This is a genomic window from Pseudonocardia sp. P1 (assembly GCF_000178675.2).
Lineage (GTDB): Bacteria > Actinomycetota > Actinomycetes > Mycobacteriales > Pseudonocardiaceae > Pseudonocardia.
In genome coordinates, this window is the sequence record NZ_ADUJ02000001.1 from 1,147,026 (window position 1) to 1,373,884 (window position 226,859).

The window sequence follows — 226,859 nt, forward strand, 5'->3', positions numbered from 1 at the left end:
GTGCCCGGCCGCGTTCTCCAGGACGGTCGGGCCCCAGATGATGCCGCCGGTGTCGTCGCGGCCCAGGACGGTGAGCAGGATGCCCTCGTCCGGGCCCTCGTTGGTGAAGCCGCGGAAGATCCACGGCGGCACCGAGACGATGTCGCCGTCGACGCTGCGGTACTCGCCCTGGGTGCCGTCCGGCCCCCACCGCAGCAGGTAGTCGCCACCGAAGTTGATGAACACCTCGGCCGTGAAGTGCAGGTGCAGGCTGTTCGTGGTGCCGTTCGGCATGCCCGCCGCGCCGAGGTTGAACCCGTGCGGCTCGCGCAGGTTCACGTGCTGCGACGCGTTCTGGGTGACGCCGGGGCCGATGAAGGAGTAGTTGTCCTTCCGGTCGGACCCGGGCGTGCGGCAGTCGATGAAAGCTGCCTTGCACGGGACCCAGTCGGCGTGCCGGACGGTGCGCCGGACGATCTCGTCCGGGCCGACCACCGTGTCGTGCATGTCAGTGCTCCCGATCGTGACGTGTGGTCAGTAGATGTTGGTGTCGGTGAACTCGTCGGTGCGGCCGGCGTTGATCTGGGCGCGCAGCGCGATCTCGTCGTAGACCCGGAACTCCTTGACGATCCGGCCGTCCTGGACCAGGAACTGCGAGATGCCGAGCAGCTCGGTCTCCTCGCCGGTGAGCGGGCCGAAGTCGGGGGTGCCGCGGTAGGTCCCGCGCATCACCCAGGTCACGGCGACCCGCAGGCCGGCGTAGCGCTCGGTGTGGTTGGTCTGCACGTCGCGGATCTCGAACCGGGCGTCCGGGAACGGGGCGACGAGGGAGAGCAGGTCGCGCTGGTAGCCGTCCGGGCGCAGCACGGTCTGGTCGCCGACGGTGTGCAGGAACAGGTCGCGGTGCGCGTAGTCGGCGACCTTCTGGTAGCGCCGGGAGTTCCAGACCTCGTCGATGAACTCCAGCACCATCTCGCACTCCGGCCGGAAGTCGTCCGGGCGCGGGCCGCTGTCCCCGACCGCGAGCACGTCCTTCGGGGGCTCCTCGGTCATCGAGCCCTGGAATCCGCGGAAGCGCTGCGCGAGCGCCGCCTCGGCCGGGTCGATCCCCATCTGCAGGCAGTTCGCGAGCTCGTCGCGCACCACCCACTCCTCCACCATCCGGCCGCGCCGGTAGAGGCAGTTGGCGATGTTGCGCTTGCGGATCCGCTTCACGACGCCGTCGACGAGGATCTCGTCGGCCGAGAAGATCAGGTGGGAGCTGAGGAACGCGTCGTCGCCGCGCGCCTCCCACACGACGTCCTCGGCGACGCCGATGTGCTGCGGGGTGCCCGCGATCCGCATCAGGCTGCCGTCGATGACGCCGTCGCGGCCGATGACGGTGCCGAGACCGCCGTGGACGATCGAGTCCGGCTCGTAGTTGTCGACGATGTAGGACACGTCGCGCTGGACCCAGATCCGGTCGGTCACCTCCCGGATGAAGTCGTCCGGGTCGTTGTAGGGCTGGTACGCGACCGGGTCGAGCGCCATGGTCGTCCTTCCTCGCTGGAGTCCGTTCCCGATCGACTGTATGCGTATGCACAACGCCGGGCAAGGGCTCCGCGGGGATTTCCGCGGGGATCGCTCAGGCCCGGGGCTCGGCCACCGTGGAGCGGGCGACGTAGTGCGTCGGGTAGACGACGTGCGCCGGCTCCGCACCCGGGGTGCGCAGCCGGGACACCAGCAGCCGCGCCGACTCGCGGGCGACCTCGTCCATGTCGTAGGCGATGGTGCTCAGCCGGACCATCGCCCAGCCGGAGACGGGCAGGTCGTCGAACCCGACGACCGAGACGTGCCCGGGCACCGGGACGCCGGACCCGGCGGCCGCGTCGAGCACGCCGTGCGCGACGACGTCGTTGCCGCACAGCAGGAGGGTCGGCCCGCCCGCCCGCTCGTGCAGCGTGCGGAAGCCCTCCCGGCCGGTGGCGAAGTCGAACGGGCCGTGCAGGACGTCGCGCTGGGCCAGCGCCAGCCCGTGCTCGTCGAGAACGGTGCGGACGACCTGTTCGCGCAGCTCACCGGTACTGGTGTTGCGCGGGCCGAAGATCGCGCCGATCCGGGTGTGCCCGAGCCGCACGGCCTCGGCGACGACCGCGCGCACCCCGGGCTCCGGGTCGACGGTCACGGCGTCGGCCGGGACGCTCGGCGCCGTGCGGTTGAGGTAGACGAACGGCACCTCGCGGTCCCGCAGCCGGGCGGGCTGGATCGAGTCGACGGTCGTCGTGGACAGGACGACGCCGGCCAGCCCGTGCGCCGACACCCGCTCCGCCAGCGGGGCACTGCCCGCCGACTCGGTGATCAGCACGAGCTCGTGGTCGAGCCGCTCCAGCTCGTCGTGCAGCGGGCCGATCATGTTGGCGTAGAACTGGTTGTCCAGGTCCGCCACGACCAGGCCGATCCGGTTCGACCGGCCCACCGACAGGGCCCGGCCGATCGCGTTCGTCGAGTACCCGAGCGCGAGCGCCGCCTCGCGGACCTTGCGCTTGGTCGCCGCCGAGACCCGCGGATGGTCGGTCAGTGCCCGCGACACCGTCGGTTGCGACACCCCTGCGAGCCTCGCCACGTCGCGACTGGTGACCATCTCCGCCCTTCCTGCGCCGGCCGTCGAGCCTAGTGCCCGGCGACCCGCCCCCTTGACAGCGGCGCGCCGCCACCGTTCACTGCGGAATCACAGCGCATACGTATGCTACCAAGAGAGGGCGGTATGTCGCAGGAACTCAAGAGCGCGTCGGGATCGGTCACGAGGCGCAGCGACGACGGTGTCGCGGAGCGGGTCCGGGCGATCATCGCCGACGTCCGGGACCGCGGGGACGAGGCCGTGCGGGAGTACTCGGCCCGGTTCGACGGCTGGGAGCCCGAGTCGTTCCGGCTCTCGCCGGAGCGGGTCGACGAGCTGATCGCCTCGCTCCCGGGGCAGGTCGTCGACGACATCCGGTTCGTGCAGGACCAGGTGCGGGGCTTCGCCCGCGCCCAGCGGAACTCGATGCACGACGTCGAGGTCGAGACGCTGCCCGGCGTCGTCCTCGGGCACCGGCACGTGCCGGTCTCCTCGGCAGGCGCCTACGTGCCCGGCGGGCGGTACCCGCTGACCGCGTCGGCCCACATGACGATCGTGACCGCCAAGGCCGCCGGGGTGCCGAACGTCGTCGCCGCCACCCCGCCGATCCGCGGTGAGATCCCGGCGGCCACGGTCGCGGCGATGCACCTCGCCGGTGCCGACGAGATCCACCTCCTCGGCGGGGTGCAGGCGGTGGCCGCGATGGCGCTGGGCACGAAGTCCGTGTCCGGGGTGGACATGCTGGCCGGACCGGGCAACGCCTACGTCGCGGAGGCCAAGCGGCAGCTCTTCGGCGAGGTCGGCATCGACCTGTTCGCCGGCCCGACGGAGATCCTGGTGATCGCCGACGACACCGCGGACCCGCTGACCGTCGCCGTCGACCTGCTCTCGCAGGCCGAGCACGGCCCGGACTCCCCCGCCGTGCTGGTCACGACCTCCGAGCGGCTCGGCCGCGAGGTCCTCGACCTCGTCGGGAGGATCCTGCCGGGGATGCCCACGAACGACATGGCCGGGCCCGCCTGGCGCGACCACGGCCGGATCGTGGTCTGCGACGACGCCGACGAGATGTGGCGGGTCGCCGACGACCTGGCGTCCGAGCACGTGCAGGTGTTCACCGCCGAGCCGCGCGAGGCGCTGGACCGGATGCGGAACTACGGTGCGCTGTTCCTCGGCGAGAACACCTGCGTCTCCTACGGCGACAAGGTGATCGGCACCAACCACGTGCTGCCCACCCTCGGTGCGGCCCGCTACACCGGCGGGCTGTGGGTCGGGAAGTACCTGAAGACCTGCACCTACCAGGAGGTCCGCGACCCGGCGGCGAGCGCCGACCTCGGCCGGGTGTGCGGGCGGGCGTCGCGGGTCGAGCTGTTCGAGGGCCACGCCCGCTCCGGTGACCTGCGCGCCTGGCGTCACGGCGGCGACCGGTTCGCCTGGCTCGACGAGGTCACCGCCACCCCGTCCCCGGTGGCCGGGTCGTGAGCGGGCCGGTCACGGGGCGCACCGCGCTGGTGACCGGCGGCGGCAGCGGGCTGGGTGCGGCGATCGCGTCGCACCTGGCCCGGGCCGGCGCCCGGGTCGTGCTGGCCGGGCGGCGCGCGGACGTCCTGGAGGCCACCGCGGCCCGGATCGGTCCCGCCGCGCGGGCGGAGGTGTGCGACGTCGCCGACCCTGCGTCGGTCGAGGACCTCGCCGCCCGGCTGGCCGGCGAGGAGATCTCGATCGTCGTGAACAACGCCGGGATCGCCGGGCCGGTCGCGCCGCTGGTCGAGGTCACGCCCGAGGAGTGGGACGAGGTGTTCGCCGTCAACGTCCGCGGCACCTACCTCGTCTGCCGCGCGTTCCTGCCCGCGATGCTCGACCGGGGCGACGGCGACGTGATCAACGTGGCGTCGGTGTCGGGCAAGCGGCCGCTGACCCGGCGGACGCCGTACTGCGCGTCGAAGACGGCGGTGCTCGGCCTGACCTCGACGCTCGCCTTCGAGGCCGGTCCGGCCGGGGTCCGGGTGAACGCACTGTCCCCCGGGCCGGTCGAGGGCGATCGGATGGACCGCAACTTCGCCCTCGAGGCGGAGCGGACCGGGACCGACGTCGAGACGGCCCGGCAGGCGTTCGTCGGGCGCGCCGCGCTCGGCCGGATGATCACCGAGGACGAGGTCGGTGCGTCGGTCGTCGCGATGCTCGGGATGCCGGGCCTGTCCGGCGCCGACGTCGACCTGTCCGCGGGGATGATCGCGTGAGGGCCCGGGTCGCTGCCGGGGAACGGCTCACCGGCGCCCTGGTCCGGATGCCGTGCGAGGAGATCGTCGAGATGCTCGCCGTCGCCGGCCTGGACTTCGTGCTGATCGACTGCGAGCACGGCCCGGCCGACGTCGGGATGCTGCGCACGCACATCGCCTTCGCCGACGCGCACGGTCTCCCCGTGCTCGTCCGGCCCGGGGAGGACGAGCACCACCTCGCCCAGCGGGCCCTCGACCAGGGCGCCCGGGGGATCGTCGCACCGCACGTCGAGGACGTCGCGCAGGCGACCGCGCTCGCCGGCGCGCTGCGGTACCCGCCGCACGGGACGCGTGGCTTCGCGACGTACCCACGGGCGGGCCGGTTCGGCAGCGTGACCCCCGACGAGCACCGGGCGTCCGCCGACGACATCCTGGTCCTGGCGATGCTCGAGTCACCGGGCGCGATCAGCCGGGCCGGCGAGATCGTCGGGGTGGACGGGATCGACGGTTACCTGGTCGGCGTCGCCGACCTGGGGGCGTCCCGGACCGACGCGGATCCGACGGTCGCCGAGCTGCTCGCGACGGTCAACGGCGATCCGGCGGTCCACGGCTCCGCAGGCACTGCCGGGGCCCCCGTCCCGGAGCGAGGCTCGGAGCAGGGCTCGGAGCGAGGCACGGTCCGGGATTCCGGGCGTGGTGCGGTCCGCGCCGATCTGGCGGGCTCGGCGGAGGCGGCGGCGCAGTCGTTCGCCGACGGGGCGCAGCTCGTCGCCTACAACCTGACCGCGGTGATGATGGCGTCGTTCCGCGGACTCGCCGCAGCAAAGGACTGACCAGCCCACGTCCCGGCACCCCGTGCCCGGCCGGCGCACCCCGTGCCGGGTCGACGCACCCGTCGCGTGGGGTGCGCGGCCCGGTGACGGGGTGCGTCGCCGCATCGACGTCCGGCTCGCGCCGCGTTCCGCGGAACGCGGCGGGTCGCCGGGTCGCCGGGTCGCCGGGTCGCCGGGTCGCCGGGTCGCCGGGTCGCCGGGTCGCCGGGTCGCCGGGGACGGTCGTGGGCCTGGCGCGCCTCATGCACGGGCGTCGCGACGGGAACGGGCATCGGCGCCTCCACGATCCGGCACCGCCACGACCGGCACGTCGACGAGCCGGTCAGGACTGTCACCGCCCGTCACGCACCGGGGCTCCCGGCTGGTGCATCCGGGAAAGTCGCTTACCTGGGCAGCGATCTCCCGAAAGGTGACCTGGCGACCGCTCGGCCCGTGCGACTCGTGGCCCGTCCCGCGGCCGTGCGACTCGTGGCCACGTCCATGGCCCTGCGCCGGGCGGCGACGACCCGCTCGTGCGCCTCGTTGCCACGTCCCGCTTCGTCCCGAGTCGCCGCGCCGGCTGCGCTGGGCGAGCCCACAGCACCGGGCGGTCGCGGCGGGCTCAGTGTGCCCCGGCGCCGGCCTGCGCCCGCACCTCGTCCAGCCACCCGCCCATCAGGCCCGCGACGGTGTCCGGCTCCTCCATCGGCAGCAGGTGCCCGGCGCCGGGTACCACGTGCAGGTCCGCCCCGGGGACCAGCGACGCGATCTCGGTGTGCCGCTCGACCGGGCAGAGCCGGTCCCGCTCCCCCGCCAGCACCAGGGTGGGGACCGCCACCGACCGGAGCCCCGGGCGCTCGTCGATCCGGGTGCCCTGCAACCGGAGCTGGGCCGCGAGCGCGCGCTCCCCGACCTCGTCGGCCATCTGCAGGGCACGGTCGTCCAGGGTGCGGTCCGCCAGCAGGAGGTCGAGCGGCTGGAGCTCCCGGGCGGTGGCGCCGTCGTCGAGACGCGTGAGCTGGGCGGCCCAGGCGGCGCGCTGCCCGTCGGTCGGCGGGCCCGCGTTCGTCGCGAGCAGGCAGAGCCCGGCGACCCGCTCCGGGGCCCGCCGGGTCAGCGCCATCGCGACGATCCCGCCGAGGCTCAGGCCGGCGAGGGCGAACCGGTCCGGGAGGACGTCGAGCAGCGCGTCGACCTGGGCGTCGATGCCGGTCCGGTCGAGCTCCGCGTGCACGGCACCGGCGCCGGCCGGGCCCCACATCCCGGCCGAGCAGTTCATGCCCGGCAGCAGGACGAGCGGCACGGCCGGCGACGGTGATCCCGGCACGCTCAGCCCTTCACCGACCCGGCGCCGAGGCCGGCGACCAGGTAGCGCTGGGCGATGAAGGCGAAGCCGATCACCGGGAGCGTCAGCAGGACCGCGGCGGCACCGGCCTGCTGGAGCATCGGCAGCGTCTGCCCGAGCTGGGTGGCGATGAAGACCGGCACCGTTCTGGCCGCGACGTCGGTCAGCACGTTCGCCGTCAGGTACTCCTGGAAGGCGAACAGGAACATGAAGATCCCCGCGGTCAGGATCCCCGGCCCCATCAGCGGCACCATCACCCGCCAGAGGATCTGGAAGCGGCTGCAGCCGTCCAGCATCGCCGCCTCGTCGAGCTCCTTCGGGATCTCGGCGAAGAAGTTGCGCAGCAACCAGATCGAGAACGGCTGGTTGATCGCCACCAGCGCCGCGGCGACCGCGAACGTGGTGTCGTAGATGCCGAGCGCCCGGGAGAGGTCGTACATCGGGAGCACCACGGCGAACCGCGGCAGCGCCCGGAAGATCAGGGCCGCGATCAGCAGCGCCACCGAGACCCAGCCGGGGAACCGGGACAGTGCGTAGGCCGCCGGGATGCCGATGACCAGCGCGATCACCGTGCTGATCACGGCGACGACCACGGTGTTCAGCAGGTACTTGTGGAACTCGGTGGTCTGCCACAGGTCGACGAACGCGGTGAACGTCGGCGCCCAGGTGAACACCGGCGGATCCAGGAACGCGACGTCGGTCGGCTTGGTGACCGACATCGCCGTCCAGATCACCGGGCTGAGCATCACCCAGCAGATCAGGAGCACCATGCTCCCGACCAGGACGGCGCGCCCGCGGGGGCGGCGCCGGACGGGTTCGGGACCGGGGTCGGCGATCGGCCCGGAGGGTGTCGCAGGCGGGGCGGTCTGCACGGTGCTCACTGGCGCGCCTCCTTGGCCATGTCCCGGATGAAGGGCGAGAGCAGCAGCACGATCAGGAGGATCAGCAGCACGTTGATCGCGCTCCCGAGCCCCAGCTGCTGGCCGCCGTCCTGGAACGCGATGTTGTAGATGTAGAGCATGATCGACTCGTTGCCGATCTGCGGTGCCTGCGGGGAGAGCGGTATCAGCTGGTCGAACGTCCGCAGCACGTCCATGATCGAGATGATCGAGACGAACGTGAGCACGCCCCGGATGCTCGGGACGATGACGTGCCAGTGCACCCGCCAGCCGGTGGCGCCGTCGATCCGGGCGGCCTCGACGACCTCCGGCGGGACCCCCTGGAGCCCGGCGAGGATCACCAGCATCGCGAACGGGAGCATGAACCAGACGGTGTTGAGTCCGACCATGACCCGGTTCGCCCAGGGATCGGTGAACCAGAGGATCTCCTGCCCGGTGAGCTCGGTGATCAGGTAGTTGACGACGCCACCGAAGTTGGAGTCGAACAGCCAGGAGAACATCGTGGCGCCGACGACGTTCGGGACCACGTAGGACACCAGCAGCACGCCCAGCACCCACGGGCGCGAGCGGCCGAGCCCGTTCACCAGGACGGCGAGCAGGTAGCCGCCGACGAGCAGCACCGCGATCACCGCCGCGGTGAGGCCGACGGTGAACAGCACCGCCCGGCCGAGCCGGGGGTCGGACAGGGCCTGGGCGTAGTTGTCCAGGCCGAGGAACGTGCCGGGCTCGCCGTAGTTCACCCGCTGCAGGCTCCACTCCACGGTCTTGTAGAGCGGGAACAGCAGCAGGCCGAGCATCACCAGCAGGCTCGGGGAGACCAGACCGAGGAACTCGCGCCTCCGCATGATCGCCTCACCTCGCTCTCGTGGGGTGGGATCGGTTCGGGAACGGGACTGCTCAGCCGATGGGGCGGTACTCGGCGACGATCTTCGTGGCGACGTCCTGCATCTGCGCCTGGCCGTCCGGGATCGACGTCCGGCCGGACACCACGTCGGCCACGATCGAGGGGATGGCGGTGGCGATCCGCGGCGTCCACGGGAACGGTTCCGGCGGCGGGGCGCGGTCGATCGCGTCCAGCTGGGCCTCCGCGAACGGGCTGCTGTCCGGGGTGACCATGCCCTCGCGCGCCGGGAAGGCACCCGGCACCGCGGCCTTCGACGACTCCGGCCCGACCGCGGCCGCGACCATGTGGAACAGCAGGTCCTTGTCGACGTCGGTGTTCTCCGGGATCGCCCACCCGTCGACCGACAGCGTGTTGTAGAGGACGGGCCCGCCCGCCACGGACGGCGGCGGTGCGAACGCGAAGGCACCGGCGAACCGGCTGTTCTCCGGCTCGGTGAGGTCCTTCATGCGGCCGCTGAACATGATCGCCATGGCGGCGGAGCCGTTGTACATCTGCTGCTGGACGGCCGGCTGCGCGAACGTCGTCACCTGCGGGTCCATGTAGGGCATCAGCGAGCGCAGCTGCTCGAACGCCTCCGCCGCCTGCGGCGTGTCGAAGTTGGGGCGGCCGGTCCGCCGGTCCACGTAGTCCATGCCCAGCGAGCCGAGCGCCGAGTCGTAGGCGGTCGCGATGTCCGAGCTGGCCAGCAGCGGCAGCGCCAGCGGATAGCGGATCCCGCCCTCGCGCTGGATCGTCGCGGCGACGTCGCGCAGCTCGGCGAAGGTCCGCGGCGGCTGCAGGCCGAGCCGGTCGAACACGTCCTTGCGGTAGGCCGTGACGTACACCTGGGCCTGCATCGGGACCGCGTAGAGCTTCCCCTCGTAGGACATGGCCTCGCGCATCGCGGGGTTCAGCCGGTCCAGGTCGTACTGCTCGCCGTACTTCTCGGCGAGCCCGTCCAGCGGGTGGATCTTGCCGCTCGCCGCGTGCTGCGGGACGACCTGGCCGTAGGTCTCCAGGATGTCGTACGTGCCGTACCGACCGGCGAGCGTCGCGATCGTCTTCTGCGACTGGCCCGCGTAGTCGATGGGCTCGTGGTGCAGCTCGACACCGTCCTTCGAGCAGCTGCGCACCATCGAGTTGGTGAACGGGTCGATGGCCGACGAGTTGTAGGCCAGGACGTTCACGTCGACGCTCGACGGCGGCGGCGGGAAGTCACAGGGCACCACCGTCGCCGTGGCGGCCGGGGTCCGCGATCCGGCGCCGCAGCCGGCCAGGAGCAGGGCCGTCACCACCGCGACGACGGCCACGACCGGGCGTCGTGCACGCATCACGCCTTCCTCTCCGTTGAGGTACATACGCATGCGCCGACCTCAGTCACGCAACGCGTCCAGCCGGATCCGGGCGCTGTCCCGGTGGCCGACCAGCTGCTCGAAGTCGGACACGGTCACCGTCGGCTCCGCCTGGGTGCGCGTCGCGTCCCGCGTCGCGCGCTGGTAGGTCAACTGCTTGAGGAAGCCTGCCACCGACAGTCCGCCGGCGTACCGGGCGCCCCGGGTGGTGGGCAGGACGTGGTTCGTCCCGGACATCCCCTTGTCCGCGTAGACCACGGTCGACCAGGGGCCGAGGAACAGCGAGCCGTAGTTGCGCAGCCGCTCCAGCCACCAGTCGAGGTCGTCGGCGATCACCTCGAGGTGCTCGGGGGCGAGGGTGTCCATGATCGCGGCGACCGTCTCGCGGTCCTCGGCGAGGTAGACGGTGCCGTGGTCGCGCCAGGCCGCCCCGGCGATCTCGGCGGTGGCCAGCCCCGCGAGCTGCTTCTCGATCTCCCGCGGCACCTCCTCGGCGAGCCGCTCGGACGTGGTGGCCAGCGACGCGGGCGACGTCGGCCCGTGCTCGGCCTGGGCGAGCAGGTCCGAGGCGACGGTGGCGGCGTCGGCGGTGTCGTCGGCGATCACCGCGACCTCCGACGGGCCGGCCAGCACGTCGATGCCGACCCGCCCGTAGAGCTGGCGCTTCGCCTCGGCGACATAGGCGTTGCCGGCGCCGACGATCATGTCCGACGGCGTCCCGTCGAGCAGGCCGAACGCCATCGCGGCGAGCGCCTGGACACCGCCGACCGCGTACACCGACTCGGCGCCGCTGATCCGCGCCGCGTAGAGCACGGCCGGGTGCGGGCGGCCGTTCCGCGACGGCGGGGTGGCGGCGACGACGTTCGGCACACCCGCGACGCCGGCCACCCCGACGGTCATGAACGCGCTGGCCAGCAGCGGGAAGCGACCGGCGGGCAGGTACGCGCCGACGTTCTCGACGGGGACGAAGCGCTGGCCGCAGACGACACCGGGCAGCACCTCGGACTCGAAGTCCTGCAGGTGCGCGCGCTGCATCGAGGCGAACCGGCGGGTCCGCTCGGAACCGGCGTCGAGCGCCTCGCGCAGGTCGGCCGGGAGCTCGTCACCGGACCGGGCGAGCTCGGCGGGGCCGACCAGGAGGTCGTCACCGGTGAACCCGTCCAGGTCGCGGGCGTACCGCAGCACGGCGTCCATCCCGCCCGACTCGATGGCGCTCAGCATCTCCGAGACGGTCGCGACCACGGCCGGGTCGCGACGGTCGGCGGTCTCCACCGTGCCCGGCGCCTTGACCACCCGGACCGGGGAGCCGATACGCCGGAAGTCCGATTCGCTCAAGTGCATACGCATACACTAGGTGGCACGGACCGGGATTGACAAGAGCGGATCGTGCCCGCCGTCACCACCCCGGGCGAATCGGAGGGACCGACCGGGTGAGCCACCGGAGCGCCTCCCCGTCGCGGCGTGCCCGCCGCCGGACCCTGGTCGGCAGCGTCCGGGACATGTCGCGGACGCCGGACCGGTCCGGCCGCGATCCCCGTGGCCCCGGCGTGCCAGGTCCAGCGGAGGAGGCCCCGTGTCCGTGCACCCGTCGCCGTCCCGTGTCCTCGGCACGGCGCTGGCCGTGCTCGCCGCGGTCGTCGTCACGACGGTCACCTCCCCCGCGGCGGTCGCCGGGCCCGCCGCTCCCGTCACCGGCGACCGCGCCGTCGTCGGCGTCTCGGTGGCGACGGTGTGGACCTCCCCCACCAGCCCCCGCACACGGGACCGGGCCGCGGTGTCCGCGCCGGCCGACCCGGCGGGCTGGCTGGCGTCGATGACCGTCGAGGACCGCCGCGAGCTCACCACCGCGTCGCGCACCCAGACCCAGGTCCTCTACGGCACCCCGGTCCGGGTGCTGGAGCGGCGGACCGGGTGGGCGCGGGTCGTGGTGCCCGACCAGCCCGGCGCCAAGGACGGCCGCGGCTACCCCGGCTGGATCCCCGCGGCGCAGCTGACCGGCGGGGCGGCGTTCGCCGGGCTCGCGTCGGCGATGCCGGCCGGGACCGTCGACGGCGTCGCCACGACCTGGCTGTACGACGACGTGGCCCGCGCCGGCCGGCAGCTCGAGATCAGCGCCGGGACCCGGCTCCCCGTCCTGGCGGGCAGGGCCGGGAGCGTGCAGCTCGCGCTGCCCGACGGGGGTACCGCGTGGGCCGACGCCCGGCACGTCCGGATCGGCGACCCCGCCCCGCCGACCGGTGAGGACCTGGTGCGGACCGCACGCCTGTTCCTCGACCGCCCCTACCTGTGGGGCGGGCGCTCCGGATTCGCCCCGGACTGCTCGGGCCTGACCGGGCTGGTGCACGCCCTGCACGGCATCACGATCGGTCGGGACGCCTCCGACCAGCAGCGCGGCGGCCGCGCCGTCGCGAAGGACGACCTGCAGCCCGGTGACCTGCTGTTCTGGGGCTCCCCCGCGACACACGTGGCGATCTACGCGGGTGACGGCCGGATGATCGAGGCCTTCGACGCCGCGACGCCGGTGCGGGTCACCCCGGTCCGGTTCGACGACGCGTACTCCGGCGCCCGCCGCTACCTGCCCGACGGTCGCTGAGCGGGTCGGCTCCGCCGTCCGCGCGGCATGTGACCCATCCCGCCGCCGCGCGCGGGCGCCCGCGACCGCCCGGTGTGCCTACAGTGACCGGCGTGCCGACGACCGCCCGCACCCGCGCCGACGCCTGTCCGGGCGTCGTGTCGCCGCACCTCGCGGCGGACGGCGCGCTGGCCCGCGTCCGGCTGCCCGGCGGGCGGATCACGGCCGCGGCGCTGCGGGCCGTCGCCGCGCTGGCCGGTGCCGCGGGCGACGGTGCGGTGCACCTGACCTCCCGCGGGAACCTGCAGCTGCGCGGCCTCGACCCCGGTGACCCGCGCCCGGTGCGGGAGCTCGCCGCGGCCGGACTGCTGCCGTCGGTCACCCACGAACGCGTCCGGAACGTCCTCGCCTCGCCGCTGTCGGGGATCACCGGCGGGCTCGCCGACGTCCGCGGGCTGGCCGCCGCCCTCGACCGCGGCCTGTGCGCCCGGCCGGAGCTCGCCGCGCTGCCCGGGCGGTTCCTGATCGCGTTCGACGACGGCCGCGGCGACGTCGCCGGGGAACGCCCTGACCTGTGCTGGGTCGCCGTCTCGGTCACGGCGGGCGAGCTCGTCGTCGCCGGGACCGGTACCGGCCTGCACTGCGCCCCCGGCGACGCCCCGGACCTGCTGCTGGACGCCGCGGCCGCGTTCCTGGAGCTGCGCGACACCCACACCGCCGATCCCGCCGCCCGCGCCTGGCGCGCCGCCGAGCTCCCCGACGCCGCCCGCCGTCTCGCGGACACCCTGTCCGGGCCCCACCGGGCGTCCCGTACGGGCGGTGCGCGGCACCCGGACGCCACGCGCGACGGCACCGGGGTGGGCGAGCACGGGCACGGCCGGGTCGGGGAGCTCGGTGGTGGTGCGCTGGGGGTGGCGCCGGTGCTCGGTGAGCTGTCGGTGGCCCAGCTGGAGGTGCTCGCCGGGCACGCCCCGGAGCTGCTCGTGACGCCGTGGCGGACCCTCGTCCTCCCCGGCCCGCACCCGGACGCACGGACGGCACGGACGGCACTGCGGGACGCGGGGCTCGTCGTCGATCCCGGGCACCCGGCCCTGCGGGTCAGCGCCTGCGCCGGCACCCCCGGGTGCGCGAAGTCGCTGGCCGACGTCCGCGGCGACGCCCGCGCCCTGCTCCGGGCCGGGGACACGGCCACCGTGCACGTCTCCGGCTGTGCCCGCCGCTGCGGCGCCCCGCACACCCCGCACACCGACGCCGTCGCCACCGGGCCAGGGGCCTACCTGCGCGACGGCACGGGACCCGCACACCCGCTCCCGCTGATCACCCGCCACGACGGGCCGGACGGGCCCACGCCACCCCCGCTGCCCCGCGCAGCCACCCCACCGTGCGGCTGCCCGCCCGCGGATCCCGCACCCCCGACCCCGCACGACCGACCGAGGAGCCACCGCTGAGCGGCTACGACTACATCACCGACGGCGCCGAGATCTACCGGCGCTCGTTCGCGACGATCCGCGCCGAGGCGGACCTGTCCGGGCTGCCGCCCGGGACGGAGGACGTCGCCGTCCGGATGATCCACGCCTGCGGGCAGGTCGATCTCGCGGCGGACATCGCCGCGTCGGCGGGTGTCGTCGACGCCGCCCGGAGCGCGCTGAAGGCAGGCGGCCCGATCATCTGCGACGCGATGATGGTCGCCTCGGGCGTCACAGCGGCCCGGCTCCCGGCCGGCAACGAGGTGCTCTGCCTGCTGCGCGACGAGCGCGTGCCCGGCCTCGCGGCCGATATCGGCAACACGCGGTCGGCCGCCGCGCTGGAGCTCCTGGCGGACCGGTTCGACGGTGCCGTCGTCGCCGTCGGGAACGCCCCGACGGCCCTGTTCCACCTCCTCGACCTCATCGACCGGGGCGCGCCGCGACCGGCCGCCGTGGTCGGCATCCCGGTCGGGTTCATCGGCGCGGCCGAGTCCAAGCAGGCCCTCGCCGAGCGCACCGACCTGGAGCACCTCGTCGTGCACGGCCGCCGCGGCGGCTCGGCGATCACCGCGGCCGCGCTGAACGCGCTGGCCCACGAGCAGGAGATCATCCCGTGAGCGACGTGCGCCCCGGCTCCGGCACCCTCTACGGCGTCGGCCTCGGCCCCGGCGACCCCGAGCTGACGACCATCAAGGCGGCGCGGCTGATCCGGGAGGCCGATGTCGTCGCCTACCACTCGGCCCGGCACGGCCGCTCGATCGCGCGGCGGATCGCCGAGCCGCACCTGTCGGGCACCGCCGTCGAGGAGGCGCTGGTCTACCCGGTCACGACCGAGACCACCGACCACCCCGGCGGCTACCAGGGCGCCATCGACGAGTTCTACACGGAGGCCGCGGCCCGGCTGGCCGCCCACCTGGAGGCCGGCCGCGACGTCGTCCTGCTCGCCGAGGGCGACCCGCTCTTCTACGGCTCCTACATGCACATGCACAAGCGGCTCGCCGGCCGCTTCCGCGCCGAGGTCGTCCCGGGCGTCACGTCGATCGGCGGTGCCTCGGCCGCGCTCGGGCAGCCGCTCGTCGAGCGCGACGAGGTGCTCACCGTGCTGCCCGGCACGCTGCCCCGCGAGGAGCTGGCGCGCCGGCTCGCCGACACCGACTCCGCGGCCGTCATGAAGCTGGGGCGGACCTTCGGCACCGTCCGCGACGCGCTCGCCGACGCCGGGAAGCTCGACCGTGCCCGCTACGTCGAGCGGGCCACGATGGACGGCCAGCGCACCGGCGCCCTGTCCGACGTGGACCCCGGTGACGTGCCGTACTTCGCGATCGCGCTGGTGCCGGGCGAGGTCGCGGCCTCGGTGCCGGGCGGGCCGGAACCGGTCGCGGGCACGGACACGGCCGCGGCCGCCGGGCTCGGGCCGGGCGAGGTCGTCGTCGTCGGGACCGGGCCGGCCGGGCGGGACTGGCTGACCCCGCAGGTCGCCGCCGCGCTGGCCGGGGCCGACGATCTCGTCGGGTACGGGCCCTACCTGGACCGGGTCCCGTCGAACCCGCGGCAGACCCGGCACGCGTCCGACAACCGGGTCGAGGCCGACCGGGCCGCGCACGCGCTGGACCTGGCCGCGTCCGGGCGGCGGGTCGCCGTCGTCTCCGCGGGCGACCCGGGGATCTTCGCGATGGCCACCGCCGTGCTGGAGGTCGCCGCCCAGGAGAAGTACGCCGACGTCCCGGTCCGGGTGCTGCCCGGGCTGTCCGCCGCGCAGGCGGTGTCGGCGGCCGTCGGCGCGCCGCTCGGCCACGACCACGCGATGATCTCGCTGTCGGACCGGCTCAAGCCGTGGGACGTCGTCGCCGACCGGCTCCGGGCGGCCGCCGCGGCCGACCTCGCGATCGCGATCTACAACCCGCGCTCGAAGGCCCGCCCGTGGCAGGTCGGGGCGGCCCGGGACGTGCTGCTGGAGCACCGCTCCCCCGGCACCCCGGTCGTGCTGGGCCGCGACGTCGGCGGCACGGGCCAGCGGATCGTCGTCACCACGCTGGGCGAGCTGGACCCCGAGCTGGTCGACATGCGGACGCTCGTCGTCGTCGGGTCGTCGACGACCCGGGTCGTCGAGCGGGGCGGGGAGCCGGTCGTCTTCACCCCACGTCACTACGGACCGGGTGGGACGACGACCGGCTGAGCCGCCGGTCGGCCCACCACAGCAGCAGTGCCAGCAGCACCGCCCCGGCGACCACGCCCCCGACGGTCGTCGCGGCGGTGCCGGCGTCGATCACCCGCAGGTCCAGGAACGGGTACGGGTACCAGTCGACGAGCGCGCCGCGGACGAAGGTGTAGACCAGCCACGCGACCGGCCACACACAGGCCCAGGCCACGGTGCGGCCGTCGATCCGCGGGCGCGGGCCGAACACCAGCCAGCCCGCCAGCACCGCGACCGGCGCGATCCGGTGGAACACGAGGTCCACCGCCCAGGCGACCCCGGTGACGGTGACGACCGAGGAGAGCAGCGCGGCGAAGACCACCCCGGTCACCGTGATCCCGAGGAGTGCGTCGAGCTGCAGTACCCGGAAGCCGCGGCCGTCGCGGGCCGGGTCGAGCGCGAGTCCGACCGCCAGTGCCAGCACGAGGAGGTTCGACTGGATCGTGAAGAAGCTGAACAGCCGCACCAGCCGGGTGCCCACCGGGGCGAGCGGGGCCGCCTCCCCGGTGTTCACGTCGGGTCCGCCCTGGACGATCAGGACGATCTGCGTGACCAGGGCGATCGCGACCAGGACGGCGAGGACGAGGTACCAGGTCCGGGCGACGGCGTCGCGGGGCGTACTCACGCCCGGTGACGCTAACGTCTCGCCGGTGACGAGGGTGCGCCGCTTCGGGCCGGACGACTGGGAGCTCGCCCGGGAGGTCCGGCTCGCCTCCCTGCGGGACGCGTTCGGCGAGGCCAGCGAGTTCTTCCGGGAGCAGGCCGGGCTCGCCGAGGCCGCCTGGCGGAAGGTGCTCACCGAGCACGTCCGCTTCGGCGCCCACCTCGGCGGGACGCCGGCCGGGACCGTCGGCTGGCGGCGCACCGGCGACGACGACGGCCTGCTCTACGGCATGTGGGTCCGCCCGGACGCCCGCGGCACCGGCCTGGCGACTGAGCTGGTCGACGCCGTCGTCGCCGTGGCGCGCGAGCACGGCTCCCGGAGCCTGACGCTGAAGGTCGAGCCGGACAACGCACGGGCCCGGGCGTTCTACACCCGCACCGGGTTCCGGGAGAGCGGGGACGGCGACGGGCCCGGGCTCGTCCTGATGAGCCTCGACCTGGGGGCGGCACGGTGAGCCGCGCCGTGCTGGTCACCGGGTTCGGTGTCGAACCGACCGTCGAGTCGTTCGCGGACGTCCGGGTGCGGCCGACCTCCGTCGTCGTCCGGGTGGAGGCGACGGGCCTGTGCGCGAGCGACCGGTTCGCCTGGGCCGGCCACGACGACGGCGTCGAGCTGCCGATCGTGCCGGGCCACGAGCTGGTCGGACGGATCGTGGAGACCGGGTCCGCGGTGACCCGGTTCCGGGCCGGTGACCGGGTGACGACGCCGTTCGTCTGCGGCTGCGGGACCTGCGCGCACTGCGCGGCCGGGCAGACCCAGGTGTGCCCCGACCAGGAGCAGCCCGGGTTCACCCACCCCGGCTCGTTCGCGGAGCTCGTCCAGCTGCACCACGCCGACCACAACCTGGTGCGCGTCCCCGACGACGTCGACGCCGCCGGCGCGGCACTGCTCGGCTGCCGGGTCGCGACGGCGTACCGGGCACTCGTCGACCGGGGCGGGATCCGGCCGGGCGACCGGGTGCTCGTGCTCGGCGCCGGCGGGGTGGGGCTGTCGGCCGTGCTGATCGCCGGCGCGCTCGGCGCCGGGGCCGTCGTCGCCGATCCGGCACCCGCGGCCCGCGCGCGGGCCGAGGCGCTCGGCGCGGTGGCGACGGTCGACCCGTCCGCCGGGCCCGACGCGGTGCGCGACGCCGTCGGCGACGGGGGCGCCGTGCTCGCCGTCGAGGCGGCCGGGCGGGCGGAGTCGCTCGCGCTGGGCGTCCGGGCGTTGCGCCGGCAGGGCACCCTCGTACAGGTGGGGCTGCTGGCCGCCGAGCCCGTCGTCCCGGTACCGGAGATGATCGCGAAGGAGCTGACGCTGCGCGGCAGCCACGGGATGGCCGCCGCCGACTACCCGCGGCTCATGGAGCTCGTCGCCGACGGCCGGCTCGACCCGTCCCGGCTGGTCACCCGCCGGATCACCCTGGACGAGGCCCCCGCCGCGCTGGCCGCACGCCCGGAACCCGGCGAGGTCGTGGTCATCGAGCCGTGACCGGCGCCGCGAGGACCGCCCCGACGGCGGCCGCGACGTCCGGCACGCACGTCACCCCGGCGGGGAGCGCCGGCCGGTCGACGACCACGACCGGGACCGCGCGTTCCCGGGCGGCGGTCAGCTTCGGCGCCGTCGCCGCGCCACCGGAGTCCTTCGTGACCAGCACGTGCGGGCACACGTCGTCGAACAGGGCCCGCTCGGCGTCGAGGTCGAACGGACCGCGGTCGAGCAGCAGCGTGTGCGCCGCGGGCAGCGGCGGGCCGGGCGGGTCGACGGCCCGGATCCAGAACCGGGCCGCCACCGGGGCGAAGCTCGCGAGCCCACCGCGACCCGTCGTGAGGAGCACCCGGCCGTCCGGGCCGGGCAGCAGGCCGGGCAGCGCCGCCGCCGCGTCCGCGACCGACGCGACCCGGTGCCAGCGGTCCCCCGGCCCGGGGGTCCAGCCGGGCCTGCGCAGCACCACCAGCGGCACCCCGGCGGTCGTGCAGGCCGACGCGGCGTTCGCCGTCATCCCGGCGGCGAACGGGTGGGTCGCGTCGAGGACGGCGTCGACGCCCTCGGCGCGCAAGTGACGCGCGAGTCCCCCGGCTCCGCCGAACCCGCCGACCCGCACCTCGCCGTCGGGCAGGCGCGGGCTGCGCACCGCCCCGGCCAGCGACGACACCACCCGGACGCCGTCCCGCGTGGACAGGTCGGCGGCCGCCGCCCGCCCCTCGGTCGTACCGCCGAGGACGAGCACCGTGCGGAGAGGACTCACAACCGCCAGGGTAGGTGGATGGCGCTCACGACCGTGGTGTTCGACGTCAACGAGACCCTCTCCGACCTCACGCCGCTCGGGAAGAAGTTCTCCGATCTCGGCGTGCCCGACTGGCTCGGCCCCTACTGGTTCGCCTCCACCCTGCGGGAGGGCATCGCGCTGGCCGCGGGCGGGGAGCTCCGGACCTTCTCCGAGATCGGGACCGACACCGCGGCCCGGCTGCTGCGCCGGCACGGCGTGCGCTGGGCCGACGTCCGGGCCGGGGAGGTCCTGGACGGTTTCCTGGAACTGCCGGTGCACCCCGACGTCCACGACGGCGTCGCCGCACTGCGGGCCGCGGGCCTGCGGCTGGTCACACTGTCGAACGGCGCCGCGGCCGTCGCCGAGCGGCTGCTCGGCGACCACGGGCTGCGTGAGCAGTTCGACCGGGTGCTGTCGGTCGAGGACGCCGGGATCTGGAAGCCCGCCCCCGCCGCCTACACCTACGCGCTGCGCACCTGCGGGATCGACGCGTCCGAGGCGGTGATGGTCGCGGTGCACCCGTGGGACCTGCACGGGGCCGCCCGGACCGGGATGGCGACGGCGTGGCTGAACCGCACCGGCGAGCCATGGCCCGGCCACCTCACGCCACCGACCTTCACCGTCCGGGCGCTGCCCGAGCTGGCGGGCCGGCTGGCCTGATCCCGGCGACCGGACCGGCTCAGACGACCTCGAGCACCGGCTCGAACGCCAGCTCGGCCGCGCCGACCAGGGCGCCGTCGCGGCCGAGCGGCGAGACCGCGATCCGGGTCCCGCCGACCGCGCGGCTGACCAGGCTGCGCCGCTCGACCTCCGCGCGCACCCGGTCGACCACCGGCGCGGGCAGTGCCCCGAACAGGTCGCCGAGCACGACGAGCTCCGGTGCCAGCATGTTCACGATCGTCACCAGGCCGGCCGCCATCCAGCCGGCGTAGCCGCCGAGGAGGTGCTCGGCGCGGCCGGGGACGGCGGCGAGCGCGCGCAGCTCGGCGACGAGCACCCCGCGCGCGGTGTCCTCGGGCAGGCCGAGGGCCCGGCACAGCGCGGGCTCGCCGACCTCGGTCTCCCAGCAGCCCCGGGAGCCGCAGAAGCACTCCCGGCCGTCGGGCCGGACGAGCAGGTGGCCGAGCTCGCCGACGTAGCCGCCGGTGCCGCGCAACGGACGCCCGCCGGACACGACGCCGCCACCGACGCCGACGTCGGCCGACAGGTAGACCATGTCGGCCACGTCCCGCCCGACGCCACGGACGTGCTCGGCCAGCGCGCCCAGCTCGGCGTCGTTCGCGACCTGGACGGGCGTGCCCAGCACCGACGACAGCCGGCTCCCCAGCCCGACGTCGCGCCAGCCCAGGTTCGGTGCCTCGTGCACGAACCCGTCCGCGCGCCGGACCACGCCGGGCACCGACACCCCGGCACCGCGTTCGCGCACCCCCAGCTCGTCGCGCAGCAGCTCGGCGGACTCGGCGAGGTGGGTGATCACCTCGCCGGGCAGCCGGGTGGTGCGGTGCAGGTTCCAGCTGTGCCGGCCCAGGATCTGCCCGCCGATCCCGACCATCGCCAGCGCGACCTGGTCCACCCGCACGTCGACGGCGAGCACGACCGCCGCCTGCGGGTCGGGCAGCACCAGCAGCGACGGCCGTCCCGCCCCGGACCGCCGGGCGGGGACCGCCTCGCTGACCACCCCCGCCCCGGCGAGCCCGTCCACCACCGACTTGATCGTGCTGCGGTTGAGGCCGAGCTCGCCGGCGAGGGTGGCGCGGGTGCAGGGCCCGTCGACGTGCAGCCGGCGCAACAGGGCGGTCCTGTTGTGCCGGCGCGCGTCGTCGGGCCGGGTTCCCGTCGGGGTGCTCACCGGATGGCCGCCGTCACCGTCCGGTGGCCGCCGAGCGCCGCCGGGACAGCACGTCGACGGCCGCGGCCAGCAGCAGCACCAGCCCGGTCACGACGAACACGACGGCGGCGGGCTGCTTGAGAAGGCCCAGGCCGTTCTGCACGGTCGCCAGCACGGTGCCGCCGATCACGGCGTTGGAGATCCGCCCGCGCCCGCCGAAGAGCGACGTCCCGCCGATCACCGCGGCACCGACCGCGAACAGCAGGGTGTTCCCGCCGCCCGCCGCCGGGTTCACCGAGCCGATCTTCGAGGAGTAGACGATGGCGCCGATCGCGGCGAACGCCGTCGAGATCACGAACACCGACGCCCGGATCCGGACGACGTCGATGCCGGCCCGGCGTGCGGCCTCCCGGTTCCCGCCGACGGCGTAGACGTGCCGGCCGAACCGGGTCCGGTCCAGCACCCAGGTGCCCAGCACGAGCAGCACCAGCACGATCGGCACCACGTAGGGCACGCCCGCGATCGCGACCGTCCCCGGTGAGCGGTCCTGCACGAGCAGGAACGTGGCGAGCCCGCCCAGCACGACCACCGCCCCGATCTTGATCATCACCAGCCCGGTCGGCCGGGCCACCAGGCCGCTCCGCAGCCGGGCCCGCTGCCGGACCAGCTGGACCACCGCGTAGCCGCCCGCGGCCACGACGAACAGTACCCAGGACCCCGTGACGGACAGGTTGCCGTTCGCCACCGCGTTGATCAGCGGGTCGCGCAGGGCCAGGGTGCCGCCGTCGCCGATCAGCTGCAGGATCACGCCCTGCCAGGTGATGAACAGGGCCAGGGTGACGACGAACGAGGGCATCCCGACCCGGGCCACCAGGAACCCGGTCAGGCAGCCGATGACGACGCCGACGCCGAGCGCGAGGCCCATCACCGTCCACGCCGTCGCCGGGACGCCGATCACCAGCAGCGCCGCCGTCAGCAGGCTGATCGCCGTCCCGGCCCACACCCGGACCAGCGCGGCCAGCCCGGCCGCGACCACCATCACGATCACGAGCAGCACGAAGACGACGGTGCCGGTCGCGCCGAGGACGTTGCCGTCGTTCACCAGGTGCAGCGCCATCAGCGCCGCCGCCAGCCCGGACGCGGTGCCCGCCGCCAGGTCGATCTCGCCGGTGAGCAGGACGAACACCAGGCCCATCGCGATGATGGTCGGCCCGGCGCCCTGCTGCAGGAGGTTCGCCAGGTTCAGCAGGCTGCCGAAGGTGCCGCCGGTGTCGAGCACGGTGAACAGCACGAACAGCGCGGCGAGCCCCAGCAGGGCCGGCAGCGAGCCGAGCTCGCCGGAGCGCAGTCCCCGCAGGTAGCCGGTGATCGCCTCGCCGGTGCTGTGCGCGGTCGTGTCGATGCCGAAGTCGGCGGCCCGGTTGCCGGGGTTCGCCCGCCGGGCCGCGTTCGGCGGCTCGTCGGTCCTGGTCGTCCGGGTCGTCCGGGTCGTCCGGGTCACCGTGTCTCCTCCGTCCGGGTCGGGTGCCCCGTCGCCGCGGGTCACTGCGCGGCCGCCGACTCGGGCCGGGCAAGGCCCAGCTCGCCGGACCGGCCGGCGGTGATCAGCTGGACGACCTGGGAGTGGTCGACCTCCGACGTCGGGACCTCGGCGACCATCCGGCCGAGGTAGAGGCAGGCGATCCGGTCCGAGACCTCGAAGACGTCGGCCATGTTGTGGCTGATCAGGACGACGGCGAGGCCCTGCTCGGCCAGCCGTCGCACCAGGTCGAGCACCTGCCGGGTCTGGGCGACGCCGAGCGCCGCGGTCGGCTCGTCGAGCAGCACGACCCGGGAGTCCCACAGCACGGACTTGGCGATGGCGACGGTCTGCCGCTGCCCGCCGGACAGCGACGCGACCGGTGTCCGGACCGAGGTGACCGTGCGGACCGACAGCGATGCCAGCGTGTCCCGGGCCGCCTGCTCCATGGACGCCTCGTCGAGCATCCAGGAGCGGCCGCGCTCCCGGCCGAGGAACATGTTCTGGACGATGTCGAGGTTGTCGGCCAGCGCGAGGTCCTGGTAGACGACCTCGATGCCGAGCCGGGCCGCGTCCGACGGCGCGTCCAGCGACACCGGATCGCCGTCGAAGACGATCTCGCCGCCGTCGATCGGGTGGATGCCGGCGACGCACTTGACCAGCGTGGACTTGCCTGCGCCGTTGTCGCCGACGAGGGCGGTGACCTCCCCGGCGCGGACCGCGAGGTCGACGTCGTGCAGGACCCGCACCGCGCCGAAGCTCTTCGTCACCCCGCGCAGGGACAGGATCGGTTCGGCCATGGCCGTACCTCCGGGTGGTGGTGGCTACTGGATGCCGAGGCGGCCGCACTCGGCCGTGACCGGACCGGTGCAGATCTCCGACGGCTGGATGTAGCCGGCGTCGGTGACCGTCTTGACGTTGTCCTTGGTGATCAGCTGCGGGGTGAGCAGCACGGACTTCACGTCCCGGTTGCCCTTCGGGTCGTTCACCGTCTGGGTGGCGACGGCGTCGGCGCCCGCGGTGTCGCCCGTCGCCAGCGCCCCGGCCAGCTTCGCCGCCGCGTCGGCCTCCTCCTGGATCGGCTTGAACACCGTCATGTACTGGTCACCGCGCAGGATGGCGGCGAGCCCGTCGGCGGTGGCGTCCTGGCCGGTGACCGGGACGGTGCCGTTGAGGCCGTACTTGGCGAGCACCGTGATGATCGATCCGGCCATGCCGTCGTTGGCGACGGCGACGCCGTCGACCTTGCCGCCGTTGGCGGTGAGCAGCTGCTCGAAGGTGGTCCCGGCGACCTGGTTGTCCCACTTGTCGATCGCCTGGTCACCGGCCAGCACGAACTCGCCGGAGTCGTACTTCGGCTGCAGGGCCTTCAGCTGCCCGTTCTTGTAGAGCGTCGCGTTGTTGTCGGTCGGGGCGCCCTCGATCTGGATGATCTGCGCGCCCGGCTTCGCCCCGATCCCCTGGACCAGGCCCTGCCCCTGGAGCTCGCCGACCTTCTCGTTGTCGAAGGACACGTAGTAGTCGCTGGTGCCGCCCAGGTTGAGCCGGTCGTAGTCGATGACCGGGATGCCCTGTGCCTTCGCCTTCTGCGCGACGGCGTTGCCGCCGTCGCCGCTGATCGAGGCGATGATCAGCACCTTGACCCCGCTGGAGATCATCCCGTCGGCCAGCGTCGAGAACTTCTGCTCGTCGCCCTGCGCGTTCTGGATGTCCGGGTCGAGGCCCTGCGCGCGCAGGGCCTTGTCCAGCATCGGCTTGTCGAAGCCCTCCCACCGGGCCGACGTGTCGGTCTCCGGGAGGATCACCCCGACCTTCGTCCCGCCGGCCCCCGCGTCGCCGCCGCCGGCGTCCTCCTGGCCGCCGCCCGCGCTGTTCTGACCGCAGCCCGCCACCACGAGCAGCAGGCCGAGACCCGCCGCCGTCACCGCCCGCCGCAACCGGGACCCACGCCCCGTCTCCCGCACCTTCATCGGCACATCCCCTCCACGACGTTGTGGATCACCGGCCGCACTGCACGGCCGAGTGAATGTTGCGAGCGCCAACGTATTCGCCCGGAGGTCGTGATCGACAGCCGGGTGAATCGAGAAAGTACGTGCCGGACGGTCACGATCGGATCACGACGGGCGTCATTTGTTGCCGGCCCGGCCCAGCCGCTCTTGCCGCTCCGGCAAGTTTCCTTGCCGACCGGCACAGGGTGCCGGGACCCTGGCGACACCGACACGAGGAGCGCCATGAGCACGATGCCCGACCACGACGACCCCGCTGCCTTCTGGGAGGCCCTCTACGCCGGCCGCGACACCACCGTGGAGCCACGGGTGAACGCGCGCCTCGACGAGATCGCCGCGGCCCTCACCCCCGGCGACGCGCTGGACCTCGGCTGCGGGCGCGGCGGCGACGCGCTGTGGCTCGCCCGCCGCGGCTGGCGGGTCACCGCGGTCGACATCGCCGGGGCGGCGACCACCGCGCTGGCACAGCGCGCGGCCGCCGCCGGCCTCGGCGACCGCATCACCGCCGAGCGGCACGACCTGGCCGGCACCTTCCCGGACGGCCGGTTCGACCTGGTCTCGGCCCAGTACTTCCAGACACCGTTCGCCCTGCCCCGCGCCCGGGTGCTGCGCACGGCGGTCGACGCGCTGCGCCCCGGCGGACGACTGGTCGTCGTCGACCACGGCTCGACCGCGCCGTGGTCGTGGAACCAGGACCCGGACACGCACTTCCCCACCCCGGAGGAGGTACTCGACGGGATCGGGCCGGCACCCGTCGTCGTCGAGCGGGCCGACCGTCCGGTGCGGCGGGCGACCGGGCCCGGCGGGCAGACCGCCGACGTCGTCGACCACGTCCTGGTGCTGCGCCGGGACGGGTGACGCTCAGGCGCGCAGGGTGTCCAGCAGCTCGGCCTCGACCGCCGCGAGCCGCGGGTCGGTGAGGACGTCCCGGGTCCGCGGCCGCGGGAGGTCGACGGCGACCTCCCGCACCACCGTCGCCGGCCGTGGGGAGAACACGATCACCCGGTCGGAGAGGAAGGCGGCCTCGCGGACGTCGTGCGTGATCAGCAGGGTCGTCCAGCCGTAGCGCTCGCGCATCGACTCCAGCCACTCCTGCATCCCGGTGCGGGTGAGCGCGTCGAGGGCGCCGAAGGGCTCGTCGAGGAGCAGCACCTCCCGCCCGCCGACGACGGTCCGCAGCAGCGCGGCCCGCTGCCGCATCCCCCCGGAGAGCTCGGACGGGCGCGCCCCCTCGAACCCGTCGAGCCCGAACGGGGCGAACAGCGCCCGCGCGCGCTCGCGGGCCTCGCGGCGCGAGACGCCCGCGACCTCGAGGCCGAGGGTGGTGTTGTCGAGGACCGTCCGCCACGGGAAGAGCAGGTCCTGCTGGGGCATCAGCCCGAACGGGGCGCCGTCCACCGGGTCGCCGTCGACCGTGGTCGCCCCGGTCACCGTGGCGCCGTCGAGGATCCCCGCCATCGCGGCGAACAGCGTGGACTTCCCGCACCCGGAGGGGCCGACGATGGAGACGAACTCCCCCGGCGCGACGTCGAGCGACACGTCGTCGAGGACGGCCAGGCCGCCGTAGGACACCGACAGGTCCCGCACCGCCACCTTCATCGGTGATCACCCCGGTACCAGGGCGTCACCAGGCGCTGCACGACGTGGGTCAGCCCGAACAGCGCGACCGAGAGCACCGCCGTCACCGCGACGGCGGCGAGCACCAGGTCGGTGCGGAACTGGTTCTTCTGCAGCTGCATGAAGATCCCCAGCCCGGCACGGGCACCGACGTACTCGGCGAAGATCGCCCCGGTGACGGCGTAGGTGATCGCGATCCGCAACGACGTGAAGAACGACGGCATCGCCCCGGGCAGCCGGACGTAGCGGAACCGCTGCCAGCGGCTCGCCCCCATCGACCGCAGCAGCGCCGTGGCCGACCGGTCCGTCGCGGCGAACCCCTCGATCAGGCCGACGGTCACCGGGAAGAACGTCACCAGCGCGATGACCAGCACCTTCGGCAGCAGCCCGAACCCGAACCAGATGATCAGCAGCGGCGCGATCGCGACGACCGGGAGCGTCTGGGACGCCACCAGCAGCGGGGTCAGCGCCCGGCGCAGCCACGGGGAGAAGTCCACGCCGACCGCGATGGCCCACGCGACCAGCAGCGACACGGTGAACCCGACGACCGTCACCTGCACCGTCGGCAGCGTGTTCTCCCACAGCACCGACCGGAACGCCCAGCCCTGCTCGACGACGCGCAGCGGCGAGGGCAGCACCTGCGGCCGGACCCCGGTGACCGCGACGGCCGCCTGCCAGACGGCCAGCAGCGCCACGACCAGCAGCGCGGCGGGGGCGAGCCGGCGCATCACGGTGTCAGGTAGTCGTTGGTGAACCAGGTGGAGAAGTCGGGCTTCTCGCGGACCGGGGCGCCGTCGGGCCCGGCCACCGTCCCGGTGTCGTAGAGGAACCCGGAGAACGCCGACCACTTCTCCGGCGTCTGGAAGCCCACGCGGCCCTGCTCGTCGCGCAGGTAGCCGTCGGCGAGCATCGTCGCGCCCCGGTCGACGAGCTGGTCGTCGGTGAAGGCGCCCGGGTTGGCCTCGGACAGCATCCGGGCCGCACCGGCCGGGTCCTGCGCGGCGAGGGCGTAGCCGCGCTGGGCGGCCTGCACGAAGGCGCGCGCCCGGTCCGGGTTCTGCTGCAGCCAGGTCGAGTTGCCGACGAGGAGCACGTTGTAGGCGTCCGGGAAGCCGTAGTCGGTGTACCGGAACGTCTTCAGCGGCTCGCCCCGCAGCTGCGCCTCGATGCCCTCGACGTTGACGAACGGCTCGGTGAAGTCGGCCTGCCCGGCGTAGAGCGCCTCGTAGGCCGCGGTGTTCAGCACCTCGGTGCGGATGTCGCCGCGCCCGCCGTCGTTGCGGATCACCGCCTGCATCTTCGCGACCTCGCCGGGCTCGCCGAACCCGGCGTAGACCTTGCCGTCGAGGTCGCGCGGCGACCGGATGTCGGCCCGGTCGGCGCGGACCGCGATCTCGGTGGCCCAGTGCTGCAGGACCGCCATCACCGAGGTGATGTCGGCACCCGCGGCCCGGGAGTAGGTGAAGGAGCTCTGGAAGCTGATGCCGAAGTCCGCGGCGCCGCTGCCGACGAGCGTGTCCGGCGACGTCTGGTTGTAGGGCAGGAACTCGACGTCCAGCCCGGCGTCGCGGAAGTACCCGGCCTGCTGGGCGGCGAACAGGCCGATGTGGTTGGTGTTGGGCGTCCAGTCCAGCGCGACGCGGATCGGCTGGTCCCGGTCCGCTCCCCCGCCGTCGCCGCCGGCACAGCCGGACAGCGCGAGGACGAGCGCGAGCAGCAGGACGATCGGACGGGCACGTGAGAGCACGAGAGCGGCCTCCCTACGCCGGTGTCACCCGGATCAGGTTCGAACGGTCGGCGGCCGGTCCTGCCGCCCTCTCAGCCTCGGTGCGCGGGCTCCCGCGGTACGGCCGGTCAGCCTACGCGGGTGCACCGGCCCGGGCGAGCCGCGCCCGTCGATCACCGACCGTTGATCGTCATCACCCTGCGTCACGTCCGAGCGCGAGACGCGAGCCGGTGTCACCGAGTCGCCGCCCGATCGTTATCCTCGGGCTCCGCGAGAGCGACGCTGCGTGACCGGCCGGATCCGAATCCGCGGACCCGTCCGACGCGGCGCGGAAGGGACGAGATGGCGGCCTCCCCGTGGATCTCCGGAACGGCCGGCCGCGTGACACCCGATCCTGCGCCCGCCCTCGTGCGGGTGGCGCTGCAGGCCGGGTCGACCTCGGTCGCCCACGTCGACGTGGCCGCGATGCTGTCCGGTCTCTGCGTGGCGCTCGTCCCCGCCGCAGGTGTCGGCGGTGCCGCCCTGCTGCTCCGTGAGCCGGCCGACCCCCGTGACCCGGAGGGCCGGCGGGTGTTCGGCTCGGACACCGCCGCGACCCGGCTCGGGGAGCTCCAGCGCCGTGCCGACGCCGGGCCGGGCCCGGCCGCCGAGCGCGGCGACCGGGTGCTGCTCACCCCCGACCTGACCCGGTCCGGGCCGCCCGAGCTCGCCGCCGCGGCAGCGGACTGCGGGCTGGTCCGGTCGCTCGCCGTCCCGGTACCGATCGCCGGCCGCACCGGCGGGGTCCTGCAGCTGTTCGCCCGGGGCGGCCCGAAGGACCGGCTCACCGAGGACCTGGCCGACGCGCTGCGCGCGGTCGTGACGGCGCTGGCGGCCCGCATCGCCGACGTCCGGGAGATCGCCAGGCTGGAGCAGGCGGCGGCCCGCGAGGCGGGGACGGGCACGTCCTCGCTCCCCGGTGCGCCGTCCGCACTCCCGGGGGTGCCCCCGGGAGCCGAGCTGCGCGGGACTGCCCGGCCCGGCGGCCCACGGGACGGTGCCGCGAGCCCGTGGGCCGGGCGGTCCCCGGTCACGGGTCCGTCGAGCAGGTCGGCTCCGTCGGGCCCCGGTTCGCCGGGCCCCGGTCGCGGCCGGGCCGCCGGATCGGACTCCACCCGGGCGGGGGACCCGCGCACGCGCACCGACGGACCGGACGACGACCGCGCCCGGCCGCGCGACCCGTGGCCCGCACCGGCGGGCGATGCGCCCGCACGACCGTCCGGCCCTCCGGCGCCCCGATCGGCGGATCCGTCCGCGGCGGGGCAGGCGGGCCCGGTCCCCGCCCGGCTGCCGTCCCCGCGGGACCCGATCAGCGGTGGCACCCGGATCGGACGCGCGGACGGTCCGCGGAACGGCTCCGGCCGCACCGCGGAGCCGGGTCGCGACGGCGGCCGGCAGTCCGGCCCGCTCGGCGGACGACCGCAGGCCCCCGGGACCCGCGAGGGTGACGGACCGGTCCCGCGGACGCCGGCCGACCGGTGGATCGGCTCCCGGGCCGATCCCGCGACCGACGCCGCCGGCGACCGGGAGGTCCACGGGGCGGACGGTCACGACGACGAGGTGCCGCCACGCGCCGACCGGACGGCCCTCATCCCGGTGGCGCGCCGCTCGGGCGGGACCGGGACCGGGCCGCAGGTCCCCGCGCAGCGCCGGGCCCGGCACCGTCGCCGGTCCGACTGAGGGCGTCGCCGCTCAGGTGGCGGACGGCCGCGCCGGGTCCGTCCCGCCCGGTCGACCGGTGCCGGCCACGGCCGCCCGGACCGCCGTCACACCGGCGGTCCGGCTCCGGTGGGCGTGTGCTCCGCGGACGGGTGCCCCGAGGACGGGTGCTCCGAGGACGGGTGCTCCGAGGACGAGGGCACGTGCTCCGACGGCGTGCGCTCCGCGGACGTGCTCGGCGACGCCGCGTCCCCGGCACCGGCCACGTCTCCCGCCCCGGCCACGTCCTCGGCCCCGGCCACGTCCTCGGCCCCGGCCTGCCCGGCCGCCCGTCCGGCCTCGACCTGGGCGTGTTCCTGCAGGTAGGCCGACACCCGCTGGCGGCTGACCCCGAACAGCCGTCCGATCCCGGCGATCGTCTCCCCCTCGCCGTGCAGCGCCACCGCCTCCTCCCGGCGGAAGCGGCCGCCGACGGCGCCGAGGCCGTCCAGCGCGCGGGTGACGCTCTCGACGATCAGCGGGCGGTTCTCCCGCGGCACGATCTCCCGCCAACCGAGGCCGCGGGACCGCAGCTCCTGCAGCTCCAGCACGCGCTGCCGGGCCGACTCCAGGTCCGCGATCGACGCGTCCAGCTCGGCACCGAGTGCGGCCAGCGCGGAGTCCGCGGTGTCCGCGGAGTCCGCGGTGTCCGCGGAGTCCGCGGTGTCCGCGTCGCCCGCACCGGCAGCGCCGGATCCGTCCCCCACCATCGTCACCCTTCCGAGCGTACGGCCCGGTGTCACCCACCCTGGCTCGCCGCGTAGTCTCGACCAACGCAAGGGGGGTTGCTCCCTCGAACGGGCTATCACCGACCTACCGGTCGGACAGGAGGAGCGGGATGGCGCGGTACGACGTCGTCATCGTCGGCGGGGGCTCGGCCGGTGCCGTGCTGGCCAACAGGCTCAGCGCCGACACCGATCGTACGGTACTCGTCCTCGAGGCGGGCCGGCCCGACCACCGGTGGGACCCGGTGATCCGGATGCCCGCGGCGCTGTCCCAGGCGTGGGGGAACCCGCGGTACGACTGGTGCTACACGACCGACCCCGAGGACGGTCTCGCCGGCCGCCGGATCGCCGTCCCGCGCGGGAAGGTGCTCGGCGGGAGCAGCAGCATCAACGGGATGGTCTACCAGCGGGGCAACCCCGGTGACTACGACCGCTGGGCCACCGGGCCGGGCCTGTCCGAGTGGAGCTCGGCGCACTGCCTGCCCTACTTCCGGCGCCTGGAGCGGCGGCTGTCCGAGCACCGCATCGCCCTCGACGCCGACGGCGCCGGGCCGCAGGTCCTCGAGCGCGCACCGGCGTCCGGACCGCTCAACGACGCCTTCCTGATCGCCGCGGGGCAGGCCGGGCACGCGGTGCTCGACAACGTCAACGGCCCCCGCCAGGAAGGCTTCTCCCGCACCGAGCGGACGATCTTCCGTGGCCGGCGATACTCCGCCACCGACGCCTACCTGCACCCGGTCTCGGCGTCCCGCCCGAACCTGCGGGTCCGGACCGGGGTGCAGGTGCGCCAGCTGCGGTTCGACGCCGGCGGGTCCCGCGTGATCGGCGTCCGCTACAGCACCCCGGACGGGCTCACCCACGACGTCGACGCCGGCGAGACGATCCTGTGCGCCGGTGCGGTCGCCACCCCCCAGCTCATGCAGGTCTCCGGGATCGGGGACCCCGCCCACCTCGCGACGCTCGGGATCGACGTCCGGGCCGCGCTGCCGGGGGTCGGGGCGAACCTGCAGGACCACCTGGCCATCCACCTGCAGCACACGTGCCTCCGGCCGGTCTCGCTGGCCGGTCAGCGCCGGGCCCACCGGCTCCCGGGCGCGGCGGCCCGCTGGCTCGTCTCGGGCACCGGGATCGGCGCGAGCAACCACTTCGAGATCGGCGGGTTCGGCTCGACCTCGCTCGCCGCGGGCGTGCCGGACGTCATGATGCTGTTCGCACCGGTCGCGATGCGCTTCGCGCCGGACATCCGGCCGGTCGGGCACGGGTTCGAGATGCACGTGAGCGTCATGGCCTCGGACGCGCGGGGCACCGTGCGGGCGGTCTCGCGGGACTCGTCGGTCCCGCCGCGCCTGCAGATGGGCTACCTCGCGACCGAGGACGACCGGCGGCGCTGGGTCGAGGCCATCGGGATCGCCCGCGGGATCCTCTCCCAGCCGGCCTTCGCCGGGCTGGACGGCGGCGAGACGTTCCCGGGCCCGGGTGTCCGCAGCCCCGAGCAGGTCCTGGACTGGGTGTCACGACGAGCCCAGAACGGGCTGCACCCGACCAGCACCGCCCGGATGGGCACCGACGAGGGCTCCGTCGTCGACCCGTCGTCGATGCGCGTGCACGGCGTCGGCGGGCTGCGGGTGGTCGACGCGTCGGTCTTCCCGGACGTGCCGAACGCCAACACCTACGGGCCGGTCGTGATGGTCGCCGAGCGCGCTGCCGACCTGGTCCTCGGCAACACGCCGCTGACGCCGGAGGACCGCCCGTCCTTCCCCGCGCCGCGGCGCGACGGGAGCCCGGTGCCGGGTCTCGTGGAGCCCGTCGACGCCTGAGCACCACACCGGCAGCACGACGGCGGAACGACGAACGGGGCGGGGATCCGTGAGGATCCCCGCCCCGTTCGCTCAGGTCTGCTCGGGCCGACCGGGACTACTCGCCTCCCTCGACCTCCACGCCGGACTCACGCAGCTTCTCCGCGTGGGCACGCCCGTGGTGGTTGCAGAAGAGGAGCTCCCCACCGGAGGGCAGGATCGCGCGCACCTTGGCCGCCGCACCGCAACGGTCGCAGCGGTCGGCGAGGGTCAGTTCGGGCCGGGTCAGCGTTTCGGGCTGCATAGCGGTCTCCCTCCGTTGCGGCGGCGGGCTCGGGCGGCCCTCCGCCGTATCACCGTGACGACCGCACCAGGCGGGTCGCCCACACCTAAACAGACGCTCGAGGCCCCTGCACGTGTTCCCGGGGCGCGTCGCGACGACCGTCACGTCTGGATCTTCATCCGATCGGGCCGGTGACGCCGCGATGTACCCGCGGTGACCGATTACGTATGAAGTTGACTGCGCGTGAATCATGCGGGGACGGCCGCCCCTCATGCAAGCGCGCCACGGTAAACAGGCTGTGTCGCCGTCTACCGTGACCCGGGTGAGTGCTCGCCCGATCGGTGACCGGATCCCCGCCCCGCTGCTCTTCCTGGCGGGCGGCACGTCGATGTACGTCGGCGCGGCACTCGCCGTAGGGCTGTTCGACCGCCTGGCGCCCTCCGCGGTCGCGGAGCTGCGGCTGATCGGCGCAGCCCTGATCCTGCTGGCCTGGCGACGGCCGGGCCGCGAGGCGTGGCGCGGGGTGCGGCTGGTCCGTGCCGGGCTGTTCGGGCTGGCGACGGCGCTGATGAACGTCGCGTACTACGAGGCGATCGCCCGGCTCCCGCTCGGCACCACGGTGGCGATCGAGTTCACCGGCCCGGTGCTGGTCGCAGCCCTGGCGTCGCGCCGGCTGCGGGACTTCGGGGCGGTCGGACTGGCCGCACTGGGGGTGCTCCTGATCGCCGACGTCCGCTGGTCCGGCAGCCCGTCCGGGGTGCTCTGGGCGCTGGGCGCGGCCGCGATGTGGGCCGCCTACGTCCTGCTCGGCAAACGCGTCGCCCGCGCCGGCAGCGGGATCGACGACCTGGCGACCGGGTTCACCGTCGCGGCGGTGGTCCTCTCCCCGCTGCTGCTGCTCGGCCCCGAGGGCGGGACGTCGGCGTTCGGTGTGACGAACCTCGCACCGCTCGCAGATCCGTCGCTGATCGCCCTGTCCGTCGGGCTGGGGGTGCTGTCGTCGGTCGTGCCCTACGTCCTCGACCAGGTCGTGCTGCGGCGGGTCGGGCAGGCCCGGTTCGCCGTGCTGCTCGCGCTCCTGCCCGCGACCGCGACGCTCATCGGCGTCGTGATGCTCGGCCAGCTCCCGGGGGCACTGGAGGGCGTCGGGATCCTGCTGGTGGTCGCGGCCGTCGCGCTGCGTTCACGGGACGGCGACGAGCCCGTCCCCGAACCGACGGTCGGCGAGATCGGCGGTGGGGCCGGCGTCAGCGGCGACCGGGGACCGGCGTCGGGCCCCTGACCCGTGCCGGGTGTGCGGGACCGCGCAGCGGCGCACTCAGCGCCAGGAACGGAGGGTCGCGATCCGTTCCTCGAGCTGCTCGATCGTCGCCATCGCCACCGGCGGCCCGCCGCAGGTCTTCCGCAGGTCGTTGTGGATCGCGCCGTGCGGCTTGCGGGTCTTGTGGTTGTGCAGCGCGACGAGCGTGTTGAGCTCCTTGCGGAGCGTCTGCAGCCGCTCGCGGACGCTCACCCCGCCGCGCTCCGACGGCGGCGGGGGCGTCGGCTCGGTCGCCGGCGTCGCCCGGGCCTGGGCACCGGTCCGGGGCGAGCCCTTGGCGATCCAGTCGGCCTGGCGCTTCGAGAGCAGCGTCCGCACCTGCTCCGGCTCGAGCAGCCCCGGCAGGCCGAGGTAGTCCTCCTCGTCGGCGGAGTAGGTGGCGCCCTCGTAGATCAGCTGGTCGAGCTCGGCCTCGGCGCCCAGCGAGGTGAACGCCTTCTCCTGCTCGCCGGGCTCGTCCTTGAGCTGGTTGGCCTCGTTCAGCTCGGCGTCGTTCCAGACCTCCTCGGGGCGCTGCGGCTTGCCGAGGACGTGGTCGCGCTGCGCCTCCAGCTCGCTGGCCAGCCCGAGCAGGACCGGGACGCTCGGCACGAACACCGACGCCGTCTCCCCCGACCGGCGCGACCGCACGAACCGGCCGATGGCCTGGGCGAAGAACAGCGGGGTCGACGCCGACGTCGCGTAGACCCCGACGGCCAGACGCGGCACGTCGACGCCCTCGGACACCATCCGGACCGCGACCATCCACCGCTCCTCGGAACGGCCGAACGCGGCGATCCGGTCCGAGGCGCCCGCCTCGTCGGAGAGCACCACGGCCGGCTGGTCCCCGGTGATCTTCCGCAGGATCGCGGCGTAGGAGCGCGCGGTCGTCTGGTCGGAGGCGATCACGAGGCCGCCGGCGTCGGGCATACCGCCGTCGCGGTGGCTCTGCAGGCGCCGGTCGGCCGCCGCGAGGACCGACGGGATCCAGTCCCCGGCCGGGTCCAGCGCCGTCCGCCAGGCCATCGCGGTCTGCTCGCGCGTCAGCGGCTCGCCGAGCCGGGCGGAGATCTCCTCACCGGCGCTGGTCCGCCAGTTCGAGGTGCCGGAGTAGGCCAGGAAGACCACCGGCCGGACGACGTTGTCGGCCAGCGCCTCGCCGTAGCCGTACTGGTGGTCGGCGCGGCTGCGGGGGGCGCCCTCGACGTCGGGCACGTACTCGACGAACGGGATCGGGTTGTCGTCCGACCGGAACGGCGTACCGGTGAGCGCCAGCCGCCGGGCCGCGGGTTCGAAGGCCTCGTAGACGCCGTCGCCCCAGGTCTTCGCGTCACCGGCGTGGTGGATCTCGTCGAGGACCACCAGCGTCCGCCGGTTCTCGGTGCGGTTCCGGTGCAGCATCGGGTGCGCCGCGACGCCGGCGTAGGTGATCGCGATGCCGTCGTAGTCCTTGGAGGTCGCCCCGGCGCTGTTCCGGAACTCGGGGTCGATCGAGATGCCGGCCGCGACCGCGGCCTCGGCCCACTGGTACTTCAGGTGCTCGGTCGGCGTGACGACGGTCACCGAGTCGATGACCCGGTCGCGCAGCAGCTCGGAGGCGACCCGCAGCGCGAACGTCGTCTTGCCCGCGCCGGGCGTCGCGACCGCGAGGAAGTCGCGGGGTGCCGTGGCCAGGTAGCGGGCGAGCGCGCTGCGCTGCCACGCACGCAGCGGGCGGGTCTCCGGCGACACGAGCTGGGCTTCCGACACACGTCTCCCCTGGTCCGTGGGTCGTTCCCGGGCGGGAACCTGCGAGCCCCGCGGGGCGCAGGAGGTCGGCGGTGACCCGGCTGCGGGGCGTCGATCAGGGTAGCCGGGCGGGCCGCCGCGGCGGCCGGGTGGTCGGGCGTCGGCCCCCGGTGCAGGTCAGGGCCGCGGACGGGGCCGCCGCGCGGTGATGACGAACGCCGGCGGGATGTTCGCGAGCACCCCTCGCCCGACGACGACCTCCTCGAAGGCGTCGGCGAGCCGGGCCCGCAGCCGCCGGGCGGGTGGCAGCGACCGGGTGACGGTGTAGCCGAACTGGGTCAGCGCACCGTCGGCGTGCAGCGCCCCGGCGATCACGTCGGTGAGCCGCGGCCCGTGCTGCGGGTAGGCGGCCCACGGCAGCCCGGAGACGACGACGTCCGCCGCCCCGAGACCACGTTCGGCCAGCAGCGCGGGCAGCGCCGCCGCGTCGCCGACGACGACGTCGACACCCGGGTACCGGCGCTCGAGCAGTCCCGCGAGCGTCGGGTTCAGCTCGACGGCCAGGTGGTGCCCGCGCCCGCCGAGCCGCTCCGCGATCACCCCGGTGAACGCGCCGGTCCCCGGCCCGAGCTCGACGACGACCGGGTCCCCGGTCTCCGGCACCGGCGCGGTCGCGACGGCGGCCAGGGTGCGCGAGCTGGGCAGGCAGGACGCGGTACGCACCGGGTCGCGGAGGAACTCGCGCAGGAACGTGCCCGCACCGGATCCGGTCGCGGGCGGGGCGGTGACGGTGGTCATCGGGCTCCGGGGGTCGGGCGGCGGGGGCCACGGCCACCGGGGCGGCCGCGGTCCGCCACGCTGCCCGCTCCGGTTGGCCTGCGGTCGACGGCGGGGTGAACGAGCCACGGCGGCCGGGAGTGGGGATGATGGGTGCGATGAGCGCGCGCGAGGACGGCCCGGCGACCGGCCCCGCCCCGGAGCGGGGCGGACCGCTCGCCCTGCCCGCCGCGGGGCTGCGGCTGGCGGCCGCGCTGACGGCCCGACCGATGGTCCTGCTGCGCCGCGGCGGCGGCTGGATCGCCGAGCTCGGCCGGGTCGGTCTCGGCCGGGGCGCCGCGGTCCCGGGCGACGACGCCCCCGGCACCGGGTGGCCGGCCGACCCGGTCCGGCGCCGGGCCGCGCAGGCCCTCCTGGCCACCACCGGGGCCCTGTCCGGCCTGCTCGACGACGCCGCAGGCGGCCCCGACCTCCCGCTCCCGCCCGCCGACGCCGAGCGGCTCCGCGCAAGCCTGGCGGGCCTGACCCGGCTGATGCTGCCCGGGGCCCCGGCACCCGCTCCCGTCCCGGGACCGCCGGCCGGACACGCGGCGCCGGAGGCGGGGCCCGGTGACGACGGGTCCGCCGACCGGGTCTTCACCGACCCGGTCCCCGGTGGCCCCCGGGTCCCCTTCGACACCGGCGCCCGGGAGGCCCGCGACGGCCCGGTGCACGGCCGGGACGTCGCGGCCGCGCCCGGGGCGGTCGTCCTGCGCACGCCGATGTTCGAGCTCCTGCAGTACCTGCCGACGACCGAGCGGGTGCACGACACCCCGGTGCTCGTCGTCCCGCCGCTGGTACACCGCTACTGGCTGGCCGACCTCGCCCCCGGCTTCTCCCTCGTCGAGCACCTGCTCGGGCGGGGGCTGCAGGTCTTCGCGCTGTCCTGGCGCCCGGCGGGACCGGCCGACGCCGGCCGGGACCTCGACGCGCACGCCGCCGCCGTCCTGGACGCCCTGGAGGCCTGCACGCGGATCACCCGGGCGCCGCGGGTGTCGCTGCTCGGGGTCCGCACGGGCGGGCTGCTGGCCGCGGCCGTGCAGGCCCACCAGGCCGCGATCGGGCTGGCCGACCGGGTCGCCGCCGTCGGCTACCTCGCGACCGTGCTGGACCAGTCCGAGGCGCTGCCCGGCTTCCGGCCGGATCCCGGCACCGTCCGGTCGGCCGCCGAGCAGGCCGCCCGGGTGGGCGTGCTCGACGGCGCGTCGGCCGTCGAGGCATGGGCGTGGCGACGCGGCCCGGAGCGGGTGCTGCCGTGGGCGGTCCCGGACGCCGAGCACGAGGGGCCCACGGAGCTGCACGGGCGGGCCGCCCGGGCGATGCGGGCGTGGGCCGGTGACCTCCTGCCGTTGCCGGCGTCGCTGCACGCCGACCTGCTAGCGCTCGCCACGGCGGGCGACGACGGCATCCGCGTGCTCGGCACCCCGGTGCACCCGGCCGAGCTGCGACGCGACGGCTACCTCGTGGCCGCGGCGGACGACCCCGTCCAGCCGTGGACCGGCGGGTTCCGCACCGCCCGGATGCTCGGTGGCTCCTGCCGCCTCGTGCTCGCCCCCGGTGACCAGGCGGGCGCGCTGGTGGCCCCGCCGCGGACGGCGACGTCGTTCCGGGCCGGTTCGTGCGGCGACGGCGACGGGGCTCCCGAGGGCTGGCTGGCCGCCGCCGAGTGGATCGAGGGCTCCTGGTGGGACGACCTGGCCGACTGGCTGGGCGACCGGTCCGGCGTCCTGCGCGACGCACCGCCCGAGCTCGGCGGACGGCGGCTGCGACCGCTGTTCCCGGCCCCGGGCACCTACCTGACCGCCGACCCCGAGGTCCCGGCCCGCCCCTGATCCGGTCGATCTCACACCGGCAGGGTCCCCGGCGGGGCCCTACGCTCGCCGTGATGGCCACACCACCACTCCCCCGGCCCACCGGGTCCGGCCTCGAGGAGCACGACGTGCTCGTCGGCGGCCGCACCCTGCGGGTCGTGCGGCGCCCCGCGACCGGACCGGGTGCCCGGCGCACCCCGCTGCTGCTGTGCAACGGCATCGGCGCCGCCACCGACGTCCTCGACCCGCTGGTGGAGGCCCTGCCCGCGGACCTCGACGTGATCCGGTTCGACCCGCCGGGGATCGGCGGGTCGCCCGCGCCGCGGATGCCGTACCACCTGTCGTGGCTGGCGCACCGGATCGGGCAGGTGCTGACCAAGCTGGACGTGCGCGAGGCCGACGTCCTCGGCTTCTCCTGGGGCGGGATGCTGGCCCAGCAGCTGGCGATCAGCCGGCGCCGGCGGGTCCGGAAGCTGGTGCTGGCCGCGACCGGCCCGGGCGCGCTGATGATCCCGGCGTCGCCGCGGGTGATGGCGGTGATGACCTCGCCGAAGCGCCACCAGGACCCGTCCTACGTCGACGCCGTCGCCGCCCGGATCTACGGCGGGTCGCTGCGGCACCACCCGGAGCGCGCCGCCGAGGCACTCGGGGCCGGTGGCCGCCGGGGCCCGATGCGCGGCTACTACTACCAGCTGCTGGCACTGTCCGGGTGGACGAGCCTGCCGCTGCTGCCCGCGATCACCGCGGACACGCTGATCGTCGCCGGGGACGACGACCCGATCGTCCCGCGCGGGAACGCGACCCTGCTCGAGCGCGGCATCCGGCGGTCCCGGGTCCACCGCTACCCGGGCGGGCACCTCGAGATGCTGCTCGATCCGGAGCCGTTCGCGGCCGAGATCGACCGGTTCCTGTCGTCCTGACCGGCCGCTCCGCCCGGCTACGAGCGTTCCGTGCCGGTGACGCGGCACCGCTCGCGGCGCTCGACGCGCCCCTGCGGGACGTCCTCGGCGAGTCGGGTCCCGGCTGGCACACCGCCACGGCCGCGGACCCGGCCCGGCTGCACCTGGTGCTCGACGACGGCGGTGCGGGTCCCGGCGGCTACCTCGTCCTGGCGGCCCCGCGCGGCCCGGAGCCGGGCGTGGAGCTGCACCGGCTCGTGCTGGCCGCGGACCGGCACGGCACCGGGCTGGGACGAGCTGTCCTGCACACCGCGCTGACGCTGGCCGGGGCACCGGGCGGGCCCGGTGCCGGGCACCCGGTCGCCGTCGATCCCGCCTGGACACCGCCGGGCTGGGTGGCGGCCGGACGGCTCTGGCTCGAGGTGGCCCCGGACAACACGGCCGCGCTGGCGCTCTACCGCGCGGCCGGGCTGGTCACCGAGACGAGCCTGCCGTCGGTGCCGGGCGATCCCGGCTCGCCGCCGGTCCGGCTGGTGCTCTCCTGCGGCTGAGCCCGCTCAGGAGTCGTCGCCGCCCTTGGGCAGCCCCTCGAAGATCTCCTTGCACTCCGGGCAGACCGGCGCGCCCGGCTTCGGCGTCTTGGTGACGGGGAAGGTCTCGCCGCACAGCGCCACGACCATGTTGCCCAGGACCGCACTCTCGGTGATCTTGGACTTCTGGACGTAGTGGAACATGTCCGGCGTGTCGTCGCCGGTGCTGTCGCGGGTCTCGGGCCTGCTGTCGACCTCGGGCAGTGTCGTCGTGGACATGGGCCCATGATGCACGACGGCGGCCGGTGCCCGTCCCGCGACGGGCCCGGTCAGCCGGAGCGGTCGCGCCCGTCCGCCGCACCGGCCCTGTCGTCCGGTTCTGCCCGTCCCGTCCCGTCGCCGGGACCGTCGGTCCCCGTCCGGGCGCCCGCCGCGCCGTCGCCGTGCGGGGTCGCACCCGCGTCCCGGCCGGTCGTGCCGCCGGACGGCCCGGCCTCGTCCGCCTCCTGCTCCGACGAGTCGATCACCTGGTGCGGCCGGGCCTCGATCGCCCGGTGCTCGCGCCGGTACCGGTTCGGCTTCTCCGCCTTGCGCGGGAGCCGGTCGTTCGCGACGAGCACGGCGATCCAGGGCAGCGGCACCGAGATCGCCAGCAGGGTCACGGCGAGCCACGGGATCTGGTAACAGATCCCGGCAAGGATCATGCAGGGGATCCGGAGACCCATCGTCAGCTTGTAGCGCCGCTTCCGGATCTCCAGTTCCTCTTCGTAGGACATCTGGGCATCCGTGATGAGGACGGATTCCTCGCGTCGCTGGTCCGACACGCGACCACCTCCGGTTCCATGGTGACACCCGCACAGGAGGACGGCGCGGCCACATCGGTGGGCGGCGGCCACCCCGTGGTCCGGGCCGGTTCAGGCCCCGTCGGGGCCGTTGCCGAGCAGCGGCTCGTCCGCCGAGCGGACCTCGGAGCCGGGCAGCCCGTCGGGGTGCTCGGTCCGGGCGCGCTCCACGGCGTCCAGCGCGATCCCGAGGTGCTTGCGCTTGCTGGCCTCGTAGAACGCCCGCGCGCCACCGGCGAGCTTCGGCTCCGCGTGCAGCGGCTTGTCCGACACGCACAGCAGGGTGGCGTTCGGGATCCGGTAGCGGAACCCGTTGGCGGCGATCGTCGCCGACTCCATGTCCACCGCGACCGCGCGGGCGAGCCGCATCCGGTGCAGCGTCGCGGACTGGTTGAACTCCCAGTTCCGGTTGTCGGTGGTGTGCACGACACCCGGCCGGTAGGTCGCCTCGGCGCGTTCGAGGGCGTCCATCAGGTAGCCGTTGAGCCGCAGGCTGGGGATGACGGGCACGTCCGCGGGCAGGACCTCGTCGAGCACGTGGTCGGCCCGCTGGTAGGCCGTGGCCAGCACGAAGTCGCCGAGCTCCTGGCGGTTCCGCAGGCCGCCGCAGTGCCCGATCATGATCATCGTGTCCGGCCGGAGGACGGCCAGGTGATCGGTGACGGTCTTGGCGTTGGCCGGGCCGACGCCGATGTTGACCAGGGTGACGCCGTCGCCCGCGTCACCGTCGTCGCCGTCCGGGACGTGGTGGTAGGCGGGCATCTGCACGCCCTCGCGGTCCGGGCGCTCGGCGTCCGGGAACCGCTCCAGGAACGACTCGACGTGCATCGCGTAGTTGGTGAACAGCACGTGCCGCTGGAACGACTCGGCCGGCGTCCCGGTGTAGTGCGAGAGCCGGTCCAGCGAGAGCGCCATCCGCTCCGGGCCGAACAGGAACAGCTTCTTCACCCGCAGGTCGAAACGGTCCTCGTCGAGCGCGGCGAAGAACTCCGGGTCGGTGAAGGCCCGCGCCGGCCGGGCCGCGCGGGCCGTGACCGTCGCGCCGGCGGCGACGAGCCCCCGCAGCTCGCGGTGCAGGTAGCGGCGGATCGCGGACGGCCGGGCGAACTCGCCGGAGATCCGCGGGTTGTGCGTCGACCAGGGCCGGACGACCTCGAGCTCGGGGTACCAGCCGTCGCGGTAGACGGCGTCGAGGGCACCGAGCAGCCGGTCGATCTCGTGGTCGAGCTTCTCGGGCGGGACCGGTGGGCGGACCTGCTCGATCATCGCCGGGGTCACGACGCGTCCTCGTCGCCCGCGCCGTGCGCGTGCAGCCTCCCGGGGGTGACGGCCACCGCCGACACGACCTCCAGCAGCCGCCGCGCCAGGCCGTCGGTCAGCCGGTACCGGACCAGCCGCCCCTGCCGGTGCGCGGTGACCATGCCGTGCGCGCGCAGCAGCCGCAGCGCGTGCGAGACCGCCGAGTCGCTCATCCCGACGGCCACGGCCAGGTCGGAGACGCAGAGATCGCCGGCATGCTGCAGGGCGAGCAGGATCGACAGACGGTTCGCCTCGCCCAGGACGTCCAGGACGGTCGCCGCGTCGGCCACCCGCTGGCCGTCGGCCAGCACGGCGACGGCGTCGCAGACCTGGTCCGGGTCGATCACGCGGGCGCCGCTGAGTGCCTCCGGAACCTTGTGCACGCCACCGATGCTAGTCGCCCCGCGGGCTCACCCGGCGGTCGCGGCCTTCTTCTCGCGCGCCGCGGCCTTGATCGCCTTCTTCGTGTCCCGAACCTCGACGAGTGTCTGCGCGTCGACGACGTCGGCGGCCGACAGCCGGGTGCCGTCCTTCCCGTAGTCCCCGGCGGCCTCCCGCCAGCCCTCCGGCGTGACGCCGTACTGCTTGCCCAGAATCGCGACGAAGATCTTCGCCTTCTGCTCGCCGTAGCCCGGCAGCGCCTTCAGCCTGCGCAGGACCTCCCGGCCGTCGGGGTCGCCCCGGGTCCAGATCGCGGCCGGGTCGCCGTCCCAGTCGTCGACGATCGCCCGGCACATCTCCTGCACGCGCTTGGCCATCGAGCCGCCGTAGCGGTGGATCGCCGGGGGCGTCGTGGCGAGGGTGGCGAACTCGGCCGGGTCGTGGTCGGCGATCACCCGCACGTCGAGCCCGCCGAGCCGGTCGTGGAGCTTCTGCGGCCCGCGGAACGCGACCTCCATCTGGATCTGCTGGTCGAGCAGCATCCCGATGAGCAGTGCGAGCGGCTCGCGCCCCAGCAGCGCGTCGGCCTCGGGTTCCTGGGCGATGCAGATGCCGGTCATGCCGGAAAGGATGGCACGCGACAATGGCGGTGTGCTCCCCCATCTCGACCCCGGCCGTACCGAGCGGGTCCGCGCCTGCCTGCTGGAGGCCGGCTACACCCCGGACGGCGTCCGCGCCCTGCTCGGGCGCTCGGCGCACGACGCGCTGACCCGCGGCGAGCCGGAGCCGGCCGCCCGGGCCAGCCGCGACGGCGGCGAGCTCGGCACCCTGGTCCGGCTGTTCCTGCTGGAGGACGTCGAGCCCGAGCCCGCGGTGACGGCCGCGCTCGGTGACCTGGACCCGCTGCTCGAGGGACGGATCGTGCGCCGCACCCCGGACGGCATCCGGGCCGCCCTGGACGTCCGGCCCTACGGCGAGGGGCCGGGCGACGCCGGCGAGCCCGGCGCCGACTGGTGGGTCGTGTCCGACCTCGACTCCCCCGCCGCCCGGCAGGACCGCGAGCACGTCACCGGCGTCGGCGGCGCGTCGCTGTCGCTGGCCGCGGCCACCGTGCGCCGCCCCGTCGGCTCGCTGCTCGACCTCGGCACCGGCTGCGGGGTGCAGGCCCTGCACGGGTCCCGGCACGCGCTGCGGGTCACCGCGACCGACGTGCTGCCGCGGGCGCTGGCGCTGGCCCGTCTGTCCTGCGGTCTCTCCGGCGTCGACGTCGACCTGCGCGAGGGTCCCTGGTTCTCCCCGGTGGCCGGTGAGCGGTTCGACCAGGTCGTGTCGAACCCGCCGTTCGTGCCCGGCCCGCCGCGGGTCGACTACGTCTACCGCGACTCCGGGCAGGCCGGGGACTCCGCGCTGGCCGCGCTGCTCGGGGAGCTGCCCGGGCTGCTCAACCCCGGCGGTGTCGCCCAGCTGCTCGGCTCCTGGCTGCACGTGCGCGGCGAGGACTGGCCGGACCGGGTGCGGTCGTGGCTGCCCCCGGGCGTCGACGCCTGGGTCCTGCAGCGCGAGGTCGTCGACCCGGGGATGCACGTCGGCACCTGGCAGCGCGACGCCGGGCTGGTGCCGTCGTCGCGGGCCGCCCGCGAGCAGGCCACGGCCTGGCTGGACTGGATGGCCGCCGAGCGTGTCGAGGGCGTCGGGTTCGGGTTCCTGCTGCTGCGCCGGACCGACGCCGAGCCCACCGTGGTGGTCGAGGACCTGCCCGGCGAGCTCGGCGAGGGGCTCGGACGGGAGATGACCGGCTGGCTGGACCGGATCGACTGGCTCCGCGCGCACCCCCGCGACGAGGACCTGCTCGGCGCGACGCTGCTCCTCGCCCCGGAGACGGTGCTGGAGTCGGCGTCGTCGGTGGACCCGGACGGTGGCTGGGCCGAGCTGTCGACGACCGTGCGTCGCTGGGGCGGCCCCGGCTGGGAGCACCCGGTGGACGGCCCGGCCGCGGCCCTGCTCGCCGGGTGCCGGGGCGAGCTCCCCCTCTCGGAGCTGCTGGCGCTGCTGTCGTTCGCGCACGACCGCCCGTACGATGCGCTGGCCGGGGCCACGCTGCCCGCGGTGCGCGAGTTCGTGCGGCACGGCCTGCTGGTCCCGGTCGGCGGCTGGCCGCACCCGGTGGCGTCCGGTGCGGCGTCGACGACCCCCGCGGGGCCCGTCGGATGAAGGCCGTGGTCGCCCGGGTCCGCCGGGCCTCGGTGACGGTCTGCGACGACGGCGACGAGCCGCTGCGGGTGTCCGGGGCGATCGGCCCGGGCCTGCTGGTCCTGCTCGGGGTGCACCGCGACGACGTCGGCGACGCCACCCGGCCCGCGACGATGGCCCGCAAGCTGCACGAGCTGCGGATCCTGCGCGACGAACGCTCCTGCGCCGACTCCGGCGCCCCGCTGCTGGTGGTCAGCCAGTTCACCCTGCACGGCGAGACCCGCAAGGGGCGCCGTCCGTCGTGGTCCGCGGCGGCCCGGCCGGAGGACGCCGCACCCGTCGTCGACGCCGTCGTCGCGGCGCTGCGCGGGCGCGGCGCGACCGTCGAGACCGGTGAGTTCGGTGCGGACATGGCCGTCGAGTCGGTCAACGACGGCCCCTTCACCGTGCTGGTCGAGGTCTGATCCTTCCGGTCCTCTCATCGGATTCTCAGCTCCGAACGGGACGATCGGGGCAGTAGCGGAGAGGAGCTGGGGAATCGTGATCGCTTCATTGCTCGGCCTCGTACTGGGGTTGTTCCAGTTCGTGCTGGTCGCCCGGGTGATCGTCGACTGGATCGAGGTGCTCGGGTCGGGCCGGGGCGGCGCCGTGCTCGACACCGCCCGCCGGATCACGCACGGGATCACCGAGCCGGTCGTGGCGCCGGTCCGCCGGCTCGTGCAGCCCGTGCGGATGGGGAACGTCGGTCTGGACCTCTCGGTCCTGATCGTGTTCGTGCTCGTGTTCGTCGTCCGGCTGGTGGTCGTGCCGCTGATCCCGTTCTGATCAGTCGCCCGGCCCGAGCCGCAGGGTGGTGATCCGGCCGTCGTCGTCGAGCTCGGCCTCGACGCGGCCGGGCACCGCGCCGGCCGGGTCCCCGGCCCGGGTGACCCGGACGTCCCACACCGCGGCGTCCCGGGTGACCTGCTTGCGTGCCGGGTCGACGGTGAACTCGCCGTCGAGGAGCCGGTCGGCGTGCTCGCGCAGCGGGACCCCGCCGGGGTCGCGCTCGCGGAACGGCGCCGTCGAGTACAGGACCGCCTCCGGCACGACCGCCGCCCGGAACGCGCTGACGTCCCCCTCCAGCACAGCCCGCTCCACGGCCAGCGCCCCGAGGAACCGGTCGGCCGCCGTCGCGCCGCTCGCCTGGAGGCCGGCCAGGAACGACGCGTCGCGGTTGAGCTTCGACGCCGACCCGATCACCCGCGACGCGAGCACCGACGGCGGCATCTCCAGCACCCGCACGGTGACGTGCCGGTAGCCCGCCTCCGGTGTCAGCGAGCCCTCGGCCAGCAGCCGGTCGATCGTCTCGACGAACCCGAGCTCCTGGTTCAGCGAGAGGTTCCCGGCCAGCGCGTTGCGGCGGTCGGCGATCTCGATCGGCGTCCGTGGCTCGGACCCGATCGCGGACGGGTTGATCTGCACGACCCACAGCTCGTCGGGATCGGTGTCGAGCAGGTCACGGACCGGCGGGTTCTGTGAGAACAGGCCGTCCCAGTAGACCCCGCCGTGGGTGTGCACGGCGCGGAACAGCGTCGGGATCGCGGCCGAGGCCAGGACCGACCGGTCGGTGATCCGGTCGGTGCGGCTGGAGAACGCACGGAACTCCCCCGTCAGCACGTCGACGGCACCGAGCAGCAGCAGCGGCTCCCGTCCGTCCGGGTCCGGGGTGATCGCCTCGAGGTCGACGTGCCGGCCGAGCAGGTCGAGGAACTGGCGGGTGCCGTCGAGCGGGCGCGGCACCAGGTACGGCGTCGACGCCGGCAGCAGCCCGATCCCCTGCAGCGCCCCCGCCCAGACGACGCCCGCGTTCTGCAGCCGCGCCAGCGGTGACCGGGCGGCGTTGTCGGCCCAGAACTCCTCGAGCGCCCGTGCCGCGGAGGCGCGCTCCCCCGGGCCCTGCCCGCCGCGCAGCCGGTCCCACGCGACGAGGGCGCAGATCGCGCCGCCCGACGTCCCGGAGAGCCCGACGATCTCGGTGTCGTCGAGGGCGGGCGAGCGCAGCAGCCGGGCCAGGACACCCGCGGTGAAGGCCGTGTGGCTGCCCCCGCCCTGGCAGGCGACGGCGATCCGGCGGGGACGGTCGGGGCTGCTCATGGCCCCATGATCGGGCGCGCGGGGCCGGGGCGGCCAGCGGCCGGAGGTCCTGTCACCCGCTGTTCACGCCGGCAGCGGCCGGACGCGACACGGCCCCCGCCGTGGCGGGGGCCGTGGGGCGGAGTCCCGGCTCCGGGGAGGGGGACGTCCGTGTGCGTGGCCGGCCGGTGCCGGCGGGGATCACTTCGTGGTGGAGCGCGGGCTGCGCGCGGCCTTCGGCGCAGTCTCCTCGGTCACGGCCTCGGCGGCCTTCGTCGCCTGCTCGGTGAACTGGTCGACGACCGAGGACCCGGCCCCGACGACGGTCCTGGCGAGCTCGCGCTGGTGGCCCAGCACCTGCTCGTAGAAGTCGAAGACGCGGTCGACGGCGACACCGGCGTCGGGCAGCTGCGGGCGGCCGCCGTCGGCGAACTGCCTGCCGAAGCCCTGCACGGTCTCGGTCCAGTTGCGGACCGACTCGGTGACCAGGTCCTGGCCCCGCTTGGCGATGTCGACGAACTGCTCGGTGGAGGCGGTCATCGTGGCTCCCTCCCGGGAAAGGTCTCGTGGCGGACGGGACGCGGGGGCACGCCCGTCATGCCAAGAAAACTACGCAGCACCGTTAAGTATGTCAAGCATCCCTGCTCAGTCCCGCTCGACGAAGCTCCGGTACACGCCCAGCAGGGCCGCCTTCTGCTCGTCGGACAGCCGCCGGTCGGCCGCCACCGCCGCCTCGACGTCCGGGACGGCCCGGTCCCGCCCGGGATCCGGCGTCGCGGCCGCGGGCGGGTCGGCGTCGTCGTCGCGGAACGACCAGCCCGCCCGGCTCAGCATCTGGTCGGTGTCGAGGTGCAGCGCGTCGGCGATCGAGCGCAACACCTTCAGCGACGGCTGGTGCAGCCCGCGTTCCACCTGGCTCAGGTAGGCGTTGGACACCTTCGTCATCGCGGCCATCTCGCGCAGCGAGAGCTTCGCCATCTGGCGCTGGGCGCGGATGAAGCCGCCCAGCGCGTTGACCTGCGCGCTCCAGGCGTCCTCCGCGGCCTCGGCGGCCTGTGCACCGGCGCCGCGCAGCCGCTGTGCGGCCGAGGCCGCGCTCGACCCGTCGGACCCGCGACGGCGGTCCTCCTGCTGCGCGCGGCTCACCGGGCGACCCCGGTCGGACACCCGGCAGTGCCCGGGCACGGTCCGCGCGGCGGTCGCCGGCGCGCGGACGGGATGCGTACGCGGTCCATGGTCGCGCATTGTCCCCGTTGCGCGGCCGCCGCGCACGCACCGCCCGTGACGCACCACAGTGGACGGAGTGTCGGGAGCGGGGTTTCCTCAGCCGGTGAGGACGTAGCGTCCCGGCGACGGCTCGAGCGGCGGATGGGCGTCGGAGCCGACCTTCTTCGGCGCCGGGACCTCCTTGCCCGCCCGCTCCGCGATCCACGGGGTCCAGTCCTCCCACCAGGACGCCTTGCGCTCGCCGGCGTCGTCGCGCCAGTCGTCGGGCGAGGCCGGCAGATCGTCGGACTCGCCGAACCAGTGCCGCGACTTCGGCGACGGCGGGTTCACGACCCCGGCGATGTGGCCGGAGTTGGACAGGACGAAGCGCACCGTGCCGCCGATCTTCGCCGCGCCGGTGTAGACCGAGCGCCAGGGTGCGATGTGGTCGGACTCCGCGGTGATGACGTAGCTGTCCGGGCGGACGTCGGCGATGTCGAGCCGCTCCCCCGCGAGCTCCAGCTTGCCCTCGGCGAACCGGTTCTCCAGGTACAGCGTGCGCAGGTACTCGGTCTGCATCGCGGCCGGCATCCGCGTCGAGTCGGCGTTCCAGCTCAGCATGTCGAACGGCTTCGGGTCCTCGCCGAGCATCCAGTCGTTGACGACGTAGTTCCACACCAGGTCGGTCGCACGGAGCAGGTCGAAGGTCGTCTTCATGCTCGCCGCGGGCAGGTAGCCGTCCTTGCGCATCGACCGCTCGAGCCGGTTCACCGTCTGCTCGTCGGTGAAGACCCCGAGCTGCCCCGGGCCGGTGTAGTCGAGCAGCGTGTTCATCAGCGTCAGCGAGTTGACGTACTGGGTGCCCCGCGCCTCGAGCCAGGCGACGGTCGCCGCGGACAGGGCGCCGCCCAGGCACAGCCCGGCGACGTTGATCTTGTCCTTGCCGGTGATCTCCCGGACGACGTCGATGGCCGCGATCGGGCCCTCGCGCAGGTAGTCGCTCATCGTCAGGTCGGCGAGTGCCGAGTCCGGGTTCCGGTAGCTGATCATGAAGACGGTGTGACCGTGCTGCACCGCCCACTCGACCAGCGACTTACCCGGCGCGAGATCCATGATGTAGTACTTGTTGATCCACGGCGGGCTCATCAGCAGCGGGGTCTCGTGGACCTTCTCGGTCTGCGGCTCGTACTGGATCAGCTCGATCAGCCGGTTGCGGAAGACCACGTGCCCCGGCGTGACGGCGAGGTCCTTGCCCACGACGTACTGCCCCGGCGTGACCTGGCGCGGCATCCCCCGGTTCTGCACGGTGTCGCGGAGCATGTTCCGGGCACCGCGCACGACGTTCAGGCCGCCGGTCTCGACGATCTTCTTCGGCCAGGCCGGGTTGGTGACGACCGCGTTCGACGGCGCGAGCGCCTCGACGGTCTGCCCGACCAGCCAGTCCAGCTTGCGGCGCGCGACCGGCGAGACCCGGGCGGCCTTCGACAGCTCGGTCAGCCGGTCCGCGAGCAGCGCGTGCTCCTGACGGGCCAGGTAGTACCAGGCGTTGCCCTCCCAGGCTGGGTCGGCGTAGCGCTTGTCCTTCTCGGGCAGCGACGCCGGCCCGTTGGTCGTGCCGCCGACGGCGCGCGAGGCCGCCGCCGCGACCGCCTTCGCCGAGTCGACGCCGAAGCCGAAGCCCGCCCGCAGCACCGCGCCGGGGCTGCCCGCGAGGGACTTCGCGGCCTCGCCGAGCGCACCGCCGAATCCGACCGGGTCGACCTTGGCCCGCAGACCCTCGGGATCGGCCAGCTCGCGCAGGTCGCGCACGAGGCCCGCCGCCTGCCGTCGCAGCACCTCGGTGGCGTCCCCGGCCCGTTCGGCCGCCCCGCCGGTCGTGTCGGTCTCGTTCCGGGCTGCGGGCTGCGTCGTCACTGTCGTCTCACTCCAGATCGGCCGGTGGTGTCCGTGCCTCGTCGCGCGGATCCCCCGAGGGGGTGGCGCGAAGATGTCGCCCATCGTGACGGGGTACTCACCGGTAGGCAGCCCCTGTCCGGCCGCGTCACGCTGAGACCCCCCTCACCTGCGCTTGATGTAGCAAGCACTACCGACGAGTAGTCCCTGAGTTGCTTGACATACCGAACGCGTTTTACCGTTCGGTAACCCGGACAGGCCCCGGGCATCAGAGTTGATGGGAGAGGCCCATGAGCACGGCGACCAGCCAGCGCACCACCGCGGCGACCGATCACGGCCCGCGTGCCGTCCCCGCCACCGGCGGGACGGAGACCGCCCCGGCGGGACACGTCGACCCGTTGCGCTTCCTGATCTCGTACAACGCCCGCAACCTGACCAAGGTGGTGACGGAGGTCGGTCGCGCCACGGGCGCGTACTGGATCGACGCCGTGCAGCGGATCGCCAAGCCCGGTGACGCCGCCCGTCGCTCCTTGCTCTGGCTCTCGGCGATGGCCGACCGCCGCGAGCCGGCCTGGCACCTGGCCAACGAGGTGGCGCTGTCCACCCCGTTCGCGCTGCTGCGCGACTTCACCGCCGCCGAGCACCGCGACGACGACGTGGTGCCCACCCTCGTGCTGCCGCCGCAGGCCGGGCACTCCTCGACCGTCATCGACTACTCGCCGCAGCAGAGCCAGCTGGCGATGATCCGGGCGGCGGGCCTGACGAAGCTCTACGCGCTGGACTGGCGCCCCGCGACGACCGCGACGAAGAACGTCACGATCACCGACTACCTCGAGGTGATCGACCGTTCGATCCGCCGGATGGGCGGGAGGGCGAACCTGGTCGGCGACTGTCAGGGCGGGTGGCTGGCCACGATCTACGCGGCCCTGCACCCGGAGCGGGTCAACACCCTGACCCTGGCCGGCGCACCGATCGACTTCCACGCCGGCGAGTCGATCATCTCCGCCTCCACGAAGCTGATGGCCGGATCGATGGGCATGGCCCCGTACAAGGCGCTGGTCGCCGCGGGTGGGGGCAACATGCCCGGTTCGGCGGTGCTGTCCAACTTCATCTCGATCCAGCCCCAGTCCGAGGTCTCCCGGCAGCTCCAGCTGCTGGAGAACATCGACGACGCCACGCACGTCGAGCGCTACCGGGTGTTCGAGGACTGGTTCAAGTACACCCAGGACATCCCCGGGGCGTTCTACCTCTGGCTGGTGGAGAACCTGTTCTGGAAGAACCGCCTGATCGACGGCACGCTGCAGGTCGACGGCCGCACGGTCGACATGGCGGCGATCGACTGCCCGCTGCTGCTGCTCGCGGGCTCCACCGACCACATCACCCCGGCGCCGCAGCTGTTCGCGGCCGCGGAGAAGGTGAGCACCCCGGCGAAGGACGTCACCTACCGGACGGCGTCGGCCGGCCACCTCGGGCTGTTCATGGGGCGCGACGCACTGCGTCAGGAGTGGCCGGTGCTGATGGAGTCCGTCTACTCGCACTCCGTCCCGGGTGCGCGCGCGAAGGCGGGCGGAACGGGCAAGGGCTCGCGCCGGCGCAGCAGCGTCCGCGCCGTGGCCGATCCCCGCGACACGCCGCGGGTGCCCGCTCCCTAAGAGGATCCTGAGAGATCCGCAACACGATGTGATCGACGACACGGCCCCCGCGGCGATTTTCCCGGCCTCGGGGGCCGCGTCGCGGGAACGATCCCGTCACGGGGTGCGTTGGACCCGGTGTAGGGCGATGCGACGAGCCCCATCCGTCGTTCGTCGCGCCCGAGCAGGGGAGGAAATGCACATGACGGTGACCACGACCGCTCCGGCCGCGACCTCGGCCGTTCCCGGCCCCCGCCGTACGACGGAGGCGCCCACCCGCGCCGCCGCGAAGAAGACCGCTCCCAGGGTCGCGTCGAGTTCCCGGGCACGGGCGACCGCACAGGACACCGCGCTGGAGACCACCGTACCCGGTGCGAGCGCCGCGCTGGCCGAGGATCTCGACGCGCAGAGCCCGGCCGCGGACCTCGTCCGCGTGTACCTCAACGGCATCGGCCGCACCGCGCTCCTCACGGCCGCCGAGGAGGTCGACCTCGCCAAGCGGATCGAGGCCGGCATCTTCGCCCAGCACCGCCTCGACACCGCGACCGCCGAGGGGACCCTCGAGTCCCTCGACCCGCAGTACCGGCGGGACCTGCGGGCGGTCGTCCGGGACGGTGCACTGGCCAAGAACCACCTGCTGGAGGCCAACCTCCGGCTGGTCGTCTCGCTCGCCAAGCGCTACACCGGGCGCGGTATGCCGCTGCTGGACCTGATCCAGGAGGGCAACCTGGGCCTGATCCGCGCGGTGGAGAAGTTCGACTACACCAAGGGCTTCAAGTTCTCGACGTACGCCACCTGGTGGATCCGGCAGGCGATCACCCGCGGGATGGCCGACCAGGCCCGCACCATCCGGCTGCCCGTGCACCTGGTGGAACAGGTCAACAAGCTCGCCCGGATCAAGCGCGACATGCACCAGCGGCAGGGCCGCGAGCCCAGCGAGGCGGAGCTCGCCCAGGAGTCCGGCATCCCGGAGCACAAGATCTCCGACCTGCTGGACCACGCGCGTGACCCGGTGAGCCTGGACATGCCCGTCGGGTCCGAGGAGGAAGCGCCGCTCGGCGACTTCATCGAGGACGCCGAGGCCACCGACGCCGAGAACACGGTGATCTCCAGCCTGCTGAGCGACGACCTCCGCCGGGTGCTCGCCACCCTGGAGGACCGGGAGCAGAAGGTCATCCGCATGCGGTTCGGCCTCGACGACGGCCAGCCCCGCACGCTCGACCAGATCGGCCGCGCCTTCACGCTCTCCCGGGAGCGGGTGCGCCAGATCGAGCGCGAGGTCATGGCGAAGCTGCGGGTCGGCGAGCGGGCCGACAAGCTGCGCGCCTACGCCAGCTGAGGCGGGCACTCCTCTCCTACCACGCACGACGGACGACGGCCGTGCGGAGCATCGCTCCGCACGGCCGTCGTCGTCAGCGCACCCCGGGGCTCCCCACGATTTCGGAGTGCGGCAGGGGAGAGTTCTACATGATCATCGCCCGGGCGGTCCGGGCGCCCCGGGAGATCGCCCCGACATCGCCCCGACACCGGGCCCGCCGTCGCACGGCGTGGGACGCGTGACCGTGATCGCTGGCCCGACCGGCGTGGCGCGCCTAGGGTCGAGGACATGTCCGGATCCACGGCCCACACCACGTCCGTCCCCGGCCCGGTCACCCCGGAGGCCATGCGCGACACGCTCGGCGCGTTCGCCTCGGGGGTCGTGGTCGTTACCTCCCACGGACCGGACGGGCCGATCGGTTTCACCTGCCAGTCGTTCTCCTCGCTGTCGCTGGAGCCACCGCTGGTGAGCTTCTCCCCCGCGCGGGGATCGTCGACCTGGCCGCGGATCCGCGAGATCGGGCGGTTCTGCGTCAACGTCCTGGCTGCCGACCACGAGCACCACAGCGCCGGGTTCGCGCGCTCGGGCGTCGACAAGTTCGCCGGGGTCTCGTGGACACCCGCCCCGTCCGGCGCGCCGGTGCTCGACGGCGTCGGCGCCTGGGTCGACTGCACCCTCTGGAACGAGTACGACGGCGGTGACCACACCATCGTCGCCGCCCGGGTCGACGCGCTCGGCGCCGACGTCGCGCGGCTGCCGCTGCTGTTCTTCCGCGGCGGCTACCACCTGACCCCGAAGGAGAGCTCGTGAGCACCATCATCGGCGTCGTCGCCGGGCCGGAACCGGGCGGACGGACGGCCACCGCCGTCGCCGGACTCCTCGCCGGCGCCGAGAAGGCGGGCGACAGCACCCGGCTGATCGAGCTCTCGGAGACCTCGCACGACGAGGTCACCGCCGCGTTCGCCGACGCCGACGCCGTCGTGTTCGGCAGCCCGGTCTACCGGGCCGGGCACACCGCGTCGCTGCGGGCGCTGCTGGAGGCCACCGAGCGCGGGAAGTGGGGCGAGAAGACCGCGCCGCTGCAGGGCAAGGCCGCCGCCGTCGTGCTGACCGGGGCGAGCGGGCACCACTTCCTCGCCGTCGACGACCTGCGCTCGGTACTCGCCGGGTTCTTCGCGGTGCAGGTCCTCTCCCCCGGGCTCTACCTCGACCACTCCGGCTACGTCGACCGGAACACCCTCACGCCGGAGTCGGCGGAGCTGGCTGCGGCGCACGGCCGGGCACTGGCGGACCTGACGGCCGCGGTCCGGTCGTCGGAGGCGTTGCGGGCGGTCACACCGGTGGTGTGACCGCCGCGGGTCCGGCCGGCCCGGCCAGGGCCGCCGCGATCCGGGCCCCGAGCGCCATGTTGTTGCGGTAGACCGCCACGTTGACCTCCAGGCTGCGGTCACCGGTCGCGTCGCGGACCCGTTGCAGCAGGAACGGGGTCGCGTCCTGGCCGGTGATCCCGGCGTCGTCGAGAGCCGCCAGCGCGGCGGTCAGCGCGGCGTCGTGCTCGGCCGGGGGCAGCTGCTCGGCGGCCGGGACCGGGTTGGCCACCAGCAGCGCGGACCCCAGGCCGAGACCGCGTGCCGCCCGCCAGGCCACCGCGACCTGCTCCGGCGACTCGACGCGCTGCGGCACCGCGTACCCGGAGTCGGCGACGTAGAATCCGGGGAAGGCGTGCGTCCGGTACCCGGCGACCGAGATCCCGAGGGTCTCCAGCCGTTCCAGGGTCGCGGGGACGTCGAGCACCGACTTCACCCCGGCACTCACGACGACGATCGGCAGCCGGGCCAGCGCCGGGAGGTCGGCGGACTCGTCGAACGTCGACGCCGCGCCACGGTGCACCCCGCCGAGACCGCCGGTGGCGAACACCCGGATCCCGGCCCGGTGGGCGACGTGCGCGGTCGCCGCGACGGTCGTCCCGCCGGAGACCCTGGTGGCCGCGGCCACCGGGAGGTCGCGGGCGCTGAGCTTCGCCACGTCCGGATCGGACGCGAGCCGCTCCAGCTCGTCGCCGGTCAGCCCGACGACGACCTCGCCGGCGACCACGCCGATCGTCGCCGGGACGGCACCCAGCGAGCGGACCAGGTCCTCGGCGTCGCGCGCGACGCCGAGGTTCCGCGGCCGCGGGAGGCCGTGGGTGACGATCGTGGACTCGCAGGCCAGCACCGGCCGCCCGGCGGCCAGGGCCCGGGACACCTCGTCGGCGATCCTCATCGTGATCGACCGTAGCGCCTCGCCGGCGCCGGGTCAGGGGATCCGGCGGCGCACCGCGTCGGCGCAGTCGTCCGGCGCGGTGTTGAAGGCGATCTCGGCGGCGGGCGCGTGCACCCGGACGAGGTTGACGACCTCCTCGAACAGGCGCAGGTGTTCGGGCGACGACCGGAGCCCGCCCCCGACGACGACGCAGTCGTACCGGCGGGCGGTCAGCGCCGCGGTGATCGCCTCGACGGCGCCGTCGGCGGGGTCCACCAGGCACTCGTGGGCGTCCAGGCCCAGCTCGTGGAAGCGGGCCCGGCCACGCTCCAGCCCGGCGAGCACCGGGGTGGGGTCGTACCCGGGGATCGTCCGCGGGTCGAACCCGATCACCAGGACCGTCGTCATGGGCGACACCCTCCTCCGCGGCCGCGGTGGGCGCCAGGCCGGGCTCAGCTGGGCAGGCCGAGCAGCGCGGGCAGGTCCGCGACCGAGTCGATGACGGCGTCGGCGCCGGCCGCGCGCAGCCGGGGCTCGCCGTGCGCTCCCCCACGCACCCCGATCGCGAGACCGGCCCCCGCCCGGACCGCGGCGTCGATGCCCGCGGTGGCGTCGCCGGCGACGGCCGCCCGGGACGGTTCGGCGCCGGTCCGCTTCGCCGCGGCGTGCAGCAGGTCGGGCTCGGGCAGGCCGCGCCCGTCGACGTCGGCCGGGGACAGCATCACGTCGGCGCGGGACGTGAAGTCCAGCGCCTCGACCAGCCGGTCCCGCAGGACCGGGTCGAACCCGCACGTCAGCGCCACCCGCATGCCGGCGTCACGCAGCGCGTCGAGCGCCTCCGGGGCGCCGTCGACCGGCCGGACCCGGCCGTCGTCGGCGGCGGCGGCGAGGTACTCGGCGAACGCCGTGTGCGCACGCCGGGCGCGGTACATGTCGCCGTCGAGCAGCTCGCCGAACACGGTGAGCGCCGGCCGGTCCATCGTCGCGCGGGCCTGCCGGTCCAGCGCCGGGTAGCACGGACCGTCCACCCGGACCCGGGCCGCGCGCAGCCCGGCACGGAACGCGGCGAGCACCAGGCCGTCGTCGGCCATCGTCGTGCCCGCGAGATCGAGGACCGCCAGTTGCACAGGGGAACTCCAGTCCCCTCGGGTGGCCAGCACCCGTCGTGGACCTGTCCTGCGGATGAACCGGCTCGGTCACTCCGGCGACGACTCCCCCGGACGGCCGGTCACCAGAGCTCGCCGTCGCGCCAGTCACAGGTCAGCGCCCGTGCGGGGTCCAGCACGACGTCGACCGGCAGCACGTACACGCCGCCGCGCTCCTCCGGGGTCTCGACGACGCCGTCCGGGGTGAGCGCCGACAGCGGCCCGGTCCAGGCGGTCCAGCCGAGGCGCCGGTAGAGCCGCGCGGCGGGATCGGACGCCCCGAGCGCCCCGAGCCGGTAGCCACCCCGTACGAGGCGTCCGACCGCCGTCATCAGCTGGGCGCCGAGGCCGCGGCCCTGCACGTCCGGGTGCACCGCCACGGCCTCGACGTACCCGGCGCGCAGGGCGGTGCCGCCGTGCAGCAACCGCCGCCCGACGACGGCCGCGTGCCCGACCGGCGCGTCCGGCGGCCCGGCGACGACGTGCAGCCCACCCAGCGAGTGGTCCCACGAGTCGTCGTCGAAGTCGTCGAACGCCGTGTCGAGCAGTGCCCGCAGCCGTCGCAGCCCGTCGCGTCCGAGATCGGCGGTGGGCAGGACGCGGATCTCGGCGGGCACCCGGCAGATCCTTCCGCATGCCGCTCCGCGGCGCCGGGTGCCCGGTCCCGTGTCAGAAGGTCGGCACCATCCAGGACAGCACCGGCGTCGACTGCAGGAAGATCAGGACGCAGAGCGCGAGCAGCAGGACCACGCTCCAGCCGATCGTCCTCCGGAACAGCTCGGACTCCCGTCCGCCGATCCCCACCGCGGTGGCGGCGATCGTGAGGTTCTGCGGGCTGATCATCTTCCCGACGACGCCGCCGGAGGTGTTGGCCGCGACCATCAGGTGCGGGTCGAGCCCGGCCTGCTGGGCAGCCGTCTGCTGCAGGGTGGCGAACAGCGCGTTGGCCGAGGTGTCCGAGCCGGTGACGGCGGTGCCGAGCCAGCCCAGGATCGGGGAGAGGAACGCGAACAGCGCACCGGTTCCGGCGATCCAGGTGCCCACGGTGATCGTCTGGCCGGACAGGTTCATCACGTAGGCCAGCGCCAGCACCGTGGCGACGGTGAAGAAGGCCCACCGCAGCTTGTACGCGGTGCCGGTGAACTCGCGCCAGGCCGCGCCCGGGGAGACCCGGTACACGACGGCGACCACGATCCCGGACAGCAGCAGCAGCGAGCCGGGCGAGGACAGCCACTGGAAGTTGTAGGTGGTGGTCGAGACGGCCTCGCCGGTGGCGTCGAGGACCTGCCCGTCGAGCCCGGGCCAGGCGACGCCGACGTCGGAGGCGCTGAGCAGGCTCTTGGCCGGTGTCCAGAGCTTCGCGATCGAGAAGACCACGATGACCAGCAGGTAGGGGAAGAACGCCATCAGCGTCCGGCTGGTGGTGAGCGCCTCCGCGCGGTCGGTGAGGGCGCGCTGCTCGGTGACCAGCGCGGTGCCGCCGCCACCGTCCGGGGCGTCGGACGGCGTCTCGTCCGCCCGCTCGCCGCGCAGCTTCTCCATCGCCTCGGTCCCGCCGGACGGCTGCCAGAACCGCAGCATGACCACCCCGGCGACCAGGCCGGTCAGGGCGGCGACGATGTCGGTGAGCTCGACCGACAGGTAGGTCGCGGCGAGCCACTGGGCCACCGCGAAGGCCAGGCCGATCACCAGCGCGACCGGCCAGGTCTGCCGCATGCCGCGCACGCCGTCGACGAGGAACACCAGCAGCAGCGGCACGACGAAGGCCAGCACCGGGGTCTGGTGCCCGACCACGGCGCCGATCTCGGCGTACGGGATCCCGGTCAGGGTGCCCGCGGTGATGATCGGGGTGCCGACGGCACCGAACGCGACCGGCGCGGTGTTCGCCACCAGCACGACGACGGCGGCCCGGATCGGCGAGAAGCCCAGTGCCATCAGCATGACGCCGGTGATCGCCACCGGGGCCCCGAACCCGGCGAGCGCCTCCAGCAGCCCGCCGAAGCAGAACGCGATGATCACCGCCTGCACCCGCGGGTCGTCCGAGATCAGGTGGAACGCCGCGCGGAGGTCCTCGAACCGGCCGCTGGCCACCGTGACCTGGTAGAGCCAGATCGCCGTGAAGACGATCCACATGATCGGGAAGAGGCCGAAGACCGCTCCCTCGGTCGCCGAGAGCAACGCCAGGTGCGCCGGCATCCCGAAGGCGACGACGGCCACGACGATCGAGACGGCGAGCGCCGCGAGCGCCGCCCAGTGCGCCTTCCAGCGCAGCGCGCCGAGCAGGACGAAGATGGTCAACAGGGGCAGGAGGGCCACCAGGGCCGAGAGCGTGAGGCTCCCGAGCGGCGCCAGTTGCTGCTGGAACATGAGCACTCCGCGGCAGGGATCGTCGGTGATCGGTGCTGGGCGTTGGTACGGGTGGAGGAACGCGTCGCCCGACAGTGTGACGTACGCGGCCACCGAGCAGCAGACCGGACAACGGTGCGGCACAGGCCGATCCGGCACCGGAGCGGACGAAACGAAGAGCCTCCTATCGTTTCACCGCGTACGGTCGGTGGGGACGCGCGTCCGCGACCCGGAGGACCACCACCGTGACCGACACCGACGTCCACCCCCTGCCGCTGCACATGCGCCGGGACCGCTTCACCCCCGATCCCGCTCTCGACCGGCACCGCGAGGACGGCGACGTCCCCGTCGTCCGGGGCGCGTTCGGTGCCGAGGCCTACCTCGTCACCCGCTACGACGACGTCCGCGAGGTGCTCGGCGACGCGGCCACCTTCTCCAACGCGGCCGGCTCGGAGCTGCGCCGCCCGGAGGGCCCCCGGCTGTCCGAGGCCGAGCTCGCCGAGATGCGGGCCGGGAACCTGCTCGCCCAGGACCCGCCGGAGCACACCCGGCTGCGCCGGCTGCTCACCCGCGAGTTCACCCAGCGCCGGATGGCGCGCCTGGAGCCGCGGATCACCGAGATCGTCGACGACCACCTCGACGCCCTGGAGAAGGCCGGACCGGGCGCGGACCTGGTGCGCGAGTTCGCGCTGCCGATCCCCTCGCTGGTGATCTGCGAGCTGCTCGGCGTGCCCTACGCCGACCGCGACGAGTTCTCCGCGCGGTCGTCGCGGCTGCTGGACCTGTCGCTGCCCGCCGACGAGCGGGTCGCGCTCTCCCGGGAGAACCGCGCGTACATGTCCCGGCTGGTCGACGGCGCGTTCGCCGACCCGGGCGAGGACATCCTCGGGATGCTCGTGCGCGAGCACGGCCACGACCTCACGCACGCCGAGCTGGTCGGCATCGCGTCGCTGCTGCTGATCGCCGGGCACGAGACGACGTCGAACATGCTCGCCCTCGGCACGCTGGCGCTGCTCGAGCATCCCGACCAGGCGGACGCGGTCCGGGCCGAGCCCGAGCTCGCCCGCCCGGCCGTCGAGGAGCTGCTGCGCTGGCTGACGATCGTCCACACCGGCGTCGTCCGGGTCACGACCCGGGACACCGCGATCGGCGGCACCGCCGTGCCGAAGGACTCGCTCGTCCTGTGCTCGCTCCCCTCGGCCAACCGCGATCCCGCGGCGGGTGCCGAGGACCCGGCCCGGCTCGACGTCCGCCGCGGGGCGGCCGGGCACGTCGCGTTCGGGCACGGCGTGCACCACTGTCTGGGCGCGCCACTGGCCCGGATGGAGATGGCGACGGCGTTCCCGGCGTTGCTGCGCCGGTTCCCGACGCTCGCCGTCGCGGGTGAGGTCCCGTCGTCGGCATTCCGGGCATACCACTTCGTGTACGGCATGCACTCACTCCGCGTGACCTGGTAGGCGCTACCGTTCCCGGATGGGGACCACGACCGGCCCAGCGGCCCGGCCGTTGCGGGCCGACGCGGCACGCAACCACCGGCGGATCGTCGAGGCGGCCGCCGCCGCCTTCGAGTCCGACGGCCCGGACGTCGCGCTGGAGGAGATCGCGCGGCGGGCCGGGGTCGGGGTCGCCACGCTGTACCGCCGCTTCCGCACCCGGGACCTGCTGGTGCGGGCGGTGCTGGAGGACGTGTTCGCCGCCGAGATCGAGCCGACCGCCGCGGCCGGCGACGGCGACCCGTGGTCCGACCTCGCCGGGTCGCTGTCCCGCGCGGTGGAGGCGATCGCCGGGCGGCGCACCCTGCTCAAGCTGGCGCGGGAGACCGGCGCGTTCGACGTCGAGCCGGTGCACCGGTACGGCCGCACGCTGACCCGGTTGCTCGACCGGGCCCGGGAGGCCGGGGCCGTGCGGCCCGAGCTCACCCCGCGCGATCTCTCGGCGGTGCTGGTGATGGCACTGGCCGCCGTGGACGTCTCCGAGGACGACGCGGACAGCACCGACGGCACCGGCGGCACCCACGGCACGGACGGCGGCGGTGCCTCGGCCGACGAGGACCGGCGGCGCTACCTGGCGCTGCTGCTCGACGGGCTCCGGCCGGGCCATCCGCCGCTGCCGTCGCCGCCCGGCGACAGGACAGAAACCGGTGCGGACGCGAGCTTCCCCCCGCACTAGGTGAGGGGCTACGGTCGTCGGCGTCCGCTCGGCAACGGCGCCGGGCGGATGTTCTGCGTCAGCGGCCGGAGACGCGTTCCGGGTGCAGCCGCCCGGCCAGGGCCGCCACCGCGTCGGCGTTCCGGATCCCCGGGCTGACCTCGGCGAACGTCGTCGTGTAGACCCGGCCGTCGCGGACCGCGGGGACCGTCGCCAGCGCCGGGTCGGCGCGCAGCCTCTCGACCAGCGGCGCCGCCGACTCCGGTCCCTTGTCGACCCCGCAGCAGGCCGGGACGACGATGACGTCCGGTCGTGCGGCCACGATCCCCTCGGTCGAGACCGTGCGCTGCCGGCCGTCGATCTCCGGGAACGCCTGGGTCCCGCCTGCGGCCTCGATGATCGTCGTCGCGATGTCGCCGGAGCCGAAGACGCGCAGCTCCCCGGTCTGTCCCGGCGAGTTCAGCATCGCCACCCGCGGCCGCTCGGTGACCCCGTCGAGCCGCCGCGCGACGTCGTCCAGGGTGGACCGCATGCGGCCCGTGATCGCGGCGGCGCGGTCCTCGGCGCCGAGCAGCCGGCCGAGGTCGGTGAGGTCGCGTTCCACCCCGGCGAACGACACGTCGACCGCGCCGAGCTCGGTCTGCCCGCCGCCGTCGGCGGACGGGCAGTAGGAGCTGAACAGGAACGAGTCCATCCCGGTGCCGGCGAGGTCGGCGCGGGTGCCCAGGCCCTCCCGGGTGAAGGCGCCGGTGAACCCGGAGACCACGAGGTCGGGCGCTACCCGCAGGACCTCCTCGCGCGACGGGTACTCCTCCGGCCAGTAGATCGGCCGGTCCTGCTCGGGGTGGAACCCGCCGGCGAGCTCGGGGAGCAGCGGGTTGTCGAGGTAGGCGGCACCCACCAGCCGGTCCCCCGCGCCGAGCGCGAGCACGGCCTCGACCGCGTTGTGGAACATCGCGACGACGCGGCCGGGCCGCTCGACCGGGACGTCGACGTCGCAGTTGCGGACCGTCGGCCCGGCCGGGGCGGTGCCCGGGACGGCCTGCTCCGGGGCCCCGCCGCACCCGGCGAGCAGGACGACCACGAGGGACGACGCGGCGACCGAGGCGGCACGGGATCCGAGGGTCCGGCGGGAGCGGGGCACGCGGGGACACTAGCCGCGCACTCCCGCCGGATTCCACAGTTGAGCAGACGTTCAGCTGTTCGTCACAGCGGGCACCGGGTCAGAGCGTGCGCTCCAGCCGTCCGGCCAGGAGCCCCACGAACCGGGACGGGTCGGCGAGCTCCCCGCCCTCGGCGAGCAGCGCCATGCCGTGCAGCAGCTCGGCGGTCTCGCTCGCGTCGGTCCCGGCGGCCTGCGCGTCGCGCAGCCCGGTGACCAGCGGGTGCGACGGGTTGAGCTCCAGGATCCGCTTGACCTTCGGCGGCTCCTGCCCCATCGCCCGGTACATCTTCTCCAGGGTCGGGGTCATGTCGAACTCGTCGCCGACCAGCACCGCGGGCGAGGTCGTGAGCCGCGACGACAGCCGGACCTCCTTGACCTCCTCCTCGAGGACGCCGGTCATCCACTCGCAGAGCCCGGCGAACTCGGTGCGCTGCTCCTCGGCCTTCTCCTTGTCCTCGTCGGACTGGAGATCCACCTGACCCTTGGCGATCGAGCGGAACGGCGTGCCGTCGAAGCCCTCGACGCCGTCGACCCACACCTCGTCGACCGGGTCGGTGAGCAGCAGGACCTCGTAGCCCTTGTCCCGGAACGCCTCCATGTGCGGGGAGGACTGGATCGACGACGCCGAGTCCCCGGTCATGTAGTAGATGGCGTCCTGGCCCTCCTGCATCCGCTCCGTGTACGCGGCGAGGGTGGTCGGCCCGTCGGTCGCGTGGGTGGAGGCGAAGGAGGAGACCCCGAGGATCGTCTCGGTGTTGTCGGCGTCGGAGAGCAGGCCCTCCTTGAGCGCGCGGCCGAACTGCTCCCAGAACGTCGCGTACTTCTCGGGCTGCTCGTCGCGCAGGGTGCCGATCGTGGACAGCACCTTCTTCACCAGGCGGCGGCGGATCGCGGAGATCTGCCGGTCCTGCTGGAGGATCTCGCGGGAGACGTTCAGCGACAGGTCGGCCGCGTCGACGACGCCCTTGACGAAGCGCAGGTACTCCGGGACCAGCGCCTCGCAGTCGTCCATGATGAACACGCGCCGGACGTAGAGCTGGACGCCGCGGCGGGCGTCGCGCATGTAGAGGTCCATCGGCGCGACCTGCGGCAGGAACAGCAGCGCCTGGTACTCGAAGGTGCCCTCGGCGGCGAGCCGCATGGTCTCCAGCGGTTCCTGCCAGTCGTGGCTGACGTGCCGGTAGAACTCCGCGTACTCCTCGCCGGAGACGTCCTTCTGGGGCCGCGCCCAGAGCGCCTTCATCGAGTTGAGGGTCTCGGGCTCCGGCTCGGACTCGGACTCCGTGTCCGGCGCCTTCTCCGGGGCCATCCGGACCGGCCAGGTGATGAAGTCCGAGTAGGTCTTCACGATGCGGCGCAGCACGCCCGGGTCGGCGTAGTCGTGCATCTGGTCCTCGGCGTCGGACGCCTTGAGGTGCAGTGTCACCGCCGTGCCCTGCGGGGCGTCGTCGACGTCGGCGATCGTGTACGAGCCCTCGCCGTCGGACTCCCAGCGCACCCCGCCGCCGGTGCCGGCCTTGCGGGTGGTCAGCTCGACCCGGTCGGCGACCATGAACGAGGAGTAGAACCCGACGCCGAACTGCCCGATCAGGTCGCGGGCCTGGTCGCCGTCCCCGGCGTCCTGCAGCTTTGCCAGCAGCTCGGCGGTGCCCGACTTCGCGATGGTGCCGATCAGCTCGACGACCTCGTCGCGGGTCATCCCGATGCCGTTGTCGCGCACGGTCAGGGTCCGCGCCCCGGGGTCGGCGACGAGCTCGACGTGCAGGTCGTCGGTCTCCGCCCCGAGCTCCTTGTCCTGGTAGGCGGCGAGACGCACCTTGTCCAGCGCGTCCGACGCGTTCGAGATCAGCTCGCGCAGGAACACGTCCTTGTTCGAGTAGATCGAGTGGATCATGAGCCGCAGCAGCTGCCGGGCCTCCGCCTGGAACTCGATCGTCTCGGTGCTCACGTCTCTTCCCTCCTGGCTGCCATGCGGTCGGACCGCCCGATTCTGCCGTGCCGGGCGGCCGGGGAACGCACCCCCCGGCCCTCCCGGGCGCGGCGCCCGCCCGGCGGTGCCGCCGGTGCCACCGGTGCCCGGGCCGACCCGGCCGCGCCGCGCGCCGGTACCGTCGCGGACGAACCGCAGCTTCCCCTCGAACCGGACGGACCGGACGTGAGCCCGACCCGCACTCCCGCACGGCGCCTGGCCGCCGTGCTGTTGCTGTCGCTGGTCGCGGTCCTGGCGCCGGTCGCGGGCCCCGCGACGGCATGGGCGGACCCGGTCCCGGCCTCGGTGGGCAGCGACGCCGCCCCGGCGACGGCCGGACCGCAGTCCGCACTCGCCGCGCGGCCGGTCCCGGGCGGCCCGCTGCCCGCCGACGACGCGGCCCCGCCCGGTCCCCCGGGCCCGGTGCTCGACGCGCTCGTCCTGGCGCCGCCGCCGGTCACGGCCGGTGCGGCCTCCGGGCCCGCGACCGACCGGAGCGCGACCACGGGCCTCGATCCGGGGCACGCCTCGGCCTCCACCCCGCGCGGACCGCCCGCGGCCTGACCGGCCGGTACCCCTCGCCGGTCCGCCGACCGGCGCCCGTGCCCCGCCGCGGACCACGGTCCCGCAGCGACCCGGCCCCCGCTCCCGCCCGTCCGCTCCCCCGTCCCGTGACCGGGACGCAGCCCCGAGGAATCCCGTGCAGCAACGCCCCGTCCTGTGGCGCGTGATGATCGCGCTCGCCGTGCTCGCCGTGTCCGCCGTCGTCGCGCTCACCACCGCGCCCACCCTGGGCCTGGACCTGCGCGGCGGCACCCAGATCGTGCTCGAGACCCGCGACACCGAGGAGGTGCCCGCGGACGCCGCGGCCACCGACCGGGTGCTCGAGGTGCTCCGCGGCCGCGTCGACGGTCTCGGTGTCGCCGAACCGTCGCTGACGCGCTCCGGGGAGAACCGGATCATCGTCGAGCTCCCCGGGCTCACCGACCCGGCGGAGGCCGCCGAGACGCTCGGCCGGACCGCCCAGCTGACCATGCACCCGGTGCTCGGCACCGGGGCCCCGGAGGCCGCGCCCACCGCCGACGAGACGGGCCAGCCGCTGCAGCTCGGGCCGCCCGCGCTGCAGGGCGACATGATCGCCTCGGCTCAGTCGGTGCCGTCGCAGCAGTCGGTCGGGTTCGAGGTGCAGGTCGGCTTCGACGGCGAGGGCCCCGGCCGCTGGCAGGCGCTCACCGGGCAGGCTGCCTGCGCCCCGCCGGGCGACCCGCAGCGCCGCGTCGCGATCGTGCTCGACGACCAGGTGATCTCCTCCCCGCAGGTCGACCCCTCGATCGCCTGCCAGGTCGGCATGGTCGGCGGGCAGACGACGATCACCGGCAACTTCTCCCAGGAGCAGGCGAACGAGCTGTCCGTGCTCATCGAGGGCGGCGCGCTGCCGGTGCCGGTCGAGATCATCGAGCAGCGGACCGTCGGCCCGACGCTCGGCGCCGACGCGATCTCCGCGAGCGCCTGGGCCGCGATCATCGGCTCGGCGCTTACCGCCGTCTTCCTGATCGTCGTCTACCGCCTGGTCGGGGTCGTCGCCGTCGTCGCGCTCGGCGGCTACGCGCTCACCGCCTACGCGGTGCAGACCGGACTCGGCGCGACCCTGACCCTGCCCGGCCTGGCCGCCTTCGTCCTCGCCGTCGGCATGGCCGTCGACGCGAACGTGCTGATCGCCGAACGCTCCCGCGAGGAGTACGCGGCCCGGCCACGCCTGGAACGCGCGTCGGAGAACGGCTACCGGTTCTCGCTGTCCGCCGTCGGGGACGCCGCCGTCACCTCGCTGCTCGCCGCCGTCCTGCTGTTCGGGCTGGCGTCGGGCCCGGTGCGGGGCTTCGGCGTCACGCTCGTCATCGGTGTCGTCGTCTCGCTGTTCTCGGCGCTGGTGCTGTCCCGGTTGCTGACGCTGGCGGTGCTGCGGATCCCCGCGGTCCGCAGGCGGCCCCGCATCACCGGGATCGCGGCGATCGGGCCCGTGCGGCAGCGCCTGGAGGCGCGCGACCCTGGCTTCCTGCGCAACGCGGCGAAGGTGCTCGCCGTCGCCGGTGTGGTGCTGGTGGTCGCGGTCAGCGGGCTGTTCGTGCGCGGGCTGGAGCTCGGGGTCGAGTTCACCGGCGGCCGGCTCGTCGAGTTCACGACGACGAACCCGATCACCCCTGAGCAGGCCCGGGAGGCCGTCACCGCCGCCGGGTACCCGAACCTGCAGGTCACGACGACCGGGGACGGCGCCGTCGGCCTGCGGGCCGGTGAACTGGCGGACGCGGAGGTCGCGGCCCTGCGCGACTCGGTCGCCGCCGCCGGTGGCGGGGCCGAGGTCCTGCGCGACGAGATGATCGGCCCGAGCCTCGGCGAGGAGCTGGCGCGGGGCGGTCTGATCGCCCTCGGCGTCGCGCTGGCGGCCCAGTTCCTCTACCTGGCCTTCCGGTTCCGGTGGACACTCGGCGCCGGTGCGGTGGCCGCCCTGCTCGCCAACGTGCTGGTCGTCGTCGGAGTGTTCGCCTGGACCGGGCGGACCCTCGACGGAGTGTTCCTCGCGGCGCTGCTCACCGTCATCGGCTACTCCGTCAACGACACGGTGGTGGTGTTCGACCGGGTGCGCGAGCACTGGGCCCGCCGGGCGAAGGACCCGTTCCACAGGGTCGTCGGGTCGGCCGTGCTCTCGACGCTGCCGCGGACGGTGAACACCGGCGTCTCGACACTGATGATCCTGGTGATGCTGCTGCTCCTGGGCGGGGCGACGCTCGCCGACTTCGCGCTGGCGCTGATCATCGGCATCGTGGTCGGCACGATCTCGACCATCGTGGTCGCCGGACCGGTCGCGATCCTGCTGGAGCGCCGCTGGGGCGGGACGCCGCCGCGGGCCGGCAAGGACAAGCAGCCGGTGGGCAAGGCCGGTCGCCGCAACCCGTCGCGGGCCGACCGCGCCCGGACCCGCAACGCCGACGGCGCCGTGGTCTGACCCCCGGTCCATGCCGGGTCAGGTCGCGGCCGACCGGTCGCCGCGGTCGAGCCGCTCCCCGCAGCGCTCGATCGCGGCCCGGATCATGCGGCCGTACCCGTCGTCCGGAAGGGCACCGGTCCGGGCGCGGGCGAGCGCGAGGTGCTCGCGGGCCGGGCCGTCGGCGCCGAGCCTGCGGTGCACGTCGGCCAGGTTGAGGTGCAGCGACGGGTAGAAGGCCGCCACCTGCAGCGACGCGTGGTGGGCCCGGGCGCGGTCGTCGGTCAGCTCGGCGGCGGCGGCGAGCGCCCGCTCGTCCCACCTCAGCTCCGCGTGCGGATCGTCCTGCACGTCGGCCGCGTGGTGCGCGAGCGTGCAGCGGTGCAGCGGGTCGCCGCGCTCGCCGACCCGGGCCCAGAGCGCGTCGAACCGGGCGCGGGCCGTGGCGGTGTCACCGGCGTGCCCCGCCTCCACCGCGGCCCCGATCCCCGCCATCACGATGTCGTGCCGGTCGTCCTGCTGGGTGTCGGTCATCGTTCCTCCCGGTCGCCGCTGCGTGGACCGGATGATGCGGGACACCCCCGACAGTTCCCCGGCCGTCAGCCCGCCGGGTGCTCCCGCCAGCGGAGCTCCGCGGCCCGCCACTCCCGGTCGAGGCGTTCGGCGGCGAGCCCCCGGCCCACCGACCGGGCCCACCGGTCGGCGAGCAGCACCAGCAGCCCGCCGGCGACGAGCACCGACGCCGTCCGCAGCACCCCCGCCGTGCGGGCCTCGGCCAGCCAGCGCGGCGTGGTCGGCTCGCCGTCGGCGTCGAGCCACAGCGTCACCGTGCGTCCCGCGGTCGCGACCTCGCCGACCGCGACGTCCGCGACCCGGATGCCGTCGCGCGGGTCGTTCCAGGTCACCGGCACCGGGGCGCCGCCGGCGTCGGGCCGGGTGTGCAGGACCGTCGCCGTCGTCCGGGTCGCGTCGTAGCGAGCGGCGACCTCGTCCTCGGCGGCCTGACCGGCGAGCAGCGCCACCAGGACGAGAAGCCCGACCGCGACCGGCACGGCGACCCGCCGGACGGTGCCGAGTGCGCGCTCCACCGGGTCCGCGTCCGGGCTGGTGATCAGGTCCATGCTGACGAGGATCGGCGGCGCCGTGGCCGGCCACAATGCGGAATCGGCGCGGTCAGCCTTCGGGTACGGCAGAGGCTCGGATGTGGTCGGCCAGCGCGGACGCGACCGGCCAGCTCGGCGACCCGCGCTCCAGCGCCGCGCCCCAGCACAGCGACAGGCCGCGCCGCGCCCACGGCTCGGCGAGGTCACGGACCTCGAGGCGCCCGAGCCGGGCCGGGCCCGCTGCCGCGCGGCGCGGGACGATCCCCAGGCCGGCGCCCGCCTCGGCCAGCGCGACGACCGTCCGGAGGTCGACGGTGCGGGTCCGGTACCGCGGCACCGGGGCGGACGGCCCCGCGTGCCCGGTCAGCGCGACCTGGAACGGCGCCGCCGCCTGCAGCCCCACCATCGGGTGCTCGGCAGCCTCGGCGTAGGTCATCGCGTCGCGGCCGTCGAGCACCCCGCCGGGCGGGCCGATGACGACGAGTGAGTCGTCGCACAGCGGCTCGGCCGCCAGCCCCGAACCGGCCGCGACGTCGTCGAGCACGATGCCCAGATCGGCCTCGCCGTCGACGAGCCGCCGGGCGGTCTCGACGCTGCGGTGGACCGTGACGTCGACGTCGGCGTCCGGGTGGGCCAGGAGGAACGTCGTCACCGCGCGCGGCACCAGGCCGTGCATCGCCGAGCTGCCGGCCAGCAGGGACAGCGGCGCCGACGCGGGCCGGGCGTAGGACGCGATCGCGCCGTCGAGACGGGCCGCGCGGTCGAGGACGTCGCGGGCGTGCCGGGCCAGTGCCATCCCCGCCGGGGTCGTGCGGACCCCGCGGCGGCCGCGGACGAGCAGCCCGATCCGCGCGTGCCGCTCCAGGGAGCGGATCCGCGCACTCGCCGACGGCAGGCTCAGGTTCGCCCGCTCCGCCCCCGCCGTGATGGAGCCCTCGGCGACGACGTGCAGGAACAGCCGGAGGTCGGTGAGGTCGTACTGCACAGCGGTCAGCCTATGGAAGAACCGCACTCTCTGACGAGGACTGTTCCTGTCCGCGATCCAGGCCAGGATCGGCGGATGACTCCCACCCTGCAGATCGCCCTCGACGCCACCGACCCGCACGCCCTCGCCCGCTTCTGGGCGGCGGCCCTGGGGTACGAGGTCGAGGACCACACCGAGATCGTCACCGGGCTGCTCGCCGCCGGGCACCTCACCGACGACGAGGTGCTGACCGACGGCGACCGCACGGCGTTCCGTGACGTCGCCACCTGCCGCGGCCCCGGCCCGCGCCTCTTCCTCCAGCGGGTGCCGGAGCCGAAGACGGCGAAGAACCGGGTGCACCTCGACCTGCAGGTCGGGCCGGAGGCCGCGCCCGCGGAGATCGAGCGGCTGGTCGCCCTGGGCGCCGAGGTGGCGTGGGTGACCTCCGACCGCGGCCCGGTGAACACCACCCTGCGCGACCCCGAGGGCAACGAGTTCTGCGTGAGCTGACCGGCCTGCTCCCGGAAGTGGGGTTGTCCCCCGCACGGCCTCGTACCAGCCCGACCGACACGGTGCCCCGACGCTGCCACCGTCGACGGTGACCGCCGACCGGCGGAGCTCGGCGAGCTTCCGGGAGATGCGCCATGCCGTCGCCAGCAGCAGTCACCGCACGGACCGCGGGACCGGAGGTCACGGCCCCGCTGCCCGTCCCCGACGCCCGGCGGCGGCCACGCCTGGCCGGTGTCGACGTCGCCCGCGGCGCGGCGGTGCTCGGGATGATCGCGACGCACGCGCTGCCGCAGGCGACCGACGCCGGGGACCCCACGACGGCCGCGGTGGTGGCCGCCGGACGGTCGGCGGCGACGTTCGTGTTCGTCGCCGGTGTCAGCGTGGCCTTCCTGTCCGGTCGACGGGACGGTGTGCACGGCCGGGCACGCCTCGCCGCCTCGGCCGGGCTGCTGGTCCGCGCCGGCGTCGTCCTCGCGTTGGGGCTCGTCGTCGGGACGCTGTCGCCCCTCAACGGCATCTGGGGGATCCTGCCCGTCTACGGCCTGCTGTTCGTCCTGGTGCTCCCGCTGCTGGGGCTGGGGCCACGCGCGCTCGCCGCGGTCACCGCCGCGATCGTCGCCCTCGGCCCGGTGCTGCTGATGACGACGTCCGCCGCGGAGCTGCCGCTGGCCGGCGAGGACGACCCGACGCTCGTCACCCTGCTCCTGGACCCGCTCGGGCTCCTGGTGCAGCTCCTCCTGTCAGGCGCCTACCCGGTGGTGGTCTACCTGGCCTACCTGACCGCCGGGCTCGCGGTCGGCCGGCTCGACCTGTCGTCGGGACGGGTCGCGGGATGGCTGCTCGGCGGGGGGCTGGCGCTCGCCGTGACGGCGCGCGCGGTGTCCTGGTACCTGCTGGACGTCCTCGGCGGGCTCGACGCGCTGGTGCGCGGCTCCGGCGCCGACGATCCCGCCCGGGCCGCGACGACGCTGCTGTGGGAGGAGAACCAGCCGCTGACGTCGTGGTGGCACCTCGCGCTGCCGGCACCGCACTCGCACACCCCGGTCGACCTGCTGCACACCCTCGGCTCGGCGTCCGCGGTGCTCGGCGCCTCGCTGCTGCTCAGCCGGGTGCCGATCGTGCGGCGGATGCTCTCGCCGCTCGCTGCGGCGGGCAGCATGGCACTGACCGTGTACTGCGCACACCTCGTGTTGCTCGCCACGGGCATCTGGTCCGACGACCCCACCCTGCTGTTCACCGCGATGGCGGTCGGCGCCCTGCTGGGTGCGCTGCTCTGGCGCCACCTGCTCGGTCAGGGGCCGCTGGAGAAGCTCGTCTCCGTGCCTGCCACGGCCGCCCGCCGGGCCGTCGCGGCGGGCCCGGCCCGCACGCCGTCGACCGGGCTGTCCGTGGGAGCGCGGGCCGCGACCCGGGTGGCCGCCGGGACCGCCGCCGTCGTGGTGCTCGTCGCCGCGCTCGGCCTGGGGGTCTGGACCCGGAGCACGGCCCCGGTCCCCGCCGCCGGTCCGGAGGTGACGGGGAGCGCGCCCGCCGATCCTGACGCCGCGGACGCGGCCGGCCCGGACGCCGCCCGGTACTGCGCGCTGTCCGTCCGGTACTCCGCCCTGCTCGACACCGAGGAGGACCCCGCACCGGAGGCCATCCGGGACGCCGCGGACACGGCGACGGAGATGGCCCGGGTGGCCCCCGCCCCGGTCGCGGGCCCGGTCGCCCTGCTCGCCGACGACGCACGGGCCGAGGCCGGCGTCACCGGCGCCACCGCCCCGGATCCCGCCGCGGTCGAGACGGCGCAGGCGGCGGTCGACGCGTTCGAGGAGACCGGCTGCGCGTAGGCCCGCGGGCCCCGGTCAGCCGGGTTCGAGGTCGTAGGTCCGCCTGCCCACGGTGATCAGGTCGACGGCCGAGACCAGCCCCGCGTTCCCCGCACCCTGGTTCACCCCGGCCGCGTACGCCGAGATGCCGGGATGGGCGTCCATGATCTCGTCGAGCGTGTACTGCGGCGCGCCGTCCGCGCACTCGCGGTAGGCGTCGGCGGCGCCGATCTGGCGGGTGAGGCAGAACGTGCCGGAGCCGACGTCGTACCGCGTCCAGCGGCCCACCGGCGCCGGATCCGGGAGGTAGGTCAGCAGGTGCAGGTCCTGCGGGCCGAGGTCGCCGCCGTCGATGTCGGCGGCGATCTGGAACGACGGCATCGCGTCCGTCGACGACTCCGGTGAGCGGAACGCCTGGTAGCTGCTGGTGGCGAAGCGGGACAGCGGCCCGCCGACCTCGCGGGTGACGAACTGGACCTTGTCGCCGTCGCCGGGTGTGCGGAGCTCCAGGGCACCGCTGCCGCCGTCGGCGGGGGCGCCGTACCGCGAGGTGAACTCGCGGCTGCCCGCGCCGCGGTCGAACGTCCCCGCGAACTGGTTCGACGCCGTGGGCGTGACGGTGACCGTTCCGGACGGCCCGAACGGGTCCACCGCGAGAGCAGGGTGCAGCGAGGCCCCCGCCAGCAGGGCCGCCAGCGCGGCCGCCGCGACGAGTCCGTTCCGGCGCGCACGACGCATGTGTCCTCCTCGACCCGTGATCGTCCGGTCCAACGAGCAGGGAGGGCCGGGGATACCCGTGCGGGGTCAGCGGCGGACGCGGATCTCCATGGACACCGTGACCACGTCCCCGACGTCGACGCCCTCGGTGCGCCGGACCACGTCCTTCACCGGGAGCAGGTACCCGCCGTTCTTCGGGAACAGCGACGTCGTCCAGCGGGTCGCGCCCATCGCGGCGTCGACGGGGACCATGCCCCAGCCGTACGTGACGTCCCGGCTGACCTCGGCGACCTCCGCCGCGAGCTCGTCGGGCAGCCGGACGAAGTGGAACGGCGACGGGCCACGCCAGTGGACGATCTCGCCGGTGACGTCCACCGCGGTGCTCCCCTCGCCGGTGCGGGCCCTCAGGGGCCACATCGGACGGTACTCCCGCGCACGCGGGCGCGGGCCGTCAGTCCGCGGGCCGCTGCTCCCGACCCGGAGCCGCCGCGACCGGCTCCGGCGCGGCGGGCCCGAACCACCGGGCCAGCGCGGCGTCGAGCGCGTGGGAGCCCTCCCCCGCCCAGACCACATGACCGTCCGGGCGCAGCAGCACGTCGGGCACACCCGGCGCCCCGGCGTCGACGACGTGGTCGACCCGGTCGGCCCACCCGGCGACCGGCAGCGTCCCGGTGCGGTCCAGCAGCAGGCCGCGGCCGGCGTGCATCAGCTCGTACAGCCGGCCCCGGTCCAGCTGCAGGTCCCGCATCCGGCGTCCCACCAGGTCGTGGCCGCCGCAGAGGTCGTAGCGGATCCCGATCGCGATGATCTTCTCGGTGAGGTGGCGGTTCACCTCCTCGAAGCCCACCAGCTCGGCGAGCAGGCGGCGCACCGCCTGCGCCCCCGGTTCCAGGGACATCAGCTCGATCTGGGCACGCGTGTTGTCGAGCACCGCGGCGGCGACCGGGCGGCGCTCGGCACCGTAGGTGTCCAGCAACCCGTCCGGCGCGCGGCCGCCGACCTCGGCGGCGAGCTTCCAGCCGAGGTTGAACGCGTCCTGGATGCCGAGGTTGAGCCCCTGCCCACCGGTCGGCGGGTGGACGTGCGCCGCGTCGCCGGCGAGCAGCACCCGGCCGGACCGGTAGCGCTCGGCGAGCCGGGTCGCGTCGCCGAACCGGGAGAGCCAGCGCGGCGAGTGCACCCCGAAGTCGGTGCCCGAGACCGCGCGGAGCCGGCGACGGACCTCGTCGATCGTCGGCGGCGGCGCGCCCCGTTCCGACACCCCCTCGGCGGGCACCACGACGCGGTACACCCCGTCGCCGAGCGGTCCGAGCCCGAACCGCTTCTGGGTCTCGCGGACCCGGGTGACCACGGCGGTGACGGTCTCCGGGTCGGCGGCGACCTCCATCTCGCCGATCAGCGTCTCGGTCCGCGACGGCTCCCCCGGGAACCCGATCCCCAGCAGCGAGCGGACCGTGCTGCGCCCGCCGTCGCAGCCGACGACCCAGCCCGCCCGCACACGGGCGCCACCGGCCAGCTCGACGGTGACGCCGTCGTCGTCCTGGGTGAGGCCGACCAGCTCCTCGCCGCGCCGGATCTCGGCGCCGAGCTCGACGGCGCGCTCGGCGAGCAGCCGGTCGGTGACGGGCTGCGGGATGCCGAGGACGTAGGCGTGCGCGGTGTCGAGATCCGCGGGCGCGGGTGCGGTGATGCCGGCGAAGAAGCCCCCGACAGGGTGCTGCGTGCCGTGTTCGAGGAACCGTTCCAGCAGCCCGCGCTGGTCCAGCACCTCGATGCTGCGCGCGTGGAGGCCGAGCGAACGGACGACCGTCGTCGGCTCCGCGTCCCGGTCCAGGACGAGCGTGCGGACGCCGTGCAGGCGCAGCTCGGCGGCCAGCATCAGACCTGTCGGCCCGGCTCCGGCGATGACGACGTCGACCATGGACCCCCCGTTCCGTCGATGTCCCCACCGATCGCCGTGCGGATCGTCGTGATCCGCACCGGCGTGGTGGACGGCGGAGAGTGTGCAGGTCGGACCGGGTCTTGCCGCAAGACGGGGGGTGCGCTATACGTTGGTCACGGAGGAGACGACCGCTCCGTCCTACCGCGGTAATGGTCCTTGATGACGGCAGAAATCGTCTGAAGCGGCTCGCAGGTCGGTCCGATCCCCCCATCGGTCGCCGCAGTGATTGCCGCCTTCCACAACGCCCAGCCGCGCGCGCGGGCCCACGTCTCCTCCGACGCGTCCACGGTGACGCGGAAGATCTCTCGGGCCTCACCCCAAAAGAGCGTCCACGTCGGCACAAGGTCACACGCAGTGCACGGAGGAACCGGGCCAGGTCCTCGGCGAACCGGGTACTGGTTCCCACGTCCGTCGCCGACGCGGTCCTCCCTGGGATCCATCTGCGGATCGACCACGGCCGGGGGTAGTCCGACGAGGGACGCCCTTCGGCGATCGGGACGGGTATCGGGACCGGCAGCGTCGTCGCCAGCCATGGCAGCCACGTCAGCTCCTTCGCGACCGCAGCGGCATACCTCTCCGCGCTGGGCAGGCGAATCGTCAACTCGGCCCCGAGGCGGAACGTGCGGTTGTCCCACCCCCTCTCGTCGACCTCGACGACCGGCAGGTGGGTCCACTGCGGGAACTGTTCCTCGATCAGCCGGGTCGCCAGCGCGGCATCGATCTCGTCACGGAGCATCCGGCCGAGAATGCTCGATCCGGATTCCGGGCACGAGCGGTTTCCGCGACGTCGCGGGTGGGGAAAGTCGGGGCGGACGAGTCGGTCTGTAAGCCGGATGTAGGTCGTTCCAGGTCAGAGACCCGCTATGCGCCGTGGGTCGTCTCCGGGCCGTGCGCACCACTACCCGAGCGCGGCGCCGAGCCCATCCACGATCAGCTTCGTCAGCGTCCCTGCCGCTGCCCCGGTTGTGATCAGCTGCTGCACCCGACCCACGATCTGGCGAATCTTCCCCGGATCCGGCTCGTCGTCGTCCAGTTCGTTCTCAACCTCGGTCGTTGACTCCTCCACCGCGGCCCGGCTGTCTTCATCGAGTCCGAGACCGTCGAGCTGGTCGCGGAGGAGGACGAGACACTCCCGCAGACCATCGGCGTTCGCGATCGGCGCATCACCCTGCCACCGGCTCTGATCCACGGGCCCGGAGATCCCGACGGCCATCTGGCCGCTGTTGTTCACTGGCCCGTAGAAGTTGTTGATGCTGCCACCCGGCGCGACCGGGGCGTTGCCAGGCTCGACGTCTAGCGAGATCGGCATGATGTGCTTGGCGGCCGAGCGCCGCCATTGTTTGCTGACCTCGCGAGCGGCACGGTCGATATCGCGTTTGTTGACCTTGAAGCCCTTTTTGGCCATGTCGAAGACCCTCCTTGCGGGGGTGCTGGGGCCACCCCTGCTCGTTCCACGCCCATATCTGCGAGAACAACATCAATGTAACCCCTACATGTAGGGGTATGCCACTACCCGGTCACGAATACGGCGTCGATGGCGCGGCGGGTCCGCGCCGAACTGAACGGCATCAGGTGGGTATAGGTCCGGAGCGTGAAGCCGGGATCGTGGTGACCCAGGTACTCCGACAGCGCCCGGACGCCCTCCCCCGCGTCCAGCAGGACCGAGGCGTAGTAGTGGCGCAGCGCGTGCGTGCCCGTCCTGCCGGGTCGGGTTCTCCACTCCGGCCGCCTTCCGGGCGGGCGCCCAGACACTCTCGTTGAAGTGGTTGCGGCGCAACGGTCCCCCGCGCTCGTCGGTGAACAGGAGCCGGGCCGTGACCGGATCTCCCGGCCGGGGTGCGCCATGGCAGCGTCACCGGGACCGGCGGAAACTGCTCGGCGTGCTCGTCGACCAGGCGCAGGACGCTGCGCGGCATCGGCACCTCGCGGGTCTTGTTGCGCTTCGGCGGCGCGAACACGAGACGGCTGTCCACGAGCCGCACTTGTCGAACGACGTGCGGGACGCCCGCCTCCCGGTCGATGTCGTCCGGGGAGAAGCCGAACGCCTCTCCCTGGCGCAGCCCGCACCCCGCGCCGAGCAAGACGAAGATCTCGAACCGGTCCTTCATCGCCAGCCGCAGCTTCGTCACCCGGGACCGGGACCACGGCACGACCTTGACCGGCGGACGCTTCGGCCGGACCACCGAACGGGCCTTCACCGGGTTCTCCCGGATAAGCCGGTCGTCCACGGCTGCGTTCAGGATCGACGAGACGTGCGCGAAGCACCGGCCTGGAAACTGTCCGCCACGCCCCGGTCCTGCATGCCGCGGATCCACGTCCGCACGTCGGTGGGTGTGATGTTGCCCAGCTCGCGGCGCTCGAAGAACGGGAGGATCTGGGCGTTCAGCCGCCACGTCACGCTGTTGCGGGTCGACGCCTCGAACGTCTGGGAGTCCAGCCAGCGGCGGGCGTAGTCGCCGAAGGTGATCCGGCCAGCCTTCGGGTCGATGTACCTGCCGTGGCTCTTGTCGCTCTCCATGCTGATCAAGAATTCGTCGGCCGCCCGCTTGCGACGATCCGGGAAGCTCCTGCTGCGCACGTGGCCCTCCGGGTCAAGAGCGCCGCCTTCGGCGGCGTGCGGGGCCGGCCACGCCGGCCCGCACCCGCTCAGGGGCGCCCAGACTCCTGCCAGCAACGGAGGTGATTCCGGATGCCCTGCCGCACCGCCACCTCCCGGAGCGGTTCGCCGCAGTATCTGCACGCGCTCGTGTGATCGAGTGCCAGATATTGCGTGTCGATCCGGCTCTGCTGCTGCGGAATCAGCTCCTTCAGCCGACGCTCGACGTCAGCCGTGCATGAGCCGATCGGCCCGACCACGTCGCGCTCGCTAGCTCCTCGGGCGACCGGATCCGGGTCGATGAATGTCCCCGCCGCCATCTCGGCGAACCGTGCGGCGTCCCTCGCCCGCACCATGTACGTCGCCTTGATCCGCCTCATGCCGAGTGGGACCTCGATCGGAACGAGGCCGCCATCTGGCGCTTGCTCTGCCACGTCATCAACGCTGTAACCACCGAGGGGGAAGAACTTCGGGTGCCACTGCCCGCAGGGGCGGGGGCGCCTTGTGTGGGGGCATACGCCCCCGAATCCCTGCGCCGTGGTGTCGTGGAACCAGGGTCGTGCGCACTTGAACTCGTGCAGCTGCCGTAGCCCGTTGACGACGGTCCAGGAGCCGCGCGGGGCGAAGCCGTGCGGCAGCTCGTTAGTCAGGACCGTCGGCACTCGGTAAGCCCACTTCGGTGGTCCAACCGGCCTGTCGCCCGACCAAAGCCTCGTGATGCCGCTGCGCGCTGCTTTGAACGTTCTCGCCTTCGCGGTCTGCTCGCTCATGCCGCTGTGCTGGACTTCGACGCCGATCTTGACGGACCCTTCGATCAGTACATCGACTTTCGCCCCTGGGATCGGCTTCTCCGGCTCGACCGCGTGTCCAGCGTCGGAGCCCGCTCGCATCCAGTAGTCCTGCTGCCAGCGGTGCTGGTCCGTCATGCGGCTCGCCTTGTGTTCGCCCATGGTGGCGTCGAAGTGGGCCAAGATCCACCGCTTGTACGGATCAAGACGGAGGTAGACCCAGGCACCGTGGAAGGGCTGACCGGGCTGGTCGTGCTCCCGGCACTCCAGCACGAATCGATCATCGATCGGACGATCGCCCGAGGTCGTCTTGCGATGTAGTTCCGACAGCAGCTCCGCCATCTCCGGCTCGTGTGCTCGTTCGAGATCTATCTCCTTGCCAGACCTCACCTCGGTGGCGCGTATGGCCACGGGCACCTCCAGGCGAACCGTTGCCCACCCAGGCGATGAGCAGTCACCTACTAGTGAAGCACCCACCACCGACAGTTCCGACGCGCGCGACCGCCGCCCCCTCGGTGCAGATGAGGGAGAGCGGGGCGGACGAGTCGGTCTGTAAGCCGGATCCTGTTCCCGGGCACCTCGCGGTGCTCCGTTCGGCGACCATCCATCTCGGCCTGCCGTCGCCGGCAGGCTCCAGCGGTCCACCCGCAGGCTCGGGCGGGCAGCCCTCGAACGCCTGCGCAGCCGCACGGTCACGGGTGACCGTCCGGCCTCTCGACCTTGCTCCAGGTGGGGTTTACCGAGCCATCCCGGTCGCCCGGGATGCTGGTGGTCTCTTACACCACCGTTTCACCCTTACCTCCGGGCGGACCCGGAGGCGGTCTGTTCTCTGTGGCACTGTCCCGCGGGTCTCCCCGGGTTGCCGTTGACAACCACCCTGCCCTGTGGAGTCCGGACTTTCCTCGGCGGGACCCGGAGGTCCCGACGCGGTCGCCCGACCGACTCGTCCGCGCCGACGAGTCTAGCCCCCCGCCCGGGGAGCCCGACGCCGAGCCGGGTCGATCAGATCCGGGCGTAGTCCCCGTGCCGGCCCCGGCCTCCGACGAACCGTCCGGCTCCGGCGACTCCCTCGTCGGCCATGGCGGCGAGACCGCTCACGAACTCCTCCCGCAGCGCCTGCCTGACCGGCTTGCCGTACTGGCCGTGCAGCGACTGGAGGTCCGCCCGGACGCAGTCCTGCGGGAAGCGGGCTATCTCCTGCGCCAGCGCCTCGGCCTCGGCCCGCGCATCGCCGGTCGGCACGACCTTCTCGGCCAGGCCGATCGACAGTGCCTCGGACGCCGGGACGGTCCGTCCGGTCAGGAGGATCTCCGCCGCGCGGCCCTGGCCCACCAGCCTCGGCAGGCGCACGGTGCCGCCGTCCAGGAAGGGGATGCCCCATCGACGGCAGTAGACGCCGAAGAACGCGTCCTGCTCCGCGACCCGGATGTCGCACCACATGGCGAGTTCCATCCCGCCCGCGACGGCGGCACCGGAGACTGCCGCGATCACCGGCTTGCCGAGCTCCAGCCGGGACGGGCCCATCGGCCCGTTCGGAGCCGGGGCGGTGTCGTCGTCGGGGAAGTCGATGTCGCTCAGCCAGAGTTCGGCACCGGTGCGCTGGACCTCCTTGAGATCGCCACCGGCGCAGAAGGTCCCACCCTCGCCCCACAGCACGGCGACGGACTGCTCCGGATCCGCCTCGAACGCCGTGAACGCGTCGACCAGCGCCTGTGCGTGCTCGGTGTCGACCGCGTTGCGCGCCTCCGGCCTGCTCAGCACCACCGTCGTGACCGGGCCGTCCCGTTCCACCCGTACCGTCATCGTGCCGTCTCCTCGTCACCCCCGGCCCGCGGGCCGAGGAGGTCGTCCACCATTGCGTCGAGCACCGTGTCCGGCTCCTCCCCCAGCGACCCGAGCCGTCCGGTGTGCGCCATGAGGATCACCCCGAAGACGGCCGAGCTGGCGCGGACGGCGTGCGAGCGCGCCGTACCGGGCACGGCGAGGCGGTCCGCCTCGAGCCCGGCGGCGAGCTCGTCCATCACCCGCTCGACCAGGGCGTTCAGCCGGGCGTCCAGCTCGGCGTCGAGACCGACCGGCCGAGCGCCCTGGAAGAGGTAGAAGCTGAGGTCGAAGTCGCCGGGTCGTTCCCGGTAGAAGCCGTACATCGCCCGCAGACCGGCCGCGGCGCGCTGCCCGTCCGGTGCACCGTCGGTCGCCGTGGCGATCCGGTCGGCGACCGTCGCGAGCGACCCACGGAGCACCTCGGCGTAGAGCTCCTCCTTGCTGCGGAAGTAGTTGTAGAGAACGCCGACGGTGTAGCCGGCGTTCTTCGCGATCTCCCGCATCGAGCTCCGGGCGATGCCCTCCCGGGCGAACACCGCGCGTGCCGACTCGACCAGCCACTCCCGCTTGAACGCCTGCTCGGCCGACCGTCGGCGCTCCGCGGCACCGGCCGGATCGTCGGTCACCACCGCTCCGTCCACCCGGAATTGATAGCACGCGTGCAAGAGATTGAACAACGTTCATGTGACTGCAATGCTGTCCATCAGATGGCCCTACGGCGTGGTGGAGGCGCGGGATGAGCGAGGAACCGACCGGTACGGACGCACTACGGGAGAACCTGATCACCCGGGTCACCGTGGGCGACGCGCTGACGCGCACGGCCCGGCGGTATCCGGACCGGCCGGCCGTCGTGGACGGCGACCGTCGCTGGACCTGGACCGACCTGGAGCAGCGGGCGAACCGCGTGGGGAACGCCCTGCTCGCCGACGGGTACCGGCGCGGCGACCGCCTGGCCCTGATGGCCGGGAACTGCGCCGAGTTCCTCGTGGTCCACTACGCCTGCGCCAAGATCGGCGTGGTCCTCGTCCCCGTGAACCTGGGCTGGCGCTCGGGCGAGATCGCCTACGTGCTCGGCCACTCCGCCGCGCGCGCGATGGTGGTCGCCGGTGGTCTGCTCACCGCGGCGGCCGAACCGCTGGAGGAGTCGCCGGGGGTGACCGATGTGATCGTGTTCGGCGACGGCCCGGTGGGACCGGTGGCCGGTCGCGACGTCCGCCGGCTGGACGAGCTGCTGGCCTCCGGGGCACCGGAGCCGCCGGAGGTCCTGGTCGAGGACCGGGATCCGGTGCAGTGCCTCTACACCAGCGGCACGACCTCGAAGCCCAAGGGCGTGCTGGGCAGCCACCTCGCGTGCCACGTCAACTCGCTGACGCTGGCCATCGAGTGGCGGTTCACCGAGCACGACCGCATAGCCTGCATGATGCCGATGTTCCACACCGGGCAGCTCAACCTGTTCTGCACACCGGCCGTCGCGGTCGGCGCCTGCATGGTGCTCCTGCCCGGCTTCGACGCCGGTGGGCTGCTGGACACGATCGAGTCCGAGTCGGTGACCGTGCTGTTCGGGCTGCCGATGATGTACCGGGCGGTGATGCAGTACCCGGAGGTGTCCGAGCGCGAGGTCGGCTCGTTGCGACTGGCGGTCTACGGCATGGCGCCGATGCCCGACGAGGACCTCCGCAGAGCCATCGACGTCCTCGGGTGCGACTTCTCGCTGATGTTCGGCCAGACCGAGATGGGCCCGGTCACGACGATCTTCCGGCCGGAGCACCAGCTCACGCACACGGGCGCCGTCGGCACCCCGACGGTCAACACCGAGGTGGCGGTGATGGACACCGCGGGCAGGCTGCTGGGTACCGGGGAGTCCGGCGAGATCGTCTACCGCGGGCCGCAGACCATGAACGGGTATCTCGACGATCCCGATGCCACCGCGGCGGCGTTCGCGCACGGCTGGTTCCACTCCGGCGACGTCGGGCACTTCGACGACGACGGCGTCCTCTGGTTCGACGACCGGTACAAGGACGTGATCAAGACGGGTGGCGAGAACGTTGCCTCGCTGGAGGTCGAGCGCGCGCTCTACGCGGCCGACGCGCGGGTCCAGGAGGTCGCCGTCGTCGGACTGCCGCACGAACGCTGGAGCGAGGCGATCACGGCCGTGGTCGTACCGGTGGCGGGCGCCGATCTCGATCCGGAGGAGCTGCGCACGGCGCTGCGCGACCACCTGGACGGTTACAAGATCCCGAAGGCCGTCCTCGTGCTGGACGAGCTGCCGAAGACCTCGACCGGCAAGATCCAGAAGAACGTCCTGCGCGAGAAGCACGCGGGGTACTTCGCGTGAGCACGACGCAGGGACCGGCCTACGGGCCCACGGTGTACGACCAGCTGGCCCGGGTCGCCGCCGGCACGCCCGACGCCCCCTTCCAGGTGCACGGCGACCGTCGCTGGACCTGGGCGCAGGCCCGCGACGAGGTCGACGCGCTCGCCGGCGGGATGCAGCGGCTCGGCGTGCGGCGGGGCGACACCGTCGCCATCTGGCTGCCGAACGTCGGCGAGTGGACGCTGCTCTGGCTCGCCGCCGCGAGTCTCGGCGCGGCAGCCGTCCCGGTGAACACCCGCTACAAGGCGGACGAGGCCGCGTACCTGGTCGGGCAGTCCGGCGCGGTCCTGCTCGTGCACCCGGGCCGGTTCCTCGACATCGACTTCCGGGCGATGGTGGGCCGGATGCCGGAGCTGCCCGCACTCCGGCACGTCGTCACGCTCGGCGAGCCGGGGCCCGGCGAGCTCCGGTACACCGATCTCCTCGACCCGGGCCGGGACCTCACCGGGGCGCGCGCCGCGGTCACCCCGTCCGACGACCTGATCCTCGTCTACACCTCGGGCACGACGGGGTTCCCGAAGGGCGCCCGGCACCCGCACACCACGCTCTCCGACGTCGCCGCCATGGCCGGGGTGATGGGCGTCCACGCCGGCGACCGGATCCTCACCCAGTTCCCGTTCTTCCACGTCGGTGGCAGCTTCCTGTCCACGATGACGGTCCTGGTCACCGGTGCGTCGATGGTCTGTGTGGAGCACTTCACCGGTGAGGGCGCGCTCGAGGAGATCTCCCGGGAGCGGTGCACGGTGGTGAACGGGGTGCCCAGCCACTTCGTGATGATGCTGTCCGCGATGGAGGCGGGTGCCGCCGCCGACACCGCGTCGGTCCGGGTCGGTTTCGTCGCGGGGGCGCTGATCCCGCCCGAGCTGGTCCGCGGGATCCGCCGGCACCTCGGCATGGACCTGCTCACGATGTACGGGATGACCGAGACCACCGGCGTCACGACCGCGACCCGCCTCGACGACCCGGACGAGGTGTTGCTGGGAACGGTCGGGCGCCCGATCGCCGACGACTACGAGGTCGCCGTCGTCGACCCGGCGACCGCCGAACGGGCGTCGACCGGGACCGACGGCGAGATCTGGGTCCGTGGGCACCGGGTCACCCCGGGCTACCACGGCATCGCCGATCCCGAGATGTTCCGCGACGACGGGTGGTTCCGGACCGGTGACCTGGGCCGGATGCGGCCCGACGGCAACCTGATGATCACCGGCCGGCTCAAGGACATGTTCATCGTCGGCGGTACCAACACCTTCCCCGCCGAGATCGAGAACGTGATCGGGTCGCTCGACGGCGTCGTCCAGGTCCACGTCGTCGGTGTGCCGGACGCGCGGCTCGGTGAGGTCGGCTGCGCCTACGTCGAGGTCCGGCCGGGCGAGGCTCCCGACGCGGACGCCGTCGTCGCGCACTGCAGGGAGCGGCTGGCCGGGTACAAGGTGCCACGGCACGTGTTCTTCGTCGACGAGTTCCCGATGACGGCGACCGGGAAGATCCAGAAGTACCGGCTGCGGGACCGGGCGATCGACGATCTCGACCTCGGGGAGCTCGCAGGAAGCACGATCCTCGGCTATCACACCGGCTCGGGCTGAGCCCCGGCCAGGATCGCGCCCAGCTCGTCGCGGGTCGGCCCCTCCGCCGGCGGCGGCCGCCACCCCGACTCGTAGACGGCGCGGGCCAGCGGTTCGACGTCGTCCAGGGCGGACGGCCCCACCCGCATCCCGAGGAACGGCCCCGCCACCTCGCCGATCCGGGGTTCGACCTGGGCGGCGGCCAGGACGAACGGCGTCGCGAGCGGCCCGGTCAGGTCGAGGTCCTCCCCGGCCCAGAGCCGGCGGGCGCCGTCGTCGGCGCGCAGGTGGTCCTCCACCCAGGGCCGCATCTCCGCGTCGCACCACGCACCGAAGCCGTCGGTCCCGCCGTCCTCGTCGATCGTCCGCAGGAGCTCGACGGCCTGCATCATCGTCGTCGCGAGGCCGCGGCCGAACATCGGCGTGGTGGTGCAGACGGCGTCGCCGACCAGCACCAGCCCGGCGATGCCGGGCTGGACGCGGTACTGGTTGTGCAGTCGCCCACCGGGCAGCACCGGGGTGATCGGGGCGGACCGGTCCGGGTCGGTCCAGTCGGAGAGCCCGGGGATCGCGCGGCAGGCGGCGTCGAAGGCGGCGTCGTACCGGAGCCCGTGCAGTGTCCCGGCGGGGCGCACGACCAGCACCGAGAAGATCCCCTGCTCGTGCCGGAAGACGATCACCTGGTACCCGTCGAGGTCGGCCTGCCAGGCCAGCGGGTTGACCATCGGGCCGGGCTCGGCGCCCGGCTGCAGGCGGTACTGCCTGCTGACGTACGCGGCGCCCGTGTCCCCGGCGAGCGCAGGCGGCCCGGCGTGCCCGCGGGTCACCCGGCCCGCCCGCCCGGACGCGTCGACCACCAGGTCGAACGGCACCGGAACGCGGTCGACGACGAGCCCGCGGGCCCGCCCGCCGTCGACCAGCACGGCGTCGACGTGGCCCTGCCGCACCGTGAACCCGGGCTCCCGGACGGCGACCGACCGCAGCGCCCGCTCGAACGTCTCCCGGCGCGCACGCATCCCGCCGGTCATGGTCGTGCCGTCCGGCAGGACGAAGGTCAGCGGCTCGGCGCCGGCGTCGAGGCACGCCCGGTACGCCTCCGGCAGCTCCGCCTGCAGCGCCTCCCCGACCTGCGCGCGCACCCCGTGCGGATGGTGGAACTGCATGACGCCGCGCCGGTCCCAGCTGCCGTCCGGCGCCGGTCCGCCGTCCCGGTCGACGGCGACGACGGCGTGCCCCCGCCGGGCGAGCGCAGCCCCGAGGAACAACCCGGCCGGACCCGCCCCGATGATCCCCACGCGCATGCCGGCCTCCGGTCGGGTAGATTTCAGTGCACTCAGAGTGCACCTGATCGTGGGAGGTGTCCAGTGGCCCGGAGCTACCGGTCCGCGCTGCGCGACGAGCAGGCGCGCGCGACCCGCCGGTCGGTCGTGGCCGCGGCCGCCGGGCTGTTCGTCCGGGACGGCTACGCCGCCACGACGCTCGACGCCGTCGCCGCCGCGGCCGGGGTCAGCCGCCGGACCGTCGTGAACGCCGCCGGGGGCAAGCCGGCGCTGCTGGCGCTCGCCGTCGACCACACGCTCGTCGGCGACGACGAGCCCGTCCCGATGGCCGACCGTCCGATGGTCCGGCGGATCGTCGCGTGCACCGACCCGGCCGAGGCCGTCCGGCTGTGGGCGGACATGGTCGTCGACGTGCAGGGACGGGTGGCCGCGCTGGCAGCGGTGGTGGACGCCGCGGCCGACACCGATCCCGAGGTCGGGGCCCTGCGGGCGCGCGGCGAGCGGGAGCGGCTCGACGGCGCACGGGCCTTCGCCGCGCACCTGGACTCGCTCGGTGGTCTGCGCCCGGACCTGTCCCCCGACACGGCCGCCGACGTCTGCTGGACGCTGAACGACGGCGCGTCCTACCGGCGCCTGGTGGGGCTGCGGGGCTGGAGCGCCGTCGCCTACCGGGACTGGCTCACCCGGGTGACGACGGCGTCGCTGCTCGCCTGAACCGCCGGCGTCACGTCCCGCAGAACGTGACGAACCGCGGGGCGTCCGGTCCGGCCGGCTGCGCGAACCGCTCGTAGCCCTCGCGCTCGTCGAACGGGTGGGCGAGCACCTGCAGCAGCCACTGCAACGGCTCGAGGTCGTCGTCGCGCACGGCCGCCTCCAGCGCCGCCTCGACGAGGTGGTTGCGGGGGACGTAGACCGGGTTGACCCGGTCCATCGCGTCCGGGTCGGGACCGGCTGCCCGCCAGGACTCCAGCCAGGCCGACGGGGCCGACGGGTCGTCGAAGAGCTCGCGGAGCGGGCCCTCGTCGCCGCGGGCCGCGGCACCCAGCCGCCGGAAGAAGAGCGTGTGGTCCGGCTTCTCCTCGGCCAGGAGCGCGGCGAGGTCGGTCAGCAGCGGGCCGGGAGCGGGCAGCCCGATCTTCGCCGCGTACCCGCGGTCGCGGGCGTCGTGGTAACGGTCGGCGAAGCCCTGCAGGACCTCGGTGGCCTGCCGGATCGCCTCGTCCTGGTCGTCGTCGAGCAGCGGGATCAGCGACTCGCCGAAGCGGGCCAGGTTCCACTGGGCGACGCCGGGCTGGTTGCCGTAGGCGTAGCGGCCGCCGGAGTCGATCGAGCTGTAGACGGCCGCCGGGTCGTGGGCGTCGAGGAACGCGCAGGGGCCGTAGTCGATCGTCTCCCCGGAGATCGTCATGTTGTCGGTGTTCATGACACCGTGCACGAACCCGAGGTGCATCCACTGCGCGACGAGCCGGGCCTGCGCGTCGACGACGCGGCGGTAGAGCTCCAGGTAGGGGGCCTCGGTCCCGGCGACGGACGGGTGGTGCCGGGCGATCGCGTGGTCGGCGAGCCGGCGCAGGACGTCGACCTCGCCGGTGGCCGCGGCGAACTGGAACGTGCCGACCCGCAGGTGGCTCGACGCCGTCCGGGCCAGGACCGCGCCGGGCTCGGGCCCGCGGTCGCGCATCACGTGCTCACCGGTCGCGACGACGGCGAGCGACCGGGTGGAGGGCACGCCGAGCGCGTGCATCGCCTCCGACACCAGGTACTCGCGCAGCATCGGCCCGAGCGGAGCCCGGCCGTCGCCGCCGCGGGCGAACGGCGTCCGCCCGGAGCCCTTGAGGTGCAGGTCGCGGCGCTGCCCGTCCGGGGTGACGAGCTCGCCGAGCAGCAGCGCGCGGCCGTCGCCGAGCCGCGGCGAGTAGTTGCCGAACTGGTGGCCGGCGTAGGCCTGGGCGACCGTCGTCGCGGACTCCGGGACCGACGTGCCGGTGAGCAGCCCGAGCCCGGCGTCCGTGCGCAGGACGTCCGGGTCGAGCCCCAGCTCGCGGGCCAGCGCGTCGTTGACCAGCACCGCCCGCGGGTCCGGGGCGGGGGCCGCGTTCCAGGCGAGGTACAGGCCCTCCAGGTCGCGGACGAAGGTGTTCTCGAACGCGATCTCCGTGGCTGCCGTCATGCCCCCAGGCTACGAGCCCCCGGCGGGATCGGCCGCGTGCCGGCGCGTGCACCTCTTCACTGTGCACCTCTTCACTGTGCGGCTGCCGGGCCACCGTCCGCGGATATCGGCCGCCGCTGCCGCCTCCTAGCGTCGGGTCCATGAGCGACGGTGCCGTCATCGACCCTGCCCGCATGCGTACCGTGCTGGGCCACTTCGCGTCCGGCCTCGTGGTCGTCACGGCGATCACCCCCGACGGCCCGGCCGGCTTCACCTGCCAGTCCTTCGGTTCGCTGTCCCTGGACCCGCCGCTGGTCTCCTTCTCCCCGGCGCGGACGTCGTCGACCTGGCCGCGGATCCGGGAGGCCGGCCGGTTCTGCGTGAACGTCCTCGCCGAGGAGCACGACGGGCTCAGCTCCGCGTTCGCCCGTTCCGGGACCGACAAGTTCGCCGGTGTCTCCTGGACGTGCGCACCGTCCGGGGCCCCGCTCCTCGACGGCGTCGCCGCCTGGATCGACTGCACCCTCGACGACGAGTTCCCCGGCGGCGACCACACGATCGTCGTCGGCCGGGTGGGCGCGCTCGACGCGGACCCGGACCGGCGGCCGCTGCTGTTCCACCGGGGCGGCTACGGGATCGCGGGGAGCTAGCCGCGCAGGGTGTCCCGCGGGAGCTCGCCGAACCGGTCCCGGTACTGCTGGGCGAACCGGCTCTGGTGGAAGAAGCCCCACCGCAGGGCCACGTCGGTGACCCGCACCGTCGCGGGGTCGCAGCGCAGCAGCTCCGCCCGCACCCGGTCCAGCCGGATCCGGCGGAGGTGCCCCATCGGCGACTCGCCCAGCTCCTGCTGGAACGCCGAGTGCAGGGTGCGCACGCTCATGCAGCCGACCCGGGCCAGCTCCTGCGGGGTGAGCGGGGTGTCGGCGTGCTGCTCCATGTACTCGACGACCGGCCCGAGCCGCCCGGACCGGACGGGGTCGGCGGGGGCCGCGAGCGCGTCGGTGTACCGGTGCCGCCCGGCGTGCAGCAGCTGCGTCATCACGAACGCCTCGAGCTGCTCCCGCGCGACCGGCATGTCGGCCAGACCGCCGGGCCGGTCGAGCTCACGGGCCAGGAACTCGACCGACGCGAGGAGGGTCCGCCCCGCCGGTGTCGTCAGGTCGATCCCGTAGTCGAAGTCGACGATCTCGTGCACCGGGCGGTTGAGCTGCTCGCTCAGGTGGATCTCCAGGCTCGTGCGCGGGATCTTCAGGATCAGCTGCTCGGCGTCCGGGGACCAGCGGACGGTGTTGGTGCGGTCGGGCAGCAGCACCACGCCCGACGCCCGCGCCGCCGTACAGGCCCGCTCGCCGTCGCTGCGCTGGGCGGCGGTGTGGCCCGCGATCGTGAGATTGACGTGGTAGTTGTCCTCGGTCGGTGGCATGACCAGCTTCGCCGGGGACTCGTAGGTCAGGTAGCCGACCGTGAACACGCGGTCGGTGGTGGCGTTCAGGGTCATCGCGACCCGGTCGTCCGGCGCGGTGAGGTCGTGCTCGAGGTAGACCCGGGCGACCGCCTCGCGGGCGTGTTCCAGGCTGTGGGTGCCGAGGACCGGGTACCGGGTCAGCAGTGCGCTCCCGGGTGCGGGCCCGGGGCCGGGGCGGGACTGCATCCGTCTCGACACCTCCTCGTGCCGTCGCGTCCTGCGCGCAGCCTAGGTCCGGCGCCACACCGGCTACCAGCCGTTGCGCGCGGTCCGCCATCCGCTGAGTGCGCCGTTCCGCCGGACCGCGCTGCGCCGTCGCGGTGTGCACGGATCGGCTCGGCGGCCGCCGTCCGCGGATATCGACCCCACCCCGGCGCTCCCTAGCGTCCTGCCGCATCGAGATCACCGGGACCCGTGAGGAGAGGTCGATGACGACATCCCTGGACGAGTTCGGGCTGTTCGTCGACGGGAAGTCCGTCGGCGCGCGGTCGGGACGCACGTTCGAGTCGCAGAACCCGTACACCGGAGCGCCGTGGGCGCAGCTCGCCGACGGCGGCCCGGACGACGTCGACGAGGCGGTCGCGGCGGCGCGGGCGGCACTCGACGGGGAGTGGGGCGCCATGACGGGCTTCGCCAGGGCCGCGGTCCTGCGCCGGTGCGGCGACGCGATCGCGGCGAACGCCGAGCGGCTGGCCCGCCTGGAGGTGAACGACTCCGGGAAGCTGCTGCGCGAGATGCGCGGTCAGCTCCAGAGCCTGCCGCAGTGGTACTACTACTTCTCCGGGCTGGCCGACAAGATCGAGGGCCGGACCGTCCCGCCGGTGAACCCGAACTACTTCGGCTACACCCTCCGGGAGCCGGTCGGGGTGGTCGGCGCGATCACCCCGTGGAACTCCCCGCTGCTGCTGCTCACCTTCAAGCTGGCCCCCGCGCTCGCGGCCGGCTGCACGATGGTGGTCAAGCCGTCCGAGCACTCCCCCGCCTCGACCGTCGCGTTCGCCGAGGTGCTGCACGAGGCCGGGCTGCCGGCCGGTGTGCTGAACGTCGTGACCGGCTGGGACCGCGCCTGCGGCGAGGCGCTGGCGAAACACCCGGGGATCGACAAGGTCGCCTTCACCGGATCCACCGGCACCGGCGTCAAGGTCGCCGAGGCGGCAGCCCGCAACGTCAACCGGGTCACCCTGGAGCTGGGCGGCAAGTCCCCGCAGGTCGTGTTCCCGGACGCCGACCTCGACGCCGCCGCGAACGGCCTGGTCGCCGGCGTGTTCGCGGCCACCGGCCAGACCTGCATGGCCGGGTCCCGCCTGATCGTCCACGCCGACGTCCACGACGCGCTGGTCGAGAAGGTCGCCGAGCGGGCCGACGCGATCGTGCTCGGCGACCCCACCGACGCCGCGACCGAGATGGGGCCGGTCGCCAACCGCCCCCAGTACGAGAAGGTGCTCGGCTACCTGCGGGGCGCCGCCGACGAGGGCGCCACCTTCGCCTGTGGTGGCGGGCCGGACGCGGAACGCGGCGGGCTGTTCGTGCGGCCGACCGTGGTCACCGGTGTGACACCGGAGAACACCGTCGTCCGCGAGGAGGTGTTCGGCCCGGTGCTGGCGGCCTACACCTTCACCGACGAGGACGAGGCCCTCGCGCTGGCCAACGACACCCCCTACGGCCTGGCCGGAGCCGTGTGGACCAAGGACGTGCACCGCGCGCACCGGGTCGCGGCCAGGCTCCGTGCCGGCACGGTGTGGATCAACGCCTACCGCGTGATCGCCCCGAACATGCCCTTCGGCGGGTTCGGTGCCAGCGGCATCGGCCGCGAGAACGGCGTCGAGGCGGTCCACGAGTACACGGAGGACAAGTCCGTGTTCGTCGAGCTGACCGGCGGCACCCGCGACCCCTTCCAGCTCGGCTGACGAGCTCCCTCCCCCGCACACCCCCTCTCGAAGGAGACACCCGTGACCGTCACCGCCAACGACCGCCTCGGCCTCGACCCGACCGACCCGCGCCCTCCGGAGGAGACCCGGCCGCTGGTCGACCGCGTGCAGACCAACCCGTTGTTCGGGGACCAGAAGATGAAGCTGGGGCTGTTCGGCACCAACTGCTCCTACGGCCTGATCATGAGCCACGCCCCGAGCACCTACGAGGTCACCTGGGCGCACACGAAGGAGATCGCGCAGCGGGCCGACGCACTCGGGTTCGACGTGCTCGTCCCGGTCGCGCGCTGGAAGGGCTTCGGGGGCTCGACGAACTTCAACGGCAACTGCTTCGAGACCTACGCCTGGGCCGCCGGACTGGCCGAGGCCACCGAGCGGATCTGCGTGGCGTCGACGTCGCACCTGCCGACGGTGCACCCGATCGTCGCCGCGAAGGCCGCCACCACCATCGACCACATCTCGGGCGGCCGGTTCGCGCTGAACCTGGTCATGGGCTGGGTGGCGCCGGAGATGGAGATGTTCGGCTCCGAGCAGCGCGAGCACGACCAGCGCTACGCGTTCGGCCAGGACTGGCTGGACTTCGCGAACCGGCTGTGGAGCGAGGAGGGCACCTTCGACGTGCACACCGAGTTCTTCGACGGCGAGCTGATCGAGGCCTACCCGAAGCCGCACCAGGCACCCCGCCCCGCCCTGCTCAACGCGGGGAACTCCGCGTCGGGCATCGAGTTCTCCGCCCGCAACGTCGACATCAACTTCGCCTCGCTGGACACCCTGGAGAACATCCGGTCCTACACCGACGCGCTGCGGGCCAAGGCCCGTGAGGAGTACCAGCGTGACATCAAGGCCATGACCTACGGCCTCGTCGTCTGCCGGGACACCGAGGAGGAGGCGAAGCGGGCCTTCCAGCAGGTCGTCGACGAGGGCGACTGGGGTGCCGCCGGGAACGTCATCAAGATGGCCACCTCGGGCGCGAGCCAGTCGTTCGACCACGCCGCCACGAGGATGCAGGAGCGCTTCATCGCCGGCTGGGGCGGCTACCCGATCGTCGGCACCCCGGAGCAGGTCACCGAGGAGCTCGGCAGGCTCAACGAGGCGGGCATGGAGGGCATGATCTTCGGCCTGATCGACTACAACGAAGAGCTCAAGTACTTCGGCGAGCGCGTGATGCCGCTGTTGAAGGAGGCCGGCCTGCGCCACTGACACCACGGCACCTCGCGGCCGGGCCCGTGCGTCGCAGGACGGGCCCGGCCGCTCAGCCGGAGGTCTCCAGCTCCTCGGCACGCGTCGGCCTGCGCGACCACCACCCGGCGAGCACCGAGCCGGAGACGTTGTGCCACACCGAGAACACCGCAGCGGGCAGGGCCGCGGCGGGACCGAAGTGCAGGGTGCCGAGCGTCGCGGCGAGCCCCGAGTTCTGCATCCCCACCTCGATCGACACCGCCCGGCAGGCGGCCCGGTCCAGCCGGACCGCGCGGGCCACCCCGTAGCCGAGCGCGAGCCCGGCGACGTTGTGCACGACGACCACGCCGACGATCACCAGCCCGGCCGCGATCAGCGCGTCGGCCGACCCGGCGACGACGGCGAGCACGACCGCGGTGATCCCGGCGACCGAGACCAGCGGCAGCGCGGGCGTCACCCGGTCGACGATCCCGCCCGCGAACCGGCGCAGCAGGAAGCCGAGCACCACCGGCACCAGGACGACCTGCACGATCGAGAGGAACATCTCGCCGGGCGACACCGGCAGGAACCGGCCGGCGAGCAGCAGCACCAGCAGCGGCGTCACGAGGGGCGCGACCAGCGTGGACACCGACGTCATCGCCACCGACAGCGCGACGTCACCCCGGGCCAGGTAGACCATGACGTTCGACGCCGTACCGCCCGGCGCGCAGGCCACCAGGATCACGCCGACCGCGATCTCCGGCGGGAGGGCGACGAGCACGGTCAGCGCCCAGCCGAGCGCCGGCATCACGACGTACTGCGCGCACAGTCCGATCGCGAAGGCCACGGGCCGCCGGAGGATGTAGCCGAAGTCGGCCGGGCGCAGTGTCATGCCCATCCCCAGCATGATCACCGCGAGCAGCCACGGGACGGCGGCGCTCCAGCCGTCGAACACGCCGGGGACCGCGAGCGCGACCGCCCCGGCGATCAGGACGATGATCGGGAACCACCGGCCCACGACGTCGCCGACCTGCTGGACCCGTTGCATCGCACCCACTCCGGCACCTTCGCACCGGGACCCCGCGACGGGCGAACCGGACGTCCGGATGGCGGGACGGCTCCCGGGGGCTACCGTCGCCGACGTGATCGACCTCTCGCAGCCGTGGGCGCTCGCCTTCCTGCTCGTGGCCGGGCTGCTCGCGGGGGCGGTCAACGCCGTCGCGGGCGGCGGGTCGCTGCTGGTGTTCCCCGCGCTGCTCGCGGTCGGCTTCCCGCCGCTGGCCGCGAACGTCACGAACTCGGTCGCGCAGTGGCCGGGCTACGCCGGTCTCGTGCTCGGCTCGCGCCAGGAGCTGCCCGGGCAGGGCCGGCGGATCGCCGGGACCGCCGTGGCGGCCGCGCTCGGCTCCGGGGTCGGCTGCGCGTTGCTGCTGGTGCTGCCGACGGCGGTGTTCGACGCCGTCGTGCCGGTGCTCGTGATCCTGGCCGCGCTGACGATGGCGGTGGGCCCCCGGCTGAAACGCTGGATCGGCGATCCGGCCGACGCCGGCCGGGACCGCACGACGGCGCTGACGGTGGCGGTGTTCCTCGCCGCGATCTACGGCGGCTACTTCGGGGGCGCGCTCGGCGTCGTCCTGATCTCGGCGCTGGCCCTGTTCGCGCACGACGAGCTGCGCAGGCTCAACGCGCTCAAGGGTGTGCTGTCGCTGGTCGTCGCGACGGTCACGGTGGCGGTGTTCGCGCTCGGCGCTCCGGTGGACTGGCTCGCGGTGGCGCTGCTGGCGCCGACGACGCTGGTGGGCGGCTACCTCGGCGCGCTCGTCGCGCGGCGGATGCCGGAGACGCTCCTGCGGTGGGCGGTCGTCGTGCTCGGGCTCGCCGTTGGCGTGGCCCTGTTCCTGCAGTGAGGATCCCGCCGTGAGCCTTCTCCTGGCGGTCGCGCTGCTCGCCGTCGTGCTCGTCGCCGCCACGGTGCGGCCGTTCGGGCTGCCCGAGATCGTGCTCGCCGCGCCGGCCGCGGTCCTCACCGTCGTCGCGGGGCTGCTGACGCCGGCCGCGGCGTGGGCCGAGATCGCCGAGCTCGCGCCGACCGTCGGGTTCCTCTCCGCGATCCTGCTGCTGGGACACCTCGCCGACGCCGAGGGCGTCTTCCGGTGGGTCGGCGACCAGCTGGGCGCCGCCTCCGACGGATCCCCGCGACGCCTGCTGGTCCTGGTCTTCGCCGTCGCGGCCGGGACGACGGCGGTGCTCAGCCTGGACGCGACCGTCGTCCTGCTCACGCCCGTGGTGCTCGCGACGGCGGCGCGGCGGGGCTGGGCGTCGCGGCCGCACTCGTACGCCTGCGTGCACCTGTCGAACTCGGCGTCCGGGCTGCTGCCGGTGTCGAACCTGACGAACCTCCTGGCGTTCTCGGCGTCCGGTCTGGGGTTCCTGGGGTTCGCCGGGCTGATGGCGGCGCCCTGGGTGGCGGTGATCGTCGTCGAGTACCTGGTGCTGCGGTGGTACTTCGCGCGGGATCTGCTGCCTGCTCCCGCCGTTCCCGGGTCCGGGGTTCCCGGGGCCGGGTCCGGTCCCGAGGCCGGATCAGTCCCCGACGCCGGATCCGTGCCCGAGACCGGATCGGCTCCCGGGTCCGGGTCCGGGTCCGGGTCCGGGTCCGGGTCCGGATCCGCTTCCGGGGGCCGGGCCGGGCCGGATTCCGGATCCAGGTTCGGGTCCGGTGGCGACCGGGCCTGCGCCGGATCCGGCCGGGCGCCGCGGTTCGCGCTGGGCGTCCTCGCCCTGACCCTCGCCGGGTTCGGCGCCTCCTCCGCTGCCGGGATCGAGCCGGGGTGGATCGCCGCGGCCGGGGCGGCGGTGCTGGCGGTGCGGGCGCTCGTCCGGCGCGAGACGGGACCGTTCCGGCTGGTCGCCGCGGCGTCGCCCGGGTTCTGCCTGTTCGTGCTCGCGCTGGGTGTCGTGGTGGCCGGCATGTCCGGGCAGGGACTCGCCGGGTGGCTCGGCGGGCTGCTCCCGGACACCCCCGACCTGGCGGGGCTCCTGCTGACCGCCGCGATCGCCGCAGTGCTGGCGAACGTCGTGAACAACCTGCCGGCGACACTCGTCCTGCTCGCCGCGCTCGGACCCGCACCGTCCACCGGCCTGGTGCTGGCCGTGCTGCTCGGGGTGAACATCGGGCCGAACCTGACCTACGCCGGGTCGCTGGCGACGCTGCTGTGGCGCCGCATCGCCGCGGGGTACGGCGACCCGCCCCGGCTCACGACGTTCGCGGCACTGGGAGCGGTCACGGTCCCCCTCGGCCTGCTCGCCGCGACCCTCGCCCTGTGGGCGTCCCTGACCCTCGCCGGCTGACCCGGGGGCCCCGGCCTCACGCCCCTCGACGCTCACCGGATCCGAGTTCGCTCACCTGATCGCGCGAGCACCGCCGGAAGAGGTGAGCGTAGGCGGGCGGTTCCTGGCGGGGCCGGGCTCCGTCGTGCGACGGGGATCGCTCGTGCGGAGGCGGCGCGGCTCGGCGCAGCTCGGCGCGGCGCGGCTCGGCGGCATTGCGCCGCGCCCCGTCGCCATCCGTCGCACCCCGTCGCGGTCTGCCGCACCCGCCGCGTGGGGTGCGGCGCAACGCGAGCCGGTGCTGGAACGAGTGAAGGGGTGCGGCAATCCGGAGCGTGCGGCAACAGACGCGGCGACGCACGGGCGGTCGAGGCGGCGCCACAGCTCGTACAGAAGCCACCGCACCGAGCGCCGCACCCCGTTCCGGTCCGCCGCACCCGCCGCGTGGGGTGCGGCAGACCGACACGGGGTGCGGCAGACCGACACGGGGTGCGGCAGCTCTGGCACGAGGCGGCAGCCGAGGCGCAGAGCAACAGCCCAGCACCGGTGCGGCGGTTCGGAACGTCTGCGTCGACGGGTGCAGCGGCCGCCGGGTCGGACGTGCGACGGCCCCGCCGGGTTCAGTGACCGGGCGGGGCCGTCGGGTGTCGGTGGGTCAGAACTCGTGGGCCATGTCGTGGCCGAGGTCGGTGTCCGGGTCCGGCTCGCGGGCCGGCCGGCCGATCGGGCGGGTCGTGCCCCGGCGCTGCTGGGGCAACCGGGCGATCACCTTCATCTCGTGGGCCAGGTCGTAGCCGTAGTCGTGTTCGTGCGACAGCGCACCAGCCGACATCGTGTCTCTCCGTTCCCCGCGACACCGAGACCGTTCATCACGCTCCGTACGCCAACCACCCCGTACGGTGCGCACCGATCATCGCCCGCCCGGGGATGCCCGACAACGGTGCGCAGCCGACACCGCCCGTTCGGGTCAGGGCATGATCGATCAAGCCCCGCGGAACGTCGCGCTCAGTCCAGGTACGACGTGTCGTTGACGAGCCGCACCGACGCCCCGCCGTCCGGGTAGAAGTCGGCGACGCTGGTGCAGGCCAGGTCCAGGTGCATCCGGTAGAGCACCTCGTCGCCGGCACCGAGCGCCTCGCGCAGCAGCATCTTGATCGGCGTCACGTGGCTGACCACGATCACGGTCGCGCCGGGGAAGCCGTCCACGATCCGTCGTCGTTCGGCACCGACCCGCTCCCCCACCGCACGGAAGCTCTCGCCGCCGGGCGGTTCGACGTCGGCCGAGCCGAGCCAGCGCCCGTGCAGGTCCGGGTCGCGCTCGCGGGCCTCGCGGAAGGTGAGCCCCTCCCACCCGCCGAAGTCGGTCTCGATCAGCGCGTCGCGGACCTCCAGCTCGGCGCCGGTGGCCTCCGCGACGGCGGCGGCGGTCTGCCGGGCACGGCGCAGCGGCGAGGACAGCACCGCGGCCGGGACGACGCCCTGCTTCTTCAGCCGCGTCGCGAGTGCGCGGGCCGCGGCGGCGGCCTGTACCTGCCCGGCCTCGGTCAGCTCCGGGTCGCCGTGCCCGGAGTAGCGGCGCTCGATCGACAGCGCGGTCTGGCCGTGGCGGAGCAGGATCATCCGCACCGGCGTCCCGACCTGCCCGGTCCAGGCGGCCGCGGCCGACGCCGGGCCCGCGACCTCGGAGGTCTCGGTGGGCGCGGTCGCCGGCTTGCGGGCGGGTCCGGCCGCGGCCGACGGGTCGAGCGCCGGGCTCGACTCCCCGTCCATGGCCCGGTTCGCGAGCGCGTCGGCGCGGGCGTTGTCGGCGCGCGGGATCCAGGTGAAGGTCACCGCGTCGAAGCCGGCCGCCTGGTCCCGGGCCGTGTCGGCGAGCTCCTGCAACGCCGTGTTCTTGATCTTCCAGCGCCCGCTCATCTGCTCGACGACGAGCTTGGAGTCCAGCCGGGCGTCGACCTCGGTGGCGCCCAGCTCCCGCGCGGCGGTGAGCCCGGCGATGAGCCCGCGGTACTCGGCGACGTTGTTGGTGGCGGTACCGAGGCCGTCGTACACCTCCGCGAGCACCTGGGTGCCGCCCGCGTCGAGCACCACGGCGCCGTAGCCGGCCGGGCCGGGGTTGCCGCGGGATCCGCCGTCGGCCTCGACGACCAGCTTCACCGGCCACGCACCAGGATCGCGCCGCACTCCTCGCAGTGGACGACGTCGTCGGCGGGCCGGCCCCGGACCTGGGTGAGGAACGTGCGGTCCAGCTCCAGGCGGCAGGCGCCGCACCGCGACTCGCTCAACCCGCCTGCGGCGACCCGGCCGGACGACCGGATCCGCTCGTAGTCGGCCAGCAGGTCCTCCGGCAGCGCGCCGACCAGCTCGGTCCGGGCCCGGTCGCGGCCGCCGCGGGAGGCGTCGATGTCGGCCTCGGCGGTGTCCCGGCGGCCGGTCACCTCGGTGACCGCCTCCTCGGCGGTGGCGAGCTCGGCGCTGCCGTGGTCGAGCTCGACGCCGACGGCCTCGCGCTCCTCCATGATCCCGAGCTGTTCCTCCTCGAGGGTGCCCTGCCGGCGCGCGAGGGTGTCGAGCTCGTGCTGCAGCTCGGTGGCCTGCTTGGCGCCGATCCCGGATCCGGCGAGCAGTGCCTTGTCCTTCTCGGTGCGGGCGCGGACGCCCTCGACGTCACGCTCCAGCCGGGCGATGTCCCGGTCCAGGTCACCGGCGCGGGTCTCGGCGCGCACGACGGCGTCGCGGGCGTCCCGCACCCGCTGCTCGGCGTCGGCGAGCTGCTGGAGCTCGGGAAGGTTCTTCCGCCGGTGGGCCAGTCGGCCGATCTCGGCGTCCACCTCGGCGAGCTGCAGCAGTGTCGCCTGCGCGGTGGGATCGGCCTTCATGATGAACTCGCCTCCGAAGTCGCTGCTGTCGTCCATGGATCCGTGCGCCGCCGGGACACCGTGACCGCGACGCTACCGTCGAGCGCGGCACGGACGATCCCGGCCGCCTGCCCGCACCAGGGCCACTCCGACGCCCAGTGCGCGACGTCGACCAGGGCCGGCACCGGACCGCCCGGTCCGGTCCCGGACAGCGTGTGCTCCGATGCCGGGTGGTGGCGCAGGTCGGCGGTGACGTAGGCGTCGGCGCCGGTGCGGGCGGCGGTGCCCAGCGCCGAGTCGCCGGAGCCGCCGCACACCGCGACCCGCTGCACGGGACGGTCCGGGTCACCGGCCCCGCGCACGCCCCACGCCGTGGCGGGCAGGGCGCGGGCGACCCGCTCGGTGAAGGCGGCGAACGGCTCCGCCGCGGGCAGCGACCCGATCCGCCCGAGCCCCCGCGCCGACGGCAGCGGGGCCATCTCCAGCAGGTCGAACGCCGGTTCCTCGTAGGGGTGGGTGGCCCGCAACGCCTCGACGACGGCGCGCCGGCGGGCGCGCGGCAGCACCATCTCCAGCCGGGTCTCCGCGACCCGCTCCAGCTTGCCGACCGTGCCGACCGCCGGGACGGCGCCGTCGAGCGGGAGGAACTGGCCGGTGCCCGCGGTGGCGAACGAGCAGTGCGAGTAGTTGCCGACGTTGCCCGCTCCGGCGGCGGACAGCGCCGCGTGCACCTGCGCGATCGCCGGGCCGACCGGCACGAACGTGACGATCTTGTCCAGGGCCGGCGCGGGATCGGGCTCCAGCGGGCCCTCGACCTGCAGGCCCAGCGCGCCGGCGAGCGCGTCGGACACACCGGGGTCGGCGACGTCGGCGTTGGTGTGCGCGGTGAACAGCCCGACCCCGGCCCGGATCAGCCGGTGCAGCAGGGCACCCTTCGGGGTGTCGGCGCCGACGCCGTGCACCCCGCGCAGCAGCAGCGGATGGTGGGTGACCAGGAGCTGCGCGCCGCCGTCGATCGCCTCGTCGACGGTCTCGGGGGTCGGGTCCACGGCGAACAGCACCGAGGACACCTCCTCGGCCGGGTCGCCGCAGACGAGCCCGACGGCGTCCCACTCCATCGCGGACGCCGGCGGGTAGGCGGCCTCGAGCGCGTCGATCACGTCCTGCAGGCGGGCGCTCACGCGGTCACCGCCAGGGTCCGCAGCGCCGCACCGAGCTCCTCGGCCAGCCGGTGCGCGGTCTCGGGCGGGCGCACCGCCACCCGGACGTGGTCGGGGCCGAGACCGGGGAAGGTGTCCCCTCGGCGGACGGCGATCCCGGCCTCACGCAGCAGCCGCCGCACGTCGTGGCCGGTGCCGTCGGGGAGGTGCAGCAGCAGGTACGGGGCATGGCCCGGGTGCACGGCGACGCCCTCGATCCCGGACAGCGCCGCCGTCATCGCCACCCGGTGCGCGGCGACCTCGCGGGCCTTCTGGTCGGCGGCGGACAGCGCGTCCGGCTCGCAGCAGGCGACGATCGCCTCCAGCGCGGGGGTGGAGACCGGCCAGGGCGGGCGCGGCGCCGCGAGCCGCGCCAGCAGGGCGGGGTCGCCGAGCGCGTACCCGGCGCGCAGACCGGCCAGCGCCCACGTCTTGGTCAGCGAGCGGAACACCAGTAGCCCGGGCGTCTCGGCGTCACCGGCGAGGGCCTCCGGTTCCCCGGGGACGGCGTCGGCGAACGCCTCGTCGACCAGCAGCACCCGCCCCGGCCGGGCGAGGGCGCGGACGTCGTCGGCGGGGTGCAGCACGCCGGTCGGGTTGGTCGGGTTCCCGACGACGACGAGATCGGCCTCGTCGGGGACGTCCCGCGGCTCCAGGACGTGCCCGGCCGCCGGGTCGGTGAGCACCCGGACGACGGGCACCCCGGCCGCCCGCAGCGCCGCCTCGGGCTCGGTGAAACCGGGGTGGAGGACGGCCGCCAGCCGCGGCTGCAGGGCCGGGAGCAGTGCGAAACCCTCCGCGCTGCCGGCCAGCGGCAGGACGTGGTCGGCGGCGCGGCCGTGCCGGGCGCCCGCGGTGGCGCGGGCACGGGCGTCGTGGTCGGCGCGCGGGTACCGGCCGAGCCCGTCGAGGGTCGCGACGAGGCGGTCGCGCAGCCACGTCGGCGGGCCGTCGGAGAGCACGTTGACCGCGAAGTCGACGAGTCCGTCGGTGGCCTCGGCGTCGCCGTGGTGCCGCAGGTCGTGCGCACCCGGCTCGCCGGGACCGTGACCGCCCGGGAGCTGATCGAACGACATCCGGTCACCCTACGGCGGGCCCCGGGCGCCTTCCCGCACCACCCGACCGGGGCGGGGGGTGGGCCGCGGCACTGCCGGATCGGCGACAATGGCCGACAATGTCCGCCGTCAGCGTCGACGTCCGTGCCCGCGCTCCCCGGGAGGAATCAACGTGAACGTCGTGTTCGTCTGTACCGGAAACATATGCCGGTCGCCGATCGCGGAGAAGATGCTCGCCGGCGAGGTCGAGGCGATCGGCCTGTCCGACCGCGTCCGGGTCGGCAGCGCGGGCACCGGGCACTGGCACATCGGGCAGCCGATGGACGAGCGTGCGGCCGAGGTGCTGGCCGGGCACGGCTACGACACCGCGCACAGCGCCCGCCAGGTCGACTCCGAGACCCTGTCCGCGGACCTGCTGATCGCCCTGGACTCGGGGCACCTGCGGTCGCTGCAGCGGTCGGTGCCGGACCCGAAGCGGGTACGGCTCCTCCGCTCGTTCGACCCGGACGCACCCGACGGCGCCGAGGTCCCCGACCCGTACTACGGCGGCCCGGACGGCTTCGGCGAGGTCTACGAGATGCTCGCGGCCGCCCTGCCCGGCCTCGTCGAGCACGTCAAGCGCCACGCGTGAGACCTGCCGACGTCGAGCGGCTCACCGGCCGCACGGTCGTCGCCGGGCTCGGCGGGCACCCGCCGCGGTTCGACCTGGACGGGGCGGGCACCGTCGTCGTGAAGGACGGGGCGGGCGACCCCGGGTCGATCGCCGCGGAGGCGGCGGGGCTGCGCTGGCTCGACGTGCCGGGCGGACCGGCCGTCCCACCGGTGTTCGGCCACGACGACACGCTGCTGGTCACCGGGTTCGTCCCGGCGGGCCGCCCGTCGGCCGGCGCCGCCGCCCGGCTCGGCCGCCGGCTCGCCGCCCTGCACGCCGCCGGCGCCGTCGCGTTCGGCGCGGCGCCGCCCGGTGGCCCGGAGCAGGCGTGGATCGGGCACACCGGCATGCGTAACTCCCCGCACGACGGCCCGTGGGGCGACTGGTTCGCCGCCGAGCGGGTGCTCCCCTACCTGCGCGTCGCGCGCGACCGCGGCGCCGTCGACCCGGCGGGCGCCGCGACCGTCGAGCAGGTCTGCGAGCGGATCGGCGATCTCGCCGGGCCGGACGAGCCACCCGCCCGGCTGCACGGTGACCTGTGGTCGGGCAACGTGCTGTGGGCCGCCGACGGCGACGCCCGGCTGATCGATCCCGCCGCGCACGGCGGGCACCGCGAGTCCGACCTGGCGATGCTGGACCTCTTCGGGCTCCCGCACCTCGACACGCTGCTCGGCGCCTACGACGAGACCGCCCCGCTCGCCGGCGGGTGGCGCGACCGGACCCCGCTGCACCAGCTGTTCCCGCTGCTCGTGCACGCCGTCCTGTTCGGCGGCGGCTACGGCGGGCAGGCCGTCGCGGCGGCCCGGGAGGCGCTGGCGCGCTCGTGAGTGGATCGTTCGGTCCGGACCGAATGCTTGTTCTCAGGACATCCGACACAGTTGATGTCTCGGCACATCGAGGACACTGAGTAGCCCGCTGGCCGGGTTGGTCGATCCTGGTGATCGACCAGCCTGGTCCAGGTGGGTGGAACAGGGTTCGAGATGGATCCCGACCTCGTCGCGGCGGTCGCCCGGGCCGCCGCCGGGCAAGAGATCAACATCGCTCGGGTGTGCCGAGAACTCGGCGTGTCCCGGTCGGTGTTCTATCGCAAGCTGTCCCGTTTCCGAGACCAGGGCAGCACCGGTCTGGCACCGCGTTCACGTGCCCCGCACACCCGTCCCAGCGCGGTGGCCGAACACGTGGCCGAGGCGGTGGTGCGGGCCCGCAAAGAACTCGCCGACCAGGGCTGGGACCACGGAGCCCAGACCATCCGCTGGCGGCTGCTCGACGCGGCCCGCACCGGCCGCAGCCCCGGCAGCAGCCCTGGCAGTAGCGCCGGCAGCGGCCCTGGCAGTAGCGGCGGCAGCGGCCCGGCACTCGAGCAGGCCGAGGTCCCGTCGCGGGCCACGATCCACCGGCTGCTGGCCGACCGCGGCCAGATCACCCCGCAACCACGTAAACGACCCCGCCGCAGCACGCACCGGTTCGTCCACCCGGCCCCGAACGCGGTCTGGCAGATCGACGGCGCCCGGACCGTCCTGGCCGATGGCCGGCGCGCCACGGTGGTGCAGGTCATCGACGACCACTCCCGGCTCGACATCGCCTGCCACGCCGCGAGCAGCGAGAACGGCGAGGCCGCCTGGGCCGCGCTCAGCGCCGGCTTCGCCCGCTACGGCCACCCGGCCTGCGTGCTCTCCGACAACGGCACCGCCTTCTCCGGCCGGCGCCGCCAGTGGCCCCTGGTCGACCTCGAACGCCGCCTGGCCGCGCTGGGCATCACCACCATCGTGTCCTCGATCGGACACCCACAGACCTGCGGGAAGAACGAACGCGCCCACCAGACCCTGCAACGCTGGCTCGCCGCCCGACCCACCCCGGCCACCCTGACCGAACTCCAGAACCTGCTCGAGACCTACCGGCAGGGCTACAACCACCGCCGCCACCAAAGCCTCGACGGCGACACCCCGCACCAGCGTTTCCACACCCGCGAACCCGCCCGACCGGCCGGACCCGCACCCCGCATCGCCGGACACCTCACCCGCACCGTCTCCGAGACCGGAGTCATCAGCTTCTCCGGAACCTCGATCGGTCTGGGCCGCCGCCACGCAGGCACCACCGCGGAGGTGTTCTGGCAAGGCGACCGCGTCACCATCCTCATCGACGACGCGGTCGCCGCCAGCCTTACCCTCGATCGCAGCGTCCGCTACCAGCGGACCACCAGCAAACCGTCCACGATGTGCTGAGACAGATCTGTCTCAGATGTGCTGAGACACGACATTCGGTCCGGACCGAAGGATCCACTCACGAGCGGCGGAGCCGCCTAGTACCCGCGCAGCGGGAAGCCGGCGCTCTTGTCGTCGTTCAGCTTCACGCCCAGCACCTGGTGGAGCTGGATGTTGTTGAGCTCGAACCCGAGCCGGCAGGCGGCCATGTAGAGCCGCCACACCCGCGCCCGGCCGACACCGACCTCGGCGACGGCGTCGGTCCAGTTGCGCTCCAGGTTGGCGCCCCAGTCCCGCAGCGTCATCGCGTAGTGCTCGCGCAGGTTCTCCTCGTGCCGGATCTCGAACCCGGCCTCGTTCATCGCCGTGACCAGCGTGCCGACCGGCTCCAGCTCGCCGTCCGGGAAGACGTAGCGGTGGATGAACGGGTCGGTGTGGCGGTGGTCGGGCTTGAACGGCTGGGTGATGCAGTGGTTCAGCATCCGGCCGCCGGGGCGCAGCTTGGCCTGCATCGCCTGGAAGTAGGAGTCCAGGTTCGCCTTGCCGATGTGCTCGGTGAGGCCGATCGAGGACACCGCGTCGTAGATGCCGTCCGGCACGTCGCGGTAGTCGAGGTGCCGGACCTCGGCGAGGTCACCGAGGCCCTGGCGCTCGATCTCGGCCTGCGCCCACTCCGCCTGTTCCTTCGACAGCGTGACGCCCAGCGCGCGCACACCGTGCTCCTTCGCGGCGTGCCGGACCATCCCGCCCCAGCCGCAGCCGACGTCGAGCAGGCGCGTCCCCGGCTGCAGGTCCAGCTTCTGCGCGACCAGCTCGTACTTGGCCGCCTGTGCGGTCTCCAGGGACGCGTCGGCGTCCGGGTAGGCGGCACAGGTGTACGTCATGGACGGACCGAGCACGAACTCGTAGAACCGGTTCGAGACGTCGTAGTGGTGCGAGATCGACTGCGAGTCCCGCCGCTTCGAGTGCAGCAGCCCCTTCGGACGCGCCTCGAGGTCCGGCGGCGGCATCCGGTGCTCCCGCCAGTACGGCAGCAGTCGCCGCGCCAGCCACAGCTGGTCCTTGCGCGGGATCGAGTGCAGCGTCACCTCGGCCATCGAGCGCAGCGCCGTGTAGAGGTCACCCTCGACGTCGATCTCCTCGGTCACGTACGCGCGGGCCAGTCCGAGCGACCCCGGCGCGCTCACCAGCCGTGCCATCGCCCGGGGCGACCGGACCCTCAGCGTCACCGGCGCGTCGGCCGGACCGGTGTGCGATCCGTCGAACGCCTCCACCCGCAGGTCCCGCGCCGACCCCAGCACCCGGGACAGGATCCCGGCCACCGGCTCCGTCGTCGCGGCCCGTCGTTCCAGCACTCCCGTCATCGCCGAACCCTCCCCTTCGTAGCGCCGCCGGCCCCACGTCCTAGCGGCCGGTCACCTTGCGGTACAGGTCGGGCGCACGTCCCTCGGGGTCGTACCGCCGCTTCACCGCGCGGTAGGCGTCCCCGTTGTAGTGCGCCCAGAACTCGTCCTCGCCGTAGTGCACGGTCGAGTACAACGACTTGTGCCCGCCCAGGTCCGCGACCGCGGCCTCGAGCAGACGGTTGTGTGCCCACGGGTCGCCGGGCTTCTCGGGCACCGAGGACCAGAACCCGACGTTGACGTAGAGCCGGCCCGGCTCCATCGGGTACAGCGGCCACGACCGGTCACCGCGCAGCTTCAGCGGGCACAGCCACACCGGCGAGATCCCGATCTCGCGGTGGAAGAACTCGAGGAACTCGGGGAGCCGCTCGACCGGGATCTCGACGTCCTGGACGACCATCTCCTCGGCCGTCCCGCCGAGAGCCTCACGGACCCGGTTCGACGCCCCGTAGCGCTGGTCGAGCGCGACCAGCCTGCGGTAGACGTCCGAGCGCCGGTAGCGGCGCGGCCAGAACCGGCGCACCAGGGGCTGCTGGACGCCGAAGGCACGCGAGCACCAGAACCAGTCCGGGTCCCAGCGCCAGATGTAGTCGTGCGCGGTGAGGTGGTCGACCGGGCGGCGTTGCAGCGACCGGTAGAAGACCTCCTGCCCGGTGTAGTCGGAGATCCGCGCGCCCGGCATCGGGGCGTCGACGAACTCGCCCGTCGTGAGGTACTGCTCCCCCGCGCCGAACACGACACCGTCGAGGAAGTCGACACCGCTCGCGGCGAGCTCGCCGATCGCGGCCGTCGCCTGCCCGGCCGTCGGGTAGCGGTGGTGGGTGAGCTTCACGAACGGACGCACGGGTTGGAGCTCGACGACGAGGCGCACCGCGTAACCGAGCGTGCCGTAGGAGTTGGGGAACGCCGCGAACAGGTCGGCGTGCTCGCCGTCGGGAGTGACGTGCAGCAGCTCCCCGGCGGGGGTGAGCACGTCCATCTCCCGCACCGACTCGTGCGGCAGACCGTGCCGGAACGACGTCGACTCCACCCCGAGCCCGGTGACGGCGCCGCCGAGGGTGATCGTCTTGAGCTGGGGGACGACGAGCGGCATCAGCCCGTGGGCGAGCGTCGCGTCGACGATCGTCTCGTAGGTCGCCATGCCCTGGACCTCGGCGGTGCGGGCGTCCGGGTCGACGGCCAGCACGCCGTCCAGCGCGGAGGTGTCGAGCCGGCGGGCGCCGCGGCCGGTGTCGCGGTCCCCGAACCGGAACAGGTTCGACGACGGTTTGCCCAGCTGGACCCGCCCCGCGGCGGACCGGACGCGGCGCATCTCGTCCACCGCCGCGTCGTGTGCGGCCCGGGATGCGGGTGCTGATGGCGCCACCATGGTGCAGACGATAGACCCCGATCGTTTGCGACGCTCACGATTTTCCCCGGACGTGCGTCACACCGTGAAACGGTCCCGGTCCGGCGCGCGGCACCGGTGGCGGCGTGGTGTCATCGCGCCTGTGGCACACAGCAATGAGAACCCCGCACAGAACGTGACCTTCCCGTCCGCCGCGGGCACCGCGCACGGCTACCTGAAGCTGCCCGAGTCGGGATCCGGGCCGGGCGTCGTCGTGATCCAGGAGTGGTGGGGGCTGACCGACCACATCGTCGACGTGACCGACCGCCTGGCCGCCGAGGGCTTCGTCGCACTGGCCCCCGACCTCTACGGCGGCCGCACCACCCACGACTCCGACGAGGCCGGGACGCTGATGGGCGAACTCCCCGTGCAGCAGGCCGCGACCGACCTCGGCGGCGCCGTGCAGTTCCTGCTCGACCACGAGGCCGTCACCTCGGAGACCGTCGGCAGCATCGGCTTCTGCATGGGCGGCGGGTTCGTCCTGGTCCTGGCCGCGCAGCAGCCGCACAAGGTGAGTGCCGCCGTGCCGTTCTACGGCGTGCTGGGCGAGGACTACCCGAGCTTCGGGCAGCTGACGGCCGCGGTGCAGGGCCACTTCGGCCGCGACGACCAGATGGCCGACCCCGCCTCGGTCGAGAAGCTCGCCGAGCGGATCGAGCGGGAGTCCGGCCGGAAGCCCGAGTTCCACCAGTACCCGGCCGGCCACGCCTTCTTCAACGACGAGAACCTCATGGGCACCTACGACCGTGAGCAGGCCGGGATCGCCTGGGGCCGCGCCGTGCAGTTCCTGCGCGAGCAGGTGAAGTAGACCGGCGGCTCAGCGGCCCCGGCCGGCGAGGTCCCGGACCAGCGCCGGGTAGGCGCGGGGCCCGACGGTCCGGTGCACCCGCTCGGCCGCGGCGGTGAGCCCGGCGTGCTCGCCCGCCGTGAGCGCGAGCTCCGCGGCGGCCGCGTTCGACTCCAGCTGCGCGACGCTCGACGCCCCCGGGATCGCGACCGTGTTCGGGTGGTGCACCACCCACGCCAGCGCGACCTGGGCGGGCGTCGCGCCGTGCGCCGACGCGACGTCGCGCAGGGCGTCGAGCAGCGGGCGCAGCGCCGCGAGGTTGTCCGGCAGCCACGCGGTGTTGCGGCGGATCGTGTTCGACGGCCGGTGCGTCCCGTCGTAGCGGCCGGTGAGCAGGCCCTGCGCCAGCGGGCTGTAGGCCATGACGATCCGGCCGTGCGACGCCGCGTGCGGCACCCGGTCGGCCGCGGGTCCCCGGCGCAGCAGGCTGAACTCCACCTGGTCGGACAGCACCGGGGCGCCGAGCGCGGCCTCCGCGGACCGCCAGCGGTCCAGCGAGTACGCCGAGACCCCGGCCTCGCGCACCAGGCCGATCCGCTGCAGCGCGGCCATCCCGCGCATCGCGGAGACGTCGCCGAGCACCGGGTGCGGCTTGTGGATCTGGTAGAGGTCCAGGGTGGACACCCCGAGCCGCGCCGCCGACGCCACCGCACGCTGCTGCAGGACCGGCCCCAGCGGCAGGACCGGCAGGAACTTCGTGGCGACGACGACGCCGTCGGTCCCGCCGGACGCCCGCAGCGCGTCACCGAGGATCCGCTCGCTCCGCCCGAGGCCGTACATCTCGGCGGTGTCGAACACCGTGATGCCGAGCTCGCGGGCGCGGGCGACGATCCGCCCGGCCTCCCGGACGAGGTCCGCGCCGTAGCCCCACTCGGTGGAGCCGAACTGCCAGGTGCCGAGGCCGATCACCGACCACGGCGTACCGGTGGTCCCGGGGACGTCGAGATACCGCACCGGAGCGATTGTTCCCGACGTCCCCGGGCCACCGCCCGTGCGGACCCCTCGACTACCGCACGGGAGCCCCCGGGCCGAGCGGGATCCCCAGCGCCCACCAGGCGAAGAACAGCAGGGTCCAGACCGCCGTCATCGCGACGGCCAGCGGCAGCGTGTACGACGCGAGCGTCCCGATCCCCGCGCTGCGCCGGTAGCGCTGCAGGAACCCCAGTGCCATCACGAAGTACGGGCTCATCGGGGTGATCGCCGTCGAGCCGGAGTCGGCGATGCGGAACAGCGCCTGCGTCGTCTCCGGTGGGACGTGCACCAGCATGAGCATCGGCACGATCACCGGCGCCGCGATCGACCACATCGCCGAGCCGCTGGTGACCATCACGTTCACCACGGTGAGCACGGCCAGCACCATGAGGAACACGACCGGGATCGGGATCCCGGTGGTCCGCAGGGCGTCCGCGGCGACGACGGCGAGCACGTCCCCCACGTGCGACCAGTCGAAGTACGCGAGGAACTGGGCGATCGCGAAGAACAGCGCCAGCACCGGCGCCATCTGCCGGATGCCGTCAGCCATCAGCTTCGGGACGTCGCCCGCGGAGGTGATCGTCCCGGCGCGGCGGCCGTAGACGATGCCGAGCAGGCCGAACAGCAGCGCGATCACCGCGCCGATGCCCTCGATCAGCGGGGACTCGACGATCCCCCCGTCCGCACCGCGCAGCGGCGACGACGACGGCAGCACCGCCGCCGTCAGCAGGACCAGCGCACCCAGCAGCACCCAGCCGGTGCGGTGCAGCGCCGCGCGCTCGGCGGGCTCCAGGGAGAGCCGGCCGAGGTCGTCGTCCGGGGCGTCCGGGTCGACGTCGAGGTCGGGCCGCCTGCTCAGGACCAGCCGGGTCATCAGGGTGATCACCAGCGCCAGCACGAGCGACGACGCGATGTTGAAGAACCAGTTGCTCACCGGCGAGACCGTCACCGCCGGATCGACGATCCGGGCCGCCGCGGTGGTGATCCCGGCGAAGATCGCGTCGTTGGGGGTCGGGACCGGGCTGGCGTCGTAGCCCGACGCGATCGCGGTGTAGGCGACGACGATGCCGAGGATCGGCGAGCGCCCGACCGCCCGGAACGCGAGCCCGCCGAGCGGGACCAGGATGACGTACGCCGCGGCCGACGCGACGTGCGCGACGGTCCCGGCGAAGGCGACCGCGAACACCACGAGCGACGCCGGCACCCGCGCCACGCCGACCCGCATCGCCGCGGCCAGCAGCCCGCTGCGCTCCGCGACCGCGACGCCCATGATCACGGTGACGATCGTGGCCATCGGCGGGAACTCGGCGAAGTTGTCGATCATCGACGAGACGGCCATGGCGACGCCGTCACCGGAGAGCAGGTTGCGCACGGCCACCGGCTCGCCGTCGGGCGCGATCACCGACACCCCAGCGGCGGCGAGCCCGGCACTGATCACGGCGAGGATCGCGGACAGCACCCAGAACAGCCAGAACGGGTGCGGGAGCGCGTTGCCGACCCGCTCGACGACGGCCATCGCCCGCACGATGCGGGGCAGTTCCGCCGACCCGGTGTCGCGGGCCTCCTCCGGCGGGGCGCTCACGACCGGCCCAGCCCGAAGAACGCGCCGATCAGGTCCGTCGCACGGACCGTCTGCGTCGTCGTCCCACCGCCGGAGTACGCGGTCGCGCCCGGCCAGGTGTGCCCGCCGCCGTCGACGGCGACGTGCCCGACCCGGGCTCCCCCGGCACAGCCGTCGAAGCGCTGCACCGTCACGTCCGGCTCGATCCGCCGGGTCGCGGGGACGGGGTCGCAGCCGTCGCGGCGGGCCCACCCGGCGACCGTGTCCGGGATCGCGGGCAGGCCGCGGCCGGCGTCGCCGGTGTAGGGAATCGTCGCGTCACCGGTGCCGTGCACGAACAGTGCCGGGACCGGGCGGCCGGGGTCGCACGGCGGCTCACCCGCCCGGTAGTACGCGCCCGCCACCGGGGCGATCGCCGCGATCCGGTCCGGCAGCCGGCAGGCGAGGATCTCGGTGAAGCCGCCCCCGTTGGACTTGCCGGTCGCGAAGGTCCGGCCCTCGTCGAGGCACAGGTCGGCGCCGAGGTCGTCGATCAGGTCGCCGGTGAAGGCGACGTCGTCCACCCCGGGCGCGGAGTACGGCGCGCCCTGCCAGGACCGCTTGCCCTCCCCGCCCGGGACGCCGTCGGGGTAGGCGACGACGGCCGGGAGCCCGGACAGCCCGGAGAAGCCCTCCGTCTCGGCGCCGCTGTTGCCGCGGCCGTGGAAGACCAGGACGAGTGGCCAGGCGCGGTCCGGCGAGTAGTCCTCGGGCAGGTGGACGCGGACGGAGCGGTCGAGACCGCCGCTCGCCGTCGTGCGGACGGCCGTGGTGCCGGGCTGCTGCGGGGCGGGCCTGCCGCAGCCCGTGCCGCCCGGCGTGGCCGGGTCGTCCGCCGCGCCGGCCGGGGCGGCGCCAGCGGTCCCGGCGCCGATCGTCAGGCAGGTCGCGACCGCGGCCAAGGTGGCCACCGCGCCGCACAGGCGTCGTGGTCGGGTCGTTCCGGACATGCTGGTTCCCTTCGGACGGCGTCGTCGACGGCCGGTGGTCGTCCCCGCCCGGTCGCGCCGGGGCAGGGCGGCTCGGCGGGACGCCGGACGACGCCCCGCGGTGCGGGAGTGCTGTGTCGGAGTGCTGGTGGCTCCTGGTCGGAGGGTGGGCGTCAGGCCTTCAGCCACGCCGTGACGAAGTCGGTGATCCGGTCGACGATCGCGGTGACGATCGCCTCGCCGTGCTCCGGATCGGCCCGGCGGGGGTCGCCGAGGACCCCGCTGCCGGACAGGCGGTCGTAGCCCACGGTGAGCTTCGGACCGCCGCGCCACCGGGCCAGCCCGCCCAGCGCGTCCAGCTCGGAGAGCCGGGTCGTCCCGGCGACCAGACGGTCGGTGTGCACCAGGTGCGGTGCCACCGCCAGCATCTGCGCCGTCTCGGCCTGCCCGCTGTGCCCGGAGACCTCCGGCGGGCCGGACGCCGCGACCACGTCCGCGGCGAGCGGGGTGAGGGGGCTCCACGCGAACTGCAGGTCGGGCCGGGTGACGAGCAGGTCCTGCGCGACCGTCCCGAGCGTCGCGTCGTTCCCGCCGTGCCCGGTGACGACGAGGATCCTGCGCCAGCCGTGCCGGTAGAGGCCGTCGACGTAGTCGCCCAGCACCGCGGCGAACGTGGCGGTGGACAGGCTGACCGTCCCGGCGAACGCGAGATGGTGCGGCGAGACGCCCACCGGCAGCGACGGCCCGATCACCGCGCGCCCGCCGAGCCGCTGCGCGACCCGGTCGGTGACGGCCTCGGCCCGGACCAGGTCCGTCGCGAGCGGCAGGCCGGGGCCGTGCTGCTCGAACGCCCCCGCCGGGACGAGCACGACCGGACTGTCGACGACGGCGGCCGCCGCCTCGGTGGTCGTCATCTCCGCGAGCCGGTGGGTGCTCATGCGCGCACCGCCGCGGCGATCGACTCGAGGTGCTGCCGGGTGAGGCGCTCGGCCCGGGCGGGATCGCCGTCCCGGACCGCCTCCAGCAGCTCGACGTGCTCGGCGTGGTCGCGCTCGCGGTCGTCGTAGCGGTGCCGGATCTCGATCTGGTCCCGCGCCCGGACGTGCAGCAACGCCTCGACCGTCTCCCGCAGCAGGGCGTTGCCGCTGGTGGCGGCGAGCGCGACGTGGAAGTGCACCGCCGGGCGGAGGTCGCCCCGCGGCGGGTGCAGCGCGTTGGTGACGCTGTCGGTCAGCAACCGCAGGCCGTCGGCGTCGCGGGTCCGGGCGGCGGCCGCGGCGATCGGCGGTTCGACGACCAGCCGGGCCTCCACCAGTTCGAGCACGGTGCCCGGGGTGCTGAGCGGCCGGTGCGGGTTGGCGAGGAGCCGCCGGTCCACGCCGTCGCCGACGTAGGTGCCCGAGCCGTGCCGGAACTCCACCGCGCCGGTGGCCTCCAGCCTGCGCAGCGCCTCGCGGACGGTCGGGGTGGTGACCTCGAACCGCTTCGCGAGGTCCCGGGACGACGCCAGCTGGTCCCCCGGCGCCAGACCCTCACCGCGGATGATCTGCAGGATGTCGTCGGCCAGGCGCTCGGACAGCGTCTCCCCCGTGCTCATAAAATGACTAAATCACTTAGTGAGCTAGTCGGTCAAGCGCAAAGGGGAGCATCGACCGCAGCCGCTCGCTCATGCCCTGCACGCTCTGCGGCGGACCGGCGGGCCGGACTCGCGACCCGACTCCCCGCCGCACCTCGCCGCCGCACCCCACGACCGCCCGGCGCACCCGGTCACGGTGCGCCGCACCCCACGCGACGGGTGCCACAAGCCACGACACGGTGCGCCGGGCGGCCGTGGGGTGCCGGAGGCCGCCGGGGACGGGTGCTGCAGGCCCCGGCCCGGGTGCGGCGGCCCGCGAGGGGCGGGGTCCGGCGCCGGTCGTGGGGTCAGGCGCTGGTGGCGGTGTCCGGCTCGTCGGCGGCGGGGCCGTCCCAGTCGGACAGGGCCCGGTCCAGCTCGGGCCAGGTCGTGTCCCGGGCCCGACGCCCGGTGAGCACACCCAGGTGCCCGCCCGGCGACGTCGAGAACCGCACCTCCGGACTCCCCGACAGCAGCGGCACCGCGCCGCGGACGGCCTTGAGCGGCGCGATCACGTCGTCCCGCCCGGCGACGACGAGGACCGGCACGTCGACGTCGGACAGCTCGACGTCCCGCCCGGCCAGCCGCAGCCCGCCGGACGCGAGGTCGTTGCTGCGCAGCAGCAGGTGGAAGATCTGCCCGAACACGCGGCCGGGATAGCCGTGCATGTTGTTCATCAGGTGGTCGACGGCCTCGATCTGGGCCAGGCAGTCGCGGTCGTCGATCCGGGACAGGACGGCGAGCGGCCGGGTCACCAGCTTGTCGACGGCGGTCAGCTGGAACGCCCAGCTCACGACCGGCGCCGGGAAGCTCCCGACCCCCTTGTAGATCGAGGAGATCAGCCGGCCGCCGGTGACCTGGGCGAGCGGGCGCAGCGGCGCCACCAGCGGCACCCGGGAGATGTCGACCGGCGTCCCGATCGCGGACACGCTCCGCACCGGCAGCGGTGACCGTTCCCGCACCGCGGCGGCGACCGTCAGCAACGCGAAGATGCCGCCCAGCGACCAGGCGACCAGATGGACGTCGTCGCCCTCGCTCGCGGCGATCTCCCGGATCGTCGCCGGGAGCAGCTCGTCGACCCAGTGCTCCATGCCGAGCGAGCGGTCGGAGAAGGACTTGGGCCCGTAGTCGATCAGGTAGACGCTGCGGCCCTGGAGCAGGAGGTGCTCGACCAGCGAGCAGCCGCGCCGCAGGTCGTAGGCGAAGTCGGGCGCGCCCAGCGGTGGCACCAGCAGGACCGGCGCCCCGGGCGAGGGGTCCACACCGGACAGCGGCCGGTAGCGGTAGAGGATCGCCGACGGCGAGCCGACGAGCGCCTCCCGCGGCATCCGCTCGAGATCGGCGAGATGCCCGACGACCGTCCGGTCCCAGACGTTGGCGACGGCGTCGACGAAGTGCACGGGCGCACCCTACGGCACGCGGGGGTCACCGTCGGCCCGCGAGGACGCCGTGGGTTACCGGCCGGTATGTGAGACTCCCGACCATGCAGCGCGACATCTTCGACGACGAACACGACGCGTTCCGGGACCTGTGCCGCACCTTCATCGCGAAGGAGATCCTCCCCCACCACGACCGGTGGGAGGAGGAAGGACAGGTCGACCGGGAGATCTGGCGGACCGCGGGCGCCGCGGGCCTGCTCGGCATGGGGGTCCCCGAGGAGTACGGCGGCGGCGGGGTCGACGACTTCCGCTACAACGCCGTCCTCGACGAGGAGATCGTCGCCGCCGGGACCAGCGGGATCGGGTTCCCGCTCCACAACGACGTCGTCCAGCCCTACTTCCTGCGGCTCGCGAACGAGGAGCAGAAGCAGCGCTGGCTGCCCGGGTTCTGCTCCGGTGACCTGATCACCGCGATCGCGATGACCGAGCCCGGCACCGGATCCGACCTGCAGGGCATCGCCACCAACGCCAAGCAGGACGCGGACGGCGACTGGATCCTCAACGGGTCCAAGACGTTCATCACCAACGGCATCCTCGCCGACCTGGTGATCGTCGTGGCGAAGACCGACCCGGACGCCAAGCACCTCGGCTTCACCCTGTTCGTGGTCGAGCGCGGGATGGAGGGCTTCGAGCGCGGCCGACGGCTCAAGAAGGTCGGGATGAAGGCGCAGGACACCGCGGAGCTGTCCTTCACCGACGTCCGGGTGCCCGACGCGAACCGGCTCGGCGAGGTCGGGCAGGGCTTCGTCTACCTGATGCAGAACCTCGCCCAGGAGAGGCTGTCGATCGCCGTCGCCTCGGCGGCCGGCGCCGAGGCCGCGGTGCGGATGACGCTGGAGTACACCAAGGACCGCAAGGCCTTCGGGCGTCCGGTGTCGAACTTCCAGAACACCCGGTTCGAGCTGGCCGAGATGGACACCGAGGCCTCGATCGCGCGGATCTTCGTGGACCGCTGCATCCGCCAGCACGTCGAGTCCGAGCTGTCCGTCCCGGACGCGGCGAAGGCGAAGTGGTGGACCTCGGACCTGCAGAACCGGGTCGTCGACCGCTGCGTCCAGCTGCACGGCGGGTACGGCTACATGCTCGAGTACCCGATCGCCCGCGCCTTCGTCGACTCCCGCGTCCAGGCGATCTACGGCGGCACGAACGAGATCATGAAGGAGATCATCGGCCGGTCGCTGATCGGGTAGGGCTCGTGAGTGGAAAAGTGGGCCTGGACCCGCTTTTCCACTCACAGGCGCGCCAGCGCCTGCCCGATATCGGCCACGAGATCCCGCGGGTCCTCCAGCCCGACCGAGAGACGCAGGTGCCCGAGGCGCCGGAAGTCCGGCGGGAAGTGCGCGGCCCGGCCCTCGGAGCCGGCGCCGACGTGCACGACCAGCGACTCGTCGTGCCCGAGCGACACCGCCGAGGTGATGACCCGCAGGTGCGCGACGAAGCGGTTCTGCAGTTCCGGCGGCCCGTCGAGGGCGAAGGCGAGCATCCCGCCGAATCCGCCGTCGAGGGTGCGGGCGGCCAGCTCGTGCTGGGGGTGCGACGCCAGCCCCGGGTAGGCGACGTAGGCGACCCGCGGCTCCGACTCCAGGAACCGGGCCACGACCAGAGCGTTCTCGCAGTGCGCCCGCATCCGCATCGGCAGGGTCACCGCGCCGCGCGCGATCAGCCAGGCGTTGAACGGGCTGATCACTCCCCCGGCGTCGACCATCGCGTCCGCCCGGATCCGGTCCACCAGCTCGCGCGCCCCCAGCACGGCACCGCCCATCGCGTCGCCGTGCCCGTTGACGTACTTCGTCAGCGAGTGGACGACGAGATCGGCTCCGCGCTCGAGCGGGCGCTGCAGCACCGGTGTGGCGAACGTGGCGTCCACCGAGAGCAGTGCGCCGTGGGCGTGCGCGACCGCGGCGACGGCGTCGACGTCGGTGATCCGGGTCGTCGGGTTCGCCGGGGTCTCGACGTGCACGAGCCGGGTCCCGGGCCGCATCGCCGCCCGCACCGCCTCCGGGTCGGAGGAGTCCACCAGCGTCGCGGTGATCCCGTACCGGTCCGGGAGCAGCTCGGTCAGGAGCCGGTGGGTCGCGACGTAGGTGACGTCCGAGCTGACGACGTGGTCACCGGAGCGCAGGAACGTGAAGAACACCGCGTGCAGGGCCGCCACACCGGACGCGAGCGCGACGGCCGCGCAGCCGCCCGGCACCGCCCCGGCGGGGTCCTCCAGGGCGACGAGCTTGTCCTCGAGCCAGCCCTGGTTCGCCCCGCCGTTGCGGGTGTAGAGCCGGGTGGTGGTGCCCGACCAGTCCAGGTCGGACGGGTCCTCGGGCAGCGCGTAGGAGTTCGCGGCGACGATCGGCCGCCGGATCGCGCCGGTGCCGGGGTCGACGTCGTTCCCGGCGTGCACCGCACGCGTCGCGAGGTGGGGCGGCCGGTCGTCGTGGGTCACCCGCCGATCCTGCCCCTCAGTGCTCGGCGACCGGCTCCGGGGCCCGCAGCGACGGCCCGGCGTCGGGCACGACGAGCGGGGTGCCGGTCACCGGGTCCGGGATGACCCGGGCACGCAGCCCGAACACCTCGGCCAGGAGCTCCTCGGTGATCACCTCGGACGGCGTCCCCGCGGCGACGATCCGGCCGTCCTTCATGGCGACCAGCTGGTCCGCGTAGCGGGCGGCCAGGTTCAGGTCGTGCAGCACCATGACGACGGTGCGCCCGCCCTCGGACTGCAGCCGCCGCACGAGCTCCAGCACGTCGACCTGGTGGGCCAGGTCGAGGAACGTGGTCGGCTCGTCGAGGAGCAGCAGGTCGGTCTCCTGGGCCAGCGCCATGGAGATCCACGCCCGCTGGCGCTGACCGCCGGAGAGTTCGTCGACCGGGCGGTCGGCGAGGTCCTCGAGCCCGGTCCAGGCCAGCGCGTCGGCGACGGCGCGCTCGTCGTCGCCGGACCACTGGCGGTACCAGGCCTGGTGCGGGTGCCGCCCGCGGGCGACCAGGTCGCCGACGGTCAGGCCCTCGGGGGCCAGCGGCGACTGCGGCAGCACACCGAGGACCCGCGCGACCTCCTTGGTCGGGGTCTGGTCGATCCGCCTGCCGTCGAGCAGCACCTGCCCGGAGCGGGCCGGAAGCAGCCGGGCCAGTGCGCGGAGCACGGTCGACTTCCCGCAGCCGTTCGGGCCGATCACGGTGGTGACCCGCCCGGGCAGCACGTCGAGGTCGAGGTCCTCGACGATCGTGCGGTCGCCGTAGCCGAGGCTGACCCCGTCGGCGCGGAGCCGGACGACCCCGGGTTCGACCGGGGCGCCCTGGGTGGTCGTCCGGTCCTCCAGATACGCGGTCATGCGCGGGCCTCCTGACGGGCACGGGCGAGCAGGAACAACAGGTACGGCGCACCGAGCACCGCCGTGACGATGCCGACCGGGAGCTCGACGGAGCCGAGCGCGGTACGGGCGATGAGGTCCGCGGTGACGGTGAGCGCGGCGCCGAGCACCAGCGAGACCGCGAGCGGCGGGCTGCCGACCCGGCAGATCCGGCGGGCGATCTGCGGGCACACCAGCGCGACGAACGCGATCGGGCCCGCGGCCGCCGTCGCCACCGACGCGAGACCGACGGCCACGAACAGCAGCCCGGTGCGGGCGTGGTTCACCCGGATCCCGATGCCGCGCGCGGTGTCGTCGTCGAACCGCAGGCCGCCGAGCTGGTGGGCGAGGACCAGCGCCAGCGGCACGAGGACCGCCATCGCGATCGAGAGCGGGACGACCTCGTTCCAGCTGCGGGCGTTGAGGCTGCCGTTGAGCCAGACCTGGGCCTGCGCGGCCTGGTAGATCTGCGCCACGGTCAGCAGCCACTGCACGGCCGCGACGAGCACCGCCTGGATGCCGATGCCGATCAGCACCAGCCGGTAGCCCTGGATGCCGCGGCGCCAGGCCAGCACGTAGACCAGGGTCGAGCTGACGAGTCCGCCGAGCAGCGCCGCGAGCGGGATGCCGAGCGAGGCGAACCAGCCACCGACCCCGGCGGCCCCGCCGCCGAGCACGATCACGAACACCGCGGCGGCACCCGCACCCCACTGGACGCCGATGATGTCCGGGCTGGCGAGCGGGTTGCGTGCGACGGACTGCAGGATCGCGCCCGACACCGCGAGCGCCCCGCCGACCAGCGCGCCGGTCAGCGTGCGCGGCAGCCGGAGCTCCAGCACGACCAGCTGCTGGCCGGCGTCGCCACCGCCGAACAGCGTGGCGAGGACGTCGGTGATGGCGATCGGGTAGTCGCCGCGGCCCATGTTGGCGGCGGCGGCGAGCAGCAGCACCGCCGCCGTCACCGCCAGGACGATCAGCGGGCGCGGGCGCAGGACGCCGGAGAACCGGCCGACCCGCAGCGGGCGGCGCCCCGCGACCGCCGGGGCCTCGGGCTCGCGGACCTCGGCGGGGGCGCTCACACCGCCCCCAGCTTCCGGCGGCGCACGAGCGCGATGAAGAACGGTCCGCCGATCAGTGCCACGACGATGCCCACCTGCAGCTCCCCGGGGCGGGCCACGACCCGTCCCACGACGTCGGCCAGCAACAGCAGCACCGCTCCCGCGAGCGCGGAGGCCGGCAGCAGCCACCGGTGGTCGGGCCCGGTGAAGGCACGGACCACGTGCGGCACGATCAGCCCGAGGAAGGTGATCGGGCCGCAGGCCGCGGTCGCGGCCCCGGCCAGCAGGGTGATCGCGACGACGCCGACGATCCGGGTCCGGCGCACCGAGTGCCCCAGCGAGGTGGCGACGTCGTCGCCCAGCGACAGCGCGTTCAGCGCGGGCGCGCTGGCCAGCGCGAGCACCACGCCGATGACGATGAACCAGACCACCTGGCCGCCCACGGCCGCGTCCCGCCCGGCGAGCGAGCCGACCACCCAGAACCGGTAGGCGTCGAGGCTGGTCTCGTCGAGCAGCACGATCGACGACGTGAACGCCTGCAGCAGGAAGGTCACCGCGGCGCCGGCGAGCGCGAGCGACACCGGGGTCGCCCCGCCGGGCGCCCGGGTCCCGACCACGAACACCGTCACGCTGGCGACGAGCGCACCGGCGAAGGCGAACCAGACGTAGCCGAACAGGCTGGTGACGCCGAACAGGTAGATCCCGCAGACGACGAAGAAGGCGGCGCCGGCGTTCACGCCGAGCAGGCCGGGGTCACCGAGCGGGTTGCGGGTGAAGCCCTGCACCAGCGCACCGGCGAGGCCGAGTGCGACGCCCACCAGCAGGCCGAGCAGCGTGCGGGGGATCCGCAGCGAGCGGATCACCACGTCGTTCTCGGAGCCGGTCGGCGCGAACAGGGCGGAGAACACCTCGTTCACGGGGATGACCTTGGTCCCGATGGCGATGCTCGCCAGCACCGCGACGACCAGGGCGCCGGCGAGCAGGGCGAGCCCGGTCAGGCGCCGGCGCCGCAGCGAGCGCTTCGGCGGGGCGGGCGCCCCGGTGGAGCGGGACCGGACGGGGATCGCGTTCACCTGACTGCGGTCCTCCTGCACGTCGTTCGTCCACGCACGCACCCGTCCGGTGCGGCTCCGCTCACCATAAGTGAGGCTGCCCTACCGCAGAACACCCCGTCGGTCACAGGCCCGTCACACCCGGCATGCTCGGCCGATGCCGCCGCAGCCCCGGGTGACCGCGATCATGGTGTCCTCCCTCGACGGGGCGGTCACCGCAGGCGGGCGGGGATCGCAGGGGCTGAGCACCCCGGCCGACCGCGAGCTGTTCCGCGCGCTGCGGCGGGCCGCCGGTGTCGTCCTGGTCGGGGCGGGCACGGCGCGCGACGAGGACTACCGCGGTGTCCGGCCGCGCCGGGCCGGCCCCGGGGAGCCGGACCCCGGGCCGCCGCCACCGGTCGCCGTCGTCACCGGATCGGCCGATCTGGACCCGCACGCGGCGTTGTTCACCGACACCGTCACTGCGCCGATCGTGCTCACCACCGCGGACGCCCCCGCGCACCGCCGCGCCGCGCTGTCCGCCGCCGGCGCCGACGTGGCTGTCCTGCCCGATCTCGCCCCCGCGACGCTGCTGGCCGAGCTCGGCCGGCGCGGGCTGCACGACGTGCTCTGCGAGGGCGGTCCGACGCTGCTCGGTGCCCTGGTCGCCGCGGACGCCGTCGACGAGCTGCGACTGACCCTCGTACCGGTCCTCGTCGGCGGTCCCGCCGGGCGGATCGCCAGCGGCCCGGTCGCGGGACCGGCCCGATCGCTGCGGCCGGCGGGCAGCCGTCAGGCCGACGACGGCACCCTCCTCCTGCACTACATCAGGGAGGGTCACCCGCCGAACGGGTGAACTCGCGTGAGGAATCCGCCGGTCCGGGCATCACACGGGTGACCGCACGACGACCGGCGGCACGGCACACGGCCCCAGGGGCCCGCCGTCCGCGAGAGGAGACGACATGACCAGCAGCACTCCGGCTACCACCTCCGGCGCCGGTCCGGCCAAGATCGGCGACGACACCGGCCAGGGCAAGACCTCGATCGCCGCCTCGGTCGTGCAGAAGATCGCCGGGATCGCCGCCCGCGAGGTGTCGGGCGTCCACTCCATGGGCTCGGGCGCCTCCCGCGCGTTCGGCGCGCTGCGCGAGCGCATCCCGGGCGGCGGCTCGACCGGCGCGTCCAACGTCGCCGGCGTCGCCGTCGAGGTCGGCGAGAAGCAGGCGGCCGTCGACCTGGACCTCGTCGTCGAGTACGGCGTGTCCATCGCCGAGCTCGCCAAGGCCGTCCGGCGCAACGTGATCGGCGCCGTCGAGCGGATGACCGGGCTCGAGGTCATCGAGGTCAACATCTCGGTGAACGACATCCACCTCGCGTCCGAGGACGACGACAAGGACGAGGCGCCGGCGGCGCCCGCCCCGACCGGCCGCGTCGTGGAGTGACCGTGCCGGACCCCTCCCCCGAGTCCCCCGCCGCGGTCGTCACCGGGTCGCCCGGTGCCGCCGCGGTCGCGGCCGAGGCGGAGCGCGACCCGGACCCGGCCACGCTCGCCGAGCTGGTCGCCGGGGCGGTCACCGCGCACCCGTCGGTGGTCCGGCTCGACGGCGGCGTCTTCGGCGCCGTCGCGACCTGGCTGCCGGGGCGCCGGCTGGTCGGGGTACACGTCGGCGGACCGGGCGAGCCGGTGGAGATCGGTGTGGTGCTGAACCTCGACCGGCCGATCCCGGCTACCGTCGCCGCTCTGCGCCGCACCGTCGCACCGCTCGTCGGCGGGGCGCCGATCGACGTCACGGTCTCCGACGTGGAGATCCCCGGCGGAGGCGGCACCGCATGACGCAGCAGGTGGAGGTACGGATGGACGGTCGGGACGCCCGCGGCGGGCTCACGCCCTCGGAACGCGCCGCGTACCGGTCGTTCGTCCGCACCCACCACCCCGACCGCGGCGGTGACCCCGAGGTCTTCCGGGCCGGGCTGGCCCGGTTCCGTGCGCTGGCCGGGCAGCCCCCCGGCGAGCGCGACGGCGGCCACGCCGCGGCCGGCGACGACAGCCGCTACGACCGTCCGATCGAGATCGTCCCGGACCTGCCCCTGCCGACCCGGGTCCTGGTCGCGCTCATCCGCACCGTCCGCCGCCAGAGGCGGACCCGGGTCGACCGTCCCGGCCGGCCCGACAACGACACCTCTCGGAGGTTTCCATGAACGCCACCCAGACCGGCCTGCTGGCAGGTCTCCTGCTGGGCATCGCCGGCGCGACCGGCGGGTTCCTGTTCTTCGTCCTCACACTCGTCCTCGGTGCGATCGGCCTGGTCGTCGGGCGGGTGCTCGACGGTGAGCTGGACGTCAGCGGCGTCCTCGGCCGGGGCCGCGACCGGTGACCGCCCTCGCCGAGCCGGACGAACGCGGCTCCCTCGACGTCGACCCGTCGGTCCTCCGCAAGATCGTCGAGTACGCCGCCGACACCGCGCCCGCCACCCGGCACCGCACCCGGCGGGTCGCCGGCCTCGGCGTCGGCGAGTCCGGGCCGAGCGCCCGGGTGACCGCACGGACCGGCGACGAGATCGACGTCCGGCTCTGGCTGACCCTCGTCTACCCCGGCCCCGTCCGGGCGGCCGTCGCCCAGGTCCGCGAGCGGATCGCTGCCGACCTGCTGCGGATGACGGGGCACCGGCTCCACCGCTTCACCGTCGAGATCGGTGCCCTGCAGTCCGACCGGGCCGCCTCGCCGGAGACCGCCCGGGTGCAGTGACCGCGCCCCCGACCCACCAGAAAGGCAGGTGACACGCGATGCGTGTCCTGCTCCGCGTCCTCGCGCCGCTGGTCAGCCTGGCCGTCGCCGCACTCGGCGCACTGATCGTCACCGAGGCCGTCGCCGCCTGGGTGGACCCCGGGTCCGGCGCCGGCCTGCTCGTCCCCTGGCGGGACTGGTGGGCGACCGGCACGGCCACCCTCTGGACGGCCGCGCCGGTGCTCTGGATCGCGGTCGCCGCGATCGTCGTCGGTGTGGTGCTGCTGGTCGTCGGGCTGCTCGCCCGCCGGCACGACGTGGCCCTCACCTCGCCCTCGCCGGGGCTGACCGTCGCGACCGCACCGCGGGTCTTGGCCCGCCTGGTCGGCAGCCGGGTGCGCGCCCTCGACCCGGTCACCGGGGCCACGGTCACCGCGTCGGCGACGTCGGTGGTCGTCCGGGCCGGCGGCCGGGGCGACGCCGGCGAGCTCCGGTCCGAGGCCGACACGGCCGCGAAGGGTGTGCTCGACGCGCTGCCGCTGGCCCGACGGCCCCGGCTGAGCGTGCGCACCGCGCCGGACCGTCCGGCCTCGACGAAGGGAGTGCACTGAGATGGCCGCCGACACCACCCCGGCACCGACGACCGGTGGCCCCCAGCCGTCGGACGCCGGCACCCGCCCGGTCGCCCCGGGCAACCCGCGCCGCGCCGCGAAGGACGCCCGCAGGGCGCAGTACCGCTCGGCGGGCGGCGCCCGGTGGGGGCTCACCCTGCTCGGCCTCGTGCTGCTGGCGGCGGGCGTCCTCACCGTCCTGCTCGTCAACGGGGTGTTCGGGGAGAACCGGCCGCAGCGGCCGGTGTTCGACCCGCTCGTCGAGCAGTTCCTGCTGGCGAACGTCACCGCGGTCCGGGCCGTCACGATCGTCGTGGGCCTGCTGCTGCTCGTGCTCGGGCTGCTGTGGACCGCGCGGTCGCTGCGCCCCGAGACCCGTCCGGACCTGGTCCTCGACGGGGGCGAGGGCACCCGGATCCGGATCAGCTCCTCCGCGGCCGCCGACGCGGTCGCCGACGGCGCCGACGCGCTCCCCGGCGTCACCCGGGCCCGCGCCCGGATGGTCGGCAGCGCCGCCCGCCCCGCGGTGCGGGCGACCGTCTGGGTCGACGAGGACGTCGCCGACACCGAGGTCGCCGAGATCTGCCGCCGGCTCGACGCCGAGGTCCTGCCCCAGGTGCGCGACGCGCTCGGTCTGGCCGACCTCCCCGTCGCCGTCCGGCTGGAGCTCGACTCGGCCCGCCGGGACTCCGGCCCGCGGGTGTCCTGACCGGTCCGGCGCACCGGCGTGATCCGCTTCACAGCGGGCGGGTCCGCCGGTCGCCGTACGGTCGGGCCATGAGCGCACTGCTGGACGGCACGACGGCTCTGGTCACCGGCGCGGGCAGCGGGATCGGGGCCGCCGTGGCCCGTCGCCTGGTCGCCGACGGCGCCACCGTGCACGCGGTCGACCTCGACGCCGCGAAGCTGGAGCAGCTGGCCGCCGGGGGTGACCGGATCATCCCGCACACCTGCGACCTGTCCGACCTCGACGCCGTGGAGGAGCTCCCCCGCGACATCGACGTCCTGGTCAACAACGCGGGCCGCCAGCACGTCTCCCGGCTGGAGGAGTTCGATCCCGACACGTTCTCGGCGATCCTGCGGCTGATGCTCGAGTCGCCGTTCCGGCTGATCCGGCGGTCGCTGCCGCACATGTACGCCCGCGGCTGGGGCCGGGTCGTCAACATCTCCAGCGCGCACGGGCTGCGCGCCTCGCCGTACAAGTCGGCCTACGTCTCGGCCAAGCACGGCCTCGAGGGCCTGTCCAAGGTGACCGCGCTGGAGGGCGCCGAGCACGGTGTCACCAGCAACTGCATCAACCCGGCCTACGTCCGTACCCCGCTGGTCGAGAAGCAGATCGCCGACCAGGCCCGCACGCACGGGATCTCCGAGGACGAGGTCGTCGAGAAGATCATGCTGACGCCGGTGGCGGTGAAGCGGCTGATCGAGCCCGCGGAGACCGCCGAGCTGGCGGCGCTGCTGTGGGGCCCGGCATCGGCCTCGATCACCGGCTCCTCGCTGAGCCAGGACGGCGGCTGGACCGCCCGCTGACCCGGCTCACCCGAGCCTCACCACCCGCCGGGCAGACTCTCCACGGCGCGACGACGAGATCGGGGGACTCCGGGTGGGGCACGAGCAGGACGGCCGTCGCCCGCCGGGCGACCCCGGTCACCGGCGGCCCGCGGGCGGCACCGGCCTCGCCGGGCTCGTCCTCCTGCTGGCGCTCGCGCTGCTCGCCGGCTGCGCGGTCGGCCCGTCCCAGCGCCCGCCGGTCGCCGTCCGCGGCGAGCTGCTGCCCGCCACTCCCCCGCCCGCGGCCGCCGGGCCGCCCGGTGACCCGAACCTGCTGCCCGGGACCGAGCCGCTGCGCGCCGGGCCCACCTTCACCGACTGCACGGCCGCGGTCCTCGGGGAGCAGGCGGCGTCCGGCACCCCGGTCCCGGCCGGGCGCGCGCTGGCGGCCGGCTGCAGCAGGCTCACCGTCCCCGCGGACCGGGACCGGCCGGACCTCGGCCCCACCCGGCTCGGCCTGACCCGGGTGACCACGCCCGGCGCCCCCGCCGACCTGCCCGTGCTCGTCGTGCTCGGCGACACCGGCGTCGACGGATCCTCGGGTGCCGCTGCCACGCTGGCCGCGCGGCTCCCGGATGAGGTGCTGGCGCGCTACCAGGTGATCGGGATGGACCGCCGGGGTTCCGGCGAGGACCTGCTGGACTGCGCGCCGGCCGACGCCCGCACCGCCCTGCTCGACGCCGGCCCCGACCGGCGCGACGAGCGGGCGATGACCGCCCTGCTGGAGCGCTCCCGCTCGATCGTCCAGGACTGCTACCTGCTCCTGTCCGGCACGCTGACCAGCTACCGGGCCGACAGCTCCGCCGACGACGTCGAGTCGCTGCGCGGCGCGCTCGGGCTCGCCCGGCTGAACGTCGTCGGCGTCGGTGACGGCGCCGACGCGGTCGCCGACTGGGCCGCCCGGCACCCGGACGCGGTGGGCCGCGTCGTCCTCGACGGCCCCGGCGACCCGACCCTCGACGACCCGGTGCGCACCGAGACCACCACCGGTGCCGCGGAGGCCGCGTTCGACGCCTTCGCGACGGCCTGCCTCGCGGGCGCGGACTGCCCGCTCGGCCCGGACCCGCGGGCCACCGTGCGGGGGCTGGTCGACCGGCTCTCGCGCGTCGCCCTCCCCGTCGGCGACGGCGACGCCGTCACCGCGGGCGCGACCGTGCGGGCGATCCGCTCGGCACTGTCCCAGCCGTCGCGCTGGCCGGAGCTGCAGTCCGCGCTGGCCGCCGCCGACGGCGGTGACGCCACCGGTCTGGACCGGATCCTGCGGGCCGGCGCGAGCGCCCCGGCCGGGCCGCTCGGGCGCTTCGACGCCGCGCTCGCCACCAGCTGCAACGACAGCCGGGTCCGGGTCACCCCTGGCGAGGGCGCCGACCTGGCCGGGCAGTGGGCCGGCCGGTTCCCGCTGTTCGGCGTCGCCGCGGCCCAGGAGCTGGTCGCCTGCGGGCCGTGGCCGCCCGGTGGGTCGGCCGCTCCGGCGGCGCCGCGCACCGGCACCCTGCCGCCGGTCGTCGTGCTGGGCACCGCGCAGGACCCGCGGGCCCCGCAGAGCGGCGCCGAGCGCACCGCCGAGCAGCTCGGCGACGGCCGGGTGGTGCGCTGGGAGGGCGCGGGCACCGGCGCCTATCCCCGCACCCCGTGCGTGACCGCGGTCGTCGACCGTGCCCTCCTCGACGGGCACGCCCCGGCCGAACCGGTCGTCTGTCCGCCGTAACCGCGTGCACCGGACGGGGTACCCCGCGTGGCCGAGCGGTGCGACGAACCCGACACCGAAGGTCACAATTACGTATCCGCCGTTTTCCGGCGCGGTTGCGGACGGAACCGTCACGGTGCCGACGACCTGCGGCGACAGTTCCACGAAACGTTTCTCGAAACGGTCACCGTTGCGTCATCGAGACGCTCGTTCGGCTTACCCGGCTCCCCTGTTCCGGCTAGGCTCCCTCCGGCGACGGGTCATCGCAGGTCGTACCGGGGGGCAGCCGGTGCGGTCCCGATCTCGGCCGCCACGTTCGGGCGGTGTAACGCCGGTGGCCCTCACCGGCGAACGTTCCGACGAACGGTGCAGTGCGAACCGGTCGGCCTGAGCCGCTCGGCGGAGGTCGGACCCGGGCGGAAGGAGCACGGTGGATTTCTTCACCTACGTCGGATCACAACTGAACCAGTTGGTGTTCTACGGCCAGCAGCACTTTCTGCTGGTCGCCATTGCCGTCGGAATCGCCGCCGTCTTCGCCCTCCTCGCAGGGATGGTGCTCCACACGAACCGCCTCACCCCGGACAGCTGGAGCAAGCCGATGCGGGTCGGGACGCGGGAGGGCCTGCTGATCGTGAGCTCGGCGGCGCTGACCGTGCCGTCGCTGGCGCTGTTCGGCCTGCTGCAGCCGGTGCTCGGGCTCGGTGCGACGCCGTCGCTGACCGCCCTCACCATCTACGCCGTCTACCCGATCCTGCGCAACGTCGTCGCCGGGCTCTCGTCGGTCGACGACGCGGTGCTCGAGTCCGCCCGCGGGATGGGCATGGGCCCGGTCCGCCGGATGCTGTCCATCCAGCTCCCGCTGGCCTGGCCGGTCATCCTGTCCGGCATCCGGGTCGCCGTCCTGATCATCATCGGGATCGCGGTCGTCGCCGGCGCCATCAACGGCCCCGGGTTCGGCTCCTCGCTGCTCCTGGGCCTGCAGCGGCTGGGCTCGGTCAACTCCTTCAACCAGGTTCTGGCGGCCACGCTCGGCTGCCTCGTCGTGGCTGCCGTCTACGAACTCGTGTTCTGGCTCGTGCAGCGTTTCACCACCCCGAGGGGGATCCGTGTCTGATTCCGGCAAGCCGATGATCGCCCTCGAAGGCATCAGCAAGACCTACCCGAAGGCGACCGCACCGGCCGTCCAGGAGCTCAACCTCGAGGTCCCCGAGGGGACCATCTCGATGTTCATCGGACCGTCCGGCTGCGGCAAGACGACCACGCTGAAGATGATGAACCGGCTGATCGAGCCGACGACCGGCCGGATCATGCTCGACGGCGAGGACGTCACCGCGGTGAACGCCGACGAGCTCCGCCGCCGGATCGGCTACGTCATCCAGCAGGTGGGCCTGTTCCCGCACTTCACCATCGGCGACAACATCGCCGTCGTCCCGAAGATCCTCGGCTGGGACAGGAACCGGATCACCGCCCGGGTCGACGAGCTGCTCCACCTGGTCGGCATGGAGCCGAAGGACTACCGCGACCGCTACCCGCGCCAGCTGTCCGGCGGGCAGCAGCAGCGCGTCGGCGTCGCCCGCGGCCTGGCCGCCGACCCGTCGGTGATGCTGATGGACGAGCCGTTCGGGGCGATCGACCCGATCACCCGTGAGCGCATCCAGGGCGAGTTCCTGGAGCTGCAGAAGCAGATCGCGAAGACGATCTGCTTCGTCACCCACGACCTGTCCGAGGCGGTGAAGCTGGGTGACCGGATCGCCGTGTTCGGCCCCGGCGGGACGCTGCAGCAGTACGACACCCCGGACAACGTCCTCACCCACCCCGCGAACGACTTCGTCGCCGAGTTCGTCGGCTCGGGCGCCGCGGTACGGCGGCTGTCGCTGCTCGAGCTGTCCCGGCTCGAGCTGCAGCCGGTCGGGCTGGACGGCACCGGCGAGCGGAACGGCGCACCGACCTACGAGGCCGACGCCGAGGGCAGGCCGTCGCGCTGGGCCTACCTGCCGGGCACCGAGATGATGCCGAAGATGGTCACCGTCCCGCACTCCGGAACGGTCTACGACGCCGTCGACGTCATGCTCGACTCGCAGACCGAGCTGGTCGGTGTGGTCGACGACGAGCAGAAGCTGCAGGGCGCCCTGTGGTGGAAGGACCTCGTCGAGGGCCTGAAGACCAAGGGGCAGGCGTGAGCGCCCCGGCCGCGGAGGCCGCGAGCGGCACCGCCGTCGCCGACGCACCGCGCCGGCAGCGGGTGAAGATCGACAAGTCGCTCATCGCGAACCCGCTGATCGCGCTCGTCGGCCTGGTCGGGGTGTTCGCCTACGCGGGCAGCCAGGGCCTCGACGCCGTCGAGCAGTCGGTGATCAACCCGGCAGCGCTGGCCGTGCGGCTCTGGGAACACATGATCCTCACCGGGCTCTCGACCCTGGTGGTCATCGTGATCGCGATCCCGGCCGGGATCGCGATCAGCCGGCCGGCGGCGGGCCGGATCCAGCGCCCGGTGCTCGCGGGCGCCGGGTTCATGCAGGCGCTGCCCGCGTTCGGTGTGATCGTGCTGCTGGCGTTCTCGCCGCTCGGGCTGGGCCTGCCCACCGCGGTCGTCGCGCTCGCGCTGGCCGCGCTGCTGCCGGTGCTGACCAACACCGTCGTCGGCCTCCAGCAGGTCGACCGCTCGCTGATCGAGGCGGCGCGCGGGATCGGGATGTCGGCCCGGCAGACCCTGATCCGGGTCGAGCTCCCGCTGGCCACGCCGGTCATGGTCGCCGGCGTCCGGGTCGCGCTCGTGCTGAACGTCGGCACCGCCGCACTGGCCACCTTCATCGGCGCCGGCGGTCTCGGCGAGCCGATCAAGGGCATGCTCGAGCTCGGCAGGCCGACCGGGACCCTGGTCGCCGCCGCCATCGTCGCCGCCCTGGCCCTGATCGTGGACTGGCTGGCCGGTCTCGCCGAGTACGCGGTCCGCCGCAACTCCGGCTGACGACGCCCGCCCACCCCGTTCCACCACTCGACGTCCCGCACCACCGCTTTCCTGGAGGACACGTGAGATTCGGACGATCCCGGCGCATCGCCATGACGGCGATGGCCGCCGTCACCGCGCTGACCCTCGCGGGCTGTGGCGGCCTCGACGCCAGCGGGCCATCGGCCTCCGGCGGGTCGCTGGCCGAGGCCGGCAACCTGGAGGGCGTCAACTACATCGTCGGTGGCAAGAACTTCGACGAGCAGCTGGTGCTCTGCGAGATCACCGTCGCCGCGCTGGAGTCGGTCGGCGGCAACGTCACCCCGCGCTGCAACCTCGGCGGCACCGACGTCGCGCGGCAGGCCCTGCTGTCCGGCGACATCAACATCTACTGGGACTACACCGGCACCGCGTGGGCCTCCTTCTTCAAGGAGACCCAGCGCATCCCGGACGACAACGAGCTCTACCGCCTCGTCTCCGAGCGTGACCTGCAGGAGAACCAGCTCGTGTGGCTGGACAAGGCGAACTTCAACAACACCTACGCCTTCGCGGTGAACGGCGAGAAGGCGCAGCAGGAGAACCTGAACACGCTCTCCGACATGGCTGCGTACATCAACGCGGGCAAGCCGGGCAAGGTCTGCGTGGAGACCGAGTACAACTCCCGCGACGACGGCCTGCGCGGCCTGCAGCAGACCTACGGTTTCCAGGTCGGCGGTGACCGGCTCGACGTGCTCGCCACCGGCGCCATCTACCAGGCCACCACGGACGGCGACTGCATGTTCGGCCTGGTGTTCACCACCGACGGCCGCATCCCCGGTCTCGGCCTGAAGGTCCTCGACGACGACAAGAAGTACCACGTCACCTACAACGCGGCCCCGATCGTCCGCGAGGAGACCTACAACCAGAACCAGGCGATCCGCCAGGTCATGGCGCCGATCGCGGCCGCCCTCGACTACCAGACCATGCTGAGCCTCAACGGCAAGGTCTCCTCGGAGGGTCAGGACGCCCGCACGGTCGCCCGTGACTGGCTGACCGAGAAGGGCTTCACCGGCTGATCGACCGGTGCCCCGCACGGCGGCCCCGCATCCCGGCTCCCGGGGTGCGGGGCCGTCGCGCATACCGGCCCGGTCACGGCGCCGGGCGGGTCGTTGCACGGCGCGGGCATTCGTGGTCGGCTGAACCCTCCAGCCCTGCGACCTCGAAAGACACGTCGTGATCAGCTCCCCCCGGCGGGCCGCACCGCGCGCCGCCGTCCTGCTCGCCGCCGTCCTGCTGCTCGCCGGGTGCGGTGGTCTGTCCGCGTCCGGCCCGCACGCGTCGGCCGGGTCGCTCGCCGAGCAGGTGGACCTCTCCGGCCAGACCTACGTCGTCGGGTCGAAGAACTTCGACGAGCAGCAGGTGCTGTGCCAGATCTCGATCGCGGCGCTCGAGTCGGTCGGGGCCGCGGTCACCGACCGGTGCAACGTCGGCGGGTCCGACGTCACCCGGCAGGCACTGGTCCACGGCGACATCTCGACCTACTGGGAGTACACCGGCACCGCGTGGGCGTCGTTCCTGACCGAGACCCGCAAGCTCCCCGACGACGAGGTGCTCCGCGAGCTGCGCGAGCGCGACCGGGCCGAGAACGGCGTCGTCTGGCTGGACCGGGCCGGGTTCGACAACACCTACGCATTCGTCGTCGACGGCACCACGGCCGCCCGGCTGCACCTGGACTCGATCAGCGACATGGCCGCCTACCTCCGCTCCGGCCAGCCAGGGTCGGTGTGCGTGGAGACCGAGTACAACTCCCGTGCCGACGGTCTGCGCGGGCTGCAGCAGGCCTACGACATGGAGATCCCCCGCGACCGCACCGAGGTCGTCGAACAGGGGCTGATCTTCCAGTCCACCGCGGACGGCGTCTGCCTGTTCGGCGAGGTCGCCGCCACCGACGGCCGCATCCCCGGACTCGGCCTGAAGGTCCTCGACGACGACCGCGGCTACCACATCACCTACAGCGCGGTCCCGACGATCCGCCAGGACGTGTTCGACCGGGCGCCGCAGGTGGCCGAGGTGTTCGCACCGATCGCCGCCGCGCTGGACCAGCCGACGATCCAGCGCCTCAACGGACGTGTCTCGGCCGGTGGCGAGAGCCCGCGGGACGTGGCACGCGCCTGGCTGACCCAGCGCGGCTTCATCGGGGGGTAGGCATGGCACGAGGGCAGGGCCGCGACGACGGCGAGACCCGCGACGGGGTCGCGCTCACCAGTCTCGACGGCGAGGTGTTCGACGGCGCGGGCGTCACCAAGCGGGCGCTCGTCGACCATCTCGACGCCGTCGCGGACCGGATGCTCCCGGCACTCGACGGCCGGGCGCTGACGGTGGTCCGCGCCCGTCCCGGGCAGGCCCCGTTCATGCAGAAGAACATCCCGCGCGGGGCGCCCTCGTGGATCCCGACCCTGGACGTCTGGGCGGAGACCTCGCAGCGGACCGTGCACTACCCGCTGTGCACCGACCGGCGGACGCTGCTGTGGTTCGGCAACCAGCGGGCGATCGAGTACCACCCGACCCTGGTGCCGCACGGCGGGACACACGCCGGCGAGCTCGTCGTCGATCTGGACCCGCCGCCCGACGGCGGCTTCGACCGGGTCGTCGCGGCGGCCCGGCTCGTCCGCTCGGCGCTGGCCGAGCTCGGCGCGGACGCGGCCGTGAAGACCAGCGGGGCGAAGGGACTGCACCTGGTCGTGCCGCTGGCCGCGCCGCTCGGCATCGACGACGCGTTCGCCGTCACCCGGGCCGTCTGCGCCCGCGCCGCCGCCCTGGGGCCCGACGTGGCGACGACCGCCTTCATCAAGGAGGACCGCGGCGGCCGGGTGTTCCTCGACCCCACCCGGGCAGGTGGGGCGACGCTGGTGGCCGCCTACAGCCCGCGGGCGCGGCCGGGGCTGCCGGTGTCGTTCCCGGTCGCGTGGGACGACCTCGGCGCCGTCACGCCGTCGGACTTCACCGTCACGACGGCGGCCGGGCTGCTCGGGGACACCGACCCGTGGCGGACGCTGCGGCCCCCACCCGCGGTGCTGCCGGACGGGCTCGTCGAGGAGGGCCGGGCCATCCCGGTCCCCCGGGTGCAGGCGATGCACGAGGGGAAGCGGCGCAAGCGCGCCCGGGAGCGCGGCACGGATCCGGGCTGAGAGCCGTCAGGCGTCGGCCGGCGGGATCCGGCGGTAGATCCAGCGGTCGTCGTCGTGGTGCGGGCCGATCAGGGCGTACGACGCCGGGTCACCGCCGGGGTCGGCGAGCTCGATCGTGCGGGGCGGGCGGCCGTCCGGACCGGGATCGATGCGTACCCGCTCCCCGGCGTGCGGGCCGTCGTCCAGGTACGCGTACACGAACCGGGATTCTGCCACCGACGGACGGGGTTCAGTCCTTCTGGCGGGCCCGGCTCGGCTGCACCCGCATCGGCTCGCCGGGCATCTTCGGGGTGCCAACCGCGAGTGCGCTATGCGTGCACCCAGTCTGACCAGGTAGAACGACTCTGATCCCGAGCGATGGTGCACAAGTTATCCGGCGAGTTGTGGATCACTTGTGGAGGTTATCGATACCCTCTTGGAGATCAAGTGTCTCAGCATCGTAGACGCTCTCACGACTGGTCCCCTGCAACACCCCAACCGCGCGACCCGGTAATCCGCATCGCGGTCGCCGCGATCATCGGCGCGCTTCTCGTCATGTCAGCCGGTATCGCCGTCGCGTACCCATGCGAATGCGAGGAGGTCGCACCGATGAGCGGTCACCCGGTGGTCCGCGAGCTGTGCGAGACCCCCACGCCGGCAGCCCGAGAGATGTGTGGGCTAGTAACCCGTCCCACCGCGGGCGACATCATCGACGATCTTCACCGGTCGCCGAACACCATCGCGGACGTCATCCGCGACGCCAACGGAGCAACGTCACGGTGACAACCAGCAACCGCCTGCACCGTCTCGGCGGATAGTGACCCGGGTTACACCCGTGGTTGCATTCTCCGCACCCCCGAAACGACCAACCAGCTAGCCCACTTGGAGGTACCTGTGAGCATCAGTGACCGTGTCGACATCCTGCTCGACGTCGCCGACACCATCCATGTCATCGAGCAGCCGGCAACCACCGACCTCAAGCAGTGGGAGGACTGGACGGTGGCGCGCCGCATCCGCGAGCACGCGGCGAACCTGCTGGAGTCTCGATGACCAACGTGTTCGCGCCGCAGTATGTCGGCGACAAGGTCTCCGGCACCCTGACGAAGGTCTGCGAGACGACCTCCAGGTTCACGCGGGAGCCGATCCCCATCCTGTATCTGTCAGGTGACGGGGGTGAGATTGAGGTGCGAGCGTTCCACGTCGGACTCCGCCGGCACTTGCGGAACGCACTCCCGTCACTCGGTCAGCATGTAACGGTGACCTACATCGGGAAGAAGCCGATCGATCGCTCGACCTACCTCCACGACTACGAGGTCACAGCCACTTCGTGACTACAGAGGACGCCCAGGTCCCGAGAGCCGAAACCTCCCGGGCACTGGGCGCCCTGCCGTCACGCTACAGATTCACTGCTCGAACATGCGGTCAAGCTAGAGAGAGCTTGCTCGGAGCGAGCAACCGCTCCTACACCGACACCTGCGAGTTGGTCGCATGGGAGAAGCTCCGGAACCTGGCTACCGAACTTGACCAGGTGACGGGGCTTCTGCGCGTCTACGGTAGGGGAACGGCGACCCCGTACCCGAGTGCCGGAGGTACGGGGTCGCCGCACACCGGGAGAGCCTGCGGAATGGACGCGACCAGCAGGAGTCCCGGTGGCAGACCCGCGCACCGCTAGCGCGGCGCTAGCTGCGCACACGCGACTGTGCTGAGCGGAGCGGCGCACGGATCTGCCAGGAACCGAGGGTAGACGATCACTAGCCGCTACGGAACGCAGAGAGAGCCGGGACCGCATCTCGGCAGGTCCCGGCTCCGTCACAGTCGACGTTAACCGCCAGTGTCCGGACACGTAACCGAACCGTGACCTAATGCACGTTTGGACCCGCGAACCGGCGGCGCCCGGAGCGACACCCCGGTAAGCGGGCGCTGACCAGTCTAGCCGCAAGCCGGATGAGCTGCAGGTGCCGCGCGGCGAGAGCCCCGGCGCCGGGATGTCGGCGTCACCCAAGTGCCGGGACTCCCGCCTCTCAGGCTAACGGATCGCCCGCGGACCTTCCCCATCCGCGAGCGACCCGTCACTAGACTACCCTGACTCGAACATGCGTGCGTGCCGCGGAGAACTACCCGCTACTAGTTGGCGTAACGACGACGACTACGCCGACAGCGCGTCGAGACCCTCACCGTGGTTCGGGTGCATCCGCTCCGACGCGTCGTACATCTCCCCGGTGGTCGCCGGCATCCGCAGCACCGCGCCACTCGCCGCCAGGAACCCCGCAAGCCCGATCGCCGGCGCATCCGACGACGGGTAGCGCCACTGACCCTCGAACGCCTCGTACCCGATCGTGCGCATGCGGAGCATCCAGTCGAACGCGTCACGCCCGTCCCAGTTCGACACCTGAAGCCCGAGCCAGTGGTCGTAACCCGGGTACGACTCCCCGAACATCACCGCGGTCGCGTCCGACACCAGCGACCGCATCTGCTCGTTGATGTCCACCGCGCGGCGGTAGTCGACCAGCGTCTCCGGACCCGCCTGCACGAGACCCCGGTTGATGTGGTCGTTGCGCTTCCCTGCCTGGTTGTAGCCCCCGCCGAAGACGAAGTCCGGGAGCCGCTTGAACAGCGGGTGGTACTCGTCGGCGAGTGCGTTGAACCGCGTCGAGACGGCACCCAGGAACTCGTCGGCGTGCCCACCGAGGTCCCGATCCAGTCGCTGCGCAGCCTGCCAGATCACGTAGTCAACGGTCGTCTGAAACTGCCCCACCCGCGCGAGCCGCTCCGACGACCCCGTCACCAGCTCTGCGAGATCAAACTTACCGTCCTTGCCCGGCTTCATCCGATCCACCGCAGTCACGATCTCGTGATCCAGCGTCGCATCCGGAGACCGGTACGCCTTCGCCGCGCGAAGCAGATCGTACGACTCCCGCACGTCCTCCGGCATCTTTCCGATCACCGCACCGAGACGCTTGTAACGCCCCTCGATCTTCGCGATTTCCTTGTACTGCTCGTTACTGACATCAGCCATTACCGTCACACCCTTCATGTGATTAGGCTTGCTTAGTTACTACTCGGATGCGGTCGAATTCCGCCGCACCCAGTCACGAAGCTCGTCGTCCGTGACCGTTCCAACCCAATCGCGCCACTCGTCGTACCGCGACTCGTCAACCCCCGCATATCCGGTCGGAGAGTCCTCCGCGGACACGCCACACCAGATCCACAACGACTCCGCGGTCAGCTCACCATCCGACATCGCATCGAACCGATCCGTGTTGCGGTTTCGCCCGCTCCGGCGCCTCACCGGTTCACCGGTTCCTACCGAGCGCGTTGCTGCGCGCCTGCTCCGTGTTACCCCGCATGTGGGCGCCCCGACCGTCCTGCAACAGTTGAAGCTTCTGCAACAGGGTCATCAACTGACCTCGATGCTGACGCAGTTCTGCGTAAGCAGGATTCAGCACGTCACCCTGACGACCCGGAATCCACAAACCGCGAGACTTCGCCGACTCCAGCTCACGAATCGAGTCGACCAGCGCGCACGCCTCCAGGATCATCAGGTGCTCCGCGGGACCGATCTCGATGTCTAGATCCTCGTCGAGCTGCTCGTAGAACTCCCGACCGGCGTCACCGAGCGACGCATAACCCTCAATCGCGTGCGTCACGTCTGACCACCATCCTTCAGCTCAAAGTACTTCCGCCTCCAATGTGCGGACTCAGACCGCAGCCGGTCGCACACCTTCTCCAGCTCCTCGACCTTCTTGCGAAGCACAGACTCCGGATCGCTCCCGTTGCGTCGATCCCGGAGCTTCACCAGCTCACCGATCAGAACCGCCCGCTCCGCCTCACTCAGGTGCGAGAAATCCAGGTCACCATCTGACACTTTTAACCTCCGAAAATAAAATCGCCGGCAGCAAAGTCTTGCTCGGGACCCGGCGACGTATACCGTCCGCTGTTCGTCGGTGCCCCGAGGAGGGGGACTCCCGGGTGCCCTGCGCGAAAAACGACTGCGGCGCCACGGTGGCGCCGGCGCGACGACGGGATCTCTCCTCGACAACCGAGCTGACTGGTGACCGGCACAAGACATGATCATGTACTCGTTACGTGCAGTGGTCCCCGACAGCTATCTGTATTACGCAATCTCCTCGAACTGTTCAACTGTTTAAAGTAAACTCATTTCCATTAATCACTTGATGATCATAATCGGATCATTGGATCCTGTATCCTCCGATGCGACCTCGTCATCGGATAGCCTCCGAGACCGAACCACTCGTGCAGACGACTCACACCACATGGCACACAGGTACTCCCTCGACACCACCCGACACACACACCAGTGATCGAGGATTCAGTCAGACATCCAAGACCAAGTCGCAGCTCGGAGAGAGCAGACGCGTAAGCCCCGTCACCCGACGCGCGTGGTTCGGTGGACATACAGCTTCGTGACCCTCACCGGACAGATAGTCAGTAGTGCCCAGCACAGGTCGCACCTGCATTGCCACGCGCAACGGATGCAACCCACTGATACTGCTAACGGCGTGCACGTAGGACGATTCGGCATGCGCCTTCGAATCAGTAGGTCAGAAATAGCGACTATCGAATGTGAGTGAACACGCAATCGTAATCACCAAGTTCATCCAACGAATCAACTAGAGACTAAACATTCGACCTCACTTGACCTAGGATTACAGGTGAGAGGTACAGGACAGCCATCCCACGCTCCGGCAACCACTGGTTCATGTGGCTCCCCCGCCATCCGGGTGTTGTGGCGCGTCCCCGCGTAGTTGCCCACCCAGCGGCAAGTGGGTAAGTAACACCGTGCGCGACACCATCGACAACCTGAGCGTCCCAGCGCTCAGAGGAGTCCAGTGCACCCCGCCCCGAGTCCAGGTCACCCCGTCGGTCCGCCACCTCGCGAGCCGCGACCGCCACAGCCGCGCAAGACGAGTCACCTGCTACACCTCGTCCTCACGTTGATCACGTTCGGTTTCTGGATCATCATCTGGGTGATCGTGTCCGTGCAGACCGACAGCTCGAACCGTGCCGCGGAGCAGCGGTTTGAGGACGACTACGAGCGTTGGAGACACGAGTACTACGCATGGCAGACTGGGCAGCCGATGCCGCCGCAGCCACCCGCGAAGAAGCGCGCCTCGGGGTGGTGGTGAGTCACTCGCGCTCCGCCTCCACAACCGCGGACTCCAGAGCGCATCGCACCCACTCCCCGATCCCGATCCCCGCGGAAGACGCGACCGCATCCAATCGTCGGAGAAGCCGACCGGATACGACCGTGCGTAGCCGCGGACGACCATCGTTGTGCGGGACCGCGGCAAGCAGCACCTCCCGGCAGTACTCCGCCGGCGTCACCTCGTTCGAGCGAGCTTTCTGCGCAACCTCCAGCCACAACCACACCGGCACTCCAAACCGGAGCGTCACATAACCTTTCGGGTGCTCATCCGACATCCGCAGCCGCCTCGCTCTCCGCGACATCCACAGACTCCAGGATTGCCGGGGACATCCTGGAGTCGACGATGAGGGGAGACGGATTGACGCTATTCATCACAGACGTCGTCCAATCGTGAAAGCGCCCGACCCGACACCCAGCGACCGCCACTCCGCGTCCAGCACGCGAAGCTCGTCGGAAGCCGACTCGCTCGACCGCTGAGCACCGAACGGACCGATCGTCTCGTACGTGATGCTCTCCGGGTTACGGAGAACCCGCGTCACCGCCTTCGCCTCGACGTAGGTTGCCGCCTCAGCGAAATCCAGATCCTCGACAACCCGCGCGTCGAAGTTCGATATCCGCGCACGCAGCATCCCGCGCACCACACCGAGCAGCTTCCCCGCGAGGTACTGCTCCGACGCCGACAGCGCCCGCATCATCACGGCTTCCACGTCACCAATCGACGTCACTGGTCGCCGCCCCTCTCCGCTGCCTCCCGCTCCGGGAGACCGTGAGTCTCGAAGCGAAACCCATCCTGGTGCCCGCGGACCGCCTCACGTGTCGCCGACGCGATCCACCTCGCCGCGCTCACCCGGTCCTCGTTCGCACATGCGAGCAGGTCCTGCCACAGCCGCTCCGGAAGGTCGACACTGATCCTCCGACACCCCGGTGGCGGAAACTGACGACCAGACCCACCTGGATCGCGGGGGCTCCTGGACCCAACGTCGTGCAGGGACGGACGGTGTGGGGTCACTTGTCATCACCGGTCCTCCGCTTCACCCGAGCCGGCTCCTGCGGGATGCCCAGCTCGTTCAGGATCGTCCACCGCAGAAACTGACTACGAGTCATCCCGCGAGACATCGCACGCTCGTCCAGTACCTGGAGGGTGGAGTCGGACAGAACCGCGTAAGCGCGCCGCTCCTTCAGATCACTCACTATGAAACTCCTTCACAAAGAACCAGCCGCCCGGCGGTTGCGTACCGGGCGGCTGGTAAACGAATTGACTAAATTAACTACTCGCTAAGCCGGTCGCCGACGACCGAGATGATGTGATCCAACGAGACCCGCACCAGTTGACCCTGCGACTTGAATTCCAGAAACTCCAACCCGTAGAGTTCAATTACCCGGGGGCTGGAACCCTTATCGACGTTGTACTTGAAACCCGAAACCACGTAGACACTCATGCTGCCACCTCGTCCACCACACGGACGCTCACACGCGATCCGTTCACATCGACCCAGCCCGCACGTTCCGCGAAGTCGACCGCGCGCGGCACGTACACCCGCTCATCGTTCTTACGAGCACGCTTCAAATCAGACACCGTCTGAGATCCCTTCAGCGACACTTGACGAACAACCCACTCCGCCAGCTTGTGCACCTTCGCATCAGCGCCCAGAGTCTCCAACTGCGCTAGAGCTGCCGCGCGAGCCCGATGATTCGCAGATGCCTCCCACTCAGACTCCTTGCGCTCCCGTGCATCCTCCAGCAGACGGTCACGCAAGGAAGCAGAGTTCTCGTAGACCATCTCCGATAGGCGCCAATCGTCCTCGGTGATCGTCCCGCTCCGACCGTCCAGCAGCATCAGCAGAGCAGCCATACGAGCGACCAGCGCGTCTCGCTGTGAATCCATCGGGTTGTCCGGTTCCACTTCGCCACGTGCGATCGCATGATGCTTCCGACGCAACGCTGTACGAATCATCCCGGCTTCCAGGTAGAACGTCTCACCCAGCATCGGGATCTTCACGTTCAGAGGAGCAGGCATCGGAATGTCCTCGTCAGGGATGTTCGGGTCCGCCGCAGACGCAAACACGAACCGCTGAGGAGTGCCCGCCGCACCATCCTCGAACAGCCCCGCGACCGTCTCCGGCTGGAACACCAGCGACAGCCCGATCGAGTACGATCCCGCCTTCAGGAACCTGTTCTTCTCCAGCCCTGCGTTCGCCTGACCGACGTTCTTCCCCGACCACATCGACCGGAGATTCGCGGCAAGCGTCGACCCCGAACGCTCGAACATCAGCTTCACAACCGCCTCACCTTCATCGGATGCGAAGCGCACGTTGTGCCACCGCTGCACGTTCCCCGCCGGCAGGTTCTCCCGCTTGTCCTCCTTGCGGAACACCATGTACGCCTGAAGCAGCCCCTCCCCGGAGCCAGGGTTCAGACCATCTCGCTCCAGCGGGACAGTCCCCGGGTACACCCACGCCGCAGGCTCCTCCGCCGACGACTTACCTACACCCGACGACGCGACAATCGCGGAGTAGAAGTTCGTCGACACCGGAGTACGCGCACCCGTATCGACCCGACACCCGTGGGGAAGCGACGCAGACAGCCGCGTCAACACCGACAGCAGCACCGCATCCGCCGACGCCTGATACCGATGAGCCATCCGCCGGATGCCCACCAGCGACTCCCGGCGCCAGAACTCGTCGGGAAGAGTCGGCATCCGCTCCGCACGGACCTCCCGAACCCCCGTCATCGGAGCCGGCTTCGACAGAGCGATGCCCGCAGCCCACGACACCATCGACTCGAACTCGTATTCGTCCTTGCCCGTCAACCCGGCAAACACGTTCCCCAACTGGTCCAGCGCGTCACCGACGCCCGGGTGACCCTCACGTGCCAGGTACAGCAACGCCGTCACCTGCCGCATAGCCGCATCGTGGCGCCCACCCGGCTTGGTGTCCTGCAACTGCTGGAGGTAGGTGATCGTCCAGTCCTGCACCGTCTCGTCCGGGATACCCTCCCGCAGCGACGCTAGGAACTCCGTCAGCTCAGCGGACGTGACCTCCACTCGTCCCCGCCGCTCTTGGGGACTGTCGAGGAACACACACCACGACTCGGGCAGCTCCGGAAGATCCGCCGGTCGCGGGAGGTACTCCGCAGTGTTCCCGTCCGGCGAGTAGAGAACGTACTCGTCACCCTCCGGGTGGACCGACGGAGCCATCACCGAGTACCGGTAGTTCGGACGGATAAGCTGGATCGAATCCTGAATGTTCGGAACAAAATCCGACGGATCGTATGCACCCGGCACCACGAAGAACCGCGTACCCGACCGCTGGTGATCCCGAATCCGGGACACTGTGTAGGTCACCGGCAGCTTCCCGTACTCCGCCTCCAGCTCCGCGAGAAGCGCAGCGCCTTCGTACACGGTGCCGTTCGGCTTCGTGTAGTCGTCGACGTCGATCCCGATCACGTTGGATGGGATCGCGACACCGAGGTTGCCGTACGCACCGTCGTTGTACCACCGGCTCACCTGGTCACGAGTGACCGGCTTAGCGCCGCGACCGGTGACGCCCTCCGGCGGGGTCTTCTTCTTCCGATCAGGAAGCGGGAACGGGTTCCACCCGCGAGCGAAGTACTGATCGATCACCTTGCGGGGAACCCGCGAGCCATACTTGACCATGAAGCAAGGACCTTTCAGGGCAATGAGTGACTGATTAACCCGAGGCGGGGGGATGTGGGGAGCTCCCCCCATTCCCCCCACCCCGGCGTGAAACTTGTCTTTCTAGCTACACAGCGTTGCTAAATTAGTTATAAACAAGGGTTATTTTAACTAAGTGTCATGTTTTAGCTGATAACTCGGAGTTACGAGAGGGGGGTGGGGGAGTCCCCTCATTTCCCCCCATCCCCCACTACAGCCGCCGCTCGTAGACCTCGATGCCGTTGACATCCATCGAGGTAATCCCCTTACGGATCTCAGACAGCTCCTCGTGGATCGCCGACATCACGACTACCAGTCGGTGGATATTCTCGGAGACTTCCTCAAGCGACGTTTCAACACTCATGTTTTCACCTAATCTTCAATATTGGGTGTCACCCTGTTCCGATAGAGCACCGGCGCCACGGGACCGGCGGAACAACCGATCCCGTGGCACGCGCGCACAGGTGACGGGATGCGCGCTACCGGCTTGCTTCTAGGCACCCGCCGCTCGATGGATAAGGACACCGAGCGGCGGGAAATCAATGGGTCGCCGCGTACAACCAGCTCCCGATCGGGTAACCGATACAGCCGGTGGCGAATGCGGCAAGCAGCAGGCTAAGAGTCATTTATCTTCGCAATCTGTGAGGAGTAGGTGATTTAGTCACCCAAGACGGAACCGCACCCACCTCTAGTTACAGTGTGGCGATGGCGGACAGTTTCCCGTCTAGGAAGTAGTGTGGGGGATGCGGACACTTTCAGCGCTTCTGCGGGTTCTCCCCGACGAAGTACACAATGTGGTCGACGAGCACCCTTCGCCGCTGACCACGCGACACAAAGTCAATGTAATCAGGATGCTCGTCAACACTGTCGACGGTGTCAATGGTGATCATCTTGTCGTTGGTGTCGATGACACCGGTAGCCCATTCGGGCACGATGCTGGTCACTGGAAGTCCTCATTCTGGATAGAGCTGATCTGTGGTTTGGTGCCCTTGCGCCGGTTGTCGCTGTACTCGTGTTCGAGGCGCCACGGCGTCCCCGCCGGCAGGGTGTGCCAGTTCCGCGGTACCGGTGGCACCGACGCGACCCACTCGCTGTCCCACCGGTTGACCGCGGACCAGAACGCCTGCGACTCCCAGAAGCCGGGCGGCAGGGTAGACGGGCGACCGTGCAGTGGGTCGCCCCAGCGCGTGGTGACCGGGTTCATCGGGGCACCCGACACGTGGGGGTTCTGCGGGTCGGGCGTGAGTTCGCGGGGCGCGCGGAGCACGTGTGCCCCGGTCGCCAGGTCGGCGAGCGCCGTCCGCAGCGACTCTCTCGCACGGTTGAAGTTCCGCATCTCCGACTCGGTCATCTCGTCGGCGAGCGTGTCGGCACGCTTGGAGCCCCGCACGACGCGAACTTTCACCTCGCGCTGTGCGAGCACCGACCAGCGCACGACCGCCTCGAACTGGCGCCGCGGTAGCGCGTGAACGGCTTCCTGGACGCGGAGAACCCGCTTGTCGGTGTCGGGTGTGTCGTCGGCGACCATCGCACGGACCACGAGGTCTGCGACGTCGTCAGTGTGTGCGTCGTCCTCGCGAACGGTGTAGGTGTCGGTGCGGGAACCCGCGTACTGGCAGAACGTCGACCAGGACATGCCACCCTTGTGCAGGGTGGTCGGGTGGTTGATCGCGTGGAACGCGGTGTGCCAGTCGCCGCACGCGTCCGAAACGGCGGCAAGGACGCGCTTGTGCTCCGGCAACGAGTAAGTCGCACCCCGGACAGGGGTGGGCTCGAAGTCAATATCCATATTGGTTTGTCGCTATCTGTGAGGAATAGTGATAAGGTGACCGCTAAATCGCGGGTAGCGCACTTGCTCGTGCAGTCGATAAGGCTCGACCGTGCAAAACATTATACCACAGAACGGCAAGAATGTCAAGTCCCTCGTGGCCCTGGGAGCTGCTTGCCGTACATTTCTATTATACCCTACTTTGGCGCATTTGTCAAATCCAGGAATCGTCGCCACAACGTTTCCAGCACCTGTAGTTGTAACAATCCAGAGGGCGGATTTATTCCCGAGGCTACCCCCGGAAGCTAGAGATCGTCGCTACCCGGAACCGGATCCCAGTCTTGCCAGAACTCGTCCCATGTTTCGTACTCGTACACCGCAGGTTCATAGACGCGCGGTCCACGATTGTCATCGTCACTTCTGTCGATCTCTAACCCGTACACCACTCCGGTCCGGTACCCGAGAGCACCATCGACCCCGACGAACCGAAACGCGTGCACCTTCCTCACGGATGGATCGTTGCACGTGATCGCGCGCGGCGGTAGAGAGGTTAACCTCTTAGATGATGTCCAACCGCAAAAGGTACCTTGATCCTATCCGACCGGAGCACCGCGACGTCGATTCATCGACGTCGCAGCACACCGCTAGCGAACCGATGTCCCGCTTCTGTGCCGCGTCGGACCTGGTTTCCGGGGTGATCGGTACCCGGGCGACAGGTCGACGCGGCACAGGGCGGCTCAGCGGCTGCTCATCCCAAATGATAGGGTGTCGCAAAGGAGTCTAGGAGGCGCGGACTCGTTCAAGCGCGGCGTCCACGGACTCGCGTAGAGACACCAGGTGGGACTCGGTCATGTCGTGAAGTTCGAAGTCGCGCGCCTGCGTGGTGATCTTGTTCAGCGCGATGTGGAACTCGGTGAAGACGTCGATCGTGCGCCGTCGGAACTTCTCGCGCTCGTCGAGCGGGGTTCCGTGCCACTCGGGGGCATCGTCCTTCCCACCGTTCGCCGCCACCGCGGGGTTGGCTGCCCGGTAGTACTTGTTCCACGTCTCCCGGTCGGGCAGGTCCGCGACATCCTCGTCACCAGGGTTCAGAGAATCCCGAGACGGCACCCACCCGTCAGCGGCGAGCGCGTCCCACGTGCGCAGGTACGCGGCGACCGTGGGATCACTGATACCCGACCGACGTGCGAACTCTCGGCACGAGACCTTCCCCGTTGCGAAGTTTTTAGCAACGGTGGAGTTGATCAGTCCGGAGGTCTGACCAGCACCCTCCTCCACACACCTAGCGGCGAGCATGGCTACGTACGACTTGTCGCCGCGGTCGATCTGACCGGCTCGCTCGGCGTCGCGTTCCCAGAGGTTCATGCCGCACGCCGCGCAGCCGCCGACCGGCGTGCGAGATCCGCGAAGTACGCCTTACGCAGCGACTCCGCGGACTGTCGGACCTGAAACTCGGAGGCACCGGCACCGAGCAGCTCACGCGCCTGCTCCTCGAACCGCCGGTCGGCAGCGCTACGACCGGCACTCGTCCGAGCGCTCCGGTCGCGGGTGGCACCCCAGCTACGGTGCGCGGCAGCGCGCGCACTCAACTTGTCGAAACTCATTTTCATCTATCCCTACGTAGCAAAAGAAAACCCGCCACCAGGAATCCCCTGGAAGCGGGCACAACAGAGGCAGCGGTTGGTGCCGCCTCCCGCGTAGGGTAACACGCATAGCGTGTCGGCGTCAAACACGGTCGCCGCGCCCCATCTTCCGGGCTGCCAGCTCCGCGCGATGATCCGCAGCAGAAGCACCGTAGCGCTCCAGCATCACATCCGACGACCAACCGGCGAGCCGCTTGAGGTCCCGCTCCTGCCCGCCGCTGACCATGTAGTCGTGGGCGAAGGTGTGTCGGAACCGGTGTGGGTGCAGGTCCGGGATGCCGGCTTGCTCTCCGCGGATGCGCACCCGCTCCCGGGCGCCATCGGTCGACAGCGCACCCCGTTGCGTCAGCCACAGCGCGTCCAGATGCGTCCACCGGTGGGCGCGTCGAGCGCGGAGATACTGGTCGAGTGCACGCACTGTCTTCGTCGACGGGTAGACCGCGCGAACCTTGTTGCCCTTGCCACGGACGATCGCGGTCTCCCGGTCCAGGTCGACGTCGGTGACCGACAGTCCGCACAGCTCCGAGACCCGCACCCCGGTGTCGAGCAGGAAGCGGATCATCGCTTCGTCCCGGCGGGAGGTGAAGTCGCGACCTCGGCACACCTTCACCAGCTTGTCCAGTTCCTGGTCGCTGAGCACCGGTACCGGCTTCTGCTGCGCGGTCGGCGGTTCCATCCCCGTCATCGGATGTTCGGAGAGGTCCCCCTCCGCGACCAGCCACCCGCAGAAGCGGTGCAGCCCCTTGAAGCGGGTGCGCACCGTCGACGGTTCGCGTCCCGCCTCGATCAGCGACTCCAGCCACCCGCGGATCGCGGACCGGGTCAGCTCGTCGAGGGTCTCGGGTCTCCCCTGCTCCCGGAGCCACTCGCAATACATCCGCACGCTCATCTCGTACAGCGTGACCGTGCGAGGCGCCTTCCCCTCCGCTCGTAGCGCGCGGCGGAAGCTCGCTTGAAGATCGTCAAGTCGCTCACTCATCGGTCTAGGTTATCCGGTGAGTGAGTGCTATGGTAGTCTCGTCACCGACTCAGTCGGAGATGTTCTCCCTGGTCACCCGGCGCTTTCGGCTCGGCTGCACCCGCATCGGCTCGCCGGGCATCTTCGGGTACTCCGGCGGGTAGGGCATCTCCGCCACTCCGAGCTCGATCTCGTCCTCGGCGAACCACTCCAGCGCCGTGTCGCAGCCGCCGCGCTCGGCGTTCATGTGCTCGTGCGGGTCCCCGTACCGTTCCAGCAGGCCCGGGACGGTGCGCAGGGTGAACTCCGCCGGATCGACCGCGCCCACCGCGTCCCAGGTCAGCGGCATCGACACGGTCGCGCCGGGCAGCCCGCGCACCGACCAGGCCGACGCGATGGTGCGGTCCCGCGCGGCCTGGTTGAAGTCGAGGAACACGCGCTCGCCGCGTTCCTCCTTCCACCAGTCGACGGTGGCCCGCTCCGGGATGCGGCGGCACACGCGGCGGGCGATCGCGATGACCGCGCGGCGCACCTGGACGAAGTCCCACTCCGGCCGGACGGGGCAGAACACGTGCAGGCCGCGGCCACCGGACGTCTTCGGCCAGCCGGTCAGGCCGGCCTCGGCGAGCACGTCGCGCAGCACGAGTGCGACGGCGGCGGCATCGGCGAAGTCCGTCCCCGGCTGCGGGTCGAGGTCGATCCGCAGCTCGTCGGGGTGGTCGGTGTCCGGGCAGCGGACCGGCCAGGGGTGGAAGTCGAGGGTGTTGAGGTTGGCCGCCCACGCGATCGTCGCGGGCTCGGTGACGGCCACCGAGTCGGCCTTCCGGCCGCTGGGGAAGGTCACCGTGCAGGTGCGGACCCAGTCGGGGGCGCCCTTCGGGACGCGCTTGACGAAGAACGGCTCGCCCTCGGCGCCGTCGTTGAACCGCTTGAGGTTCGTCGGGCGGTCCCGCAGCGCGCGGGCCATCGGCACGCCGACGGCGAGGTAGTACTCGACCACCTCGCGCTTGGTGATGCCCAGCTTCGGGAACGCGACCTTGTCCGGGCTGGTCAGGCGGACGTCCCGGGGCCCGTCCGGCCCCTCCACCCGCAGCATCACGACCTCACGGCTCGCCACACCGGGGAACCTACCGCGGGTGCGCCACTATCGTGAGCACATGAGTGCTGACCGGTCGCCCCGGTTCGACGACGATCTCGTCGGTCTGGACCCCGACGACCCCGAGGCCCGTGCGTTCGCCGCGCACCTCGACCGGATGCAGCGGGTCCCGTCGTGTTCGGTGGAGGGCTACATCCGCGGCGTCGGTGACTTCGCGGAGTCGGCGAACCGGCTGCGCGGCCCGCGGCGGACGGCCGCCGTCGCCGCCGTGGTGCTCCTGCTCCTGTTCGCGGCGTGGGTGGTCGCGAACGCGATGGTCTTCGTCGTCACCACCTGGATCTGAGCCGCGCGCCCCGGAACGGGTTAGCGTGGGTGCATGGGTCTGTTCAGCAGCAAGACCGGCTCCTCCGACGCCGAGCCGGCGGCGAAGGTGCAGAAGACCGACGAGGAGTGGCGGGCCCAGCTGAGCCCGGCGGAGTACCAGGTGCTCCGTCAGGCCGGCACCGAGCGCCCGTTCACCGGGGAGTACACCGACGAGAAGCGCACCGGCGTCTACCGCTGCCGGGCGTGCGGGGCGGAGCTGTTCCGCAGCGAGACGAAGTTCGAGTCGCACTGCGGGTGGCCGTCGTTCTTCACGCCGCTGGCGGGTGACGCGGTCATCGAGCGCACCGACTCCACGCTCGGCATGACGCGCACCGAGGTGCTGTGCGCCACCTGCCACAGCCACCTGGGCCACGTGTTCGCCGGGGAGGGCTACGGCACCCCGACGGACCTGCGCTACTGCATCAACTCGGTCTCGCTCTCCCTGGAGCCGGCCGAGTAGGCGCCGCACCCGCGCACCGGTACGGATCCGGTGCGCGGTGCGGAGGCCCGGGCGCAGCGGTCAGGGCAGGGACGCGACCAGGTCGCCGACCTCGACCCGCGGGCCGGTGTAGAACGGGATCTCCTCGCGGACGTGCCGGCGGGCCTCGGTGCCCCGCAGGTGCCGCATGAGGTCGACGATCCGGTGCAGCTCGTCCGCCTCGAACGCGAGGATCCACTCGTAGTCGCCCAGCGCGAACGCGGGCACGGTGTTGGCGCGGACGTCCGGGTAGTCGCGGGCCTCCTTGCCGTGGTCGGCGAGCATCGTGCGGCGCTCCTGGTCCGGGAGCAGGTACCACTCGTAGGACCGGACGAAGGGGTACACGCAGACGTAGCGCTTGGGGTCCTCGCCCGCCATGAACGCCGGCACGTGGCTCTTGTTGAACTCCGCCGGACGGTGCAGCGCCGTCTGGCTCCAGACGGGCACCGAGGCGCGGCCGAGCGCCGTGGTGCGGCGCAGGTCGGCGTAGGCCGCCTGCAGCGACTCGATCTCCGAGGCGTGCCACCAGATCATGTAGTCCGCGTCGTGCCGGACGCCGGCGAGGTCGTAGACACCGCGGACGGTCACGTCCTTGTTGGCCAGGGAGTCCAGGTACTCGGTCGCCTGCCGGGCGGCCTCGGCACGGTCGTCGCCCAGCTTTCCGGGCTCCACCCGGAACACCGACCACATGGTGTAGCGGATGGTCTCGTTGATCGCTCTGGTGTCCACGCGGGCCATGGGGCGCATGCTACGCCGACGGTAAGGGGCCCCTCACCGGTGCGGGGTCCGGACGGAAGGAGACCTCGTGAACGAACCGATCGGGCTGCGGATCCTGCGACGGCGGATGCTCGTCCGAGCGCCGATCGCCTTCTACCGGCTCGGTCTCGGGTTCCTGTTCGGGCGCCGGATGCTGCTGCTCGAGCACGCCGGCCGGCGCACCGGCCGGGTCCGCCGCGCCGTGCTCGAGGTCACCGACCGCCCCGGGCCGGGCCGCTACGTGGTCGTGTCCGGGTTCGGGGACCGCGCCCAGTGGTTCCGCAACGTCACCGCGGAACCGCGGGTCCGGATCTCGGTCGGGACGCGCCGGTCCGCGCCCGCGACGGCACACCGCGTTCCGCGGGACCGGGCCGCGGCGCTGTTCGCCGACTACCCGCGCCGCCACCCGCGGGCCTGGGCCCGGCTCGAGCCGACCGTGCGGGCCGCCTGCGGGCTCGGCCCGGGAGAGCCGCTCGCGCCGCACGTGCCGGTCGTCGAGCTCGTGCTCGACCCCCGCTAGGACGCAGCCGGCACGACCCGGGCCAGGCGCTCCGCCGCGGCCCGCGCCGTCCCGACGCACGCGGGGACGCCGACGCCGTGCAGCATCGCGCCCGCGACCGCCAGGCCGGGCTCGGCCGCCACGGCCGCCTCGAGGCCCGCCACGAGCTCCCCGTGCCCGACGCCGTACTGCGGCAACCCGCCACCCCAGCGCTGCACGTGCACCGCGACCGGCTCGGCGTCGATCCCGTCGAGCTCGCGCAGGTCGGCCCGGGTCCGGGCGACGAGCTCGGCGTCGTCGACCTGCAGGCCCACCTCCTCACCGAACCGCCCGATCGACGCGCGGACCCGGACCAGGCCGTCCTCGCCGAGGTGGGCCCACTTCGTCGACGCGTGCGTCACGCCCTTGACCGACAGCGGCTCGTCCGCCGCGACCAGGCACCCCGAGGTCCCCGGCATCCCGGCGACGTCCGTGGCCCGGTAGGCCAGCGCCACGACCGCCGACGACGCCAGCCCGATCCGGGCCGCCGCCCCGGCAGCGGCCGGGACGACCGGTCCCAGCAGCCGGCGCGCGGCCGGCGCGGGGACGGCGAGGACGACGGCGTCGACGTCGAGCGCCTCCGGCTGCCCGACAGGCCCGAGCACGAGCCGCCACCCTCCGGTGCGGCGCTCCAGCACGCGCACGGTCGTCCCGGTCCGGACGGTGGCCGCCGACGCGTCCGCCAGAGCCGCGACCACCTCGCGGTAGCCGCCTCGGACGGCCCCGAACACCGGCCCCGCCGCGACGGGCTGCGGCGCGGCCGACGCGGCGCCGGTGCCCCCGGAAGGCCCGGCCGCGAGGGTGCCCGCCCGCTGCCCGCTCGCCGCCATCCCGGCACTCGCCGCGTCGGTCAGCGACGCCGCACCGTCGTCGAGCGCACCGGCCAGCGCGGGCACGGTCGCCCGCAGCCCGAGCGTGTCGACCCGGCCCGCGTAGACCCCGCCGAGCAGCGGGTCCGCGATCCGGTCGACGACCTCCGGGCCGAACCGCTCCCGCAGCAGCCCGCCCAGCGCCACGTCGGTGCCCGGATCCCAGGCCAGCGGCCGCGACGGCTCGGCCGCCACCGCCGCCCGGCCCGCGTCGGACAGCACGCCGTCGAGCACCGCGTCGCGGCCCGGGACGCCCATGAGCGTCCCGCGCGGCAGCCCCACGGTCCGCCCGCCGGCGCGGATGGTGGCGGTCGCGGAGGTCGGGTGGGTCAGGGCCCCGGACAGGCCGAGCTCGCCGAGCAGGGCCGGCATCTCGGGGCGCCGGACGAGGAACGCCTCGGCACCGACGTCGAAGGGCGCGCCCGCGAGGTCGACGGTGCGCAGCACCCCGCCGAGCCGGTCGCGCTGCTCCAGAACCGTGATCCCGGCGTCCGGGCCGAGCAGGGTCCGCAACCGGTGCGCCGCGGCGAGCCCGGAGATCCCGCCGCCGACGACGGCGACGCGGGGGCTCATCCGGCCGGCTGGGAGTGGATCGTCTCGACGGTCCGGGTGACGACGTCCGGGTCGGTCTGCGGCAGCACGCCGTGACCCAGGTTGAACACGTGCCCCGGGCAGCGGGCGCCCTCGGCGGCGATGCGGGCGACGTCGGCGTCGATCGCGTCCTGGCCGGCGAACAGCACGGCCGGGTCGAGGTTGCCCTGCACCGGCACCGCTCCCCCGGCCCGCGCCGCGGCGACGTCGAGCGGGGTGCGCCAGTCGACGCCGATGACGTCCGCCCCGGCCTCGGTCATCGCCCCGTACAGCTCGGCGGTGCCGACCCCGAAGTGGATCCGCGGGAGTCCGGACCCGGCGAGCGCGGACAGCACCGCGGACGAGTGCGGCAGCACGAACTCGCGGTAGTCGCGCTCGGAGAGCGCCCCGGCCCAGGAGTCGAACAGCTGCACCGCGTCGACGCCGGCCGCGACCTGTCGCTGCAGGAAGGCGCCGGTCAGCCGGGCCAGCTTCGCCATGAGGGCGTGCCAGACCTCCGGCTCGGAGCGCATCAGGGCCTTGGTCTTCTCGTGGTTGCGGCTCGGCCCGCCCTCGATCAGGTAGGACGCGAGGGTGAAGGGCGCCCCGGCGAACCCGATGAGCGGGGTCTCCCCCAGCTCGGGCAGCAGCAGGGAGATCGCGTCGCCGACCGCGTCGGCCTGCTCGGGCGCGAGCTCGGGCAGCGCCTCGACGGCGGCCGCGGTGCGCACCGGGTGGTCGACGACGGGGCCGGTGCCGGGGACGATGTCGACGCCGATGCCCGCCAGGTACAGCGGCACCACGATGTCGGAGAACAGGATCGCGGCGTCGACCCCGTGCCTGCGGACCGGCTGCAGGGTGATCTCGCAGGTCAGGTCCGGGGTCAGGCAGGCTTCCAGCATCCCGTTGTGCTGCCGCAGCGCCCGGTACTCGGGCAGCGACCGGCCGGCCTGGCGCATGAACCACACCGGCAGCCGGGACGGGCGGCGGCCGCGCACCGCGTCGAGGAACGGGGACCCGGCCAGGTCGCGGCGGGCCGTGGTCGCGGGGGTGGCGGTGCCTGCAGTCATGACCCCGACATCGTCGCACGGGGCCCGGACCGCCGCGCAGCCGCCCGGCGCGCCTGCCAGGCACGACGGCCCGCGCGGCCTAGAGTTCCCCGCCGTGCCGGACCCGAACTCCCCACCTCCGCTGTTCCGCCGGGCCGTGAGTGCGCTGGCCTCGGTGGCGCCGCGCCCGGAGCTCGTGGTGCGCAAGCTGGAGGCCCCGCCCCGGCTGGCGCCGTTCAGCTGGGCGACGAGCGTCGAGGCCGACATCGGCCACCGCGGCGACGGCACCGACGACCTGGACGAGCCCGACACGTCGGGCCGGCTGATCCTGCTGCACGACCCGGAGGGCCAGGACCGCTGGCAGGGCACCTTCCGGCTGGTCTGCTTCGTCCAGGCCCGCCTGGAGCCGGGCCAGCTCGGCGACGACATGCTGCCGCGCATCGGATGGTCCTGGCTGACCGACGCCCTCGATCACGCGGGCGCGGACTTCACCGCGCTGGGCGGGACGGTGACCCAGACCTCGTCGGTCCGGTTCGGTGGCCTCCAGGCGGACGGCGAGGAGCCACCACGGGAGGACGACGTCGAGCTGCGGGCCTCCTGGACGCCTACGGAGAGCGACGCCGACTTCGCCCGACACGCCGCGGCGTTCGGTTCCCTGGTCGCGACCGCCGCCGGACTGCCTCCGGTCGGGGCAGTACCGTTGACCCGATCACCCGGCTGATAACCGCAGGTCAGCGGCGTCCTGACGAAAAAGATCACCCGAAAGAGTGGGCCCACGCCCACAGCCATGTAACTTTCCGGGCCAGAAGTTCGAATGCACACGCGACGTTAGGCCGCATGGAGGGATACCATCTCCCGCATGGCACCCACCCGGGCGGCCGAGCGCCACTCTCCGTCCCTCGGGTTCCGGTGTTGGTCGGGGGCTGACGGCCGACTCCAGGAAGGTTGACGACGTGGCTGTACTTGGCCAGCAAGTGCCGGCGCAGAGCTCCGGCAGCACCACCTCAGGTGGCGCTCCGATCGGTGGAGCAGTGCTCTCGCCGGGGATCGTCCCGCAGCCGCGGGAGGAGCTGTTCACGGTTCTCGTCGTGGACGACCACCCGCTGCTCCGCGAGGCGATCGCCGGGCGGCTCCGCTCCATGGGCGCGGGCACCGTGCACGAGGCCGCGTCGGTGACCGAGGCGCGAGCCCGGGCACACGCCGCGGGTCCGTGCGACCTCGCGATCCTCGATCTGACCCTGCCGGACGGCAGCGGCCTGGACCTGGTCAGCGAGCTCCGCTCGCTGGGCTGGAACAGGCTCGTCGTCCTGGCCTCCTCCGACGACCCGTACGCGGTCCGCTCGGCCTTCCAGGCCGGCGCGCAGGCGTACCTGCTCAAGTCGGCGTCGCCCTCGGTCGTGACCGACGGCGTGAAGCGGGTGCTCGACGGCGGCGTCTACGCCGACCCGACGGTCGCCCCGCTGCTGGCCACCGGTTCCCGCGTGCCGGGCACCGACAACACCCCGCGCGAGCTCTCCGCCCGCGAGGTCGAGGTGTTGCAGCTGGTCGCCGACGGGCAGTCGAACAAGGAGATCGGTGAGGCGCTGAACCTCTCGGCGCTGACGGTGAAGAGCCACCTGTCCCGGATCGGGCGCAAGCTCGGCACCGGCGACCGCGCCCAGATGGTGGCGCTGGCCATGCGTGCGGGGGTCATTCGCTGAACCAGGGTGCGCGGACGACAGGCGGTACGGACTTCCGGCCGCCCGGCGATCCGTCCCCGGACGGTTCACCCGATCCGGTGCCCCTGCTGCGCCCGGCCGACGGTCTGCCGCCGGTGACGGCGACGGCCGAGGCCCTCGCGGAGGTCGCCGAGGCGTTCGCCGCGGGCACCGGACCGGTCGCGGTGGACGCCGAGCGCGCGTCCGGCTTCCGCTACTCGCAGCGCGCCTACCTGGTGCAGCTGCGACGGGCGGGGGCCGGTTCGGCACTGGTGGACCCGATCCCCCTGCGCGGCGAGCTCGGGCCGCTCGCCGCGGCGCTCGGCGGCCCCGAGTGGGTGCTGCACGCGGCGTCCCAGGACCTGCCGTGCCTGGGCGAGCTGGACCTGCGTCCGGCCTCGCTCTTCGACACCGAGCTCGCCGGGCGCCTGGCCGGGCTCCCGCGGGTCGGGCTCGGCCCGATGGTGGAGAACCTCCTCGGCCTCTCCCTGGAGAAGGGGCACGGCGCCGCCGACTGGTCCCGGCGCCCCCTCCCCGAGGACTGGCTGGTCTACGCCGCGCTCGACGTCGAGGTCCTCATCGAGCTGCGCGACGTGCTGACCGGGCTGCTCGACGAGCAGGGCAAGCTGGAGTGGGCCCGCCAGGAGTTCGAGGCCGTGCGGACCGCGCCACCGCCCGCCCCGCGCGCCGAGCCGTGGCGCCGCACCTCCGGCATCCACAAGGTCCGCAGGCCCCGCCCGCTGGCCGCGGTGCGCGAGCTGTGGCAGGCCCGTGACTCGCTGGCCGCCGAGCGCGACATCGCCCCGGGCCGGGTGCTGCCCGACGCGGCCATCGTCGACGCGGCCGTCCGGAACCCGGAGTCGGCGCAGACGCTGGCCGGGCTGCCGGTCTTCCGCGGGCGCTCGCAGCGCCGGCTGGCCGGCTACTGGTTCGACGCGCTCCGCCGGGCCGCCGACCTCCCCGACGCCGAGCTGCCGCGCGGCTCGGCCACCACCGACGGGCCCCCTCCGGTGGCCCGCTGGGCCGACCGGGACCCGGACGCGGCCGCGCGCCTCACCGCCGCACGGGCGGCGCTCGCCGGGGTCTCCGAGCAGCACGACGTCCCGGTGGAGAACCTGCTGCAGCCCGACCTGCTGCGCCGGCTGTGCTGGACCCCGCCGTCCGGCGGCGACGTCCGCGGCGCGCTGGCGGCGGGCGGTGCCCGACCGTGGCAGGTCGAGCTGCTCGCCCCCCTGCTGGAGCCGGTGCTGGGCACCTGAGGGCCGGCGTCCCGGGACCGGCGGTCAGCGTGCGGGTGCGGGATCGGTCCGCGGCTCCCGGCCCGCCCCGGTCGCCGCCGGGAGCACGACGTGGACCGCCAGGCCCCCGCCGGGGACGGCCTCGGCATCGACCCGGCCGCCGTGCGCCGTCGCCACGGCCCGCACGATCGACAGCCCCAGCCCGGACCCCCGGGTGTGCGCGGTGCGCGCCACCGGGCCGCGCCGGAACGGCTCGAACAGCTCCGCGACCTGCTCGGCCGGCAGCTCCGGACCGGACGACCGCACCCGGAGGTCCGCTCCCCCGTCCGCCGCGTCCCCGCACCCGACCTCGATCCAGCCGGCGTCACGGTTGTGCCGGACGGCGTTCTCGAGCAGGTTGGCCACCAGGCGCCGCAGCAGGACCTCGTCCCCGTCGACGACGACCGGGCACGCGTCGGTCCGGACCGACAACGCCCGCGCGGCGGCGGCCGGGGCGATCGCGTCGAGTTCCACGGCGAGGACGGCGGCCAGGTCCACCGCGGCGCGGTCGGACCCGCTCAGCGGGCCGGTGGCCTCGGTCCGGGCGAGCAGCAGGAGCCCGGCGACGAGCTCGTCGCAGCGGCGCCCGGCGTCGCGGACGACCTCGGCCATCCGGCGCAGCTCCGTCGCGTCGGCGTCGGGGTCCTGCAACGTCACGTCGATCTCGGTGCGCAGCACGGCGAGCGGGGTCCGCAGCTCGTGCCCGGCATTCGCGACGAACCGCCGCTGGGCGTCGAACGCGGCCTGCAGCCGGTCGAGCATCGCGTCGAACGCGGCGGTCAGCTCCGCGACCTCGCCGCGCGCCGACTCCAGCGCGACGCGCTCGTCGAGCGAGCTCGCGGACAGCCGCGACGCGGTGTCCACCACCCGGTGCAGCGGGTCCAGCACCCGCCCGACCAGCACCCACGCACACACCGCGCCGGCCACGACGACCAGCGGGAACGCGACCAGACCGGCGCGCAGCACGTCGTCGCGGGCGGCGGCGGCGATCGCGTCCCGGGCTGTCTCGGCGGGCACCGGCACCCCGTTCACGACGACCGTGCCGGGCAGCGCGGGCGTCCCCGCCACGGCCGCCCCGACCAGCATCCACCCCAGCCACAGCAGCACCGCCGCCACCACCGCGACCAGCACGGTGGCCAGCAGCGTCAGGCGCGGCCGGAGGCGCTGCACGGGTCAGCCCGCCGCGGTCCCGGCGCCGGGTGGGGCGTCGGTCGCACTGGGGACCCGGTACCCGGCGCCGACGACGGTGTCGATCAGCGCCGGCTCACCGAGCTTCTTGCGCAGCGTCATCACGGTGACCCGCACGGTCGTGGTGAAGGGATCGGCGTTCTCGTCCCACACCCGCTCGAGGAGTTCCTCGGACGAGACGACGGCACCGCCCGCGGCGAGCAGCACCTCCAGCACGCCGAACTCCTTGCGGGTCAGCTCCACCGGGCGTCCGGAGCGGCCGACCGTCCGCCGCGCCGGGTCCAGCACCAGGTCCCCCGCGGCGAGCGTGGGGGGCACGGCGGGGGTGGCCCGGCGGCCGAGTGCCCGCACCCGGGCGACGAGCTCGGGGAAGTCGAACGGCTTGGCGAGGTAGTCGTCGGCCCCGCGGGACAGGCCCTCGACCTTGTCGGCGAGCGTGCCGGACGCGGTCAGCATCAGCACCCGGGTCAGGCCGCCGGCGGCGACCAGCTCGTCGCACAGCTCGTCCCCGCTGCGGCCCGGCAGGTCGCGGTCGAGCACGGCGACGTCGTAGCGGGTCACCGACAGCTTCTCGGAGCCTTCGTCCCCGTCGTAGGCGACGTCGACGGCGATCCCGTCCCGTCGCAGGCCGCGCGCGACCGCGTCGGCCATGGCCGGCTCGTCCTCGACGACGATGACCCGCATCAGCCCGTGCGCTCCGGGTCCAGCCGGGGCAGGGCCGGCACGGCGGCCGCGGCCCACTCGGTGATCCGGCGGGCCACGTCCTGCTCGGTCAGCCCGACCGCGGCGAGCACGTCGTCGCGGCTGCCGTGCTCGAGGTACTCCTGGGGCAGCGCGAGGTCGCGCTGCCGGACGTCGATGTCGGCACCGCGCAGCGCGTCGGACAGCGCCGAGCCGAACCCGCCGTGCGTGCCGCAGTCCGACACCGTGACGACGAGCTGGTGGTCGGCGGCCAGGGTCAGCAGCTCCCGGGGCACCGGCAGCACCCACCGCGGATCGACGACGGTCACGTCGACCCCCTGGTCGGCCAGCCGCTTCGCCGCCGCCACGCCGAGCTTCCCGAACCCGCCCACGCACACGACGAGCACCTGGGCGCGCCCGTCGGCGGGCTCGTGCAGTACGTCGACGCCGGCCGGCCCGTCGAGGCGGCGCACCGCGGGCACCGAGGCGACGACCGACCCCTTGGGATAGCGCAGGGCGGTCGGCCCGTCGGACACCGCGACGGCCTCGCGGAACTCCTCGCGCAGGGTCGGCTCGTCGCGGGGGGCCGCGACCCGCATCCCGGGCACGATGCCGAGGATCGACAGGTCCCACATGCCGTTGTGGGACGGCCCGTCGCTGCCGGTCACGCCGGAGCGGTCCAGCATCAGGGTCAGCCGCTCGCGGTGCAGGCCGACGTCCATCATCAGCTGGTCGAAGCCGCGGTTGAGGAACGTCGAGTACAGCGCGACGACGGGGTGCATCCCGGCCCGCGACAGGCCGGCCGCGGTCGTGAGCGCGTGCTGCTCGGCGATCCCGACGTCGATCAGCCGGTCCGGGTAGGCGGCCCCGAACGGCGCCAGCCCGGTGGGACCGAGCATCGCCGCGGTGATCGCGACGACGTCGGTGCGCCGGGCACCGAGCTCGACGACCTCCTCGGAGAACACGTCGGTCCAGCCGGTCGACGGCGCGCCGGTCGGCGCACCGGTCTCCGGGTCGAACGCCGACGGGCTGTGCATCTGCTCGGCCTCGTCGTTCTCGGCGGGCGGGTAGCCGTTGCCCTTGCGGGTCACGGCGTGCACGATCACCGGCCCGCCGAACCGCTTCGCCCGGCGCAGCGCCGACTCGACCTGGGCGATGTCGTGCCCGTCGACCGGGCCGAAGTACTTGAGCCCCAGGTCGGAGAACAGCTCCTGCGGGCTGAGCGCGTCCTTCACGCCCGCCTTGAACGCGTGCAGGCCCGCGTAGAGCGCGGGCCCGACGACCGGGGTCCCGCGGACGGTGCGCTTGCCGGCCTCGAGGATCCGCTCGTAGCCGGGCTGCAGCCGCAGCGACGCCAGGCGGTCGGCGAGCCCGCCGATCGTCGGCGAGTACGACCGGCCGTTGTCGTTGACGACGATGACGACGTTGCGGTCCTCGCCGGCGGCGATGTTGTTCAACGCCTCCCAGGCCATGCCGCCGGTCAGGGCGCCGTCACCGACGACGGCCACGACGTGCCGGTCCCGCCCGGTCAGCGCGTTCGCCCGGGCGATCCCGTCGGCCCAGGACAGCGACGACGAGGCGTGCGAGGACTCCACGTGGTCGTGCTCGGACTCGGCGCGGCTCGGGTACCCGGACAGCCCGCCGGTCTTCTTCAGCCGCTCCCAGCCGTCCTGACGGCCGGTGAGGAGCTTGTGCACGTACGCCTGGTGCCCGGTGTCCCAGATCAGCGCGTCCTGCGGCGAGTCGAAGACCCGGTGCAGGGCGAGCGTCAGCTCGACCACGCCCAGGTTCGGCCCCAGGTGACCACCGGTGCGCGACACCGCCCTGATCAGGAAGCCGCGGATCTCGGCCGCCAGCGAGGCGAGCTCGTCCGGCCCGAGCCCGCGCAGGTCGGCCGGTCGCCGGATCGCGGCCAGCCCCGGGTTCGTCGTCACGTGGTGCCTCCTCGCCGCCGGGCACCCCGCTCGCGGGCGACTCACCGCCGTGGCGGCCCGGCATCGACTCTTCGCGTCCACTCTACGGACGGGTAGCCGAGCCGACCCGGCGGTGCACCAGGAGTCGCGGCCGACCCCGTCGTCCTGACGGGGTCCGCTCCGCGCCCGCGGGACGAATCGTTCACTCACCAACCCCAGTTACGCATCTGCGACACACCTCCCGACGATCTTCACGACACCTTCTCCAATTCATTCCGGCGGCATCCGCCGGCACGTTCACCAACCCCAGTTGCGCACGATCGATCCCCTTTCCGATACGGCCTGGTCCTGCACGTCCATCCGGTGACCCGCATGACCGATCATGAAATCGGTGACGTGGACGCCGTTGCCCCGCGGACGGTCCGGACCCTTTTCCGCGGAGAGCGGGAAAAGAATCGCCCGGCCGCGCCGGGAAAACAATCCGGGCAGCACCATTGCGTACACAACTACATGATGGGCGCGAGATCATGATCACCGAACGTAACCGGTCTGCTCGTTCGAGCAGCACGGACGTCGGGTGAGGGCCGCGCCGATCACGCACCGCGACCGATGACGGTTAGGATCAGGGCGGGCCGCCCGGCACCGGGGTGGCGCCGAGCCGGACCGGGAGGGAGCGCATGCCGTCGTCCCCCGTCCCGCTGCACCGGATCTCCCGGTGGCCGGTGTGGTCGATCCCACCGCGGCTGCTCGGCGCCGTGCTGGCCGTCGAGCTGCTCGCGCTGGCACTGGTCGTCGCCGGCGCGACGAACCCGCCGCAGATCGACCGGGGCACGCTGGTCCTGCTGGTCACCCTGACGGTCGCCGGGGTGGCACACACCGAGATCGTCTCCGGGGTCGAGCGGGTACGCCGCTACACGGCCGAGACCCACCACGTGAACCTGACGTCGGTGTGGACGTTCGCCTCGGCGCTGCTGCTCCCGCCGGTGCTCGGCGCGCTCGTGGTGGTCGTCGTCTACACCCACCTCTACGTGCGGGTGCTGCGGCCGGTACCGCCGCCCGACCGCCGCCCGGTGTTCCGGGAGGTCTACAACGCCGCGACCGTCATCCTCTCCGTGCACGCGGCGGCCGGGATGCTCGCCGCCACCCGCCCCGGCGAGCTGTACGGGACGGTCCCCGGCACGGTCGCGCTGGTGCTCACGCTGCTCACCTACACCGTGGTGAACACCTGCCTGGTGCTCGGCGTGGTCGCGATGGCGACCCCCGACACGCGGATCTCACAGATCCTCTTCGGCGGCGACGAGCTCACCCTCGAGCTCGCGACGCTGTGCCTCGGCGCGCTCACCGCAGGCGCTCTGGCCACCACGAGCCCCCTGGTCGCCCTGCTCGCGGTGCCGCCGATCCTCGCCCTGCACCGGACCATCCTGGTCCGCCAGCTCCGCGAGAAGGCCGACCTGGACGCCAAGACCGGCCTGCTCAACCACGCCGCCTGGCACCTGCGCGGGTCACAGGCGCTGCAGATCGCCGAGCAGGAACGGCGCCAGGCCGCCCTGCTGATCCTCGATCTCGACCACTTCAAGGAGATCAACGACACGCACGGCCACCTCTACGGCGACCAGGTGCTGGCCGCCGTGGCCCGGGTGCTGCAGGAGGAACTGCGCGACCACGACCTGGTGGGCCGCTTCGGGGGCGAGGAGTTCGTCGTGCTGCTGCCCCGGCTCTCCGGCCACGACGGGCAGGGCGAGCTGCGCCAGATCGCCGAGCGGGTGCGCGGGCGGATCTCCGGGACCCGCCGCGACGACGACCCGGCCGCCCGTCCGGTGGCGGACCTGCCCGCCGGGCGCGCGGACGGGGCCCCCGGCGGCCGGGCGGGCATCGGGATCACGGTGTCGATCGGCGGCGCGGTGTTCCCCGGCGACGGCGGCGGGCTCACCGCCTTGCTGGAGGTCGCCGACTCGGCCCTCTACGCCGCCAAGCGGGCCGGCCGGGACACGGTCCGGATCGGCAGGCACCCGTTCCCGGCCACCGAACCCGAGCGAGCCTGACCGACCCGCTCGGCTCCCACCGGTCGGGCACCCGTTCCCCGCCACGGGACCCGAGCGAGCCCGACGGGCGCGCCCCGGCCGGGCCGGGTCAGACCTCGCTGGCCGGGCCGGTCGCGGCCCGCCCGAGCCGCACCCGGTTGCGGCCGGCGCGCTTGGCGGCGTAGAGCGCGTGGTCGGCGACCTGCAGGAGCTCGTCGAGGGTGTCGCCGTCCAGCCCGGCGACCGACACCCCGACCGAGACCGACAGGTCGGTGATCGTCAGGGGCCCGCCCGGGGCCTCGACGTCGACGGCGAGGCCACGCACCGTGTGCCGGATCCGCTCGGCCGCGACGTGTGCCAGATCGCGGCCCTCCGTCCCGGGCGGCAGCTCGGCCAGCAGCACGACGAACTCCTCGCCCCCGAACCGGCCCACCGGGTCGACGTCGCGCACCTGGTCGGTCAGCGTCGCGGCGACGGCGGAGAGGACCTCGTCGCCTGCCAGGTGGCCGTAGCCGTCGTTGACGGACTTGAAGTGGTCGAGATCGAGGACGAGCACGGCCACCGCGCGCCGCTGCCGCCGGGAGCGGGCGATCGCCCGGTGCGACCGGCCCCGCCAGGCGGCGGCCGTGAGCAGGCCGGTCTTGGCGTCGGTGTTCGCCCGCTCCTCGAGCTGGCGGATCAGCACCGCGCGGTGCAGCACCAGCAGCGGGGGCAGGACGAGCAGGACCAGCAGCGGCTGGCGCAGCGCGGCGAGGGAGGCCAGCACGGCCAGGCACAGCGTCGCGCCCTCCAGGACGTGGTCGTCGCCGTCGCCGAGCACCCCGCGCCAGGCGAACCGGCGGCCGGTGGTCAGCGAGAGGGCCAGCGCGACGAGCGCCTGGTTGACCAGCATGTACGTGACCATCGCGAGGAGCAGCACGCCGTACGCGGCGGGGCCGCTGCCCGGTCCGGCGCCGGCGGTGCCCGTCAGCCGCTCCGGCGACACGACGGCGCCGGCGGCACAGGCCGCGAGCACCACCGTCGCCGTGGTGTAGACGTGCCGGTGCAGCGCGGCGCCCGCCGGGTACCAGACCCGCCACCACAGGTGGGCGTAGATGCCGATCACGACGACGCCGGCCAGCGGCGGGGGCAGCAGCAGCGCACCGGCGAAGGTCCACACGCTCGACAGGTCGAAGTACGAGGCGTGCGCCACCCGGCGCCGGACCCGCTCGATCCCGGTGGCGAGCTCGGTGTGCAGCACACCGAGCGCGACCAGGCCCAGCGCACCCAGCGCGGCGTACCCGGTGGAGGCGTCCGCCGGGAGCATCGCGAGACCGCCCACGACCAGGGCGGCCGCGGAGAGCTCGACGACGACGAGCACCACCAGCATCGACCGGGGCAGGTCCCACACCGGCCGGCGACGGCCTCCGTGCCGGGGGCCGGACGCCGTCACGCACCCTCCCCTAATGGTGCAATCCAGTCCGGGACGTTCCGGACAGATCGGGCGGGCCTCACCATCTGGATCACCCGAACGGGTACTCTGACGTCGCAGATATTGCTCAGAGTCACACCGGCATCCGAACCGGTGACAGGAGGTGCCGTCATGCGCAACCGCGGCTGGTGACCACACCACGACCGGCCGGTACGGCGAGGACCGACGGCGGGCCCGGCACCGGGGCCGCGCCCGGGCGCCACGTACCCCCTGCCGGTCACGTCCATCCCGGTGCGGGTCCCTTCGGCGGTCGGTGGCGGACCGGCGGGGACGCACCTCCCGGCGCACCGGCCGGGTGCGCCCGAGGGTCCGCGGACCGCCGGAGTTCTCGTCGAGACTATGTATACGTCCGACGTTCGTCAGGCCCCGGCGGGCCCGTACCGGCGGACGGCGCCCCGGCGGCGGCGAACGGCCGACGTGCGGCCCGTCACAGCAGGTCGGACACGTGCGCGATCTCGTTCACCGTCCAGGGCTTGCGCATTCCGTCCCGCGCACAGACCACCCGGCTCACGCCCGTGTAGTCGAGCGGGAACGGCAACGTCCGGTCCACGCCCAGGATCGCCGCCAGGTACGCGTTCACCACGCCGGCGTGCGCGACGACGACGGCCGTCGACCGCCCCGGGTGGGCGGCGACGATCCCCTCGACGCACCGGTGCACCCGCTCGGTGAAGGCCGCCGCGTCGACGTGCTCGGGCAGGTGCCCGGCCCGCATCCGTTCCCAGGCGGCCGGATCGGCCTGCGCCATCTGCCCGATCGGCACGTACTCGGACCGTTCCGCGTCGTACTCGCGCAGGTCGGCGTGGGTGACGGGCTCCAGACCGCGCTCGGCGGCCAGGGGCGCCGCCGTCTGCACGGCCCGGCGCATGGTGCTCGTGTGGAGCGCGTCCACCCGCTCCCCCGCCAGCGCCCGCACCAGACGTTCCGCCTGGGCGTGCCCGTCGGCCGTCAGGCCGGGGTCGGCGTGCGAGCCGTCGGCGTGCTCGACCCGCTCGGGCAGGGCGTGCCGGACGAGGACCAGCTGCACGTCAGGCGGGGACGTGGTCGGCGTGACCCGCGCCACGCAGCGCCGTCCGCAGCGCCTCGGCGTGCCCGTCCTGCTCGGCGGCGTCGACCTCGGCGGCGGCGTTGGCGAAGTCGAAGGCGCGCATGTCCCAGGCGGGGAAGACGTGCACGTGCAGGTGCGGGACCTCGAACCCGGCGACCAGCAGCCCGACCCGCGGCGGCGCCCAGATCTCCCGCACGGCGATCCCGACCGTGCGGGCGACCTCCGTCAGGTGCGCGGTCAGCCCGGCGTCGGCGTCGACCCACTGGTCGATCTCGGCCCGCGGCACGACCAGGGTGTGCCCCGGCCCGAGCGGGTTGATCGAGAGGAACCCGACGCACCGGTCGTCGGACCAGACGAAGCGGCCGGGGATCTCACCGTCGATGATCTTCGTGAAGACGCTGCTCACGACGATCGACCCTAGGGCATCCCAGCGGGACGGGCGGTCCGGCCATACCCTGGCCGCATGCCCCGCACCATCGCCACGAACGACCGCGTCGACCGCGACGAGCTGCTGGACTTCGTCCGGCCGCGGCACCACATGATCCTCATGACCACCCGGTCCGACGGCGGCGTCCAGGCCTCCCCCGTCACCGGTGGCGTCGACGACGAGGGCCGCATCGTGATCTCCACCTACCCGGAGCGGGCGAAGTCCACCAACGTCGCACGGCACGGCCGGGCCTCGGTCGTCGTGCTCTCCGAGAAGTTCGACGGGGCATGGGTGCAGGTCGACGGCGACGCCGAGCTGATCACCCTGCCCGACGCGCTGGAGCCGCTCGTCGACTACTTCCGCGCGATCTCCGGGGAGCACCCCGACTGGGACGAGTACCGGCAGGCCATGAGCGACCAGGGCAAGGCGCTGGTCCGGATCACCCCGACCCGCTGGAGCCCGGTCGCGACCGGCGGTTTCCCCGCCCGGTTCGCCGACTCCTGAGCAGGTCCTGGGAGGATCGGCGGCTCCGCGCCCGCACCGCCGGGCCCGGTGAGCACCGACCTGCTCCGCGCCCCGTCCGCGGAGCGAACGGCAACGGCGCCGGCCCCCGATAGGTTGAGCGCGCACACGGCCGGTGGCCGGGTCGCGAGGAGAGGACCGTGAGATGCAGCCCTGGCCCGGGCACGCCTACCCGCTGGGTGCCAGCTACGACGGCACCGGCACCAACTTCGCGCTGTTCTCCGAGGCGGCCGAGTCGGTCGAGCTGTGCCTGTTCGACCCCGACGGCAGCGGCGCCGACGCGCCCGGCGGGCTCACCGAGACCCGGGTGAGGCTCACCGAGGTCGACGGCTTCGTCTGGCACGGCTACCTGCCCGGCATCGAGCCCGGGCAGCGCTACGGCTACCGGGTGGACGGCCCGTACGACCCGGCACAGGGGCTGCGCTGCAACCCGAACAAGCTGCTCATCGACCCCTACGCCAAGGCCGTCGACGGTCCGGTGGACTGGGACGAGGCCGTGTTCGGCTACAACTTCGGCGACCCCGACTCGCGCAACGACACCGACTCGGCGCCGCACGTGCCGAAGTCGGTGGTGGTGAACCCGTTCTTCGACTGGGGCTCGGACCGGCCGCCGAAGATCCCCTACAACGAGACCGTCGTCTACGAGGCGCACGTCCGCGGGCTCACCACGCTGCACCCGGACGTCGAGGAGGAGCTGCGCGGCACCTACTCCGGCGTCGCGCACCCCGCGATGATCGAGCACTACAAGCAGCTCGGCGTCACCGCCGTCGAGCTGATGCCGGTGCACGAGTTCGTGCAGGACCACCACCTCACCGAGAAGGGCCTGTCGAACTACTGGGGCTACAACACGATCGGCTTCCTGGCCCCGCACCACGCCTACGCCTCCGGCTCCGCGCGGGCCGGCTCGCAGGTCCCGGAGTTCAAGGCGATGGTCCGCGAGCTGCACGACGCGGGGATCGAGGTGATCCTCGACGTCGTCTACAACCACACCGCCGAGGGCTCCGACATGGGACCGACGCTGTCGATGCGCGGGATCGACAACCACGCCTACTACCGGCTGGTCGACGACGACGCCCGCTACTACATGGACTACACCGGCACCGGCAACTCGCTGAACGTCCGGAACCCGCACACCCTGCAGCTGATCATGGACTCGCTGCGGTACTGGGTCACCGAGATGCACGTCGACGGCTTCCGCTTCGACCTCGCCTCGACCCTCGCCCGGGAGTTCTACGACGTCGACCGGCTGTCCACGTTCTTCGACCTCGTCCAGCAGGACCCGGTGATCTCCCAGGTCAAGCTCATCGCCGAGCCGTGGGACGTCGGCCCCGGCGGCTACCAGGTCGGCAACTTCCCCCCGCTGTGGACCGAGTGGAACGGCAAGTACCGCGACACCGTCCGCGACTTCTGGCGCGGCGAGGCAGGCACCCTGGGCGAGTTCGCGTCCCGGATCACCGGCAGCTCCGACCTCTACCAGGGCGACGGCCGCCGCCCCTACGCCTCGATCAACTTCGTGACCGCGCACGACGGGTTCACCCTCGCCGACCTGGTCTCCTACAACGAGAAGCACAACGAGGCCAACGGCGAGGACGGCAACGACGGCGAGAGCCACAACCGGTCCTGGAACTGCGGCGTCGAGGGCCCCACCGACGACGAGGCGGTGCTCGAGCTGCGAGCCCGCCAGCAGCGCAACTTCCTGGCCACCCTGCTCCTCTCGCAGGGCACGCCGATGCTGCTGCACGGCGACGAGCTCGGCCGCACCCAGGGCGGCAACAACAACGTCTACTGCCAGGACAACGAGATCGCCTGGCAGGACTGGGAGCTCTCCGGCAAGCACCACGACCTGGTCACCTTCACCGCGGGCGTCACGGCCCTGCGGCACGCGCACCCGGTGTTCCGGCGGCGCCGGTTCTTCGCGGGCAGGCCCATCGGCCGCCGCCAGCGCGACGCGGTGTCCGACATCGGCTGGTTCACCCCGGCCGGCCGGGAGATGACCGAGGACGACTGGGACAACGAGCTCGGCCGGGCCGTCGTCGTGTTCCTCAACGGCGAGGGCATCGCCGACGTCGACCAACGCGGCCAGCGCATCACCGACGACTCGTTCCTGCTCTGTTTCAACTCCTACTGGGAGGACATCGACGCCACCCTCCCGCCGTCCGAGTTCGGATCGGCCTGGGAGGTCGTCGTCGACACGCACTCGGGCGAGGTGCACCCGCCGTCGGCCGCCGGCCAGAACGGCGTCGACCTCGACCCGGTCTCCGCGGGCTCGGTGCTCACCCTGCCCGCACGTTCCCTGCTCGTCCTGCGATCGAAGGGCTGAGGCGCACCCGCATGAGCCGCCTTCCGGGTTCCACCTACCGGCTGCAGTTCTCGAAGGACCGGACGTTCGCCGACGCGCGGGCGCTCACCGGCTACCTCGACCGGCTCGGGATCGGGGCGCTCTACGCCTCCCCGCTGCTCGAGTCGGGGACCGGGTCGAACCACGGCTACGACGTCGTCGACCCGTCCCGGATCTCCGCGGAGCGCGGCGGCGAGGCCGGTCTGCGCGCCCTGCTCGGCACGCTGCGCGAGCACGGGCTGACCCTGCTGCTCGACATCGTGCCGAACCACGTCGGCGTCGCGCGGCCCGCGGAGAACCCGTGGTGGTGGGACGTGCTGACGCACGGGCAGTCGTCGCGGTGGGCGCACCACTTCGACGTCGACTGGGGCGCAGGCCGGATCCTGCTCCCGGTGCTCGACGCCGACGAGGCCGGCGCGCTGGAGAACCTCACCGTCACCGACGGCGAGCTGCGTTACCACGAGCACCGCTTCCCGGTCGCCCCCGGCACCGGGGACGGCACCGCGCAGGAGGTGCACGACCGCCAGCACTACCGGCTCGCGTCCTGGCGGCGCGGCGCGGCGGAGCTGACCTACCGCCGGTTCTTCGACGTGTCCGACCTGGCCGCGGTGCGGGTCGAGGACCCGGCGGTGTTCGCCGACGCCCACCGGACGGTGCTGGAGCTGCTGCGCGGCGACGACACGATCGTCGGGCTGCGCGTCGACCACCCGGACGGCCTGGCCGATCCCGGCGGGTACGTGCGCCGGCTGCGCGCCGAGATCGGGCCCTGGAAGTGGCTGCTGGTCGAGAAGATCCTCGCCGTCGGCGAGGACCTCCCCGCCTCGTGGCCGGTCGACGGCACCAGCGGTTACGAGGCGCTGCGCGAGATCTGCGGGGTGTTCGTCGATCCCGACGGCGCCGGGCTCCTGACCCAGTTCGCCGCCGAGCACACCGGTGCGAAGCCGTCCGCGCACGCTGTGGAGGACGACGGCAGGCACCTCGTCGTGGACCGGATCCTCGTCGCGGAGGTCCACCGGATCGCCGACGCGTTCCGGGCCGGACCGGGCGCGGACGCCGCGGCCACCGGCGTCGACCTCACCGCGGTCACCGCCGAGGACCTGCACGACGCGGTCGCCGAGTTCCTCTGCGGATTCCCGGTCTACCGCTCCTACCTGACCCCGGCGATCGCCGAGGGGCGCGCCGCCGCCGACACCGCCGTGTCGGTCGCCCGCACCCGGCGTCCCGACCTGGCCGCGGTGGTCACCGCCCTGCACGCCGGCCTCGTCGCCGACCCCGGCTCGGAGTACGCGACCCGGCTCCAGCAGACCTCCGGCATGGTCACCGCCAAGGGCGTCGAGGACACCGCGTTCTACCGGTACAACCGCTTCGTCGCGCTCAACGAGGTCGGCGGCGACCCGGCCCGGTTCGGGGTGTCCCCCACCGAGTTCCACGCCGGCCTCACCCACCGCGAGGCGGGCCGGTCGCGCACGATGACCACGCTGTCCACCCACGACACCAAGCGCTCCGAGGACGTCCGGGCGCGGCTCGCGGTGCTCGCCGAGCGGCCGGGTGACTGGACCGAGCAGGTCCGCAGGTGGTCGGTGCGCCACCCGCTGCCGGACCGCTCGCTGGAGCTCCTCGCCTGGCAGTCGCTGGTCGGGGCGTGGCCGATCCCGGCCGAGCGGCTGGCGTCGTACCTGGGCAAGGCCTCGAAGGAGGCCAAGCTCGTCACCTCGCACACCGACGCGGTGCCCGAGGTCGACGAGCGGATCGCCGCCTGGGCGGGCGAGGTGCTCGCCGACGCCGAGCTGGTCGCCGAGATCGAGGCGTTCGTCTCCGGGATCGCCGGCCCGGGCTGGTCGAACTCGCTGGGCCAGAAGCTGCTGCAGATGGCCGGGCCGGGCGTGCCCGACGTCTACCAGGGCACCGAGCTGTTCGAGTACTCGCTGGTCGACCCGGACAACCGGCGGCCCGTCGACTTCGGGGTCCGCGAACGCCTGCTGGAGCGGATCGACGGCGGCTGGCAGCCCCCGGTCGACGCCTCCGGTGCGGCGAAGCTGCTGGTGACGTCGGCGGCGGCGCGGCTGCGGCGGTTCCGGCCGGAGCTGTTCTCCGGCTACGGGCCCCTCGACGCGCAGGGCACCGCGGCGTCGCACGCGGTCGCGTTCTCCCGCGGCGGCGGGGCGCTGGTCGCCGTCGCCACCCGCCTGCCGGAGGGCCTGGCCCGCCGCGGCGGGTGGGGCGACACGACGCTGCCGCTGCCCGGCGGGTTCGACGACTGGCACGACATGATCGCGAACAAGCCGGTGGACGGCCCGGCACCGGCGCTCGCCGGGCTGCTGGACCGCTACCCCGTGGCGCTGCTGGTCCGCCCCGCCTGAGGCGGGCTACTCCTCGTCGTCGACGAGGTGGACGGCGGCCTCCTCCGCCGACGCCCCCGCCCCGTCGATCCCGGCGTCACCGGCGACGAGCTGCTGCTCGCCGCCGTCGCTGCCGTCGAACGACGCGTCGTCGACGGTGAGCCGGCCTGCCCGGCGATCGCCGACCTCGCCGTCCCGGAGTTCGCCGTCGGTCCCGGTGGTGTCGCCGAGGTCCTCCCCCGTGGCGTCGTCGGTGTCGCGGTCGGTGTCGCGGTCGGTGTCGTCCTCGAGGGCCGGGTCGGTGGCGTTCCACGGGTCCGGTTCCTCGTCGGCGAGGCGCTCGTCGAGCGACTCGTGGTCGCGGGAGTTCCACGGCCGTTCCGGCGGCGAGTAGCCCTCGTCCAGCACGTCGGTGACACCGCCGTACTCCAGGGTGTCGTCGGGTTGCAGCTGGGCGTGCTGGTCGGTGTCGTCACCGCTGTCCGGGTCGGCCATCGAGGCAGCGTAGCGCCGGGTGAGCGGCGCCACCCCCGCCCGCCCGCGCGGGATCCCCCACGGGTGCGGAAGGATCGACGCCCGTGACGGAGTTCGCGGTGTGGGCCCCTGACAGGAACCGGGTGAGCGTCCTGGTCGGCGACGACCGGATCGCGCTGGACCCCGCACCCGGCGGGTGGTGGCGGACCGAACTGCCCGACCACGGGCACGGCACCGACTACGCCTTCCTGCTGGACGACGACCCCGCCCCGCTCCCCGACCCACGTTCCCGCTGGCAGCCGGGCGGGGTGCACGAACGGTCCCGGGTCTACGACCACGACTCGTTCTGGTGGACCGACGACACCTGGACCGGCCGCACCCTGGCCGGGTCGGTGCTCTACGAGTGCCACATCGGCACCTTCACCGACGAGGGCACCTTCGACGCGGCGATCGGCCGGCTCGACCATCTCGTCTCGCTCGGGATCGACCTGGTCGAGGTGCTGCCCGTCAACGCCGTCGACGGCCCCGTGAACTGGGGCTACGACGGCGTCGCCTGGTACGCCGTCACCGGCAACTACGGCGGCCCGGACGCCTTCAAGCGGTTCGTCGACGCCTGCCACGCCCGCGGCCTCGGCGTCGTGCTCGACGTCGTCTACAACCACCTCGGGCCCTCCGGGGCCTATCTGGACCGGTTCGGCCCGTACTTCGCCGGATCGAACATCTGGGGCCCGTCGCTGAACCTCGACGGCGGCGGCTCGGACGAGGTCCGCCGCTACGTGATCGACAACGCGCTGATGTGGCTGCGCGACTTCCACGTCGACGGGCTGCGGATCGACGCCGTGCACGCGCTGCGCGACACCCGTGCCCAGCACGTCCTGGAGCAGCTCGCCGTCGAGGTCACGGCCCTGGAGGCGCACGTCGGGCGTCCGCTGTCGCTGATCGCCGAGTCCGACCTCAACGACCCGCGGATGATCACCGCGCGGGAGGGCGGCGGCTACGGGCTCGACGCCCAGTGGGCCGACGACGTCCACCACTGCCTGCACACGGTGCTCACCGGGGAGGGCCAGGGCTACTACGGCGACTTCGCCGAGGCGGGCCTGGACGGGCTCGCGCACGTGCTGACGCGCGGGTTCCTGCACGAGGGCACCTGGTCGTCGTTCCGGGGGCGCAGTCACGGCGCCCCGATCGACACGGCACGGATCCCCGGCTCCCGGCTGGTGACCTACCTGCAGAACCACGACCAGATCGGGAACCGGGCCACCGGCGACCGGCTCACCCACACGCTGTCCCCCGGCCTGCTGGCCTGCGGCGCGGCGCTGCTGTTCACCTCCGGCTTCACCCCGATGCTGTTCATGGGCGAGGAGTGGGGCGCGCGCACGCCGTGGCAGTTCTTCTCCCGGTTCGGAGACCCGGGCCTGCAGCAGGCGGTCCGCGACGGGCGGCGCACGGAGTTCGCCGACCACGGCTGGTCCGACGCCGACGAGGTCCCCGACCCGAACGCGGAGTCGACGTTCACGGACTCGACGCTCGACTGGTCCGAGCCGGAGCAGGAGCCGCACGCGACGCTGCTGCGGATGCACCGCGAGCTCATCGCGCTGCGCCGCACCTGGCCGGAGCTGTCCGACCCGTGGCTGGACTCGGTCGGGGTCGACGTCCACGAGCAGGCCCGCACCCTGGTGATCGCCCGGGGCGCGATGCGGGTCGTGGTCAACCTGGGGCCGGAGCCCGTCACGCTGTCGCTCGGGTCGACGATCACCCGGATCCTGCTGGCGTCCGAGCCGACCCGCAGCGACGACGACTCGTTCACCGTTCCGGCGGAGGCGTTCGCGATCTGCCGTATCGCGGGGTGACGGCACCGGCGTTGCACCCGCTCGACCGGCAGACCCGGCCGGCGTGATCACCGGTCGGGAGGCGATCCGGCCACATCCGACCGTCTCCCTTCCCGATCGGTGATCACGGGCCCGGCCGGGAGGCATCACAGCTGGGCGAAGTGCTCCCGCTGTACCTCCAGGGCGCGGCCGATGGCGTCCTCGGCGTGGCCGTACTGCCGGGCGGCGACGAGGAGCCGGTCGGCCGCCTCCCGGACCTCGACGTAGTGCGCCCAGTGGGTGTCGAGGATGTGGTTCACCTTCGGCTGGAAAGCCCTCCTGGCGTCGAGCGACACCGGATCCTGGCCGACGGCCGGCAGGTTCCGCAGCCACTCTGCGTCTTTCAGGGCCGTGTACATCCGCTCGGCCTGGGCGGCGAGGATCGCGTGGACCTGGACGACGTTGCCGGTGGTGATCTGCACCATGAGGCTGTCGGAGGCGGTGCCTCGCGGGCGGGCTGCATCGATCGTCATGGCGACGCACGGTAGGAGCGGGCAGCACGGCCGGTCGCTGTTCGGACCGCGGCGTTCGCGGGTGCGAACCCGGTCGCCGAGCAGCGAGCGGTGGTCACGCAGCGAGAGTCCGAGGCTCACACCGAGTACCGGGGCTCCACGCGGTAAATTCGGGGCCCACACGGGGAATCCGGGGCCCACACGGCGAGTCCGGTGGTCACACGACGAGTCCGGTGGTCACGGGCGGCACGGGTCGTCACGCAGCGAGCCCGCGTGCGGTCCGGATCACCTCGGCGGTGAGCCGGACGGCCCGATCGCAGGACTTGTCGATCCAGGACCCCGGCCCCGGCGGCTCGACGTCGGCAGCCTGGGTCTGCGTGCGGATCAGCTGGCTCTCACCGGTGTCGACGAGGATCTCGCAGAGCGGGGCGATCGTTTCCCGCTCGGTGAGCCGGACGGTGCCGTAACCCTCGATCTCGCCGATCATCGCACCGTCGGCGCCGACCGCCTGCTCGGCATCGGACGGGAAGAACTGCACCGTGAAACCGAAGTCGCTGCCGTAGCCGCCCCAGTCGCACAGGCGGGTCGGCTTCCCCCCGACCACCGGCGCGGCCACCTGACGCCTCTCCGGGTCGACGCCGGCGGCCCTCAGGCTCTCCGGCGACACCGTCGCGCACGGATCGAGGCGGTTCAGGTCGATGTCCGCCGGCCGGGCCGGGAACGGATCCGGCGGCCCCAAAGGCGCGGACGCGCACCCCCCGAGCACGAGAACCAGCACGACCGCCGCCCACCACCGCGTCACGGACCCTCCTCGCCTCCGGTGAGACGCTAGCCCCTACCCCCTGTCCCGCACGGAGATTCCGGGGTGATCACCGATCGGGAAGCGATCCGGCCACGAACGGCCGTATCCCTTCCCGATCCGTGATCACGGGCTGCGGCGAGCCGGGACGGGCCGGACGCGAGCCGGCCGCGACCACCTGGGTGGTCGCGGCCGGAGAGGACGTGCGTGGGGGTGGGCTCAGATCAGGCCGAGCTTCTTCACCGCGTCGCGCTCCTCGACGAGCTCGGCGACCGAGGCGTCGATCTTCCCGCGGGAGAACTCGTCGATCTCCAGGCCCTGGACGATCTTCCACTCGCCGTTCTCGGAGGTGACCGGGAACGAGGAGATGATGCCCTCGGCGACGCCGTAGGAGCCGTCGGACGGGATCGCGGCGGAGACCCAGTCGCCGGCCGGGGTGCCGTTGACCCAGTCGTGGACGTGGTCGATGGCGGCGTTCGCGGCCGACGCGGCCGAGGACGCGCCCCGGGCCTCGATGATCGCGGCGCCACGCTTGGCGACGGTCGGGATGAAGTCGTTCTCCAGCCACTCCCGCTCGACCTGCTCGGCGGCGATCTTGCCGCCGACCTCGGCGTGGAAGAGGTCGGGGTACTGGGTGGCGGAGTGGTTGCCCCAGATCGTGAGCTTGGAGATCTCGTCGAGGCCGACGCCGAGCTTCTTGGCCAGCTGGGCCAGCGCACGGTTGTGGTCGAGGCGGGTCATCGCGGTGAAGCGGTCGGCCGGGACGTCCGGCGCGGACGCCTGGGCGATCAGGGCGTTGGTGTTGGCCGGGTTGCCGACGGCGAGCACGCGGATGTCGCTCGCGGCGCCGTCGTTGATGGCCTTGCCCTGGGGACCGAAGATGCCGCCGTTGGCCTCGAGCAGGTCGCCGCGCTCCATGCCCTTCGTGCGGGGACGGGCGCCGACCAGCAGGGCGACGTTCGCGCCGTCGAAGGCGGCCTTCGCGTCGTCGTGGATGTCGATGCCGCGCAGCAGCGGGAACGCGCAGTCGTCGAGCTCCATCGCGGTGCCCTCGGCGGCCTTGACGGCCTGCGGGATCTCGAGAAGGTTCAGCTTGACCGGGGTGTCGGGCCCCAGCAGCTGCCCGGAGGCGATCCGGAAGAGCAGCGCGTAACCGATCTGGCCAGCGGCTCCGGTGACGGTGACGGAAACGGGGGTAGCAGACACGACGCGGACCCTAGCCCTGTCAGGCGTCGCACGCCGCGACGGGGAGCACACGGATCGCTCCAGGTGGCACGAACCACACCCGGTAGCGTCGACGTCCGTGCACGCCCTCCCGGTGACCGACCGGTCCGCGGCCCCCGATCTGGCCCGTGGGGCGGCGCTGCTGCTCATCGCGATCGCCAACGCCCACACGTTCGTCACGCACCGCGGGATCGGCGTCCGCACCTACCCGCGGGACCTCTCCGGGGTCGACGCCGTCGTCGCCACGGTGCAGCTCACCCTGGTCGACGGCCGTGCGTACCCGCTGTTCGCGGTGCTGTTCGGGTTCGGGATCGCGGGCCTCGCCGCCCGCCGCACCCCGCCCGGCGCGCGGGCCGGCGACGACGTCGTGGCGTTGGTCCGCCGGCGCGGCGGCGCGCTGCTCGCGATCGGTGCGATCCACGCGGTCCTGCTGTGGCACGGCGACTTCGTCGCCGCGTACGGGCTGATCGCGGTGCTGGCGGCCGGGTTGCTGGCCCGGGGCACGACCCCACAGCTGGTGACGACGGCGGCGGCGACGACCGCCCTCGCCGTGCTGCTCCACCTGCCGGTGGCGCTCACCGATGCCGGGGCACCGTCGGCGTCGCCGTCGCTGGTGCAGCCGGACGCCCTCGTGGCGATGGCGGACCGGTTCGGCGAGTGGTTGTTCGGCAACCTGCTGCTGAGCGCGCTCGCGCTCACCGGCGCGGCCGCGGTCGGCGTGCTGCTCCACCGGTCCGGGCTGCTCGCCGACCCGGCCCGGCACCGCCGCCCGCTGCGACGACTGGCCGTCGCCGGGATCGCGACGGGTGTCCTCGGCGGGCTGCCGATGGCGCTCGTCGCCGCGGGGGTCTGGTCCCCGCCGACGACGGTGCTGCTGGTGCTCGGGCCGCTGCACGCGCTCACCGGGTACGCCGCCGGCGTCGGCTACGCGGCGCTGGCCGGGCTGGTCGTGGCGCGGCGCGCCGGGCGTGGGCCGGGCCGCGTCGGCGCGGCGCTGGAGGCGACCGGGCAGCGGTCGTTGTCGGCGTACCTGGCGCAGTCGGTGGCGTTCGTGGCGTTGTTCCCGGCCTGGACGCTCGAGCTGGGTGCGGGCCTGCCGCTGTGGGCGGCGGCACTGTGCGGGACCGGGGTCTGGGCGACGACGGTGCTGGTGGCGACGTGGTCGGCACGCACCGGCGGGCGCGGCCCGGCCGAGTCGCTGCTGCGCCGCCTGACGTACTCCCGGCCCGTCGGCCCGGGGCTGGGGTCGCGCCCGTGACCGGCCGGGAGGATCCCGCGCACCGCGACGAGCCGGACGACCGTCCGCCGTGGCAGGGAGCGCCCGGGTACTCCGGTGTGGACGACCCGGATCCCGGTCCCGGCGGGGTGCCCCCGCACGCGCCGCTGCCCGGCGCCCCGCCGTACCCGCCGGGGACCGGGCCCGACGAGTGCGCGCCGTCCGACCGGGAGCCGTCGCCGGTCGAGCGGCTGCTCCCCCGGTGTGTCGCGGCGAGCGCGGGCTGGGTGGCGGTCGCGCTGCTCCTGGCGCTGGTCACCGGTGTGGTGTCGTGGCCGCTGCGCGGGATCGCGCTCGTCGTACCGTGGGGGCTGACGGCCGTCGCGCTGCTCATCCCGGCCCGCCGCGGCGCCGGCCCGGGTGGACTGGTGGCGCTGGCGTTCGGTCCGTTCTGGCTGCTGCACGCGCTGCTGGTCGGTCTGCTCGGCTGGTGAGCGACGGCCCCTCCGGCCGCGGCGGGCCATCCGTCGCGATCTCGAGTGGCAGCACACGGTGCGTGCCGGAATGATGCGTTCCGCACCGCCCGTCCCGGCGAAGGAGCTCCTCGTGGCGCAGCACGACCCGTACGTCCTGCCGATGGTCGACGTCGCCGACAAGTGGGTGGTCCGGTGCGACTGCGGGTGCGGCGCCTTCGAGCAGTACGCCACCCAGGACGAGGCGCAGGACCGGTCCGACGCTCTCCGCGCCGAGAACGAGCCGCCGGCGTCGGAGCGCGCACAGGCCGTCGACGAGGTCCGGGCGGCGGAGGGCTCCGACCCGGTCTGAGGAACGCCGCTACCGCTGCCGCGGGAGCAGCGGGCCCAGCGGTCCGAGCTCGATGTTGAGGTCCTGCGCGGTGAGTCCGAACCGCTCGGTCAGCTCCTCCATCGCGGACTCCAGGTGCATGAGCGACGTACCGAGGTCCTCGATCTGGTCGTCGGTGAGATCGCCCTGGTCGACCCGCCGCAGCACCTGCTTCTCCATCAGCTGACGCAGCAGTTCGACGATCGTCAGCACCAGCTTCATCAGGTCCCGCTCGACCGACTCACGGTCGATCTCGACCCGGCCGGCGGGCCGGGCCGGGCGCGACCCGGGCTCCGGGGCGCTCATCCACCGGCCCCCGGGAGCGCACGCGGCTCAGCGGCGGCGACACGCCCGTCCCCGTGGGGCACGTCCTCCGCCGGCGCGATCGAGGTGATGAGCGCGCGCAGCGAGATCCGGACGAGATCGACGCCGGCCAGCGAGATCGTCACGTCCCCGGTGAGCACCACTCCCCCGGCGAGCAGCCGGTCCAGGAGGTCGACGAGTGCCACCTCGCGGTCGCCGAACAGTCCGGTCGGTTCGGTCATCCGTCGTCACCGCCCGGGGCGGTCCCGGCGAACGAGTACGGCACCCAGGGGCCGGTCACCTCGACCAGCAGCGCGGGCGTCGCGGCCGCCTCCACGGCGGCCCGCCACCGGTCGGTGTCGTCCGTGTCGACGAGGTAGGCCGCGTTGAGCACCATCTTCTCGGTCCGGCCGGTGAGCGCGGCGTCGTGGACGCGGTGCCGGCGCGCCTCGACCGCGGCCCCGGCGACGGCGTCGTGCAGGCTCTCGGCCGCCCGGAACGCCTCGTCGGTCCGGGCCTCCGCCGCCCCGGCGGCGGCACGGCGGCGGCGCAGGTACTCCGCCCCGGACGACGGCCGCTCGCCCCGCGCCGCGGGTGCGGCCTGCGGGGCCCACGCCTTCAGCCCCCACTCGGCCCGGCCGTGCACCCGGTCGAGGACGGCCTCGAACCCGGACCGGCGCTCGTCGAGGACCGCACGGACCCGCGCGTCGTCGGTGAAGACGGTCGCGAGGGCCAGCGGCGCCACGTCGGACGAGCGCCCGACCTCGTCGACGACGTGGTGGTGCGCGCGGGCGGTCGCGGTGAGCCAGTCGAGGTCCTGGAGACGCTCGTCGATCGCGTCCTGCGCGAAGTCGGCGGCAGGCACCCGGCTGACGACGGCGTGCAGCCCGGACCCCGCGACGACCCGGACGGGCGCGTCGAGCACCCCGGTCAGTGTCGCGAGCCCGGGCGGCTCACGACGGGTGACGGCGTAGACGTACGACAGCTCGCCCGGCGCGGCCGCGGGGCTGTCGTCGGGTGTCTCCTGCACGGTCATCGCCTCCGGGAGCGGGTGCCGTCGTCACGGGCGCGGCGCCGTTCCGCCGGCTCGCGGGCCGGGGCGTCACGGGCGCGGCGGCGTGGTGCTCCCGCATCACGGCGCCGGGACGGGGCGGGGGGATCGTCGGGTCCGGGCCTGTCGATCCCGGCGCGCTCCTCGGTCCGGTCGGGCGGCTGCCGCTCCTCGTCCGCGTCGGCGGCGTCGGCACCGGTGTCGGCATCCGCGTCGGCGTCCGCGTCGGCGTCCGCGTCGGCGTCCGCGTCGGCGTCCGCGTCGGCGTCCGCGTCGGCGTCCGCGTCGGCGTCCGCGTCGGCGTCCGCGTCGGAGTCGAGGTCGTCGTCGTCGGCGTCCGCGTCGTCGAAGTCGTCGGAGTCGGAGTCGGAGTCGGAGTCGGCGTCGGCGTCGGCGTCGAGGTCGGAGTCGAGGTCGTCGGCAGCGGCGGCCGCCTCTGCTCCGGCGTCGTCGGCGTCGGCGTCGGCCCGGTGCCGGTCCGCTCCGTCGTCCGACGGGCCCGCCGGGGGCAGACCGTCGCGGCCCGCGGCGCGTTCCAGGGCCTCGACCCGCTCACGCAGGTGGGCGTTCTCGGTCTCCAGATCCTGCCGTCCGGCCGAGAGCGTCGGGTCGCGCTCCCACCAGTCGATGCCCATCTCCTTCGCCCGGTCGACGGACGCGACCACCAGCCGGATCTTGATCGTCAGCAGCTCGATGTCGAGGAGGTTCACCTGGATGTCCCCGGCGATGACGATCCCCTTGTCCAGCACCCGTTCCAGGATGTCGGCGAGGTTCGCCCCGTCGTTCCGGGACTCCTGCTGCCGCCGGGGCTGCCCGGACGACCAGCGCACCGTGTCGCTGCTCATGCCTCACCCCCGGTCCCGCGGGTGTAGCGGCGGACGCGCCGGTACGACACGAGCTCGGCCTCGCGGTCGAGCTCGGCCTCGTACACCCCGAGGACGTCGGCCGAGTCCGGGATCCGCCGGGACTCGACGACCTCCACCTCGATCGTCCAGCCCTCGTCGTGCCGGGAGACCGAGGTGACACCCTCCGGGGTGCGGCCGGTCATCTCGACGACCTGCTCCAACGCAGCCCGGGCGACAGCCCGCGCACCGAGCCGGGCCGGACGGGGCGGAGGTTCCGGTTCGCCCCCGCCGTCGTCGTCGCCGCCGTCGTCGCCGCCGTTGTCGCCGCCGTTGTCGCCGCCGTTGTCGCCGCCGTTGTCGCTGTCGTCCCCCTCGTCCTGGCCCTCGTCGGTCCCGTCGTCGCCCTCGATCTCGTCGATGTCGTCGTCGATCTCGTCGATCTCCTCGATCTCGTCGTCCGGGGCTGCATCGTCGGGCGCCTCCTCGTCCTCCGCGACCCGGTCCTCCGGGACCTCGTCCTCCGCGGCCCGCCGCACCTGCCGCCGACGCCGGGGCGTGTCCTCCGCCGCCCGTCGCCGGGGGCCGTCCCCGGCCGCCCGGCGCCCGGGCGCCTCGTCGGCGGCACGGCGCCGCGCCCCGTCACCGGTGGACCTGCGCCGAGGGGCGTCGCCCGCCGGTGCCCGGCGCGCCGCATCCCCGTCGGCCCGGCGACGCCGCGGCCGCTCGCCGGTCCCCTCCCCGTCGGCCCGGCGGCCCGGTTCCTCACCCGACCGCGCCCTCTTCGGCCGGGCACCGCCCTCCGCGCGGGGACGCCGCGGGGCCGTCGCCTCGTCACGCCCGGGTGCCTCGGCACCGTCCCGGCGGCGGGCAGCGGATCCTCCCCGGGCGGTGCGGCGCTCCGCGCGATCGCCCGGCCCGCCTCCCGCGCGGTCGTGATCACGGCCGCCGCCGTCGTCGTCGCGGGTGGTCCGTCGCCGGACGGGGCGGTCAGCCACTCCGGCCTCCCCCACCGCGGTCGATCAGCCGCCCGAGGAGCTCCTCCTGGCGGGCGTCGCGCTCGGCCTCGTCGATCTCGCCGTCCTCGAACGCCCGCTCCGACTCGTCGATCTTGCGACGGATGACGGCAGGGTCGTTCATCTCCCGGTCGACCTCGGCCTCGATCTGCTCGGCGATCCACATGACGCCCCGCACCGGGGCGAGCGGCAGCGTCAGGATCCCGGTCAGCAACCCCATCTCACTCCTCCGTCCCGGCGTCGGGAGCGGGCAGGAAGTCGAACGGGGCGACCGGCCCGATCAGCTGCAACGACACCCGGTCCCCCCACTCGTCGCCGAGCGCGTCGACCGCGGTGTCGAACTCCGCGCGGCGGTCACGGCGGACCAGCACCGCGAGGTGCACCGCGCCGTCCTCACCGCCGACCTCCTTGACCACGATCCCCTCGCACTGCGGCTCCAGCAGCTCGACGGCGGCCTCGGCGTCGGCGGTGCGCAGGCGTTCCACCTCGTTCGCGATCCGCTCGCCGAGCGTGATCCGCTCGTAGTGGGTGGCGTCGGGATCGGTGTCGCGCAACGACCGGCTCATCTCGGCGATCTCCGGGTCGCGGTCGACGATCCCGCCGAGCAGGAGGTCCTCGTCGTAACGGCCGTAGAGCACGAACTGCAGACACCCGTCGAGGCGCCGCAGCACGTCGACGAAGAAGTCGTGGTTCTCCTCCAGCAGCTCGTCGACGACGGCCAGGTCGTCGGAGACGACGCCGCCGAACTGCATCGGCAGCACCGTCACCTCTGCCGCCACCGCGTTCACGACCCGCTCGTGCGCCATCAGGTCGTCACGCCGGCCCAGGGGCCGGTCCGTCGGGACGTCGCTGACCACCGCCGCGAGCTCGCGGTGGTCGAGCAGACCGATCTCACCCCCCGGTGCGCCCACCGGGTCCAGGTCGCCGGGGATCCGGGCGCCCGCGGCGACCACCCCGTACACGTAGACGCCGTTCCCGGCCGTTCCCTCGCTCACCTGCGCTTCTCCCCCTTGCGCTCACCGCGGAACTCGTCGAACTTCTCCTTCCCCGCCTCCAGGACGCCGCGCGTCGTGCCCTTCGCGCCGCCCTCGTACGCGCTCTCGGTGAGCCCGCTGACGACCTGCCCGAGGTCCTTGCCGCCCTTCTGGTGCAGGTCGAGCCGGTTGGTGGCCTCCGCGAAACGGAGGTACGTGTCGACGCTGGCGACGACGATCCGCGCGTCGATCGTGACGAGCTCGATGCCGACCAGCGACACCTTCACGAACACGTCGATGACCAGGCCCTTCTCCAAGATCAGGTCGATCACCTGGGCGAGGTCCCCCTGCGGTGCGCGGGAGACCCGGCCCCCTTCCTGACGGCTGACGGTCACCCGTCATCCCCTCCTCTCGTACGGCGTGGAAGGCCCGGCCGGTGCCGCCGGATCAGGACGCACCGGCCTTGCGGCGGCGCGGGGCGGTACGGCCCCGACGGCCGCCGGACCCGTTGCGGCCACCGTCGTCCGCGGGCTCCGGCTCCTCGCGTTCGTCGTCGTCGGCGTACTCGCCGGCGTCCAGGTCCTCGTCGAGGTCCTCGACATCCAGGTCGTCGCCGTCCTCGTCCTCGGGGACCTCGTCGACGACCTCGTCCTCGTCGAACTCCTCGAACTCGTCGTCGGGCCCGCCTGCCGGCTCCTCGACGTCGTCGTCGGCGTACTCGGCGGCCTCGCCCTCGTCGTCCTCGAGTTCCTCGTCGGCGCCGTCGTCGTACTCGTCGTAGGCGTCGTCGTCGTACTCCTCGTCCTCCCGGGCACGCTCCTCCTCGAGCGCCTCCTCGTGGGTCCTGACGACCTCGCTGTCGCGGATCTCCCCGCGCCAGCCCTCGAGCTCCTCGCGGTTCACGAGCGTCTCGACCATGACGTGCCTGCGGTAGTGCTTGAACTCGAGCCGGGCCCGCCGGCCCACGGCACGCCAGACGTTCCCGGTCTTCTCGAACAGCCCGACCGGGTAGTACTCCAGGACCAGCAGGACCTTGGTCAGCTGCGGCGCGAGCTCGTGGAACGTCACGATGCCGTTGACGTAGCCCTTCGCGCCGCCGGAGCGCCAGACGATGTGGCTGTCCGGGACCTGCTCGATGATCGTCGCGTTCCAGGTCCGCTTGGACAGGAACACCTGGGCCCGCCAGGTGGTCTTCTCGTCGGACTCCTGCTCGACGCTGTGCACCTTCTTCATGAAGCTCGGGAAGTCGGCGAACTGCGTCCACTGGTCGTAGGCGACGCGGACCGGGACCCCGACGTCGAGCTCCTCGACGATGTTCATGAACTTGACCTTGCCGCGCTGCCCGCCGCCCGGGCCGCCGGATCCCCCGGAGCCGCCGGAGTCGTCGGAGTCGTCGTCCGAGCCGCCGCCGAGCCCGACCGCGCCGAGCACCTTGTCCTTCGCCGCCGACAGGCCGCCCTTCAGCGCGCCCGTCACCGGGTTCCCGCCCTGCAGCATCGCCGTGCCGCCACCGAGCGCGGCCCCGAGCCCGGCGCCACCGTTCTCGGTGACGTCGGTGAGCCGTCCGGTCAGCGCGTCGACCCGCTCCAGAGCCGCCCCGACCGCCCGGTCGGTCACCGCACCGAGCAGGGTCATCGCCGCGTCCTTCAACCGGTCCGTGGGCAGCTGCGCGAGGCCCGAGGCCTGGTCGGCGACGTCGTCCGCCGGGTTCGCCTCAGGCATCGTCGCCCCCGCGGCGGGGCCGGGTCGTGCTGCCGCGGCCGCCACCGCGGGCCGTGCGCCGGGTGCCCGACGCCGAGTCCGATCCGCTGCCGGACCGGCCGCCCGTGCTGCGCGCCCGGGACCGCGACGCCGTGCCGGACGCCGCCGACTTCGCCGACTTCGCGGTCTTCGCGGTCTTCGCCGCCCCCGAGGCCCCCGACGCGGCCGTGCGCCGCCGTGCCGGTGCCTTCGCCGTCGCCCCGGTCGCGTCACCGGCCGCGGCGCCGGAACGGCGGCCGCCGGTGCCCCGGCGGCCGTCGTCGGCCGCGGTGTCGTCGACCGCGTCGTCGGCCGAGTCGTCGGCCGAGTCGTCCCTGTCCTCCGCGGTGTCGTCCGCCGTGTCGTCCGCGGTGTCGTCGCCCCCGTCCGTGCCGGCGTCGCCGGGGCCGGAGTCCCCGGCCGACCGGCGGGACCGGCCCGCCGACGCGAGCCGCCCCGTCGTCCGGCGCGCGGCGTCCAGACCGTCCGCGGTGGACCCCGCGACGGCGCCCGCCGTGTCGCCCACCGTCTCGACACCGGCCCCGGCGACGTCACCCGCCGTGTCCGCCACCTTCTCCACCGGCTTGCCGAGGTTCTCCACCCGCTCGACGAGCGAGTCCGTCAACGACTCCATGCGGCTCGCCGCGGCGGCGAGCGCCGCGTCCCTCCCGGCCTCCACCAGACGCCCGGTGATCGCCTCCCGCAGTCGCGACACGTCGGCCGACCCGGCCGCCAGCTTCGCGCCCTTTCCCAGCAGATCCGTGGGCGAGAGATCGAGTTTTCGACCGGCCAGCGCGCCGCCCAGCATGATCGCCAGTTTCATCTTCTTCGTGCGGCCGAGGACATACCCCCCGAGCACCGCCATCCCCACCTTCGCGGCCGAACTCATGAATGACCACTCCTCCGATACGAGAATGCGATCTTGACCGCTCGGCGCACCGTCGAGATCGACTTCTGTCGCGACGCTCCCACCGAGATCAGCTGCAACGCCGACTGCACAAAGCCTCGCACGGGTCACGTTCCGGCGCGACGTTACAGCGAATGGTCAATTTCCGTACGCCTCCGTCCGGAGCAACATGGGATTGCGCCGTAAAGGTGTGCGGCACACCGTGGACGGGCTGACGCAAATGCTGTCACTAGACCGGAAGAGGGGACCCGGTGAATCGGACGGCGCATGATCTTCCCGAGAGATCCTCAATGGAATCAGCTCGTTCTCGATCACTGGTGATCACGTTTCCGGAGTCCCCCGGGCAAAAGAATTCTTCACTCGAAGAGAGCAGCATGATCCGGGAAATACGGTGCCACCTGCATGGTTCCGGAGCAGGGCCGGAGCGGGGATGGCACGGGGGTGGCGCGGGGGCGGGACCGGCGGGCGCGGACGCGCGGCGCAACGGTCGGGAGCCTGCGGCCGTGACCGTCCGCAGTGGTCGCCGGCCACCCCGCCCGCGGCCGGACGGCAGCGGCGCGGGGTGGCAGGGCGGGGCCGGGAGGGCCGGGTGCGGGTGTGTCAGTCCCGGCGGCGGGAGGTGATCACGCCGGTGTTGAACCCGGCCAGGTGCAGCCCGCCGGCGAAGCGGGCGTGCTCCACCTTGAGACAGCGGTCCATCACGACGTCGAGGCCGGCCTGCTCGGCACGGCGGGCGAGGTCGGCGTCGAACAGGCCGAACTGCAACCAGAACACCGACGGGTGCGGGTCCAGCGCCAGCACCTCGTCGAGCACCCCCGGGAGGTCCTCCGGCTTCCGGAAGACGTCGACGAGGTCGGGGACGACGGGAAGCTCCGCCAGCGAGGGGTACACCGGGCGGCCGAGGATCTCGGTCGCGTGCGGGTTCACGAAGTACACGTCGAACCCGGTGGAGGCCAGCAGGTAGGTCGCGACGAAGTTGCTGGCGCGGGCCGGGTTGGGCGACGCACCGACCATCGCGACGGTCCGGGTGTCGCGCAGGATCCGCTGCCGCCGCCACGCGGGCGGGTTCTCCCAGGTCACGCGTCCTCCTTCAGCGCTGCGGTGAGGGCCTGGTCCAGGTCCCACACGATGTCGTCCGGATCCTCGAGACCGACCGAGATCCGGATCATGTCCGCGGGGACGCCGGCCTGGTCCAGCTGGTCGGGCGTGAGCTGCTGGTGCGTCGTCGACGCCGGGTGCAGCACGAGCGTGCGCGCGTCGCCGACGTTGGCGAGATGGCTGCACAGCTGCACCGACTCGATGAACCGGGCGCCCGCGTCGCGGCCGCCCGTCACACCGAACGCGAAGACCGCGCCCGGCCCGTCCGGCAGGTAGCGCCCGGCGCGCTCGTGGTGCTCGTGCGAGGGCAGCCCCGGGTAGGTCACGTACTCGACGCGCGGGTCGGCCTCCAGCCACTCCGCGACCCGGCGGGCGTTAGCGACGTGCTGGTCCATCCGCTGCGGGAGCGTCTCGACGCCCTGCATCAGCAGGAACGCCGAGTGCGCCGACAGCGTCGCGCCGACGTCGCGCAACTGCTCGGCCCGCAGCTTCGTGAGGAAGCCGAGTTCCTGGAAGTTGCCCCACCACGTGAGCCCGCCGTACGACGGCACCGGCTCGGTCATCTGCGGGAAGTTCCCGTTGCCCCAGTCGAAGGTGCCCGCGTCGATGACGACGCCGCCCAGCGTGGTGCCGTGGCCGCCGAGGAACTTCGTCACCGAGTGGATGACGATGTCGGCACCGTGCTCGAGCGGGCGGCACAGGTACGGCGTCGCCAGCGTCGCGTCGATGATCAGCGGCAGGCCGCGGGCGTGCGCGACCTCGGCGAGCCCGGCGATGTCGGCGACCTCCCCGCCCGGGTTCGAGATCACCTCGGCGAACACGAACTTCGTGTCGTCGCGGATCGCCGCGGCGTAGTCGGCCGGGTCGGTGCCGGGCACGAACGTCGTGTCGACGCCGAAGCGCCGCAGCGTGACGTCGAGCTGGGTGATCGTGCCGCCGTAGAGCCCGGCCGCGGCGACGGCGTGGTCCCCGGCCCCGGCGAGCGCCGCGAAGGTCAGGAACTCCGCCGACTGCCCCGACGCCGTGCAGACCGCGCCGATCCCGCCCTCCAGGCTGGCCAGCCGTTCCTCCAGCGCCGACACCGTCGGGTTGGCGATCCGGGAGTAGATGAGCCCGTACTTCTGCAGCGCGAACAGCGCCGCGGCGTCGTCGGTGTCCCGGAAGACGTAGCTGGTGGTCTGGTGGATCGGGACGGCCCGCGATCCGGTCTCCGCGTCCGGCACCGTGCCCGCGTGCACGGCCCGGGTGCGGAAGCCCCAGGCCCGGTCCTGCTGCTGGTGATCGCTCACGGTCCCCATCCTGCCTCCTGACCGCGCGGCATGGCGCGGGGTACCGTCCGATCATGCGCACCGTACGCCCGGAACATCCCTGTCGACCCGTCTGCGCCGCATGAGGATCGACGCGCGCGTCCGCGACTCGCTGGAGACCGTCGCCCGGGACGTCCGGGCCTGCGAGGAGATCGGGTACGACGGCGCCTGGAACGGCGAGAACCGCGCCGACGGCCTGCTGCCCCTCGTGCTCGCCGCCGAGCACTCGACGCGGATGCAGCTCGGCCCGTCGGTCGCGATCGCCTTCGCGCGGACGCCGATGACGGTCGCCTACCCGGCCTGGGACCTGCAGCGGTTCTCCGGCGGACGGCTGGTGCTCGGCCTCGGCAGCCAGATCCGGCCGCACGTCACCCGCCGGTTCTCGATGCCGTGGTCGCGGCCGGCCGCGCGGATGCGGGAGTTCGTCGTCGCGCTGCGGGCGATCTGGCGGAGCTGGGAGACCGGCGAGCCGCTCGCGCACCGCGGCGAGTTCTACGACCACTCCCTGATGACGCCGGCGTTCGTCCCGCCGCCGAACCCGCACGGCCCGCCCGCGGTGTTCGTGGCCGCGGTCGGTCCGCAGATGCTGCGGGTGGCGGCGGAGGTCGCCGACGGGCTGTTCGTGCACCCGTTCTGCACCACCCGGTACCTGGAGGAGGTCATCGCCCCGGCGGTGGCCGAGCACCGGCCGGCGGGCATGGCGCCGCTGGAGATCGCGCTGTCGCCGTTCGTCGCGTTCGACGACGCCGACGTGGCCGAGGTGCGCCGGCGGATCTCCTTCTACGGCTCGACCCCCGCCTACCGGCCCGTCCTGGAGCTGCACGGCCTGGGCGAGCTGCAGGACGAGCTCAACGCGCTGTCCAAACAGGGCCGGTGGGACGACATGGTCCCGCTTGTCGACGACGACCTGCTCGACCTCATGTGCGCCACCGGCGACACCGCGGGCGTCGCCGACGGGCTGCGCCGGCGCTGGGGCGGGACCGCGGACCGGCTGCGGTTCACGGTGCCCGGTGAGATCCCGCCGCCGGAGCGCTTCGCCGACCTGGTGGCCGCGCTCCGCGCCTGACGGGGTTCACAGGTGGGTGCGGAGGAACTCCAGCACCCGCCGGGTCGCGTCGGTGGCGGCCGGCTCGTCGTAGGCCGCGTGCAGCGGCGAGCGCCGCGCGGCCGCACCGAGCACGCCCTCGGTCCGCGTCATGAACGAGTGCCCGGCGTCGGGGTAGACCTTCACGTCGTGCGGGATCCCGCGCTCGGCGAGATCGGCCTCGAGACGTTCCGGGTAACCGTCGGCGAACTGCGCGTCCCGGCCGCCGAAGCTGGCGACCACCGGGCAGACGGGCTCCACCCGGGTGCCGCTGCGGCCGTAGAACGGCACCGCCACCCGGTACAGCCCGGTCTGCGACAACAGCATCGCGAAACCGCCGCCCATGCAGAACCCGATGGCACCGATCCGGTCGCCGTCCACCGTGGGCTGGCCGGCGAGCCAGCGTCGCGCGGACTCGCAGTCCCCCAGCGCCGCGCCCCGGCCGGACGCCATCGTCGCCATCGTGGAGGCGACGCACAGCGGCTTCACCTTCCCGCGGGCGAACAGGTCCGGGATGAGGACGGTGTAGCCCTCGCGGGCGAGCTCCCGGGCGATCCGGCGCATCTCCGGGGTCATCCCGAACGCCTCGTAGATCATGACCAGCGCCGGGCCGGGCTCACCGGTCTCCGGCCGCGCCAGGAACCCGGGCAGGGTCCCGCCGTTGACGCTGGGAACCGCGACGTCCGCCTCGACCGTCATCCTCGACCGCCCTTCCGGACCCGCACGAGGCCCTCCTGCATCGTCGTGGCGACCAGACGGCCGTCCGCGGTGAAGAACCGGCCCGACGCCAGCCCGCGCCCGCCGGACGCGGCCGGCGAGTAGCAGGTGTAGAGCAGCCACTCGTCGGCCCGGAACGGCTCGTGGAACCACATCGCATGGTCCAGGCTGGCCATCTGCACGCCGTTCGCGGGCGCGTCGTGCCGGGCGACGACGGAGCCGAGCAGCGTCAGGTCGCTGGCGTAGGTCAGCAGGCAGACGTGCAGCAGCTTCTCGTCCGGGAGCGTCCCGTCGGCGCGCAGCCACAACCGCATCGGCTCGTCGGACGGCCCGGTCCAGCGCTGCGACGACACCGGCTCGTCGATCAGCCGGATGTCCAGCGGCCGGGGCAGCCCGGCCATCCACCCGCCGTCGCCGCGCACGGCGCGGGCGCCGAGGTCGTCGATCCGGTCCGGTGCGGGGACGCCCTGGGGCATCGGCTCGGAATGCCGCAGCCCGTCCTGCTCCATCTGGAACGACGCCGACAGCGAGAAGATCGCCTCGCCGCGCTGGATCGCCAGCACCCGGCGGGTCGTGAACGACCGCCCGTCCCGCACCCGCTCGGTCTCGTAGACGATCGGGATGTTCGGGTCGCCGGGCCGGATGAAGTACGCGTGCAGGGAGTGCACCGGACGGTCGCCGGGCACCGTCCGCCCGGCCGCCACCAGCGCCTGCCCCGCGACCTGCCCGCCGAACACCCGGGGCAGCGAGACCGGCGGGCTCACGCCGCGGAAGAGGTTGTCCTCCAGGCGTTCGAGGTCCAGCAGCGAGACCAGGTCGTCGAGGACGGCCTGGCCGCGCGGCTCGCCGTCGGCGGCGGTCGCCTGCGGCTCGGTCGCGGGAACGGGTTCGGCGGGGCTCACGGGACGGGAGTATGCGCGATCAGGTGAGGTCGTCCTCGCCCAGGCGGTGCACCCGGATCAGGTTGGTCGAGCCGACGGTCGCGGGCGGCGAGCCCGCGACGATCACGACGAGGTCGCCCGGCTTGAACCGGCCGATCGACAGGATCGCGTGGTCGACCTGCCGGACCATGGCGTCGGTCGAGTCCACCTTGTCGACCAGGAAGGTCTCCACACCCCAGGTCATCGCGAGCTGGCTGCGGACCGCAGGCTCGGGGGTGAAGGCCAGCAGCGGCAGCCGGGTGTGCAACCGGGCGAGCCGGCGCACGGTGTCACCGGACTGCGAGAACGCGACCAGCGCACGCGCCGAGAGCCGCTCGCCGATGTCGCGGGCCGCGTACGACAGCACGCCCCGCTTGGTGCGCGGCACGTGGTTCAGCGGCGGCACGGTCGCGGGGCCGGACTCGACGGCCTCGACGATCTCGGCCATCGTCCGCACCGTCTTGATCGGGAACCGGCCGACGCTCGTCTCGCCGGAGAGCATCACGGCGTCGGTGCCGTCGAGGACCGCGTTCGCCACGTCGCTCGCCTCGGCCCGGGTCGGCCGCGAGTTGGTGATCATCGAGTCCAGCATCTGGGTGGCCACGATGACGGGCTTGGCGTTCTCCCGGGCGATCTGCACCGCGCGCTTCTGCACCAGCGGGACGTTCTGCAGCGGCAGCTCGACGCCGAGGTCGCCGCGGGCGACCATGATCCCGTCGAAGGCCAGGACGACGGCCTCGAGGTTGTCGACCGCCTCCGGCTTCTCCAGCTTCGCGACGACCGGGACCCGGCCGTAGCCGGTGCGGTCCATGATCTTGTGGACGAGCTCGATGTCGGCGGGGCTGCGCACGAACGACAGCGCGACGACGTCGGCCCGCAGCGCCATCGCGAACTCGAGGTCGGCGATGTCCTTCTCCGACAGCGCCGGCACCGAGATGTTCATCCCCGGCAGGGAGAGGCCCTTGTTGTCGGACACCGGGCCGCCCTCGGTGACCCGGCAGACGACGTCGTTGCCCTCGACGGCCACGACCCGCAGGCCGACCTTGCCGTCGTCGACGAGCATGCGGTCGTCGACCTTCGCGTCCTGCGCGAGTCCCTTGTAGGTGGTGGAGACGCGGTCGTGGGTGCCGGCCACGTCGTCGCACGTGATCCGCACCTCCTCGCCCGTGCGCCACTCGGTGGGCCCGTCGGTGAACCGGCCCAGGCGGATCTTCGGGCCCTGCAGGTCGGCCAGGACGCCGACGGCGCGACCGCTGGAGTCGGCGGCGTCGCGGACCATGTCGTAGACGCGCTTGTGGTCCTCGCGATCGCCGTGGCTGAAGTTGAGCCGGGCCACGTCCATCCCGGCGTCGACGAGATCCCGGATCCGGTCAGGTGTCGCGGTGGCCGGCCCGATGGTGCAAACGATCTTGGTTCGACGTGTCACGGGACCAGCGTAGCGCTGTACTGGAACGATCAGGTTCCCGGCGCAAGGCCAGTCGGTGTCCGGTCGGGTGGAGCCGGTGGAGGAGACTGGGGTCGTGCGTGTCCAGCCGTTCGTCCTCGCGGTCCTGCTCAGCCTGGTCGTGCTGTTCACCCCGGCCTCCGGGGTGCCGACCGCACCGCCCGGCACCGACAAGATCGTGCACCTGCTCGTCTTCGCCCTGCTCGCCTGGACCGGGCGCACCGCGGGATTGCGTCCGTGGCCGCTGCTGGGCGGGCTCGTCGTGTACGCGGCGGCGTCCGAGGTGCTGCAGGCCGCGCTGCCGATCGGCCGCAGCGGCGACGTGCTGGACGGACTCACCGACATCGCCGGCGCCCTGCTCGGACTCGGCCTGTACGTCGGGACGGCGAGGCTGCGCTCCGGCGAGCGGTCCGGCCGGTCGCGGCTCGGCTGAGCGGCTCGGCTCGCTGCCTGAGTCAGCGGTTCGAGCCCGAGGACCCCGGCGACACACCACCGCGGACACCGTCCCCGGTGCGCGAGCCCGGATCCGCAGGTGCCCTTTCCTGGAATCGCTGCTCGGGGAAGCGATTCCGCAGAAGGACCCCCGGGGGGGGGATCGCACGCACACCGCCGGACACCCGGCCCGGGGCCCAGGACCGATCCCTTCCCGGACATCGCTGCCCGAGGAAGCGATTCGCCAGAAGGGCACCCCCTCCCGGCGGGCCACGCCGACGCGACCTGCACCTACGGCACGGCACGGCACGGCACGGCACGGCACGGACAGCAGAGTGACGCACGCAGCGCACCGGCGGGCAGGACAGACCGGCAGGACAGGCGGGCAGAACGCGCAGTGGCGGCCGCGGCAGTCCCGTGACCCGGCACCGCTGCCGCTCAGCGGCGGGGCTGCTCGCTCGGCCCGACGTGGTCGGCCAGCCACTCGGCGAGCGGACCCGCTGCGCGCCAGACCTTCCGGACCCGGTCCCTGGCCCGCGGGCCGTGCAGGACCTCGTCCGGCGGCCACCGGCGGGACACGAAGAGGCCCTTGTGCCGCAGCAGGTCCAGTCGCGGGTGGTCGGGGTCGGTGCCACGCGGGCGGGTCTTGAGGGTCTCCCCGCCGACGGCCAGCCCGTCCTTCTCGGCGGCCGCCAGCCGGTCGCGGAGATCCTCGCCGCGGCGCTCGTCGTCCACCGCCGTGCGGAACCGGGCGACCTGGTCGGGCGCCATCATGTAGTAGCCACCCGCGGCGAGCATGCCCTCGGACGACACCTCGACGTAGAACGGTGCGGTGTAGCCGCCGCAGTGCGTCTTGTACGGCGTCTTGTCCGCGGAGAACCGGACGTCGCGGTGCGGGCGGAAGACCTTCCCGGCGCCGAACTCGTCCTCCAGGTCGGCGAGGAGGGCGAGCATCGGGGCGCGGACGTCGCGTTCGTAGACCTCGCGGTTGTCCGTCCAGTACGCCCGGGAGTTGTCGGCGAGCAGGCCGTCGTAGAACTCGACCGCGGCGTCGCCGAAGCCGGAGAAACCGGCCACGGCGCTCACGCCTCCGTGCGGTCGGGCGCGGACTCCTCGTCGGGGTCCGGTTCCGGGTCGGCCTGCCGGAAGTCCTCGCGCCCCTTCGGGGCGAACGCGATGTAGGCGACCGCACCGACGAACACCACGGCGGACACGACGACGTTGATCCGCAGGTCGCCGAACACCCGGGTGGCGGGGTCGGTGCGCATCAGCTCGATGAAGAACCGGCCCAGCGTGTAGCCCGCGACGTAGACGGCGAACGCGCGGCCGTGGCCGAGCCGGAAGCGGCGGTCGGCGAACACCACGACCGCGGCGACGACGAGGTTCCACAGCAGCTCGTAGAGGAACGTCGGATGGACGACCGCGATCGGCGTCGGGTCGATCGCGACGCCGCCGAGGGCATCCTCCAGCCCGGTCGCCGGATCCACCCGCCGGTAGATCTCCAGCCCCCACGGCAGCGTCGTCGGACCGCCGTAGAGCTCCTGGTTGAACCAGTTGCCGAGCCGGCCGACCGCCTGCGCGACGACGATGCCGGGCGCGACGGCGTCGGCGAAGACCGGTAGCGGGACGCCGAGGCGCCGGCAGCCGATCCACGCACCGACACCACCGAGCGCGACGGCGCCCCAGATGCCGAGCCCGCCGTTCCAGATCTCCAGCGCGCCGAGCGGGTCGCCGCCGGGTCCGAAGTACGTCTGCCAGTCGGTCGCGACGTGGTAGAGCCGCCCGCCGACCAGGCCGAACGGGACCGCCCAGACGGCGACGTCGAGGACCGTGCCGGGCCGCCCACCGCGGGCGACGAGCCGCTTCTCCCCCCACCACAGCGCGAGCGCGATGCCGGCGACGATGCAGAGCGCGTACGCGCGGATCGGGATCGGGCCGAGGTGCCAGACACCACGGTCCGGACTCGGGATGGCGGCGAGCGCGGTGGTGACGGCCGGGGTGAGTGCGGACGCGAGCACTGGTTCAGGCGCCGGTGCGGCTGCAGGAGGGGTGGAACCCCGCGGCGACAAGGCCGCGGACCGCGGAGGCGGGATCGCCGCTGGTCACCAGGCCCTCGCCGACGAGCACCGCGTCGGCGCCCCAGCCGGCGTAGGTGAGCAGGTCACCGGGGCCGCGGACACCGGACTCGGCCACCTTGATCACGTTGGAGGGCAGTCCGGGCGCGATCTCGCCGAACACCGAGCGGTTCACCTCGAGGGTGTGCAGGTTGCGCGAGTTGACGCCGATCAGCGTCGCACCGGCCTCCAGCGCGCGGTCGCACTCCTCCTCGGTGTGCACCTCGACGAGCGGGGTCATCCCGAGCGACTCGACCCGGTCGAGCAGCGAGTCCAGCACCGGCTGCTCCAGCGCGGCGACGATCAGCAGCACGACGTCCGCGCCGTGCGCGCGGGCCTCGTGCACCTGGTACGGCGTGACGATGAAGTCCTTGCGCAGCAGCGGGACGTCGACCCGCGCACGGACGGCGTCGAAGTCGGCGAGCGAGCCGCCGAACCGGCGCTGCTCGGTGAGCACGCTGATCACGCGGGCGCCGCCGTCGGCGTAGGTCTCCGCCAGGTCGGCCGGGTCCGGGATGTCGGCCAGCGACCCCTTGGACGGGCTCGCCCGCTTCACCTCGGCGATGACGCCGACACCGGGCTCGCGCAGCGCGGCCATCGCGTCCCGGGGAGGCGGCGCGGCCGCGGCCCGGCGCTTGATCTCCTCGAGATCGACCGCCTTCTCCCGCTCGGCGAGGTCCTCCCGGACACCCTCCACGATGGATTCCAGGACGCTCGGCACACCGCCGCCGGCTCCGTCGTGCTGTCCCGTGCCCACCGTGTCGACTCCTTCTCCACCTCGCGCGTCGTCCGTCGTCGGCGCCATGCTAGTTCTCCCCCTCACGCGGCCCCACCGTCGGGTCGCCGCCCGCGTCCAGCCGTTCCCAGGCCGCGCGGTCCGGGTCCGACTCCGTCGCCCGCTCCCGTGCCCCGGGAGCGGAGTAGCGCGCACCGAGCCGCGGCAGCCGGGGTTCCCGGACCACCAGGAGCACGGCCGCCCCGAGCGCGAGCACACCACCCGCGACGGCGAGCCACGGCCACGGGGTCGCCGTCACCGCGCCCATCCCGCCCGGCGCGTTCGGCGCGGTGAGCCCGGACCGGGCCGAGGCGAGCTCGGCCGCCGTCGGCGGGACGACGAGCAGCCGCACCGTCAGCCCGACGGCGGCGATCGCCGCCAGCCCGACGAGCACGCCCAGCAGTCGGCGCGCGATGCCGGACAGGGCCACCAGCGCGGCGACCGCCGCCAGCAGCAACGCCGCGACCGCCGTCACCGCCGGCTGCAGCTGCGCCCCGGTCGCGGTCGCCTCGACGGTGCCGCGGGTCCCCGTCGGCACCGCCACGCCGAACCAGGCCGCCGATCCGGATCCCCACAGCGCCGCGGCCCCGGCCAGCAGGCCGAGGACCACGAGCCCGAGGGCCCGCCGATCGGTGCGTTCCGGGGCGGCGGCCGTCACGGGGTGGACCCGTTCGTCTCGGGCGGCCGCAGGGAGCCCGCGGCCGCGACGGCCGACAGCACCGCCCTGGCCTTGTTGAGGCACTCGGTGTCCTCGGCGGCCGGGTCGGAGTCGGCGACGATCCCGCCGCCGGCCTGCACGTAGGCCGTCCCGTTGCGGATCATCGCGGTGCGGATGGCGATCGCGGTGTCGGCGTTCCCGGCGAAGTCCAGGTAGCCGACGATGCCGCCGTACTGGCCGCGGCGGGTCGGCTCCAGCCGGTCGATGACCTGCATCGCCCGGACCTTCGGCGCGCCGGACAGGGTGCCCGCCGGGAAGCAGGCGACGACGGCGTCGAACGCCGTACGTCCGCCGCGCAGCAGCCCCGTGACCGTCGAGACCAGGTGCATGACGTGGCTGTAGCGCTCGATCTCGAAGAAGTTCCGGACGGTGACGGTGCCCGGCTCGCAGACCCGGCCCAGGTCGTTGCGGCCGAGGTCGACGAGCATCAGGTGCTCCGCGCGCTCCTTCTCGTCGCCGCGGAGCTCCTTCTCGAGCAGCTCGTCCTCCTCGTCGGTCGCGCCGCGCCACCGGGTACCGGCGATCGGGTGCGTCGTCGCGCGGCCGTCGAGCACGCTGACCAGGGCCTCCGGGCTGGACCCGACGATCGAGAACGGCGGCCCGCCCGCAGCGTCCTCCAGGCTGAGCAGGTACATGTACGGGCTCGGGTTCGTGGTGCGGAGGACCCGGTAGACCTCGAGCGGGTCGGCGTCGCACTCCATCTCGAAGCGCTGCGAGAGCACGATCTGGAAGGCCTCGCCCGCCCGGATCTGCTCCTTCGCGTCCTCGATCGCGGCGTGGTGCTCGGCCGGGGTGCGGCGGCGGAGGAACTGCGGCTCGCCCGGCCGGTACACCGCCACCGACGACGGCGCCGCGGCCCCCAGCTCGCCGGTCATCCGGTCCAGCCGGGCGACGGCGTCGTCGTAGGCCTGGTCGACGCGCTCGTCCGAGGCGTCCCAGTTGATCGCGTTCGCGATGAGGGTGACCGTGCCCTCGTGGTGGTCGAGCGCGGCCAGGTCGGTGGCCAGCAGCATCACGAGCTCCGGGAGCTGCAGGTCGTCGACGGCCGGGTCGTCCGGGTCGGCGATCCGCTCCACCCGGCGGACGACGTCGTAGCCCAGGTAGCCGACCATCCCGCCGGTCAGCGGGGGCAGGCCGGGCAGCGGCTCGGAGTGCAGCTCGGTGACGACGGTGCGCAGCGCGTCGAGCGGGTCGCCGCTGGTGGGCAGGCCGTCGGGCACCTCACCGGTCCAGCGCAGCTCGCCGTCGACGGCGGTCAGCGCGGCGGCGCTGCGCGCCCCGACGAACGACCAGCGCGACCAGGACCGGCCGTTCTCCGCGGACTCCAGCAGGAAGGTGCCGGCCCGGCCGTCGGCCAGCTTGCGGTAGACGCCGACCGGGGTCTCGTCGTCGGCCAGCAGGCGCCGGGTCACCGGGATCACCCGGTGCGCGCGGGCGAGCTCGCGGAACTCCTCGCGGCTCGGGCTCACCGCTCCCAACGCTGCGGCCGAGAGGACGGTCGTGGTGCCGGGCACAGCGGTCATGGCGAGCATTGTCCCCCACCGTGACGGGCACGGTCGGGCGGGTGAAGATGGGGTCATGACCGCCTCCCAGGCCGACGCCGAGCAGCCCCGGCGGCGCCGCGGGCGTCGTTCGGGCGGCACCGACACCCGGGCCGCGCTGCTCGCGGCGGGTCGCGCCGAGTTCGCCGAACGCGGCTACGAGGGCGCCACCGTCCGCCGGATCGCGGAGCGCGCCGGGGTGGACGCGGCGATGGTCAACCACTGGTTCGGCGGCAAGGACCAGCTGTTCGTCGCGACCCTGGAGCTGGAGATCGACCCGGCCCGGGTGCGGGCCGAGGTGCTCGGCGGCGACCCGCGGGACGTCGGCGAGCGGGTGGTCGGCGGCTTCCTCTCCGTGTGGGACGCCGCCGGCGACGGTGGTGCGATGGCCGCGCTGCTGCGGAGCGTCGCCGGGCACGAGTTCGCCGCCCGGATGCTGCGCGAGTTCGTGACCCGGGTGATCCTGCGGCCGGTGACGGAGCGGGTGTCGCCGGACCGGCGCGCGGAGCGGGGTGCGCTGGTCGCGTCGCAGCTGATCGGGCTGGGGATGATGCGGTACGTGGTGCGGCTGGAACCGCTGGCGTCGGCCTCCCGGGAGGAGCTCGTCGCGTCGATCGGCCCGACCGTGCAGCGCTACCTGACCGGGAACCTGGGGTCGACGAACCCGGAGGCGTAGGCGGTCACGACGGCCTGCGTCCGGTGCCGTGCGCCGGTCTTGGCGAGCACCGCCGCGACGTCCGCCGTCACCGTCGGCACGTCGAGGCGCAGCTCGTCGGCGATCTCGGCGTCGGACAGCCCCCGCGCCGCCAGTCGCAGCACCTCGCCCTCGCGGGCGGTCAGCCCCGCCCCGGCCAGCCGGTCCCCGCCGGCGGGCGCGAACCCGGCGACCAGCTCGCGGACGGCGGCGGGGAACAGCAGCGCCTCCCCCGCCGCGACGGTCCGCACGGCGCGGGCGACGTCGCGGGACGGGGTGCGCCGGAGCAGGAACCCGGACGCCCCCGCACAGAGCGCATCGTACACCCGGCGGTCGTGGCCGAACGTCGTCAGCACCAGCACGCGCGGCGGGTCCGGCCGGGCGAGCAGGTCCCGGGTGACGGTGAGGTCGCCGGTGGTGTGCAGCCGCACCCCGGCGAGGACGACGTCGGGGCGCAGCCAGGCGACCAGCCCGGGTGCCTCGGCACCCCGGGCGGTCTCGCCGAGGACGGTGAGGTCCGGCTCGGCGGCGACCACGGCGCGCAGGCCGGCGCGGACCGCGTCGTCGTCCACCAGCAGCACCCCGACGGTCATGTCGCTCCCCTCGGCCCGGCCGTCCCGGGGACCGTCCTACCCCAGGTCGCGGCCGTTCCGGGTCGCGCCGCGCCGGTCCCGTGCCCACCGTGGCCCGGTCGGCGCAGCCGGAGGCGGCCGCCCGGCGGCGCGGTGGCCGGGTCCCGGCGCCGCCCGCACACTGAGGTGATGACCGATCCCGTCGCGCTGCTGCCCGGCGCCGTCACCGACCGGCTCGCGGCCCTGCGGTCCCGGGTCGGCTCGGCGGTGTTCTCCCGGGTCGCCGGCGACGAGGGCTCCGGCCGCCGGGCCCGGATCCTCGGCGCCGACGGCCCCCGCTGGTTCGACGACGACGCCCCGATCCGCCGGGTGCACGGCGACGCGTCGATGTTCGTCGGCGGGCTGCGCGCGCTGCTGCTGCAGTCGCTGCACCCGCTCGCCATGGCCGGCGTCGCGGGGCACTCGGGGTTCCGCGGCGACCCGTGGGGACGGCTGCAGCGGACGTCGTACTTCCTGGCCGCGACGACGTTCGGCCCGGCCGAGGAGGCCGAGCGCGTCATCGCGAGGATCCGGCACGCGCACGGGTACGTGCAGGGGACGGCGCCGGACGGGCGCCCCTACTCGGCGTCGGACCCGCACCTGCTGCGCTGGGTGCACGTCGCCGAGATCGACAGCTTCCTCACCGCGCACGACCGCTACGGCAGCGAGCCCCTCGACGCGGCGGGCCGGGACCGCTACGTCGCCGACACCGCACGCGTCGCCCGCGCGCTGGGCGTGCCGGACCCGCCGGAGACGGCCGCGGAGCTGGCCGCACAGATCGAGGGGTACCGGCCGGAGCTGCGCGGCACCCCGGAGGCCCGCGACGCCGCCCGGTTCCTGCTCCTGGAACCGCCGCTGCCGCTGACCGCGCGGGTGCCCTACGGCGTGCTGGCGGCCGCGTCGGTGGGCCTGCTGCCGCGCTGGGCGCGGATGCCGCTGCGGCTGCCGTGGCTGCCGGTCACCGAGGCGACCGTCGTCCGGGCCGGCGGGACGCTGATCACCGCGGGGATCCGCTGGGTGACGAGCGCGCCCCCGGAACCGGCGCCACCGGTGCCCCCGATGCCGCCGGTGCACCCGTAGCCGCTGCTCTCCGCTACTCCGCTGCTCCGCTACTCGGCGGCGAGCAGGACGTCGGTGTCGAAGCAGGTCCGGGTGCCGGTGTGGCAGGCCGGGCCCTCCTGGTCGACGACGACGAGCACGGCGTCGCCGTCGCAGTCCAGCCGCACCTCGTGCACGTGCTGCACGTGTCCCGACGTGTCGCCCTTGACCCAGTACTCCTGCCGGGACCGGGACCAGTAGGTGCCGCGGCCGGTGGTCAGCGTGCGGTGCAGCGCCTCGTCGTCCATCCAGCCGACCATCAGCACCTCACCGGCCCGCGACTGGACGACCGCGCAGACCAGGCCGTCGGCGTCGCGCTTGAGCCGGGCGGCGACCGCAGGGTCCAGCGCCGACTCGGTGACCCGCGTGCTCATCGGACCTCCACTCCCCCGTCGCGCATCGCGTCCTTGACCTCGCCGATCCGCAGCTGTCCGAAGTGGAACACGCTGGCCGCGAGCACGGCGTCGGCGCCGGCGCGGACGGCCGGGGTGAAGTGCTCGACCGCGCCCGCACCGCCGGAGGCGATCACCGGGACGTCGACCACCTTCCGGACGGCCTCGATCATCTCCAGGTCGAACCCGGCGCGGGTGCCGTCCGCGTCCATCGAGTTGAGCAGGATCTCGCCGACGCCCAGCTCCTGGCCGCGCTCGGCCCACTCGACGGCGTCGATCCCCGCGGAACGTCGGCCGCCGTGCGTGGTGACCTCCCAGCCCGACGGCTGCGGCTGCCCGCCCTCCGGGACCCGGCGGGCGTCGACGGACAACACGATGCACTGCGAGCCGAACCGCCGCGACATCTCGTGCAGCAGCTCCGGCCGGGCGATCGCCGCGGTGTTCACACCGACCTTGTCGGCACCGGCGCGGAGCATCCGGTCGACGTCGTCGGGGGTGCGGATGCCGCCGCCGACGGTCAGCGGGATGAACACCTGCTCGGCCGTGCGCCGGACGACGTCGATCATCGTCCCGCGGTCCGACGACGACGCCGTGACGTCGAGGAAGGTCAGCTCGTCGGCGCCCTCCGCGTCATAGACGCGGGCCATCTCGACCGGGTCGCCCGCGTCGCGGAGCTCCTTGAAGTTGACGCCCTTCACCACGCGCCCGGCGTCGACGTCCAGGCAGGGGATGACGCGGACCGCGACGCCCATCAGGCACCCACCTTCCGGACGGCCTCCAGCGCCTCCGGCAGGGTGAACCGGCCGGCGTAGAGCGCCTTCCCGATGATCGAGCCCTCGATGTTCACGCCGGTCGCGGCGACCTCGGCGAGCCGGACCAGGTCGGCCACCTCGGCGATCCCGCCCGACGCGACGACCGGCGCCGTAGTCGCCTTCGCGACCTCGGTGAGCAGGTCGACGTTCGGGCCCTGCAGCGTGCCGTCCTTGGAGACGTCGGTGACGACGTAGCGGGCCGCACCGTCGCGGTCGAGCCGCTCCAGGGCCTCCCAGAGGTCACCGCCGTCGGTGGTCCAGCCGCGGCCGGCGACCCGGCGCCGCCCGTCGATCATCTTGACGTCGAGCCCGATCGCGATCCGGTCGCCGTGCTCGGCGAGGACACGCCGGCACCACTCCGGGTTCTCCAGCGCGGCCGTGCCGAGGTTGAGCCGGGCGGCGCCGGTCGACAGCGCGCGCTCGAGGGACTCGTCGTCGCGGATGCCGCCCGACAGCTCGACGGACAGGTCCAGCGTGCCGACGACCTCGGCGAGCAGCTCGGCGTTCGAGCCCCGCCCGAACGCCGCGTCGAGATCGACCAGGTGCACCCACTCGGCGCCGCCGCGCTGCCAGGTCAGGGCGGCCTCCAGGGGCGAGCCGTAACCGGTCTCGGTGCCGGCCTCGCCCTGCACCAGCCGGACGGCCTGGCCGTCGACGACGTCCACCGCGGGAAGCAACGTGAAGCTCACGGGGCCAAGGGTATCCAGGGCCGCCCCACGGCCCGGGGGTGGCCGGGGACGGCGTCGTCGAACTCGGCGCGCGACCCGGTGCCGGCGGCCCTACCGTCGCCGGCATGGATCTCTCCGGGGCACGCACGCTGGTCGTCGGTGCGACGGGGGTGCTCGGTGCGGCGCTGACCGACGCCCTGCGCGACGCCGGCGCGACGCTCGCACTGGCGGGCCGGTCCGCACCGGCCGGGCAGGGCGACGAGCCGACCTTCACCCTCGACGCGCTGGACCTGGAGCGGTGCGCCGCCGTCGTCGACGAGGCGGCGGACGCGCTCGGCGGGCTGGACCTGCTGGTCGTCGCGATCGGGGTGGCGGGGTTCGGTGACGAGGCCGAGACCGACGTGGTCACCGAGCACCTCCTGACGGTGAACGCGCAGGCCCCGATGACGCTGGGCCGGGCCGCGCTGCGCCGGTTCCCGCCGAAGGACGACGGCGGCGGCACCGTCGCGATGATCTCCGCGATCCTCGCCGACGTCCCGACGCCCGGGATGGCGACCTACTCGGCGTCCAAGGCGGCGCTCTCGGCGTGGCTGACCGCGACCCGCCCGGCCGCGCGACGGCAGGGCGTGCGGGTCCTCGACGTCCGCCCACCGCACATCGAGACCGGCCTGGCCGACCGGGCCGTGGCGGGGACCCTGCCGACCGGCATCAGCGCGGGCTCGGACGTCGGCGCTCTCGTCGGGCACGTGCTCGACGCGCTGCGCGACGACCGGCGGGCCGTCACGTTCGACCTGCGGAGCGGGGAGTACGCGGTCAGCTGAGCGCCGGCAGCCCGAGCCGTTCGCGGGCGGGAACGAGCGCAGCGGCGATGTCGTCGTCGGTGTACTCGTACTGCAACGCCGCCTCCCGGAGCCGGTCGGCGGCCTCGCGGACCTCGTCGGCGTGCGCCTGGTGGATGTCGAGAATGGAGTCGATCTTCGCTTGGAACACGGCCTGTGCGTCGACGGACACGACGTCGTCACCGCACCGCGGGATGGCGCGCAACCCGTTCGCGTCCCGGAGGGCGGCCATCATCGCCTCCGCCTGCGCGGCGAGCAGTGCGTGCACCGCCAGGACGTTGTGGGCGTCGACCTGCACCATCAGGCTGTCCGAGGCGGTTCCGCGGGGTGAGTTCGCTGCGATCGTCACGCCCGGAACGGTAGGAGCCGACGATCCCGCCCACGCGGTTCTCCACAGCCCGGTTCGCACGAGCGAACCCGATGTCAGGAGACCCTCCGGCGCGCGCTCTCCAGTGCCTCGGTCGCGGCGGCGTCCGCCTGCGCACAGACCTGGTCGACCGGGTACGGCGCGCCCGAGCCCCGCTGCCGTTCGACGGTCTGCACCTGGATCCGCATCAGCTGCGCCTCCCCGACGTCGACGAGGATCTCGCAGAGCGGATAGGTGGCCTCACGCTCCACGATCCGGACCGTCCCGTATCCCGCGATCGTGCCGACGACCGCTCCGGGGGCACCCACGGCATCCGCCGCGTCCTGCGGGATCAGCTGGACGCTGTAGTCGAACGGGGTGTCCAGGCTGCCCCAGCCGCACGCACGCGTCGTCGTCCCACTCGACACGGCGGTCGCCGGCCTGCCCGTCCCCACTCGGAGGTCGGCACGAGCGCGGGCCCCCACCAGAGCGCACGGGTCCAGGCGCTCGATGTCGATCTCCGCCGGCCGGGGCGGGAACGGATCGGGCGGAGCCGCCGGGGCAGAGCTGCAGCCGGCCACCGTCGCGGCCGTCGCGACCATCAGGGCGATCATCCGACGTGGACGGGCATGCGAACGGGCCACGGATCCTCCAGTCGGGCGCGTCCGGCGAGACTAGCGACCGCCTCCTCCCGGAGGAGCCTGATCAGGGCGACCGGTCCACGAAGCGGAGAGCGACACGTGGGAGCGGCCACGTCTTCGCCCCCGGGCAGCCGAGGCACCGGGCACACGCTCTGTCGTCGTGCGGTCGGGCGGGCCGGCCAGGTGTGTACTCAGCCGAGCGCGGGGAGGCCGAACTTCTCGCGGGCGGGGATCAGCGCGGCGGCGATGTCGTCGTCGGTGTACCGGTACTGCAATGCCGCCTCGCGGAGCCGGTCGACCGCTTCGGTCACTTCGTCGAGGTGGGCGCGATGCACCTGGAGTATCCGGTCGATCTTCGGCTGGAACGCGGCCTTGGCGTCGATCGACACGGGGTCGTCGCCGCACCGCGGGATGTCCCGCATCCAGTCGGCGGCGCTCAGGGCGGCGTTCATCGCCTCGGCCTGCGCGGCCAGAATGGCGTGTACCGCCAGGACGTTCTCGGGACCGACCTGCGTCATCAGACTGTCCGATGCCGTTCCCCGTGGACTGTTCGCAGCAATCATCATGGGCGGGACCGTAGGAACCGTCGCGTCCACCCACAGGACGATGACGGTGACGGTTCTCGATCGCGAACGACCTCCTGTCAGCCGGTCCGGCCGCGGACGGCGGTGCGCAGTGCGTCGGCCGCGACCGTCTCCGCCCTGCGGCACACCTCGTCGGCGGGGCGAGGCGATCCGTCCGTTTCCCGCGTGATCGCAGCGGCGCGAGCTCGAATCGCCCGTGCCTCACCGACGTCGACGACGATCTCGCACAACGGGTAGGAGCCGACCCGGTCGATCACCCGGACCGACCCGTACCCCTCGACGACCCCGACCCGGGTCCCGGGCGCTCCGACCGCGTCGGCGGCGTCCTCGGGGAGGAACTGCACGCTGTAGTCGTATCCCGTGCGGATGCTCGACCAGCCGCACACCTGCGTCGAGACGCCCCTCACCGGCGCTGTGCCGGCACGCGCGCCACCCATCTGCAGCTCGGATCGAGTCGTGTCGCTCAACAGGGCGCACGGATCCAACCGCTCGATGGCGATGTCCACCGGACGGGGCGGGAACGGATCCGGCGGGCCGGCCGGACCGGAACTGCACCCCACGACCATCACTGCCACGGCCAGGACGACGGCGACGACCGGTCGCGAACGGGGTGGCGGCACGGATCCTCCCGGGCGGGTGTCGGCTGAGCGTAGCCAGCTCGTCCCCGTGTCACGGCCGGTTCAGCCCACCCCGGCTCACACCATTCGGACCGGCGGCTCACATCCGTGGACCGACCGGTCGTCCGCGTCTACCGGACGTACCTGGTCAGAAAGGCGGGCCCTGGAACGGATCCCCTGTCCCGTCTCCCGGCCCGTCGGCGCCCGGGCAGGTCGTCCGGTCGGCCGGACCGTCGGAGGTCGTCATAGCCGACCCCCCGATCGTCTCCGAACTCGGCTCGAGCGGATCGGTGAAGTGCCGGTAGTCCGCCGGGCGCGAGGTCTCCGACCAGCCGCACGGGCTGATCCAGGTCAACGCGCCGTCCGGCCCGGCCAGGACCTGCCAGCCCGGCACGTCCTTCAGCTTGTGATGCCCCAGGCACAGTCCGTGCAGGTTCGCCGCGCTCGTCGGTCCGCCTGCGGCCCACGGCACCAGGTGATCCAGGTCCCGGATCGGCCGGGTGCACGACGGGCCGCGGCACGTCCCGTCCCGCGACCGCACGAAGTCGGCCAGACCCTCCGGCGGGTGGTAGGTGCTGCGCCCGTGGTCCAGGCACACGCCCGACAACGGATCGGTCACCAGCCGCTGCCACACCCCGCCCGCGGCCAGCGCGCGAGCGGTGACCGCCGGGATCGGACCGTGCCCGACCAGCTCCGCCGGCCGATCCGCCCCGAGCAGGGTGTCGAGGGAGACCACGACCTGGATCAACGGCTTGCGCCCGATCACGTCGGACGGATCCGGCTTCGCCGCGAGCGCCCGGACCACCGCCTCGGTGACCGACGCCGCCTCACCGACCGACACCGCCTCACCGACCGACACCGCCTCGGCACCCGCCCTGCCGAGCTCGCCCTCGACCGCGGCGCAGACGCTGCCCAGGTCGGTCACCGACAGCGTGCCCTGCAACAGCTGGTGGGCCAGGTCGACCCGCCGCTGGTCCAACGTCCGCGGATCGTCCGTGCCGAGCGACCGGGCCAGCCGGTCCACGCACCGCCACGACGCCTCGGTCTGCTCCGCCGTGCCGCCCAGCCACAACGAGGCCATCCCCTCGTCGCCACGACTGATCGACATCCGCCGGTCCGCCTTCGCCCGCTCGTGCCGGACCCGGGCGCCGTCGGGATCGGCCCGCGCGATCGCGCGACGCAGTCGGTCCCGCAGCAGCCGGTACGGCGTCCCCGGTGCACCGGCCAGGATCCGATCCTCGACCTCCCGGGCGAGCTCGTCGGACAACACGGCGGTGGCGTCGCCGATCGCGCACGCGAGGCGCTCGTCGATCTCCCCCGACTCCCACGTCGACAGCGTCCGCGGCAGCACCTGCCGGAACCGCAACGCCTCCCCCAGCAGGCCCCGCGCCTGGTCCCGGCTCACGCCCAGGACCAGCGCGACCTGGTCCGGCAACCACCGCGAGACCTCGCACACTACTCGCGGATCCGCGTCCGGTGGCGCCGCGCGCGACCCCGCCGGGTGCCGGGACGCGAACTCACCCAGCATCCGGGTCCGCAACGCCGAGGCCCAGCGCACCATCCGCTCTGCCCCTTCGACCACGGCGAGCACCTGCTCGTCGGAGAGCAGGTCGGCCATGCCACCCGCGGTCTGGCACTCCAACGCCAACCCGTGCCCCACCGGCCGGTCCCGGTGCACCGTCGCCGCCCACGGCTCGTCGTCGCCGCACAGCCGCGCACACAGACTGCGGGGCATCCCGTGTGGGCACGGGTCGGCGAGTACCGCGTCCAGCGAGACGAGATCGCCGTCCAGATCGACCATGTGTTCGATTCTACCGGTGCCGTGACAGTCCCCTCTAGAAGAACCTGAGCCCATCCGGCGCAAGGACACGACCGCTCGGCCCGATCGACCCGCGGCGGGCCATGGTGCCGACGGGCTGTGCCACCGGGGCGGGCCGGGGCACGGCGGCGGGCCGGGGACCGCGGCGGGCCGGGCACCGCGCGTGCCGGGACACCGAGGCCGACCGGGCACCACGCCGAACCCAGCACCACAAAACGCCAGAACACCGAGGCCGACCGGGCACCACGCCAGACCCAGCACCACAACACGCCAGAACACCCAGGCGGACCCAGCACCGAGGCAGGCTGCAGCTCCGTGGTCGATCCCGCGACGGCCCACCCGCCCACCGCCCGAGCCGGGCGAGCCCCGTCGGCGAAAAGGCGCGGCCCGCCGATCGGAGGCGCGATCCCGCACTTCTCACCGTCCCCGCGGAACCGGCGAGACCGCTGGTCACCGGCGGAGCGGCGACGGCGTCGGCGACACAGTCACGACACGAGCGAGCCCGGACGCGTGCGACGAGCGATACCGCGGGCAGGCACACCGGTGCGCGGCCGGGCCGGCGAGCCGCACCGGCAGGCGGGAACGCGCGCGGCGGGTGGCCCGGGAGCCCGCGCCCGCCGGTGTCAGCCGACGGGGTGCGACCCGTCGGCCGCCTTGGGGACGAGCACCTCGCCCTCGAGACCGTCGGGGTCGCGGAAGAACATGCTGAAGGCCGCGCCGAAGTCGTTGACCGTGCCGTCCGAGGCGCGGTGCGCCATCAGCCGCTCCCGGATCGTCGCGAACGCCGCGTACGACGACGCCCGCAGACCGACGTGGTCCAGCCGCCCGCGGTGCCACATCGGGGTCTGGCGGTCGGCCTCGTCGCTGCCGGGCACGGTGAACACGTTGAGCTCGGTGTGCGGACCGATCCGCATCACCGTCATCGTCTCCTCGGCGTCCTGCCCGTGCGACCGGGTCGGCCCGATCTCGGCGTCGAACACCGCCTCGTAGAAGGCCCCGAGGCGCCGGGGATCGTGGGTCAGGGTGGCGATGTGGTCGACCCCGCTCAGCAGCACGGCTCGATCATCCCCTCTCACCGGGTCCGCTCAGCCGACGGACGTCAGCCAGTTCTCCAGCACGGTCGCCCCGGCGTCGCCGGACTTCTCCGGGTGGAACTGCGTGGCCGTGAGCGGCCCGTTCTCGACGGCCGCGACGACGTCCTCGCCGTGGTGGGTCCAGGTGACCTTCGGCGGGGCGATCGCGTGCGACTCCTGCAGCTCCCACCGTCGCACACCGAACGAGTGCACGAAGTAGAAGCGGGTCGCGTCGTCCAGCCCGGCGAACAGGGTGCTGCCGTCGGGGACCCGCACGGTGTTCCAGCCCATGTGCGGCAGGACGTCGGCCTGGATCCGCTCCACGGTCCCGGGCCACTCGCCGCAGCCCTCGGTGTCCTCGCCGAACTCGACGCCGCGCTCGAACATCACCTGCATCCCGACACAGATGCCGAGCACCGGCCGTCCCCCGGCCAGGCGCCTGCCGATGATCTGCGGGCCGCGGACCTCGTGCAGACCCTTCATGCAGGCCGCGAACGCACCGACGCCCGGGACGACGAGCCCGTCGGCCTCGACCGCGGCGTCGAAGTCGGACGTGACGGTGACGTCCGCGCCGACGCGTTCCAGCGCCCGTTCGGCGGAGCGGAGGTTTCCCGAGCCGTAGTCGAGGACGACGATCCGTGTCACCGGGCCAGGATAGTCGCCGGTCCGTGGCCGACCGTCAGGACCGCCCGGCGCGGGCCGTGACGACGGCCGACGTCCCGGCCGCCGCCGCCAGGCAGGCCCCGGCGGCCAGGGCAACGGTCCCGGGACCGATCACCACCGCGACCGGTGCGCCGGTCGCGACCGACAGCCCCGACGCGACCGCCAGGAGCGGCGCGACGGTGACCGCGACGCCCAGCACGACCCCGACGAGCGTCGCGGCGCCCGCCTCGGCCGCGGCCACCGCGATCCGCTGCCCGGGCGTCGCACCGGCCGCGGCGAGCACCGCGAGGTCGGGACGGCGGGAGCGGGCGGCGGCCGCGATGCCGTTCACGACGGCCAGCCCTCCGTAACCGGACGAGACGGCGACGAGCAGCGCGGCGAGCGCGTCGGTGAGCTGGGCGTCGACGGCGTAGTCGGCCAGGGCGTAGGACCGCGCGTCCCGCACGGTGACGCCCGCCGGCGGCGGATCCGGCACGGCGTCCGAGGGGAGGAACGCCGTGTCCGTGAGCGCGGCCGGGTCGTGCGCACGGACGTCGTCCCGTGCGACGGCGACGTCCCCGCGCCGCTCGTCCGGTGGCAGCACCCGGGAGACCCGCAGCGCCGGGTCGCTGCCGTCGGCGAACCGGACGGGCAGCACGTCACCCGCCACCACCCCGAGGCCGGCCGCGACCGGCTCGGAGAGCACCACCTCCCCCGGCCGGACGAGCGCGGTGTCGGCGGTGCCGACGGCGTCCACCGCGGTCGGACCGGCCGGGCCGCGCAGCACCAGCACGGTCGGCAGCGGGATCCGCGCGCCGGGGACGGACAGCGCGCGGGCGGTGGTGTCCGGCATCCCCGGCGCTCCTGCCTGTTCGACGGCGACGCTGCCGGCCAGCACCGCGGTCCGCTGCGCCGGGTAGGCCGCCGCCATCGTGTCGACCAGGCCGCCGATCAGGACCGCGAACCCGACCGCGACGACGGCCGGTGCCGCCACCGCCGCCGACCGCGCCGGTGCGGCGGTGAGCCCGGCCCGCACGAGGCCCGGCACGGCCCCTCCGGACAGCGGCCCGGAGCCACGGGCTCGTGCGCCTCGGGACGGGACGGCGGCGAGCCCACCGGGAAGCGCGATCACCGCGGGCGCCAGCAGCGCCGCGGCCACCACGAGCACCGCCCCGGCCGCCAGCGCGAGCCCGATCCGGCCGTCGCCCTCCGCACCGGCGGTGAGCACCGCGAGTACCCCGCCGCCGACCGCGACGACGAGCCCGGTGACCAGCCGCGGCCGTCCGGCCCGGCCGGCGGGACCGCGGTCGGTGACGGCGTCCAGCGGCACCGCGCGCGCCGCCGTCCTCGACGCGGCGAGGCCACCGCCGAGCGCCAGCACGATCCCCGCCGTGGCCGCGACGAGCAGCGGCCCCGGCGTCACCGGCACGGACCCGATCGGCCGCGCGGCGTCCACCGCGACGAGCGCCCGGTACAGCGCCGTCCCGAGCGCGGCCGCGAGCGCCGTTCCCAGCGCCGCACCCGCGGCCCCGACCAGCGTGGCCTCCCCCAGCACCACCCGCCGGACCTGGCCGGGCGTGGCACCGACCGCGCGCAGCAGCCCGAGCTCGCGCCGCCGCCCGGCGACCGCGGTGGACAGCGCCGCCGACCCGACGACGACCGTCGTCACCCCGGTCAGCAGGCCGAGCACGGCGAGCAGCTGGTCGCCGCGGTACCGGACGCGGGAGTCCTGCACCGGCTCGACGGCGCCGCGGTCGTCGCCGGTCAGCACCGCCGCGCCGGGCGGGACCTGCGACGCCGACGGCACCGGGCCGAGCACCCCGATCGTCCGGACACCGGGCGCGAGCCGGGCCGCCTCCGCGTCGGTCAGGTACACCCCGGGGCCGTCGGTGACGCCGGTGACCCGGACCGGGCGGACGGCGTCGGCGAACAGCACCGGCAGCTCCGCACCGGGGCGCAGGCCCAGGTCCGCCCCGACGACGGCCTCGCCGGGAACCGACGGCGACCCGCCCGCGACGATCCGGTACCCGCCGAGCGCGAGGCTCGCGGTGCCGTGCCCGCCCTCCCGGTCCTCCGGGTCCCCGGCCGGGATGCCGCCCGGCATCGGGACGGCGGGGAACGACCGGTCGGGCACCGCCGTCGTCCCCGGGGTCGCGCCCAGCCGGTCGGCGACGGCGGCGGCCCCGGCCGACGGCCACGGGACCCGTCCGTCGGACCGCGGGGTCCGGGACTCCGCGACCCGGGGCGGGACGACCAGCGCCGACGTCGCCGAGAGCCGCTCCTGCACCGGCGGCCGGGCGGCCCCGGCGGCCAGCAGTACCGCGCCGAGCAGCCCCACCCCGACGGCGACGGCGAGCACCGTCGCGAGCAGCTCCCGCCACCGGACCCGCAGGTTCGCCGCGGCGATCATCGGACGGCACCCGCACGCCCCGCGACGCGGCGGGCGATCCCGGTGGCCGTGTCCCCGTCCCCCGACCGGCCCGGGACGCCGAACCGCTCGTGCACGCGACCGTCGCGCAGGACCACCACCTCGTCCGCCCAGGCCGCGGCCGCCGGATCGTGGGTGACCATCAACGTCGTCACCCCGGCCACGTCGGTGCACCGCCGCAGCAGCCCCAGGACCTGCGCCGACGACGTCGAGTCGAGCGCGCCGGTCGGCTCGTCGGCGAACACCGTCGCCGGGCGGGACAGCAGGGCGCGGGCGATCGCGACCCGCTGCTGCTGCCCCCCGGACAGCTGTGCGGGGCGGTGCCCGGCGCGGTCGGCGAGCCCGACCTCGTCCAGGGCCGCCGTCACCGCGTCCCGGGAGACGCGCCGCCGCGCGAGCCGCGCGGGCAGTGCCACGTTCTGCGCGGCCGTCAGCGAGGTGACCAGGTTGAACGCCTGGAACACGAACCCGATCCGTTCGCGGCGCAGCAGCGTGCGGCTGCGTTCGGACAGCGCACCGAGGTCGGTGCCGTCGAGCAGCACGTGGCCCGACGTCGGCACGTCGAGCCCGGCCGCGCAGTGCAGCAGCGTCGACTTGCCGGAGCCGGACGGCCCCATCACCGCGGTGAGGGTCCCGGGACGCAGGGTGAGGTCGACGCCGTCGAGGGCGGCGACCGCGGGACCGGCGCCGGAGTGCACCCGGCGGACGGCCCGCAGTTCGAGAGGAGGGGTCATGCTCCCGAGCAGACCCCGGCGACCGGGCCGGGCGCGGTCACCCGCACGGGAGAGCGGAGGTAGCCCTGGCACTACCGCGCGCGGCGCCGCGATCTCCTACGTTGCGGGGTGTGCGGATCGCGACGGCCTGGCAGGCGATGGACCAGCAGCCGCTGCGGTTCCTCGCGACGCCGTGGCCGTGGCGCTCGCTCGGCTACCTCGTCACCGGAGCGGCACTCGGCGCCGTCGTGCTGGGCGCGTTCGCGGTGCCCGGCTCCGGACTGGTACTGGGTGGGCCGGCGCTCGCCGTCGGCACCGGATCGCTGCTGGTCCTGGCCGTCCTGTCGGCAGGACGGCCGCTGGCGGCACTGGAACGACGGCGGCTGCGGCTGGTCGACGACGAGCCGCTGCCCGCGCCGCCCCGCCCGCCCGGGCCGTGGTGGCGGGCCGCCGTCACCTGGCGGGAGGTCGGGTTCGCGCTGCTCGTCGCGACCGGACTGGCCGCGCTGGACGCCTGCGTCCTCGGCTTCTCCCTCGTCCTGCCGGTGCTGCTGGCCCTCTCCCCCGTCGACGACCCGGCGGCGTGGCCGCTGGTGATCGTCGGTGTCCTGCTGCTCCTCGCGGCGCCGTGGACGGTGACCGCCTGGGCCGGTGCGCGGGCCGCGCTGACCCGCACCGTCCTCGGTCCGCGTGGCGCCGAGCTGGGGCCGGGGATCGCCGACGTCGCCACCCGGCGGCTGATCGGCGCGTTCGAGACCGAGCGCGCCCGGATCGAGCGGGACCTGCACGACGGTGCGCAGCAACGGCTCGTCGCGCTCGGGGTGACACTCGGGCTGGCCCGCCTCGACGCCGCCGACGGTTCCCCCGCGGCGGCCCGGTTGGACGACGCCCGCGACCAGCTCGGGCTCGCGCTCGCCGAGCTGCGCGACCTCGTCCGCGGGCTCGACCCGCGGACCCTCGCCGACGACGGGCTGGCCGCCGCCGTGGAGGACCACGCGGCGCGCTGCCCGGTGCCGACCGAGGTCGACCTGCGACCGGCGGGCCTGCTGCCGCCGCGGGTCGCGACGACCGCGTACTTCGTCCTCGTCGAGGCCCTGACCAACACCGCCCGGCACAGCGGGGCCCGGTCGGCGACGGTCACCGGGCGTCGGCACGCCGACCAGCTCGTCCTCGAGGTCCGCGACGACGGCCGCGGCGGCGCCGACCCCGGGAGCGGGTCCGGTCTCACCGGGCTGGCCGAGCGGGTCGCGCTCGCGGGCGGACGGGTGCGGCTCTCCAGTCCTCCCGGCGGCCCGACCCTGCTGCGGGTGGAGCTGCCGTGCGCGTGATCGTCGCCGAGGACGCCGTCCTCATGCGGGAGGGGCTCGTCGCCCTGCTGGAGCGGTTCTCCCACACCGTCGTCGCCGCCGTCGCCGACGCCCCGGCGCTGCTCGGCGCGGTCCGGCGGGACCGGCCGGACCTCGTGCTGACCGACGTCCGGATGCCACCGGACCACACCGACGACGGCCTGCGCGCCGCCGTCGGTCTGCGGACCGCCGATCCCGGCCTGCCGGTGCTGGTGCTGTCCCAGTACGTCGAGCCGGTCGCGGCGGAGGCGCTGCTCGACACCGGCGACGGCGCGGGCGTCGGCTACCTGCTGAAGGACCGGGTCGCCGACGTGACCGGTTTCGCGACCGCCGCCGAGCGGGTGGCCGCCGGCGGGACCGTGCTCGACCCGGAGGTCGTGCAGCGGCTGGTCCGGCGACGGCGGGACCCGGTCGGGCGGCTGTCCCCGCGCGAGCGGGAGGTGCTCGACCTGATGGCGCAGGGCCGGTCGAACGCCGAGATCGCCGCCGCGCTCGTGCTGTCCGACGCGGCGGTGAACAAGCACGTCCGCGCGGTGTTCACCAAGCTCGACCTGCCTGCCGACACCGCCGGGCACCGGCGGGTGCTCGCGGTGCTGGCCCGGCTCCGGTCGGGGTCCTAGAGCGCGCCCTTGGTCGACGGCACCCCGGTGACCCGCGGGTCGGCCTCGGTCGCGGCGCGCAACGCCCGCGCGACGGCCTTGAACTCCGCCTCGGTGATGTGGTGCGGGTCCCGGCCGTCGATCACCCGCACGTGCAGCGCGAGGTGGCCGTGGAAGGCCAGCGACTCGAACACGTGCTTGTTCAGCACGGTCGGGTAGTGCCCGCCGACGACGAAGCCGCGCATCATCTCCGGTTCGCCGGTGCACACCGTGTACGGCCGCCCGGAGACGTCGACGACGGCCTGGGCCAGCGCCTCGTCCATCGGGATCCACGCGTCGCCGAACCGGCGGATCCCGGTCTTGTCGCCGAGCGCCTGCCGGATCGCCTGGCCGAGCACGATCGCGACGTCCTCGACGGTGTGGTGGGCGTCGATCTCGGTGTCGCCGTCGGCGTGGACCGACAGGTCGAACGAGCCGTGCTTGCCGAACGCGTCGAGCATGTGGTCGTAGAACGGCACCTTGGTGTCGATCTCGGTGCGGCCGGTGCCGTCGAGGTCGATCTCGACGGTGATCCGGGTCTCCTTGGTGACGCGCTCGACGCGCCCCACTCGGTTGCTCACAGCAGCTCCTTCGTGGCGAGGTCGGTGGCGGCGGCGAGGAAGGCGTCGTTCTCCTCGGGCGTGCCGAGCGTGACACGCAGCCGCTCGGGGATCCCGCTGTCGCGGATGAGGACGCCCTGCTCCAGGAATCCCTTCCAGGCGCGGCCCGCGTCGGCGAACCGGCCGAAGAGGACGAAGTTGGCGTCGCTGGGCACCACGTCGTAGCCCGCGGCGGCCAGCTCCCCCGACACACGGTCGCGCTCGGCGGCGAGCAGTGCGACCGAGCCGAGGGTGGCGTCGGCGTGCCGCAGCGCGGCCCGCGCCGACGCCTGGGCCAGCACCGACAGGTGGTACGGCAGCCGCACCAGCTGCAAGGCCTCGACGACGGCGGGCGCGGCCGCGAGGTAGCCGAGCCGGCCCCCGGCGAACGCGAACGCCTTGCTCATCGTCCGCGACACCACGAGCTTGTGGCCGTGCGTCGCGAGCAGCGTGGTCGCGCTCGGGCGGCCGGTGGCCTCGGCGAACTCGGCGTAGGCCTCGTCGACGATCACGATCCCGGGCGCCGCGTCGACCAGGCGGGCGAGGTCCTCCGGGGCGATCGACTGCCCGGTCGGGTTGTTCGGGCTGGTGATGAAGGTGACGTCCGGCGCCCGGTCGCGGAGCGCCGCGACGGCGGCCTCGACGTCGACGGTGAAGTCGTCGCGGCGCGGGACACCGACGAACTCGGTCTGCGTGCCCGACGCGAGGATCGGGTGCATCGAGTAGCTCGGCACGAACCCGAGCGCGGTGCGGCCCGGGCCGCCGAAGACCTGCAGCAGCTGCTGCAGGATCTCGTTCGAGCCGTTCGCCGCCCACAGGTTCTCCCGCGTCAGCTCGACACCGGTCTGCCGGGACAGGTAGGTGGCCAGGTCCGCACGGAGCGCGACGTGGTCGCGGTCCGGGTAGCGGTGCAGCTCCCGGGCGGCCTCCTCCACGGCGGCGGCGATGTCGGCCACCAGCTCCGGCGGCGGCGGGTACGGGTTCTCGTTGGTGTTCAGCCGGATCGCGACGTCGAGCTGCGGAGCCCCGTACGGGCTCTTCCCGCGCAGGTCGGCGCGCAGCGGCAGCTCGTCGAGCCGGACGTTCTCACCGGGGGTCACGTCCGGGCCTCCTCGAAGCGGGCGGTCACGGCCTCGCCGTGGGCGGGCAGGTCCTCGGCGTCGGCCAGCGTCACGACCTGCGCCGCGACGTCGCGCAGCGCCTGTTCGGTGTAGTCGACGACGTGCACGCCGCGCAGGAAGGTCGCGGTCGAGAGTCCGCCGGAGTGCCGGGCGCAGCCACCGGTCGGCAGCACGTGGTTGGACCCGGCGCAGTAGTCGCCGAGCGAGACCGGCGACCAGGCCCCGACGAAGATCGCGCCGGCGTTCCGCACCCGGGCGGCGACGGCGGCCGCGTCGGCGGTCTGGATCTCCAGGTGCTCCGCGGCGTAGGCGTCGACGACGGCGACACCGTCGTCGACCGACGACACCAGGATCGCGCCGGACTGCGGGCCGGTCAGCGCCGTGCGGACCCGCTCCGTGTGCTTGGTCGCCCCGACCCGGGTCTCCAGCTCCGCCTCGACCTGCCGGACCAGCTCGTCGGAGTCCGTGACCAGCACCGACGCCGCGTTCGGGTCGTGCTCGGCCTGCGAGACCAGGTCGGCGGCGACGTGCGCGGCGTCGGCGGTGGCGTCGGCGAGGATCGCGATCTCGGTGGTGCCGGCCTCGGCGTCGATCCCGACCAGGCCGCGGAGCATCCGCTTCGCGGCGGTGACGTAGACGTTGCCCGGCCCGGTCACCATGTCGACCGGCTCCAGCTCGGCGCCGTCGGTGTCGGTACCGCCGTGGGCCATCAGCGCCACGGCCTGCGCGCCGCCGACCGCCCACACCTCGTCGACGCCGAGCAGCGCCGCCGCGGCCAGGATCGTCGGGTGCGGCCGGCCGCCGAACTCGGCCTGCGCCGGGGAGGCGACGACCAGCGACTCCACCCCCGCCGCCTGGGCCGGGACCACGTTCATGATCACCGACGACGGGTAGACCGCGAGCCCGCCGGGCGCGTAGAGGCCGACCCGGCGGACGGGGACGAACCGCTCGGTGACGGTGCCGCCCGGGACCACCTGCGTCACGACGTCGGCCCGGCGCTGGTCGGCGTGCACCGTGCGGGCCCGCCCGATCGACGTCTCCAGTGCCTCGCGCACCGCGGGGTCGAGGTCGCGCAGGGCGGCGGCGACCGCCGCGGCCGGCACCCGCACGGTCTCCGGGCGGACCTTGTCGAACCGCTCCGTGGCGTCGAGCGCGGCGGCGGCACCGCGCTCGGCCACGTCCTCCACCAGGGGGCGCACCGCGTCGAGCGCGGCGTCGATGTCCAGCTCGGCGCGCGGCATCATCCCGCGCAGGGTCGCCGGGCGGGGCAGCGGCGCACCGGGCACGTCGGGGCGCAGGTCGAGGCGGCGGAGCATGGTCCCCAGCGTACGGCGGGGGGCCGACACCGACTCAGCCCACCGGCACCAGCCGGAGGTTCTCCGGACCCGACCACGGGGTGCCGACGTCCACACCCTCCGGGTGGTGCCCGGACCGGGAGACCAGCCGGGTCGTCCCGCGGTGGTACGGCGCCGGTTCCAGGAAGAGGTAGTTGGCGTCGAGCAGCACCCGCGTCACCGGACCGGCGGCGGCCCGTCGCTGCTCGATCCGGGCGAGCATCGGGGCCCGTTCGGACAGCGGGTCGTCGATCGCGCAGCGGTCGGCGCAGAAGTAGGCCAGCGCCCCGAGCTCACCGGCCGAGACGACCTTGCCGTGCAGCCCGGCGGCGACGGTCGCGTACTCCGCCGTCGTCGCCCGGTTCGTCGCGATCGGCGCGACCGTCCACGGGGTGCCGTGCCGCAGGTCGAACCCGCCGGAGACCACGACGAGCCCCGCCGCGACCACCCCGAGGACGACGGCGGGCACACCGGTCGCGAGCGCCCCGACCGTCCAGGCCGCCAGCAGGCTCAGCGCGCCGACCGCGGGCCCGTAGTACCAGTGGTACGGCGCGGTGCCGATCACGACGAACGCGTCCGCGTGCACCACGGCACCGAGCCCCAGCACGACCGGCGCGACCGCCCCGGGACGGCGCGCGAGCAGCCAGGACGCCCCGCCGACCAGCCCGGCGGCCGCCGGGAGCAGGGCGAGGACGGTCGCCTCCGGGAAGCGCTCGTGGTAGACGAACAGCCCGTCGGTGAAGGTGATGTGGTGCCTGCCCCAGCTGTCGCCGATCTTCCACAGCACGGTGTCGGGCACGACCGAGCCGAGCACCACCCAGGAGAACGCGTACCAGGGCAGGGACACGGCCACCGCGGCCGCCAGCACCGTGGCGAGCCGGCGTCGCAGCACCGGCACGGCGAGCGCGGCGACGGCCGCGACCACGACGAGGTCCGGCCGGGTCAGCGTCAGCAGCCCGCAGACGACGCCCGCGACCACCACCCGCCCGGTGACGGCCGCGTACGCCAGCCCGGCCAGCAGCGTCACCGCCAGGTAGGTCTCCAGCCCGACGGTCGACAGCAGCAGCGGGTTCACCAGGAGCAGCGCGGCCGGCAGCGCCGCGGTCCAGCGCGGCCACCCGAGATGGTCCCCGGTGCGCTGCGACCACCAGGTGACGGTCGCGGCGAGCCCGGCGAGCACGATCCCGGCGGCGACGACCGCGTCCCGCACGACGACGGTGACCACGGCCTGCAGCAGCACGTTCAGCGGCGAGGTCGCGGTGTGGGAGATCCCGTCGAGGTTCGCACCCCAGTGCCCGTGGAACGCGAGGTTCCGCACGTAGGTGAGCGTGATGTAGGCGTCGTCCACGAGCGCGTCCCGGACGAGCAGGAACACCCCGGCCGCGAGGACGGTCGCACCGGCCGGCAGCGCGGCGGGCAGGAGCCGCGACGGCGCCGGTACGGGCGCCCGGTGCCGCCCCCGGCGCACCTCCGGAGGCCGGGTGGGGGTGAGCACGTCCGGAGTCTGGCACCGAATCGTCGCCGTGGGACGTCGACGCGTCGATGACGTGCGAAAATGGCGGCGACGACCGGGAATGACGCTCCTGTTCGTGTCGAGCCGCCCGGAGCCCGGTCCGGTGTGCGGCCGAGGTCGTTGTCGGTGCCGCGTGGCAGTCTCCGGGCCGTGGACCTCCATGTGGGCGACGACGAGCGCCGGGCCCGGCTCGTGGCCCGGCACCGGCTCGCCCCGCACACCCGCACCGACGACGTCACCGCGATCGCGGACGATCTCGTCGCGCTGCACTCGACGGATCCCGTGACCGTCTACCTGTCGGCCGCGGCGCGGATGGTGACGCCGTCGCTGGCCCCGGTCGACGCCGCGCTGTACGACGACCGTGTCCTGCTCCGCCACCACGCGATGCGCCGCACGCTGTGGGTGTTCGGCCACGAGCACGCCGCGCTGGCCCACCACGGCGCCACGTCCGGGGTCGCCGCGGTGCAGTACCGGAACCTCATGGGCCAGGTCGGCGCGGCGGGGGTCGCCGATCCCGCCGCCTGGTACGCCGACGCCGCCGCCCGGGTCCTGGCGGTGCTGGCGGAGCGGGGGCCGACGACCGCCCGCGAGGTCGGTGCCGCGCTGCCCGACCTGGCCGCGCAGCAGCTCCCGATCCAGGGTGGGAGCCACCCCGCGCACAGCCGGGTGCTGCTGGTCCTCGGGTTCGAGGGCCGGGTGCTGCGGGCCCGCCCGACCGGCACCTGGATCAACGGCCAGTACCGGTGGGCGACGGCGGGGAGCTGGGTCCCGGGCGGGATCGGGCCCGCCCCCGTACCCGACGGCGACGACGGTTCCGGGGGCGCCCGGGCCGCCGCAGCGGGCCTCGCCCGGGCCTACCTGCGCGCGTTCGGCCCGGTGACCCGGGACGACCTGAGGTGGTGGGCCGGCTGGACGGTCGCGACCACGAGGGCCGCGCTCGCCGACACCGGCGCCGTCGAGGTCGGTCTCGACGGCGGGGCCACCGGCTACCTGCTGCCCGACGACCTCGGGCCGGTCGGCGACCCCGGCCCGTCGGTGGCACTGCTCCCCGGCCTCGACCCGACGACGATGGGCTGGAAGGCCCGCGGCCACTACCTGTCCGGGGACGACGCGGCGCTGCTGTTCGACCGCAACGGCAACGGCGGGCCCGCGATCTGGGTGGACGGCCGGATCGCCGGGACCTGGGTGCAGCGCCGGGACGGCACGATCGCGACGAGGCTGTTCCCCGGCGCGCACGACCGGCCCGGCGTCGAGGACGACGTCGCCGCCGCGGCGGAGCGCCACCGGGCGGTGCTCGGCGACGTCCGGTTCTCGGTCCGCTACCCCGCCCCGGTCCAGCCGGAGCTGCTGGCCGGGGCGTGAGCGGTGCGGATCAGCCCAGGTCGAGACCGAGATCGAGGGCGGTGACCGAGTGCGTCAGACCCCCGACGGCGAGGAAGTCGACCCCGGTCACCGCGTAGTCCCGGGCCACCGCGAGGGCGAGGCCCCCGGACGACTCCAGCAGCGCCCGGTGCCCGGTCGCCGAGGCCACCGCGTCGCGCCGGGCGACGGCCTCGGCGGTCTGCGCCACGGTGAAGTTGTCGAGCAGGACGAGCTCCGCCGACAACCCGAGCACCTCGTCGAGCTGGTCGAGGGAGTCGACCTCGACCTCGCAGGGCAGGTCCGGGGCGGCGGTACGGGCCGCGGCCAGCGCGGCCGGGACCGACCCGGCCGCCGCGACGTGGTTGTCCTTGATCAGGATCGCGTCGCCGAGCCCGAGCCGGTGGTTCACCCCGCCGCCGCAGCGCACCGCGTACTTCTCCAGCAGCCGCAGGCCGGGCAGGGTCTTGCGGGTGTCCCGGACCGCGGCGCCGGTGCCGTCGACGGCGTCCGCCCAGGCCCGGGTCGCGGTCGCGATCCCGGACAGGTGGCAGAGCAGGTTGAGGGCGGTGCGCTCGGCCGTCAGCAGGCCACGTACCGGGGCGCGCACCACCAGCGCGGGCGTGCCCGCGGTGAGCCGGTCCCCGTCGGCGGCGGCGTCGAGGACCTCGTACCCGGGGCCGGGAGCCCCGCCCAGCACCTCGTCGAGCACGGCGAGCGCCGCCGGGAGCCCGGCGAGCACCCCGCCGGCCCGCGGGGTGAAGGACGCGAGCGCCACGGCACCGGCGGGCACGGTGGCCGCGGTCGTGGCGTCCGGGCCGTACCGCAGGTCCTCCTCCAGGGCCGTCCGCACGACGCGGAGCAGGTCGTCCCGGTCCGGGACCCCGATCGCGGAGACCCCGCCGACACCGGCGGCGATCCCGGCGCTCACGCCGCACCGGCCAGGGCGTCCGCGACGACGACGGGCCGGCCCGTCGCGTCCAGCCGCACCGGCAGCGACGCCCGCTGGTGGGTGTCGTCGCGGTCCGGGAAGTCGGTGCGGACGTGGCAGCCCCGGCTCTCGCGCCGGGTCCCGGCGGCGGCGAGCACCGCCTGCGCGAGCAGGGTCAGCGCCGCGTCCTCGACACCGGCCCGGTCCACCGGCACGGCCGTCACGGTGCCGGCCTCGACCACGTCGGACGCGGCCGCGAGACCGGTCGCGTCCCGCCCGATCCCGGCGTGGCGGGTCATCGCGCGCTGCACGGTCCCCCGGTCGGCGACGGGCACCGCCGGGGCCGGCTCGACGGTGCGCCCGCCCGGCCGCGCCCCGCCCGACCGCCGGTCGGCGAGCACCGCGCGGACCGCGCGCTCCCCCACGACCAGGCCCTCCAGCAGGGAGTTCGACGCCAGGCGGTTCGCCCCGTGCAGCCCGGTGCGGGCGACCTCGCCGGCCGCGTACAGGCCGGGCACGCCGGTCCGGCCGTCGACGTCGGTGACGATCCCGCCGCAGGCGTAGTGCGCGGCCGGGGTCACCGGGATCGGGTCGGTGCGCGGGTCGATGCCCACGGCGCGGCAGGAGGCGTGCACCGTCGGGAACCGGCGGGCGAACCCGTCGATCCCGGTGGCGTCGAGGTGCACGCGGTCGGTTCCCGTCTCGGCCATCCGCCGGGTGATGGCCGCGGAGACGACGTCGCGCGGGGCGAGATCGGCGAGCGGGTGCACCCCGGCCATGAACGCGATCCCGGCGCGGTCCCGCAGGACCGCCCCCTCGCCGCGGACGGCCTCGGTGACGAGCGGTCGTCGTCCGGCGGAGTCGCTGTCCGGGCCCGCCCAGAGCACCGTCGGGTGGAACTGCACGAACTCCAGGTCCGACGCCGTGGCCCCGGCCCGCAGGGCGAGCGCGACACCGTCGCCGGTGGCCGTCGACGGGTTCGTGGTGGAGGCGAACAGCCCGCCGTATCCGCCGGTGGCGAGCAGCACCGCCCCGGCGGCGATCCGCCCGGCCCGGCCGCGGTCGTCGAGCAGTGCGAGCCCGGCCACCCGCCCGTCCGGGTCGCGGACCGCGTCGACCGCGACGTGCCCGTCCAGCACGGTGATCTGCGCCGACCGGGCCGCGGTGACCAGCGCGCGCTCGATCTCCGCGCCGGTGGCGTCGCCGCCGGCGTGCACCACCCGGAACGCCGAGTGGCCGCCCTCCCGGGTCCGGTCCAGGCGGCCGAGCGAGGTGTGCGCGTCGAACAGGGCGCCCCGCTCGCGCAGCCGTCGCACCGCGCCGGGGCCGCCGCGGACGACGGCGTCGACCGCGGCGAGGTCGTTGAGCCCACCGCCGGCGTCGAGGGTGTCGGCGACGTGCGCGTCGAGCGTGTCGCCCGCGATGTCGCCGAGCACGACCGCGACCCCGCCCTGCGCGAACCGGGTGGAGCCCTCGGCGACGTCGTCCTTGGTGACGACGACGGTGCGCAGCCCGGCCGCGGCCGCGTCGAGCGCGGCGGTCAGGCCCGCCACGCCGGAGCCGACGACGACGAGGTCGGCCCCCGCCTCCCAGGTCACTCCCCGCCCCCCGGGTTCCCGATCTCGATCATGCGCCGGACCGCGGCGCGGCCGCGCGCGGCCAGATCGGGGTCGACGTGCACCTCGTCGGTGCCCTCCCGGACCGACCGGAGCAGCGCCTCGGGGGTGATCATCTTCATGTAGGTGCAGGACGCGCGATCGTTGACCGCCCGGAAGTCGATCTCCGGGGCGGCCCGGCGGAGCTGGTGCAGCATCCCGACCTCGGTCGCGACGAGCACCTCCTTCGCACCGGTGGAGCGCGCCGCCTCGATCATCCCGCCGGTCGAGAGGATCTTGACCTGGTCCTCGGGGACCGCTCCGGTGCCGGCGAGGTAGAGCGCCGACGTCGCGCACCCGCACTCGGGGTGCACGAACAGGTCCGCCTCCGGGTGGGCCTGTGCCTGGTCGGAGAGCTGCTTGCCGTTGATGCCGGCGTGCACGTGGCACTCCCCCGCCCAGACGTGCATGTCCGCCCGGTCGAGCACCCGGCGGACGTGCGCGCCGAGGAACTGGTCGGGCAGGAACAGCACCTCGCGCTCGCGCGGGATCGACGCGACGACCTCGACCGCGTTCGACGAGGTGCAGCAGATGTCGGTCTCGGCCTTCACCGCGGCGGTCGTGTTGACGTAGGACACGACGACGGCGCCGGGGTGCTCGGCCTTCCACTCCCGGAGCTGCTCGGCGGTGATGGAGTCGGCGAGCGAGCAGCCGGCCCGCGCGTCAGGGATCAGGACCGTCTTCTCCGGGGCGAGGATCTTCGCGGTCTCGGCCATGAAGTGGACGCCGCAGAAGACGATCGTCGAGGCGTCCGACCCGGCCGCGATGCGGGACAGCGCGAGCGAGTCCCCCACGTGGTCGGCGACGTCCTGGATCTCGGGCAGCTGGTAGTTGTGCGCGAGCAGGACAGCGTCCCGCCGGCGGGCCAGCGCGCGGACCTCGTCCGCCCAGCCGGGGTCGACCGCGGTCGACCCGGGCGCCGTGAGCGTCGGAACCATCTTCGCCCTCCCGGGCCGTGTCAGGTTTTCGCCTAGTGAGCGGAAACTAGGCGGATCGTAGCACCGGCAGCAGGCCGCCGACACCTCCGTGGTGACCGGGACCTCACCTGAAGGACACCCCGGCGTCATCCGCCGGTGCGGACCGGCAGTCCCCCTAGGCTGGCCGTCGTGACGTCACCGCCGGTCCTGCATGAGGTGCTCGCCGCCGTGCTCGGGATCCGGGAGGGGCGGTTGCGGGTGCTGCTGTGGGAGCGGGCGCTCGCGCCCGACGCCGGACGCTGGGCACTGCCCGGCGGGCGGCTGGCCGCCGACGAGGACGTCGAGACCTCGGTGCGCCGCCAGCTCGCCGAGAAGGTCGACGTCCGCGAGATCGCGCACGTCGAGCAGCTCTCGGTGTTCTCCGACCCGGGCCGTACCCCGGCCCCGCGGACGATCGCGACCGCGTTCCTCGGCCTGGTCCCCTCCGACGCCGACCCGGAGCTGCCCGCCGACACGGCCTGGCACCCGGTCGACGCGCTCCCCCCGACCGCGTTCGACCACGCCGCGATCGTCGACTCGGCGCGGGACCGGCTGCAGGCCAAGCTCTCCTACACGAACCTGGGCTTCGCCCTCGCCCCGGCGGAGTTCACGATCTCGGCGCTGCGCGAGCACTACGTCGCCGCGCTCGGCCACGGGGTGTCGGCGACCAACCTCCAGCGTGTCCTGACCCGGCGGGCCCTGCTCACCCCGACCGGTGAGACGGCCGCGCCCGGGCGGGCCGGTGGCCGTCCGGCGGCGGTGTTCCGGTTCACCGACCGGACGCTGCGGGTGACCGACGCCTTCGCCGTGCTCCGCCCGCCGGCCCACGCGCGGCCGGGCAGCGTGCCCGGCGCCGTACTACCGTGAGCCGGTGTCCGCGACGATCCCGCTGTTCCCGCTGGGAACGGTGCTGATGCCGGGCGCGGCGCTACCGCTGCACATCTTCGAGCCGCGCTACCGGCAGCTCACCGTCGACCTGATCACCGGGACCGTCCCCGACAAGGAGTTCGGTGTCGTCGCCGTGCGCGAGGGGCACTCCGCGGACCGCTCCGGGATGGCCGGGATGCACGCGGTCGGCTGCACCGCCGTCGTGCTCGACGCCCGGCGGCTGCCGGACGGCCGCTACGACGTCGTCACCCGGGGGGCGCGCCGCTTCCGGCTGCTCGACGTCGACGAGGGGTCCCGTCAGTACCTGTGCGGCGAGGTCGAGTTCCTGCCCGACGACGAGCCCGGCGACGACCCGCGGCTGGTGCGGATGCTCGAGAACGCCGCCCGCGCGGCGCACCGCGGCTACTGCGACACCGCGTGGCGGGCCGGCGACTGGTCCGAGCCCGGCGACGACACCCCCACCGCCGAGCTCGCGCACCTGCTCGCCGACGACTGCCTGCTGCCCCTGACCGACCGGCAGGACCTGCTCGAGCAGACCTCCCCGGTGCAGCGGCTGCGGGAGGTCCGGCGGCTGCTGGCCCGGGAGACCGGCCTGCTCGGCCGGCTGCACGCGGTGCCGGCCCCGCAGGGCACCTTCGCCGACGACCACAGCGTCAACTAGCCGAGGGCGAGCGCCGCCCCGGACCAGCGGCGGCGCAGCCACCGGTCGTGCGAGGTGACGACGACGGTGCCGGGCGCCGTCCCGAGCGCCTCCTCCAGCTCGCCCGCCAGCCGCAGCGACACGTGGTTGGTCGGCTCGTCGAGCAGCAGCAGGTCCGGCGCGTCGGCGACGGCGAGGGCGAGCGCCAGCCGCCGTCGCTGCCCGAGGGACAGGGCACCCACCGCCGTGCCGTGCTCACGCGGGTGCAGCAGACCGAGCTCGTTCAGCGGGACCCGCTCGGCGAGGTCCGGGCCGAGCAGCGCGGCCCAGGCGTCGCGGGCGGTGCGGTCGGGCGGTCCGACGTCGGGGTCCTGGGCGAGCAGGCCGACCCGCCGCGCGCGGACGTCCGCGGTGCCCGCGGTCGGCGCGAGATCGCCGTGCAGCACGGCGAGCAGCGTCGACTTCCCCGACCCGTTCGGCCCCGTGACCAGCAGCGTCTCCCCCACCGGCAGATCCAGCAGGTCGAGTCGCAGACGACCGTCGACCCGCAGACCGCGGACCTGCACGGCGAGCCCGTCACCGGCGTCGGTACCGGTGAGCCGGCCGGAGAACCGCAGCGGCCGCGGTGGCTTCGGCAGCGCCTCGCGCTCGGCGACCTCGAGCCGGCGCTGGGCGTCGTTGACGCGCCGCGCCCGGGTGCGCTCGACGTTGGCGCCCTTGAACTTGTCGATGAACTTGTCGTTGTCGCGCGGGCCGCGGCCCGGCGCGATCGCCGAGGTACCCGTGCGCGTCCGGTCCCGCAGCGCCGCGATCTCCTCCTGCTGGGCGGCGAACCGCTCCTCCCAGCGCCGGCGGCTCGCGGCCTGCGCGTCGACGTACTCGGTGAAGGAGCCGCCGAAGCGGCGCCCGCCGTGCCCGTCGGTGCCGAGTGCGCCGGCGTCGAGGTCGAGCAGCTCGGTGCAGACCCGGTCCAGGAAGGCGCGGTCGTGACTGGCCGCGACGACGACGCCGGACAGCTCGACCAGCGAGCGTTCCAGCAGGTCGAGGGCGGCGTCGTCGAGGTGGTTGGTGGGTTCGTCGAGCAGCAGCGCCGCCGGGCGGCGCACCAGGGCGGCGGCCATCGCGAGCCGGGTCCGCTGCCCGCCGGACAGCGTGCCGACCGGCCGGTCCCGGTCGAGCTCGGCGACACCGAGGGTCCCGGCCGTGACCTCGGCGCGGCGGTCGGCGTCCCAGGCGTCGTGCGCGACGGCCCAGGCGAGCACCCGGTCGTAGCTCCCACCGACGTCGGCCCCGTCCGCCATCCCGGCGGCCAGCCGCTCCAGCTCGGCGACGGCGTCGTGCAGCGGGCGCAGCGCGCCGTCGAGCAGGTCGCCGACGGTGCCCTCGGCGGACAGCTCGGGCTCCTGCGGCAGGTACACCAGGTCGGCCGGGGCCGACACGGTCCCGGCGTCGGCGACGTCGACGCCGGCCAGCAGCCGCAGCAGCGTGGACTTCCCGGCGCCGTTCTCGCCGATCAGCCCGACCCGGGTCCCCGGACCGGCGGTGAGGTCGATCCCGTCGAGGACCGGCGGGCGCCCGGCGCGGGCGGCGAAGGAACGGACGACACCGCGCGCGGTGAGGGCCTGGGTATCGGTGAGGGACGGCACGACGACGACTCCGAGGAACCGGAGGGAGACCGCAGGGGCAGGTGCCGCGTCCGCGGTCGGTGGTGTCGTCAGAGCCTCATGATGATCGGGAGCCTATCCCGGCGGCCGCCCGTGCCGCCACCCGTATCGACGGGCGTCAGCCGTGCTCGTTCGCGACGTCGGCGGCCGGCACCGCGGGGACCCGCCGGAACCGCGGGTGCAGCAGGACGAAAGCGGTCACCGCGGCCATGACGGCCGCACCCACCAGCACCGGCAGCGGCGGCCAGATCCCGTACAGCCCGGTCCCGGCGGTGGGGGCGATCACGAAGGTCAGGCCGGAGGTCGCGGTGGTCAGGCCGGCCAGCCCGCCCTGCTCCGCCCGCTCGACGAGCAGGGTCGGGCCGGCGGTGTAGCCCGGCATCGCGGTGCCGAGCCCCAGCCCGACGAGCAGGATCGCGACGACGATCGCCGCCGCGCCGGCGTCCGGCACCAGCAGGACGAACCCGGCGAGGGCCACCGATCCCCCGACCCGCAGCAGGGTCGGCGCGGTCCAGCCGCTGCGCGGCACGACGACCGCCTGCGCGAGCACCATGCCGAGCCCGGCGGCGAGCAGCGTCCCGCCGGTCACCAGCCCGGTGGCCTCCGCGGAGAGCCCCAGGCGGTCCTGCACGAGGAACCCGGTGATCACCTGGATGAAGCCGAGCGCGGTGAACATGCCGAACCCGGCCAGGAGGAACGGCCAGACCCGCGGATCGGTCGGCCGCACCCGGGCCGGTTCCTCGACCAGCTCGGCGCGCGGTTCGCGCCGGAGCCGGGTCGCGACCAGGACGAGCCCGGCACCCAGCAGCACCGGGACCGCGATGAGCGGGGTGAGCACACCGAACACCGACAGCACGCCCCCGACGACCGAGCCCCCCACCATCGCGACACCCTGCACCGCGCCGATGCCGGCCATGCCCTTCACCCGGGCCCGCTCGTCGGCGGTGACGTCGGCGACGTAGGCCTGCGCGGTCGGCGGCACGGCGGCGATCGCGGTGCCGAACCCCAGGCCACGCAGCAGCACGAACAGCACGAACAGTCCCGTCCCGGTCACCGCACCGGTCGTCCCCGACCAGGCGACCAGCGCGAACAGCGCCATCGACGTGGTGGCCAGTGCCAGCGCACCCACGAGCACCGGCTTGCGGCCCCAGGACTGCGAGCGGCGGCCCCAGGACTGGCTGGTGAGCACGACCATCAGGGCTGCCGTGCTGATCGTGACACCGACCTGCCACTCGGCCAGGCCGACCTCGCGGGACAGCGGGGCGATGACGGGGTTGAGCGTCATCTGGCCCAGGAAGACCAGGAACACCGCGGCGAGCAGCAGCCCGATCTGCGGCCGGGGCGGGGAGCCGTCGCGGGCAGCGGTCACGGACCGAGTGTCTCAGCTCCAGCCGTAGCGCGACCGGAGCTGGTCGGCGACCCGGTCGAACCGGCTCCGGTCGAGCACCGCGCCCTCGCGCCGGATCCCGTGCTCGTCGATCTCCAGCACCCGGTCGAGCCGGATGTAGGAGTCGCGGCCCTCCCGGTCCCAGGCGCCGGAGCCGATGCCGACCCAGTCCGGGTCGTCGGCGCGCCGGTCCTGGCTGGACAGCATGAGCCCGAGCAGCTCCGCACCGGAGCGCCCGACGACCAGCAGCGGCCGGTCCTTGCCCTGGCTCGGGTCCTCCTCGTAGGGCACCCAGGTCCAGACGATCTCACCCGGGTCGGCGGCACCGTCCGGCTCGGGCGCGTAGGCGACCTTGCGGGCCCGGTCGCCGGTGGGGGCGGTGCGCACCGGCGCCGTGGCTGGGGCACCTCCGCCCCGCGCCGGGGCCGGTCGGCCGCCGCGGTCCTTCTGCTTCTGCGAGTCCTTCAGCAGCTGCATCGCCACGTCGGCGGCCTTGCGCAGGACCGAGCCCCAGTTGATCGCCATGCCGGTCAGCCTGCCGCACGTGCGGGTGATCACCGGCGCCGGGGCACGCATGAACGGCGGAGCATGCGGGAATCCGCCCGGCATGAAGGCGACGCTCATCCACGGCACGCACGACATCCGGGTCTCGGCCGACGTGCCGGACCCACGGCTGCGCGACGACACCGACGCGATCGTGCGGGTCGTCCGGTCCTGCATCTGCGGCAGCGACCTGTGGCCGTACAACGCGGCCGAGGACTCCCCCGAGGGGAAGCGGATCGGGCACGAGTTCCTCGGCGTCGTGGAGGAGGTCGGCGCGGGCGTCCGGACCACCCGCAAGGGGCAGCTCGTCGTCGCACCGTTCGTGTGGGCCGACAACACCTGCGACTTCTGCGCGCAGGGCCTCCAGACCTCCTGCCGGCACGGCGGCGGCTGGGGTGCCGACGGCACCGACGGCGGCCAGGGCGAGGCGGTCCGCGTCCCGTTCGCCGACGGCACCCTGGTCCCGATGCCCGGTGAGCCGGACGACGCGCTGCTCGCCTCGATGCTCACGCTGTCCGACGTGTTCTCCACCGGCCACCATGCGGCCGTCTCCGCGCGGGTGAGGCGGGGCGACACGGTCGCGGTCGTCGGGGACGGCGCGGTCGGGCTGTCCGCGGTGCTCGCCGCGAACCGGCTCGGCGCGGAGCGGATCATCCTGCTCGGCAGGCACACCGACCGCACCGACCTCGGCCGGGAGTTCGGCGCCACCGACGTCGTCGCGGAGCGCGGCGACGAGGGGATCGAGCGGGTCCGCGAGCTCACCGGCGGCGACGGCGTGCACGCGGCACTGGAGTGCGTCGGGTTCGCCGAGGCGGTCCGCACCGCCGTCGGCATCACCCGCGACGGCGGTCTCGTCGGCCGCGTCGGCGTCTCGCAGTACACCGACGTGCCGCTCGGGGTGGGCCCGTTCATGCGCAACGTCGGCATCGTCGGCGGGGTGGCCCCGGCCCGCGCCTACATCGAGGAGCTGCTCCCGGACGTGCTCGACGGCACCGTCGAGCCGGGCCGGGTGTTCGACCGGACGATCGGCCTCGACGACGTCCCGGACGGCTACCGCGCGATGAACGAGCGCGAGGCGCTGAAGGTGCTGATCGCGCCCTGACCCCGGGCCGGACGGACGAGAGGCCCCGCACACCGTGCGTGTGCGGGGCCTCTCGTGGTCGGTGACGCCTCAGGCGCTGCCGTCGCCCTCCTGCTTCTCCTGCTCGGCGACGGCGGCCTTGACCTCGTCCATGTCGACGCCCTTGACCTGTCCGATGAGGTCCTCGAGCGCCTCGGCGGGCAGTGCGCCCGGCTCCGAGTACAGGACGACGCCGTCGCGCACGGCCATCACGGTCGGGATCGAGGAGATCCCGAACGCGCCGGCCAGCTCCTGCTGCGCCTCGGTGTCGACCTTCCCGAAGGTCACGTCCTCGTGCTTCTCGGACGCCTCGTCGTAGACGGGGGCGAACTGCTTGCACGGTCCGCACCAGGACGCCCAGAAGTCGATCAGGACGGTCGCCCCGGGCGCGCCCACGACGTCGTTGAAGTTGTCGGTGGTCAGTTCCACGGTGGCCATTGTCGCTCCAACGACGTCGGGGGGCGGAGTTGTTCCCGATCCGGGTGGATCAGACCTTCAGGATGCGGCGCGCGGCCGCGGTGATGCCGTGACCGTGCCCGGCCGCGATCTTGTCCAGGCCGGAGCCGACGGCCTCGTCGTCCGGACGGACGTCGACGAAGCGCTGGGCCTCCTCGTCGAGCACCAGCACGCGGGCGGTGCGGATGTCGTAGAACATGCCCATCACCTCGGCGCCGGAGTCCTGGGCCCGCAGCATCTCCATCTGCAGCGCGACGTTCACCATCGCGAGCTGGTCGGTCTCCTCGAAGCCGTCCTGCGCAGCGGCCTCGGCGACCGGGTGACCGGTCTCGAAGGCGCGCAGCACCGGACGGGCCTCCAGCAGCCAGGTCCCGAGGGCGCCCTCGGTGCCGGCCGCGCCGGACCGCAGGCCCTTCATCGCGCCGCAGCCGGAGTGCCCGCAGACGGCGACCAGGGGGACGTTCAGCGCCGAGGTCGCGAACTCGACCGCGGCGGCGGTGCCCGGCCCGCAGGCCAGGTTGCCGACGTTCTGCACGGTGAACACGTCACCGGGACCGCTGTGGGTGATCACGTGCGGCAGCACCCGGGAGTCCGCGCAGGAGATCATCATCGCGGACGGGGCCTGGCCGTTGGCCAGCTCCGACATCGTCGGGCGGATCGCGTCGCAGGTGTTCTCGTGGTACGCCGCGACGCCCGCCATCAGCGGCTCGGACGCCGTCTGCTCGGCGTTGCGGGACTGCCACTCGCCCCAGGTCAGGAACCGGGCGCCGGGCGCGGTGGCGGCGCTGCGGCGCGCCTCGTCCGGCTCGATGACGACGACGGTCCCGCCGGTGCCCTCGTGCCGCGCCTTCCAGGCCAGCAGGTGGTCGTAGGCGGCGTGGTCGAGATAGTCGGTGACCAGACGGACGGTGACATCGGTGCCGCGCGGCACGGCGTTCAGCTCACGGGACAGCCGCGGCACGGCGAGGAAGCTCAGCGAGCCCTCGATGACGAGCTCGCAGCTGCCGTCGGCGGCCTGCTCCAGGTGCGGGCGCGAGCGCACCGCACGCCACAGGAGCATCAGGCCGGCCAGCACCAGCCCGGCCACGACGCCCTCGAGCAGGTTCAGGAACACGACACCGGCGAGCGTGACGGCGTAGATCGCGAGCTCGCCGTGGGCGCGGGCGGTGCGGATGTCGACCGGCTTGATCAGGCCGATACCCATCATGACCAGCAGACCGGCCAGGGCGGCCATCGGGATGAGCTCGATGACGCCGATCAGGACGATCGCGAACAGCGCGATCCACACACCGTGCAGCACCGTGGAGGCGCGGGTCTCCGCACCGGCCTTGACGTTCGCGGCGGACCGCACGATGACACCGGTGATCGGCAGGCCGCCGATCATGCCGGAGACGGTGTTGGCGGCACCCTGGCCGAGCAGCTCGCGGTCGGTGTCGGTGCGGGTGCCCGGCTTCATCCGCTCGATGGCGACGGCCGAGAGCAGCGACTCGACGCTGGCGATCAGCGCCACGGTGAGCATGCCGAACAGGACGCCGCCCCAGTTCGACTCCGGCAGCGACGGCAGCGACAGCGCGTCCAGGAGCGAGCCCCCCAGCTCGACCCGGGCGACGTCGGTGAAGCCCAGCGACACCACGGTCGCGGCCACGATGGCGATCAGCGCCGCGGGCACCACGGTGACCTTCGAGGGCAGCCGGCTCCAGCCGAGCATGATCGCGATGACGAGGCCGCCGAGCAGCAGCGCGGGGAGCGACAGGTTCGCGATCGCGCCCGGGAGCGCGGTGATGGACGCGACACCGCCGGTCTGGGCCTCGCCGCCGAGGACGACGTTCAGCTGGCCGAGTGCGATCGTCGCGCCGATACCGGCGAGCATGCCGTGCACGACGGCCGGCGGGATGGCCTGGGCGAAGCGCGAGAGCTTCGTGAGACCGAAGACGATCTGGAGCACACCGGCGCCGGCGGTGATCAGCGTGGTGACCTGCCAGCCGTAGGTGTTGACGAGCTCGGCGACGATCACCGTGAGACCGGCGGCCGGCCCGGAGACCTGCAGCTTCGAGCCGCCGAGCAGCCCGGCGACGACGGCACCCACCACGGCGGCGACGAGGCCGGCCAGGATCGGGGCGCCGGAGGCGACGGCGATGCCGAGCGAGAGCGGCACCGCGACGAGGAAGACGACGATGGAGGCCGAGAAGTCGGCCCGCGCGTGCGGGAAGGTCCGCCCGAACCATCCACCACCGGGCGGCGAGTGCTCCCCCCGGCCGGACTCGACCGGGGAGTGCTCGTCCTGGGTGGTGCGGACGGGACTGGTGTGACTGGTGTTACTGGAGTGACTGTGCGAGGGCACCGGATCCTCCGGGGTCGGTCCGTTGGGGGCAGGCGGACCGCGGCGATGCGGTCGCGTGGCCGGCGGGACGTGCGTGCACGCCACCAGCCGGACGTTTCGTCGAGTCACGGAAACGGATCTTGATGAGAGTGCTTCTCATCGAATCGGTGGGACACGACGAAACGCCCGGTCAGGACACTTCACCTCTGTGTAACGTGATCAGCGTCACAGTAAGATCCACCCGTGCAGGTGGCCCCCGTCACCGGCGCCGGTGCTATCCCGCCAGCGCCGCGGCCCGCATTCCGGCCGTGATGAGCCCGATGTCCTCACGCGTACAGACGAACGGCGGCATCGCGTAGACCATCGAGCGGAACGGCCGCAGCCAGACTCCCGCGAGGACCGCCGCGGCGGTCGCCGCGGGGAGATCGATCTCGTGGTCGAGCTCGATCACCCCGATCGCGCCGAGGATGCGGACCTCCGTCACCCCGGGCAGGGACCGGGCCGGTGCGAGACCGGCCCGGAGCGCGGCGGC

General features: G+C 73.7%; 230 protein-coding genes, 1 other RNA gene and 1 pseudogene (2 of these 232 cut by a window edge). 87 read left to right on the forward strand and 145 right to left on the reverse strand.

Going from position 1 to position 226,859, the window contains the following annotated elements:
- From PP1_RS04760 to PP1_RS04770, 3 genes are all read right to left on the reverse strand, one after another.
- A protein-coding gene (locus tag PP1_RS04760) for a hypothetical protein (protein ID WP_010223865.1) crosses the window boundary here: on the reverse strand, window positions 1–486 show its start. It extends 681 nt beyond the left edge of the window; 486 of the gene's 1,167 nt are visible here — the first part of the coding sequence; its start codon is at window positions 484–486; its stop codon lies beyond the left edge, outside the window.
- Between the two features lie 27 nt (window positions 487–513).
- The gene (locus PP1_RS04765; RefSeq protein ID WP_010223863.1) at window positions 514–1,509 is read right to left on the reverse strand and encodes a nuclear transport factor 2 family protein; all 996 of its coding nucleotides are present in this window, start codon (window positions 1,507–1,509) and stop codon (window positions 514–516) included.
- A 94-nt stretch (window positions 1,510–1,603) separates the two neighbouring features.
- Window positions 1,604–2,599: a LacI family DNA-binding transcriptional regulator gene (locus tag PP1_RS04770; protein ID WP_029239124.1), complete on the reverse strand. Its 996-nt coding sequence runs from the start codon at window positions 2,597–2,599 to the stop codon at window positions 1,604–1,606.
- Between the two features lie 123 nt (window positions 2,600–2,722).
- Here PP1_RS04770 and hisD (PP1_RS04775) point away from each other — a divergent pair, with 123 nt between their 5' ends.
- Genes hisD (PP1_RS04775) through PP1_RS04785 form a run of 3 tightly spaced genes read left to right on the forward strand, consistent with a single transcriptional unit; the run spans window position 2,723 to window position 5,624 of the window.
- The gene (gene hisD, locus PP1_RS04775) at window positions 2,723–4,054 is read left to right on the forward strand and encodes a histidinol dehydrogenase (RefSeq protein ID WP_010223860.1); all 1,332 of its coding nucleotides are present in this window, start codon (window positions 2,723–2,725) and stop codon (window positions 4,052–4,054) included.
- The gene (locus PP1_RS04780; protein WP_060572449.1) at window positions 4,051–4,812 is read left to right on the forward strand and encodes an SDR family NAD(P)-dependent oxidoreductase; all 762 of its coding nucleotides are present in this window, start codon (window positions 4,051–4,053) and stop codon (window positions 4,810–4,812) included. Before hisD (PP1_RS04775) ends, PP1_RS04780 begins: the two co-directional genes overlap by 4 nt.
- Window positions 4,809–5,624, forward strand: coding sequence for an HpcH/HpaI aldolase family protein (locus tag PP1_RS04785; protein WP_075314154.1), 816 nt, complete (start codon window positions 4,809–4,811; stop codon window positions 5,622–5,624). Before PP1_RS04780 ends, PP1_RS04785 begins: the two co-directional genes overlap by 4 nt.
- Window positions 5,625–6,225: 601 nt before the next feature.
- Here the strand turns inward: PP1_RS04785 and PP1_RS04790 are convergent.
- Genes PP1_RS04790 through hisD (PP1_RS04810) form a run of 5 tightly spaced genes read right to left on the reverse strand, consistent with a single transcriptional unit; the run spans window position 6,226 to window position 11,423 of the window.
- Window positions 6,226–6,906, reverse strand: a complete 681-nt coding sequence (locus tag PP1_RS04790; RefSeq protein ID WP_010236300.1) for an alpha/beta fold hydrolase — start codon at window positions 6,904–6,906, stop codon at window positions 6,226–6,228.
- A gap of 26 nt (window positions 6,907–6,932) precedes the next feature.
- Window positions 6,933–7,829 carry a carbohydrate ABC transporter permease gene (locus tag PP1_RS04795; RefSeq protein ID WP_010236303.1) on the reverse strand — a complete coding sequence of 299 codons (897 nt, stop codon included), beginning with the start codon at window positions 7,827–7,829 and terminating at the stop codon, window positions 6,933–6,935.
- The gene (locus tag PP1_RS04800; RefSeq protein ID WP_010236306.1) at window positions 7,826–8,692 is read right to left on the reverse strand and encodes a carbohydrate ABC transporter permease; all 867 of its coding nucleotides are present in this window, start codon (window positions 8,690–8,692) and stop codon (window positions 7,826–7,828) included. Before PP1_RS04800 ends, PP1_RS04795 begins: the two co-directional genes overlap by 4 nt.
- Window positions 8,693–8,744: 52 nt before the next feature.
- A complete protein-coding gene (locus PP1_RS04805) occupies window positions 8,745–10,061 on the reverse strand; it encodes an ABC transporter substrate-binding protein (RefSeq protein WP_075314153.1) in 1,317 nt (438 codons plus the stop codon).
- 42 nt (window positions 10,062–10,103) lie between these two features.
- Window positions 10,104–11,423 (reverse strand): histidinol dehydrogenase, encoded by a 1,320-nt coding sequence (gene hisD / locus PP1_RS04810; protein ID WP_029239777.1) that lies wholly within the window; start codon window positions 11,421–11,423, stop codon window positions 10,104–10,106.
- A 232-nt stretch (window positions 11,424–11,655) separates the two neighbouring features.
- On the opposite strand from hisD (PP1_RS04810), the gene PP1_RS04815 reads away from it, so the two are divergent.
- The 4 genes from PP1_RS04815 to PP1_RS04830 all read left to right on the forward strand — a co-directional run bounded on the left by PP1_RS04815 (window position 11,656) and on the right by PP1_RS04830 (window position 16,296).
- Window positions 11,656–12,675 (forward strand): C40 family peptidase, encoded by a 1,020-nt coding sequence (locus PP1_RS04815; protein ID WP_010236314.1) that lies wholly within the window; start codon window positions 11,656–11,658, stop codon window positions 12,673–12,675.
- Window positions 12,676–12,767: 92 nt separating this feature from the next.
- Entirely contained in the window at window positions 12,768–14,102 is a 1,335-nt protein-coding gene (locus PP1_RS04820; RefSeq protein WP_083697333.1) for a hypothetical protein, read from the forward strand.
- Window positions 14,099–14,737 carry a precorrin-8X methylmutase gene (locus PP1_RS04825; protein WP_029239550.1) on the forward strand — a complete coding sequence of 213 codons (639 nt, stop codon included), beginning with the start codon at window positions 14,099–14,101 and terminating at the stop codon, window positions 14,735–14,737. The genes PP1_RS04820 and PP1_RS04825 overlap by 4 nt, the downstream gene beginning before the upstream one ends.
- Complete coding sequence (locus PP1_RS04830) at window positions 14,734–16,296, forward strand: precorrin-2 C(20)-methyltransferase (RefSeq protein ID WP_075314151.1); 1,563 nt, start codon at window positions 14,734–14,736, stop codon at window positions 16,294–16,296. The genes PP1_RS04825 and PP1_RS04830 overlap by 4 nt, the downstream gene beginning before the upstream one ends.
- Here PP1_RS04830 and PP1_RS04835 read toward each other — a convergent pair.
- Entirely contained in the window at window positions 16,253–16,939 is a 687-nt protein-coding gene (locus PP1_RS04835) for a Pr6Pr family membrane protein (RefSeq protein ID WP_010238368.1), read from the reverse strand. The two genes, PP1_RS04830 and PP1_RS04835, sit on opposite strands and share 44 nt — an antisense overlap.
- A gap of 25 nt (window positions 16,940–16,964) precedes the next feature.
- Here PP1_RS04835 and PP1_RS04840 point away from each other — a divergent pair, with 25 nt between their 5' ends.
- A complete protein-coding gene (locus tag PP1_RS04840) occupies window positions 16,965–17,432 on the forward strand; it encodes a GNAT family N-acetyltransferase (RefSeq protein WP_157179014.1) in 468 nt (155 codons plus the stop codon).
- Complete coding sequence (locus PP1_RS04845; RefSeq protein ID WP_075314150.1) at window positions 17,429–18,448, forward strand: alcohol dehydrogenase catalytic domain-containing protein; 1,020 nt, start codon at window positions 17,429–17,431, stop codon at window positions 18,446–18,448. Before PP1_RS04840 ends, PP1_RS04845 begins: the two co-directional genes overlap by 4 nt.
- On the opposite strand, the gene PP1_RS04850 is transcribed toward PP1_RS04845, so the two are convergent.
- Window positions 18,435–19,205: a cobalt-precorrin-6A reductase gene (locus PP1_RS04850; RefSeq protein ID WP_075314149.1), complete on the reverse strand. Its 771-nt coding sequence runs from the start codon at window positions 19,203–19,205 to the stop codon at window positions 18,435–18,437. The genes PP1_RS04845 and PP1_RS04850 overlap by 14 nt on opposite strands.
- 18 nt (window positions 19,206–19,223) lie before the next feature.
- On the opposite strand from PP1_RS04850, the gene PP1_RS04855 reads away from it, so the two are divergent.
- Entirely contained in the window at window positions 19,224–19,886 is a 663-nt protein-coding gene (locus PP1_RS04855) for a haloacid dehalogenase type II (protein WP_010229396.1), read from the forward strand.
- 19 nt (window positions 19,887–19,905) lie between these two features.
- Here the strand turns inward: PP1_RS04855 and PP1_RS04860 are convergent, their stop codons facing one another.
- The 4 genes from PP1_RS04860 to PP1_RS04875 are packed head-to-tail and all read right to left on the reverse strand — an operon-like array spanning window position 19,906 to window position 24,543.
- Entirely contained in the window at window positions 19,906–21,075 is a 1,170-nt protein-coding gene (locus PP1_RS04860; RefSeq protein WP_010229399.1) for an ROK family protein, read from the reverse strand.
- Between the two features lie 13 nt (window positions 21,076–21,088).
- Complete coding sequence (locus PP1_RS04865) at window positions 21,089–22,555, reverse strand: sugar ABC transporter permease (RefSeq protein ID WP_139323854.1); 1,467 nt, start codon at window positions 22,553–22,555, stop codon at window positions 21,089–21,091.
- Between the two features lie 41 nt (window positions 22,556–22,596).
- Window positions 22,597–23,373: an ATP-binding cassette domain-containing protein gene (locus PP1_RS04870; protein WP_010229405.1), complete on the reverse strand. Its 777-nt coding sequence runs from the start codon at window positions 23,371–23,373 to the stop codon at window positions 22,597–22,599.
- Between the two features lie 24 nt (window positions 23,374–23,397).
- Complete coding sequence (locus tag PP1_RS04875) at window positions 23,398–24,543, reverse strand: sugar ABC transporter substrate-binding protein (RefSeq protein WP_050802351.1); 1,146 nt, start codon at window positions 24,541–24,543, stop codon at window positions 23,398–23,400.
- Window positions 24,544–24,804: 261 nt separating this feature from the next.
- Here PP1_RS04875 and PP1_RS04880 point away from each other — a divergent pair, with 261 nt between their 5' ends.
- Complete coding sequence (locus tag PP1_RS04880) at window positions 24,805–25,437, forward strand: SAM-dependent methyltransferase (protein ID WP_075314148.1); 633 nt, start codon at window positions 24,805–24,807, stop codon at window positions 25,435–25,437.
- A gap of 3 nt (window positions 25,438–25,440) precedes the next feature.
- Here the strand turns inward: PP1_RS04880 and PP1_RS04885 are convergent, their stop codons facing one another.
- The 3 genes from PP1_RS04885 to PP1_RS04895 are packed head-to-tail and all read right to left on the reverse strand — an operon-like array spanning window position 25,441 to window position 27,943.
- On the reverse strand, window positions 25,441–26,178 hold the full coding sequence (locus PP1_RS04885; protein ID WP_010233159.1) for an ABC transporter ATP-binding protein: 738 nt from the start codon (window positions 26,176–26,178) through the stop codon (window positions 25,441–25,443).
- The gene (locus PP1_RS04890) at window positions 26,175–26,924 is read right to left on the reverse strand and encodes an ABC transporter permease (protein ID WP_082399462.1); all 750 of its coding nucleotides are present in this window, start codon (window positions 26,922–26,924) and stop codon (window positions 26,175–26,177) included. Before PP1_RS04890 ends, PP1_RS04885 begins: the two co-directional genes overlap by 4 nt.
- Window positions 26,924–27,943 carry an ABC transporter substrate-binding protein gene (locus PP1_RS04895; protein WP_010233152.1) on the reverse strand — a complete coding sequence of 340 codons (1,020 nt, stop codon included), beginning with the start codon at window positions 27,941–27,943 and terminating at the stop codon, window positions 26,924–26,926. Before PP1_RS04895 ends, PP1_RS04890 begins: the two co-directional genes overlap by 1 nt.
- Before the next feature lie 360 nt (window positions 27,944–28,303).
- Between PP1_RS04895 and PP1_RS04900 the strand changes: the two genes are divergently transcribed.
- Window positions 28,304–29,641: a hypothetical protein gene (locus tag PP1_RS04900; protein WP_139323853.1), complete on the forward strand. Its 1,338-nt coding sequence runs from the start codon at window positions 28,304–28,306 to the stop codon at window positions 29,639–29,641.
- Window positions 29,642–29,727: 86 nt separating this feature from the next.
- Here PP1_RS04900 and PP1_RS04905 read toward each other — a convergent pair whose 3' ends face one another.
- The gene (locus PP1_RS04905; protein ID WP_010232306.1) at window positions 29,728–30,375 is read right to left on the reverse strand and encodes a hypothetical protein; all 648 of its coding nucleotides are present in this window, start codon (window positions 30,373–30,375) and stop codon (window positions 29,728–29,730) included.
- 122 nt (window positions 30,376–30,497) lie between these two features.
- Between PP1_RS04905 and PP1_RS04910 the strand changes: the two genes are divergently transcribed.
- Window positions 30,498–32,201 (forward strand): choline dehydrogenase, encoded by a 1,704-nt coding sequence (locus tag PP1_RS04910; protein WP_010232304.1) that lies wholly within the window; start codon window positions 30,498–30,500, stop codon window positions 32,199–32,201.
- Between the two features lie 97 nt (window positions 32,202–32,298).
- On the opposite strand, the gene PP1_RS04915 is transcribed toward PP1_RS04910, so the two are convergent.
- Complete coding sequence (locus tag PP1_RS04915) at window positions 32,299–32,484, reverse strand: DUF7455 domain-containing protein (protein WP_010232302.1); 186 nt, start codon at window positions 32,482–32,484, stop codon at window positions 32,299–32,301.
- A gap of 292 nt (window positions 32,485–32,776) precedes the next feature.
- Between PP1_RS04915 and PP1_RS04920 the strand changes: the two genes are divergently transcribed.
- Window positions 32,777–33,745, forward strand: a complete 969-nt coding sequence (locus tag PP1_RS04920; protein ID WP_010232299.1) for an EamA family transporter — start codon at window positions 32,777–32,779, stop codon at window positions 33,743–33,745.
- A gap of 36 nt (window positions 33,746–33,781) precedes the next feature.
- Here PP1_RS04920 and PP1_RS04925 read toward each other — a convergent pair whose 3' ends face one another.
- Together PP1_RS04925 and PP1_RS04930 are read right to left on the reverse strand one after the other, a co-directional pair.
- Window positions 33,782–35,512 carry a DEAD/DEAH box helicase gene (locus PP1_RS04925; protein WP_010232296.1) on the reverse strand — a complete coding sequence of 577 codons (1,731 nt, stop codon included), beginning with the start codon at window positions 35,510–35,512 and terminating at the stop codon, window positions 33,782–33,784.
- Between the two features lie 156 nt (window positions 35,513–35,668).
- Window positions 35,669–36,289 (reverse strand): class I SAM-dependent methyltransferase, encoded by a 621-nt coding sequence (locus PP1_RS04930; RefSeq protein WP_075314146.1) that lies wholly within the window; start codon window positions 36,287–36,289, stop codon window positions 35,669–35,671.
- Window positions 36,290–36,426: 137 nt separating this feature from the next.
- Here PP1_RS04930 and PP1_RS04935 point away from each other — a divergent pair, with 137 nt between their 5' ends.
- The 3 genes from PP1_RS04935 to PP1_RS04945 all read left to right on the forward strand — a co-directional run bounded on the left by PP1_RS04935 (window position 36,427) and on the right by PP1_RS04945 (window position 39,568).
- On the forward strand, window positions 36,427–38,139 hold the full coding sequence (locus tag PP1_RS04935; protein ID WP_139323852.1) for an alpha/beta hydrolase: 1,713 nt from the start codon (window positions 36,427–36,429) through the stop codon (window positions 38,137–38,139).
- Window positions 38,140–38,192: 53 nt separating this feature from the next.
- Window positions 38,193–39,038, forward strand: a complete 846-nt coding sequence (locus tag PP1_RS04940; RefSeq protein ID WP_075314144.1) for an alpha/beta fold hydrolase — start codon at window positions 38,193–38,195, stop codon at window positions 39,036–39,038.
- A gap of 146 nt (window positions 39,039–39,184) precedes the next feature.
- Window positions 39,185–39,568 carry a GNAT family N-acetyltransferase gene (locus PP1_RS04945; RefSeq protein WP_010226045.1) on the forward strand — a complete coding sequence of 128 codons (384 nt, stop codon included), beginning with the start codon at window positions 39,185–39,187 and terminating at the stop codon, window positions 39,566–39,568.
- A 6-nt stretch (window positions 39,569–39,574) separates the two neighbouring features.
- On the opposite strand, the gene PP1_RS04950 is transcribed toward PP1_RS04945, so the two are convergent.
- Genes PP1_RS04950 through PP1_RS04970 form a run of 5 tightly spaced genes read right to left on the reverse strand, consistent with a single transcriptional unit; the run spans window position 39,575 to window position 42,689 of the window.
- A complete protein-coding gene (locus PP1_RS04950; RefSeq protein WP_010226044.1) occupies window positions 39,575–39,826 on the reverse strand; it encodes a DUF3039 domain-containing protein in 252 nt (83 codons plus the stop codon).
- Between the two features lie 50 nt (window positions 39,827–39,876).
- On the reverse strand, window positions 39,877–40,443 hold the full coding sequence (locus PP1_RS31535; RefSeq protein ID WP_443217595.1) for a DUF3099 domain-containing protein: 567 nt from the start codon (window positions 40,441–40,443) through the stop codon (window positions 39,877–39,879).
- 18 nt (window positions 40,444–40,461) lie between these two features.
- Entirely contained in the window at window positions 40,462–41,667 is a 1,206-nt protein-coding gene (locus PP1_RS04960; RefSeq protein ID WP_010226042.1) for a phosphorylase family protein, read from the reverse strand.
- Complete coding sequence (locus PP1_RS04965) at window positions 41,664–42,071, reverse strand: ArsR/SmtB family transcription factor (protein ID WP_010226041.1); 408 nt, start codon at window positions 42,069–42,071, stop codon at window positions 41,664–41,666. Before PP1_RS04965 ends, PP1_RS04960 begins: the two co-directional genes overlap by 4 nt.
- A gap of 27 nt (window positions 42,072–42,098) precedes the next feature.
- A complete protein-coding gene (locus PP1_RS04970) occupies window positions 42,099–42,689 on the reverse strand; it encodes an HhH-GPD-type base excision DNA repair protein (RefSeq protein WP_010226040.1) in 591 nt (196 codons plus the stop codon).
- A 10-nt stretch (window positions 42,690–42,699) separates the two neighbouring features.
- Here PP1_RS04970 and PP1_RS04975 point away from each other — a divergent pair, with 10 nt between their 5' ends.
- The 3 genes from PP1_RS04975 (at window position 42,700) to PP1_RS04985 (ending at window position 45,084) form a co-directional block, all read left to right on the forward strand.
- Window positions 42,700–44,280, forward strand: coding sequence for a DUF7782 domain-containing protein (locus PP1_RS04975; RefSeq protein ID WP_060572498.1), 1,581 nt, complete (start codon window positions 42,700–42,702; stop codon window positions 44,278–44,280).
- On the forward strand, window positions 44,277–44,723 hold the full coding sequence (gene dtd / locus PP1_RS04980) for a D-aminoacyl-tRNA deacylase (protein WP_060576182.1): 447 nt from the start codon (window positions 44,277–44,279) through the stop codon (window positions 44,721–44,723). Before PP1_RS04975 ends, dtd begins: the two co-directional genes overlap by 4 nt.
- Window positions 44,724–44,799: 76 nt before the next feature.
- Window positions 44,800–45,084, forward strand: coding sequence for a YggT family protein (locus PP1_RS04985; RefSeq protein WP_075301330.1), 285 nt, complete (start codon window positions 44,800–44,802; stop codon window positions 45,082–45,084).
- Here PP1_RS04985 and PP1_RS04990 read toward each other — a convergent pair whose 3' ends face one another.
- The 4 genes from PP1_RS04990 to PP1_RS05005 form a co-directional block, all read right to left on the reverse strand.
- Window positions 45,085–46,395, reverse strand: a complete 1,311-nt coding sequence (locus PP1_RS04990) for a patatin-like phospholipase family protein (protein ID WP_010228422.1) — start codon at window positions 46,393–46,395, stop codon at window positions 45,085–45,087. It abuts the gene before it with no gap.
- A 180-nt stretch (window positions 46,396–46,575) separates the two neighbouring features.
- The gene (locus tag PP1_RS04995; RefSeq protein WP_010228424.1) at window positions 46,576–46,914 is read right to left on the reverse strand and encodes a hypothetical protein; all 339 of its coding nucleotides are present in this window, start codon (window positions 46,912–46,914) and stop codon (window positions 46,576–46,578) included.
- 105 nt (window positions 46,915–47,019) lie between these two features.
- Window positions 47,020–47,520 carry a helix-turn-helix domain-containing protein gene (locus tag PP1_RS05000; protein WP_010228426.1) on the reverse strand — a complete coding sequence of 167 codons (501 nt, stop codon included), beginning with the start codon at window positions 47,518–47,520 and terminating at the stop codon, window positions 47,020–47,022.
- A gap of 177 nt (window positions 47,521–47,697) precedes the next feature.
- Complete coding sequence (locus PP1_RS05005) at window positions 47,698–49,494, reverse strand: PHA/PHB synthase family protein (protein WP_010228427.1); 1,797 nt, start codon at window positions 49,492–49,494, stop codon at window positions 47,698–47,700.
- Between the two features lie 269 nt (window positions 49,495–49,763).
- On the opposite strand from PP1_RS05005, the gene PP1_RS05010 reads away from it, so the two are divergent.
- The 4 genes from PP1_RS05010 (at window position 49,764) to PP1_RS05025 (ending at window position 53,771) form a co-directional block, all read left to right on the forward strand.
- Entirely contained in the window at window positions 49,764–51,125 is a 1,362-nt protein-coding gene (locus PP1_RS05010) for an alpha/beta fold hydrolase (protein ID WP_010228429.1), read from the forward strand.
- Between the two features lie 175 nt (window positions 51,126–51,300).
- The gene (locus PP1_RS05015) at window positions 51,301–52,443 is read left to right on the forward strand and encodes a sigma-70 family RNA polymerase sigma factor (RefSeq protein WP_010228431.1); all 1,143 of its coding nucleotides are present in this window, start codon (window positions 51,301–51,303) and stop codon (window positions 52,441–52,443) included.
- Between the two features lie 267 nt (window positions 52,444–52,710).
- Window positions 52,711–53,232, forward strand: a complete 522-nt coding sequence (locus PP1_RS05020) for a flavin reductase family protein (protein WP_010228433.1) — start codon at window positions 52,711–52,713, stop codon at window positions 53,230–53,232.
- A complete protein-coding gene (locus tag PP1_RS05025; protein WP_010228435.1) occupies window positions 53,229–53,771 on the forward strand; it encodes an NAD(P)H-dependent oxidoreductase in 543 nt (180 codons plus the stop codon). Before PP1_RS05020 ends, PP1_RS05025 begins: the two co-directional genes overlap by 4 nt.
- On the opposite strand, the gene PP1_RS05030 is transcribed toward PP1_RS05025, so the two are convergent.
- The 5 genes from PP1_RS05030 to PP1_RS05050 form a co-directional block, all read right to left on the reverse strand.
- On the reverse strand, window positions 53,755–54,684 hold the full coding sequence (locus PP1_RS05030) for a pseudouridine-5'-phosphate glycosidase (protein WP_010228437.1): 930 nt from the start codon (window positions 54,682–54,684) through the stop codon (window positions 53,755–53,757). The two genes, PP1_RS05025 and PP1_RS05030, sit on opposite strands and share 17 nt — an antisense overlap.
- A gap of 33 nt (window positions 54,685–54,717) precedes the next feature.
- A complete protein-coding gene (locus PP1_RS05035; RefSeq protein ID WP_060722089.1) occupies window positions 54,718–55,071 on the reverse strand; it encodes a hypothetical protein in 354 nt (117 codons plus the stop codon).
- 44 nt (window positions 55,072–55,115) lie between these two features.
- The gene (locus PP1_RS05040) at window positions 55,116–55,790 is read right to left on the reverse strand and encodes an HAD family hydrolase (protein WP_060572508.1); all 675 of its coding nucleotides are present in this window, start codon (window positions 55,788–55,790) and stop codon (window positions 55,116–55,118) included.
- Window positions 55,791–55,891: 101 nt separating this feature from the next.
- Window positions 55,892–56,425, reverse strand: a complete 534-nt coding sequence (locus PP1_RS05045; protein WP_010224433.1) for a GNAT family N-acetyltransferase — start codon at window positions 56,423–56,425, stop codon at window positions 55,892–55,894.
- Window positions 56,426–56,477: 52 nt separating this feature from the next.
- Window positions 56,478–58,175 (reverse strand): L-lactate permease, encoded by a 1,698-nt coding sequence (locus PP1_RS05050; RefSeq protein ID WP_029239157.1) that lies wholly within the window; start codon window positions 58,173–58,175, stop codon window positions 56,478–56,480.
- 224 nt (window positions 58,176–58,399) lie between these two features.
- Here PP1_RS05050 and PP1_RS05055 point away from each other — a divergent pair, with 224 nt between their 5' ends.
- Both PP1_RS05055 and PP1_RS05060 read left to right on the forward strand, forming a co-directional pair.
- Window positions 58,400–59,611 carry a cytochrome P450 gene (locus PP1_RS05055; RefSeq protein WP_010224435.1) on the forward strand — a complete coding sequence of 404 codons (1,212 nt, stop codon included), beginning with the start codon at window positions 58,400–58,402 and terminating at the stop codon, window positions 59,609–59,611.
- Window positions 59,612–59,627: 16 nt separating this feature from the next.
- Complete coding sequence (locus PP1_RS05060; protein WP_010224436.1) at window positions 59,628–60,323, forward strand: TetR/AcrR family transcriptional regulator; 696 nt, start codon at window positions 59,628–59,630, stop codon at window positions 60,321–60,323.
- 58 nt (window positions 60,324–60,381) lie between these two features.
- Here the strand turns inward: PP1_RS05060 and PP1_RS05065 are convergent, their stop codons facing one another.
- Both PP1_RS05065 and htpG read right to left on the reverse strand, forming a co-directional pair.
- Entirely contained in the window at window positions 60,382–61,446 is a 1,065-nt protein-coding gene (locus PP1_RS05065; protein WP_010224437.1) for an ABC transporter substrate-binding protein, read from the reverse strand.
- Between the two features lie 79 nt (window positions 61,447–61,525).
- Complete coding sequence (gene htpG, locus PP1_RS05070) at window positions 61,526–63,415, reverse strand: molecular chaperone HtpG (protein WP_010224438.1); 1,890 nt, start codon at window positions 63,413–63,415, stop codon at window positions 61,526–61,528.
- Between the two features lie 207 nt (window positions 63,416–63,622).
- On the opposite strand from htpG, the gene PP1_RS05075 reads away from it, so the two are divergent.
- Together PP1_RS05075 and secD are read left to right on the forward strand one after the other, a co-directional pair.
- Window positions 63,623–64,000, forward strand: a complete 378-nt coding sequence (locus tag PP1_RS05075; RefSeq protein ID WP_139323850.1) for a hypothetical protein — start codon at window positions 63,623–63,625, stop codon at window positions 63,998–64,000.
- A gap of 136 nt (window positions 64,001–64,136) precedes the next feature.
- Window positions 64,137–66,437, forward strand: a complete 2,301-nt coding sequence (gene secD / locus PP1_RS05080; RefSeq protein WP_249265969.1) for a protein translocase subunit SecD — start codon at window positions 64,137–64,139, stop codon at window positions 66,435–66,437.
- A gap of 18 nt (window positions 66,438–66,455) precedes the next feature.
- Here secD and PP1_RS05085 read toward each other — a convergent pair whose 3' ends face one another.
- From PP1_RS05085 to PP1_RS05095, 3 genes are all read right to left on the reverse strand, one after another.
- Window positions 66,456–66,950 carry a hypothetical protein gene (locus PP1_RS05085; protein ID WP_075315042.1) on the reverse strand — a complete coding sequence of 165 codons (495 nt, stop codon included), beginning with the start codon at window positions 66,948–66,950 and terminating at the stop codon, window positions 66,456–66,458.
- A 65-nt stretch (window positions 66,951–67,015) separates the two neighbouring features.
- The gene (locus PP1_RS05090; RefSeq protein WP_139323849.1) at window positions 67,016–67,537 is read right to left on the reverse strand and encodes a hypothetical protein; all 522 of its coding nucleotides are present in this window, start codon (window positions 67,535–67,537) and stop codon (window positions 67,016–67,018) included.
- 52 nt (window positions 67,538–67,589) lie between these two features.
- On the reverse strand, window positions 67,590–68,504 hold the full coding sequence (locus PP1_RS05095; RefSeq protein WP_060572517.1) for a LysR family transcriptional regulator: 915 nt from the start codon (window positions 68,502–68,504) through the stop codon (window positions 67,590–67,592).
- 75 nt (window positions 68,505–68,579) lie between these two features.
- Here PP1_RS05095 and PP1_RS05100 point away from each other — a divergent pair, with 75 nt between their 5' ends.
- Together PP1_RS05100 and PP1_RS05105 are read left to right on the forward strand one after the other, a co-directional pair.
- On the forward strand, window positions 68,580–68,993 hold the full coding sequence (locus PP1_RS05100; RefSeq protein WP_010227396.1) for a VOC family protein: 414 nt from the start codon (window positions 68,580–68,582) through the stop codon (window positions 68,991–68,993).
- Between the two features lie 134 nt (window positions 68,994–69,127).
- Window positions 69,128–70,825 carry a heparan-alpha-glucosaminide N-acetyltransferase domain-containing protein gene (locus tag PP1_RS05105; protein ID WP_075314141.1) on the forward strand — a complete coding sequence of 566 codons (1,698 nt, stop codon included), beginning with the start codon at window positions 69,128–69,130 and terminating at the stop codon, window positions 70,823–70,825.
- A 15-nt stretch (window positions 70,826–70,840) separates the two neighbouring features.
- On the opposite strand, the gene PP1_RS05110 is transcribed toward PP1_RS05105, so the two are convergent.
- The 11 genes and pseudogenes from PP1_RS05110 to PP1_RS05155 all read right to left on the reverse strand — a co-directional run bounded on the left by PP1_RS05110 (window position 70,841) and on the right by PP1_RS05155 (window position 79,297).
- Window positions 70,841–71,542: a hypothetical protein gene (locus PP1_RS05110; protein ID WP_010227211.1), complete on the reverse strand. Its 702-nt coding sequence runs from the start codon at window positions 71,540–71,542 to the stop codon at window positions 70,841–70,843.
- A gap of 66 nt (window positions 71,543–71,608) precedes the next feature.
- Window positions 71,609–71,938, reverse strand: a complete 330-nt coding sequence (locus PP1_RS05115; RefSeq protein WP_010227210.1) for a DUF1905 domain-containing protein — start codon at window positions 71,936–71,938, stop codon at window positions 71,609–71,611.
- 34 nt (window positions 71,939–71,972) lie between these two features.
- Window positions 71,973–73,442, reverse strand: a complete 1,470-nt coding sequence (rox, locus tag PP1_RS05120; protein WP_010227209.1) for a rifampin monooxygenase — start codon at window positions 73,440–73,442, stop codon at window positions 71,973–71,975.
- Between the two features lie 415 nt (window positions 73,443–73,857).
- Window positions 73,858–74,199 (reverse strand): annotated as a pseudogene (locus PP1_RS31540) (phosphotransferase); the annotation flags it as partial.
- A gap of 162 nt (window positions 74,200–74,361) precedes the next feature.
- Complete coding sequence (locus tag PP1_RS05125) at window positions 74,362–74,868, reverse strand: hypothetical protein (RefSeq protein WP_010227207.1); 507 nt, start codon at window positions 74,866–74,868, stop codon at window positions 74,362–74,364.
- A 104-nt stretch (window positions 74,869–74,972) separates the two neighbouring features.
- Complete coding sequence (locus tag PP1_RS05130; RefSeq protein ID WP_249265968.1) at window positions 74,973–75,308, reverse strand: tyrosine-type recombinase/integrase; 336 nt, start codon at window positions 75,306–75,308, stop codon at window positions 74,973–74,975.
- Window positions 75,309–75,699: 391 nt separating this feature from the next.
- A complete protein-coding gene (locus PP1_RS05135; RefSeq protein WP_029239368.1) occupies window positions 75,700–76,041 on the reverse strand; it encodes a phage integrase central domain-containing protein in 342 nt (113 codons plus the stop codon).
- 68 nt (window positions 76,042–76,109) lie between these two features.
- Window positions 76,110–77,189 carry a hypothetical protein gene (locus PP1_RS05140; RefSeq protein ID WP_139323848.1) on the reverse strand — a complete coding sequence of 360 codons (1,080 nt, stop codon included), beginning with the start codon at window positions 77,187–77,189 and terminating at the stop codon, window positions 76,110–76,112.
- 195 nt (window positions 77,190–77,384) lie between these two features.
- An RNA gene (gene rnpB, locus PP1_RS05145) (RNase P RNA component class A) lies at window positions 77,385–77,793 on the reverse strand.
- 56 nt (window positions 77,794–77,849) lie between these two features.
- Complete coding sequence (locus PP1_RS05150) at window positions 77,850–78,650, reverse strand: crotonase/enoyl-CoA hydratase family protein (RefSeq protein WP_029239367.1); 801 nt, start codon at window positions 78,648–78,650, stop codon at window positions 77,850–77,852.
- Window positions 78,647–79,297 carry a TetR/AcrR family transcriptional regulator gene (locus PP1_RS05155; RefSeq protein ID WP_162097270.1) on the reverse strand — a complete coding sequence of 217 codons (651 nt, stop codon included), beginning with the start codon at window positions 79,295–79,297 and terminating at the stop codon, window positions 78,647–78,649. The genes PP1_RS05150 and PP1_RS05155 overlap by 4 nt, the downstream gene beginning before the upstream one ends.
- A 110-nt stretch (window positions 79,298–79,407) precedes the next feature.
- Here PP1_RS05155 and PP1_RS05160 point away from each other — a divergent pair, with 110 nt between their 5' ends.
- A complete protein-coding gene (locus PP1_RS05160; protein ID WP_010227203.1) occupies window positions 79,408–81,006 on the forward strand; it encodes an AMP-binding protein in 1,599 nt (532 codons plus the stop codon).
- Window positions 81,003–82,628, forward strand: coding sequence for an AMP-binding protein (locus tag PP1_RS05165; RefSeq protein ID WP_010227202.1), 1,626 nt, complete (start codon window positions 81,003–81,005; stop codon window positions 82,626–82,628). The genes PP1_RS05160 and PP1_RS05165 overlap by 4 nt, the downstream gene beginning before the upstream one ends.
- Here PP1_RS05165 and PP1_RS05170 read toward each other — a convergent pair.
- Complete coding sequence (locus PP1_RS05170) at window positions 82,610–83,908, reverse strand: FAD-dependent oxidoreductase (protein ID WP_010227201.1); 1,299 nt, start codon at window positions 83,906–83,908, stop codon at window positions 82,610–82,612. The two genes, PP1_RS05165 and PP1_RS05170, sit on opposite strands and share 19 nt — an antisense overlap.
- A gap of 63 nt (window positions 83,909–83,971) precedes the next feature.
- Here PP1_RS05170 and PP1_RS05175 point away from each other — a divergent pair, with 63 nt between their 5' ends.
- Window positions 83,972–84,601: a TetR/AcrR family transcriptional regulator gene (locus tag PP1_RS05175; RefSeq protein ID WP_010227200.1), complete on the forward strand. Its 630-nt coding sequence runs from the start codon at window positions 83,972–83,974 to the stop codon at window positions 84,599–84,601.
- 10 nt (window positions 84,602–84,611) lie between these two features.
- Here the strand turns inward: PP1_RS05175 and PP1_RS05180 are convergent, their stop codons facing one another.
- Window positions 84,612–86,057, reverse strand: coding sequence for a protein adenylyltransferase SelO (locus PP1_RS05180; RefSeq protein WP_010227192.1), 1,446 nt, complete (start codon window positions 86,055–86,057; stop codon window positions 84,612–84,614).
- Window positions 86,058–86,197: 140 nt separating this feature from the next.
- On the opposite strand from PP1_RS05180, the gene PP1_RS05185 reads away from it, so the two are divergent.
- Window positions 86,198–86,686 carry a flavin reductase family protein gene (locus PP1_RS05185; RefSeq protein WP_010227190.1) on the forward strand — a complete coding sequence of 163 codons (489 nt, stop codon included), beginning with the start codon at window positions 86,198–86,200 and terminating at the stop codon, window positions 86,684–86,686.
- Here PP1_RS05185 and PP1_RS05190 read toward each other — a convergent pair.
- Complete coding sequence (locus PP1_RS05190) at window positions 86,683–87,687, reverse strand: AraC family transcriptional regulator (protein ID WP_010227188.1); 1,005 nt, start codon at window positions 87,685–87,687, stop codon at window positions 86,683–86,685. The genes PP1_RS05185 and PP1_RS05190 overlap by 4 nt on opposite strands.
- A gap of 242 nt (window positions 87,688–87,929) precedes the next feature.
- Here PP1_RS05190 and PP1_RS05195 point away from each other — a divergent pair, with 242 nt between their 5' ends.
- Entirely contained in the window at window positions 87,930–89,408 is a 1,479-nt protein-coding gene (locus PP1_RS05195; RefSeq protein ID WP_010227186.1) for an aldehyde dehydrogenase, read from the forward strand.
- Between the two features lie 42 nt (window positions 89,409–89,450).
- Window positions 89,451–90,629, forward strand: a complete 1,179-nt coding sequence (locus tag PP1_RS05200; protein WP_010227184.1) for an LLM class flavin-dependent oxidoreductase — start codon at window positions 89,451–89,453, stop codon at window positions 90,627–90,629.
- Between the two features lie 52 nt (window positions 90,630–90,681).
- Here PP1_RS05200 and PP1_RS05205 read toward each other — a convergent pair whose 3' ends face one another.
- On the reverse strand, window positions 90,682–91,635 hold the full coding sequence (locus PP1_RS05205) for a bile acid:sodium symporter family protein (RefSeq protein WP_033199109.1): 954 nt from the start codon (window positions 91,633–91,635) through the stop codon (window positions 90,682–90,684).
- 94 nt (window positions 91,636–91,729) lie between these two features.
- On the opposite strand from PP1_RS05205, the gene PP1_RS05210 reads away from it, so the two are divergent.
- Together PP1_RS05210 and PP1_RS05215 are read left to right on the forward strand one after the other, a co-directional pair.
- The gene (locus PP1_RS05210; RefSeq protein ID WP_227012637.1) at window positions 91,730–92,494 is read left to right on the forward strand and encodes a sulfite exporter TauE/SafE family protein; all 765 of its coding nucleotides are present in this window, start codon (window positions 91,730–91,732) and stop codon (window positions 92,492–92,494) included.
- A 10-nt stretch (window positions 92,495–92,504) separates the two neighbouring features.
- Entirely contained in the window at window positions 92,505–93,938 is a 1,434-nt protein-coding gene (locus PP1_RS05215) for an SLC13 family permease (RefSeq protein WP_010227178.1), read from the forward strand.
- A 634-nt stretch (window positions 93,939–94,572) separates the two neighbouring features.
- Here the strand turns inward: PP1_RS05215 and PP1_RS05220 are convergent.
- From PP1_RS05220 to cobC, 5 genes are all read right to left on the reverse strand, one after another.
- Complete coding sequence (locus PP1_RS05220) at window positions 94,573–94,749, reverse strand: hypothetical protein (protein WP_010227176.1); 177 nt, start codon at window positions 94,747–94,749, stop codon at window positions 94,573–94,575.
- Window positions 94,750–94,922: 173 nt separating this feature from the next.
- A complete protein-coding gene (locus tag PP1_RS05225; protein WP_010227175.1) occupies window positions 94,923–96,101 on the reverse strand; it encodes a bifunctional RNase H/acid phosphatase in 1,179 nt (392 codons plus the stop codon).
- The gene (locus tag PP1_RS05230) at window positions 96,071–96,832 is read right to left on the reverse strand and encodes a zinc ribbon domain-containing protein (RefSeq protein WP_010227173.1); all 762 of its coding nucleotides are present in this window, start codon (window positions 96,830–96,832) and stop codon (window positions 96,071–96,073) included. The genes PP1_RS05225 and PP1_RS05230 overlap by 31 nt, the downstream gene beginning before the upstream one ends.
- Complete coding sequence (locus PP1_RS05235) at window positions 96,793–97,956, reverse strand: Nif3-like dinuclear metal center hexameric protein (RefSeq protein ID WP_075314140.1); 1,164 nt, start codon at window positions 97,954–97,956, stop codon at window positions 96,793–96,795. The genes PP1_RS05230 and PP1_RS05235 overlap by 40 nt, the downstream gene beginning before the upstream one ends.
- The gene (cobC, locus tag PP1_RS05240; protein WP_060572541.1) at window positions 97,953–99,050 is read right to left on the reverse strand and encodes an Rv2231c family pyridoxal phosphate-dependent protein CobC; all 1,098 of its coding nucleotides are present in this window, start codon (window positions 99,048–99,050) and stop codon (window positions 97,953–97,955) included. Before cobC ends, PP1_RS05235 begins: the two co-directional genes overlap by 4 nt.
- Before the next feature lie 208 nt (window positions 99,051–99,258).
- On the opposite strand from cobC, the gene PP1_RS05245 reads away from it, so the two are divergent.
- The 3 genes from PP1_RS05245 (at window position 99,259) to PP1_RS05255 (ending at window position 101,903) form a co-directional block, all read left to right on the forward strand.
- Window positions 99,259–99,660, forward strand: coding sequence for a low molecular weight protein-tyrosine-phosphatase (locus PP1_RS05245; protein ID WP_238592054.1), 402 nt, complete (start codon window positions 99,259–99,261; stop codon window positions 99,658–99,660).
- Entirely contained in the window at window positions 99,657–100,508 is an 852-nt protein-coding gene (locus PP1_RS05250; protein ID WP_075314139.1) for a fructosamine kinase family protein, read from the forward strand. Before PP1_RS05245 ends, PP1_RS05250 begins: the two co-directional genes overlap by 4 nt.
- A 132-nt stretch (window positions 100,509–100,640) precedes the next feature.
- The gene (locus PP1_RS05255) at window positions 100,641–101,903 is read left to right on the forward strand and encodes a DDE-type integrase/transposase/recombinase (RefSeq protein WP_249265967.1); all 1,263 of its coding nucleotides are present in this window, start codon (window positions 100,641–100,643) and stop codon (window positions 101,901–101,903) included.
- A 77-nt stretch (window positions 101,904–101,980) separates the two neighbouring features.
- Here the strand turns inward: PP1_RS05255 and PP1_RS05260 are convergent, their stop codons facing one another.
- Together PP1_RS05260 and PP1_RS05265 are read right to left on the reverse strand one after the other, a co-directional pair.
- A complete protein-coding gene (locus PP1_RS05260; RefSeq protein WP_050802580.1) occupies window positions 101,981–103,246 on the reverse strand; it encodes a class I SAM-dependent methyltransferase in 1,266 nt (421 codons plus the stop codon).
- A gap of 40 nt (window positions 103,247–103,286) precedes the next feature.
- Complete coding sequence (locus PP1_RS05265) at window positions 103,287–104,654, reverse strand: FAD-binding oxidoreductase (protein ID WP_033200694.1); 1,368 nt, start codon at window positions 104,652–104,654, stop codon at window positions 103,287–103,289.
- Between the two features lie 121 nt (window positions 104,655–104,775).
- Between PP1_RS05265 and PP1_RS05270 the strand changes: the two genes are divergently transcribed.
- Window positions 104,776–105,480 carry a dienelactone hydrolase family protein gene (locus tag PP1_RS05270; protein WP_029240098.1) on the forward strand — a complete coding sequence of 235 codons (705 nt, stop codon included), beginning with the start codon at window positions 104,776–104,778 and terminating at the stop codon, window positions 105,478–105,480.
- A 9-nt stretch (window positions 105,481–105,489) separates the two neighbouring features.
- On the opposite strand, the gene PP1_RS05275 is transcribed toward PP1_RS05270, so the two are convergent.
- From PP1_RS05275 to PP1_RS05300, 6 genes are all read right to left on the reverse strand, one after another.
- Window positions 105,490–106,473 (reverse strand): aldo/keto reductase, encoded by a 984-nt coding sequence (locus PP1_RS05275; RefSeq protein ID WP_010243281.1) that lies wholly within the window; start codon window positions 106,471–106,473, stop codon window positions 105,490–105,492.
- A gap of 52 nt (window positions 106,474–106,525) precedes the next feature.
- A complete protein-coding gene (locus tag PP1_RS05280; RefSeq protein ID WP_083697331.1) occupies window positions 106,526–108,007 on the reverse strand; it encodes an AbgT family transporter in 1,482 nt (493 codons plus the stop codon).
- A gap of 62 nt (window positions 108,008–108,069) precedes the next feature.
- Window positions 108,070–109,041 (reverse strand): alpha/beta hydrolase family esterase, encoded by a 972-nt coding sequence (locus PP1_RS05285; protein ID WP_075314137.1) that lies wholly within the window; start codon window positions 109,039–109,041, stop codon window positions 108,070–108,072.
- Window positions 109,042–109,193: 152 nt separating this feature from the next.
- Window positions 109,194–109,958, reverse strand: a complete 765-nt coding sequence (locus PP1_RS05290) for a creatininase family protein (protein ID WP_010240080.1) — start codon at window positions 109,956–109,958, stop codon at window positions 109,194–109,196.
- A complete protein-coding gene (locus tag PP1_RS05295; RefSeq protein ID WP_010240077.1) occupies window positions 109,955–110,617 on the reverse strand; it encodes a FadR/GntR family transcriptional regulator in 663 nt (220 codons plus the stop codon). Before PP1_RS05295 ends, PP1_RS05290 begins: the two co-directional genes overlap by 4 nt.
- Before the next feature lie 326 nt (window positions 110,618–110,943).
- Window positions 110,944–112,035, reverse strand: coding sequence for an alpha/beta fold hydrolase (locus PP1_RS05300; protein WP_010240074.1), 1,092 nt, complete (start codon window positions 112,033–112,035; stop codon window positions 110,944–110,946).
- An 83-nt stretch (window positions 112,036–112,118) separates the two neighbouring features.
- Between PP1_RS05300 and PP1_RS05305 the strand changes: the two genes are divergently transcribed.
- On the forward strand, window positions 112,119–113,264 hold the full coding sequence (locus PP1_RS05305) for an acyl-CoA dehydrogenase family protein (protein WP_029239874.1): 1,146 nt from the start codon (window positions 112,119–112,121) through the stop codon (window positions 113,262–113,264).
- 41 nt (window positions 113,265–113,305) lie between these two features.
- Here the strand turns inward: PP1_RS05305 and PP1_RS05310 are convergent, their stop codons facing one another.
- The 4 genes from PP1_RS05310 to PP1_RS05325 are packed head-to-tail and all read right to left on the reverse strand — an operon-like array spanning window position 113,306 to window position 117,540.
- Entirely contained in the window at window positions 113,306–114,511 is a 1,206-nt protein-coding gene (locus PP1_RS05310) for a trans-sulfuration enzyme family protein (protein WP_010240071.1), read from the reverse strand.
- A gap of 16 nt (window positions 114,512–114,527) precedes the next feature.
- A complete protein-coding gene (locus tag PP1_RS05315; protein WP_010240069.1) occupies window positions 114,528–115,400 on the reverse strand; it encodes an ABC transporter ATP-binding protein in 873 nt (290 codons plus the stop codon).
- On the reverse strand, window positions 115,397–116,497 hold the full coding sequence (locus tag PP1_RS05320; protein ID WP_010240067.1) for a FecCD family ABC transporter permease: 1,101 nt from the start codon (window positions 116,495–116,497) through the stop codon (window positions 115,397–115,399). The genes PP1_RS05315 and PP1_RS05320 overlap by 4 nt, the downstream gene beginning before the upstream one ends.
- Complete coding sequence (locus tag PP1_RS05325) at window positions 116,494–117,540, reverse strand: FecCD family ABC transporter permease (RefSeq protein ID WP_050802507.1); 1,047 nt, start codon at window positions 117,538–117,540, stop codon at window positions 116,494–116,496. Before PP1_RS05325 ends, PP1_RS05320 begins: the two co-directional genes overlap by 4 nt.
- Window positions 117,541–117,685: 145 nt before the next feature.
- Between PP1_RS05325 and PP1_RS05330 the strand changes: the two genes are divergently transcribed.
- The 16 genes from PP1_RS05330 (at window position 117,686) to PP1_RS05405 (ending at window position 130,195) form a co-directional block, all read left to right on the forward strand.
- Window positions 117,686–118,363, forward strand: coding sequence for a dihydrofolate reductase family protein (locus PP1_RS05330; protein WP_075314136.1), 678 nt, complete (start codon window positions 117,686–117,688; stop codon window positions 118,361–118,363).
- A 106-nt stretch (window positions 118,364–118,469) separates the two neighbouring features.
- Window positions 118,470–118,949 (forward strand): Asp23/Gls24 family envelope stress response protein, encoded by a 480-nt coding sequence (locus PP1_RS05335; RefSeq protein WP_010240060.1) that lies wholly within the window; start codon window positions 118,470–118,472, stop codon window positions 118,947–118,949.
- Window positions 118,950–118,951: 2 nt separating this feature from the next.
- On the forward strand, window positions 118,952–119,341 hold the full coding sequence (locus PP1_RS05340) for a hypothetical protein (RefSeq protein ID WP_227012638.1): 390 nt from the start codon (window positions 118,952–118,954) through the stop codon (window positions 119,339–119,341).
- Window positions 119,338–119,706 (forward strand): hypothetical protein, encoded by a 369-nt coding sequence (locus tag PP1_RS05345; RefSeq protein ID WP_010240055.1) that lies wholly within the window; start codon window positions 119,338–119,340, stop codon window positions 119,704–119,706. The genes PP1_RS05340 and PP1_RS05345 overlap by 4 nt, the downstream gene beginning before the upstream one ends.
- On the forward strand, window positions 119,703–119,882 hold the full coding sequence (locus tag PP1_RS05350) for a hypothetical protein (RefSeq protein WP_010240052.1): 180 nt from the start codon (window positions 119,703–119,705) through the stop codon (window positions 119,880–119,882). The genes PP1_RS05345 and PP1_RS05350 overlap by 4 nt, the downstream gene beginning before the upstream one ends.
- Entirely contained in the window at window positions 119,879–120,253 is a 375-nt protein-coding gene (locus PP1_RS05355) for a hypothetical protein (RefSeq protein WP_010240049.1), read from the forward strand. Before PP1_RS05350 ends, PP1_RS05355 begins: the two co-directional genes overlap by 4 nt.
- A gap of 38 nt (window positions 120,254–120,291) precedes the next feature.
- A complete protein-coding gene (locus PP1_RS05360; RefSeq protein ID WP_010240047.1) occupies window positions 120,292–120,843 on the forward strand; it encodes a DUF6286 domain-containing protein in 552 nt (183 codons plus the stop codon).
- 1 nt (window position 120,844) lies between these two features.
- Window positions 120,845–121,552, forward strand: a complete 708-nt coding sequence (locus PP1_RS05365) for a hypothetical protein (protein WP_010240045.1) — start codon at window positions 120,845–120,847, stop codon at window positions 121,550–121,552.
- A gap of 68 nt (window positions 121,553–121,620) precedes the next feature.
- Window positions 121,621–122,373: a 3-hydroxybutyrate dehydrogenase gene (locus PP1_RS05370; protein WP_010240042.1), complete on the forward strand. Its 753-nt coding sequence runs from the start codon at window positions 121,621–121,623 to the stop codon at window positions 122,371–122,373.
- 73 nt (window positions 122,374–122,446) lie between these two features.
- Entirely contained in the window at window positions 122,447–124,102 is a 1,656-nt protein-coding gene (locus PP1_RS05375) for an alpha/beta hydrolase (RefSeq protein ID WP_060722097.1), read from the forward strand.
- A 409-nt stretch (window positions 124,103–124,511) separates the two neighbouring features.
- Window positions 124,512–125,195 carry an ABC transporter permease gene (locus tag PP1_RS05380; RefSeq protein ID WP_010240331.1) on the forward strand — a complete coding sequence of 228 codons (684 nt, stop codon included), beginning with the start codon at window positions 124,512–124,514 and terminating at the stop codon, window positions 125,193–125,195.
- Window positions 125,188–126,261 carry an ABC transporter ATP-binding protein gene (locus tag PP1_RS05385; protein ID WP_369821658.1) on the forward strand — a complete coding sequence of 358 codons (1,074 nt, stop codon included), beginning with the start codon at window positions 125,188–125,190 and terminating at the stop codon, window positions 126,259–126,261. Before PP1_RS05380 ends, PP1_RS05385 begins: the two co-directional genes overlap by 8 nt.
- Window positions 126,258–127,049 (forward strand): ABC transporter permease, encoded by a 792-nt coding sequence (locus PP1_RS05390; protein ID WP_010240336.1) that lies wholly within the window; start codon window positions 126,258–126,260, stop codon window positions 127,047–127,049. The genes PP1_RS05385 and PP1_RS05390 overlap by 4 nt, the downstream gene beginning before the upstream one ends.
- A 62-nt stretch (window positions 127,050–127,111) precedes the next feature.
- Window positions 127,112–128,083, forward strand: coding sequence for a glycine betaine ABC transporter substrate-binding protein (locus PP1_RS05395; RefSeq protein ID WP_029239897.1), 972 nt, complete (start codon window positions 127,112–127,114; stop codon window positions 128,081–128,083).
- Between the two features lie 157 nt (window positions 128,084–128,240).
- Window positions 128,241–129,212 carry a glycine betaine ABC transporter substrate-binding protein gene (locus PP1_RS05400; RefSeq protein ID WP_010240340.1) on the forward strand — a complete coding sequence of 324 codons (972 nt, stop codon included), beginning with the start codon at window positions 128,241–128,243 and terminating at the stop codon, window positions 129,210–129,212.
- A gap of 2 nt (window positions 129,213–129,214) precedes the next feature.
- A complete protein-coding gene (locus PP1_RS05405; RefSeq protein ID WP_010240342.1) occupies window positions 129,215–130,195 on the forward strand; it encodes a DNA polymerase domain-containing protein in 981 nt (326 codons plus the stop codon).
- A 6-nt stretch (window positions 130,196–130,201) separates the two neighbouring features.
- Here PP1_RS05405 and PP1_RS05410 read toward each other — a convergent pair whose 3' ends face one another.
- On the reverse strand, window positions 130,202–130,393 hold the full coding sequence (locus PP1_RS05410) for a hypothetical protein (protein WP_010240344.1): 192 nt from the start codon (window positions 130,391–130,393) through the stop codon (window positions 130,202–130,204).
- Between the two features lie 675 nt (window positions 130,394–131,068).
- On the opposite strand from PP1_RS05410, the gene PP1_RS05415 reads away from it, so the two are divergent.
- Both PP1_RS05415 and PP1_RS05420 read left to right on the forward strand, forming a co-directional pair.
- The gene (locus PP1_RS05415; protein ID WP_010240346.1) at window positions 131,069–131,224 is read left to right on the forward strand and encodes a hypothetical protein; all 156 of its coding nucleotides are present in this window, start codon (window positions 131,069–131,071) and stop codon (window positions 131,222–131,224) included.
- Window positions 131,221–131,505 (forward strand): hypothetical protein, encoded by a 285-nt coding sequence (locus PP1_RS05420; protein WP_029239899.1) that lies wholly within the window; start codon window positions 131,221–131,223, stop codon window positions 131,503–131,505. The genes PP1_RS05415 and PP1_RS05420 overlap by 4 nt, the downstream gene beginning before the upstream one ends.
- A gap of 815 nt (window positions 131,506–132,320) precedes the next feature.
- Here the strand turns inward: PP1_RS05420 and PP1_RS05425 are convergent.
- Both PP1_RS05425 and PP1_RS05430 read right to left on the reverse strand, forming a co-directional pair.
- A complete protein-coding gene (locus tag PP1_RS05425) occupies window positions 132,321–133,208 on the reverse strand; it encodes a hypothetical protein (RefSeq protein WP_139323847.1) in 888 nt (295 codons plus the stop codon).
- A 259-nt stretch (window positions 133,209–133,467) separates the two neighbouring features.
- A complete protein-coding gene (locus PP1_RS05430; RefSeq protein ID WP_010240351.1) occupies window positions 133,468–133,821 on the reverse strand; it encodes a hypothetical protein in 354 nt (117 codons plus the stop codon).
- A gap of 1,308 nt (window positions 133,822–135,129) precedes the next feature.
- Here PP1_RS05430 and PP1_RS05435 point away from each other — a divergent pair.
- Window positions 135,130–135,321, forward strand: a complete 192-nt coding sequence (locus tag PP1_RS05435) for a hypothetical protein (protein WP_010240353.1) — start codon at window positions 135,130–135,132, stop codon at window positions 135,319–135,321.
- A 391-nt stretch (window positions 135,322–135,712) separates the two neighbouring features.
- Here the strand turns inward: PP1_RS05435 and PP1_RS05440 are convergent, their stop codons facing one another.
- The 10 genes from PP1_RS05440 to ligD form a co-directional block, all read right to left on the reverse strand.
- A complete protein-coding gene (locus tag PP1_RS05440) occupies window positions 135,713–136,048 on the reverse strand; it encodes a Gp19/Gp15/Gp42 family protein (RefSeq protein WP_139323846.1) in 336 nt (111 codons plus the stop codon).
- Window positions 136,049–136,346: 298 nt separating this feature from the next.
- Window positions 136,347–136,532: a hypothetical protein gene (locus PP1_RS05445; RefSeq protein ID WP_010240368.1), complete on the reverse strand. Its 186-nt coding sequence runs from the start codon at window positions 136,530–136,532 to the stop codon at window positions 136,347–136,349.
- A gap of 77 nt (window positions 136,533–136,609) precedes the next feature.
- The gene (locus PP1_RS05450) at window positions 136,610–136,780 is read right to left on the reverse strand and encodes a hypothetical protein (RefSeq protein ID WP_010240369.1); all 171 of its coding nucleotides are present in this window, start codon (window positions 136,778–136,780) and stop codon (window positions 136,610–136,612) included.
- Window positions 136,777–138,996 carry a bifunctional DNA primase/polymerase gene (locus PP1_RS05455; protein WP_010240371.1) on the reverse strand — a complete coding sequence of 740 codons (2,220 nt, stop codon included), beginning with the start codon at window positions 138,994–138,996 and terminating at the stop codon, window positions 136,777–136,779. Before PP1_RS05455 ends, PP1_RS05450 begins: the two co-directional genes overlap by 4 nt.
- 229 nt (window positions 138,997–139,225) lie before the next feature.
- Window positions 139,226–139,378: a hypothetical protein gene (locus tag PP1_RS05460; RefSeq protein ID WP_010240373.1), complete on the reverse strand. Its 153-nt coding sequence runs from the start codon at window positions 139,376–139,378 to the stop codon at window positions 139,226–139,228.
- Between the two features lie 391 nt (window positions 139,379–139,769).
- Complete coding sequence (locus PP1_RS05465) at window positions 139,770–139,958, reverse strand: hypothetical protein (protein WP_010240375.1); 189 nt, start codon at window positions 139,956–139,958, stop codon at window positions 139,770–139,772.
- Window positions 139,955–140,542, reverse strand: a complete 588-nt coding sequence (locus PP1_RS05470; protein ID WP_139323845.1) for a hypothetical protein — start codon at window positions 140,540–140,542, stop codon at window positions 139,955–139,957. The genes PP1_RS05465 and PP1_RS05470 overlap by 4 nt, the downstream gene beginning before the upstream one ends.
- A 1,020-nt stretch (window positions 140,543–141,562) precedes the next feature.
- Complete coding sequence (locus tag PP1_RS05475; protein WP_010240378.1) at window positions 141,563–142,147, reverse strand: hypothetical protein; 585 nt, start codon at window positions 142,145–142,147, stop codon at window positions 141,563–141,565.
- A 360-nt stretch (window positions 142,148–142,507) separates the two neighbouring features.
- Window positions 142,508–143,404 carry a tyrosine-type recombinase/integrase gene (locus tag PP1_RS05480; protein WP_029239900.1) on the reverse strand — a complete coding sequence of 299 codons (897 nt, stop codon included), beginning with the start codon at window positions 143,402–143,404 and terminating at the stop codon, window positions 142,508–142,510.
- Between the two features lie 49 nt (window positions 143,405–143,453).
- Window positions 143,454–144,479 carry a non-homologous end-joining DNA ligase gene (gene ligD, locus PP1_RS05485; RefSeq protein WP_029239901.1) on the reverse strand — a complete coding sequence of 342 codons (1,026 nt, stop codon included), beginning with the start codon at window positions 144,477–144,479 and terminating at the stop codon, window positions 143,454–143,456.
- Between the two features lie 61 nt (window positions 144,480–144,540).
- On the opposite strand from ligD, the gene PP1_RS05490 reads away from it, so the two are divergent.
- Together PP1_RS05490 and msrB are read left to right on the forward strand one after the other, a co-directional pair.
- On the forward strand, window positions 144,541–144,822 hold the full coding sequence (locus PP1_RS05490) for a hypothetical protein (RefSeq protein ID WP_010240383.1): 282 nt from the start codon (window positions 144,541–144,543) through the stop codon (window positions 144,820–144,822).
- A 33-nt stretch (window positions 144,823–144,855) separates the two neighbouring features.
- Complete coding sequence (msrB, locus tag PP1_RS05495; RefSeq protein WP_010240384.1) at window positions 144,856–145,302, forward strand: peptide-methionine (R)-S-oxide reductase MsrB; 447 nt, start codon at window positions 144,856–144,858, stop codon at window positions 145,300–145,302.
- Between the two features lie 60 nt (window positions 145,303–145,362).
- On the opposite strand, the gene hemQ is transcribed toward msrB, so the two are convergent.
- Window positions 145,363–146,058 carry a hydrogen peroxide-dependent heme synthase gene (gene hemQ / locus PP1_RS05500; protein ID WP_010240385.1) on the reverse strand — a complete coding sequence of 232 codons (696 nt, stop codon included), beginning with the start codon at window positions 146,056–146,058 and terminating at the stop codon, window positions 145,363–145,365.
- 67 nt (window positions 146,059–146,125) lie between these two features.
- On the opposite strand from hemQ, the gene PP1_RS05505 reads away from it, so the two are divergent.
- Window positions 146,126–146,596: a nitroreductase family deazaflavin-dependent oxidoreductase gene (locus tag PP1_RS05505; RefSeq protein WP_249265965.1), complete on the forward strand. Its 471-nt coding sequence runs from the start codon at window positions 146,126–146,128 to the stop codon at window positions 146,594–146,596.
- Here PP1_RS05505 and hemG read toward each other — a convergent pair.
- Window positions 146,593–148,056, reverse strand: a complete 1,464-nt coding sequence (hemG, locus tag PP1_RS05510; RefSeq protein WP_075314133.1) for a protoporphyrinogen oxidase — start codon at window positions 148,054–148,056, stop codon at window positions 146,593–146,595. The genes PP1_RS05505 and hemG overlap by 4 nt on opposite strands.
- On the reverse strand, window positions 148,053–149,123 hold the full coding sequence (gene hemE, locus PP1_RS05515) for a uroporphyrinogen decarboxylase (protein ID WP_010233723.1): 1,071 nt from the start codon (window positions 149,121–149,123) through the stop codon (window positions 148,053–148,055). Before hemE ends, hemG begins: the two co-directional genes overlap by 4 nt.
- 94 nt (window positions 149,124–149,217) lie before the next feature.
- Between hemE and PP1_RS05520 the strand changes: the two genes are divergently transcribed.
- From PP1_RS05520 to PP1_RS05530, 3 genes are all read left to right on the forward strand, one after another.
- A complete protein-coding gene (locus PP1_RS05520) occupies window positions 149,218–149,823 on the forward strand; it encodes a DUF3000 domain-containing protein (protein ID WP_010233725.1) in 606 nt (201 codons plus the stop codon).
- 310 nt (window positions 149,824–150,133) lie between these two features.
- Window positions 150,134–150,802, forward strand: coding sequence for a LuxR C-terminal-related transcriptional regulator (locus PP1_RS05525; protein ID WP_010233729.1), 669 nt, complete (start codon window positions 150,134–150,136; stop codon window positions 150,800–150,802).
- A 77-nt stretch (window positions 150,803–150,879) separates the two neighbouring features.
- On the forward strand, window positions 150,880–152,058 hold the full coding sequence (locus PP1_RS05530) for an HRDC domain-containing protein (RefSeq protein ID WP_083680517.1): 1,179 nt from the start codon (window positions 150,880–150,882) through the stop codon (window positions 152,056–152,058).
- A gap of 24 nt (window positions 152,059–152,082) precedes the next feature.
- On the opposite strand, the gene PP1_RS05535 is transcribed toward PP1_RS05530, so the two are convergent.
- The 4 genes from PP1_RS05535 to PP1_RS05550 form a co-directional block, all read right to left on the reverse strand.
- Window positions 152,083–153,246 (reverse strand): sensor histidine kinase, encoded by a 1,164-nt coding sequence (locus PP1_RS05535; RefSeq protein ID WP_075314132.1) that lies wholly within the window; start codon window positions 153,244–153,246, stop codon window positions 152,083–152,085.
- A 3-nt stretch (window positions 153,247–153,249) separates the two neighbouring features.
- Window positions 153,250–153,948, reverse strand: a complete 699-nt coding sequence (locus tag PP1_RS05540; protein WP_033199544.1) for a response regulator transcription factor — start codon at window positions 153,946–153,948, stop codon at window positions 153,250–153,252.
- Window positions 153,948–155,879 (reverse strand): 1-deoxy-D-xylulose-5-phosphate synthase, encoded by a 1,932-nt coding sequence (dxs, locus tag PP1_RS05545; RefSeq protein WP_010230071.1) that lies wholly within the window; start codon window positions 155,877–155,879, stop codon window positions 153,948–153,950. The genes PP1_RS05540 and dxs overlap by 1 nt, the downstream gene beginning before the upstream one ends.
- Window positions 155,880–156,155: 276 nt before the next feature.
- Complete coding sequence (locus tag PP1_RS05550; RefSeq protein WP_139323844.1) at window positions 156,156–156,362, reverse strand: hypothetical protein; 207 nt, start codon at window positions 156,360–156,362, stop codon at window positions 156,156–156,158.
- A gap of 173 nt (window positions 156,363–156,535) precedes the next feature.
- On the opposite strand from PP1_RS05550, the gene PP1_RS05555 reads away from it, so the two are divergent.
- The gene (locus tag PP1_RS05555; RefSeq protein ID WP_010230073.1) at window positions 156,536–157,900 is read left to right on the forward strand and encodes a GGDEF domain-containing protein; all 1,365 of its coding nucleotides are present in this window, start codon (window positions 156,536–156,538) and stop codon (window positions 157,898–157,900) included.
- A gap of 88 nt (window positions 157,901–157,988) precedes the next feature.
- On the opposite strand, the gene PP1_RS05560 is transcribed toward PP1_RS05555, so the two are convergent.
- The 3 genes from PP1_RS05560 to PP1_RS05570 all read right to left on the reverse strand — a co-directional run bounded on the left by PP1_RS05560 (window position 157,989) and on the right by PP1_RS05570 (window position 160,801).
- Window positions 157,989–159,311, reverse strand: coding sequence for a GGDEF domain-containing protein (locus PP1_RS05560; RefSeq protein WP_139323843.1), 1,323 nt, complete (start codon window positions 159,309–159,311; stop codon window positions 157,989–157,991).
- Window positions 159,312–159,777: 466 nt separating this feature from the next.
- A complete protein-coding gene (locus PP1_RS05565) occupies window positions 159,778–160,374 on the reverse strand; it encodes a histidine phosphatase family protein (protein WP_029239533.1) in 597 nt (198 codons plus the stop codon).
- A 1-nt stretch (window position 160,375) separates the two neighbouring features.
- Window positions 160,376–160,801 carry an HIT family protein gene (locus PP1_RS05570; RefSeq protein WP_010230081.1) on the reverse strand — a complete coding sequence of 142 codons (426 nt, stop codon included), beginning with the start codon at window positions 160,799–160,801 and terminating at the stop codon, window positions 160,376–160,378.
- Between the two features lie 57 nt (window positions 160,802–160,858).
- Between PP1_RS05570 and PP1_RS05575 the strand changes: the two genes are divergently transcribed.
- The 3 genes from PP1_RS05575 (at window position 160,859) to treY (ending at window position 166,042) form a co-directional block, all read left to right on the forward strand.
- Window positions 160,859–161,326 carry a PPOX class F420-dependent oxidoreductase gene (locus tag PP1_RS05575; protein WP_010230083.1) on the forward strand — a complete coding sequence of 156 codons (468 nt, stop codon included), beginning with the start codon at window positions 160,859–160,861 and terminating at the stop codon, window positions 161,324–161,326.
- Window positions 161,327–161,489: 163 nt separating this feature from the next.
- Window positions 161,490–163,664 (forward strand): glycogen debranching protein GlgX, encoded by a 2,175-nt coding sequence (glgX, locus tag PP1_RS05580; protein ID WP_010230086.1) that lies wholly within the window; start codon window positions 161,490–161,492, stop codon window positions 163,662–163,664.
- An 11-nt stretch (window positions 163,665–163,675) separates the two neighbouring features.
- Window positions 163,676–166,042 carry a malto-oligosyltrehalose synthase gene (gene treY / locus PP1_RS05585; protein ID WP_010230089.1) on the forward strand — a complete coding sequence of 789 codons (2,367 nt, stop codon included), beginning with the start codon at window positions 163,676–163,678 and terminating at the stop codon, window positions 166,040–166,042.
- A 6-nt stretch (window positions 166,043–166,048) separates the two neighbouring features.
- Here treY and PP1_RS05590 read toward each other — a convergent pair whose 3' ends face one another.
- On the reverse strand, window positions 166,049–166,516 hold the full coding sequence (locus PP1_RS05590; protein WP_029239534.1) for a DUF5709 domain-containing protein: 468 nt from the start codon (window positions 166,514–166,516) through the stop codon (window positions 166,049–166,051).
- An 83-nt stretch (window positions 166,517–166,599) separates the two neighbouring features.
- Here PP1_RS05590 and treZ point away from each other — a divergent pair, with 83 nt between their 5' ends.
- Window positions 166,600–168,345, forward strand: coding sequence for a malto-oligosyltrehalose trehalohydrolase (gene treZ, locus PP1_RS05595; protein ID WP_075314131.1), 1,746 nt, complete (start codon window positions 166,600–166,602; stop codon window positions 168,343–168,345).
- 125 nt (window positions 168,346–168,470) lie between these two features.
- Here treZ and PP1_RS05600 read toward each other — a convergent pair whose 3' ends face one another.
- From PP1_RS05600 to PP1_RS05610, 3 genes are all read right to left on the reverse strand, one after another.
- Entirely contained in the window at window positions 168,471–168,836 is a 366-nt protein-coding gene (locus PP1_RS05600) for a hypothetical protein (protein WP_227012640.1), read from the reverse strand.
- Between the two features lie 235 nt (window positions 168,837–169,071).
- Entirely contained in the window at window positions 169,072–169,617 is a 546-nt protein-coding gene (locus tag PP1_RS05605; protein WP_010230100.1) for a DUF3558 family protein, read from the reverse strand.
- A gap of 216 nt (window positions 169,618–169,833) precedes the next feature.
- On the reverse strand, window positions 169,834–170,820 hold the full coding sequence (locus PP1_RS05610) for a malate dehydrogenase (protein ID WP_010230103.1): 987 nt from the start codon (window positions 170,818–170,820) through the stop codon (window positions 169,834–169,836).
- 97 nt (window positions 170,821–170,917) lie between these two features.
- Between PP1_RS05610 and PP1_RS05615 the strand changes: the two genes are divergently transcribed.
- From PP1_RS05615 to PP1_RS05625, 3 genes are all read left to right on the forward strand, one after another.
- Window positions 170,918–172,096, forward strand: coding sequence for a DUF418 domain-containing protein (locus PP1_RS05615; RefSeq protein WP_075314130.1), 1,179 nt, complete (start codon window positions 170,918–170,920; stop codon window positions 172,094–172,096).
- Window positions 172,093–172,548, forward strand: a complete 456-nt coding sequence (locus PP1_RS05620) for a hypothetical protein (protein ID WP_010241729.1) — start codon at window positions 172,093–172,095, stop codon at window positions 172,546–172,548. Before PP1_RS05615 ends, PP1_RS05620 begins: the two co-directional genes overlap by 4 nt.
- Window positions 172,549–172,660: 112 nt before the next feature.
- Window positions 172,661–172,879, forward strand: a complete 219-nt coding sequence (locus PP1_RS05625) for a hypothetical protein (protein WP_139323842.1) — start codon at window positions 172,661–172,663, stop codon at window positions 172,877–172,879.
- 9 nt (window positions 172,880–172,888) lie between these two features.
- On the opposite strand, the gene PP1_RS05630 is transcribed toward PP1_RS05625, so the two are convergent.
- The 12 genes from PP1_RS05630 to PP1_RS05685 all read right to left on the reverse strand — a co-directional run bounded on the left by PP1_RS05630 (window position 172,889) and on the right by PP1_RS05685 (window position 182,126).
- Complete coding sequence (locus PP1_RS05630) at window positions 172,889–173,203, reverse strand: gas vesicle protein K (RefSeq protein ID WP_010241726.1); 315 nt, start codon at window positions 173,201–173,203, stop codon at window positions 172,889–172,891.
- Window positions 173,200–173,442, reverse strand: coding sequence for a gas vesicle protein (locus tag PP1_RS05635; protein ID WP_010241725.1), 243 nt, complete (start codon window positions 173,440–173,442; stop codon window positions 173,200–173,202). The genes PP1_RS05630 and PP1_RS05635 overlap by 4 nt, the downstream gene beginning before the upstream one ends.
- Entirely contained in the window at window positions 173,439–174,230 is a 792-nt protein-coding gene (locus PP1_RS05640) for a GvpL/GvpF family gas vesicle protein (RefSeq protein ID WP_170918883.1), read from the reverse strand. Before PP1_RS05640 ends, PP1_RS05635 begins: the two co-directional genes overlap by 4 nt.
- Before the next feature lie 2 nt (window positions 174,231–174,232).
- A complete protein-coding gene (locus tag PP1_RS31545) occupies window positions 174,233–175,096 on the reverse strand; it encodes a gas vesicle protein (protein WP_083697089.1) in 864 nt (287 codons plus the stop codon).
- Window positions 175,093–175,632: a gas vesicle protein GvpO gene (locus tag PP1_RS05650; RefSeq protein WP_249265964.1), complete on the reverse strand. Its 540-nt coding sequence runs from the start codon at window positions 175,630–175,632 to the stop codon at window positions 175,093–175,095. Before PP1_RS05650 ends, PP1_RS31545 begins: the two co-directional genes overlap by 4 nt.
- Before the next feature lie 451 nt (window positions 175,633–176,083).
- Entirely contained in the window at window positions 176,084–176,329 is a 246-nt protein-coding gene (locus PP1_RS05655; protein WP_010228950.1) for a gas vesicle protein GvpG, read from the reverse strand.
- 1 nt (window position 176,330) lies between these two features.
- Window positions 176,331–177,104, reverse strand: a complete 774-nt coding sequence (locus tag PP1_RS05660) for a GvpL/GvpF family gas vesicle protein (RefSeq protein ID WP_010228949.1) — start codon at window positions 177,102–177,104, stop codon at window positions 176,331–176,333.
- Complete coding sequence (gene gvpJ / locus PP1_RS05665; RefSeq protein WP_010228946.1) at window positions 177,101–177,478, reverse strand: gas vesicle protein GvpJ; 378 nt, start codon at window positions 177,476–177,478, stop codon at window positions 177,101–177,103. The genes PP1_RS05660 and gvpJ overlap by 4 nt, the downstream gene beginning before the upstream one ends.
- Before the next feature lie 52 nt (window positions 177,479–177,530).
- Window positions 177,531–178,805 (reverse strand): SRPBCC family protein, encoded by a 1,275-nt coding sequence (locus PP1_RS05670; protein WP_083697326.1) that lies wholly within the window; start codon window positions 178,803–178,805, stop codon window positions 177,531–177,533.
- Complete coding sequence (locus PP1_RS05675; RefSeq protein WP_139323841.1) at window positions 178,798–179,712, reverse strand: hypothetical protein; 915 nt, start codon at window positions 179,710–179,712, stop codon at window positions 178,798–178,800. Before PP1_RS05675 ends, PP1_RS05670 begins: the two co-directional genes overlap by 8 nt.
- A gap of 618 nt (window positions 179,713–180,330) precedes the next feature.
- Entirely contained in the window at window positions 180,331–180,810 is a 480-nt protein-coding gene (locus PP1_RS05680; protein WP_010239825.1) for a CoA-binding protein, read from the reverse strand.
- Window positions 180,807–182,126: an O-acetylhomoserine aminocarboxypropyltransferase/cysteine synthase family protein gene (locus tag PP1_RS05685; RefSeq protein WP_010239823.1), complete on the reverse strand. Its 1,320-nt coding sequence runs from the start codon at window positions 182,124–182,126 to the stop codon at window positions 180,807–180,809. The genes PP1_RS05680 and PP1_RS05685 overlap by 4 nt, the downstream gene beginning before the upstream one ends.
- 91 nt (window positions 182,127–182,217) lie before the next feature.
- Between PP1_RS05685 and PP1_RS05690 the strand changes: the two genes are divergently transcribed.
- The gene (locus PP1_RS05690; protein WP_010239820.1) at window positions 182,218–183,201 is read left to right on the forward strand and encodes a TIGR03617 family F420-dependent LLM class oxidoreductase; all 984 of its coding nucleotides are present in this window, start codon (window positions 182,218–182,220) and stop codon (window positions 183,199–183,201) included.
- A 6-nt stretch (window positions 183,202–183,207) separates the two neighbouring features.
- Here PP1_RS05690 and PP1_RS05695 read toward each other — a convergent pair whose 3' ends face one another.
- From PP1_RS05695 to pyk, 3 genes are read right to left on the reverse strand one after another with little or no spacing between them, the layout of a single operon-like run.
- Window positions 183,208–183,918, reverse strand: a complete 711-nt coding sequence (locus PP1_RS05695) for a dienelactone hydrolase family protein (RefSeq protein WP_010239817.1) — start codon at window positions 183,916–183,918, stop codon at window positions 183,208–183,210.
- Entirely contained in the window at window positions 183,915–184,838 is a 924-nt protein-coding gene (locus tag PP1_RS05700) for an acyl-CoA thioesterase (RefSeq protein ID WP_010239813.1), read from the reverse strand. The genes PP1_RS05695 and PP1_RS05700 overlap by 4 nt, the downstream gene beginning before the upstream one ends.
- Window positions 184,839–184,857: 19 nt before the next feature.
- Complete coding sequence (pyk, locus tag PP1_RS05705; protein WP_010239810.1) at window positions 184,858–186,282, reverse strand: pyruvate kinase; 1,425 nt, start codon at window positions 186,280–186,282, stop codon at window positions 184,858–184,860.
- A gap of 94 nt (window positions 186,283–186,376) precedes the next feature.
- On the opposite strand from pyk, the gene PP1_RS05710 reads away from it, so the two are divergent.
- The gene (locus PP1_RS05710; protein WP_033200367.1) at window positions 186,377–186,733 is read left to right on the forward strand and encodes a VanZ family protein; all 357 of its coding nucleotides are present in this window, start codon (window positions 186,377–186,379) and stop codon (window positions 186,731–186,733) included.
- Window positions 186,734–187,170: 437 nt separating this feature from the next.
- On the opposite strand, the gene PP1_RS05715 is transcribed toward PP1_RS05710, so the two are convergent.
- The 5 genes from PP1_RS05715 to PP1_RS05735 form a co-directional block, all read right to left on the reverse strand.
- Complete coding sequence (locus PP1_RS05715; protein ID WP_010239804.1) at window positions 187,171–187,818, reverse strand: DUF2461 domain-containing protein; 648 nt, start codon at window positions 187,816–187,818, stop codon at window positions 187,171–187,173.
- The gene (lgt, locus tag PP1_RS05720; protein ID WP_010239801.1) at window positions 187,815–188,750 is read right to left on the reverse strand and encodes a prolipoprotein diacylglyceryl transferase; all 936 of its coding nucleotides are present in this window, start codon (window positions 188,748–188,750) and stop codon (window positions 187,815–187,817) included. The genes PP1_RS05715 and lgt overlap by 4 nt, the downstream gene beginning before the upstream one ends.
- 4 nt (window positions 188,751–188,754) lie before the next feature.
- Window positions 188,755–189,567 carry an indole-3-glycerol phosphate synthase TrpC gene (gene trpC, locus PP1_RS05725; RefSeq protein ID WP_029239858.1) on the reverse strand — a complete coding sequence of 271 codons (813 nt, stop codon included), beginning with the start codon at window positions 189,565–189,567 and terminating at the stop codon, window positions 188,755–188,757.
- An 85-nt stretch (window positions 189,568–189,652) separates the two neighbouring features.
- Window positions 189,653–190,279, reverse strand: a complete 627-nt coding sequence (locus PP1_RS05730; protein WP_029239857.1) for a Trp biosynthesis-associated membrane protein — start codon at window positions 190,277–190,279, stop codon at window positions 189,653–189,655.
- Window positions 190,276–191,862 (reverse strand): anthranilate synthase component I, encoded by a 1,587-nt coding sequence (locus PP1_RS05735; protein WP_029239856.1) that lies wholly within the window; start codon window positions 191,860–191,862, stop codon window positions 190,276–190,278. Before PP1_RS05735 ends, PP1_RS05730 begins: the two co-directional genes overlap by 4 nt.
- 55 nt (window positions 191,863–191,917) lie before the next feature.
- On the opposite strand from PP1_RS05735, the gene PP1_RS05740 reads away from it, so the two are divergent.
- Window positions 191,918–192,556 (forward strand): TetR/AcrR family transcriptional regulator, encoded by a 639-nt coding sequence (locus PP1_RS05740; protein ID WP_010239792.1) that lies wholly within the window; start codon window positions 191,918–191,920, stop codon window positions 192,554–192,556.
- Here the strand turns inward: PP1_RS05740 and PP1_RS05745 are convergent.
- On the reverse strand, window positions 192,514–193,167 hold the full coding sequence (locus PP1_RS05745; RefSeq protein ID WP_075314127.1) for a LuxR C-terminal-related transcriptional regulator: 654 nt from the start codon (window positions 193,165–193,167) through the stop codon (window positions 192,514–192,516). The two genes, PP1_RS05740 and PP1_RS05745, sit on opposite strands and share 43 nt — an antisense overlap.
- A 168-nt stretch (window positions 193,168–193,335) precedes the next feature.
- On the opposite strand from PP1_RS05745, the gene PP1_RS05750 reads away from it, so the two are divergent.
- The gene (locus PP1_RS05750) at window positions 193,336–194,265 is read left to right on the forward strand and encodes an oxygenase MpaB family protein (RefSeq protein ID WP_010224571.1); all 930 of its coding nucleotides are present in this window, start codon (window positions 193,336–193,338) and stop codon (window positions 194,263–194,265) included.
- Window positions 194,266–194,294: 29 nt separating this feature from the next.
- On the opposite strand, the gene hisI is transcribed toward PP1_RS05750, so the two are convergent.
- Genes hisI through priA form a run of 3 tightly spaced genes read right to left on the reverse strand, consistent with a single transcriptional unit; the run spans window position 194,295 to window position 196,176 of the window.
- Complete coding sequence (gene hisI / locus PP1_RS05755) at window positions 194,295–194,657, reverse strand: phosphoribosyl-AMP cyclohydrolase (protein ID WP_010224570.1); 363 nt, start codon at window positions 194,655–194,657, stop codon at window positions 194,295–194,297.
- On the reverse strand, window positions 194,654–195,427 hold the full coding sequence (hisF, locus tag PP1_RS05760; RefSeq protein ID WP_010224569.1) for an imidazole glycerol phosphate synthase subunit HisF: 774 nt from the start codon (window positions 195,425–195,427) through the stop codon (window positions 194,654–194,656). The genes hisI and hisF overlap by 4 nt, the downstream gene beginning before the upstream one ends.
- The gene (gene priA / locus PP1_RS05765; protein WP_010224568.1) at window positions 195,427–196,176 is read right to left on the reverse strand and encodes a bifunctional 1-(5-phosphoribosyl)-5-((5-phosphoribosylamino)methylideneamino)imidazole-4-carboxamide isomerase/phosphoribosylanthranilate isomerase PriA; all 750 of its coding nucleotides are present in this window, start codon (window positions 196,174–196,176) and stop codon (window positions 195,427–195,429) included. Before priA ends, hisF begins: the two co-directional genes overlap by 1 nt.
- Window positions 196,177–196,280: 104 nt before the next feature.
- On the opposite strand from priA, the gene PP1_RS05770 reads away from it, so the two are divergent.
- Entirely contained in the window at window positions 196,281–196,976 is a 696-nt protein-coding gene (locus tag PP1_RS05770; protein WP_029239186.1) for an SDR family NAD(P)-dependent oxidoreductase, read from the forward strand.
- Here the strand turns inward: PP1_RS05770 and PP1_RS05775 are convergent.
- From PP1_RS05775 to PP1_RS05815, 9 genes are all read right to left on the reverse strand, one after another.
- Window positions 196,969–197,343 carry a PE domain-containing protein gene (locus PP1_RS05775; protein ID WP_029239185.1) on the reverse strand — a complete coding sequence of 125 codons (375 nt, stop codon included), beginning with the start codon at window positions 197,341–197,343 and terminating at the stop codon, window positions 196,969–196,971. The genes PP1_RS05770 and PP1_RS05775 overlap by 8 nt on opposite strands.
- 74 nt (window positions 197,344–197,417) lie before the next feature.
- Window positions 197,418–197,942: a DUF3558 family protein gene (locus tag PP1_RS05780; RefSeq protein WP_227012644.1), complete on the reverse strand. Its 525-nt coding sequence runs from the start codon at window positions 197,940–197,942 to the stop codon at window positions 197,418–197,420.
- Window positions 197,943–198,172: 230 nt separating this feature from the next.
- Window positions 198,173–198,499, reverse strand: coding sequence for a PE domain-containing protein (locus tag PP1_RS05785; protein WP_010224564.1), 327 nt, complete (start codon window positions 198,497–198,499; stop codon window positions 198,173–198,175).
- Window positions 198,500–198,624: 125 nt separating this feature from the next.
- Window positions 198,625–199,131 (reverse strand): DUF3558 family protein, encoded by a 507-nt coding sequence (locus PP1_RS05790; protein ID WP_139324083.1) that lies wholly within the window; start codon window positions 199,129–199,131, stop codon window positions 198,625–198,627.
- Between the two features lie 199 nt (window positions 199,132–199,330).
- Window positions 199,331–200,983, reverse strand: a complete 1,653-nt coding sequence (locus tag PP1_RS05795) for an HNH endonuclease signature motif containing protein (RefSeq protein ID WP_010224562.1) — start codon at window positions 200,981–200,983, stop codon at window positions 199,331–199,333.
- A 641-nt stretch (window positions 200,984–201,624) separates the two neighbouring features.
- Window positions 201,625–202,056 carry a VOC family protein gene (locus tag PP1_RS05800; RefSeq protein WP_010238666.1) on the reverse strand — a complete coding sequence of 144 codons (432 nt, stop codon included), beginning with the start codon at window positions 202,054–202,056 and terminating at the stop codon, window positions 201,625–201,627.
- Between the two features lie 30 nt (window positions 202,057–202,086).
- A complete protein-coding gene (gene hisH, locus PP1_RS05805; RefSeq protein WP_010238669.1) occupies window positions 202,087–202,719 on the reverse strand; it encodes an imidazole glycerol phosphate synthase subunit HisH in 633 nt (210 codons plus the stop codon).
- 34 nt (window positions 202,720–202,753) lie between these two features.
- Window positions 202,754–205,126: an ABC transporter permease gene (locus PP1_RS05810; protein WP_075314126.1), complete on the reverse strand. Its 2,373-nt coding sequence runs from the start codon at window positions 205,124–205,126 to the stop codon at window positions 202,754–202,756.
- Window positions 205,123–205,878 (reverse strand): ABC transporter ATP-binding protein, encoded by a 756-nt coding sequence (locus tag PP1_RS05815; protein ID WP_075314125.1) that lies wholly within the window; start codon window positions 205,876–205,878, stop codon window positions 205,123–205,125. Before PP1_RS05815 ends, PP1_RS05810 begins: the two co-directional genes overlap by 4 nt.
- Window positions 205,879–205,988: 110 nt before the next feature.
- Here PP1_RS05815 and PP1_RS05820 point away from each other — a divergent pair, with 110 nt between their 5' ends.
- Entirely contained in the window at window positions 205,989–207,185 is a 1,197-nt protein-coding gene (locus tag PP1_RS05820; RefSeq protein WP_010230984.1) for a sensor histidine kinase, read from the forward strand.
- The gene (locus PP1_RS05825; RefSeq protein WP_010230981.1) at window positions 207,176–207,823 is read left to right on the forward strand and encodes a response regulator transcription factor; all 648 of its coding nucleotides are present in this window, start codon (window positions 207,176–207,178) and stop codon (window positions 207,821–207,823) included. The genes PP1_RS05820 and PP1_RS05825 overlap by 10 nt, the downstream gene beginning before the upstream one ends.
- Here PP1_RS05825 and hisB read toward each other — a convergent pair.
- The 4 genes from hisB to PP1_RS05845 are packed head-to-tail and all read right to left on the reverse strand — an operon-like array spanning window position 207,820 to window position 212,390.
- On the reverse strand, window positions 207,820–208,422 hold the full coding sequence (gene hisB / locus PP1_RS05830; protein ID WP_029239581.1) for an imidazoleglycerol-phosphate dehydratase HisB: 603 nt from the start codon (window positions 208,420–208,422) through the stop codon (window positions 207,820–207,822). The two genes, PP1_RS05825 and hisB, sit on opposite strands and share 4 nt — an antisense overlap.
- Window positions 208,419–209,540: a histidinol-phosphate transaminase gene (locus tag PP1_RS05835; RefSeq protein WP_010230978.1), complete on the reverse strand. Its 1,122-nt coding sequence runs from the start codon at window positions 209,538–209,540 to the stop codon at window positions 208,419–208,421. Before PP1_RS05835 ends, hisB begins: the two co-directional genes overlap by 4 nt.
- A complete protein-coding gene (gene hisD / locus PP1_RS05840; RefSeq protein WP_010230975.1) occupies window positions 209,537–210,877 on the reverse strand; it encodes a histidinol dehydrogenase in 1,341 nt (446 codons plus the stop codon). The genes PP1_RS05835 and hisD (PP1_RS05840) overlap by 4 nt, the downstream gene beginning before the upstream one ends.
- A gap of 34 nt (window positions 210,878–210,911) precedes the next feature.
- Window positions 210,912–212,390: a hypothetical protein gene (locus tag PP1_RS05845; RefSeq protein WP_010230973.1), complete on the reverse strand. Its 1,479-nt coding sequence runs from the start codon at window positions 212,388–212,390 to the stop codon at window positions 210,912–210,914.
- Window positions 212,391–212,558: 168 nt separating this feature from the next.
- On the opposite strand from PP1_RS05845, the gene PP1_RS05850 reads away from it, so the two are divergent.
- Window positions 212,559–213,770: a winged helix DNA-binding domain-containing protein gene (locus tag PP1_RS05850; RefSeq protein ID WP_202796385.1), complete on the forward strand. Its 1,212-nt coding sequence runs from the start codon at window positions 212,559–212,561 to the stop codon at window positions 213,768–213,770.
- Between the two features lie 10 nt (window positions 213,771–213,780).
- On the opposite strand, the gene nadC is transcribed toward PP1_RS05850, so the two are convergent.
- The 3 genes from nadC to nadA are packed head-to-tail and all read right to left on the reverse strand — an operon-like array spanning window position 213,781 to window position 217,291.
- Window positions 213,781–214,698, reverse strand: a complete 918-nt coding sequence (gene nadC, locus PP1_RS05855) for a carboxylating nicotinate-nucleotide diphosphorylase (RefSeq protein WP_010230967.1) — start codon at window positions 214,696–214,698, stop codon at window positions 213,781–213,783.
- On the reverse strand, window positions 214,695–216,296 hold the full coding sequence (locus PP1_RS05860) for an L-aspartate oxidase (RefSeq protein ID WP_075314124.1): 1,602 nt from the start codon (window positions 216,294–216,296) through the stop codon (window positions 214,695–214,697). The genes nadC and PP1_RS05860 overlap by 4 nt, the downstream gene beginning before the upstream one ends.
- Entirely contained in the window at window positions 216,293–217,291 is a 999-nt protein-coding gene (gene nadA, locus PP1_RS05865; RefSeq protein WP_075314123.1) for a quinolinate synthase NadA, read from the reverse strand. The genes PP1_RS05860 and nadA overlap by 4 nt, the downstream gene beginning before the upstream one ends.
- Window positions 217,292–217,459: 168 nt before the next feature.
- Here nadA and PP1_RS05870 point away from each other — a divergent pair, with 168 nt between their 5' ends.
- A complete protein-coding gene (locus tag PP1_RS05870) occupies window positions 217,460–218,176 on the forward strand; it encodes an NUDIX hydrolase (RefSeq protein ID WP_010227674.1) in 717 nt (238 codons plus the stop codon).
- Between the two features lie 4 nt (window positions 218,177–218,180).
- On the forward strand, window positions 218,181–218,858 hold the full coding sequence (locus tag PP1_RS05875) for an LON peptidase substrate-binding domain-containing protein (protein ID WP_010227672.1): 678 nt from the start codon (window positions 218,181–218,183) through the stop codon (window positions 218,856–218,858).
- On the opposite strand, the gene PP1_RS05880 is transcribed toward PP1_RS05875, so the two are convergent.
- The 3 genes from PP1_RS05880 to PP1_RS05890 form a co-directional block, all read right to left on the reverse strand.
- Window positions 218,855–220,483, reverse strand: a complete 1,629-nt coding sequence (locus PP1_RS05880) for an ABC-F family ATP-binding cassette domain-containing protein (RefSeq protein ID WP_010227671.1) — start codon at window positions 220,481–220,483, stop codon at window positions 218,855–218,857. The two genes, PP1_RS05875 and PP1_RS05880, sit on opposite strands and share 4 nt — an antisense overlap.
- 136 nt (window positions 220,484–220,619) lie before the next feature.
- Window positions 220,620–221,870, reverse strand: coding sequence for an MFS transporter (locus tag PP1_RS05885; RefSeq protein WP_010227669.1), 1,251 nt, complete (start codon window positions 221,868–221,870; stop codon window positions 220,620–220,622).
- Between the two features lie 12 nt (window positions 221,871–221,882).
- Window positions 221,883–222,497 (reverse strand): type II toxin-antitoxin system PemK/MazF family toxin, encoded by a 615-nt coding sequence (locus tag PP1_RS05890; protein WP_083697324.1) that lies wholly within the window; start codon window positions 222,495–222,497, stop codon window positions 221,883–221,885.
- On the opposite strand from PP1_RS05890, the gene PP1_RS05895 reads away from it, so the two are divergent.
- Window positions 222,496–223,533 (forward strand): zinc-dependent alcohol dehydrogenase family protein, encoded by a 1,038-nt coding sequence (locus tag PP1_RS05895; RefSeq protein ID WP_029239390.1) that lies wholly within the window; start codon window positions 222,496–222,498, stop codon window positions 223,531–223,533. The genes PP1_RS05890 and PP1_RS05895 overlap by 2 nt on opposite strands.
- 69 nt (window positions 223,534–223,602) lie before the next feature.
- Here PP1_RS05895 and trxA read toward each other — a convergent pair whose 3' ends face one another.
- The 3 genes from trxA to PP1_RS05910 form a co-directional block, all read right to left on the reverse strand.
- On the reverse strand, window positions 223,603–223,989 hold the full coding sequence (trxA, locus tag PP1_RS05900; protein WP_010227663.1) for a thioredoxin: 387 nt from the start codon (window positions 223,987–223,989) through the stop codon (window positions 223,603–223,605).
- Between the two features lie 49 nt (window positions 223,990–224,038).
- On the reverse strand, window positions 224,039–226,348 hold the full coding sequence (locus PP1_RS05905; RefSeq protein ID WP_010227661.1) for a SulP family inorganic anion transporter: 2,310 nt from the start codon (window positions 226,346–226,348) through the stop codon (window positions 224,039–224,041).
- A 253-nt stretch (window positions 226,349–226,601) separates the two neighbouring features.
- A protein-coding gene (locus PP1_RS05910) for an adenosylmethionine--8-amino-7-oxononanoate transaminase (protein WP_029239389.1) crosses the window boundary here: on the reverse strand, window positions 226,602–226,859 show its 3' end. The gene runs 1,005 nt beyond the window's last position; 258 of the gene's 1,263 nt are visible here — the last part of the coding sequence; its start codon lies off the right edge, out of view; its stop codon occupies window positions 226,602–226,604.

Coding starts and splice junctions, on each gene's coding strand:
- PP1_RS05295 (WP_010240077.1), bottom strand. CDS start 110,617: ATGAGCACGGGGGAGACGCTGTCCGAGCGCCTGGCCGACGACATCCTG.
- PP1_RS05170 (WP_010227201.1), bottom strand. CDS start 83,908: ATGCGCGTGGGGATCATCGGGGCGGGTCCGGCCGGGTTGTTCCTCGGG.
- PP1_RS05695 (WP_010239817.1), bottom strand. CDS start 183,918: ATGACGGTCGAGGCGGACGTCGCGGTTCCCAGCGTCAACGGCGGGACC.
- hisF (WP_010224569.1), bottom strand. CDS start 195,427: ATGGGCGTCGCGGTCCGCGTCATCCCCTGCCTGGACGTCGACGCCGGG.
- PP1_RS05160 (WP_010227203.1), top strand. CDS start 79,408: ATGAGCGAGGAACCGACCGGTACGGACGCACTACGGGAGAACCTGATC.
- PP1_RS05470 (WP_139323845.1), bottom strand. CDS start 140,542: ATGGTCGCCGACGACACACCCGACACCGACAAGCGGGTTCTCCGCGTC.
- PP1_RS05195 (WP_010227186.1), top strand. CDS start 87,930: ATGACGACATCCCTGGACGAGTTCGGGCTGTTCGTCGACGGGAAGTCC.
- PP1_RS05015 (WP_010228431.1), top strand. CDS start 51,301: ATGCACATGACGGTGACCACGACCGCTCCGGCCGCGACCTCGGCCGTT.
- PP1_RS05345 (WP_010240055.1), top strand. CDS start 119,338: ATGACGCAGCAGGTGGAGGTACGGATGGACGGTCGGGACGCCCGCGGC.
- PP1_RS04975 (WP_060572498.1), top strand. CDS start 42,700: ATGGCACGCGACAATGGCGGTGTGCTCCCCCATCTCGACCCCGGCCGT.
- PP1_RS05230 (WP_010227173.1), bottom strand. CDS start 96,832: ATGGACGACAGCAGCGACTTCGGAGGCGAGTTCATCATGAAGGCCGAT.
- PP1_RS05305 (WP_029239874.1), top strand. CDS start 112,119: ATGCAGCGCGACATCTTCGACGACGAACACGACGCGTTCCGGGACCTG.
- PP1_RS05265 (WP_033200694.1), bottom strand. CDS start 104,654: ATGGTGGCGCCATCAGCACCCGCATCCCGGGCCGCACACGACGCGGCG.
- PP1_RS05790 (WP_139324083.1), bottom strand. CDS start 199,131: ATGGTCGTGGGGTGCAGTTCCGGTCCGGCCGGCCCGCCGGATCCGTTC.
- PP1_RS05475 (WP_010240378.1), bottom strand. CDS start 142,147: ATGAACCTCTGGGAACGCGACGCCGAGCGAGCCGGTCAGATCGACCGC.
- PP1_RS05455 (WP_010240371.1), bottom strand. CDS start 138,996: ATGGTCAAGTATGGCTCGCGGGTTCCCCGCAAGGTGATCGATCAGTAC.
- PP1_RS05635 (WP_010241725.1), bottom strand. CDS start 173,442: ATGACCGAACCGACCGGACTGTTCGGCGACCGCGAGGTGGCACTCGTC.
- PP1_RS05285 (WP_075314137.1), bottom strand. CDS start 109,041: ATGTCCGGAACGACCCGACCACGACGCCTGTGCGGCGCGGTGGCCACC.
- PP1_RS04935 (WP_139323852.1), top strand. CDS start 36,427: ATGAGCGCGCGCGAGGACGGCCCGGCGACCGGCCCCGCCCCGGAGCGG.
- PP1_RS05360 (WP_010240047.1), top strand. CDS start 120,292: ATGCGTGTCCTGCTCCGCGTCCTCGCGCCGCTGGTCAGCCTGGCCGTC.
- PP1_RS05220 (WP_010227176.1), bottom strand. CDS start 94,749: ATGTCGGCTGGTGCGCTGTCGCACGAACACGACTACGGCTACGACCTG.
- PP1_RS05890 (WP_083697324.1), bottom strand. CDS start 222,497: ATGCCGGGCGGATTCCCGCATGCTCCGCCGTTCATGCGTGCCCCGGCG.
- PP1_RS05105 (WP_075314141.1), top strand. CDS start 69,128: ATGCCGTCGCCAGCAGCAGTCACCGCACGGACCGCGGGACCGGAGGTC.
- PP1_RS05125 (WP_010227207.1), bottom strand. CDS start 74,868: ATGGCCAAAAAGGGCTTCAAGGTCAACAAACGCGATATCGACCGTGCC.
- PP1_RS05405 (WP_010240342.1), top strand. CDS start 129,215: ATGGCACGAGGGCAGGGCCGCGACGACGGCGAGACCCGCGACGGGGTC.
- PP1_RS05750 (WP_010224571.1), top strand. CDS start 193,336: ATGACCGATCCCGTCGCGCTGCTGCCCGGCGCCGTCACCGACCGGCTC.
- PP1_RS04765 (WP_010223863.1), bottom strand. CDS start 1,509: ATGGCGCTCGACCCGGTCGCGTACCAGCCCTACAACGACCCGGACGAC.
- PP1_RS31545 (WP_083697089.1), bottom strand. CDS start 175,096: ATGAGCAGCGACACGGTGCGCTGGTCGTCCGGGCAGCCCCGGCGGCAG.
- PP1_RS05280 (WP_083697331.1), bottom strand. CDS start 108,007: ATGGCCGTCGTCGAGCGGGTCGGCAACGCGCTCCCGCACCCGTTCTGG.
- PP1_RS05100 (WP_010227396.1), top strand. CDS start 68,580: ATGACTCCCACCCTGCAGATCGCCCTCGACGCCACCGACCCGCACGCC.
- PP1_RS05770 (WP_029239186.1), top strand. CDS start 196,281: ATGGATCTCTCCGGGGCACGCACGCTGGTCGTCGGTGCGACGGGGGTG.
- PP1_RS05050 (WP_029239157.1), bottom strand. CDS start 58,175: ATGTTCCAGCAGCAACTGGCGCCGCTCGGGAGCCTCACGCTCTCGGCC.
- PP1_RS05150 (WP_029239367.1), bottom strand. CDS start 78,650: ATGACGGTACGGGTGGAACGGGACGGCCCGGTCACGACGGTGGTGCTG.
- hisI (WP_010224570.1), bottom strand. CDS start 194,657: ATGAGCACGCGGGTCACCGAGTCGGCGCTGGACCCTGCGGTCGCCGCC.
- hemE (WP_010233723.1), bottom strand. CDS start 149,123: ATGACTGCAGGCACCGCCACCCCCGCGACCACGGCCCGCCGCGACCTG.
- PP1_RS05365 (WP_010240045.1), top strand. CDS start 120,845: ATGGCCGCCGACACCACCCCGGCACCGACGACCGGTGGCCCCCAGCCG.
- PP1_RS05690 (WP_010239820.1), top strand. CDS start 182,218: ATGAGGATCGACGCGCGCGTCCGCGACTCGCTGGAGACCGTCGCCCGG.
- PP1_RS05745 (WP_075314127.1), bottom strand. CDS start 193,167: ATGACCGTCGGGGTGCTGCTGGTGGACGACGACGCGGTCCGCGCCGGC.
- cobC (WP_060572541.1), bottom strand. CDS start 99,050: ATGTCGTTCGATCAGCTCCCGGGCGGTCACGGTCCCGGCGAGCCGGGT.
- PP1_RS05815 (WP_075314125.1), bottom strand. CDS start 205,878: ATGACCCCTCCTCTCGAACTGCGGGCCGTCCGCCGGGTGCACTCCGGC.
- PP1_RS05480 (WP_029239900.1), bottom strand. CDS start 143,404: ATGAGTGAGCGACTTGACGATCTTCAAGCGAGCTTCCGCCGCGCGCTA.
- PP1_RS04915 (WP_010232302.1), bottom strand. CDS start 32,484: ATGCAGCCCGAAACGCTGACCCGGCCCGAACTGACCCTCGCCGACCGC.
- PP1_RS05335 (WP_010240060.1), top strand. CDS start 118,470: ATGACCAGCAGCACTCCGGCTACCACCTCCGGCGCCGGTCCGGCCAAG.
- PP1_RS05810 (WP_075314126.1), bottom strand. CDS start 205,126: ATGATCGCCGCGGCGAACCTGCGGGTCCGGTGGCGGGAGCTGCTCGCG.
- trxA (WP_010227663.1), bottom strand. CDS start 223,989: ATGGCCACCGTGGAACTGACCACCGACAACTTCAACGACGTCGTGGGC.
- PP1_RS05085 (WP_075315042.1), bottom strand. CDS start 66,950: ATGACCGACACCCAGCAGGACGACCGGCACGACATCGTGATGGCGGGG.
- rox (WP_010227209.1), bottom strand. CDS start 73,442: ATGGTCGACGTCGTCATCGCCGGAGCCGGGCCGACAGGTCTGATGCTG.
- PP1_RS04805 (WP_075314153.1), bottom strand. CDS start 10,061: ATGCGTGCACGACGCCCGGTCGTGGCCGTCGTCGCGGTGGTGACGGCC.
- PP1_RS04770 (WP_029239124.1), bottom strand. CDS start 2,599: ATGGTCACCAGTCGCGACGTGGCGAGGCTCGCAGGGGTGTCGCAACCG.
- PP1_RS05115 (WP_010227210.1), bottom strand. CDS start 71,938: ATGTGGCCCCTGAGGGCCCGCACCGGCGAGGGGAGCACCGCGGTGGAC.
- PP1_RS04885 (WP_010233159.1), bottom strand. CDS start 26,178: ATGAAGGTGGCGGTGCGGGACCTGTCGGTGTCCTACGGCGGCCTGGCC.
- PP1_RS04910 (WP_010232304.1), top strand. CDS start 30,498: ATGGCGCGGTACGACGTCGTCATCGTCGGCGGGGGCTCGGCCGGTGCC.
- PP1_RS05785 (WP_010224564.1), bottom strand. CDS start 198,499: ATGACGCAGGTCGGTCCCGAGAACGTCCTGGCGGTACACGCCATTCTG.
- PP1_RS05630 (WP_010241726.1), bottom strand. CDS start 173,203: ATGAGCGCCCCGGAGCCCGGGTCGCGCCCGGCCCGGCCCGCCGGCCGG.
- PP1_RS04930 (WP_075314146.1), bottom strand. CDS start 36,289: ATGACCACCGTCACCGCCCCGCCCGCGACCGGATCCGGTGCGGGCACG.
- PP1_RS04880 (WP_075314148.1), top strand. CDS start 24,805: ATGAGCACGATGCCCGACCACGACGACCCCGCTGCCTTCTGGGAGGCC.
- treY (WP_010230089.1), top strand. CDS start 163,676: ATGAGCCGCCTTCCGGGTTCCACCTACCGGCTGCAGTTCTCGAAGGAC.
- PP1_RS04800 (WP_010236306.1), bottom strand. CDS start 8,692: ATGCGGAGGCGCGAGTTCCTCGGTCTGGTCTCCCCGAGCCTGCTGGTG.
- PP1_RS05290 (WP_010240080.1), bottom strand. CDS start 109,958: ATGAGCACCCACCGGCTCGCGGAGATGACGACCACCGAGGCGGCGGCC.
- PP1_RS05185 (WP_010227190.1), top strand. CDS start 86,198: ATGAGCGACGGTGCCGTCATCGACCCTGCCCGCATGCGTACCGTGCTG.
- PP1_RS05540 (WP_033199544.1), bottom strand. CDS start 153,948: ATGCGGGTCATCGTCGTCGAGGACGAGCCGGCCATGGCCGACGCGGTC.
- PP1_RS05685 (WP_010239823.1), bottom strand. CDS start 182,126: ATGGGGACCGTGAGCGATCACCAGCAGCAGGACCGGGCCTGGGGCTTC.
- PP1_RS05420 (WP_029239899.1), top strand. CDS start 131,221: ATGACCAACGTGTTCGCGCCGCAGTATGTCGGCGACAAGGTCTCCGGC.
- PP1_RS04855 (WP_010229396.1), top strand. CDS start 19,224: ATGGCGCTCACGACCGTGGTGTTCGACGTCAACGAGACCCTCTCCGAC.
- dtd (WP_060576182.1), top strand. CDS start 44,277: ATGAAGGCCGTGGTCGCCCGGGTCCGCCGGGCCTCGGTGACGGTCTGC.
- PP1_RS05180 (WP_010227192.1), bottom strand. CDS start 86,057: ATGACGGCAGCCACGGAGATCGCGTTCGAGAACACCTTCGTCCGCGAC.
- msrB (WP_010240384.1), top strand. CDS start 144,856: ATGGGTCTGTTCAGCAGCAAGACCGGCTCCTCCGACGCCGAGCCGGCG.
- PP1_RS05460 (WP_010240373.1), bottom strand. CDS start 139,378: ATGAGTGTTGAAACGTCGCTTGAGGAAGTCTCCGAGAATATCCACCGA.
- PP1_RS05590 (WP_029239534.1), bottom strand. CDS start 166,516: ATGGCCGACCCGGACAGCGGTGACGACACCGACCAGCACGCCCAGCTG.
- PP1_RS05205 (WP_033199109.1), bottom strand. CDS start 91,635: ATGCAACGGGTCCAGCAGGTCGGCGACGTCGTGGGCCGGTGGTTCCCG.
- PP1_RS05035 (WP_060722089.1), bottom strand. CDS start 55,071: ATGACGACGGTCCTGGTGATCGGGTTCGACCCGCGGACGATCCCCGGG.
- PP1_RS04950 (WP_010226044.1), bottom strand. CDS start 39,826: ATGTCCACGACGACACTGCCCGAGGTCGACAGCAGGCCCGAGACCCGC.
- PP1_RS05780 (WP_227012644.1), bottom strand. CDS start 197,942: ATGGTCGCGACGGCCGCGACGGTGGCCGGCTGCAGCTCTGCCCCGGCG.
- PP1_RS05260 (WP_050802580.1), bottom strand. CDS start 103,246: ATGACGGGAGTGCTGGAACGACGGGCCGCGACGACGGAGCCGGTGGCC.
- glgX (WP_010230086.1), top strand. CDS start 161,490: ATGCAGCCCTGGCCCGGGCACGCCTACCCGCTGGGTGCCAGCTACGAC.
- nadA (WP_075314123.1), bottom strand. CDS start 217,291: ATGGTTCCGACGCTCACGGCGCCCGGGTCGACCGCGGTCGACCCCGGC.
- PP1_RS05110 (WP_010227211.1), bottom strand. CDS start 71,542: ATGCGTCGTGCGCGCCGGAACGGACTCGTCGCGGCGGCCGCGCTGGCG.
- PP1_RS05020 (WP_010228433.1), top strand. CDS start 52,711: ATGTCCGGATCCACGGCCCACACCACGTCCGTCCCCGGCCCGGTCACC.
- PP1_RS05010 (WP_010228429.1), top strand. CDS start 49,764: ATGAGCACGGCGACCAGCCAGCGCACCACCGCGGCGACCGATCACGGC.
- PP1_RS04970 (WP_010226040.1), bottom strand. CDS start 42,689: ATGACCGGCATCTGCATCGCCCAGGAACCCGAGGCCGACGCGCTGCTG.
- PP1_RS05090 (WP_139323849.1), bottom strand. CDS start 67,537: ATGGACCTGATCACCAGCCCGGACGCGGACCCGGTGGAGCGCGCACTC.
- PP1_RS05735 (WP_029239856.1), bottom strand. CDS start 191,862: ATGACCGCTGTGCCCGGCACCACGACCGTCCTCTCGGCCGCAGCGTTG.
- hisD (WP_010230975.1), bottom strand. CDS start 210,877: ATGCTCCGCCGCCTCGACCTGCGCCCCGACGTGCCCGGTGCGCCGCTG.
- hisD (WP_029239777.1), bottom strand. CDS start 11,423: ATGCACTTGAGCGAATCGGACTTCCGGCGTATCGGCTCCCCGGTCCGG.
- PP1_RS04875 (WP_050802351.1), bottom strand. CDS start 24,543: ATGAAGGTGCGGGAGACGGGGCGTGGGTCCCGGTTGCGGCGGGCGGTG.
- PP1_RS05450 (WP_010240369.1), bottom strand. CDS start 136,780: ATGAGTGTCTACGTGGTTTCGGGTTTCAAGTACAACGTCGATAAGGGT.
- PP1_RS05350 (WP_010240052.1), top strand. CDS start 119,703: ATGAACGCCACCCAGACCGGCCTGCTGGCAGGTCTCCTGCTGGGCATC.
- PP1_RS05740 (WP_010239792.1), top strand. CDS start 191,918: ATGACCGCCTCCCAGGCCGACGCCGAGCAGCCCCGGCGGCGCCGCGGG.
- PP1_RS05330 (WP_075314136.1), top strand. CDS start 117,686: ATGCCGCCGCAGCCCCGGGTGACCGCGATCATGGTGTCCTCCCTCGAC.
- PP1_RS04870 (WP_010229405.1), bottom strand. CDS start 23,373: ATGGCCGAACCGATCCTGTCCCTGCGCGGGGTGACGAAGAGCTTCGGC.
- PP1_RS05670 (WP_083697326.1), bottom strand. CDS start 178,805: ATGCCTGAGGCGAACCCGGCGGACGACGTCGCCGACCAGGCCTCGGGC.
- PP1_RS05370 (WP_010240042.1), top strand. CDS start 121,621: ATGAGCGCACTGCTGGACGGCACGACGGCTCTGGTCACCGGCGCGGGC.
- ligD (WP_029239901.1), bottom strand. CDS start 144,479: ATGCTGCGGGTGGAGGGGCCGGACGGGCCCCGGGACGTCCGCCTGACC.
- PP1_RS05140 (WP_139323848.1), bottom strand. CDS start 77,189: ATGGCGGAGCTGCTGTCGGAACTACATCGCAAGACGACCTCGGGCGAT.
- PP1_RS04940 (WP_075314144.1), top strand. CDS start 38,193: ATGGCCACACCACCACTCCCCCGGCCCACCGGGTCCGGCCTCGAGGAG.
- PP1_RS05315 (WP_010240069.1), bottom strand. CDS start 115,400: ATGACCGCGTATCTGGAGGACCGGACGACCACCCAGGGCGCCCCGGTC.
- PP1_RS04990 (WP_010228422.1), bottom strand. CDS start 46,395: ATGAGCAGCCCCGACCGTCCCCGCCGGATCGCCGTCGCCTGCCAGGGC.
- PP1_RS05130 (WP_249265968.1), bottom strand. CDS start 75,308: ATGGCGCACCCCGGCCGGGAGATCCGGTCACGGCCCGGCTCCTGTTCA.
- hemQ (WP_010240385.1), bottom strand. CDS start 146,058: ATGGCCCGCGTGGACACCAGAGCGATCAACGAGACCATCCGCTACACC.
- PP1_RS04995 (WP_010228424.1), bottom strand. CDS start 46,914: ATGACCGCCTCCACCGAGCAGTTCGTCGACATCGCCAAGCGGGGCCAG.
- PP1_RS05030 (WP_010228437.1), bottom strand. CDS start 54,684: ATGAGGATCGCCGACGAGGTGTCCCGGGCCCTGGCCGCCGGGCGGCCG.
- PP1_RS05895 (WP_029239390.1), top strand. CDS start 222,496: ATGAAGGCGACGCTCATCCACGGCACGCACGACATCCGGGTCTCGGCC.
- PP1_RS05490 (WP_010240383.1), top strand. CDS start 144,541: ATGAGTGCTGACCGGTCGCCCCGGTTCGACGACGATCTCGTCGGTCTG.
- PP1_RS05060 (WP_010224436.1), top strand. CDS start 59,628: ATGGGGACCACGACCGGCCCAGCGGCCCGGCCGTTGCGGGCCGACGCG.
- PP1_RS05425 (WP_139323847.1), bottom strand. CDS start 133,208: ATGAAGGGTGTGACGGTAATGGCTGATGTCAGTAACGAGCAGTACAAG.
- PP1_RS05555 (WP_010230073.1), top strand. CDS start 156,536: ATGCCGTCGTCCCCCGTCCCGCTGCACCGGATCTCCCGGTGGCCGGTG.
- PP1_RS05190 (WP_010227188.1), bottom strand. CDS start 87,687: ATGCAGTCCCGCCCCGGCCCCGGGCCCGCACCCGGGAGCGCACTGCTG.
- PP1_RS05675 (WP_139323841.1), bottom strand. CDS start 179,712: ATGAGTTCGGCCGCGAAGGTGGGGATGGCGGTGCTCGGGGGGTATGTC.
- PP1_RS04890 (WP_082399462.1), bottom strand. CDS start 26,924: ATGCGCCGGCTCGCCCCCGCCGCGCTGCTGGTCGTGGCGCTGCTGGCC.
- hemG (WP_075314133.1), bottom strand. CDS start 148,056: ATGAGCCCCCGCGTCGCCGTCGTCGGCGGCGGGATCTCCGGGCTCGCC.
- PP1_RS05655 (WP_010228950.1), bottom strand. CDS start 176,329: ATGGGGTTGCTGACCGGGATCCTGACGCTGCCGCTCGCCCCGGTGCGG.
- hisD (WP_010223860.1), top strand. CDS start 2,723: ATGTCGCAGGAACTCAAGAGCGCGTCGGGATCGGTCACGAGGCGCAGC.
- PP1_RS05795 (WP_010224562.1), bottom strand. CDS start 200,983: ATGGTCGATCTGGACGGCGATCTCGTCTCGCTGGACGCGGTACTCGCC.
- PP1_RS05600 (WP_227012640.1), bottom strand. CDS start 168,836: ATGACGATCGATGCAGCCCGCCCGCGAGGCACCGCCTCCGACAGCCTC.
- PP1_RS05575 (WP_010230083.1), top strand. CDS start 160,859: ATGCCCCGCACCATCGCCACGAACGACCGCGTCGACCGCGACGAGCTG.
- PP1_RS05245 (WP_238592054.1), top strand. CDS start 99,259: ATGCTCGCCGGCGAGGTCGAGGCGATCGGCCTGTCCGACCGCGTCCGG.